At 67.0% G+C, this 228,502-nt stretch carries 207 protein-coding genes, 3 pseudogenes and 1 riboswitch (2 of these 211 cut by a window edge); of the genes and pseudogenes, 123 read left to right on the top strand and 87 right to left on the bottom strand.

From position 1 onward, the window contains the following. Positions 1-368, bottom strand: the beginning of a protein-coding gene (gene hutG, locus L1787_RS09330; RefSeq protein WP_235708531.1) for an N-formylglutamate deformylase. Its footprint begins 421 nt before the window's first position; the window shows 368 of its 789 coding nt (coding positions 1-368); its start codon is at positions 366-368; its stop codon lies off the left edge, out of view. Positions 369-783: 415 nt separating this feature from the next. On the opposite strand from hutG, the gene L1787_RS09325 reads away from it, so the two are divergent. Further along, positions 784-1,713, top strand: a complete 930-nt coding sequence (locus L1787_RS09325) for a 2-hydroxyacid dehydrogenase (protein ID WP_235708530.1) — start codon at positions 784-786, stop codon at positions 1,711-1,713. A 1-nt stretch (position 1,714) separates the two neighbouring features. On the opposite strand, the gene L1787_RS09320 is transcribed toward L1787_RS09325, so the two are convergent. Continuing rightward, complete coding sequence (locus L1787_RS09320; protein ID WP_235708718.1) at positions 1,715-3,316, bottom strand: gamma-glutamyltransferase family protein; 1,602 nt, start codon at positions 3,314-3,316, stop codon at positions 1,715-1,717. A 110-nt stretch (positions 3,317-3,426) separates the two neighbouring features. On the opposite strand from L1787_RS09320, the gene L1787_RS09315 reads away from it, so the two are divergent. Together L1787_RS09315 and L1787_RS09310 are read left to right on the top strand one after the other, a co-directional pair. Then, positions 3,427-4,086, top strand: a complete 660-nt coding sequence (locus L1787_RS09315; protein ID WP_235708529.1) for an RraA family protein — start codon at positions 3,427-3,429, stop codon at positions 4,084-4,086. An 84-nt stretch (positions 4,087-4,170) separates the two neighbouring features. Next, the gene (locus L1787_RS09310; RefSeq protein WP_235708528.1) at positions 4,171-4,947 is read left to right on the top strand and encodes an SDR family NAD(P)-dependent oxidoreductase; all 777 of its coding nucleotides are present in this window, start codon (positions 4,171-4,173) and stop codon (positions 4,945-4,947) included. A 13-nt stretch (positions 4,948-4,960) separates the two neighbouring features. Here L1787_RS09310 and L1787_RS09305 read toward each other — a convergent pair whose 3' ends face one another. Further along, positions 4,961-5,614: an NUDIX domain-containing protein gene (locus L1787_RS09305; RefSeq protein WP_255720371.1), complete on the bottom strand. Its 654-nt coding sequence runs from the start codon at positions 5,612-5,614 to the stop codon at positions 4,961-4,963. Positions 5,615-5,628: 14 nt separating this feature from the next. Here L1787_RS09305 and L1787_RS09300 point away from each other — a divergent pair, with 14 nt between their 5' ends. Beyond that, positions 5,629-7,035: a malonyl-CoA decarboxylase domain-containing protein gene (locus tag L1787_RS09300; protein WP_235708526.1), complete on the top strand. Its 1,407-nt coding sequence runs from the start codon at positions 5,629-5,631 to the stop codon at positions 7,033-7,035. Positions 7,036-7,113: 78 nt separating this feature from the next. Here the strand turns inward: L1787_RS09300 and L1787_RS09295 are convergent, their stop codons facing one another. Beyond that, a complete protein-coding gene (locus L1787_RS09295; RefSeq protein ID WP_235708525.1) occupies positions 7,114-8,115 on the bottom strand; it encodes a LysR family transcriptional regulator in 1,002 nt (333 codons plus the stop codon). A 156-nt stretch (positions 8,116-8,271) separates the two neighbouring features. Between L1787_RS09295 and L1787_RS09290 the strand changes: the two genes are divergently transcribed. Genes L1787_RS09290 through L1787_RS09275 form a run of 4 tightly spaced genes read left to right on the top strand, consistent with a single transcriptional unit; the run spans position 8,272 to position 11,908 of the window. After that, entirely contained in the window at positions 8,272-9,339 is a 1,068-nt protein-coding gene (locus L1787_RS09290; protein ID WP_235708524.1) for a TRAP transporter substrate-binding protein, read from the top strand. Next, positions 9,336-9,935 carry a TRAP transporter small permease subunit gene (locus tag L1787_RS09285; RefSeq protein ID WP_235708523.1) on the top strand — a complete coding sequence of 200 codons (600 nt, stop codon included), beginning with the start codon at positions 9,336-9,338 and terminating at the stop codon, positions 9,933-9,935. Before L1787_RS09290 ends, L1787_RS09285 begins: the two co-directional genes overlap by 4 nt. Before the next feature lie 5 nt (positions 9,936-9,940). Next, positions 9,941-11,227 carry a TRAP transporter large permease gene (locus tag L1787_RS09280; protein WP_235708522.1) on the top strand — a complete coding sequence of 429 codons (1,287 nt, stop codon included), beginning with the start codon at positions 9,941-9,943 and terminating at the stop codon, positions 11,225-11,227. A gap of 21 nt (positions 11,228-11,248) precedes the next feature. Next, a complete protein-coding gene (locus tag L1787_RS09275) occupies positions 11,249-11,908 on the top strand; it encodes an HD domain-containing protein (protein WP_235708521.1) in 660 nt (219 codons plus the stop codon). A 3-nt stretch (positions 11,909-11,911) separates the two neighbouring features. Here the strand turns inward: L1787_RS09275 and L1787_RS09270 are convergent, their stop codons facing one another. Continuing rightward, positions 11,912-12,583, bottom strand: a complete 672-nt coding sequence (locus tag L1787_RS09270) for a cyclase family protein (RefSeq protein ID WP_235708520.1) — start codon at positions 12,581-12,583, stop codon at positions 11,912-11,914. Positions 12,584-12,854: 271 nt separating this feature from the next. On the opposite strand from L1787_RS09270, the gene L1787_RS09265 reads away from it, so the two are divergent. The 4 genes from L1787_RS09265 to L1787_RS09250 all read left to right on the top strand — a co-directional run bounded on the left by L1787_RS09265 (position 12,855) and on the right by L1787_RS09250 (position 16,581). After that, positions 12,855-13,877 (top strand): TRAP transporter substrate-binding protein, encoded by a 1,023-nt coding sequence (locus tag L1787_RS09265; RefSeq protein WP_235708519.1) that lies wholly within the window; start codon positions 12,855-12,857, stop codon positions 13,875-13,877. A 95-nt stretch (positions 13,878-13,972) separates the two neighbouring features. Then, on the top strand, positions 13,973-15,265 hold the full coding sequence (locus L1787_RS09260) for a TRAP transporter large permease (protein ID WP_235708518.1): 1,293 nt from the start codon (positions 13,973-13,975) through the stop codon (positions 15,263-15,265). Further along, positions 15,262-15,771: a TRAP transporter small permease gene (locus tag L1787_RS09255; protein ID WP_235708517.1), complete on the top strand. Its 510-nt coding sequence runs from the start codon at positions 15,262-15,264 to the stop codon at positions 15,769-15,771. The genes L1787_RS09260 and L1787_RS09255 overlap by 4 nt, the downstream gene beginning before the upstream one ends. 42 nt (positions 15,772-15,813) lie before the next feature. After that, positions 15,814-16,581: an SDR family NAD(P)-dependent oxidoreductase gene (locus tag L1787_RS09250; protein WP_235708516.1), complete on the top strand. Its 768-nt coding sequence runs from the start codon at positions 15,814-15,816 to the stop codon at positions 16,579-16,581. A 39-nt stretch (positions 16,582-16,620) separates the two neighbouring features. Here the strand turns inward: L1787_RS09250 and L1787_RS09245 are convergent, their stop codons facing one another. Beyond that, entirely contained in the window at positions 16,621-18,012 is a 1,392-nt protein-coding gene (locus L1787_RS09245; protein WP_235708515.1) for an NAD(P)H-dependent oxidoreductase, read from the bottom strand. 192 nt (positions 18,013-18,204) lie between these two features. Here L1787_RS09245 and L1787_RS09240 point away from each other — a divergent pair, with 192 nt between their 5' ends. The 4 genes from L1787_RS09240 to L1787_RS09225 all read left to right on the top strand — a co-directional run bounded on the left by L1787_RS09240 (position 18,205) and on the right by L1787_RS09225 (position 21,468). Beyond that, on the top strand, positions 18,205-18,873 hold the full coding sequence (locus L1787_RS09240; protein WP_235708514.1) for a GntR family transcriptional regulator: 669 nt from the start codon (positions 18,205-18,207) through the stop codon (positions 18,871-18,873). A gap of 157 nt (positions 18,874-19,030) precedes the next feature. Next, on the top strand, positions 19,031-20,020 hold the full coding sequence (locus L1787_RS09235) for an asparaginase (RefSeq protein ID WP_235708513.1): 990 nt from the start codon (positions 19,031-19,033) through the stop codon (positions 20,018-20,020). 434 nt (positions 20,021-20,454) lie between these two features. Beyond that, entirely contained in the window at positions 20,455-21,051 is a 597-nt protein-coding gene (locus L1787_RS09230; RefSeq protein WP_235708512.1) for an HD domain-containing protein, read from the top strand. A 171-nt stretch (positions 21,052-21,222) separates the two neighbouring features. Further along, complete coding sequence (locus L1787_RS09225; RefSeq protein WP_235708511.1) at positions 21,223-21,468, top strand: hypothetical protein; 246 nt, start codon at positions 21,223-21,225, stop codon at positions 21,466-21,468. Positions 21,469-21,540: 72 nt separating this feature from the next. Here L1787_RS09225 and L1787_RS09220 read toward each other — a convergent pair whose 3' ends face one another. Together L1787_RS09220 and L1787_RS09215 are read right to left on the bottom strand one after the other, a co-directional pair. Continuing rightward, on the bottom strand, positions 21,541-22,353 hold the full coding sequence (locus tag L1787_RS09220; RefSeq protein WP_235708510.1) for an alpha/beta hydrolase: 813 nt from the start codon (positions 22,351-22,353) through the stop codon (positions 21,541-21,543). Then, complete coding sequence (locus tag L1787_RS09215; RefSeq protein ID WP_235708509.1) at positions 22,350-23,612, bottom strand: metal-dependent hydrolase family protein; 1,263 nt, start codon at positions 23,610-23,612, stop codon at positions 22,350-22,352. The genes L1787_RS09220 and L1787_RS09215 overlap by 4 nt, the downstream gene beginning before the upstream one ends. A 192-nt stretch (positions 23,613-23,804) precedes the next feature. Between L1787_RS09215 and L1787_RS09210 the strand changes: the two genes are divergently transcribed. From L1787_RS09210 to L1787_RS09190, 5 genes are all read left to right on the top strand, one after another. Beyond that, positions 23,805-24,650 carry a sugar phosphate isomerase/epimerase family protein gene (locus L1787_RS09210; RefSeq protein WP_235708508.1) on the top strand — a complete coding sequence of 282 codons (846 nt, stop codon included), beginning with the start codon at positions 23,805-23,807 and terminating at the stop codon, positions 24,648-24,650. Further along, a complete protein-coding gene (locus L1787_RS09205; RefSeq protein ID WP_235708507.1) occupies positions 24,647-26,152 on the top strand; it encodes a sugar ABC transporter ATP-binding protein in 1,506 nt (501 codons plus the stop codon). The genes L1787_RS09210 and L1787_RS09205 overlap by 4 nt, the downstream gene beginning before the upstream one ends. Next, positions 26,149-27,147, top strand: coding sequence for an ABC transporter permease (locus L1787_RS09200; protein ID WP_235708506.1), 999 nt, complete (start codon positions 26,149-26,151; stop codon positions 27,145-27,147). The genes L1787_RS09205 and L1787_RS09200 overlap by 4 nt, the downstream gene beginning before the upstream one ends. Then, positions 27,144-28,130, top strand: a complete 987-nt coding sequence (locus L1787_RS09195) for an ABC transporter permease (protein ID WP_235708505.1) — start codon at positions 27,144-27,146, stop codon at positions 28,128-28,130. Before L1787_RS09200 ends, L1787_RS09195 begins: the two co-directional genes overlap by 4 nt. A gap of 123 nt (positions 28,131-28,253) precedes the next feature. After that, a complete protein-coding gene (locus L1787_RS09190) occupies positions 28,254-29,369 on the top strand; it encodes a substrate-binding domain-containing protein (protein WP_235708504.1) in 1,116 nt (371 codons plus the stop codon). A 98-nt stretch (positions 29,370-29,467) separates the two neighbouring features. On the opposite strand, the gene L1787_RS09185 is transcribed toward L1787_RS09190, so the two are convergent. The 7 genes from L1787_RS09185 to L1787_RS09155 all read right to left on the bottom strand — a co-directional run bounded on the left by L1787_RS09185 (position 29,468) and on the right by L1787_RS09155 (position 34,509). Further along, positions 29,468-29,716 (bottom strand): hypothetical protein, encoded by a 249-nt coding sequence (locus L1787_RS09185; RefSeq protein ID WP_235708503.1) that lies wholly within the window; start codon positions 29,714-29,716, stop codon positions 29,468-29,470. Between the two features lie 146 nt (positions 29,717-29,862). Then, positions 29,863-30,453 carry a histidine phosphatase family protein gene (locus L1787_RS09180; RefSeq protein WP_235708502.1) on the bottom strand — a complete coding sequence of 197 codons (591 nt, stop codon included), beginning with the start codon at positions 30,451-30,453 and terminating at the stop codon, positions 29,863-29,865. Between the two features lie 150 nt (positions 30,454-30,603). Then, positions 30,604-31,353, bottom strand: a complete 750-nt coding sequence (locus L1787_RS09175; protein WP_235708501.1) for a YebC/PmpR family DNA-binding transcriptional regulator — start codon at positions 31,351-31,353, stop codon at positions 30,604-30,606. Positions 31,354-31,531: 178 nt separating this feature from the next. Beyond that, positions 31,532-31,939, bottom strand: a complete 408-nt coding sequence (locus tag L1787_RS09170; protein WP_235708500.1) for a DUF983 domain-containing protein — start codon at positions 31,937-31,939, stop codon at positions 31,532-31,534. Positions 31,940-32,093: 154 nt separating this feature from the next. Next, positions 32,094-32,921: a TIGR00282 family metallophosphoesterase gene (locus tag L1787_RS09165; RefSeq protein WP_235708499.1), complete on the bottom strand. Its 828-nt coding sequence runs from the start codon at positions 32,919-32,921 to the stop codon at positions 32,094-32,096. Continuing rightward, the gene (locus L1787_RS09160; protein ID WP_235708498.1) at positions 32,903-33,481 is read right to left on the bottom strand and encodes a 5-formyltetrahydrofolate cyclo-ligase; all 579 of its coding nucleotides are present in this window, start codon (positions 33,479-33,481) and stop codon (positions 32,903-32,905) included. The genes L1787_RS09165 and L1787_RS09160 overlap by 19 nt, the downstream gene beginning before the upstream one ends. Next, positions 33,478-34,509, bottom strand: a complete 1,032-nt coding sequence (locus tag L1787_RS09155) for a 2,5-dihydroxypyridine 5,6-dioxygenase NicX family protein (RefSeq protein WP_235708497.1) — start codon at positions 34,507-34,509, stop codon at positions 33,478-33,480. Before L1787_RS09155 ends, L1787_RS09160 begins: the two co-directional genes overlap by 4 nt. 58 nt (positions 34,510-34,567) lie before the next feature. On the opposite strand from L1787_RS09155, the gene L1787_RS09150 reads away from it, so the two are divergent. Continuing rightward, on the top strand, positions 34,568-36,169 hold the full coding sequence (locus tag L1787_RS09150) for a carboxyl transferase domain-containing protein (RefSeq protein WP_439648270.1): 1,602 nt from the start codon (positions 34,568-34,570) through the stop codon (positions 36,167-36,169). 528 nt (positions 36,170-36,697) lie between these two features. Here L1787_RS09150 and L1787_RS09145 read toward each other — a convergent pair. The 6 genes from L1787_RS09145 to L1787_RS09125 form a co-directional block, all read right to left on the bottom strand. Then, positions 36,698-37,732, bottom strand: coding sequence for a phytanoyl-CoA dioxygenase family protein (locus L1787_RS09145; RefSeq protein ID WP_235708496.1), 1,035 nt, complete (start codon positions 37,730-37,732; stop codon positions 36,698-36,700). 173 nt (positions 37,733-37,905) lie between these two features. After that, positions 37,906-38,853 carry a DMT family transporter gene (locus L1787_RS09140; RefSeq protein WP_235708495.1) on the bottom strand — a complete coding sequence of 316 codons (948 nt, stop codon included), beginning with the start codon at positions 38,851-38,853 and terminating at the stop codon, positions 37,906-37,908. A gap of 379 nt (positions 38,854-39,232) precedes the next feature. Further along, positions 39,233-40,213, bottom strand: coding sequence for a hypothetical protein (locus L1787_RS09135; RefSeq protein ID WP_235708494.1), 981 nt, complete (start codon positions 40,211-40,213; stop codon positions 39,233-39,235). 339 nt (positions 40,214-40,552) lie between these two features. Then, positions 40,553-40,678 (bottom strand): hypothetical protein, encoded by a 126-nt coding sequence (locus L1787_RS25685; RefSeq protein ID WP_255720369.1) that lies wholly within the window; start codon positions 40,676-40,678, stop codon positions 40,553-40,555. A 42-nt stretch (positions 40,679-40,720) separates the two neighbouring features. Continuing rightward, positions 40,721-41,077, bottom strand: coding sequence for a c-type cytochrome (locus tag L1787_RS09130; RefSeq protein ID WP_235708493.1), 357 nt, complete (start codon positions 41,075-41,077; stop codon positions 40,721-40,723). Beyond that, on the bottom strand, positions 41,067-42,329 hold the full coding sequence (locus tag L1787_RS09125) for a PQQ-dependent sugar dehydrogenase (RefSeq protein WP_235708492.1): 1,263 nt from the start codon (positions 42,327-42,329) through the stop codon (positions 41,067-41,069). Before L1787_RS09125 ends, L1787_RS09130 begins: the two co-directional genes overlap by 11 nt. 260 nt (positions 42,330-42,589) lie before the next feature. Here L1787_RS09125 and L1787_RS26015 point away from each other — a divergent pair, with 260 nt between their 5' ends. Both L1787_RS26015 and L1787_RS09115 read left to right on the top strand, forming a co-directional pair. Next, the gene (locus L1787_RS26015; RefSeq protein ID WP_235708491.1) at positions 42,590-43,933 is read left to right on the top strand and encodes an adenylate/guanylate cyclase domain-containing protein; all 1,344 of its coding nucleotides are present in this window, start codon (positions 42,590-42,592) and stop codon (positions 43,931-43,933) included. A 34-nt stretch (positions 43,934-43,967) separates the two neighbouring features. Beyond that, positions 43,968-44,864 carry a mechanosensitive ion channel family protein gene (locus tag L1787_RS09115; protein ID WP_235708490.1) on the top strand — a complete coding sequence of 299 codons (897 nt, stop codon included), beginning with the start codon at positions 43,968-43,970 and terminating at the stop codon, positions 44,862-44,864. Positions 44,865-44,955: 91 nt separating this feature from the next. Here the strand turns inward: L1787_RS09115 and L1787_RS09110 are convergent, their stop codons facing one another. Then, positions 44,956-45,648 (bottom strand): PRC-barrel domain-containing protein, encoded by a 693-nt coding sequence (locus L1787_RS09110; RefSeq protein WP_235708489.1) that lies wholly within the window; start codon positions 45,646-45,648, stop codon positions 44,956-44,958. Positions 45,649-46,075: 427 nt separating this feature from the next. Here L1787_RS09110 and L1787_RS09105 point away from each other — a divergent pair, with 427 nt between their 5' ends. Beyond that, a complete protein-coding gene (locus tag L1787_RS09105) occupies positions 46,076-47,485 on the top strand; it encodes a glutamine synthetase family protein (RefSeq protein WP_439648269.1) in 1,410 nt (469 codons plus the stop codon). 85 nt (positions 47,486-47,570) lie between these two features. Then, positions 47,571-48,860 carry an NAD(P)/FAD-dependent oxidoreductase gene (locus L1787_RS09100; RefSeq protein ID WP_235708487.1) on the top strand — a complete coding sequence of 430 codons (1,290 nt, stop codon included), beginning with the start codon at positions 47,571-47,573 and terminating at the stop codon, positions 48,858-48,860. Positions 48,861-48,887: 27 nt separating this feature from the next. On the opposite strand, the gene L1787_RS09095 is transcribed toward L1787_RS09100, so the two are convergent. The 5 genes from L1787_RS09095 to uraH are packed head-to-tail and all read right to left on the bottom strand — an operon-like array spanning position 48,888 to position 54,978. Next, on the bottom strand, positions 48,888-49,919 hold the full coding sequence (locus tag L1787_RS09095) for a guanine deaminase (RefSeq protein ID WP_235708486.1): 1,032 nt from the start codon (positions 49,917-49,919) through the stop codon (positions 48,888-48,890). Continuing rightward, positions 49,916-50,779, bottom strand: coding sequence for a xanthine dehydrogenase accessory protein XdhC (gene xdhC, locus L1787_RS09090; protein ID WP_235708485.1), 864 nt, complete (start codon positions 50,777-50,779; stop codon positions 49,916-49,918). Before xdhC ends, L1787_RS09095 begins: the two co-directional genes overlap by 4 nt. A gap of 10 nt (positions 50,780-50,789) precedes the next feature. After that, positions 50,790-53,162 carry a xanthine dehydrogenase molybdopterin binding subunit gene (gene xdhB / locus L1787_RS09085; RefSeq protein ID WP_235708484.1) on the bottom strand — a complete coding sequence of 791 codons (2,373 nt, stop codon included), beginning with the start codon at positions 53,160-53,162 and terminating at the stop codon, positions 50,790-50,792. Next, on the bottom strand, positions 53,159-54,622 hold the full coding sequence (gene xdhA, locus L1787_RS09080) for a xanthine dehydrogenase small subunit (protein ID WP_235708483.1): 1,464 nt from the start codon (positions 54,620-54,622) through the stop codon (positions 53,159-53,161). The genes xdhB and xdhA overlap by 4 nt, the downstream gene beginning before the upstream one ends. A gap of 8 nt (positions 54,623-54,630) precedes the next feature. Then, positions 54,631-54,978 carry a hydroxyisourate hydrolase gene (gene uraH / locus L1787_RS09075; RefSeq protein WP_235708482.1) on the bottom strand — a complete coding sequence of 116 codons (348 nt, stop codon included), beginning with the start codon at positions 54,976-54,978 and terminating at the stop codon, positions 54,631-54,633. Between the two features lie 678 nt (positions 54,979-55,656). On the opposite strand from uraH, the gene L1787_RS09070 reads away from it, so the two are divergent. Beyond that, positions 55,657-56,052 carry a VOC family protein gene (locus L1787_RS09070; protein WP_235708481.1) on the top strand — a complete coding sequence of 132 codons (396 nt, stop codon included), beginning with the start codon at positions 55,657-55,659 and terminating at the stop codon, positions 56,050-56,052. A gap of 351 nt (positions 56,053-56,403) precedes the next feature. Here the strand turns inward: L1787_RS09070 and L1787_RS09065 are convergent, their stop codons facing one another. Then, complete coding sequence (locus L1787_RS09065; protein WP_235708480.1) at positions 56,404-56,736, bottom strand: hypothetical protein; 333 nt, start codon at positions 56,734-56,736, stop codon at positions 56,404-56,406. A 102-nt stretch (positions 56,737-56,838) separates the two neighbouring features. On the opposite strand from L1787_RS09065, the gene L1787_RS09060 reads away from it, so the two are divergent. Beyond that, positions 56,839-57,372, top strand: coding sequence for a GNAT family N-acetyltransferase (locus L1787_RS09060; RefSeq protein WP_235708479.1), 534 nt, complete (start codon positions 56,839-56,841; stop codon positions 57,370-57,372). A 12-nt stretch (positions 57,373-57,384) separates the two neighbouring features. Here the strand turns inward: L1787_RS09060 and L1787_RS09055 are convergent, their stop codons facing one another. Beyond that, positions 57,385-57,669, bottom strand: coding sequence for a hypothetical protein (locus L1787_RS09055; RefSeq protein WP_235708478.1), 285 nt, complete (start codon positions 57,667-57,669; stop codon positions 57,385-57,387). 243 nt (positions 57,670-57,912) lie between these two features. Here L1787_RS09055 and L1787_RS09050 point away from each other — a divergent pair, with 243 nt between their 5' ends. From L1787_RS09050 to L1787_RS09040, 3 genes are all read left to right on the top strand, one after another. Further along, positions 57,913-58,572 carry a DUF1045 domain-containing protein gene (locus L1787_RS09050; RefSeq protein WP_235708477.1) on the top strand — a complete coding sequence of 220 codons (660 nt, stop codon included), beginning with the start codon at positions 57,913-57,915 and terminating at the stop codon, positions 58,570-58,572. 4 nt (positions 58,573-58,576) lie between these two features. Further along, positions 58,577-59,710 carry an alpha-D-ribose 1-methylphosphonate 5-triphosphate diphosphatase gene (locus L1787_RS09045; RefSeq protein ID WP_369415076.1) on the top strand — a complete coding sequence of 378 codons (1,134 nt, stop codon included), beginning with the start codon at positions 58,577-58,579 and terminating at the stop codon, positions 59,708-59,710. A 281-nt stretch (positions 59,711-59,991) separates the two neighbouring features. Continuing rightward, positions 59,992-62,028 (top strand): putative bifunctional diguanylate cyclase/phosphodiesterase, encoded by a 2,037-nt coding sequence (locus L1787_RS09040; RefSeq protein ID WP_235708475.1) that lies wholly within the window; start codon positions 59,992-59,994, stop codon positions 62,026-62,028. On the opposite strand, the gene L1787_RS09035 is transcribed toward L1787_RS09040, so the two are convergent. Further along, positions 61,976-62,947, bottom strand: a complete 972-nt coding sequence (locus L1787_RS09035) for a metallophosphoesterase family protein (RefSeq protein WP_235708474.1) — start codon at positions 62,945-62,947, stop codon at positions 61,976-61,978. The two genes, L1787_RS09040 and L1787_RS09035, sit on opposite strands and share 53 nt — an antisense overlap. After that, positions 62,944-63,849 carry a diacylglycerol/lipid kinase family protein gene (locus L1787_RS09030; protein ID WP_235708473.1) on the bottom strand — a complete coding sequence of 302 codons (906 nt, stop codon included), beginning with the start codon at positions 63,847-63,849 and terminating at the stop codon, positions 62,944-62,946. Before L1787_RS09030 ends, L1787_RS09035 begins: the two co-directional genes overlap by 4 nt. Before the next feature lie 201 nt (positions 63,850-64,050). Here L1787_RS09030 and L1787_RS09025 point away from each other — a divergent pair, with 201 nt between their 5' ends. Genes L1787_RS09025 through L1787_RS09010 form a run of 4 tightly spaced genes read left to right on the top strand, consistent with a single transcriptional unit; the run spans position 64,051 to position 69,071 of the window. Further along, complete coding sequence (locus L1787_RS09025) at positions 64,051-65,448, top strand: YcjX family GTP-binding protein (protein ID WP_235708716.1); 1,398 nt, start codon at positions 64,051-64,053, stop codon at positions 65,446-65,448. Further along, entirely contained in the window at positions 65,445-66,509 is a 1,065-nt protein-coding gene (locus L1787_RS09020) for a YcjF family protein (RefSeq protein ID WP_235708472.1), read from the top strand. Before L1787_RS09025 ends, L1787_RS09020 begins: the two co-directional genes overlap by 4 nt. A gap of 4 nt (positions 66,510-66,513) precedes the next feature. Continuing rightward, positions 66,514-67,701, top strand: coding sequence for a vWA domain-containing protein (locus L1787_RS09015; RefSeq protein WP_235708471.1), 1,188 nt, complete (start codon positions 66,514-66,516; stop codon positions 67,699-67,701). Between the two features lie 47 nt (positions 67,702-67,748). Next, positions 67,749-69,071 (top strand): DUF3754 domain-containing protein, encoded by a 1,323-nt coding sequence (locus tag L1787_RS09010; protein ID WP_235708470.1) that lies wholly within the window; start codon positions 67,749-67,751, stop codon positions 69,069-69,071. 15 nt (positions 69,072-69,086) lie between these two features. Here L1787_RS09010 and aroQ read toward each other — a convergent pair whose 3' ends face one another. Beyond that, positions 69,087-69,527, bottom strand: a complete 441-nt coding sequence (gene aroQ, locus L1787_RS09005; RefSeq protein ID WP_235708469.1) for a type II 3-dehydroquinate dehydratase — start codon at positions 69,525-69,527, stop codon at positions 69,087-69,089. A gap of 132 nt (positions 69,528-69,659) precedes the next feature. Beyond that, positions 69,660-70,367, bottom strand: a complete 708-nt coding sequence (locus L1787_RS09000) for an aspartate/glutamate racemase family protein (protein ID WP_235708468.1) — start codon at positions 70,365-70,367, stop codon at positions 69,660-69,662. A 119-nt stretch (positions 70,368-70,486) separates the two neighbouring features. Here L1787_RS09000 and alaS point away from each other — a divergent pair, with 119 nt between their 5' ends. Beyond that, a complete protein-coding gene (gene alaS, locus L1787_RS08995; protein WP_235708467.1) occupies positions 70,487-73,132 on the top strand; it encodes an alanine--tRNA ligase in 2,646 nt (881 codons plus the stop codon). A 123-nt stretch (positions 73,133-73,255) separates the two neighbouring features. Here alaS and L1787_RS08990 read toward each other — a convergent pair whose 3' ends face one another. After that, positions 73,256-73,663, bottom strand: a complete 408-nt coding sequence (locus tag L1787_RS08990) for a DUF4112 domain-containing protein (protein ID WP_235708466.1) — start codon at positions 73,661-73,663, stop codon at positions 73,256-73,258. Positions 73,664-73,903: 240 nt separating this feature from the next. Between L1787_RS08990 and L1787_RS08985 the strand changes: the two genes are divergently transcribed. From L1787_RS08985 to hydA, 7 genes are all read left to right on the top strand, one after another. Further along, the gene (locus tag L1787_RS08985) at positions 73,904-74,749 is read left to right on the top strand and encodes a transporter substrate-binding domain-containing protein (protein WP_235708465.1); all 846 of its coding nucleotides are present in this window, start codon (positions 73,904-73,906) and stop codon (positions 74,747-74,749) included. A 37-nt stretch (positions 74,750-74,786) separates the two neighbouring features. After that, positions 74,787-75,512, top strand: coding sequence for an amino acid ABC transporter ATP-binding protein (locus L1787_RS08980; protein ID WP_235708715.1), 726 nt, complete (start codon positions 74,787-74,789; stop codon positions 75,510-75,512). Beyond that, a complete protein-coding gene (locus tag L1787_RS08975; protein WP_235708464.1) occupies positions 75,512-76,216 on the top strand; it encodes an amino acid ABC transporter permease in 705 nt (234 codons plus the stop codon). Before L1787_RS08980 ends, L1787_RS08975 begins: the two co-directional genes overlap by 1 nt. Before the next feature lie 9 nt (positions 76,217-76,225). Next, entirely contained in the window at positions 76,226-76,891 is a 666-nt protein-coding gene (locus L1787_RS08970) for an amino acid ABC transporter permease (RefSeq protein ID WP_235708463.1), read from the top strand. 9 nt (positions 76,892-76,900) lie between these two features. Beyond that, on the top strand, positions 76,901-77,824 hold the full coding sequence (locus L1787_RS08965; protein ID WP_235708462.1) for an N-carbamoyl-D-amino-acid hydrolase: 924 nt from the start codon (positions 76,901-76,903) through the stop codon (positions 77,822-77,824). Then, a complete protein-coding gene (locus L1787_RS08960; RefSeq protein WP_235708460.1) occupies positions 77,824-78,465 on the top strand; it encodes a flavin reductase family protein in 642 nt (213 codons plus the stop codon). The genes L1787_RS08965 and L1787_RS08960 overlap by 1 nt, the downstream gene beginning before the upstream one ends. A gap of 138 nt (positions 78,466-78,603) precedes the next feature. Next, a complete protein-coding gene (hydA, locus tag L1787_RS08955) occupies positions 78,604-80,058 on the top strand; it encodes a dihydropyrimidinase (protein ID WP_235708459.1) in 1,455 nt (484 codons plus the stop codon). A 138-nt stretch (positions 80,059-80,196) separates the two neighbouring features. Here hydA and recA read toward each other — a convergent pair whose 3' ends face one another. The 3 genes and pseudogenes from recA to dksA form a co-directional block, all read right to left on the bottom strand. Further along, the gene (recA, locus tag L1787_RS08950) at positions 80,197-81,303 is read right to left on the bottom strand and encodes a recombinase RecA (RefSeq protein WP_235708455.1); all 1,107 of its coding nucleotides are present in this window, start codon (positions 81,301-81,303) and stop codon (positions 80,197-80,199) included. Positions 81,304-81,411: 108 nt separating this feature from the next. After that, positions 81,412-82,632, bottom strand: a pseudogene (locus L1787_RS08945) (ATP-binding protein); the annotation flags it as partial. A gap of 827 nt (positions 82,633-83,459) precedes the next feature. Then, on the bottom strand, positions 83,460-83,876 hold the full coding sequence (gene dksA, locus L1787_RS08940; protein WP_235708714.1) for an RNA polymerase-binding protein DksA: 417 nt from the start codon (positions 83,874-83,876) through the stop codon (positions 83,460-83,462). Between the two features lie 395 nt (positions 83,877-84,271). Between dksA and L1787_RS08935 the strand changes: the two genes are divergently transcribed. The 6 genes from L1787_RS08935 to L1787_RS08910 all read left to right on the top strand — a co-directional run bounded on the left by L1787_RS08935 (position 84,272) and on the right by L1787_RS08910 (position 89,551). Next, complete coding sequence (locus L1787_RS08935; RefSeq protein ID WP_235708454.1) at positions 84,272-85,114, top strand: AAA family ATPase; 843 nt, start codon at positions 84,272-84,274, stop codon at positions 85,112-85,114. Then, the gene (locus tag L1787_RS08930) at positions 85,114-85,584 is read left to right on the top strand and encodes a SixA phosphatase family protein (RefSeq protein ID WP_235708453.1); all 471 of its coding nucleotides are present in this window, start codon (positions 85,114-85,116) and stop codon (positions 85,582-85,584) included. The genes L1787_RS08935 and L1787_RS08930 overlap by 1 nt, the downstream gene beginning before the upstream one ends. Further along, the gene (otnC, locus tag L1787_RS08925; RefSeq protein WP_235708452.1) at positions 85,581-86,228 is read left to right on the top strand and encodes a 3-oxo-tetronate 4-phosphate decarboxylase; all 648 of its coding nucleotides are present in this window, start codon (positions 85,581-85,583) and stop codon (positions 86,226-86,228) included. The genes L1787_RS08930 and otnC overlap by 4 nt, the downstream gene beginning before the upstream one ends. 82 nt (positions 86,229-86,310) lie before the next feature. Beyond that, positions 86,311-87,813, top strand: coding sequence for an amidohydrolase family protein (locus L1787_RS08920; RefSeq protein ID WP_235708451.1), 1,503 nt, complete (start codon positions 86,311-86,313; stop codon positions 87,811-87,813). A gap of 80 nt (positions 87,814-87,893) precedes the next feature. Further along, the gene (locus L1787_RS08915; protein ID WP_235708449.1) at positions 87,894-88,733 is read left to right on the top strand and encodes an ABC transporter ATP-binding protein; all 840 of its coding nucleotides are present in this window, start codon (positions 87,894-87,896) and stop codon (positions 88,731-88,733) included. Further along, positions 88,730-89,551, top strand: coding sequence for an ABC transporter permease (locus L1787_RS08910; RefSeq protein WP_235708447.1), 822 nt, complete (start codon positions 88,730-88,732; stop codon positions 89,549-89,551). Before L1787_RS08915 ends, L1787_RS08910 begins: the two co-directional genes overlap by 4 nt. Here the strand turns inward: L1787_RS08910 and L1787_RS08905 are convergent. Beyond that, positions 89,499-90,473, bottom strand: a complete 975-nt coding sequence (locus tag L1787_RS08905) for a DMT family transporter (protein WP_235708443.1) — start codon at positions 90,471-90,473, stop codon at positions 89,499-89,501. The genes L1787_RS08910 and L1787_RS08905 overlap by 53 nt on opposite strands. Positions 90,474-90,702: 229 nt before the next feature. Then, positions 90,703-91,755 carry an ABC transporter substrate-binding protein gene (locus L1787_RS08900; RefSeq protein WP_235708442.1) on the bottom strand — a complete coding sequence of 351 codons (1,053 nt, stop codon included), beginning with the start codon at positions 91,753-91,755 and terminating at the stop codon, positions 90,703-90,705. A gap of 239 nt (positions 91,756-91,994) precedes the next feature. On the opposite strand from L1787_RS08900, the gene L1787_RS08895 reads away from it, so the two are divergent. Then, entirely contained in the window at positions 91,995-93,425 is a 1,431-nt protein-coding gene (locus tag L1787_RS08895) for a dihydroorotase (RefSeq protein WP_235708441.1), read from the top strand. Between the two features lie 25 nt (positions 93,426-93,450). Continuing rightward, complete coding sequence (locus tag L1787_RS08890) at positions 93,451-95,790, top strand: xanthine dehydrogenase family protein molybdopterin-binding subunit (RefSeq protein WP_235708440.1); 2,340 nt, start codon at positions 93,451-93,453, stop codon at positions 95,788-95,790. Positions 95,791-95,848: 58 nt separating this feature from the next. Here the strand turns inward: L1787_RS08890 and L1787_RS08885 are convergent, their stop codons facing one another. The 10 genes from L1787_RS08885 to L1787_RS08840 all read right to left on the bottom strand — a co-directional run bounded on the left by L1787_RS08885 (position 95,849) and on the right by L1787_RS08840 (position 107,314). Continuing rightward, a complete protein-coding gene (locus tag L1787_RS08885) occupies positions 95,849-96,577 on the bottom strand; it encodes a maleate cis-trans isomerase family protein (RefSeq protein WP_439648268.1) in 729 nt (242 codons plus the stop codon). Beyond that, a complete protein-coding gene (locus L1787_RS08880; protein ID WP_235708437.1) occupies positions 96,574-97,284 on the bottom strand; it encodes an aspartate/glutamate racemase family protein in 711 nt (236 codons plus the stop codon). The genes L1787_RS08885 and L1787_RS08880 overlap by 4 nt, the downstream gene beginning before the upstream one ends. 346 nt (positions 97,285-97,630) lie before the next feature. Next, positions 97,631-98,476: an ABC transporter permease gene (locus L1787_RS08875; RefSeq protein WP_235708435.1), complete on the bottom strand. Its 846-nt coding sequence runs from the start codon at positions 98,474-98,476 to the stop codon at positions 97,631-97,633. Continuing rightward, a complete protein-coding gene (locus L1787_RS08870) occupies positions 98,473-99,444 on the bottom strand; it encodes an ABC transporter permease (protein ID WP_439648267.1) in 972 nt (323 codons plus the stop codon). Before L1787_RS08870 ends, L1787_RS08875 begins: the two co-directional genes overlap by 4 nt. Then, positions 99,441-100,724, bottom strand: coding sequence for an ABC transporter substrate-binding protein (locus L1787_RS08865; RefSeq protein WP_235708433.1), 1,284 nt, complete (start codon positions 100,722-100,724; stop codon positions 99,441-99,443). The genes L1787_RS08870 and L1787_RS08865 overlap by 4 nt, the downstream gene beginning before the upstream one ends. A gap of 27 nt (positions 100,725-100,751) precedes the next feature. Next, positions 100,752-101,738 carry an ABC transporter ATP-binding protein gene (locus L1787_RS08860; RefSeq protein WP_235708432.1) on the bottom strand — a complete coding sequence of 329 codons (987 nt, stop codon included), beginning with the start codon at positions 101,736-101,738 and terminating at the stop codon, positions 100,752-100,754. Between the two features lie 136 nt (positions 101,739-101,874). Beyond that, complete coding sequence (locus L1787_RS08855; RefSeq protein ID WP_235708430.1) at positions 101,875-102,972, bottom strand: DUF1513 domain-containing protein; 1,098 nt, start codon at positions 102,970-102,972, stop codon at positions 101,875-101,877. Next, on the bottom strand, positions 102,972-104,060 hold the full coding sequence (locus L1787_RS08850; protein ID WP_235708428.1) for an imelysin family protein: 1,089 nt from the start codon (positions 104,058-104,060) through the stop codon (positions 102,972-102,974). Before L1787_RS08850 ends, L1787_RS08855 begins: the two co-directional genes overlap by 1 nt. Next, on the bottom strand, positions 104,057-105,589 hold the full coding sequence (locus L1787_RS08845) for a di-heme oxidoreductase family protein (protein ID WP_439648273.1): 1,533 nt from the start codon (positions 105,587-105,589) through the stop codon (positions 104,057-104,059). Before L1787_RS08845 ends, L1787_RS08850 begins: the two co-directional genes overlap by 4 nt. A 462-nt stretch (positions 105,590-106,051) precedes the next feature. Next, on the bottom strand, positions 106,052-107,314 hold the full coding sequence (locus L1787_RS08840) for an imelysin family protein (RefSeq protein WP_235708427.1): 1,263 nt from the start codon (positions 107,312-107,314) through the stop codon (positions 106,052-106,054). A 258-nt stretch (positions 107,315-107,572) separates the two neighbouring features. Between L1787_RS08840 and L1787_RS08835 the strand changes: the two genes are divergently transcribed. Further along, positions 107,573-108,391 carry an MBL fold metallo-hydrolase gene (locus tag L1787_RS08835; RefSeq protein WP_235708424.1) on the top strand — a complete coding sequence of 273 codons (819 nt, stop codon included), beginning with the start codon at positions 107,573-107,575 and terminating at the stop codon, positions 108,389-108,391. A 3-nt stretch (positions 108,392-108,394) separates the two neighbouring features. On the opposite strand, the gene L1787_RS08830 is transcribed toward L1787_RS08835, so the two are convergent. The 5 genes and pseudogenes from L1787_RS08830 to L1787_RS08810 all read right to left on the bottom strand — a co-directional run. Further along, positions 108,395-109,558: an MFS transporter gene (locus L1787_RS08830; protein ID WP_235708421.1), complete on the bottom strand. Its 1,164-nt coding sequence runs from the start codon at positions 109,556-109,558 to the stop codon at positions 108,395-108,397. Between the two features lie 485 nt (positions 109,559-110,043). Then, positions 110,044-110,271 carry a DUF2093 domain-containing protein gene (locus L1787_RS08825; RefSeq protein ID WP_235708420.1) on the bottom strand — a complete coding sequence of 76 codons (228 nt, stop codon included), beginning with the start codon at positions 110,269-110,271 and terminating at the stop codon, positions 110,044-110,046. Further along, positions 110,268-111,011, bottom strand: coding sequence for an aldolase (locus L1787_RS08820; RefSeq protein ID WP_235708419.1), 744 nt, complete (start codon positions 111,009-111,011; stop codon positions 110,268-110,270). Before L1787_RS08820 ends, L1787_RS08825 begins: the two co-directional genes overlap by 4 nt. Positions 111,012-111,035: 24 nt before the next feature. After that, positions 111,036-112,451, bottom strand: a complete 1,416-nt coding sequence (locus L1787_RS08815) for a metallopeptidase TldD-related protein (protein WP_235708418.1) — start codon at positions 112,449-112,451, stop codon at positions 111,036-111,038. Between the two features lie 567 nt (positions 112,452-113,018). Beyond that, positions 113,019-113,522: pseudogene (locus tag L1787_RS08810) on the bottom strand (invasion associated locus B family protein); the annotation flags it as partial. A 397-nt stretch (positions 113,523-113,919) separates the two neighbouring features. On the opposite strand from L1787_RS08810, the gene coxB reads away from it, so the two are divergent. The 7 genes from coxB (at position 113,920) to L1787_RS08775 (ending at position 120,548) form a co-directional block, all read left to right on the top strand. Beyond that, positions 113,920-114,828, top strand: coding sequence for a cytochrome c oxidase subunit II (coxB, locus tag L1787_RS08805; protein ID WP_235708417.1), 909 nt, complete (start codon positions 113,920-113,922; stop codon positions 114,826-114,828). Between the two features lie 103 nt (positions 114,829-114,931). Continuing rightward, on the top strand, positions 114,932-116,527 hold the full coding sequence (ctaD, locus tag L1787_RS08800; RefSeq protein ID WP_235708413.1) for a cytochrome c oxidase subunit I: 1,596 nt from the start codon (positions 114,932-114,934) through the stop codon (positions 116,525-116,527). A gap of 188 nt (positions 116,528-116,715) precedes the next feature. Continuing rightward, a complete protein-coding gene (locus tag L1787_RS08795; RefSeq protein WP_235708411.1) occupies positions 116,716-117,633 on the top strand; it encodes a heme o synthase in 918 nt (305 codons plus the stop codon). Between the two features lie 86 nt (positions 117,634-117,719). After that, positions 117,720-117,839: a cytochrome c oxidase system small membrane protein gene (locus tag L1787_RS26260; RefSeq protein WP_500793365.1), complete on the top strand. Its 120-nt coding sequence runs from the start codon at positions 117,720-117,722 to the stop codon at positions 117,837-117,839. Next, on the top strand, positions 117,836-118,423 hold the full coding sequence (locus L1787_RS08785; RefSeq protein WP_235708409.1) for a cytochrome c oxidase assembly protein: 588 nt from the start codon (positions 117,836-117,838) through the stop codon (positions 118,421-118,423). Before L1787_RS26260 ends, L1787_RS08785 begins: the two co-directional genes overlap by 4 nt. Before the next feature lie 501 nt (positions 118,424-118,924). After that, a complete protein-coding gene (locus tag L1787_RS08780) occupies positions 118,925-119,794 on the top strand; it encodes a cytochrome c oxidase subunit 3 (RefSeq protein WP_235708407.1) in 870 nt (289 codons plus the stop codon). A 1-nt stretch (position 119,795) separates the two neighbouring features. Then, on the top strand, positions 119,796-120,548 hold the full coding sequence (locus tag L1787_RS08775; RefSeq protein ID WP_235708406.1) for an SURF1 family protein: 753 nt from the start codon (positions 119,796-119,798) through the stop codon (positions 120,546-120,548). A 15-nt stretch (positions 120,549-120,563) separates the two neighbouring features. Here the strand turns inward: L1787_RS08775 and L1787_RS08770 are convergent, their stop codons facing one another. Both L1787_RS08770 and L1787_RS08765 read right to left on the bottom strand, forming a co-directional pair. Beyond that, positions 120,564-121,529 carry a bifunctional riboflavin kinase/FAD synthetase gene (locus L1787_RS08770; protein ID WP_235708405.1) on the bottom strand — a complete coding sequence of 322 codons (966 nt, stop codon included), beginning with the start codon at positions 121,527-121,529 and terminating at the stop codon, positions 120,564-120,566. Between the two features lie 14 nt (positions 121,530-121,543). Next, the gene (locus tag L1787_RS08765) at positions 121,544-122,395 is read right to left on the bottom strand and encodes a TIGR01459 family HAD-type hydrolase (protein WP_235708402.1); all 852 of its coding nucleotides are present in this window, start codon (positions 122,393-122,395) and stop codon (positions 121,544-121,546) included. Positions 122,396-122,589: 194 nt separating this feature from the next. Here L1787_RS08765 and mutL point away from each other — a divergent pair, with 194 nt between their 5' ends. The 12 genes from mutL to glmM all read left to right on the top strand — a co-directional run bounded on the left by mutL (position 122,590) and on the right by glmM (position 136,641). After that, complete coding sequence (gene mutL / locus L1787_RS08760; RefSeq protein WP_235708401.1) at positions 122,590-124,539, top strand: DNA mismatch repair endonuclease MutL; 1,950 nt, start codon at positions 122,590-122,592, stop codon at positions 124,537-124,539. Further along, on the top strand, positions 124,536-124,928 hold the full coding sequence (locus L1787_RS08755; protein WP_235708400.1) for a hotdog domain-containing protein: 393 nt from the start codon (positions 124,536-124,538) through the stop codon (positions 124,926-124,928). Before mutL ends, L1787_RS08755 begins: the two co-directional genes overlap by 4 nt. 437 nt (positions 124,929-125,365) lie before the next feature. Beyond that, positions 125,366-126,076: a protein TolQ gene (gene tolQ / locus L1787_RS08750; protein ID WP_235708399.1), complete on the top strand. Its 711-nt coding sequence runs from the start codon at positions 125,366-125,368 to the stop codon at positions 126,074-126,076. Beyond that, positions 126,076-126,525, top strand: coding sequence for a protein TolR (tolR, locus tag L1787_RS08745; RefSeq protein ID WP_235708398.1), 450 nt, complete (start codon positions 126,076-126,078; stop codon positions 126,523-126,525). Before tolQ ends, tolR begins: the two co-directional genes overlap by 1 nt. Before the next feature lie 3 nt (positions 126,526-126,528). After that, entirely contained in the window at positions 126,529-127,488 is a 960-nt protein-coding gene (gene tolA, locus L1787_RS08740) for a cell envelope integrity protein TolA (protein ID WP_235708397.1), read from the top strand. A 31-nt stretch (positions 127,489-127,519) separates the two neighbouring features. After that, entirely contained in the window at positions 127,520-128,830 is a 1,311-nt protein-coding gene (gene tolB, locus L1787_RS08735) for a Tol-Pal system beta propeller repeat protein TolB (RefSeq protein ID WP_235708396.1), read from the top strand. A gap of 78 nt (positions 128,831-128,908) precedes the next feature. Beyond that, a complete protein-coding gene (gene pal / locus L1787_RS08730) occupies positions 128,909-129,385 on the top strand; it encodes a peptidoglycan-associated lipoprotein Pal (RefSeq protein ID WP_235708394.1) in 477 nt (158 codons plus the stop codon). 310 nt (positions 129,386-129,695) lie between these two features. Further along, the gene (locus L1787_RS08725) at positions 129,696-130,622 is read left to right on the top strand and encodes a tetratricopeptide repeat protein (protein WP_235708392.1); all 927 of its coding nucleotides are present in this window, start codon (positions 129,696-129,698) and stop codon (positions 130,620-130,622) included. Beyond that, on the top strand, positions 130,619-131,851 hold the full coding sequence (gene tilS / locus L1787_RS08720; RefSeq protein ID WP_235708390.1) for a tRNA lysidine(34) synthetase TilS: 1,233 nt from the start codon (positions 130,619-130,621) through the stop codon (positions 131,849-131,851). Before L1787_RS08725 ends, tilS begins: the two co-directional genes overlap by 4 nt. A gap of 144 nt (positions 131,852-131,995) precedes the next feature. Further along, the gene (gene ftsH / locus L1787_RS08715) at positions 131,996-133,921 is read left to right on the top strand and encodes an ATP-dependent zinc metalloprotease FtsH (RefSeq protein WP_235708387.1); all 1,926 of its coding nucleotides are present in this window, start codon (positions 131,996-131,998) and stop codon (positions 133,919-133,921) included. 260 nt (positions 133,922-134,181) lie between these two features. Then, positions 134,182-135,111: a hypothetical protein gene (locus L1787_RS08710; RefSeq protein ID WP_235708385.1), complete on the top strand. Its 930-nt coding sequence runs from the start codon at positions 134,182-134,184 to the stop codon at positions 135,109-135,111. Between the two features lie 186 nt (positions 135,112-135,297). After that, positions 135,298-136,641, top strand: coding sequence for a phosphoglucosamine mutase (glmM, locus tag L1787_RS08705; RefSeq protein WP_235708383.1), 1,344 nt, complete (start codon positions 135,298-135,300; stop codon positions 136,639-136,641). Positions 136,642-136,681: 40 nt separating this feature from the next. Here the strand turns inward: glmM and L1787_RS08700 are convergent, their stop codons facing one another. Then, positions 136,682-137,200 (bottom strand): DUF1801 domain-containing protein, encoded by a 519-nt coding sequence (locus L1787_RS08700; RefSeq protein WP_235708380.1) that lies wholly within the window; start codon positions 137,198-137,200, stop codon positions 136,682-136,684. On the opposite strand from L1787_RS08700, the gene L1787_RS08695 reads away from it, so the two are divergent. The 3 genes from L1787_RS08695 (at position 137,199) to serA (ending at position 140,608) form a co-directional block, all read left to right on the top strand. Then, a complete protein-coding gene (locus L1787_RS08695; RefSeq protein WP_235708378.1) occupies positions 137,199-137,624 on the top strand; it encodes a putative quinol monooxygenase in 426 nt (141 codons plus the stop codon). The two genes, L1787_RS08700 and L1787_RS08695, sit on opposite strands and share 2 nt — an antisense overlap. 158 nt (positions 137,625-137,782) lie before the next feature. Further along, the gene (locus tag L1787_RS08690; protein ID WP_235708377.1) at positions 137,783-138,949 is read left to right on the top strand and encodes a phosphoserine transaminase; all 1,167 of its coding nucleotides are present in this window, start codon (positions 137,783-137,785) and stop codon (positions 138,947-138,949) included. A gap of 75 nt (positions 138,950-139,024) precedes the next feature. Continuing rightward, a complete protein-coding gene (gene serA / locus L1787_RS08685) occupies positions 139,025-140,608 on the top strand; it encodes a phosphoglycerate dehydrogenase (RefSeq protein ID WP_235708376.1) in 1,584 nt (527 codons plus the stop codon). Positions 140,609-140,662: 54 nt separating this feature from the next. Here serA and L1787_RS08680 read toward each other — a convergent pair whose 3' ends face one another. Beyond that, entirely contained in the window at positions 140,663-141,160 is a 498-nt protein-coding gene (locus tag L1787_RS08680; protein WP_235708374.1) for an Lrp/AsnC family transcriptional regulator, read from the bottom strand. Between the two features lie 55 nt (positions 141,161-141,215). On the opposite strand from L1787_RS08680, the gene L1787_RS08675 reads away from it, so the two are divergent. Continuing rightward, positions 141,216-142,376, top strand: a complete 1,161-nt coding sequence (locus L1787_RS08675) for an MFS transporter (protein WP_235708373.1) — start codon at positions 141,216-141,218, stop codon at positions 142,374-142,376. Between the two features lie 12 nt (positions 142,377-142,388). Here the strand turns inward: L1787_RS08675 and L1787_RS08670 are convergent, their stop codons facing one another. Together L1787_RS08670 and L1787_RS08665 are read right to left on the bottom strand one after the other, a co-directional pair. Next, positions 142,389-143,873, bottom strand: a complete 1,485-nt coding sequence (locus tag L1787_RS08670) for a coiled-coil domain-containing protein (RefSeq protein ID WP_235708370.1) — start codon at positions 143,871-143,873, stop codon at positions 142,389-142,391. A 58-nt stretch (positions 143,874-143,931) separates the two neighbouring features. Beyond that, positions 143,932-146,253 carry a Gfo/Idh/MocA family protein gene (locus L1787_RS08665; protein WP_235708369.1) on the bottom strand — a complete coding sequence of 774 codons (2,322 nt, stop codon included), beginning with the start codon at positions 146,251-146,253 and terminating at the stop codon, positions 143,932-143,934. A gap of 238 nt (positions 146,254-146,491) precedes the next feature. On the opposite strand from L1787_RS08665, the gene ltnD reads away from it, so the two are divergent. Genes ltnD through L1787_RS08650 form a run of 3 tightly spaced genes read left to right on the top strand, consistent with a single transcriptional unit; the run spans position 146,492 to position 149,381 of the window. Next, entirely contained in the window at positions 146,492-147,400 is a 909-nt protein-coding gene (ltnD, locus tag L1787_RS08660) for an L-threonate dehydrogenase (protein ID WP_235708367.1), read from the top strand. Beyond that, positions 147,397-148,641 (top strand): 3-oxo-tetronate kinase, encoded by a 1,245-nt coding sequence (otnK, locus tag L1787_RS08655; RefSeq protein WP_235708366.1) that lies wholly within the window; start codon positions 147,397-147,399, stop codon positions 148,639-148,641. Before ltnD ends, otnK begins: the two co-directional genes overlap by 4 nt. A gap of 2 nt (positions 148,642-148,643) precedes the next feature. Continuing rightward, positions 148,644-149,381, top strand: a complete 738-nt coding sequence (locus tag L1787_RS08650) for a hydroxypyruvate isomerase family protein (protein WP_235708364.1) — start codon at positions 148,644-148,646, stop codon at positions 149,379-149,381. Here the strand turns inward: L1787_RS08650 and L1787_RS08645 are convergent. Then, positions 149,371-150,318, bottom strand: coding sequence for a DMT family transporter (locus L1787_RS08645; protein ID WP_235708363.1), 948 nt, complete (start codon positions 150,316-150,318; stop codon positions 149,371-149,373). The genes L1787_RS08650 and L1787_RS08645 overlap by 11 nt on opposite strands. A 260-nt stretch (positions 150,319-150,578) precedes the next feature. Here L1787_RS08645 and L1787_RS08640 point away from each other — a divergent pair, with 260 nt between their 5' ends. The 4 genes from L1787_RS08640 (at position 150,579) to L1787_RS08625 (ending at position 155,697) form a co-directional block, all read left to right on the top strand. Next, a complete protein-coding gene (locus L1787_RS08640) occupies positions 150,579-151,868 on the top strand; it encodes an adenylosuccinate synthase (RefSeq protein ID WP_235708360.1) in 1,290 nt (429 codons plus the stop codon). A 36-nt stretch (positions 151,869-151,904) separates the two neighbouring features. Further along, positions 151,905-153,815 carry a hypothetical protein gene (locus L1787_RS08635; protein ID WP_235708358.1) on the top strand — a complete coding sequence of 637 codons (1,911 nt, stop codon included), beginning with the start codon at positions 151,905-151,907 and terminating at the stop codon, positions 153,813-153,815. Positions 153,816-153,945: 130 nt separating this feature from the next. Next, positions 153,946-154,701, top strand: a complete 756-nt coding sequence (locus L1787_RS08630; protein WP_235708355.1) for an ABC transporter permease — start codon at positions 153,946-153,948, stop codon at positions 154,699-154,701. Positions 154,702-154,767: 66 nt separating this feature from the next. Further along, positions 154,768-155,697 carry an ABC transporter substrate-binding protein gene (locus L1787_RS08625; RefSeq protein ID WP_235708354.1) on the top strand — a complete coding sequence of 310 codons (930 nt, stop codon included), beginning with the start codon at positions 154,768-154,770 and terminating at the stop codon, positions 155,695-155,697. A gap of 3 nt (positions 155,698-155,700) precedes the next feature. Here L1787_RS08625 and L1787_RS08620 read toward each other — a convergent pair whose 3' ends face one another. Further along, the gene (locus tag L1787_RS08620; RefSeq protein ID WP_235708352.1) at positions 155,701-156,255 is read right to left on the bottom strand and encodes a DUF1003 domain-containing protein; all 555 of its coding nucleotides are present in this window, start codon (positions 156,253-156,255) and stop codon (positions 155,701-155,703) included. 196 nt (positions 156,256-156,451) lie between these two features. On the opposite strand from L1787_RS08620, the gene L1787_RS08615 reads away from it, so the two are divergent. Then, positions 156,452-157,084, top strand: a complete 633-nt coding sequence (locus tag L1787_RS08615) for a peroxiredoxin (RefSeq protein ID WP_235708350.1) — start codon at positions 156,452-156,454, stop codon at positions 157,082-157,084. A gap of 45 nt (positions 157,085-157,129) precedes the next feature. Here the strand turns inward: L1787_RS08615 and L1787_RS08610 are convergent, their stop codons facing one another. After that, positions 157,130-157,978 carry a class I SAM-dependent methyltransferase gene (locus tag L1787_RS08610; protein ID WP_235708349.1) on the bottom strand — a complete coding sequence of 283 codons (849 nt, stop codon included), beginning with the start codon at positions 157,976-157,978 and terminating at the stop codon, positions 157,130-157,132. Between the two features lie 330 nt (positions 157,979-158,308). Between L1787_RS08610 and L1787_RS08605 the strand changes: the two genes are divergently transcribed. Then, entirely contained in the window at positions 158,309-159,307 is a 999-nt protein-coding gene (locus tag L1787_RS08605) for an MDR family oxidoreductase (RefSeq protein WP_235708347.1), read from the top strand. Between the two features lie 113 nt (positions 159,308-159,420). Then, positions 159,421-160,233 (top strand): ion transporter, encoded by an 813-nt coding sequence (locus tag L1787_RS08600; protein WP_235708345.1) that lies wholly within the window; start codon positions 159,421-159,423, stop codon positions 160,231-160,233. Positions 160,234-160,556: 323 nt separating this feature from the next. Here L1787_RS08600 and purD read toward each other — a convergent pair whose 3' ends face one another. Next, positions 160,557-161,822 carry a phosphoribosylamine--glycine ligase gene (gene purD, locus L1787_RS08595; RefSeq protein WP_235708343.1) on the bottom strand — a complete coding sequence of 422 codons (1,266 nt, stop codon included), beginning with the start codon at positions 161,820-161,822 and terminating at the stop codon, positions 160,557-160,559. A gap of 240 nt (positions 161,823-162,062) precedes the next feature. On the opposite strand from purD, the gene ubiA reads away from it, so the two are divergent. Continuing rightward, on the top strand, positions 162,063-163,004 hold the full coding sequence (gene ubiA / locus L1787_RS08590; RefSeq protein WP_235708341.1) for a 4-hydroxybenzoate octaprenyltransferase: 942 nt from the start codon (positions 162,063-162,065) through the stop codon (positions 163,002-163,004). Positions 163,005-163,007: 3 nt separating this feature from the next. On the opposite strand, the gene L1787_RS08585 is transcribed toward ubiA, so the two are convergent. After that, positions 163,008-163,643 carry a DUF6101 family protein gene (locus tag L1787_RS08585; protein WP_235708339.1) on the bottom strand — a complete coding sequence of 212 codons (636 nt, stop codon included), beginning with the start codon at positions 163,641-163,643 and terminating at the stop codon, positions 163,008-163,010. A gap of 200 nt (positions 163,644-163,843) precedes the next feature. On the opposite strand from L1787_RS08585, the gene L1787_RS08580 reads away from it, so the two are divergent. The 5 genes from L1787_RS08580 (at position 163,844) to lpxK (ending at position 168,563) form a co-directional block, all read left to right on the top strand. Next, positions 163,844-165,205: a TldD/PmbA family protein gene (locus L1787_RS08580; RefSeq protein ID WP_235708337.1), complete on the top strand. Its 1,362-nt coding sequence runs from the start codon at positions 163,844-163,846 to the stop codon at positions 165,203-165,205. Beyond that, entirely contained in the window at positions 165,195-166,004 is an 810-nt protein-coding gene (locus L1787_RS08575; protein WP_235708335.1) for an inositol monophosphatase family protein, read from the top strand. The genes L1787_RS08580 and L1787_RS08575 overlap by 11 nt, the downstream gene beginning before the upstream one ends. Before the next feature lie 71 nt (positions 166,005-166,075). Continuing rightward, positions 166,076-166,318 carry a DUF4170 domain-containing protein gene (locus L1787_RS08570; RefSeq protein ID WP_235708333.1) on the top strand — a complete coding sequence of 81 codons (243 nt, stop codon included), beginning with the start codon at positions 166,076-166,078 and terminating at the stop codon, positions 166,316-166,318. Continuing rightward, positions 166,315-167,592 carry a 3-deoxy-D-manno-octulosonic acid transferase gene (locus tag L1787_RS08565; RefSeq protein WP_235708332.1) on the top strand — a complete coding sequence of 426 codons (1,278 nt, stop codon included), beginning with the start codon at positions 166,315-166,317 and terminating at the stop codon, positions 167,590-167,592. Before L1787_RS08570 ends, L1787_RS08565 begins: the two co-directional genes overlap by 4 nt. Continuing rightward, positions 167,589-168,563, top strand: a complete 975-nt coding sequence (gene lpxK / locus L1787_RS08560; RefSeq protein ID WP_235708329.1) for a tetraacyldisaccharide 4'-kinase — start codon at positions 167,589-167,591, stop codon at positions 168,561-168,563. The genes L1787_RS08565 and lpxK overlap by 4 nt, the downstream gene beginning before the upstream one ends. Before the next feature lie 249 nt (positions 168,564-168,812). Here lpxK and L1787_RS08555 read toward each other — a convergent pair whose 3' ends face one another. Continuing rightward, on the bottom strand, positions 168,813-169,043 hold the full coding sequence (locus L1787_RS08555; protein ID WP_369415075.1) for a DUF1127 domain-containing protein: 231 nt from the start codon (positions 169,041-169,043) through the stop codon (positions 168,813-168,815). 256 nt (positions 169,044-169,299) lie between these two features. Here L1787_RS08555 and L1787_RS08550 point away from each other — a divergent pair, with 256 nt between their 5' ends. Together L1787_RS08550 and L1787_RS08545 are read left to right on the top strand one after the other, a co-directional pair. After that, positions 169,300-170,229, top strand: coding sequence for a LysR family transcriptional regulator (locus L1787_RS08550; RefSeq protein ID WP_235708327.1), 930 nt, complete (start codon positions 169,300-169,302; stop codon positions 170,227-170,229). Positions 170,230-170,381: 152 nt separating this feature from the next. Beyond that, the gene (locus L1787_RS08545; protein WP_235708325.1) at positions 170,382-171,062 is read left to right on the top strand and encodes a class I SAM-dependent methyltransferase; all 681 of its coding nucleotides are present in this window, start codon (positions 170,382-170,384) and stop codon (positions 171,060-171,062) included. 8 nt (positions 171,063-171,070) lie between these two features. Here L1787_RS08545 and L1787_RS08540 read toward each other — a convergent pair whose 3' ends face one another. From L1787_RS08540 to L1787_RS08530, 3 genes are read right to left on the bottom strand one after another with little or no spacing between them, the layout of a single operon-like run. Beyond that, positions 171,071-172,543 carry an oligosaccharide flippase family protein gene (locus tag L1787_RS08540; protein WP_235708324.1) on the bottom strand — a complete coding sequence of 491 codons (1,473 nt, stop codon included), beginning with the start codon at positions 172,541-172,543 and terminating at the stop codon, positions 171,071-171,073. 15 nt (positions 172,544-172,558) lie between these two features. Beyond that, on the bottom strand, positions 172,559-173,818 hold the full coding sequence (locus L1787_RS26010; protein ID WP_235708322.1) for a glycosyltransferase: 1,260 nt from the start codon (positions 173,816-173,818) through the stop codon (positions 172,559-172,561). A 38-nt stretch (positions 173,819-173,856) separates the two neighbouring features. Further along, on the bottom strand, positions 173,857-175,209 hold the full coding sequence (locus tag L1787_RS08530; RefSeq protein ID WP_235708321.1) for an O-antigen ligase family protein: 1,353 nt from the start codon (positions 175,207-175,209) through the stop codon (positions 173,857-173,859). A 116-nt stretch (positions 175,210-175,325) separates the two neighbouring features. Here L1787_RS08530 and L1787_RS08525 point away from each other — a divergent pair, with 116 nt between their 5' ends. Continuing rightward, positions 175,326-176,252 (top strand): glycosyltransferase family 2 protein, encoded by a 927-nt coding sequence (locus L1787_RS08525; RefSeq protein WP_235708320.1) that lies wholly within the window; start codon positions 175,326-175,328, stop codon positions 176,250-176,252. A 36-nt stretch (positions 176,253-176,288) separates the two neighbouring features. On the opposite strand, the gene L1787_RS08520 is transcribed toward L1787_RS08525, so the two are convergent. Beyond that, positions 176,289-176,483, bottom strand: coding sequence for a 4-oxalocrotonate tautomerase (locus L1787_RS08520; protein ID WP_235708319.1), 195 nt, complete (start codon positions 176,481-176,483; stop codon positions 176,289-176,291). 169 nt (positions 176,484-176,652) lie between these two features. Here L1787_RS08520 and L1787_RS08515 point away from each other — a divergent pair, with 169 nt between their 5' ends. Continuing rightward, entirely contained in the window at positions 176,653-178,224 is a 1,572-nt protein-coding gene (locus L1787_RS08515) for a ribulokinase (protein ID WP_235708318.1), read from the top strand. A 64-nt stretch (positions 178,225-178,288) separates the two neighbouring features. Continuing rightward, a complete protein-coding gene (locus L1787_RS08510) occupies positions 178,289-179,035 on the top strand; it encodes an aspartate/glutamate racemase family protein (RefSeq protein ID WP_369415074.1) in 747 nt (248 codons plus the stop codon). A gap of 16 nt (positions 179,036-179,051) precedes the next feature. Here the strand turns inward: L1787_RS08510 and L1787_RS08505 are convergent, their stop codons facing one another. From L1787_RS08505 to L1787_RS08490, 4 genes are all read right to left on the bottom strand, one after another. Beyond that, positions 179,052-179,558 (bottom strand): nuclear transport factor 2 family protein, encoded by a 507-nt coding sequence (locus L1787_RS08505; protein ID WP_235708317.1) that lies wholly within the window; start codon positions 179,556-179,558, stop codon positions 179,052-179,054. Positions 179,559-179,584: 26 nt separating this feature from the next. Then, the gene (locus L1787_RS08500) at positions 179,585-180,661 is read right to left on the bottom strand and encodes a LacI family DNA-binding transcriptional regulator (RefSeq protein WP_235708316.1); all 1,077 of its coding nucleotides are present in this window, start codon (positions 180,659-180,661) and stop codon (positions 179,585-179,587) included. A gap of 37 nt (positions 180,662-180,698) precedes the next feature. Then, entirely contained in the window at positions 180,699-182,579 is a 1,881-nt protein-coding gene (locus L1787_RS08495; RefSeq protein WP_235708315.1) for a TRAP transporter large permease, read from the bottom strand. A gap of 73 nt (positions 182,580-182,652) precedes the next feature. Further along, the gene (locus L1787_RS08490; protein WP_235708314.1) at positions 182,653-183,636 is read right to left on the bottom strand and encodes a TRAP transporter substrate-binding protein; all 984 of its coding nucleotides are present in this window, start codon (positions 183,634-183,636) and stop codon (positions 182,653-182,655) included. 235 nt (positions 183,637-183,871) lie between these two features. Here L1787_RS08490 and L1787_RS08485 point away from each other — a divergent pair, with 235 nt between their 5' ends. Genes L1787_RS08485 through L1787_RS08475 form a run of 3 tightly spaced genes read left to right on the top strand, consistent with a single transcriptional unit; the run spans position 183,872 to position 187,776 of the window. Continuing rightward, positions 183,872-185,323 carry a M81 family metallopeptidase gene (locus L1787_RS08485; protein ID WP_235708310.1) on the top strand — a complete coding sequence of 484 codons (1,452 nt, stop codon included), beginning with the start codon at positions 183,872-183,874 and terminating at the stop codon, positions 185,321-185,323. A gap of 37 nt (positions 185,324-185,360) precedes the next feature. Continuing rightward, positions 185,361-186,776 carry a M20/M25/M40 family metallo-hydrolase gene (locus L1787_RS08480; protein ID WP_235708309.1) on the top strand — a complete coding sequence of 472 codons (1,416 nt, stop codon included), beginning with the start codon at positions 185,361-185,363 and terminating at the stop codon, positions 186,774-186,776. Positions 186,777-186,798: 22 nt separating this feature from the next. Beyond that, positions 186,799-187,776: a substrate-binding domain-containing protein gene (locus tag L1787_RS08475; protein WP_235708308.1), complete on the top strand. Its 978-nt coding sequence runs from the start codon at positions 186,799-186,801 to the stop codon at positions 187,774-187,776. A 122-nt stretch (positions 187,777-187,898) separates the two neighbouring features. Here the strand turns inward: L1787_RS08475 and L1787_RS08470 are convergent, their stop codons facing one another. The 4 genes from L1787_RS08470 to L1787_RS08455 form a co-directional block, all read right to left on the bottom strand. Beyond that, positions 187,899-188,276: a RidA family protein gene (locus L1787_RS08470; RefSeq protein ID WP_235708306.1), complete on the bottom strand. Its 378-nt coding sequence runs from the start codon at positions 188,274-188,276 to the stop codon at positions 187,899-187,901. A 113-nt stretch (positions 188,277-188,389) separates the two neighbouring features. Beyond that, positions 188,390-189,358 carry a TRAP transporter substrate-binding protein gene (locus tag L1787_RS08465; RefSeq protein ID WP_235708305.1) on the bottom strand — a complete coding sequence of 323 codons (969 nt, stop codon included), beginning with the start codon at positions 189,356-189,358 and terminating at the stop codon, positions 188,390-188,392. A gap of 97 nt (positions 189,359-189,455) precedes the next feature. Continuing rightward, entirely contained in the window at positions 189,456-190,733 is a 1,278-nt protein-coding gene (locus L1787_RS08460; RefSeq protein WP_235708304.1) for a TRAP transporter large permease, read from the bottom strand. 6 nt (positions 190,734-190,739) lie between these two features. After that, the gene (locus L1787_RS08455) at positions 190,740-191,285 is read right to left on the bottom strand and encodes a TRAP transporter small permease (protein ID WP_235708303.1); all 546 of its coding nucleotides are present in this window, start codon (positions 191,283-191,285) and stop codon (positions 190,740-190,742) included. A gap of 140 nt (positions 191,286-191,425) precedes the next feature. Between L1787_RS08455 and L1787_RS08450 the strand changes: the two genes are divergently transcribed. The 3 genes from L1787_RS08450 to L1787_RS08440 all read left to right on the top strand — a co-directional run bounded on the left by L1787_RS08450 (position 191,426) and on the right by L1787_RS08440 (position 193,699). Beyond that, the gene (locus L1787_RS08450; RefSeq protein ID WP_235708302.1) at positions 191,426-192,484 is read left to right on the top strand and encodes an Ldh family oxidoreductase; all 1,059 of its coding nucleotides are present in this window, start codon (positions 191,426-191,428) and stop codon (positions 192,482-192,484) included. A gap of 22 nt (positions 192,485-192,506) precedes the next feature. Then, positions 192,507-193,181: a GntR family transcriptional regulator gene (locus tag L1787_RS08445; protein ID WP_235708298.1), complete on the top strand. Its 675-nt coding sequence runs from the start codon at positions 192,507-192,509 to the stop codon at positions 193,179-193,181. Between the two features lie 245 nt (positions 193,182-193,426). Next, on the top strand, positions 193,427-193,699 hold the full coding sequence (locus L1787_RS08440; protein WP_235708297.1) for a hypothetical protein: 273 nt from the start codon (positions 193,427-193,429) through the stop codon (positions 193,697-193,699). A 131-nt stretch (positions 193,700-193,830) separates the two neighbouring features. Here L1787_RS08440 and metE read toward each other — a convergent pair whose 3' ends face one another. After that, positions 193,831-196,140, bottom strand: coding sequence for a 5-methyltetrahydropteroyltriglutamate--homocysteine S-methyltransferase (gene metE / locus L1787_RS08435; protein WP_235708709.1), 2,310 nt, complete (start codon positions 196,138-196,140; stop codon positions 193,831-193,833). 104 nt (positions 196,141-196,244) lie between these two features. After that, a riboswitch (cobalamin riboswitch) is annotated at positions 196,245-196,453 on the bottom strand. 216 nt (positions 196,454-196,669) lie between these two features. Between metE and L1787_RS08430 the strand changes: the two genes are divergently transcribed. Together L1787_RS08430 and L1787_RS08425 are read left to right on the top strand one after the other, a co-directional pair. Next, on the top strand, positions 196,670-197,836 hold the full coding sequence (locus L1787_RS08430) for a BaiN/RdsA family NAD(P)/FAD-dependent oxidoreductase (RefSeq protein WP_235708295.1): 1,167 nt from the start codon (positions 196,670-196,672) through the stop codon (positions 197,834-197,836). A gap of 132 nt (positions 197,837-197,968) precedes the next feature. Then, positions 197,969-199,009 (top strand): LacI family DNA-binding transcriptional regulator, encoded by a 1,041-nt coding sequence (locus L1787_RS08425; protein WP_235708293.1) that lies wholly within the window; start codon positions 197,969-197,971, stop codon positions 199,007-199,009. A gap of 4 nt (positions 199,010-199,013) precedes the next feature. Here the strand turns inward: L1787_RS08425 and L1787_RS08420 are convergent, their stop codons facing one another. Further along, positions 199,014-200,120, bottom strand: coding sequence for an isocitrate/isopropylmalate dehydrogenase family protein (locus tag L1787_RS08420; RefSeq protein WP_235708290.1), 1,107 nt, complete (start codon positions 200,118-200,120; stop codon positions 199,014-199,016). A 158-nt stretch (positions 200,121-200,278) separates the two neighbouring features. Here L1787_RS08420 and L1787_RS08415 point away from each other — a divergent pair, with 158 nt between their 5' ends. The 6 genes from L1787_RS08415 to L1787_RS08390 all read left to right on the top strand — a co-directional run bounded on the left by L1787_RS08415 (position 200,279) and on the right by L1787_RS08390 (position 205,214). After that, positions 200,279-201,262 (top strand): TRAP transporter substrate-binding protein, encoded by a 984-nt coding sequence (locus L1787_RS08415; protein ID WP_235708288.1) that lies wholly within the window; start codon positions 200,279-200,281, stop codon positions 201,260-201,262. A gap of 75 nt (positions 201,263-201,337) precedes the next feature. Then, positions 201,338-201,802, top strand: coding sequence for a TRAP transporter small permease (locus L1787_RS08410; protein ID WP_235708286.1), 465 nt, complete (start codon positions 201,338-201,340; stop codon positions 201,800-201,802). Continuing rightward, positions 201,802-203,079: a TRAP transporter large permease gene (locus tag L1787_RS08405; RefSeq protein WP_235708285.1), complete on the top strand. Its 1,278-nt coding sequence runs from the start codon at positions 201,802-201,804 to the stop codon at positions 203,077-203,079. Before L1787_RS08410 ends, L1787_RS08405 begins: the two co-directional genes overlap by 1 nt. 13 nt (positions 203,080-203,092) lie before the next feature. Then, positions 203,093-204,205, top strand: coding sequence for an Ldh family oxidoreductase (locus tag L1787_RS08400; RefSeq protein WP_235708283.1), 1,113 nt, complete (start codon positions 203,093-203,095; stop codon positions 204,203-204,205). Beyond that, positions 204,205-204,897 carry an RraA family protein gene (locus tag L1787_RS08395; RefSeq protein ID WP_235708281.1) on the top strand — a complete coding sequence of 231 codons (693 nt, stop codon included), beginning with the start codon at positions 204,205-204,207 and terminating at the stop codon, positions 204,895-204,897. Before L1787_RS08400 ends, L1787_RS08395 begins: the two co-directional genes overlap by 1 nt. After that, entirely contained in the window at positions 204,894-205,214 is a 321-nt protein-coding gene (locus L1787_RS08390; protein WP_235708280.1) for a putative quinol monooxygenase, read from the top strand. Before L1787_RS08395 ends, L1787_RS08390 begins: the two co-directional genes overlap by 4 nt. A 100-nt stretch (positions 205,215-205,314) precedes the next feature. Here the strand turns inward: L1787_RS08390 and L1787_RS08385 are convergent, their stop codons facing one another. Further along, positions 205,315-205,875 (bottom strand): FMN-dependent NADH-azoreductase, encoded by a 561-nt coding sequence (locus L1787_RS08385; RefSeq protein ID WP_235708278.1) that lies wholly within the window; start codon positions 205,873-205,875, stop codon positions 205,315-205,317. A 96-nt stretch (positions 205,876-205,971) separates the two neighbouring features. On the opposite strand from L1787_RS08385, the gene L1787_RS08380 reads away from it, so the two are divergent. From L1787_RS08380 to L1787_RS08355, 6 genes are all read left to right on the top strand, one after another. Beyond that, complete coding sequence (locus L1787_RS08380; RefSeq protein ID WP_235708276.1) at positions 205,972-206,346, top strand: winged helix-turn-helix transcriptional regulator; 375 nt, start codon at positions 205,972-205,974, stop codon at positions 206,344-206,346. A 160-nt stretch (positions 206,347-206,506) separates the two neighbouring features. After that, positions 206,507-206,926, top strand: coding sequence for a VOC family protein (locus L1787_RS08375; protein ID WP_235708272.1), 420 nt, complete (start codon positions 206,507-206,509; stop codon positions 206,924-206,926). 70 nt (positions 206,927-206,996) lie between these two features. Further along, complete coding sequence (locus tag L1787_RS08370) at positions 206,997-208,304, top strand: GSCFA domain-containing protein (RefSeq protein ID WP_235708270.1); 1,308 nt, start codon at positions 206,997-206,999, stop codon at positions 208,302-208,304. After that, complete coding sequence (locus tag L1787_RS08365) at positions 208,301-209,017, top strand: hypothetical protein (protein ID WP_235708269.1); 717 nt, start codon at positions 208,301-208,303, stop codon at positions 209,015-209,017. Before L1787_RS08370 ends, L1787_RS08365 begins: the two co-directional genes overlap by 4 nt. Before the next feature lie 1,401 nt (positions 209,018-210,418). Then, positions 210,419-211,288, top strand: a complete 870-nt coding sequence (locus tag L1787_RS08360; RefSeq protein WP_235708268.1) for a leucine-rich repeat domain-containing protein — start codon at positions 210,419-210,421, stop codon at positions 211,286-211,288. A 3-nt stretch (positions 211,289-211,291) separates the two neighbouring features. After that, a complete protein-coding gene (locus L1787_RS08355) occupies positions 211,292-211,552 on the top strand; it encodes a DUF5076 domain-containing protein (protein WP_235708266.1) in 261 nt (86 codons plus the stop codon). 76 nt (positions 211,553-211,628) lie between these two features. On the opposite strand, the gene L1787_RS25670 is transcribed toward L1787_RS08355, so the two are convergent. From L1787_RS25670 to L1787_RS08340, 3 genes are all read right to left on the bottom strand, one after another. Continuing rightward, on the bottom strand, positions 211,629-211,997 hold the full coding sequence (locus L1787_RS25670; RefSeq protein WP_255720362.1) for an amidohydrolase family protein: 369 nt from the start codon (positions 211,995-211,997) through the stop codon (positions 211,629-211,631). Further along, positions 211,960-212,238 carry a hypothetical protein gene (locus L1787_RS08345; RefSeq protein ID WP_235708264.1) on the bottom strand — a complete coding sequence of 93 codons (279 nt, stop codon included), beginning with the start codon at positions 212,236-212,238 and terminating at the stop codon, positions 211,960-211,962. Before L1787_RS08345 ends, L1787_RS25670 begins: the two co-directional genes overlap by 38 nt. A 77-nt stretch (positions 212,239-212,315) precedes the next feature. Then, positions 212,316-213,521 carry a TIGR03032 family protein gene (locus tag L1787_RS08340; protein ID WP_235708261.1) on the bottom strand — a complete coding sequence of 402 codons (1,206 nt, stop codon included), beginning with the start codon at positions 213,519-213,521 and terminating at the stop codon, positions 212,316-212,318. A 303-nt stretch (positions 213,522-213,824) separates the two neighbouring features. Between L1787_RS08340 and L1787_RS08335 the strand changes: the two genes are divergently transcribed. Next, positions 213,825-220,565, top strand: a complete 6,741-nt coding sequence (locus L1787_RS08335) for an autotransporter outer membrane beta-barrel domain-containing protein (RefSeq protein WP_235708260.1) — start codon at positions 213,825-213,827, stop codon at positions 220,563-220,565. A gap of 381 nt (positions 220,566-220,946) precedes the next feature. Next, positions 220,947-221,351, top strand: coding sequence for a hypothetical protein (locus tag L1787_RS08330; RefSeq protein ID WP_235708256.1), 405 nt, complete (start codon positions 220,947-220,949; stop codon positions 221,349-221,351). On the opposite strand, the gene L1787_RS08325 is transcribed toward L1787_RS08330, so the two are convergent. Next, a complete protein-coding gene (locus tag L1787_RS08325) occupies positions 221,336-222,349 on the bottom strand; it encodes a GntR family transcriptional regulator (protein ID WP_235708255.1) in 1,014 nt (337 codons plus the stop codon). The two genes, L1787_RS08330 and L1787_RS08325, sit on opposite strands and share 16 nt — an antisense overlap. Positions 222,350-222,538: 189 nt before the next feature. On the opposite strand from L1787_RS08325, the gene L1787_RS08320 reads away from it, so the two are divergent. The 4 genes from L1787_RS08320 to L1787_RS08305 are packed head-to-tail and all read left to right on the top strand — an operon-like array spanning position 222,539 to position 226,380. Further along, a complete protein-coding gene (locus tag L1787_RS08320; RefSeq protein ID WP_235708254.1) occupies positions 222,539-223,510 on the top strand; it encodes a sialic acid TRAP transporter substrate-binding protein SiaP in 972 nt (323 codons plus the stop codon). A gap of 55 nt (positions 223,511-223,565) precedes the next feature. Continuing rightward, positions 223,566-224,096 (top strand): TRAP transporter small permease, encoded by a 531-nt coding sequence (locus L1787_RS08315; RefSeq protein WP_235708253.1) that lies wholly within the window; start codon positions 223,566-223,568, stop codon positions 224,094-224,096. A gap of 31 nt (positions 224,097-224,127) precedes the next feature. Then, positions 224,128-225,402 (top strand): TRAP transporter large permease, encoded by a 1,275-nt coding sequence (locus tag L1787_RS08310; protein WP_439648272.1) that lies wholly within the window; start codon positions 224,128-224,130, stop codon positions 225,400-225,402. A gap of 12 nt (positions 225,403-225,414) precedes the next feature. Then, on the top strand, positions 225,415-226,380 hold the full coding sequence (locus L1787_RS08305; RefSeq protein WP_235708248.1) for an SMP-30/gluconolactonase/LRE family protein: 966 nt from the start codon (positions 225,415-225,417) through the stop codon (positions 226,378-226,380). Here the strand turns inward: L1787_RS08305 and L1787_RS08300 are convergent. Both L1787_RS08300 and L1787_RS08295 read right to left on the bottom strand, forming a co-directional pair. Beyond that, positions 226,377-226,631 (bottom strand): annotated as a pseudogene (locus L1787_RS08300) (IS630 family transposase); the annotation flags it as partial. The gene L1787_RS08305 and the pseudogene L1787_RS08300 sit on opposite strands and share 4 nt — an antisense overlap. 1,181 nt (positions 226,632-227,812) lie before the next feature. Then, positions 227,813-228,427: an RHS repeat-associated core domain-containing protein gene (locus L1787_RS08295; RefSeq protein WP_255720386.1), complete on the bottom strand. Its 615-nt coding sequence runs from the start codon at positions 228,425-228,427 to the stop codon at positions 227,813-227,815. Here L1787_RS08295 and L1787_RS08290 point away from each other — a divergent pair. Continuing rightward, positions 228,417-228,502 carry the start of a hypothetical protein gene (locus L1787_RS08290; RefSeq protein ID WP_235708239.1) on the top strand. 379 nt of this gene lie beyond the right edge of the window, so 86 of the gene's 465 nt are visible here — the first part of the coding sequence; its start codon is at positions 228,417-228,419; its stop codon lies beyond the right edge, outside the window. The two genes, L1787_RS08295 and L1787_RS08290, sit on opposite strands and share 11 nt — an antisense overlap.

Genomic DNA, 228,502 nt, shown 5'->3' with positions numbered 1-228,502 from the left:
GGCGTGTGATAGGCGGCGCGGCGTTCGCCGATATCGCCGTCGGTCGGCTCCTCACCATGGATCCAGAGCGGGTTTCCGTCGAAATCGGTGGTCGGGATGAGATCCGTGGTCGCCTCGCCCGGATAAAGGCTCGCGCCGGACGGATCGCGGTTGGCGTCGATCACATAGCGATGGAAGCCGGCGCTGATGACGCTCGCCTTGCCGGCGAAACGGGCGGCGAGATGGTCGAGATGCCAATCGGTGTCGGTCATCGCCTGACCGGTCTCGTTGAGCCGCCGGGCGATGTTCGAAGGAATATAGGTCGAGGCGTGTGGGACGGAGATCAGGATGGGGCCATTGCCGGGAGTCAAAGTGAAGGGTTGGCTCATTGGTGACGACCTCCTGATTGAGCGGGCTTGAACGGCACGATCCTGCGAAAGGCCGAGCCCAAAGCCAATATGGAGCAGATGACGCGCATTGCGCGTCTTGCTTCATCCGGACATTAAATTTGTGTGGATAGGGGCGTTTCGGCCGTTCAGAGGCCGGAAAGACGCGAATTCTGCCGTAAGCCTATCTGCAAGAATCGTGCCACGGCAAGTCGCTTCTCATTTGATAATGCCGCGAAGGCCAAGTCAACACCGCCGGCCGCGATTAATCGCCCTCGCGGCACGATCACGCGGGGCTCTCATCAGAGAGATCACACGGCGTGACCAGGGGCGCGTGGCGCGGTGACGGCGCCCCTTTCGCCCGCCCCGCGCCCTCGGCTAGGCTGCTGGCCGCCCTCTTGCGTCGGTTGGAAACCCCATGAGCCTTGTGATCCGCGTCGGCCCGGCGCGCGCCGATTGGTGGCTCGCGCATATGCGCGCGCTTCTGCCCGAGATCGAATGCCGCCCCTGGGACGATCCGGGCGACCTCGACGCCGTGCGCTATGCCGTCGTCTGGAAGCCGCCGGCGGGCGGGCTGAAGCGGTTTCCCAATCTGGAGCTGATCGTGTCGATCGGCGCGGGGATCGACCATATCCTCGCTGATCCCGAGCGCCCCGCTGATGTTCCCATCGTGCGGACGACGAGTGGCGAGCTGACGCAGCGGATGCGGGAATATGTCCTCCTCCATGTCCTGCGGCTCCACCGCGATCTGCCCGCGATCGAGGCCGCGCAGAAAAGCGCGGAGTGGCGCCAGGTGGTGACGCCCCCGGCGCCCGGCCGCACCGTCGGCGTGATGGGGCTCGGCAATCTCGGCGCCGACGCGGCCCGTGCGCTCGCCGCCGTCGGCTTTGCGGTTCGTGGCTGGTCGCGGTCGCCAAAATCCGTCGCCGGGGTGGAGACTTTCGCCGGGGAGGCCGGCCTCGACGCCTTCCTCGCCGGGACGGACATTCTCGTCTGTCTCCTGCCGCTGACGGACGCGACGCGCGGGATCCTCGATGCAAGGCTGTTCGCCAAGCTCCCGGAGGGAGCCTCGATCATCAATGCGGCGCGGGGCGAGCATCTCGTCGAGGCCGACCTCATCGCCGCGCTCGATGCCGGACACATCCGGTATGCGACGCTCGACGTCTTCCACGAGGAGCCGCTGCCGCCGGGCCATCCCTTCTGGCGCCATCCGCGCGTTTATGTGACGCCGCACGTCGCCTCGCTGATCGACCCGGTGGCGGGCGGCGAGATCATCGCCGCCAATATTCGCCGCTTCATCGCCGGCGAGCCGATCCCCGATCTCGTCGATCTATCGAAGGGCTATTGAATCACGGGCGGACGAGAGCGCCCGCCGCCGGATCGCGCTCGACGCGCGGGGCGAAGGGGGCCGGCGCCGCAGCGCCACCGATCGGCTGGGACGGATCGTTGATGCCGTGGCACAGCCCGCTCGCCGGATCGCGTGAGACGCCCGACGGGCAGGCATAGAGCTTCGGAAAGACGAGACGCTGGGCGACCTCCAGCGGCGAGCGCGTGGCGAGATGGGCGAGAACCGCCTCGCCGAGCGCCGGATCGACGCGGACCGAGCCGCGATCCGTCGCGTCGATCCGTGGGTGATTGAAGGCCTCTTCGAGGGTGAGGCCGAAATCGAGCATCAGGGCCGCGACCTGAAGGACGGCGGGCATGATCTGGTTGGCGCCCGACGCACCGACCGCGAACAGCGCCTTGCCGTCCCGCTCGGCGATGGTCGGGCACATGTTCGATGCGTTGATGCGCTTGTGGCCGGCCATCGACGTTGGATAGCCGGGGCGCGGGTCGAAATAGGACACCGAATTGTTCATCAGGATCCCGGTCGAGGGCAGCACGACGCATGAGCCGAAACGGTTGAGGAGCGTGTAGGTGAGGGCGACCATGTTCCCCTCCGCATCCACCGCCGACATGTGGCTCGTGCAGCCGCCGACCTCCTTGGCCCGGCCGATCGCGATATTGTGGCTCCGCCAGGCGGCGTCGAGCGCATCGGCGTAGACGGCCCAGCTCTCCGGGCCGATCCCCTTGGCGGTGTCGAGATGCGCCGCGATATGGCCGAACGCCTCGACGAGGCGCGGGCCGCCGCTCGTCGGCCCGGCGGTGTGCAGCGCGACGCTGCGATGCTCGCCGGTCAGCGCGCCGTGCTCGAGGGCCTCGTAGGCGGCGAGATCGCCTTCGTCGATGCGGCTGCCGCCGGCCTGAAGGTCGGCCGCGAGCCGTTCGGCGAGGGCGCCGCGATAAAAGCTCTCCGCACCGCCGTCCGCGAGCGCGCGCAGCGTGTCGGGCAGGGCGCCGAGGGCGAGAAAGCTCTCCGGGCGCGGCGGGCCGCCGTCCGGGAGATAGACGGCGCGGGCGGCGGGATCGCGGGCGAGGTCCGCCATCGCGAGGCTCACCTGGAGGGTCGTGAACCAGTCCGCGGCGAGGCCGCGATCGGCGAGGGTGATCGCGGGGGAAAGAATCGTGTCGAGGCCGAGCGTGCCGAACCGGCCGAGCGCGTGGGAGAGGCCCTTCACCGCCCCGGGCACCGTAATCGAGCGGTAGCCGACGACGTGTTGCCGGTCGACGACGGCGGGAAAGCCCATCAGCGAATCCGGCCCGTCGGGGTCGAGCGGGTAGTCGTCGAAGGTGATGGCGGCGGGAAGCATGCCCTGAAAGTCGATCACGCGGGCGGTGCGCTCGGCGGCGGACCAGACGACCATGTAGCCGCTGCCGCCGAGGCCGCACATCCACGGCTCGACCGCGCAAAGGGCGAAGGCGGTGGCAACGGCCGCGTCGATCGCGTTGCCGCCGGCATGAAGCATCGCCGCGCCGGCCCGCGCCGCCTCATGGTGCTGGGCCGCGACGACGCCGGCTTCGCTCGCGACGGCGCGCTTCGACACCGCCCATTGTTCGACCGACCGATTCATATCCACCCGTCTTCACCCCTTCGCGTGCGTCGTCCCGCCTCGTGCCGGAACGAGACGATCGTGCGCAAGTTTAACCCTTGGATCCAAGTGAGAACCGAGGACTTCGCACTATGGCCTACACCGTCCGCGACATGCCCGAACAGCTCCCGTCCGCGCTGGTCGAAAAGGCCCGCGAGGTGGAGACGGCGACGATCGGACACCGGCGGTTCATGGGCTTCGTCGATCCGGCGATCCAGGCGGTGCACGGCTATCGAATGGTGGGAACGGCGGTCACGCTCGCGCTGCCGGGGCAGGATTCGACGCTGCTTCACCATGTCATCCAATATCTGCGCAAGGATGATGTCCTGGTGATCGACCGGCTCGGGGACACCCGGCACGCCTGTTTGGGCGGGGCGGTCGCCTGTGCGATCAAGACGCGTGGTGTGGCCGGTGTCCTGATCGACGGGCCGTGCACCGACATTCCGGAGATCGTGCAATACGACCTACCGGTCTGGTGCCGCGGGCCCTCGCCGATCACGACGCGCCTTTATGACGTCGGCGGCGCCTTCAATGTCGACATCCAGTGTGGCGGGGCGGTGGTGCATCCCGGCGATCTCGTGGTGTGCGATTTCTCCGGCGCGCTGGTGATGCCGGCCGCCGAGGCCGAGGCGGACGTCGACTGGGCGCTCGGCAAGCAGCGGATGGAGCCGGCCTCGCATCTCGCGCTGAAGGCGGGCGCCTATCTCGGCATCGACACCGGGGCGACTGAGAAGGTTCTCGCCAAACTTTAACGCCTCCATCATCCGGCCGGGTATGGCCGCCCCGTGACGCCGGCCCCTCTATCCGCGCGCCGTGTTTGAAGGCATGGTCGCGCCATGAGCACACAGCGCCCTCTCGTCCTCGTCACCGGCGCCTCGTCCGGCATCGGCGAGGCCTTCGCCAAGATCATTGCCGCCGATGGATGCGATCTTCTCCTCGTCGCCCGCCGCACCGAGCGGCTCGACGCGCTGAAGGCCGAGATCGGCGGCGAGACCCACACTCTGCCGCTCGACATCACCGCCCCCGGCGCGGGCGACGAGCTGGACGCCGAACTGGCGCGTCTCGGCCGGCCGGTCGATATTCTGGTCAACAATGCCGGGTTCGGGAAAGCCGGCCCGTTCGCCGGATCCGACCGGGCGGATCAGCTCGGCATGGTCGATCTCAACGTGCGCGCCCTAGTCGATCTCACCCATCGCTATTTGCCGGGGATGGTCGAGAGGCGCACCGGCGGCGTTCTGAACGTCGCGTCGACGGCGGCGTTTCAGCCGGGGCCGAACGTTGCGGTCTATTATGCCTCAAAGGCGTTCGTTCTCTCTTTTTCGGAGGCGCTCAGCGAAGAGGTGCGCGGCAGCGGCGTCACCATCTCGGCGCTCTGTCCGGGCCCGACCCATTCGGAGTTCGGCGCGATCTCCGGCATGGCGACGCACCGCGTCTTCCGGCCGTCTTTCCTGAAGACGTCGGAGGCGGTCGCGCGGCAGGGATGGGCCGGATTCCGCGCGGGACGGCGCGTCGTCGTGACCGGGGCGCTCAACAAGATGACGGCGGCGGGCGGGCGCGTCCTGCCGAAGGGCGTCGTCCTCAGGATGGTGAAGCGGCTCCAGACCGACCGTTAGGCCGGCGGGGCGGTCAGTCGAACAGCTCGGGCCGGGCGATGCGCAGCGCCATCAGGCAGACGATCGCCTTGCCGTCGCGCAGGTCGCCGCTCTGGAAGGCACGCCACAGGTCGGCGAAGCCCCATTCCTCGACGTCGATCATCTCGTCTTCGTCGGCGTCGGGGCCGCCGCCGTCGAGCTTGTCGGCCGGGGTGTAGCGGGCGAGGAAGCAGCTCATCTGCTCCGTCACCATGCCGGGGATCGGGTAAAATGTGCTCACTTTTTCGGGATCATGCACGCGATAGCCAAGCTCTTCGCCGGCTTCGCGGACGGCCGCCGCGGCGGGGTCGGCATCGTCCGGGTCGATCAGCCCGGCCGCCGCTTCGAGGAACAGCCCGTTGCCCTCCGCGACATGGACGGGCAGGCGAACCTGACGGACCAAAAGGCAGGTCTTGCGCGTTTCGTCATAGGGAAGGACAGCCGCACCGTGTCCGTGATCATGCACCTCGCGCACGACCTCGATTTTGCGGTCGCCCTGCTGAAGGCTCGCTTCATAGAGGTCGAGTTTCATGAAGCCGTCATAAACTGATCGTTTGTGACGCACGCTGTAGGTCTGATCGGTCAAGGCTGAGTTCCCGTCCGGCGTTGGCGTGCTATAGCGTTCCAATCGCCGAAATGCCACGCCCATTGTGGGAGGCTCACATGCGCCAGACAAGCGTCCTCGACGATCTGCTCAGCGCAATCACCGACAACCGCCTGTTCCGCGAGCGCCGCCGTCCGAAGCGGATTTCGCGCGCCGATCTCGCGGCGATGCTGGCCGCGCTCTATTCGGGGCAGGGCGAGGCGTCGTCCACCGAGCGGGCCGAGGAGTTCCTGCGGGCCTATCGCGATCTCGATTCCGCGGGGCGCACCTTCGTCTATCGCACGCTCGCGACCGATTACGGGCCGGAGCCGGACGCGCTCGCGGCGGCGGCGAAGGCCTATCTCGACAAGCCGAGCGAGACGAACGCCAAGGCGCTCCAGGTCGCCGCCGAGCCGCGCCGGGTGGAGATCTTCCGCCGGCTCAATCTCGTCCAGGGCGGCACGCAGGCGCTCGTCGCGATGCGGCTCGAACTCTTCGCGCGCCTTGCCAACCATCCCGAATTGTGGACCGTGGACGACGATTTGCGCCGCCTCTTCCAGGCCTGGTTCAATCGCGGTTTCCTTCTTCTGCGCGAGATCGATTGGCAGACCTCGGCGGCGATCCTCGAAAAGATCATCCGCTATGAGGCGGTCCACGAGATCCAAGACTGGGAGGATCTGCGCCGCCGGATCGACGTGCCGGACCGGCGCCTGTTCGGCTTTTTCCATCCCCGCCTCGGCGACGAGCCGCTGATCTTCGTCGAGGTCGCGCTCACCGAGGACGTGCCGACGGCGATCGAGCCGATCCTGACGGACAAGCGTGAGCCGATCGACCCGCAAGCGGCGACGACGGCGGTGTTTTATTCGATCTCCAACTGCCAGGACGGGCTGCGCGGGATTTCGTTCGGTTCGTTCCTCATCAAGCAGGTCGCGGACGACCTCGCGCGGGAGCTGCCGAACCTCAAGACCTTCGTCACGCTGTCGCCGGTGCCGGGCTTCGCGCAATGGCTGCGCGAGGAGGCCGCCCGCCCGACGAGCGCCGTGGACGAGCCGACGCGCTTGCTTCTCGACAGTCTCGACGGACCCGACTGGCTCGACGACCCGGCGCTCGCGAAGGCCGCGGAGACGGCGCTCACGCCGCTGATCGCCTATTATCTGACCGAGGCGAAGGATGCGCGCGGCCGGCCCGCCGATCCCGTCGCCCGTTTTCATCTCGGCAACGGCGCGCGGCTCGAGCAGATCAACTTCGCCGCCGATCGCGCGCCCGGCGCCCTCGCCACGGCGCACGGCTACATGGTCAATTATCGCTATATCCTCTCGGATGTGGAGCGGAACCACGAGGCGTTCGTGAACGAGGGCAAGGTCGCGTGCATCAACGCCGTGTCCCGTCTCACACGCGGGGTGAAGGTCGCCGAACGCGATGCCGCCGCCGGTCCGAAACAGCTTCCCCCGCCCGCCGCCGAAAAGGCCAACGCGGCGGCGAGCTGAGCGGCGCGTCGCCCGCCTCGCGCGACCTCGGCGTTCCGCTCCGGCGGCCGCCTGCGGCGGAGTGGCCGGGCCGTGTCGTCAGCGCTCGGGAGGAGCGTCGCCGGCCGGGGTGGCGGCGGCGGGGAAGGTCGGCGTGGGCGCCTCGTCTCCGTCGGCGAACGGATCATCCGGCAAGGCGGGGCGCGGACCCGGGCCGTCGGGGGCGAGCCAGGCGAGTTCGTCGATGACCTCGCGGAAGGTTCGCAGCGCCGTCGAGAGGGCGGGGCGCCAGTCCTCGCGGCGATAGGCGGCGCTCATGCGCGACTGTTCGATTTCCGGCTCGCTCGTCAGCGCGACCACGCGGCCCGACACGACGTCCGCGTCGACGAGTCGGCGCGGCAGGATCGCGACGCCGACCCCGGCCGAGACCATGTGCGCCACCACCGTGATGCTGTTGCTGACGGAGATCTGTTGCGGGGTCAGGCCGTCGGTGCGGAACCAGTTCACCGTCTGCTGATACATCGGCGAGGGGCTCGGGTTGGTGAGCACCGGGATGTGGCCGAGATCGCGCGGGCGGATCCGTTCGGGCAGGCCGAAGCTCGGATGCGCGACCCACGCCGCTTCCTGGATGCCGAGCGCCAGCACGCGAAGGCGCGGATCGTCGTGCAGATTGATCCCGAGCGCGAGATCGAGCCGGCCGGCGAGGAGGTCGCGCTCGAGGTCGACGCTGGTGCCGATCGCGAGGTCGAGGCGTAGCAGCGGATGCCGCTCCCGCAGGATCTCGAGGACGCGGGGCAGGCCCGCCATCGCGACGGCTTCGCTGACGCCCATGCGGACGACGCCGCTGATCGTCCCCTGCATCGAGCGGTGTTGCAGCTTCTCGACCTCGGACAAGACGAGCGTCGCGTGGTCGAGCGTGGTGATCCCGTCGCCGGTGAGGCGCAGGCCGCGGCCTTGGCGGGCGAACATCGGCCGGCCGACGGCCTCGTTGAGATCGCGCAGGCGGAGCGAGACGGTCGATTGGGTGAGGCTGAGATGCTGCGCGGCGGCGCTGACGCTGCCCAAACGGGCAACCCACACCAGTGCCTCAAGTTGCGCCAACGTGATCCGCATAAATTGAAAATACCAATGAATCGCGTTCCAAAATACTCATTGGAGTGATTCTATCAATGTCTGTTAACGTCCTCGCCGATACGGGGCCCGGCGCCCGCCGAGAGCGGGCCGGGCTCGGACCCGAATGCGAATGGGGGAATGGCGATGACGAATTGGCGAAATGGGATTAGCGCGGCCGTCCTGGGGCTCGCGCTCGCCGCACCGAGCGCGTCGATGGCGCAGGATCTCGATGCGGTGAACCTCAAGGTTTCCGGCGGCAACCGCACGCAGAACCAGTTCCGGTATATCCAAGAGCCGTTCTTCAACACGGAGCTTTCCGAGGCCTCCGGCGGCAAGGTGACGACGACCTTCGGCTCGCTCGATGATCTCGGAATGCAGGGCCCCGAGGTGCTGCGCCTTCTCGGTCTCGGCATGTTCGACATTTCCGAGGGCACGCTGTCCTATATGGCGGGCGAGGCGCCGGCCTTCGAGGCGCTCGACCTTCCCGGCCTCACCTCCGACATCAAGGCCCAGCGTCAGATGGCGGACGCGTTCCGCCCGACGCTCGAGAAGGAGATGATGGAGCGCTTCAACGTGAAGCTCCTGTCGATGGCGCCGATCGCGCTCCAGGTGCTCTACTGCTCCAAGCCCGTGTCGGATCTGTCCGATCTCAACGGCCTCACCGTGCGGACCTTCAACCGCGCGATGGCTGAGCTCGTCGAAGGGCTCGGCGCGAAATCGGTCAACATCCCGTTCGCCGAAGTCGTTCCGGCGCTCGAGCGCGGCGTCGCCGATTGCGCGATCACCGGCACCTCGGCCGGCAACACGGCCCGCTGGTGGGAGGTGACTGATCATCTCGTGGTCCTGCCGATGGGCTGGTCGATGACCTTCTTCGCCGCCAACGCCAACAATTGGGGCCGTCTGTCCGAGGAGACGCAAGCCTTCCTCACCGAGCAGTTCGCCGGGATGGAAGATCGCCAGTGGGCGCAGGCCGAGGCCGACATTCAGGACGGCATCAACTGCAACACCGCCGAGGGCGAGTGCAAAGACGGCATCGTCGCCGATCCGGCGATGACGCTGGTGGAATTGTCCGACGAGGACATCGCCCACGCCAACCAGATCCTCAACGAGGCCGTGCTCACCGGCTGGGCCGAGCGTTGCGGTGAGGACTGCGTCTCGGCGTGGAACGGCACCGCGGGCGCCGTTCTCGACATCGAGGTGTCGGCAAATTGATTGCCGGCAGCGGTCTCGACCGCGCCGTCGGCGCGGTCTCCCTCTGGATGGCCCGGCTGGGGGGCGTCGCGCTGCTGGCGGCGGCGCTCCTCATCTCCGCCGAGGTGCTGACGCGGGCGACCAACATCGCGTCCTGGAGCCTCGGGACGGAGCTGTCCTCCTACGCGCTCGCGGTCAGCGCGTCCTGGGCGCTCGCCTTCGTCGTCTATGAGCGGGCACATGTGCGGGTCGACGTCCTGATCCGCCGCCTGTCACCGAACATGCGCGCAGCGGCGGACATTCTGGCGGTAAGCGCGCTCGCGATCGTCGGCGGTCTCCTCGCCGTCGGCGCCTATGGGATGGTCGAGACGTCGTTGCGGCTCGCGGCGCGGTCCAACACGACGCTCGGCATGCCGCTCGCCTGGCCGCAGGGCCTTTGGGCGGCCGGGCTCGTCTGGTTCACCTTCGTCGCCCTCTTCCGTGCCGCCGCCGCGATCGAAGCGCTGTGGCGCGGCGATTACGCCACCGTCGATGCGGTCGCCGGTACGCCGTCGACCGACGACGAGGTGGAGGAGGCGCTCGAAGCCTCCGAGCGACACGCGCTCGTACGGGATTGAGAGTGATGGTACCCACGACACTCGGCCTTCTCTTCACGCTCCTCCTGATCGGCTTGCCGATCGGCGCGGTGATGCTCGTCCTCGCCCTCGCGATCGGCGCGATTTTCTCGCCGATGCCGCTCTATCTCGCGGCAGGGGAACTCTCCTGGGTCTCCTCCTCGAATTATCTCCTCGTCTCGGTGCCGCTCTTCGTCTTTCTCGGCGAGATCCTGCTGCGGGCGGGGATCGCCGAGCGACTCTATGGGGCGATCGTCCAATGGATCGGCTGGCTGCCGGGCGGGCTGATGCACGCCAATATCGGCGCGAGCGGCGTCTTCGCGGCGACCTCCGGCTCCAGCGTCGCGACGGCGGCGACGATCAGCGTCGTCGCCAAGCCGATGGTCGAGCGCTACGGCTATAATGAGCGCCTTTTCTACGGCTCCGTCGCCGGCGGCGGGACGCTCGGCATCCTCATTCCGCCGTCGATCAACCTCATCCTCTATGGCTGGCTGACGAGCACCTCGGTGCCGGGCCTTTATATGGCGGGTGTCATTCCGGGCCTCGTGCTCGCCGGCCTCTTCTCCGCGGCGATCGTGCTCATCTGCCTCGTGAAGCCGGGCTTCGGCGGCACCCGCATCGAGACGAGCTGGCGCAAGCGGATCGAGAGCCTGCCGGCTCTCGTCCCGCCGCTCTTCATCTTCGCGGTGATCCTCGGTTCGATCTATCTCGGCATCGCGACGCCGACGGAATCGGCTGCGCTCGGCGTTCTCTCCGCCCTTGTGCTCGCCGCCGTCCACGGGCGCCTCACCGTCGGCGTTCTCCTCGAGGCGATCGACGGGACGATGCGGACCACCGGCATGATCATGCTGATCGTGATGGCGGCCTGGTTCCTCAATTTCACGATCTCCGCGATGGGCCTCGTGACGGCGATCAATCAGGGCATCGTCGCGATGAACCTCGACCCGCTGACGCTGCTCGTCGCGGTGATCGCGGTCTATCTCGTGCTCGGCTGCTTCATGGATCCGCTGCCGATGATGATCGTCACGGTCCCCGTGCTGACGCCGCTGATGGTCTCGGCCGGCTATGATCCGATCTGGTTCGGCATCCTCATCGTCCTCCTCTGCGAGGCGGCGCTGATCACACCGCCGATCGGCATGAACCTCTTCGTGGTGCAGGGGGTGCGGCGGCGCGGCTCCATCGTCGATCTGATGGTGGGCGTCCTGCCGTTCCTCCTCGCGCTCATCGTGATGATCGCCGCGATCATCCTCTTTCCTCAACTCGCTCTCTGGATGCCGACTTTGTTGCGCGGCTGATCCTTCCGCAGGAGAACATCAATGTCAGAAGACTTTTCGGTTCGGTTGCGCGGCCAATCCGTGGTCGTGACCGAGGCGATGCGGGCCGCCGTGCTCGACGAGATGCCGGAAATCGGCTGGATCGAGGACGAGGGGCTGCGCACCAAGGTGCTGAACGCCTGGGCGGCGGCGCTCGCGGCGAGCGGCTTCCGCAAGCTCGGCGAGCTGAAGCCCTCCGGCAACTACGACTCCCCGCCGCTGAAGACCGGCACGCAGGCCGATCATATCCGCTCCGTCACCCGCCTCGCGGTGAAGATGGCCGAGGAGCTCGACGGCCTCTTTCCCGGCTTCGAGTACGATCGCGATATCCTGATCGCCGGCGGTCTGTGCCACGATATCGGCAAGGTGTGGGAGTTCGACCCGGAGAATGTCGAGCGCTGGCGGGCCGATCCGTCGGCGACCGGGATGCCCTCGATCCGGCACCCCGGCTACGGCGTCTATATCTGCCTCGTGTGCGAGTTGCCGGAAGAGGTGGCGCACGTCGCCGGTGGGCATTCGGCCGAGGGTGAGCTCGTCACCCGCAGCCTCGAGAACACGATCATCCGCTGGGCCGACCACAGCTTCTGGAAGATCGTCGAATCGGGCGGTCAGCTCAGCGACGTCGACACCTGGCTGCCGCCCGCCAAGATCGGCGCGGCCTGAGCCTCAATCCGGCTCGACGGCGATGACGCGGGCGGGGCAACCGTCCGCGTCCGGCAATTTGAGGGGCAGCGCGTAGACCGTGGTCCGCGGGTTCGTCAGAGCGCCGAAATTGGCGACGTATTCGATGAGGATCACGCCGTTCCTCAACAGCACGTCGTGGCTGACGAAATCCGCCATCGGCGCGGTGACGCCGCCGAGAAGCTGGCGGATCGGATAGTCCTGCGGAAAGTCCGGGGCGAGCGCCTTGATCTTGCGGGCGAGAAGCCACTCGCAGGCGTCGCGGCCGAGATAGGGCGCGTCGGTCCAGAACTCGGGCGTCGCGAGCGAGCGCGCCTCATCCCAACACGTCTTCAACAGCACGATATCGCCCTCGCGAACGTGGCCGCCGCGCGCGTCGAGCATCGCGGCGGTGATCTCCGCCTGCGGCGCAATGTCCGACGTGATGTCGACAATGGCGGCCTCGCCGATCGTCGCCTCCAGCGGCACGTCGCTCGAGGTCTTGCCGTCGGCCAGCATGTGGCGCGGCGAGTCGATATGGGTGAAGCCGTGCACCACGAGGCCGAGCCACGTGACCTGGAACTGGGCGCCGTCGGCGAAGCTGCTCTTCAGCGAACGCTCCATCGGCCAGCGAAAATGCGGTTCGATGGAAACCGATAGGTCGACGATACGGGCCATGGCGCGTCCTCTCTTTTTTGGATTGGCGCGAGCCTAGAAGCTGTCCCGAATTGCGGCAAGACTTGCATGCAATATCGCGAAACAGAGGCGAAGACCGTCCTCCGGCTCTTGACGCTTCAGCGGATTTGCATGCAAAAATTCAAATCAAAGCCCGTCGCAGTCAACGGAGAATTGGCGCCGACAGGTGACGGACGTCTCGATACGACCGCAATCAAATAACGCGCGCGACTCAACGGCAGCGACGCGAACAAAACAGTTGGAGGAAACGAACGTGTACAAGCTCGGTACAGGTCTATCCCGTCGTCGGTTCGTCGTGCTCGCGGGCGCGACGTCGGCCGCCATGGTCGTGCGTCCGCGCGTCGGTCGCGCCGCGGTGAACCTCAAGCTCACCCACCCCGCCGACACCAGCCACCCGGTCCACACCGAGACGGTGAAGATGGTCGAGCGCATCGCCGACCGGACCGACGGCGAAGTCGCGATCACGATTTTCCCGAACAACGCCCTCGGATCGCCGACCGAGACCGCGCAGCAGACGCGCGCCGGCGCGGTCGACATGATCATTCTCAACCCGGCGAATATCGAGGCGCTGTCGCGCACGATCGGCGTCGTGAACATTCCCTACCAGTTCGACAGCTACGAGCACGCCCACAAGACGCTCGACGACACGGGCCGCGCGTGGATGGCCGAGCAGCTCGCCAATGCCGGCTTCACCTGGGTCGCGAACTGCGAATGGGGCTTCCGCAGCCTGTCCAACAGCCGCCGTCCGGTGAACACCCCGGCCGATATCGAAGGGCTGAAGCTGCGCGTGCCGCCCGAGCTCGCGATCAAGCTCGCCTTCGAGGCGCTCGGCGCGCTGACCCAGACGATCGCCTTCCAGGAGGTCTATCTCGCCCTCGCCAACAAGACGGTGGACGGGCAGGACAACCCGGTCGGCACCACCTACGCCGCCAAGTTCTTCGAGGTGCAGGACCATATCGCCCTCACCAAGCACATCTATGCGACGGTGATGCTCGCCTCGAACCCGCGCGCCTGGGAGCGCCTCACCGACGATCAGCGCGCGGTGATCTCCGAGGAGGCGACCGCCGCGGGCAATGCGGCGCGCCAGCAGGTGATCGACCAGGAGAGCTTCTATCTGTCCAAGATGGAAGAGTCGGGCGTCGCCGTCACCCGGCCCGAGATCGCGCCCTTCCGCGAATTGATGACCCCGGCCTATGACGAGCTGAAGGCCACCATCGGCGAGGACGCCTGGAACACCTGGCAAGGCTACGTGGACGCGGCCCGCACGAGCAGCTGATCCGCGATCAAGCCCGCCGCCCCGGCTGACGCGTCGGGGCGGCGGATCGACCGCCCCGCTCGTCCTCTCGCCGGAGTGCTCCTCGCGCCATGTTCATGGTCATTCTTCTCGCCGCGCTGTGCGGTCTGATCCTCATCGGCACGCCGATCGCCGTCGCGCTCGGCATGATCGCCGTCGGGACCATGTGGTACACGACCGGGCCGGACCTTCTCTTCATCTTCATCCAGCGCCTCTATGCCGGGACGACCTCGTTCCCGCTGCTCGCGATCCCGTTCTTCATCGTCGCCGGCAACCTGATGAACACCGGCGGCATCACGGTGCGCATCTTCGATGCCGCACAGCTCTTTGTCGGTCGTATCCGGGGCGGACTGGCGCACGTGAACGTTCTCGCGAGCGTGCTCTTTGCCGGCATGTCGGGCTCGGCGGTGGCGGATGCGGCGGGGCTCGGCATCATCGAGGTGAAGGCGATGCGGAAGGCGGGCTATACCGGCCGTCTCGCCGCGACGGTGACGGTGGTGTCGTCCACGATCGGGCCGATCATGCCGCCGAGTATTCCGCTCGTCATCTATGGCAGCCTCGCCAACGTCTCGATCGGCGCGCTGTTCCTCGCGGGCATTCTGCCGGGCGCGATGATGGCGATCGCCCTGATGATCGTGATCGCGATCGTCGCCCATCGGCGGAATCTGCCGGTGATGGCCGAGCGGCCGCACGGGGCCGAGGCGCGGCGGATCTTCCTCAACGCGGCCCCCGCGATGCTGACGCCGATCCTCATCATCGGCGGCATTCTCGGGGGTCTCGCGACGCCGACCGAGGCCGCCGTTCTCGCCACGGCCTACGCGCTGATCCTCGGCCTCTTCGTCTATCGCGAATTGCGGCTGAAGGATCTGCCGGACATTCTCTGGCTCTCCGCGCGCCAGACGGTGCAGGTGATGTTCATCATCGCCGCCGCCGCGCCGTTCGGCTGGGTGCTGATCCAGCAGCAGATTCCGAACGCCGTGATCGAGCAGCTCTTCAACCTCACCAGCGAGCCTTGGGCGATCCTCCTCCTCATCAATATCGTCCTCCTGGTGCTCGGCATGTTCATCGAGGGCGTGGCGATCATCATCATCGCCTTCCCGATCCTGCTGCCGGTGATGATGGAGATCGGCGTCGACCCGGTGCACTTCGGCATCATCATGGTGCTGAACCTGATGATCGGGCTCGTGACGCCGCCGGTCGGCATGTGCCTGTTCGCCGTCTCGGAGGTGAGCCGCGTGCGGGTCGGCGAAATCGTGCGGGAGATGTGGCCCTATGTGCTCGCGCTCCTCGCGGTTCTGATGCTCGTCACCTTCGTGCCGCAGACGGTGCTCTTCCTTCCCGAACTCTTCGGATACGGAGCCGGCCGATGATCGCCCTCCTGAAAGCGGCGGACATCGCCGTCGCCCGTGTGTGCAAATGGGGCGTCATCGCCGCGCTCAGCGTCCTCTTCTTCCTGCTGCTCGCCGGGGTGGTGACGCGCGCGGTCCCGTTCGTGTCGATCACGGGATATGACGAGATCGTCGAGCTCCTCATCGCGTGGATGACGTTCATCGGCGCCGTCGCCCTGTGGCGCGAGGGGGCCCTCTACAACGTCACGCTGCTCCTCGTCGCGGTGTCGCGGCCGTTGCGGCTCGCGCTGGAGATCCTCATCCGCCTCCTGATGCTCGCCTTCGCCCTCATCCTCCTCGTGAAGGGGTACGAGTTCGCGGCGGGCTCGGGCGAGACGACGCCGTTTCTGCGCTTCGACAAGGTCTATTGGTACGCTTCAATCCCGGTCGCCGGCGCGCTGATGGTCGCCTATTCCATCGCTGGTCTCGTTCTTGCGATGCGGGGACATTTCGATCAGTCGGAACCATCCGGCGGGCTCCTCGGCTGAGCCGGACCCGACCCCATTCCTCCAACGATCTGGGACACGTTCATGGGCACGAGACTCGCCAACAAGACCGCAATCATCACCGGTGGAGGCGGCGGCATCGGCGGCGCGACCGCGCGGCTTTTCTGCGAAGAAGGGGCGCGCGTCGTGATCGTCGACCCGTCCGATCGCGGGATCGAGCGGGTTCTCGGCGAGGTGAAGGCCGCGATGCCGGACGCACCGATCGAGGCGATCAACGCCGACGTCTCCAAGGAGAGCGAATGCGTGCGCGTGGTCGAGGCGGCGAAGGCGGCCTTCGGCGGCGTCGACGTTCTCGTCAACTGCGCGGGGGTGCGCTCCTATGAGCCTCTGGCCGAGGCCAAGGAGGAGACCTGGCGCTGGATCCTTGACGTCAATCTTCTCAGCTATGCCTTCATGGCCAAGGCGGCGCTGCCGGAGCTGCGCCGGTCGGGCAAATCGTCGATCGTCAACATCTCGTCGACCTATGGCGTCTATGGGCGCAAGGGGATGGGCCAATATGATGCGACGAAAGCAGGTATCCTCGCGCTGACGCGCACGCTCGCCTTCGAGGAGATCGAGCACGGCGTGCGCGTCAACTCGATGTGTCCGGGGCTGATCATGACGCCGTTCCATGTCGAGCGCCTCGGCCGCACGCCGGAAGAGCTTCTCGCCGAGGACATCGACATGGCGTTGATCCGGCGCTGGGCGGAGCCGCGCGAGATGGCCTATCCCATCCTCTGGCTCGCCTCCGACGAGGCCTCTTATATCACCGCGACCACCATCATGGCCGACGGCGGACGCCCCGTTCTCTGAGCGGGTGTGCCGGCCGCGGCGCGCCGCGGCCGGCCGGTCTCAGGCGGTCTCGCCGAAGAAGTGGCGGTCCTGCAGCTTGCGGAGCGCCAACAGCTCGGACGCCGGGTCGATCTCGATATCGCCGAAGCGCACCGGTTCGCCCTTGGCGACGGAGCGAATGAGGCGGCGGTTGGACGCCAGATAGAATGGAACGGGGTTCTCCGCCGCGAGCGGGGCCGCCGGGACCATGTGCGCCGACGTTCCGTCGACGAGGTGGTGATGCCCGCCCATATGGAGCGTGGTGCCGGCCGCGAGATCGGTCTCGGCGACCATCACGAGGTCGACTGTGTGCTGCGGATCTTCCGCCCCGCCGGACATGCCGTGGATCTTGGCGTCGAGGATGCTGGTTGCCGCTTCGAGACCGAGCAGATGACGCGGCAGATAGAGCGCCGCGGTCGACCCGTCGCGGCTCACCACATGGCCCTTGTCGCGCAGGAGCTTCCACGTCGCCGCATCGTCGCACCGCACGACGACGAAGACACCGCCGGCGAAGCTGACTTCGGTCGGCGCCCGCAGGCAGTGGAAGACGTCGAGGCTACGCGGGCCGGAGAGGAGGCCGCCATCGCCGGCGAGGGCGAAGAGGCTCGGAAGCTCGTCGATCCGGCCGATCGGGGCGTGGAATGCGGGATTGTCCGGCAGGAAGCCCGTCGCGTTGGCGACGATCGACATTTCGCACAGGTCTGGCACCAGGCGCTGGGGGAGGGCGGCGGCGATCGCCGAGCGCGTCGCCACGATCTCGCGCACGTCGCGATCGCCGAGGCGCTCGACCGCGCCGAACCCGGCGACGGCAATCTCGCGCCCGTTGCTGGTGATCGTCTCGCGGGCGGCGTCGAACACGAAGTCATATTCGGAGGACTTGCCGGCGGCGAGGATCTCGAAGCCCAGCGTCTCGGCCCAGGTGATGAGGCCGATCGCGAGGCTCGGCTGGTCGCCGTCGACCGGGGTCGAGACGACGCCATTGCGCTTCGCCATCAGCGCGAGGCCGGGGCCGACCACGCTATCGACCTCCTTGGAGACCATCGCGACATGGCAGCCCGCCTCGATCGCGAGGCGCGCATGGCGGGCGCCGGCCTCGGGATGGCCGGTCGCCTCGACGACCGCGTCGATCGGAAGCTCGAGCGTCACGGCAAGGTCGGAGGCGGCGATATAATGACCCGCGTCCCAGGCCGCGCGGGCCTCGGCGGCGGTGGTGCAGATCCTCACGCGGGCGCGGTCGACGCCGATGGCGGTGAACGCCGCGGCGGCGGTCTCCGCGTCGAGATCGACGGCGACGCGGGTGTCGAGCAGCGCCATGCGCTCGCTCTGCGCGAGGAAGCTGCGCCCGAAGTCTCCCGCGCCGATGATCAACGTCGTCACCGGGTCCGCGTTGGCGTAGAACGCATGGTAGTTCATGACCGTTGCAACTCCATGCAATCAACCGAAAAATGTGCTCCGGCTGCATTGCGCCCTTAAAGGGATGTGGCCAGCCTCGGCAAAAGTTGCATGCAAAATCGGCGTGTTGTCAACGCGCTTGCCGACCTCGATCGAGGATAATATAGAAGTTGCATGCAAGACTTGGCGGTTGTCGAAACGGACGCGGACGACGTGGACTCCACCCGGAAGGACCGGCGTGGCCAGCGTTCAACCTATGCGGCGCAGCGTATCCGGGACATGATCGTCGCCGGCGAGCTGCCGGCCGGTGACCGGATCCCGGAGCGGATGATCACCGAGCGGCTCGGGATCTCCCGCACGCCGCTGCGCGAGGCGTTCAAGATTTTGGAGGCGGAGGGCCTTGTCCACATCGAGCCCAATCGCGGCGCGATGGTGGTGCAGCTCTCCCTCGCCGACGTCGAGCAGATCATCGAGATGCTGATCGGCATGGAGCTTCATGTCGCCGAGCTCGCCTGTCAGCGCGGCACGGACGCCGAAATCGCCGAGGCGGAGCGGCTCCATCACGAGATGGTGGCGGCGTTCGAGCGGCGCGACCTGCTCGAATATTTCAACGTCAATCAGCTCATCCATCTGCAGCTCTTCGTCTGCGCCCATAATGACGCGCTGACGCGGGTCTACAAATCCGAGAGCGCCCGCATCCGCCGCTACCGGTTCGCGAGCAACCGGGAGCCGAGCCGCTGGGCGCGCGCCGTCGCCGAGCACGAGATGATCCTCGACGCGTTGCAGCGCCGCGAGGGCGCCATTCTGCGCGAGCTTCTGCGCGCCCATCATTGGAGCGGCTGGCGGGCGACGCGAAAGGTCCTCGAGCCGGAGCTGCCGTGAGGCGGCCCCGATTCGGCATCCGGGCGGATTGCATTTAAGACTATGTCCCGGATGCAGCGCGGCGCCGAGACGGCGCCCGGATCGAGAAAGGGGCGGACGTGGTGAGGACGTGGCGAAGGCAGGCGAAGGGGCGTCCGGACAGCGGGGCGGGCATACGATGACGCGTGTCGCCGTGATCGGGACGGGCGGAACGATCTCGTCCATCGCCACCGACATCTTCGATTATACCGACTATCCTGAGACCGGCCGCAAGCTCTCCGCGGCGGCGATGATCGAGGAGATGGCGGTCCTCTCGCGCTATGCCGAGCTCGTTCCGGTGCCGTTCGTCGAGGTCGGCTCGAACGCCATCGGTCCGGCCGACTGGCTGCGCCTCGCCACCCTCATCGCCGGCCTCGCGGAGGACCCGGACATCGCCGGCGTCGTCATCCTCCATGGCACGGCGACGCTGGAGGAGACGGCATATTTCCTCCATCTCACCATCAAGACCGAGATGCCGGTGGTGCTCGTCGGGGCGCAGCGCCCGTTCAACTCGGTCGGCACCGATGCGATCGCGAACACCGCCGCGGGCGTCCGTGTCGCCGCGTCGCCCGAGAGCCGGGGGCGCGGCGTCCTCCTTGTGCTCAATGACGAGATCCATTCGGCGCGCGACGTCACCAAGACGTCGACGCATCGCCTGCACGCCTTCAAGTCGGGCGTCTTCGGCCCGCTCGGGACCGCGGATCCCGACCGCATCGCCTATGCCCGTCGGCCCGAGCGCGAGCACACGCTCGCGACCCCGTTCACCGTCGGTGAGGGAACGGCGCTCCCACGCGTCGACATCGCCTATGCCTATGCCGGTGTCGACGGAACCGTCGTGCGCGCCGCGATGGCGGCGGGGGCGGGGGGCATCGTGTCGGCCGGTTTCGCGCCCGGCATGAGCAGCCCGGCGGAGCGGGACGCGCTTCTCGAAGCGGCGGCGTCGGGCGTCGCGGTGGTCCAGTCGACGCGCGTCGGCACCGGCCGGGTGACGCGTCACCATTATCTCGCCGAGACCGGCTTTATCGGCGCCGACGATCTCACCCCGCAGAAGGCGCGTATCCTGTTGATGCTGGGGCTCATGGTGACGCGGGATGTCGAGACGCTGCGGGAATATTTCCGGCGGTTCTAGCGGGGCCGCCCGTCCTCGAGCCGCGCCGCCGTGCCCGGGACGCCGCGTCCCGGCAGAGCCGGGCCACGGCTGCGGGGGCCGTCTGCCCCCGGCGCGCGATGCGCGCTCCCCCGAGGATATTTGCGGAAGGTGATGGGATCAGCCGGGGGGAAATACGAGAATTTCCCGCTTGAGTTGTAATTCCGATCTGGTAGGCTGATCGTGCGGTACAGCCGGGGACGGCGATGACCGCGAAGGTGATGGCCGGGGCGAAAGCTCCGGCCTGATCTTTTTTCGGTGTGCTGGCGACGTGGCTCGCCGGCGTCATGCCGCGCGACGTGTCGGGGCGGGGCGCGATGACCGGCACCCCTCGCGCCCTTGCAGCGATCGCGTTAAACCCGGTCGCCATCGGTCGCCCGCCGACCGCCACACAGCGTCCCGAACCGGATCCGACCATGACCGCTGCCGACCCGCTCACGCGCCGTCTCGCCTTCCTCGCCGAGCTCGAGAAGTTGAAGTCGGTGACGCGTCAATCCCGCCTCGTCGATGGGAGTCGAAACGAGAACTCGGCCGAGCATTCCTGGCACCTTGCGATGTTTGCGATGGTTCTCGCGCCGCACGCGCCGGGGATCGACACGGAGCGGGTGATCGAGCTCCTCCTCATCCACGATATCGTGGAGATCGACGCCGGCGACGTGCCTTATCATCTCGCCGGAAAGGATCTCGCGAAGATCGCCGCCACCGAGGTGGCCGCGGCGGAGCGGCTGTTCGGGCTTTTGCCGGAGGATGAGGGGGCGCGGTTGAGGGCGCTCTGGGACGAATTCGAGGCGGAGGCGACGCCCGAGGCGCGGTTCGCCAAGGGTCTCGACCGCTTGCAGCCGGTGCTTCTCAATCTGATGACGGATGGCGGCACCTGGGACGATTTCGCCGTCACCGAAGAGCAGGTGATGGCGCGCTGCGGGCCGCCGATCGAGGGGGCCTCGCCGGAGCTCTGGGCCGCGGCGACGGCGTTGATCCGGGCCCATTTCGCGGCGCGTCGGGCCGTGGGCTGACGACGGGGCGATGCCGGTGAGGGGACGGGCGCTCGCTGCGGCTCGCGGCTTTGGTGCGGGTGAGGGCCGCACGGATAGAGCGCGAAGTCTGGTTCGATGAAATTATAAGTTGCGGTCGTCGCGAGGCACACGTATCGTCATGGCGGTGCTGGGGGATCGCTCATGTCGATTATGTTGAAGCTCGTCGCGGCCTTTATGCTGCTGTTGAGCGTGTTCTTCGTCGTCATCGCCTATACCGCGCCGTCGCTGATCGCGTTCTCGTATTTGTCGGCGGCGTCGAGCCTTTTCGTGGCCGGCATTTTGGTGCTTGCGGTCGGGAGCATGCTCGATCGGTTGCAATCGATCGACCGCGCGGTCACGGCGCAGTTCGAGCTGCTCGATGCCTATCGGCGCCCTCAGACGCGGCTTTCACGATAATGGACGCGCGGCGACGTGTCCCGAAGGGGGCGCGTCACCTCGCGTCCGGGACGGGGAGGGGACGGCGGCCGGTCACGCCCGGAAGCGGTGCATCGCATCGTTGACGACGATCGACCAGCCGCTTTCCTTGATCGCGAGGTCGGAGACGATGCTCGAATGATGACGGAACGCCACAAAACGCAGAGAGGCGGTGCGCCCGGCGTCGGACATCGTGTCGAACAGCATGGCGGACTGGCGGCGAAACTCCACCGTCTCGTCGCCGCCGGCGGCGATATAGACCGGGCAGGGGATGTCGGCGGCGCGGGAAAGGGGCGAGAATTCGCGGACCTCGTCGGTCGTCAGGTGCAACTCGTCTTGGATGAAGGCGTGCCGCAACGGGGCGAGGTCATAGATCCCGCTGATCGCGACGACGGCGGCGGGTGGCTTCGGGAGCCGAAGCGCCATCTCGACGGCGAGGTGGGCGCCCGCCGAATGGCCGACGATCACCGCGCGGTCGACCTCCGCGAGGATCGCCTCGCACGCCGCCATCGTGTCGGCGACGATGTCGGCCATCCGCACGGCGGGCATCAGCCGATAATCGACATTGTAGAATGTCGCGTGAGCGCCGATGGCCGTCTCGGCGACGAAGCCGAAATCGGCCGCCTCGAAGCGCCGCCAATAGCCGCCATGGATGAAGATCAGCGCGTCGGAGGCGCGTCCCGTCTCGCTCTTCGAGACCGCTTGCATCGGGTCAGGGCCGGTCGCGATGCGGATCGGCGGGTCGAGGGTCGCCATCGCCTTGGCCGAGAGGTCGCGATACCGACCCTCCCAGGATGCGAAATCCGGCACGGTGATCGAATTTTGGAGCTGGGAGTTCCAGAAGGCCTCGGTCTCGGGATACGTCATTCTGCGGCAATCAACCCCGCGTCCAGTGTCACGTTGGCGAGTTGGTTCTTGTAGATCACCCCATCTTTCATGATCATGACAAGATTGTCGCGATGCTGAAGCACAGAAACATCGTTCAGGACGTCGCCGCGCACCAGGAGAAGATCGGCATAGCATCCGGTGCGGATCTCGCCGACGGGAAGGCTCATCAGCGCGCCGCCGATCCGCGTCGCGCATTCGAGCGCTTCGAGCGGGGAGTAGCCGAAATACTTCACGAAGTGGGCGATATCGCGCGCATTGGTGCCCATCGGGGTGATGTTGAAGCCATAATCGCCGCCAACGACGACGCGCAGGCCGCGCTTGCGGATCGCGGTCAACGTCTCGCAGGTCTTCTCGAATTTGCGCAGGAATCCCATCGAGTCGACGATATCCTCGGTCATACCGACGCGCTCGCCCTCGAAGACGACATTGTGCACGAGCCCGAAGGCAGGCCCTACGAAGATCCGATCTTTGACGCTCTCCAGCATGTCGAGCGCCTCCTCGTCGGCGAAATCGCAATGATAGATGCAGTCGAGCCCGTGGCGGACCGCCATCTTCACGCTCTCGGAGGAGCGGGCATGACACGCGGTCGTCTTGTGGAACGCCCGCGCGACGCGGACGAAGGCGGCGAGCTCGTCATCCTCGAGCGGGGTGATCTCCGCGCGGGCGTGGGAGACGAACTCGTCGCCCGAGATGTTGATCTTCATGATGTCGACCCCGTCGCGGACGCATTCGCGCGCGACGCGGCGCATTTCGTCCGGCCCGTCGGCGACGAGGCCGAAGCTCTCTTCGTAGATGTGGCGCTTGCGCTCGTCGCCGAGGCCGGCGGTGGTGGTGATCTCGGGGCTGCCGGCGAGCATCCGGGGGCCGACGATGAGGCCCGATTTTATCGCGTCGCGCGCGGTGACGCCGAGCATTGGCTTCGCCGACGCCGCCTCGAAGATCGAGGTGAAGCCGCATTCGAGGAGAAGCTTCAGGTTTTGCGCGGTGCGCAGCATGTGCTCCTCCGGGCCGATCCGGCCGAGATCGGCATTCTCGTCGATCCCGACAAAAGAGGGGTGGCAGTGCCCCTCGACCATGCCGGGCATCAGGGTGAGGCCGGTCCCGTCGATCGTCGTGGCATCGCCCGAGCCGACCCCGATGCCGACGGCCTCGATCGTGTTGCCGACGATGGCGACGTCCGTCCCGTCCGGCGCCGCCTTGCGGCCGTCGAACACCTTTGCGCCTTTGATCACGAGCATTTTTGCCTCCTTGCGACGCGTCCTCCGGCGCGGATTATGCGTCGCCGAGGTTGATTTGGATACCGCTTGGCAACCGAGGCGGGCGGCGCGCGGAGAGGGAAGTCGCGCGATCACTCGCGCAGAGCGTGAAGTCGTGCTTGATCGTTGGGCGGACCTGGCTCATTCTCTGCCCAATTGGTCACTCGGTGAAGCATGCGTCTCGGTATCAACCTGTTGTGCGCCACGGGTCATGTCACGGAGGCGCATCGTGAGCTTGCGGCCCATGCGAAGGCCGTCGGCTACGATCTCGTCGAGGTTCCGGTCTTCGAGGGAGAGCCGGAGCACTATCGCGCGATAGGACGAATGCTCGACGAGATCGGCATCGCCCGCACGAGCGTTTCCGTTATCCCCGACCCGGCGGCCGACCCGACCCATCCGGACCAGGCGGTGCGCACGCGCGGTCTCGCCCATCTCGACTGGGCGGTCGATTGCGCGGTCGCGCTCGGATCGGAGAGCATTGGCGGGCCGTTCTCCGCGCCGATCGGCGACTTCAGCCGCGCCCCGATCCCCAGCGCCGACAGGGCGCGCGGCGTCACGGCGCACAGGGCGATGGCCGAGCGTCTGCCGGAAGGGATGATCCTCAGCCTCGAGCCGCTCAATCGCTTCGAGAGCGCCTTCCTCAACACCGCCGAAGAGGCCGTCGGATATGCCGAGGCGGTCGGCCATCCCGCCTTTCGCCTGATGCCCGACACCTTCCACATGAACATCGAGGAGCGCGACCCGGCGGCCGCGATGGCGCACGTCGCGCCTTATGCCGGCGTCGTCCATGTGGCGGAGAATGATCGCGGGATACCGGGGCGCGGGCACATCGATTTCGTGCCGCATTTCAAAGCGTTGAAAGCGGCCGGCTGGGACGGGATCATCGTCGTCGAGGCGTTCGGCGCGGCGCTGCCGGAGCTCGCCGCCGCGACGCGCGTCTGGCGCCCGCTATTTCCCGATCTCGGCACCCTGTTCGCCGAGGCGCACGACTTCGTACGCGAGACGTGGGAGCGGGCATGAGCGTCTTTGCGATGGAGGGCATCACCAAGGCCTTTCCGGGCGTGAAGGCGCTGTCGGACGTCTCGTTCGCCTGCGCGGCCGGCGAGGTGCACGCGCTCGTCGGCGAGAACGGGGCCGGCAAATCGACGCTGATGAAGATCCTGTCGGGGGTCTATCAGCCGGACGCGGGCCGGGTGGTTCTCGGCGGCGAGACGGTGCGCTTTCGCCATCCCGTCGACGCGATCGCGGCGGGCGTCTCGGTGATCCATCAGGAATTTTCGCTGCTGCCGGACCGGACCGTCGCGCAGAATATCTTTCTCGGCCGCGAGCCCTCCCGGCGTGGCATCGTCGACGAGCGGGCGATGGAGCGCGACACCGCGCGTATCCTGAAGAGTTTCACGGGCGAGCACGGAATTTCGCCGCAAAGCCTGGTCGGCGACCTGTCGATCGCGGCGCAGCAGATGGTGGAGATCGCCAAGGCCGTGTCGGTCGACGCCAAGGTGCTCGTGTTCGACGAGCCGACCGCCGCGCTCGACGAGGCGGAGTGCGAGATCCTGTTCGCGATCGTGGAAGATCTCGCCCGCAAGGGGATCGCGATCGTCTACATCACCCACCGTATGCGCGAGGTGACGCGCCTTGCCGACCGCGTCACCGTGTTGAAGGACGGCGAGATCGCCGCCCGGTTCGACGACGTGCCGGAGCCGCAGGCGATCGTCGCCGCCATGGTCGGGCGCGATATCGGCGAGTTCTATCCTCCGCCCGCCGAGCCGGAAGAGATCGGCGGGCCGCTCCTCGTCGTCGAGGACGGCGGCAATGCCAGGCTGAAGAATATTGCGCTGACCTTGCGCGCGGGCGAGATCGTCGGTCTCGCGGGTGTTCAGGGGGCGGGGCGGACGGCGCTCGCGGCGGCGCTCTTCGGCGCCGAGCCGTTCACGCAGGGACGCGTGAGCCTCGCCGGCGCGCGGGTCGACATCGCGAGCCCACGCGCGGCGATCGCGGCCGGCATCGTCATGCTGCCGGGCGACCGCAAGGCCGAGGGGCTCGTCCTGATGCAGTCGGTGCGGGACAATGCGATGCTCGCCGCGCGCGCGGCGGGGCGGATGCTGTCCGGCATCGCGCGCACCCCGTTCGGCACGCAGCGGGAGATCGACGCGCTGCTCAAGGCGGTCGACGTGCGGGCCGGCTCGTTCGATCAGGAGATCGCCACCTTGTCGGGCGGGAATCAGCAAAAGGCGATCCTCGCGCGCTGGCTGGCGCTGAAGCCGCGCGTTCTCCTCTTCGTGGAGCCGACACGCGGCGTCGACGTGAACGCCAAAGCGGGGATCTATCGCGCGATGCGTGAGCTGGCGCGCGGCGGCTCGGCGATCCTCATGGTCTCGTCCGACCTTCCCGAGGTGCTCGGCGTCGCGGACCGGGTGCTCGTGATGCAGGCCGGTCGGATCGTCTCGGAACGACCGCGCGGGACGAGCGAGGCCGACATCATGCACGACGCCACCGGCGAAGCGCACCGGGTCGCGGCGTGACGGTCGCCGACGCCGCTGCGCCCGCCCGCCCGCCACGCCGCCTCGCGCGACGGTTCGAGCGCTATGCCCCCGCGCTGATCCTGTTGCTGGCGGCGGCGTCCTATCTCGGCGTCGTCTTCGGCACCGGGCAGACCCAGTATCTGACGGCCGACAATCTGATCGCGATCCTCAATCGCTCGATCGCGCTCGGCATCACCGCGGTCGGCCAGACTTTCGTCATTCTGGTCGGCTCGATCGACCTTTCGGTCGCGAACCTCATCTCCGTCGCGGCCGTTCTCGCCTCCTTCATCATGAAGGGGGAGGCGTCGATGATCGTGCCGGCGGTGATCGCCGTTCTCGGGGTCGGCGCGCTGGTCGGCCTCGTCAACGGGCTCGTCATTACCAAATTGTCCGTCAATCCGCTGATCGCGACGCTCGGTATGGCGCTGCTCCTGCAAGGTGCGTTGTCGGCGAATTTCAACAATTTCGCCGGATCCGTGCCGGATGCGTGGAAGCTCTTCGCCTATGGCGAGATCATGGGCCTGCCGGTCGGGCTCGTGTTCCTCGCCGTCCTCGCGCTCCTCGCCTGGTTTCTGCTCCGCCGCACGCGGCTCGGCTCGGACATGTACGCCGTCGGCGGCAACCGCGACGCGGCGCGCTTCGCCGGGATCAAGACCGACAATGTGATCATCGCGAGTCACGTCCTGTGTAGCCTCGCGGCGGCGACGGCGGGGCTTTATCTCGCCGCACGGCTCGGCTCGGGTGCGCCGTGGATCGGGCGGGATGGGGTCTATGATCTCGAATCGATCGCCGTCGTCGTGATCGGGGGGACCGTGCTCGCGGGTGGGCGCGGCGGCGTGCTCGGCACGATGGCGGGGGTGATGATCTTCTCGCTGATCGATTCGGTGTTCAACGTCGCCGGGGTCGACGCCTTCGCCAAGCAGGTGCTACGCGGTGTCATCATCGTCGCCGCCGTCGCGCTCTATGCGGCGCGTTCGAAACGGTTCGCGGCATGAGCGCGGCCGACGGGACGGCCCGCGAGGCGCGGCGCTTTCGCCTTCCGGCCATCAATCCGGTGTGGTTCATCCTCGCCGCGCTGATTGCCGCCATCGCCATCGAGAATGCCAATTTTCTGGCGCCGATCGGCTACATGAATTTCCTCAAGCGGGCGGCGCCGCTCGCGATCCTGGCGGCGGGACAGGTCTATGTGATCGTCTCGGGCGGGTTCGATTTGTCGGTCGGGTCGCTGATCACGCTGACCGTGGTCGGCTCGTCGATGCTCACCAACAACGACCCCGCCGCGACCTATTGGGTCATCCCGCTGATGCTGGCGATGGGGGCGGTGGTGGGGCTCGTCAACGGCCTCGTCGTCTCGGTGCTGCGTGTTCCATCGCTGATCGCGACACTCGGCATGATGATCACCCTCAACGGGCTCGCCTTTCTGTGGTCGGGCGGTGCGCCACGCGGCTACCTGCCGGAAACCTTTCGCTTTTTCGGGCGCGTCAACCTTCTCGACGTGCCGTTGGTGAACATCCTTCCGGTGGCGCTGCTCGTGATGATCGGGGTTGGCACCCTCTTGACGCTGCTGATGCACCGGACCGCCTATGGCAAGCTGCTCCACGCGGTCGGCGACAACCCGCGCGCGGCATTTCTCGCCGGCGTTCCGGTCGCGCGGGTGCGGGTGACGGCGTTCGTCATCTCCTCGCTCTCCGCCGTCGTCGCGGGGATCCTGCTCGGCGGCTTTGCCGGCGTGTCGACCGACGTGGGGGCGGGCTACGAGCTCCAGGCGATCACCGCGGCGGTGATCGGCGGGGCGCAGCTTCTCGGCGGCCGAGGCACGGTGCCGGCGGCGATGGCCGGAGCGCTGACGCTCAACGCGATCTTCACGCTCCTCAATTTCCTCGGTCTGCCGAAGCCGGTCCGCGACGTCGTGCAGGGTTTGATCCTCATCGCAGCGGTCGCCCTCGCGACACTGCGGCGTCGGCGCGCAGGCCGCTGAATCGCGGCGGAAAAGGCAGCGGTTCGGGACAAATCGGTTGCCACCTGGGGTGGAGATGTTCGCGGCCTGGTGGTATCGTGTTGCCATAAAAAAATGGGAGGATACCGCGTGTTAAGAGGCTTCATGACGCTGGTCGGCGCGCTGTCGCTCGCCTTGGCGACCACCGCCGTCTCGGCACAGAATTTCGACGATCCGGACGAGTTCGCAAAGCAGCGCGAACAGCTCGAGATGACGCCGAACGGACCCGAGGGGCAGCCGTGGCTTCAGTATCTCGGCGAGGACATGGCCGACACGTCGAGCCATGCGAAAGACGGCCCTTACACCTTCTGTTTCTCCAATGCCGGGGTGAACAACCCGTGGCGCGTCGTCGGCTTCACCAACATGCAAGCCGAGGTCGAGATGCACGACGAGATCGAGAATTTCGTCCATGTCGACGCCGAGGGCTCCGACGACAAGCAGATCGCCGATATCGAGGACCTCCTCGCCGGCGGCGAATGCGATGTCTTGATCGTCTCGCCGAACACCACGGCGGCGCTGACGCCGGCGGTCGAGAGGGCGTGCGAGCAGCTCCCGGTCATCGTGTTCGATCGCGGCGTCAACACCGACTGTCCGGTGACGTTCATTCACCCGATCGGCGGCTATGCCTTCGGCATCGAGGCGGCGGAGTTCATCGCCGACAATGTGGATCCGGGCGCCAATGTCCTGATGCTGCGGATCCTGCCGGGGGTCGATGTGTTGGAGACGCGCTATTCCGCCGGCAAGCGGATCTTCGACGAGGCGGGCCTCAACGTCGTCGGCGCCGAGTTCACCGATGGCGACAACGCGAAGACGAAATCGATCGTGGAGGACTATCTTCAGCGCGGCCAGATCGACGCGGTGTGGATGGACGCCGGCGCGACGGCCGTCGCCGCGATCGAGGCGTTCGAGGACAATGGGCTCGAAGTGCCGCCCTTCAACGGTGAGGATCAGCAGGATTTCCTGCAGAAATGGCGTGATCTCGGGATGACGGCGATCGCGCCGACCTACCCGACCTTCCAGTGGCGGACGCCGATCATCGCCGCTTTGTCGGTCATGAAGGGGGAAGAGGTGCCGGGGCCGGAATGGGTCCTGCCGCAGCCCGCGATCGACGGTGACAACCTCGCCGATTACATCAACGAATCCATGCCGCCGCTGCATTATGCGATGTGCGGCTGCGAGGAGATGCCCGGCTATCCCGAGCGCTGGGGCGGGCGCGACTGACGCGAGAGGCCAGACGCAAGATGCCGGCGCGCGCGGCGCCGGCATTCATTCGGCCTCCCTCGGCGGCCTTCGCGTGAAGGCGCCGACGGGGCCACGGCTTACGAATTGGCGAACCGGATGCCCTGGCGCACTTCGCTGATGGCCTGGTCGATGAGGCCGATCGCCTTCGTGCGATGGCCGCCTTTGTTGGCGGCCGCGGCCTGAAGCTGCTCCTTCGCCTTCTGCAGGTTCACGATCGCCGCCTCCATGTGAGACTGCTTCGCCACAGCCTCGCCGGCGACCGCGATCGTTCCGATCGCCGCCGCGGTCCCGACCATCGCCGTCCGGCGCGAAATCTTGCTGTCCATGCGCGTATCTCCTGTGTCACCCGGGCACACCCGCCCGATGCCGTTCGAGCTTATCGGGAGATCGGCAGAATAAGAAGAGACTTTCTCTTCGGGCGGTGGCGCGAGTTCTGTGTTCTCGGTGAAGAGAACTTTAAAATTACGCAGGATTAGTCGCGGGGTGGCGGAGAAATGTCCGCCGTGGCCACGACGGACAATGCGCCGTCGCCACCAACCTCGACCACGACGATTTCGCCCGACTTCGGATAGTGGTCGGTGAGGGCGGTGATGTTGACCTGATGGGTCACGAGGAGGAGGCGCTCCTCGCCCGCATCGGCGAGAAGGGCGCGGACCTCGTCCGTCACCGCGTCCTTGACCTCCGGGTTGCGGAAGAAGGAGTTGAGCGCCGGCATCGGCTCGACGGGCCCGACATCGAGGAGCTCCGCGGTCTCGCGGGCGCGGCACCATTCGCTGGTGAGGACGCGGTCGAATTCGAGGCCGTTCGCCTTCAGGATATCGCCGATCCGGCGCGCTTGGGCGCGGCCTTCATCGTCGAGCGTGCGCTGGGTTTCGCAATCGCCGAGCACCATATCCGGCGGATCGCCGGTGCCGGGGGCGACGGCATGGCGCATGATGATCGCGGTGCCGGGCCGCTTCAGTGCGGTCCACGCCGCCTCCTCGTCGGCCGCGGCCGGTAGGGAGGCGGCCGCGACCATCGCTGCGGCGAAGAGGGCGGAAAGGATCGGGCGTCGGTCGGCCATGGCTGTGCCTCCGGGCGGAATGCCGTCGATCAGGGCAACGCGCCGGATGGCTCGAGGCTCCCGATCGTCCGCTCACGGTGGCGTGATGAAGGGCCCCGCCCGTGAGGCGCGGCCCCGCTGCGCTGGCGTTCCGGCCGGGAGGCTGCGCGGTCAGGCCGCGGCCAGCTTCTCCATCACCTCGTCGGAGATCTCGTAATTGGCGAAGACGTTCTGCACGTCGTCATCGTCTTCCAGGACGTCGATCAGCTTCATCAAGGTGCCGGCCTTGTCCTCGTCGACGGGGGTGGTGTTCTGCGGCCGCCAGACGATGCGCACGGCCGTCGCCTCGCCGAGCTGCTCGCCGAGCGCGGTGGAGACGTCCGCCACGTCCTCGAAGGCGCAGGTGATGATGTGGCCGTCCTCGTCCGACACGACATCGTCGGCGCCGGCCTCGATGGCGGCTTCCATCACGGTGTCGGCATCGCCGGCGGCGGGGGCGTACTCGATCTCGCCGACCCGGTCGAACATGAACGCGACGGAGCCCGTCTCGCCGAGCGCGCCGCCGTGCTTGGAGAAGGCGGCGCGGATGACGCCGGCGGTGCGGTTGCGATTGTCCGTCAAAGCCTCGACGAGGACCGCGACGCCGCCGGGGCCGTAACCCTCATAACGGACTTCGTCGTAGTTCGCGTCTTCGTCGCCGGCGGCCTTCTTGATGGCGCGCTCGATATTGTCCTTCGGCACGGACTGGGCCTTCGCCGCCTGGATGGCGAGGCGCAGGCGCGGGTTCATGTCAGGATCGGGCGTGCCCATCTTGGCCGCGACGGTGATTTCGCGCGAGAGCTTCGAGAAGAGTTTCGACCGCTTGGCGTCCTGCGCGCCCTTGCGGTGCATGATGTTCTTGAATTTGGAATGGCCGGCCATGGTCGTCCTCTGATCGCTTGGCCTATCTAGAGCCTGTCGGGTCCGGACGGAAGCGTCGGCCCTCCGATTTTCGTCAGGCGAGCACCCCGTGTGCGCGTGTCCTGGCGCCGGATGCGATCCGGCGCGACCTGCGAAGTGTCTCCCGTCGGGCGGATGCCGTCAACGCGGCGCGCAGCGCCTATGCGCTGGGCGGGGACGGGGTGTGGAGGCGGCCCTCGGCGGCGCTGTGATAATATTGGCTGGCGATCAGCCAGGCCTTCAGCGGCCGCAGCGGCGCTGAGCACGCGACGATGATGAGCGGCACCGTCGTGATGAGGTGGACCCAGACCGGCGGGCTCATCGCCATCTCGAACCAGATCGCGAGCCCGACGACGGGGACGCAGGCAAAGCACAGGACGAAGAAGGCCGGCCCGTCCGCCGGGTCGGCGAAGTCATATTTCAGCCCGCAGACATTGCATTCCTTTCTGAGGGCGAGAAACCCTTGAAAGAGCTTGCCCTTGCCGCATCGCGGGCACCGGCACTTCATTCCGGCCACGAGAGGGTTGGGCAGCGTGCTGCGGTCGATTATGGGGTCTTGTATCGTCATCACGCATCCTATGCCACGCGCGGCGCGCCCGGTCGATCGGTAAGCGCGCCACCCGGCACCCTCCATGTGGGCGCCAACGGCCGACTTATAAACGCGTCATCTTTTCACGCCTTGCGAAGACGCAAGCCCCCCGACCGTCCGACGGCCGCGCCGGCTAATCCTCGTCCCACAGCGTGGGCAGCGCCTCGTCGAGGTCGCCGCCGATGCGAATGGGGGCGATCCAGTGCGCGAGGCCGGTCCGGTCGTCGGTCTCGACCGCGACACCGCAGACCGTGCCCGGACCCGTGGCCGGGCCGATCCGCTGACCGGGCACGCGCTCCACCATGCGGCGCATCGGCTCTTCCTTGTCCATGCCGATCACCGAATCGTAGGCCCCGCACATGCCGAGATCGGTGATGAAGGCGGTGCCGTTCGGCAACACGCGGTGGTCGGCCGTCGGGCAATGGGTGTGCGTGCCGACGACGAGCGAGACGCGCCCATCGAGGAGGTGGCCGAAGACCTGCTTTTCGCTGGTCGCCTCGGCATGAACGTCGACGATCGCCGCGTCGACCTCGCTGCCGAGCCGGTGGACGTCGAGCGCGGCGTCGAGCGTGCGGACCGGATCGTCGAGCGCCTCCATGAAGGTCCGGCCCATGACGTTCGCGACGAGAACGCGGGCCCCATTGCGGGCGGTGTACATCGCCGCGCCGGCGCCGGGTGTCCCGCGCGGATAGTTGATCGGCCGCAGCATCCGCGGCTGACGCTCGATGAAGACGAGCGCCTCGCGCTGGTCCCAGACGTGATTGCCGGTGGTGACGGCATCGGCGCCGGCGTCGAGCAGCGATTGCAGGATCGATTCGGAGATCCCGAACCCTCCCGCGGAATTCTCGCCGTTCACCACGGCGAAATCGATGGAATAGCGTTCGATCAGTCGCGGCAGATGGGTCAAGACCGCCTGCCGGCCGATCCGGCCGACGACGTCTCCTAGTACGATGAGGCGCACGCGCTCTCCCCGGTCATGATGGCATCCTTTTCTGTGATGATCGCCTTGAGCGGCTGGTCATGTGGTTCGACGGGCAAGTGCGCGAGTTCCTGTGCGGCATAGGCGATGCCGATGGCGACGGCGCCGGGATGGGCGGCGAGCCAGCGGTCATAGTGGCCGGCGCCATAGCCGAGGCGCGCGCCGGCGCGGGTGAAGGCGAGAAGCGGCACGAGGAGGAGGTCCGGCTCGACGATCGCGCCCGTCGGATGGCGGGTGCCGAACGGGCCGTCCACCAGCGGATCGCCGGGGGTGTAGGCCCGGAAGGTCATCGTCTTGTTCTCGACCGCGGGAAGCGCGAGGCGGGCGCCGGCAGCGCGGAGCGCACCGGCGAGCGGCATCGGATCGATCTCGTCGCGCATCGCGACATAGGCCGAGACGATCGACGCGCCGCGTACGAGATCGATATGGCGCAGGATCGCCTCGGCAGCGCCGGGGCCGGCTTCCCGCGCGGCTTCGGCGCGGCGGGCGAGCGCTGCCTTGCGCAGCGCCGATTTTTCGATGGATGCGTTCGATACGGTCAAACGAGCCGCCCTTCCTCGACCACGGCAACTCCGTCGAGCGCGATCGTGCAGCCCATCATCGGAAGGTCGAAATGGCCTTCCGTGAAGCGGTCGGCGAACTCGTTCGCGCCGGTCGAGAACAGGAAGTTGCCGGCGACGGCGCGCAGCTCGGTCGCGTTGGTATGGACCTTGTCCATCATCATCAGCGCGTCCCAGCGGGCCGCCTCGTTGAGGCCCCAACCGACATGGGAGACGGCATAGGCGTTCGCGTCGCGCCACGCGCTCCACGTGTCGCGCATCAGGCGCGCGTCGACACCATCGCCGTCGACGGCGACGACGCGGTCGTTTCCGAGGGTCAAGGCGACGGTCCCTTCGACATATCGCTTGTAAGTGAGGTTCATATCGCCCGGTTGAAGGACGAGGCGTCCGGCGACGGTGCCGGCGGCCGGAAACGAGACGACGATCCCGCCCGGCCAATGGGCGAGCGTTCCGGGTCGGTCCGTCCAGCCCCAGACGCCCGCGGTGTTGGCGCCGCGCATGTCGACCGCAAGGTCCGAGCCGGCGGTCGAGGTCACCCGCATCGTGGTCGCGGCCCGGCAGCGGCGCACGGCCTCGCGCACCCGCTCCTTGAGGTCGGGATCGGGGCCCATCCGCTCCAGCGTTTCGGGATGTTCATTGGAGATCACCTGGATCCGCGTTCCTGCCCGGAGGATCTCGGCAGTCTCCGGCGCATGCATCAGCCCCTCGAGGGTGAGGTCGACGACGACATCCACCGATTTCAGATGTGCGACCACGTGAGGCTGGCCGGTGAGGGCGCGGCTCGCGCCGGTGGAGCGTGGGATCATACGCCCGAGGCGCGGCGTCGGGACCACGATGCGCGCGGGACGAACGCCACGCCTTACGAGTGCGAGCTCGGCGACATGGACATTCACCTCTCGCGAGCCGCTCTCGGAGAGGATCACGACGCTCTCCTCGGGGCCGATCCGGGCCGCCTCGAAGAGCTCCGCGAAGGCATCGATCCACTTGCCTTCGATCCGATCGCTGAACATCCTCTTCCTTTCCGGCCCGACCTGCGCTTCCCTCCAACCATCGGAGAAGGGGATTCGCGTGACTGTCTTACACTCCACCCTCGACGCGGACACCACCCGGGCGAACCGCGCCGCAATCGAGGCTCTCGTCGACGACCTCGACCATCACCTCGCGAAAGCCGCAGATGGCGGTCCGCCACGGGCGAGGGACCGCCATCTGAAACGCGGCAAGCTCCTGCCGCGCGACCGCGTGAACACGCTCCTCGATCCCGGCTCCCCGTTCCTGGAGCTGTCGCCACTCGCCGCGAACGGGCTCTATGACGACGCGATCCACGGAGCGGGCCTCATCACCGGGATCGGCCGCGTATCCGGCCGCACTTGCATGATCGTGGCCAACGACGCCACCATCAAGGGCGGCACCTATTACCCGATGACGGTGAAAAAGCACGTGCGCGCGCAGGAAATCGCGCGAGAAAATCGCTTGCCGTGCATCTATCTCGTCGATTCGGGCGGCGCGAACCTGCCAAATCAGACCGAGGTGTTCCCCGATCGGGACCATTTCGGCCGCATCTTCTACAATCAGGCGACGATGTCGGCGGAGGGGATCGCGCAGATCGCGGTGGTGATGGGCTCCTGCACCGCGGGCGGGGCCTATGTGCCGGCGATGGCGGACGAGGCCATTATCGTGCGTCGGCAGGGGACGATCTTTCTCGGCGGCCCGCCTCTCGTGAAGGCGGCGACCGGCGAGGTGGTGACGGCCGAGGATCTCGGCGGGGCGGACGTTCATGCGCGCCTGTCGGGTGTCGCCGACCATTATGCGCTCGACGACCGGCAGGCGCTCGCGATGGCGCGCCGCTCGGTCGCCAATCTCGGCGCGCCCTCGCGCGCGGCGGTGGACCTTCGCCCGGCCGAGCCGCCGGCGCTCGACCCGGACGGGATCGAGGGCGTCCTGTCGCCGGACCTGCGCCAGCAGACCGATATCCGCGAGATCATCGCCCACATCGTCGACGGCTCCCGCTTCGACGAGTTCAAAGCGCTCTACGGCACGACGCTCGTGACCGGCTTCGCGCGCTTGGCAGGTATGCCGATCGGCATCATCGCCAATAACGGCATCCTGTTCTCGGAGAGCGCGAACAAGGGCGCGCATTTCGTCGAGCTCTGCTGTCAGCGCAAGATCCCGATCCTGTTCCTCCAGAACATCACCGGCTTCATGGTCGGCCGCGAGTATGAGGCGAAGGGGATCGCCCGCGCCGGCGCGAAGCTCGTGACCGCCGTCGCGTGCGCGAGCGTGCCGAAGATCACACTCATCGTGGGCGGCTCCTACGGGGCCGGGAATTACGGCATGTGTGGGCGGGCCTACTCGCCGCGTTTCCTCTTCACCTGGCCGACGGCGCGCATTTCGGTGATGGGCGGGGAGCAGGCGGCCTCGGTTCTCGCCACCGTGCGGCGCGACAATATCGAGGCGGACGGCGGCTATTGGTCGTCCGAGGAGGAGGAGGCCTTCAAGGCGCCGATCCGCGACACCTATGAGCGCGAGGGCCATCCTTATTACGCCACGGCCCGGCTTTGGGACGACGGTGTGATCCGCCCGCGGGACACCCGGCGTGTCCTCAGCCTTGCCTTCGCGGCAACGCTCCAGGCGCCGATCGGGGACACCAAATTCGGCGTCTTCCGTATGTAGCGGACCCGGCGCTCGGGTCGGACAAAACGAAACGCGCCGGCGGGGCTCCGCCGGCGCGTTTCGATTCCGGCCTTGTGGCAGATGCTGCACTGCACCTCAACCCGAGCGCGCTATGCACAATTGAATGGCAGTTAGCGATTATCGGGCGTTCCCCTTTCGCCGGAATGGGGCCATGTCCTCGTCAACGGGCGAACACAGCGCCCGAACTTCTCACAAACTGATCGGTTAGGACATGACCAGCCCCTCTGCGACCCGGCTCGCATCGCGTTTCTTCTATGCCGTTATGGCGGTCTTCGCGCCGCCCCAAGAACGGCATACGATTCAACGCCGCGGGCATCAGCACTAATCGCACCCCGGATCGGCCGCCAACGCGGACGATCCCCGATACTCGAGTCTGAAATCTTGAGAGCCCGTCTCATCATCTCTGGCACGACTGGCGGATGATCGGACGGACAGGGCCATGCGAGCCATGATCTCGTGCATGGCACAGCGACCGGCGGAAGACGCGAGACGCCTTCCGCCCCACCCTCACGTCAACGAGGGGTGGCGCGGATCGTCTTTCGGGCGAACCTTCCCGACATAGTGCCAGTCCTTGCGCTTCCTGAGCCCCATCTTGTGGGCAAAGGTGGCGTATTCCTGCCACAGGATCGCCTCCCGCCCCTCCATCCCCGGCAACGGCCACAGCCAGTTCTTGATGAACGGGTTGAACGGATTGGGACGGCTCGTCGCCCAAAGCTCGACGCGCCGCGACGGCCGTGTCGCGCGCGTGCGGCGGTGAAGGCCGAACGTGTCGCCCGCGACCATCGTGCCGGCCGGCGCCACGAAGACGTGCGGATCCGGCAGATGCAGCCGGCGCAATTCGGCATCGCTCACCCGGAAAGAGCCCCCATGCGGCCCGCCTTGCGCGGCGATCACCGAGCGGCGCTTATGCCAGGCGAGGCGGCGCGGATCGAGCTTGTGCGAGCCGAACACGTAGGCGAACGGCCCCATGTCTTCGTCGACATCATCGAGCCACAGCCACGACTTCACCGTGGGGTGGAAGGTGTCCATGTGGAGCTGGTTCTGCGGATCGGGCGATCCGTCGGGCTCGACGACATGGGTGAAGATCGTCTGAATATAAAGCTGCGGCGCGACGTCGAAGGAGCCGGCATAGCGGATCGGCCCCTGATATTCCTGCGAGGCGACGAGGCGGGCGAGCGTCGGCGTCGACGTCAGAAGCGACGGCGTCACGGCGATGCGCCGCGTGACGGCGTCGCCCTCGCGCATCTCATAGGCGGGAGCCGAGAGGTTCATCACCTCCTCGCGCAGCGCGGCGAACGCGTCGGGGGCAAGCGGCGTCTTCACGATGGCGCCGGTGGTGTCGAAGGCCTCGCGCTCCGCATCGCTCACGAGATGGCGGAGCTTGCGGCGCCGACGGTCGGCAAGGCGATGCGTCGCCGTCACGCGCCAGGCATAGAGCCCGCGCCGGTTGAGCTTTTCGCTCGCGAGAAGAGGGTTTGAGAACGCCTTTGTCGCAGTAAAGATTTCAAGCGGCCACAACGGCGCCGCAAGCCAATTCGCCATTCGCATTCTCCACTCGGCGACCGCGTTCCACAGGAAGACCCCTCCGGGTCGTCAGAAGCGGCAAGAAAACGAAATGCTTTCGCGATGTGAATGCTAATGCAAATCCGAGAAAGCTGAAAGATCTCTCCAGTTTGCTCGCATGAAGTCGGTAAATCCAGACGGACGGACGCGGCTCAGGGCCGCAGGGGCGAGCCGACCTTCCGCTCGGCGCGCTGAAGGCCGAGCCGCCGCTCGCGCAAGATCACGAAGATCCCCGACGCGATGACGATCGTCCCGCCGATGACGACATAGATCGTCGGCACCTCGCCGAACACGAAATAGCCGATCGTCACGACCCAGATCATCGACGTGTATTCGAACGGCGCGATCAGCGACGCCTCGGCGTGCTGGAAGGCTTGGGTGAGGAAGAGCTGCCCGACCCCGCCGGTCACGCCGATGCCGACGAGGAGCATCACGTCGAACCAGTTGTCGGGCATCACCCAGGTCGGCGCGGTCAACGCGGTGACGGCGGTGCCCGCGATGAGAAAATAGAGCACGATCGTGCTCGTCGATTCGGAGCGCGCGAGCTGGCGGACGAAGATCGACGTCATCGACATGAAGGCGGCCGAGGCAAGGGCGAGGATCGCTCCGACGGCGGCCGCGTCCGCGAGGTCGAAGCCCTCCTCGAACTGCGGCACGAGGATGATGAAGACCCCGACGAAACCGACCCCCACCGCCGACCAGCGATAGATGCGCACCGTCTCGCCGAGCACGGTCGCCGCGAGGACGACCATCATCAGCGGCGCGGCGTAGACGATCGCCGTCGCCTCGGGAAAGGACAGGCGCTGAAGGGCCGCGAACCACAGCCCCATAGCGAACATCCCCGCCATCGCCCGCCGGATATGGCCGGGCAAATTGTTGGTCTTCAGCGCATCGCGGAGATTCCCCGCCCAGACGATGAAGATGAGCACCGGGATCAGGCCGAAAATGTTGCGCGCGAAGAGGAGCTCGCCGACCGGATAACGCTCGCCCGCAAGCTTTACCATCGTCAACATCAACGTGAAGATGAATGCCGAGCTGACTTTCCAGAAGATGCCAGTAATCGCATCATTGGAGGTGGTCGATGCTGGGGTCGTGACCATGGTGTAAAACAATCGTTCGTCGTGAACGGCATGCGCGAAATGTTGACGCGCAAGGCCGTGCTGGCCTCGGATGGCAGCGAAACAAGATGAATGGACCGGCGAGAACGCGTGCGGCGCAGAATCAAGTGGTCGAAGCCGGGACCATTAGTGCAGGCGAATCGGCATTCGAGCAAGCGCCCCAGGCGCGGGGGCGAGGCCGACCGGCGCGATGAACGCTCCATCGCGGGGCCGGGATTCGAGCGCCGTCTCGTGCGGCGGGCGCGCTTGTCGAACGGGTCCGGCCGACGAACGAACGGGTACGGCAGCCTGACACCGCCGTACCCGAGGATTGCGACAAGATGGCGGCGGCGCGCGCCCCAGCGCGCGCCGTCCGACCGTGTCAGAACTTTTCTTGGACCTGCCGGTCGAGGTCCGTCACCATCTCGGAGACGCCATATTCGTCGGACAGCGATTCCACCTCGCGCATCAGCTTGGCGAGGGGGCCGTCCTGCGGAACGAAGGCGTCGGCCGGGAGCGCCTTCAGCTTGGCGATGAACTCCTCATAGTCGCCCTGGGCCCAAGTGTCGTTGAGCTTTGACGGCTCGCCCGCGAAGAGCAGCGCCTTGGAGCACATCGCCGGGACGGTCTTCGTCTCGCCGAGGCCCATCCAGGACAGCTCGTAGGGCGCTTTGCGGTTGAGATAATAGTCGTTCGATTCCTTGGCGACGGCCGGGGCGAGGATGCCCATCACCGTCATCCCGTCCTTGGCGGCGGCGTTCACCATGCCGGCGGTCGGGTTCGGATAGGCGTAGAAGACGCCGAGCGCGCCGCGCTTGCTGCGGATCGCTTCGAAAATCGCGTCCTGCCCGCTCGCATACTCGAAGTTCGGCGACTTGCCCTGCAAAGCGGGCTCGGCCTCGAACACCTTTCGGATGAACGCTTCGGAGCCGGAGCCTTCCGGCACGACGAACGTCACGCGCTCGGCGTTCGCGAGCACGGATTTCCAGTTGGGAAGGCGCGGCTCGTTGGTGAAGGCCATCGCGCATTCGCCCGGAAGATCGTTGCGCACGATCTGGACGGCGCCGTCGGTGACGGGCGCATATTCGAGCCCGCCCTGGCCGATGCCGAAGCAGATATTCTCCGTCTCCTTGGCGCAGGCGGCGGCGTTGGCGACCGCGCCGCCCGAGGGAACGCGGCGCACATCGTAGCCGAAGGGCTCGGCGAGCTTGCGAATCTGCTCCTCGACCGCCTGTCCCATTCCGTTGTGGTAGGTCGAGCCCGCGCCGGTCGGCGCGCCGCCCGTGTAGATGACGATCTCCGTCGCCTGCGCCGCTGTGAGCGTGGTGGCGAGGACGGCGGTGATGGCCAATAATCTCTTCATGATCGTTTCCCTCTTCGGCAGCGTTTCCGCCTTGCAGACATAGGCGCGAGGCGGGCCTTTAAAAGCCTGCGCGACTGACGCATCATCGCGGCCGGCCGGGTGACCGGGCGCGCCATGACGTCGCCCGGTCCAACGCCCCGGCACAAATGTCCATCGGAACACCGATGGCGTTCGATGTGCGCAGAGCCCAGGATATCCGCCAAGATGCCAGCCGATCGCAATGACCGCCTCGCCGCGGCCCTCCGTGAGAACCTCAAGCGGCGCAAGGATCAGTCGCGCAATCGCCGCGCTCCGGAGGACGGCCCGACGCCCGAGCGTCACGATGCATCCGTGGAAGCATCAGAGCCGAATGCGCAAGAGGCCGAACCCGGCGAGGATGACGTGGCGCGCTGACGCGCCGCCGGTTCCGAGGAGGGACGCGCCGTCCGCGCGGATCCGCCTCACCATCTCTGCCTCAGCTCGCATCGCGGTGAGGCGCCTATGATGAGGCGGGACGGCGCCCAGGCTTCAATAATTTGGAACGGTCGCCGTAATTTCGATCGAGGAATAATAATCGGCGAGGTTGCGGATATCGTCGTCGCTGAGACCGGAGGCGATGATCGACATCTGCTGGTGCTGACGTTCGCCGCTGCGAAACGCCTTGAGCTGGCGCATCAGGTAAATGTCGCTCTCGCCGCCGATATTGGGCACCTCGGGATTGGTGCCGATCCCGTCATAGCCGTGGCAGACCTGGCACATCGCCGCCTTCTGCCGGCCCGCCGCGGGATCCGCCGCCGCATTCCCCGCGAGCGCCGCGACGCCCGCGAGAACTGACAGGACGAGAGCGCCCCGGCCGAAGCCGGAGCGCGCGCGGTCACTCGCCATAGGAGATGCGGTAGAGCGCGCCGGCCAGATCGTCCGACACGAGGATCGAGCCGTCTTTGAGCTGCGCCACGTCGACGGGGCGCCCGAGATATTCGCCGCTGTCACTGAGCCACCCTTCGGCGAACGGCTCCGAGGTCGCCGTGCCGTCCTCTGCGATCGTCGTCACCATCACACGAGCGCCGACCGGGGTCGTCCGGTTCCATGAGCCGTGCTGGGCGGAGAAGATGGCGTTCTTGTATTCCGGCGGGAACATCGAGCCGGAATAGAAGGTCATGCCGAGATCGGCGGCGTGGGCGATGGTCTCGACGACCGGCATCACGACGTCCTCGGGGATCTCCTGGTCCTTGTACTCGTTGGTTCGGACCGATCCGCCGCCATACCAGGGGAAGCCGAAATTCTGCTGCGCCTCGGTCTGGAGGTTGATTTCACCGGGCGGGATGTCGTCCCCCATGCCGTCGACCTGGTTGTCGGTGAACCAGAGCTCGCCGGTCTCCGGGTTGAAGTCGTGCCCGACCGAATTGCGAATCCCGGTGGTGTAGACCTCGCGGCCCGTGCCGTCGACATTGAGGCGGATGATGCCGCCGATGCCGACCTTGCGATAAAGGTCCAGCTTCTCCGGCGGGGGCACGTTATAAGGCTGGCCGAGGCTGATATAGAGCTTGCCGTCCGGCCCGACGCGGCAGACGCGGGCGGTGTGGTTGTAACTTTCCTCGTCGACCGGGATCAGCTTCCCCTGCGGCACGACGTTGGCGGCGGCGACGTCCGGGCTTTCATAGAAAAACTCGGCGGCGGGAAAGTTGAGAACGCGATTCTGCTCGGCGATGTAGAGCATACCGTCGGGCGAGAAGCAGGGGCCGTTGGGGATCACGAAGGTGAGCGAGGGGGCGAAGTCCTTCACCTCGTCGGCGACGCGGTCCTTGTCCCGGTCGGTGACGGCCCAGACCTTGCTCTTGCGGGTGCCGACGATGGTGACGATGCCCTGCGGGCCGACCGCCATGTGCCGCGCGTCGGGAACGATGGCGTAGAGGTCGATCTTGAAACCGTCGGGCAGCTTGATCTTTTCGAGCGTCGCGCGGAGCGCCTCGGCTTTCGAGCCGGTCTGCTCGATGGTCGTGAAATCCTTGGTCCCCGTGGTCCTGAAGGCGGAGAGGCGTTCCAGGTTGTCCGGCGCCGGTGTCGGTGCGGGAGCCTGGGCCGATGCGGCCGTCGCGACGAGCGCTGTCGACGCAGCGAGTGCGGTCAAGCGGAGCATAGCGTTCCTCCTTGTTGCCCATTTCGAGCTCTGATGTCCCGACGTCGTTCGGGAGGTGCGCCGGGTCATGGCGAGGATGCCCTTAGATTGTTCGTTGCGCCAAGCGGAATCTTCGGGTGAGTGGGGTGTCGCCGGGCCCGCGAGGCGCCGACGATCGTGACGTCGGTCGGGGCGAGCCCGGCCACATCCCAAATGGAGCGCAATTGCGATAGGTTAAGGGCGCGGACGAATCGTTTCGTCGCGCAGACGAGGAGGGCGGTGTGCCCGATCGCTCCATCGATCGGTTTGCGACCTTCGTTCGCACCTTTCGCATCGAGCCCGACGGTCTCGGCCGGCTGGCTGCCTTGCGCGCCTCGCTCGGCTGGTTGGTTTCGATCGGCATCGTCAGTCCCGATCCGGCGGTGCGGCGCCGCCAGCGCTTCGTCAACACCGCCGCCCTTGTCGGCGCTCTCGCCTCCGTCCAGCACGCGATCGAGCAGCTCGTCGTGGGGGCGGCGGCGCTTCAGCCGCTCATCGTCCACAATCTGGTGTTCGCGGGATTGTACCTGTCGACCCCGCTCTTCCACCGCGTCTCGCGGAATGCGGCGGCGCTCTTCCTCTGCACCGCGGTCTGCGTCGGCACGGCACGGGTGATCTGGCTGACCGGGCTCGAAGGCGGGGCGCACGTCTATTTCGCGTTCACCGCCGCGGCCTTCCTGTTCTTCGGCGTCGCGCATTGGCGGCTCTTCGCGCTCGTCGTCATGATGGCCTTCGCGACGGTCGTCGCGGCGCTCGCCTTCGCTCCGCATATGGGGCCGGTGGCGCTCGCCGCACCGCAATATGTCGAGCGGCTTTCCGGTTCGATCGTCATCAATGTGATGGTGATCAACGTGTGGCTCTTCACCTACGCGCTGGTGAAGACGCATCAGGCCGAGACGCAGCTCGCCGCCGAGGTCGATCGGTCCGAACGGCTGCTTCTCGCGATCATGCCCCGTCCGATCGCCGCGCGCCTCAAGGCGGAGCCCGACCGCATCGTCGCCGACCGGCACGAGGCGGTGACGATCTTCTTCGCCGATCTCGTCGGCTTCACCGCCCGCGCGCGCACCGCCACGCCCGAGCATCTCGTCGCGTGGCTCGACACGCTGTTCCGGGGGCTCGACGCCCTCGCCGCCGAGCACAAGGTCGAAAAGATCAAGACGATCGGCGACGCCTACATGGCCGTTTCCGGCCTTCGGGTGACGCTCGACGTGGGGGCGGAGCGCATCGCCCGGTTCGCGCTCGCCTTTCGCGATTTCACCGATCGATATGGCGCGTTCGACGACACGCCGCTCAAGGTGCGGATCGGCCTCCACACCGGTCCGGTGGTCGCGGGTGTGATCGGGGGGACGCGCTTCGCCTATGATTTGTGGGGCGATGCGGTGAACACGGCCTCACGCATGGAAAGTCACGGCGCACCGGCTTTTATTCAGATGTCGGGCTCGACCGCCGCATTGCTCGCCGAGCGTTTCCCGATGACCCCGCGCGGCCGGGTCCCGGTGAAAGGGCTCGGCGAGATCCAGGCCTTCTGGCTCGGCGCGCCGCCGACCCACCCGCTCGTCGGAGACCGCGCTTTCCCAGTCTCCTGATGCGAGCGACAGCCGACCCAATGAGGAGAAGCCCATGAACGACGCCCCTGCCTCCGAAAGCGTCCTCCAGACGCTGATGACGTGGATTGCCGTGCAAGGCATCAACATTCTCGTCGGGATCGTGATCCTTTGTGTCGGCTGGTGGGCCGCGGGTCGCGTCTATGCCTGGATCCGCGTCTGGATCGCCAAGAGCAACCGGCTCGATCCGATCGTGGAGTCGTTTCTGGCGAGCCTCATTTATTACGGGCTCCTCGCGCTCCTCGTGATCATCTCGCTCAATCTGATGGGCGTGCAGACGACGAGCCTCATCGCGGTGCTCGGCGCGGCCTCGCTCGCCATCGGCCTTGCTCTGCAAGGCTCGCTCACCTCGCTCGCAGCGGGGGTGATGATCATCATGATGCGGCCGTTCAAGACCGGCGACTATATCGAGGTGTCGGGCGAGGCTGGAACGGTGAAGTCGATCACCCTCTTCCTCACCGAGCTCGCGACCTACGACAATGTGCAGAAGCTCCTGCCGAATTCCCAGGTCTGGGGTGCGACGGTGACGAACTATTCCGTCTATCCGACGCGGATGCTCGATATCGAAGTCAGCATCGATTACGGCGATTCGATCGACGCCGCGCTCGAGACGCTGCGCAACATCGCAGACCGTGAGGAAAAGGTGCACGCCGAGCCGGCGCCCAATGCCTTCGTCAGCGGTCTCGGCGATTCCTCGGTCGATCTCACGCTGCGGATCTGGCTCGCCGCGAGCGACTATTGGGAAATGAAGCGGGCGCTCACCAAACGGGCGAAGGAGGAGATCGAGGCGAGCGGCCTGTCGATCCCGTTCCCGCATCGCCAGATCGTCGCCGTGAAAGGCGACGCGCCGCCCGTCGGCAAGGATCAGCCGACCGATCGCCGGCCGGGAGACGAGACCGAAAACGCGGCTTAGATCCGCGTCGCGCACGACGAAAAGGGCCGCCCGAAGGCGGCCCTGGTGATCGCGTTGTGCGATGTGGTGGTCGCGGAGTGCGATACCGAACTTAGTTGGACGGAGCCGTCGTGGTGGTGCCGGCACCCGTGCCCATGCCACCCGTACCGGTCGCCGGGGCCGCAGCCGTCGCCTCGCGGTCGTTCTCCATCTCGTCGGCGTCGCGGAATTCCGGCGCCGCCTTCAGCTCTTCCTCAGTGGCGTTGAGCATGAAGTTCAGGTCGCCATTCTCGTCCTCGGAGATCGAGAGAGCGGAAAGCTCGATCGCCACTTCCTTCTCGCCGATGCCGAGGAAACCACCGACGCCGATCACCACGCCTTCGACCGTACCGTCGGCCGTGAGGACCATGTCACGGACATCGCCGATCTTCTCGTCAGCCGAATTCACGACGTCGGCGTCGAGGAGGGTCGAGGCGAGGAACGTGTCCGGGCTCTGCTCGAAGATCTGACCTTCGACCGGGGTGCCCTCGGCGACTTCCGCCTCGTCCGCGCTCTCCACGGTGGCCTCGGCATTGTCGACCGCCTGATCGGCGGACTCTGCGGCGCTGTCAGCCGCTTCCATGGCGGAGTCCGCGGCGTTGTCAGCGGCGTTCGCTGCGTCCTGGGCGGCATCGGCCGTCGCATCGGCCGCGTCGCCGGCGGCATCGGCGGTCGCATCCGCCGCATTCTCGGCCGCGTTCGCGGTCGCCGCAGCCGCGTTGTCCACCTGTTCGCCAGCCTGTTCAGCGGGGCCGTCCGGCTTCACGACCGTGACGTTCGCCGAATTCTGGGCCATGACCGGCGCCGAGAGGAGAACCAGAGCGGACGCGGTAGCAAGCCAGATTTTCTTCTGTGCAAACATGATTGTGCCTTTTGATCTTCCGTGACGATTTCATTTCGTCGACTGCAAATGAATGCGCTGGCTATCAAAGTCGTTCCACGGGGCCGCAATATTTTTGCGATTAAGTCGCGATCCACGCATTGCCCGTTTTTATCTATAAGGAGTCGATTCGAATGCGTAGAAAATTGTCGAACATCTTAGAACGCACAACGGGGCGATCAGTTCGGATTTAGTTTCGACTCTGACATTCGGTCGCACATGGCCGGTGCGCCGGACACGGTTGACAGCATCACCCCTCAGACGGCTTTCTTGTCCTGCCCTGCGCCAACGCGCCAAAAACCAACGGATTCCCGTGGACCAGACGCCGCCAAATCAACCGACCGATCAGCAGACCGCGCTCCGAGCCCGCGGTGTGCCGGACCATGAGGCAGCGGTCGAATGGCTGAAATCCCGCGGCATTCAGGACGTCGAGTGTATCGTTCCCGACCAGGCGGGCGTCGCGCGCGGCAAACTGATGCCGACGGAGAAATTCAACCGATCGCCGTCGATCACGATGCCCACCTCGATCTTCAGTCAGACGATCGCGGGTGACTATCCGGAGGAAGACGAGCAGTTCTCCCACGATCCGACCGACGGCGACCTCATCTTCGACCCGGATTACGCGACGCTTGCGGTCGTGCCCTGGGCGTCGGACCCGGCGGCGCAGCTCATTCATGATGCACGCTATAAAGACGGGCGCCCGGTCGACCATGCGCCGCGTCAGGTCCTGAAGCGCGTCGTCGAGCTCTACGCGCGGAAGGGGTTGCGTCCGGTGGTCGCGCCGGAGATCGAGTTCTATCTCGTCAAGCCGAACACCGATCCCGACTATCCGTTGGAGCCGCCGATCGGCCGCTCCGGCCGGCCGGAGATCGGCCGCCAGTCCTTCTCGATCGCCGCGGTGAACGAGTTCGACGACCTGTTTGACGACATTTACGACTATTCGGAGGCCCAGGGCCTCGAGATCGACACCCTCATCCACGAAGAGGGCGCCGCGCAGATGGAGATCAACCTCCTCCACGGCGATCCGGTCGACCTCGCCGACCAGGTCTTCCTCTTCAAGCGCACGATCCGCGAGGCCGCGCTCCGCCACAAGATGTACGCGACGTTCATGGCCAAGCCCATGAGCAACGAGCCCGGCTCTGCGATGCATATCCACGCCTCGGTGGTGGACATCGAGACGGGCGATTCGATCTTCTCGACACCCGAGGGCGATCCGACGAAGGACTTTTTCTCCTTTATCTACGGGCACCAGCGCTATCTGCCGAACGTCATGTGCATCATGGCGCCTTACGTGAACTCCTATCGGCGGCTGGAGCGGTTCTCGGCGAGTCCGACCAACGTCCATTGGGGCTACGACAACCGGACCGTCGGCCTCAGAGTGCCGCACGGCAAACCCGATGCGCGCCGGCTCGAAAACCGCATCCCCTCGTCGGACGCGAACCCCTATCTCGCGATCGCCGCCTCGCTCGCCTGCGGGCTTCTCGGCCTCGAAGAGGCCGGGCACCCGGACGATCCGATCGAAGGGTCGGCGCGCGATCTTCCCTTCGGCCTGCCGCGCGGCCTCACCGAGGCCGTCACTCTGTTCGAGGAGTGCGAGCCGCTGGTCGACATCTTCGGCAAGTCGTTCGTCTCCACCTTCCGCGCGATCAAGCAGGCCGAATACGAGACGTTCATGCGGGTGATCAGCCCGTGGGAGCGCGAATATCTGCTCCTCAATGTGTGAGACCCGGCACACCATGTTGCGGTAAGCCTTTGCCATAGCCCGGCGCAGCACCTCGCGCCGGGACATGGAGGAGGGCCCCGCGCCGATGTCGGACACCATCTACACCGAAGACGCCGCGATCCCGCGCCCCAAGAGCGCCGACTGGGCACTCCCGGAGCGGACCGACGTGCTCGTCGTCGGTGGGGGGCTGACGGGGCTGTCGGCGGCGCTCTTCCTCGCGCGGGCGGGCCGCGCCGTGACGGTGATCGACAAGGGCGCTCTCGGCGACGGCGCGTCCGGCCGCAATGGCGGGCAAATCCACCCCGGCCAGCGGCGCGACCAGATCTGGCTCACCCACCATCTCGGCGAGCCGATCGCGGACACGCTCTGGGAGCTCGGCGAGGCGGCCGTCGCCCTCGTCCACCAGCTTCGCGAGGAGCTCGGCGCCGATTGCGGCTTCCGGCCCGGCCTCATCGAGGCGGCCCACACCGTCCGCGACTTCGACGACTCGCGCGAATATGCCGACCATCTGGCCGAGCGCTATGGCGTCGAAACGGAAGTCCTGTCGCGGGGCGAGCTCGCGGCGGCGATCGGGACGAAGCGCTATTATGGCGGCGTGCGCGACGCGAAGGGCGGCCATCTCAATCCTCTCGCGCTGGTGGCGGCGCTGGCGGGCGCCGCACGTGAGGCGGGGGCCGCGCTCCACCCCTTCGTGCAGGCGACGCATCATGGCCGGCGCGCGGGCAAGCTCAGCGCCACGCTCTCCCACAGAGGCGGTGACGACCACGAGATCCTCGCCGACACGATCCTCCTCGCCGGCAACGGCTATCTGAACGGGCTGGAGCCGCGCGTCGAGGACCGCATCATGCCCCTCGTCAACCACATCGCGGCGACCGAGCCGCTCGACCTCGCGGTCATTCCGGGCGGCGAGGCGGTGTCCGACACGCGCCGCGTCGTCCGCTATTTCCGGCAGGATGCCGAGGGGCGGTTGATCTTCGGCGGCGGGGAGAGCTTCGGCACGCCGCCGGCCGATATCGAAGCCTTCGTGCGGCCCTATCTCCTCGAGGTCTATCCGAACCTCGCGGATGCGCCGATCGCGGCCGCCTGGTCCGGCACGCTCGGCATCACCCGCACCCGCTGTCCCTATATCCGGCGGCTCGAGCCGGGGCTCTACGCCGCCGGCGGCTACTCGGGGCAGGGGGTCGGCCTCGCGACCTTCGCCGGCAAGGTGATCGCCGACGCTGTGGCCGGGGAGACGGACGCGCTCGACGTCTTCTCTCACATGCCGGTTCCGCCCTTTCCGGGCGGGCGGCGCTTCCAGGGGCCGCTCGCCGCCCTCGCGATGGCGTGGTTCTCCTTGCGCGACCGTCTCGCCCTGCCGGGCATCGGCCGGTAAGAAAAAGGCGGGCCGCGCCGCCGCGTCCTAATCGAGCGGGCGGCGGGGAACGCCCTCGGCGACGGCCGCGACCTCCATCACGTCGAACGTCGTGCCGGCGCCGATATCGGTGCCGAGCTTGACGGTGACGCCGGCCGCGAGGAGGCGCGAGACGTCGCACGTGCCCGATTGCAGGAACCGATTGGCGGTCGGGCAATGCGCCACCACCGCCTTGTGCTCGGCGAGCGAGGCGACCTCCCGGTCGGTCAGGTGGATCGCATGGGCGAAGATCGCGCCCGGCCCGACGAGGCCGAATTTCTCGTAGACCGCCAGATAATCCTTCGCGTGGGGGAAGAGGCGGCGCACCCAGGCGACCTCCTCCTCGCTTTCCGACAGATGCGTCTGCATGGCGCAGGTCGGGTGCGCCGCCCACAGGGCGCCCGCCGCCTCCAATAGCGCCGGCGTCGATGTCGGCGCGAAACGCGGGGTGATCGCGTAGGTGAAGCGGCCGCCCGCCGCGCCATGCCAGCGCTCGATGAGGGCGAGGCTGTCGTCATAGGCGTCCTGCGCCGGGGTGAGCAGCGGGGAGGGCGCGTTGCGATCCATCATCACGAGCCCGGCCGTCACCTTGATGGTGCGGTCGAGCGCCTCGGTGAACAGCGCGTCGACGGAATTCGGATGCGAGGTGCAGAACACCGTCACCTCGTTGGTGCCGACCGCCTCGCATTGGTCGAAGAACTCACGGGCGACGGCCTTGCTATAGGCCGGATCCTCGAACCGCTCTTCCTCCGGGAAGGTGACGTTCTCGAGCCATTCGAGGAGGCCGCCGCCATAAGTCCCGGTGATCCGGGTCTGCGGGAAATGGCAATGGACATCGACGAGGCCGGGCGACAGGAGCGCGTCCGTCGGCACCACCATCACGTCGGGATGGGCCGCGATCAGCCGCCGCGCCGGTCCGAAATCCACGACGACATGATCGTCGATCAGGATCGCCCCGTCCTCGACGACCTCGAACGGATCGGCGCCCGTGATCGTGCCGCGAAAGGGGCGAAGCGGGCCGCGCTCGATGAGGCGGCTCATCGGCGCTCTCCGCGATCGAGCGCGAGAAGCTGGGCCGCGACGGAGGCTGCGATCACGGAGGGTTCCTTCCCGTCAATGAAGGGCAAGCCGATGGGACATGTGAGGCGGGCGGCGTCAAGCCCGCGCTCGGCCAGCCGTCGGGTGAAGATCGCCCGCTTCGTCGCCGTGCCGATCAGGCCGAGAAAGGCGAACGGGCGGGAAAGGGCCGCGGCCACGATCTCGAGATCGACGGCATGGCTGTGCGTCATCACGAGGTGGACGGTCTCGGGCGGGGCGGCCATGGCGACGGTCTCGGGCAGCGCGATGCGGCGGCAGGCGACGGGGCCGTGCGCGGGCCACAGCGTCGCCTCGCGCGCATCGACCCAGTCGAGTGCGAAGGGGAGCGGGGCGAGAGCGGCGACGAGCGCGGTGCCGACATGGCCGGCGCCGTAGACGATGACGGGCCGGCGCGGCGGATCGGCCACCAGGGGGCCGCCGTCATAGAGGGGGAAGGCGGCGTCGGGCGGTTCGTCGATGCGGGCGATTTCGATCGTCATCCGCCCGCCGCAGCATTGGTCGAGCGTCGGGTTGAGCGGCAGGTCGAGCGTCTCGCGCCGCCCGCCTTCGGACAGGAGCCGCCGCGCCGCCTCCACGGTCCGCCGCTCCGCCTCGCCGCCGCCGATGGTGCCGCGCGTCGCCCCGCCGGTCACGATCATCCAGGCGCCCTTCTCGCGCGGGGTGGAGCCCGCGACGGCGGCGAGCAGCGCGATCGCCGTCGGCTCGGCGCGGACCGAGGCGGCGATGTCGGCAAGGCGCGGGGCGGTCTCACGCGGGTCGGCCGAATGCGAGAGGGGCGGCGCGGCCATCGCGGTGGTGGTCATCGCGCCGGCCTCAGCGGGCGCCGGAGAGGGCATCGAGAATCCGTTCGGGCGTCGCGGGGGCATCGAGATGCGCAAAGCCGCCGCTCGCCGCCGCGATCGCCGCGCCGATCGCCTGATGGGCCGAGATCGCGAGCATCAACGGCGGCTCACCGACCGCCTTGGAGCGGCGCACCGTGAGCTCCCGGTTCACCCCCTTGGGCCAGATCGCGATCCGCATGTCGCGCGGCCGGTCGGCAGCGGTGGGGATCTTGTAGGTCGAGGGGGCGTGCGTCGCGAGGCGGCCGGTCCGGTCCCACCACAATTCTTCGGTGGTGAGCCAGCCCATTCCCTGGACGAAGCCGCCTTCGATCTGGCCGAGATCGACCGCCGGATTCAGCGACCGGCCGACATCGTGGAGAATGTCGGCCCGCAGAATGCGGCTCTCTCCGGTCAGCGTGTCGATCGCCGCCTCGCTGACGGCGGCGCCATAAGCGAAATAATAAAACGGGCGGCCGGACGCGCTCTCCCGATCCCAGTGGATGCGCGGCGTCGCATAAAAGCCGGTGGCGGAGAGGCCGATACGGGCGAGATAGGCCTCGTGCACCAGGGCGTCGAAGTCGGTCCGCGTCGCCCCGGCATCGACCCATCCGCCGGCGAAGACGACATCCTCGGCGGCGACGCCGGCCCGCTCGGCGGCGAAGGCGGCGAGGCGCGCCCGGATCGTGGCGCAGGCGTCGAGCGTCGCCATCGCGTTCATGTCCGCGCCGGAGGAGGCGGCGGTGGCGGAGGTGTTCGGCACCTTGTCGGTGCGCGTGGCGGTGATCTTCACCCGCTCGAGCGGCAGGCCGAACGCGTCGGCCGCCACCTGCGCGACCTTGATATAGACGCCTTGCCCCATCTCGATCCCGCCATGATTGATCATGACCGAGCCGTCTTTGTAGACGTGGACGAGCGCCCCCGCCTGGTTGAGAAATGTCGTCGTGAAGGAGATGCCGAACTTCACCGGCGTCAGCGCGATGCCGCGCTTGATGATGGGCGAGGCGGTGTTCCATTCGGCGATCGCGGCGCGCCGGGCCTCGTAGTCGGACGTGCGGACGAGATCATCGACGATCTCGTCGATCACCGCGTCCTCGACCTCCATGTGATAGTGCGTGGTGCGCACCGAGGCGGGCATCGACGCGCGATAGAGGTTCGCCCGCCGCACCGCCAGCGGGTCGAGGCCGAGCGTGTGGGCGACGTGCTCGATCACCCGTTCGATCCCCACCATGCCCTGCGGTCCGCCGAAGCCGCGAAAGGCGGTGTTGGAGCACGTGTTGGTGCGCCAGCGATGCGACACCACGTCGAGCGCGGGGATCGCATAGGCGTTGTCGGCGTGGAACATCGCACGGTCGCAGATCGCGCGGCTGAGATCGAGCGACCAGCCACAGCGTGCGTGCTGGATGAACGAAACGCCGAGAAGGTGGCCGGCCGCGTCGAAGCCCACCTCGTAATCGATGCGGAAATCGTGGCGCTTGCCGGTGATGATGAAATCGTCGTCCCGATCGGGCCGGACCTTGGCGGGGCGGCCGGTGGCGCGTGCGGCAAGGGCGGCGATCGCGGCCATCAGATTGCCTTGCGTCTCCTTGCCGCCGAAGCCGCCGCCGAGACGGCGCGCCTCCACCGTCACCGCATGGGCGGGCACGCCGAGAACGCGGGCGACCACCTCCTGCGTTTCGGACGGATGCTGCGTGGAGGACACGACGTGCATGTCGTCGTCCTCGCCGGGGGTGGCGATCGCGATTTGGCCTTCGAGGGAGAAATGCTCCTGGCCGCCGATCTCGATCCGGCCGGCGAGGCGGTGGGGCGCGGCCGCGATCGCGGCGGCGGCGTCGCCACGGGCCATGCGATAGGGCGCGTCGACGGCATCGCCGGCGGCGATCGCGTCCTCGATGGTGATGACGGGGGTCTCCTCCACCGCCTCGATGACGGCGCATTCGGCCGCGAGCCGGGCCGACCGCCGCGTCTCGGCCACCACGGCGAAGAGCGGCTGGCCGTGATAGGCGACCGCGGCAATCCCGCCTTCGAGCGCGAGCATGATTTCGTCGTGCTTGACCGGGCCGACATCGTTCTCGCCGCGCACATCGTCCCCCGTGAGGACTTTGATGACGCCGGGCGCGGCGGCCACCTTGTCGAGATCGGCGGCAAGCCGGCCCTTCGCAAAGCGCGCATAGGCGATGTAGACGTGGACGAGCGCTGCGGGTTCGGCAATGTCATCGGCATAGATCGCGCGGCCGGAGACGTGCTTGTCGCCCGAATCGTGCTTGTGCGGGCGATGCGTCTCGCCGTGCGCCGGATGCGGCGTCGCGGGGGCGGGGTCCGGGCGGAGACGGCCGGCCTCGGCGGGGGGCAGATAGTCCTCCATCATGCGCCGATCCGCTCGGCGGCGCGCCCGGCGAGGCGGGTTACCGTTTCGGGCGCCGTCCGCTCCACGACATCGCGCATCAAAAGATTCTTCGCCACCGCGAGGCGGTAGGCGGCGGAGGCGCGCTGGTCGCTCATCGGTTGAAAGTCCTCGGCGAGCGCTGAGGCCGCCGAGGCGACGCTCTCGCGGTCGTAGATCTTGCCGACGAGCGCGGCTTCGGTGGCGAGCGCGCGTTTCGGCGTGCCGGCCATGCCGCCGAAGGCGAGCCGGGCCTCGGCGACGACGCCGACCTCGAGGGTGAGCGCGAAACAGCCGAGAATGGCGGTGATATCGGAATCGAAGCGCTTCGACACTTTGTGGCAGGACAGCCTGTCCAACCCGGCGAGTGGGATCAGCACGCGGCGGACATATTCGCCCGGCTGCCGGTCCTGCTGGCCATAGGCGATGAAATACTCCTCGAGCGGCAGCCGCCGCGGGCCGTCCCGGTGGCCGAGCTCCAGCGTCGCCCCGGCCGCGATCAGGGCCGGCGGCAGGTCACCGATCGGCGAGCCGTTCGCGATATTGCCGCCGACGGTGCCGGCATTTCGCACCTGCATCCCGCCGAAGCGGCGCATCATCTCGCCGAGCTGCGGCCACGGCGCGAGCACCGCGGCGGCGAAGGCGGCGAGGGGGAGCGCGGCGCCGACGACGAGCTGGTCACCCTCGCGCTCGATCGTCTTCAACGCGTCGAGGCGCGCCGTCGACAGGATCATCGGCGGATCGAAGAGGCGCTTGGTGATCCATAGGCCGAAATCGGTGGCGCCCGACAGGATCGTCGCGTCGGGGGCATCGGCGAGGGCGTCGGCGAAAGCGGCCTCCGTGTCGGGGGCGAGGAAGCGGCGGTCGTCGGCGCGATAATCGAGGGGCGGGATGGCGGCGAGGGCGTCGGCGCGGGCGGCGTCGGCGACCGGATCGCCGAGGGCGTCCGCCGCCGCGGCGCTCGCCTCCGCTGCCTCGAGGATCGGACCATAGCCGGTGCAGCGGCACAGATTGCCGGCGAGCCGGTCTTCGACGGCCTGTCGATCGGCCGGCGCTCCGGCCTCGCGGCTCCACAGCGCCATCACGATGCCGGGGGTGCAGAAGCCGCATTGGGAGGCGTGCCGGTCGGCCATCTCGCGCTGGATCGGGTGCGGCGCGCCGTCGGCCGCGATGCCCTCGATGGTGACGATATCGGCGCCATGGGCCATCGGCAGGGCCATGATGCAGGCGTTCACGGCCCGGGTCGCGAGGCCCGCGCCGTCGGGGCGGCGCACGGCGACGGTGCAGGCGCCGCAATCGCCCTCGGCGCACCCTTCTTTGGCGCCGGTGAGGCCGCGGGCGCGCAGCCATTCGAGAAGCGTCGTCGTCGGCGGCATGTCGGCGATGTCGACGCGTTCGCCGTTGAGAAAGAACGTGATCGTCTCGGTGGACGGGCTCTCACGCATCGGCGGGCTCAACTCCCTCGATAGGTCGAATATCCGTAGGGCGAGACGAGTAGCGGCACGTGATAGTGCGCCTCCTCGTCGGAGATGCCAAACGCGATCACCACGGTGTCGAGAAAGGCGGGATCGGCGAGATCGACGCCGAGGCGGCGGAAATAGTCGCCGACCTCGAACTCGAGCGTATAGGCGTCGGCGCGGAATTGATCGCCGGCGAGGAGTGGCGTCTCGACCCGTCCGTCGGCGTTGGTGGTGGCGCGGGTGATTTCGTTGCCGTCCGCGTCGCACAAGGTGATGGCGACGCCGGATGCGGGTATTCCATGTGCGGTGTCGAGTACGTGGGTGGTGAGATAGCCCGCCATACCGCCTCCTCGTGCGCTCGATCTGTCGGCACCCCATCACGGCACAGAATGCGGCGATCCACAACGACGGGTTTGGCTTGCCGAAAGCTGCGCCCGATGCGCCGACGGCCTCACGCGACGGTTATTCGGTCCGGATGCCCGTGCGTTAAAGCGGCCGGCCGGGTTGCTGGCAGGCAATCATCCCGCTCCGGGATCGCCATCGTCCGGCCGGATCTGCTAGATGGGCTGGCGGGGCTGGTCAGCGCGCTTCGTGCGACGCGGGCCACTTGGATTGTGTCGGCCGGGCGCGTGGGGCGGCTGGAATCGCCGGATCGGCGTGCGTGCCGGCCGATTGTGCGCGGCCGGTGCCGATCCGCCCGGATTTTTGATCTGGGCGCGGAGCGGCCCGGTTTCGACCGTGGAACGCGGAGCCGCCTCGTTGTGTCCAATTTGCGCATGTAACGCGCAGAGGTGTCAGCCGGGCGCGGGGATCGCGCCATTATTGTTTGGCGCGGGCGTCGCGCCGTTGTTGTTTGGCGCGGGTTTCGCGCCATTGTTGGTGGAGCGCGGTAAATGCACCGTGCTTGTCCGCATGATGAATGGCCGCGTGTTCGTGCCGAAACAATTTGCTGCCCGATGGCAAACCGCCGGGGGCAGCCGTGCTTCGGCCGATGAGCGGGCCCGAGAGGAGACGATAAAATGGCGCAGCGCTTCAGCACGTTCCTGATGTTCACCGGCCGGGCGAGCGAGGCGATCGATCTTTATCGTTCCCTCTTCGAGGACATGCGGATGGACCATGTCGATCTTTATGAGGACGGCGAGCCGGGCCCCGTCGGAACGGTGAAGCACGCCGCTTGGACGCTCGCAGGGCAGAATTTCGCGGCCATCGATTCGCCGATCGAGCACGGGTTCGGGTTTACGCCCTCGATGTCGATCGTCGTCGAATGTTCGAGCGACGCGGAGATCGAGCGCCTCTTCGGTGGCCTCTCCGAGGGGGGCGAGGTGATGATGCCGCTCGACGCCTATCCCTTCAGCTCAAAATTCGGCTGGGTGAAGGACCGCTTCGGCGTCTCCTGGCAATTGAGCCTCGCCTGATCCGATCGGAGGGGGCGCCGAGGATCGGCCGCCGCGGTGCCTCGCCGACTCGCGAACCATCCGGGTGGATGATGAGCCGACTGGCTCGCCCGACGGTCGCGGGCGGGGAGGGCGGACGACGCGTGGCCGGGCTCGGCGATGCGGCGATCTCTCCAATACGGCGGAGGCGTCTCGCCAGTGCGGCGGTGCCGTTTTGGTCATGCAGCGCAGCCGTCTCGGCCTTGCGGCGGAGCCGTGTTGCCCATGCGGCGGCGTCGCCCCGCCTTTGCGGCGGGGCCGACTCGGTCGTCCAGCGGCGCCATGACGCCCGTGCGGCGAAGCCGTCCCGCCACGACACCATGATGCGGACCGCTATGATGGCGGCGGCCTTGTCCCGGCCGGTGGACGGGCCTCGGACACGTCGATGACGAAGCGGACGCCGCCGGGCGGGCCGGCACGGATGAGTGGCCCCCGCGTCGACACCATGACGATGCCGAGGAGCACGGCGCCGAAGATCCAGATCGTTCCGATCATCGCGCTGCCGGTGGTGGCGCGGTGGATCGCACCATCGTTCCCCTCCGCCAGGGCGCCGAAGGTGGAGAGGAGCCACACGAGCATCAGAAAATTGAAGCCGATGAAGCTCCACTTGCAGAAAACGCCGAACGCGCTGCGGCGGCGAGTGGCGGTCGCGACGAATGCTGTCATGATCGGCCCTTCTGTTGGCTGCTCCATCGGCCCCTCCGGCTGTGGAGAGGATTTCGAGACTAACCCGGACGGACGTCGAATGCAACTTAAGCGAGTGTGGTGATGGCCGCCGATCGGACGATGGCGGATCTCGTGCTCCGCGCGCCGGAGCCGCGCGACGTTTCCTCGCTCACGGCGATGACCAACCTCCCCGGCGTCCGCGCCGGAACGCACCGCCTTCCCTTCGCGAGCGAGGCGGAGGTCGCGCGCCGCTTCCTCGAACGGCCTGCCGACCAGTTCGCGATCGTCGCGGCGACGCGGGAGGCGGTCGTCGGTTGGGCATTCCTGGAGCGGGGCCGCGGGCGCAAGGCCCACAGCGCGGGCTTCGGTCTCGCGGTCCATGACGATCATTGGGGCGAGGGGATCGGCGCGGCCCTTCTCGGCGCCGCGCTCGACATGGCCGACGGTTGGCTCGGCCTCGTCCGCGTCCATCTCGACGTTCTCGCCGACAATCACCGGGCGATCGCGCTTTATGAGCGGTTCGGATTCGAGACCGAGGGGCGGCTCCGCGCCGATGTCCTGCGCGACGGCGTCCTCGTCGACAGTCTCGTCATGGCGCGGCTTCGCTCGGCGCCCGCCCCGGCCGGCGAGGCGTGAGCGGTCCGGCCTTCAGCGTCGGCGCGCATTGCGGATGACGACGCCGAGGGCGGCCGCGAGAAGCGCCGCCACCATGAGATTTTCCGCCGGGGATCGTCCGAAAAAGGGGCGCGCCTTACGCCGCCGCGCGACGGGAGGCGGGTGAACCGCCATCGGCTTGGCGATCGGCATGAACGGGGCGGCGAGCATCCCGGCGATCGAGACTGCGCGGACGAGCGGCGACGGGTGCCGCGTCGCGCCGGGCGATGGGGCGCCGGAGGGCATCGCGCCGTGCCGCGGCGCCATGCCGCCAGTCATGGGAACGGATCCGCTCTGCGCCGCATCGCGGTGGACCTTTCTGCGCTCCGGGCCGCTGCCGAGCCGCCATGCGAGTTTGCGACCAGTTCGGCCGAACGCAAAGCCTCTTTTCGGAGCGCGCGCCGGGCAAGAGCCTGGCGCGCTCGCCGTCTCTGTCATGGGTGCGAGACCGAAACGTCATTCCATGTCGGGCTCGGCTCGTCTAAGGAACGGCCTCGACTGGACATGAAAAGTGAGCGCTGCTTGAGGTACGCCGTCTATCTGACACCGCCACACGGGTCGCCGCTTCTGGAGCGCGCCGAGGCGTGGCTCGGCCGTTCGGCCTTGAGCGGCGCCGTCGGTGAGCCGGCCGCACCGCATCAGGCCCGCGTCGCGGCGCCGGCGCGCTATGGCTTCCACGCGACGATGCGGGCGCCGTTCAGCCTCGCCCCCGGCGTGTCGGAAGCCGATCTCATCGCCCGGTTCCGGGCCTTCGCGGCCGAGCAGCCGCCGCTGGAGGTGACGCTGGAGATCGCCGAGCTCGGCCATTTCGTCGCGCTCGAAGCGATCGACCATGCCCCTGTGGCGGCCGCCGCCGAGGCGGTGGTGCGGGCGTTCGAGAGCGCCCGCGCGCCGCTCGACGAGGCGGATCGCGCGCGCCGCAGTCCCGGCCTTCTCGATGCCCGCGGGCGCGAATTGCTGGATGCGTGGGGCTATCCGTTCGTCATGGAGCGCTTCGTCTTCCATATGACGTTGAGCGGCTCGATCGAAGCCGTCGCGGTGCCGGCGGTGACCGAAGCCGCGGCGGCGCATTTTGACGGCCTGCTCGGCGTGCCGCATCGGCTCGTCTATGCGATTTTCCGGGAGGACGAGCCGAAGGGCCCGTTCTCCATCATTGCAACCCAAGATGACCTCGGCGAGTGAACCCGTGACCATCCTCTCCAACGCACGCATCGTTCTCGAGGACGCGGTGGTCCTCGGCCATCTCGTGATGGACGAAGGCCGCATCACGGCGATCGGGGAGGGGGCGCATCCGGGCGGGGAAGACTGCGGGGGCGATTATCTGATCCCCGGTCTCGTCGAGCTTCACACCGACCATCTGGAAGGCCATATCGCGCCGCGGCCGCGCGTGCGCTGGAACAGCACCGCCGCGATACAGGCCCACGACGCGCAGATCGCGGCCTCGGGGATCACCACGGTGCTCGACGCGCTGCGCGTCGGGCTCGACGCGGATTCCTCCCTCACCTCGGAGGATTCGCGGCAGATCGCGAACGATATCAAGTCGGCGCAGGACGACGGGCGGCTGCGCGTCGATCACCGCTTCCATCTGCGCTGCGAGGTCTCCGACGAGTATGCGGTTCCGGGCTTCCATCTGTTCGATGATCTCGACGGGGTCGCTCTCGTCTCGCTGATGGACCACACGCCCGGGCAGCGCCAATTCCGCTCGCTCGACGCCTATCGCGCCTATTTCCAGACGAAGAGCGGGATGTCCGATCCCGAGTTCGAGCGGTTCCAGGCCGAGCGACGCGAGCGCGCGGCGGTCTGGTCCGATCGCAACCGGCGCGAGGTCGCCGAGCTCGCCAAGGCGCGCGGCGTGGTGATCGCGAGCCACGACGACGCGACCGCCGAGCACGTGGCCGAAGCGGTTCGCGACGGCGTCACGCTCGCGGAATTTCCGACGACGATCGATGCCGCCCGCGCCTCGCGCGAGGCGGGGATGCGCATTCTGATGGGCGGGCCGAATCTCGTCCGCGGTGGTTCACATTCAGGCAATATCTCAGCGGGCGAACTCGCCGATATCGGCGCGCTCGATATCCTCTCTTCTGACTATGTGCCGTTTTCGATGCTGCAGGCGGCGTTCGTTCTCGGCGAACGCGAAGGGTGGACCGTGCCGCGTGCGATCGCGACGGTCACCCGTGAGCCTGCGGCCGCGATCGGGCTGACGGACCGCGGTCAAATCGCCACGTCGTTGCGGGCCGATCTCGTTCGCGTGCGCCGGACGGGGGACGGGGACATCCCCGTGGTCCGTGCCGTTTGGCGCGAAGGTGCCCGCGTGGTGTAGGCGTTTCGCCGGGTCATTAACCGGGTGTGGTAATCAAAACGACACGTGCCATCTATGCAAGCGCGCTACAAGCGCTACTCTATTATAGTCAACTCCGGGGGGCTCGTGTGTGCTCTCCTGACCGACCGAAGAGGGCAAGGGCGTTTTAGTGCGGGCATTGAATGCGACAGGCGGCGAAGGAAGACTGCTCAACGTCTGACGAAACGATGGACGTTGAAGCAATATCGTCGCGCGCCAGCGTGACCGAGACGTCGAATCCGCACATGCGAGCGATCCGACTCGTGACCTTGTATATGCGGTCCTTCGGGATGAAGGCCGCCATACTCGACAGTGGCGACTCCCGCCCCGTCGTGGTCGGCGATCCGGCATTCCAGTCTCAACTCGCGGCCGCTTGGCAGGTGCCCAAGTCGGATGCCCGTCCGGCGACGATCACGGTTCGGAGCGTTGCGGGTCCGGCGACCATCGTCGCGATGCCGATCGCCTTCGCGGGCCGCACCGCGTGGATCGCCGGCATCGGCGAGGGCGTCGTCGCGCTGCCTGACACGGTCGGTCTCATCCACCAGGTCCTTCTCGAAGGCCGTTTCAACCATCCTGACGCCGGCGGCAAAGCGGCGCGGGCGGAGCGCCTCTCTCACGAGGAGGAGGCCGGTCCCGCTGCGCGACGGCTCGGTGTCGGAACGCTCTGCCATGACTTCAAGTCGGACACCTTGGAGATGTCGCCCACCGCAGGGACGCTGCTGGGTGGCGGCCCTTTCCTGCGGCTTGCGGAGGTCGCCGAGGCGTTTCAGCCGCTCGACCGCGCCTTCGTGACACGCCTCCTCACCGGCGCCGATCCGCAGATGACCACGTTCGACGTGGAGTGCGAGCGCGCCGGCACGCCGCCGACGCGGCTGCGCCTCACCGGCGAGATCGTACGGTCCGGCGGCGAGCCGCTCCGCCTGTTCCTCAGCCTGCACGACAAGGGAGCCGCACGCACCCATCAGGATCTGTCGACCGAGGGCGCCGATCGGGACAGCCTGACCGGCGCCTATAACCGCTCCGTTCTCGACGACATCATCACCAAAGCCACCCAGGACGCCGCGAACGGCGCTCGCCGCGCCGCGCTCTTCATGGTCGATGTCGACAACTTCAAGGACGTCAACGACACCAACGGCCGTGATGCGGGCGATGAAGTTCTGCGCCACGTCGCGCGCACCTTGAAGACCGTCATCGGCCCGCAGGATGTCCTGATCCGCCTTGCGGGGGACGAGTTTGCCGTGGTGATCGCCGAGGTCGAGGACGGCGCCGCGATGGCCGATCTCGGCGAGCGGATCGGCGGCTTGCTGCGCACGCGCGTCACTGCGCCGTCCGGCCCGGTCGATATCCAGGTCTCCCTCGGCCTCGCGCTCTTCCCGGACGATGTGTCGGCGGATGTCGATCTCTATCGGGCCGCCTCGCAGGCGCTGTTCGAGGCGAAGGCGGACGGCGGCGACGGGCTGAAACGTTTCGACCCCGCGATGCGCGAACGGCGCGAGCAGCACCGGGCGTTCATTTGGAACGTCCGCGCCGGCCTCGCGCGGGGCGAGTTCGAGCCTTTCTTCCAGCCGAAGCTCGATCTGAGGACCGGCTGCGTCGTCGGCTTCGAGGCGTTGTGCCGATGGCGGCATCCGGAGCGCGGAACGCTCGGCCCCGTCGCATTCTTCAAGGCGTTCGACGACCGCGATATCGGCGGCGTCCTGTCCGACGTGGCGCTCCGGGGATCGTTCGCCGCGGTGCGCAAGTTTCACGATATGGGGCTGTCGCCGGGTCATATCGCCGTCAATCTCAACCAGATCCAGCTCGAGCGGCCGGAGCTCGTCGATCAGATCGAGCGGTTGCAGGCGGAATTCGAGGTCGCGCCGACCGAGATCCTCTTCGAGGTCGTGGAGAACGTCCTCATCCACGACAAGCGCACCGTCTACGACAATCTGACCGAACTGTTCCACCGCGGCTTTCGCGTCGCGCTCGACGATTTCGGCACCGGTTTCGCCTCGCTCACGAACATTCGCGAGCCGTTCATCCGCGAAGTGAAGATCGACCGCAGCTTCGTCACCAACTCCACGATCAACCCGCTCGACCAGCAGATCGTCGCCGCCATCGTCCAGATGGCGCGCAAGTTGGGCCTTGGCGTCGTCGCCGAAGGGATCGAGGACGAGGAGACGCTGAAAAACCTCAGGATGCTCGGCTGCACCATGGGGCAGGGCTTCGTGTTCTCCCACGCCCTGCCGTTCGATGACGCGCTTCAGTTCATTGGCCGCCAGGAGCGGATTTTGACGCTCTTGGAGGGGATCCAGCTTTAGCGTCCCCGCTCTTCGAGCCGGGCGCGTAGACCGAGGAGACCGGCTTCGGCGGCGTCAGCTCGATCGCGGGCTCGGAGTGGGTGTGCCGCTCGATCGAGACGAGCGGGATCGCATCACGCTCCCACCCATTGGGGCCGAACGTCACCGGATGCACGGTGAGTGCGCTGCCGTCGATCTCGATCCGGTTGAAGCTGTTCGGCTCGCCCCGCGTCCGGGAGGACAGCGCCGTCCCGGCCTGAATGACCGTCACCCGCTGGCCGGGCTGGGTGCGGGAGGCGACGACGGATCCGCCATGCGGCTCTTGGTCGAACGCGGCCGAATAGGTGCGGTGGAGATGGCCGGCGGTCACGAGGTCGACCTTCTGTCCAGCGAAGGCGGCGAGGGCCTGTTGAGCGCGGCGCACCATCACCCGCGGGCGGTCGGACAGCTCCTCGGTGTCCTCGGCGATGAAGGGGTGATGCGCGACGACGATGCGGAAGGCGCTGTCTCGTGCGCGCTTGAAGCGACCGGACAGCTCTTCGATCTGACTGCGGGAGAGGCTGCCGTGCGACCAGTCGAGGCGAAGCGCCATGCGCCGGGCGGTGTTGAGACCGATCACCGCGACGTGGCGGCCGAACCAGCTCGGTTCGAGCTCCTTGTTCACATAAGAGTGCCAGCGGCGATAGGGCGCGAAGAAGCGCTCGCCGAGCGCATAGGGCGTGATGTCGTGATTGCCGGGGACGGCGATCACCGGGGACTCCAGGGCTTCGATGAAGGCGCGGGCGCGCTCGAACTCGCTGTGACGGGCGGCCATGGTCAGATCGCCGGAGAGGATGACGAGGTCGAATTCCTCGCGATTCAGCTCGTCGATCAGGGCGGCCGTCGTCTCCGGATCCTCGGACCCGAAGTGGAGGTCGGAGATATGGGCAAGTCGAGTCATGCGCTTACCTCTTGCGCGACAGGGCGGGTGAAAACGGACACCTCGCCCGTGCGCACCTCTATGGAACAAGGGGATGGCACGAGCGTGCGTTCCCCGTCCAGCATCGCATGAATCCGCCGTCGCGGCCCGCTGATCCGCGCATGGGTCGCGATAATCTGTTCAACGTCCGGATCATCGGCGAGCGCGCCGACGGCGCCGCGCACCAGGAGACGCGCGACGTCGACGCCCGATTCGGGGTGCAGCGCGAACACCGTGATCTTGCCGCCGGTCACGGTCGCGCGATGCGGCACGGGCAGGAGCATCCGGTCGAGCGTGCCGACGATGATGGCGAAGGACCGGCCTTCGAGCTTGCGTTCCTCGCCATCGACCGTGGTGGCGAGGCAGACGAGATTCGGATCACGCGGCAGCGTGGCGAGCGCATGGAGGCCGAGCCAGATCCGGTCGAGCATCCGCATCCGGCCGCGCCGATTCTCGCGGTGAACGCCGATCCGCACGGGCAGGCCCGTGAAGGCGGTGTGCAGGAAGATGTGCTTGTCGATCGCGGCATAATCGACCGGACGCACATGGCCTGCGCTGATCACCTTGGCCGCTTCGAGCGGGTCGATCGGGATGCCGTAATCGTGGGCGAGGAGGTTCATCGTCCCGCCGGGGATGATGCCGATCGGTCGGCCGCCGCCGCGATGGGCTTCGATGGCGGCGCGAATCGTCCCATCCCCACCGGCGACGATGACGATATCCTCCGAACTGTCCCGGCTTTCCTGGATCTGCCGTTTGATCGGCCCATCGAGGGCGTGGACGCGGATTCCCTCCGCTTCGAGACGGGCGATCGTATCGTCGCGCGCCCGGTCCTGATTGAGGTAAGTGCCGGATGACGTGTTGAAGATAAGGACTGCCGATGGCATCGCAGACTTTCGTGAAGGGTCTACAACGAACGCGCTGCCTGACCTTCCGTTGCGTGTGCTCAACGAATGGGCGCTTCGGAAATGTCCGCCGGCTGTTCAGCGCCGTACCCTGCCCTTAAGTGGGGTGGCGGACAAGGGAGAGATGCATTGCGGCAGAGGTTGAGGCGGATCGAGGACCAGGCGCGCCTGGCCGCCGCGACGATGCAAGAGCGTGTCGGAGGGCTGATGGCGCCGAGCCTGAGGCTCGGCGTGACAGGCCTCTCCCGCTCGGGAAAGACCGTCTTTCTCGCCGCCCTGGTGCACAATCTCGTCCACGGCGGACGGCTGCCGCTGTTCGCCGCCTATGCCGAAGGCCGCCTGTCGAGCGCCAATCTCGCTCCCCAGCCCGATGACGAAGTGCCGCGTTTTCCATACGAGGATCATGTCCGCGCGCTTGTGGATGAACGCGTCTGGCCGGCCTCGACGCGCAAGATCGCGCAGCTCAGGGTGACGATCGAGTACGAGACGGCGCGCTTTCTCGGCCGCCGTTTCGGCCCCGGCCGGTTGCATCTCGACCTCGTCGATTATCCCGGCGAATGGCTGCTCGACCTTCCCTTGATGCATCTTTCCTTCAAAGACTGGTGCGCCACCTCGCTCGACGAGGCGGCGCGGCGGCCGGTCGAATCCCGCGATTTCCGGGCTCAGATCGGCGCGCTCGATCCGCTCGCCCCCGCGAAGGAAGGCGACGCCCAGTCGCTCGCCGAGACGTTCACGCGCTATCTGAAGGCCGCCCGCGCCGATCCTCATGCGCTCGCCGCCCTTCCGCCCGGCCGCTTCCTGATGCCGGGCGACATGGAAGGCTCGCCGGCGCTGACCTTCGCGCCGCTGCGCCTGCCGGATACCGACGACATGCCCTCGGGCTCGCTCTGGGCGATGATGGAGCGGCGCTATGAGGCCTACAAAACCCACGTCGTCCGCCCGTTTTTCCGCGACCATTTCGCAAGGCTCGACCGGCAGATCGTCCTCGTCGACGTGCTCGCGGCGCTGAATGGCGGGCCGGAGGCGCTCGACGAGCTGCGGCGCGCGCTCTCCTCCGTGCTCGCCTGTTTCCGCACCGGACGGCTGTCCTTTCTCGGCTCGCTCGTCGATCGCCGGATCGACCGGATCCTCTTCGTCGCGACGAAGGCGGACCACATCCATCACACCGATCACGACCGGCTGGAGCGCATCCTCGAACATCTCGTCGCGGAGGCGAAGGAACGGGCGCAGTTCACCGGCGCCGCCGTCGACGTCGCGGCGATGGCCGCGGTGCGGGCGACGCGTGAGGCGAGTGTCACCCGCGATGGTGAGGTCTGGCCGACCATCGTCGGCACGCCGATGGCGGGCGAGCGGATCAACGGGCGCGTCTTCGACGGGGAGGCGGAAATCGGCCTCTTTCCGGGCGATCTCCCCGATGATCCATCGGCAGTGTTCGAGGAGGTGCGGGACGAGTATGGTGTCACCACGATGCGATTCCGTCCGGGCCGGGTGGAGCGCTCCAACTCGGGCCTGACGCTGTCCTTGCCGCACATCAGGCTGGACCGCGTGCTGCAATATCTGATCGGAGACCGCCTGTCGTGACGCGCCGTCGCCCCACGATCTTCGAAATCGACGAGGTGGCCTTCGACGAGGAGGCGGAGGAGGCCCCGCGCGCCGAGCCGCGCCGCGAGGCCCGCCGCGCCCGCCCCGGACCGACGCTCGGCCCGGAGACGCTGGAGCAGGAAGAGGCCCCGCCGCCGCCCGTCGCGATCGAGCCCGAGCCGCTCCGCAAGCGGCCCGGCCGGACGTGGCTGAAGCTCTTCACCATCGGCCTGTCGGGCCTTGCGGGTCTTGCCCTCTCGATCTCCCTCTATGCGTTCATCGAGGATCTCCTCTCGCGCATTCCCGCGCTCGGCTATGTCGCCGCGGTGCTCGCCGCGGCGATGGTGCTCGGCCTCTTCGGCATGGTCGCGCGGGAATGGATCGCGCTGCGCCGCCTCAAGGAGGTGGAATCGCTGCGCCGCAAGGCCGACGACGCCGTCCTCAGCGACGATCGGCACGAGGCGCTCGCCGCCCTCAAGGAGCTGATCGACCTTTATGGCGACCGGCCGGAAACGGCGCGCGGCCGCAAGGCGATGCGCGGCCACATGCGCGAGATCATCGACGGGCGCGACCTCATCGCCCTCGCCGAGCGGGAAGTCCTCGGCCCGCTCGACCGCAAGGCGATCAACGAGATCGTCGCCACCTCGCGGCGCGTCGCCGCGGTGACGGCGCTGTCGCCGCGTGCCCTCGTCGACCTCGCCTTCGTGATCTTCGCGGCCCTCACCCTCGTGCGGCGGATCGCCAACATCTATGGCGGCCGGCCCGGAACGCTCGGCTTCCTGCGGGTCCTGCGTCATGCCGTCGCCCATCTCGTCGTCACCGGCGGGATGGCGGCGGGCGACACGCTCGTCGGTGAGGTGGTGGGGCAGGGGATCGCCGCGCGCCTTTCGGCCAAGCTCGGCGAGGGGATCGTCAACGCGCTGATGACCGCCCGTCTCGGCCTCGCGACGCTCGACGTGTTGCGCCCGCTGCCGTTCACCGGCACGCGCCGCCCGCGCATCAACGACATCCTGCCCGAGATCGCGCGGGTGATGCCGCGCGGCAAGGACGCCAAGGAGTAGGGCGATGTTCACCCCGCTCTTCGAGGGCCTCCGCGCCGAAGGGGTGCCAGTCTCGCTGCGGGAATATCTCGCGCTGCTGGAGGCGATGGAGAACGGCCTCGGCGAGGGCGATATCGAGACCTTCTATCACCTCGCCCGCGCCATCCTCGTGAAGGACGAGACGAAGATCGACGCCTTCGACCGGGTGTTCGCCCGCGTGTTCAAGGGCCTCACCACGGTCGCGCCGCCGGGCGAGGAGGTGGACATCGCCCACCTTCCGGAAGAGTGGCTGAAGGCGCTCGCAGAGCGTTTTCTGACCGACGAGGAAAAGGCGAAGATCGAGGCGATCGGCGGCTTCGAGGCGCTGATGGAGACCCTGCGCCAGCGCCTCGCCGAGCAAGAGGGCCGCCACGAAGGCGGCTCCAAGTGGATCGGCACCGGCGGCACGTCCCCGTTCGGCGCCTATGGCTACAATCCCGAGGGCGTCCGCATCGGCCAGGCCGAGAGCCGCAACCGCCGCGCCGTCAAGGTGTGGGATCGGCGCGAGTTCCGCGACCTCGACAGCGACGTCGAGATCGGCACCCGCGCCATCCGCATCGCGCTGCGGAAACTGCGCCGGTTCGCCCGCACCGGGGCGGAGGAGGAGCTCGACCTTCCGGCCACGATCGAGGCGACGGCGCGCGAAGGTTATCTCGATGTGCGCACCCGGCGCGAGCGGCAGAACGCGGTGAAGATCCTCCTTCTCCTCGATGTCGGCGGCTCGATGGACGACCATGTCGCGGTCTGCGAGGAGCTGTTCTCGGCGGCGAAGTCGGAGTTTCGCTCGCTCACGCATTTTTACTTCCACAATTGCGTCTATGAGGGATTGTGGACCTCGAACCGCCGCCGGCGGGCCGAGCAGACGGCGACGCTCGATGTCATCCGCACCTTCCCGCCCGACACGCGCCTCGTGTTCGTGGGCGATGCGGCGATGAGCCCCTACGAGATCGTGACGCCGGGCGGCGCGGTGGAGCATTGGAACGCCGAGCCGGGCGCCGTGTGGATGCAGCGCCTGCTGAACCACTTCCCGAAAGCGGCGTGGATCAACCCGGTCCGCCAGGATCTTTGGGGCTACACGGCCTCGACCGAAATTCTCGCCAAGCTGATGGGCGGGCGCATGTTCGAGCTGACGCTCGACGGTCTCGACGGGGCGATCGACAGCCTGCGGCGCTGACTGAGGCGCGCCGAGCTGCTATCCCTCCTTCGCAAGGAGGGCGAGGAATGGATGCGACCACCCGTCGATCGAGCGCACGGCCGGTGAGCCGCTATATTCCGCTGACCCGCCGGGCGGTGATCGCGACCCTCTGCCAGACGCTCGGCAGCGAGGCGGAAAAGGCGTGCTTCGCCGAGATCGCGCTCCGCCTCCAGCGCCATCGCGGGCACGGCTATCGCCTCCTCGCCGAGGAGATCCGCCGCTGCTATCTGCCGTTCAGCCCGGACCGGGATACGATGCAGATCCGCGAATTCGCCGACGAGGATCGGAAGGCGATGGGCGACCGGCTCGCCGGTCTCGTGCGTCATCTCCTCCAGCGCGCGAATTATGTGCGCCTCTCCAACGACGATCTGACCGAGATGCTGTCCGCGCGCTCGCCCTATTCGCTGCGGATCGAGGTGGATCTGTCCGAATATGACGTGATGCACGTCTTCGTGCGCGACCATTATGACGAGACGCGCACCGCGCGGCGGCCGGAATGGGCCTATCTCCTCAAGGAGACGTATGACGTCCGGATCTATCGCCGCCTCTTCGTCTTTCTGAAGCTGAAGTCGAATGAGGTCCGCGCGGCCGAGATCGCCGAGGCCGAGGGGATCAGCGAGGACAAGGCGCTGAAGACGGTCGAGAAGCGGCGCCGTCAGCTCCCCCCCGACACCAAGTCGGAGCACATTTACGTCAAGGTGTTCAAGGACATGCCCCGGCATGATCTGCAGATCCTGTTCCCGCTGCGCCGGGTGCAGTTCCGCCCGTTCGACAAGATCAAGTTCTATGCGACCGCCGGCGGCGGCACCGTCTTCGGCATCGTCTCGACCACCGGCAAGGTGCTCGCCGCGACGAACCCGCTTGCCGCGGTCGGCGCGCTGATCGGATTTATCGGCTTACTCGGCCGTCAGATCTCGACCTTCTTCAACCAGCGCACGCGCTACATGATGGAGCTGTCGCAAAAGCTCTTCTTCCACAATCTCGCGAACAATCGCGCCGCGCTCGCTCTCCTGCTCGACCGCGCCGAGGAGGAGGATGTGAAGGAGGATCTGATCGCCCTCTTCTTCAACGCGGGCAAGACCGTTCCTGAAGGCGAGATCGCGACCCGCAAGCGCGCGATCTGCGAGATGATCGCGGCGCGCTATGACGTCGAGGTCGACTTCGACTTCGAGGATTCGCTCTCCCGCCTCGTCGAGGATGGGCTCGTCACGCGGGAGAATGGGGTCGTCACCTTCCCGACGCTCGAAGAGTGCGCCGAGCGGCTCGAGGACATCCTGAAATCCGACGATGCGGACGACGCCCGGCACCTGTGCGATCACGGTGCCGAGCCCGAGATGATGGAAATCTGAGCCGCCGGCCCCGGCTTACGTGTCGAGGAGCGAGGCCATGTGGCGCACCGCGAGGTCGTAACCCTCGGTGCCGCATCCGGCGATGACGGCTTCCGCGCGGCTCGACACGTAGGAGTGGTGGCGGAACGCCTCGCGCTTGTGAATGTTCGAGATGTGCACCTCGATCACCGGCCCCTCGAAGGTGTGCAGCGCGTCGAGGATCGCGACCGAGGTGTGGGTGAAGCCCGCCGGGTTGATGATGATCCCCTTCGCGATCTCCCGCGCCTCGTGGATCCAGTCGATGATCTGATACTCGGCGTTCGACTGGTGGAAGCGCACCTCCATGCCGTGCTTGCCGGCGCGCTTGGCGCACATCGCCTCGACATCGGCGAGGGTGGTGTGGCCGTAGATCTCCGGCTGACGCTTGCCGAGGAGATTGAGGTTCGGTCCGTTGAGGACCATGATCGTCGTGGTCATGGGGATCCTTGGAGCGTTGTCGACCGCGTCGTCGCCGGCGCGCGCCGCTCTTCGTGTCGGTCTTGGGCGGCTCGGGATTCGATAGCCCGATCCGCCGATGGGGGGAAGCGGCGTGCCGTCCGCGTCTCCGCCTCAGGCGGCCCGCGATCCTGCGTCGGCGGCGCGTTCCGCCGCGGCGCCCGCGGTGAGGAGGACGAGGCCCAGCGCGTGGGCAGCGGCCGCCTGTGTCGGCTCGATCACCGGCACCCCGAGGGCGTCGGCGAGCGGGGCGCGATGGCGTGCCATCCCGGCGCAGCCGAGAAGGATCGTGTCGGCGCCATCATCCACGAGAGCGCGCGAGACCTCGAGGACGCGCGGGAAGGCCGAGGCTTCCTCCGCCGCCGCGACCGATAGATGCAGCGGACCCGAGCCCGCCCAGCGGTCCATCACGCCCATCTCGCGAAAGGCGCGGGACTGGCGCTTGATCGAGGCCGGCCCGAGCGCCACCACGCCGAAGCGGTCGCCCTGCATCAGAGCCGACATCACGGCGCATTCGCGGATGCCGAGAACGGGCCGCGTCGTCGCCTCGCGGCAGACGGCGAGACCGGGATCGGAAAAGCAGGCGATGACGAAGGCGTCGACGTCGCCGCGGTCGATCACGACATCGCGCAGAGGCAGCGTCACGGCCTCGACGTCACGCTGCGTCTCGACGCCGAAGGGGCCGGAGGCGAGGGTCATCGTCTCGAACCGCGGACCGCCGGGGAGCGCGAGGGGCGCGACCGCCTCGGCCATGCCGGCCGTCACGTCCGGGTTGGAGTTCGGATTGATGAGTAGGATGGTGCCGCCCATGCCGATCGCCATATTTGCCCCGCTCACGGCATGATGAGAGAGGCGGGATGGAGCGTCAACGCACGTAACCGTCGACATTTTCGCTTCGAGTCGCTACGTGGCCAGTGAACACGAGCGAGGAGCCCCGACAGGTGAGTGGCGTCAACGAGATCCGCGGCAAGTTCTTGGATTATTTCGCGAGCGAAGGTCACGAGATCGTCGCGTCGAGCCCGCTTGTCCCGCGCAACGACCCGACATTGCTGTTCACCAACGCCGGTATGGTGCAGTTCAAGAACGTTTTTACCGGCGCAGAGTCCCGTCCCTATGATCGGGCGGTGACCAGCCAGAAGTGCGTTCGCGCCGGCGGCAAGCACAACGACCTTGAAAATGTCGGCTACACGGCGCGGCATCACACGTTCTTCGAGATGCTCGGCAACTTCTCGTTCGGCGACTATTTCAAGGAACGCGCGATCGAGCTCGCCTGGCGTCTCGTCACCAAGGAATTCGGCATTCCGGCCGACCGCCTCCTTGCGACCGTCTATGCCGAGGACGACGAGGCGGCGGTGCTCTGGAAGAAGATCGCGGGCCTGCCCGACCACAAGATCATCCGCATCGCAACGTCCGACAATTTCTGGCAGATGGGCGACACGGGCCCGTGCGGGCCGTGCTCGGAGATCTTCTATGATCATGGCGAGCACATTCCCGGCGGCCCGCCCGGCTCGCCGGACGAGGACGGTGACCGCTTCATCGAGATCTGGAATCTCGTCTTCATGCAGTTCGAGCAGGAGGCCGGCGGCATTCGCCACGACCTGCCGAAGCCCTCGATCGACACCGGCATGGGGCTCGAGCGCATCGCGACGATCCTCCAGGGTGTGCACGACAATTACGAGATCGACCTGTTCGGCGCGCTGATCGCCGCCGCCGAGGACGCGATCGGGACCGATGCGCGCGACGCGGACGGGCGGCTGATCCCGAGCTTCAAGGTGATCGCCGATCATCTGCGCGCCACCTGCTTCCTGATGGCCGACGGCGTGCTTCCGTCCAATGAGGGGCGGGGCTATGTCCTGCGGCGCATCATGCGCCGCGCGATGCGCCACGCGAACCTGTTGGGCGCGACCAAGCCGGTCTTCTACAAGCTGGTGCCGACGCTGACGCGCGAGATGGGCCAGGCCTATCCAGAGCTGCGGCGCGCCGAAGGGCTCATCATGGAGACGACCGAGGCGGAGGAAGTCCGTTTCGGCCGCACGCTCGCGCGCGGCCTGTCGCTGCTCGAGGAGGCGACTGAGGGGCTCGACAAGGGCGCCGCGCTGCCCGGCGAGACGGCGTTCAAGCTCTACGACACGTTCGGCTTCCCCTATGACCTCACCGAGGACGCGCTGCGTCCGCGCGGGCTGACGGTCGACCGCGCCGGCTTCGACGCGGCGATGGAGCAGCAGCGGGCAGAGGCACGCCGCTCGTGGGCCGGCTCCGGCGAGGCGGCCGACGACAAGGTGTGGTTCGCGATCCGCGAGCGCACCGGCGCGACCGAGTTCCTCGGCTACGACACGACGGTGGCCGACGGCCAGCTCGCCGCGATCGTGGTCGACGGCAAGGAGGTCGAGACGCTGACGCCCGGCACCGAGGCGCGCCTCGTCTTCAACCAGACGCCGTTTTACGGCGAATCGGGTGGCCAGGTCGGCGACCAGGGCGTCGCGAGCGTCGGCGACACGCGGTTCGTGATCACCGATACGCATAAAGTGGCGGACGGGCTCTTCGTCCATCGCGGGGCGCTCGAGGCGGGCGAGCTCGCCGTCGGCGACGCGGTGACGCTGACGGTCGACGTCAAGCGCCGCGACGCGATCCGCGGCAACCACTCCGCGACGCACATCCTGCACGAGTGCCTGCGCCGCGTGCTCGGCGATCATGTCGCCCAGAAGGGCTCGCTCGTCGCGCCGGAGCGCCTGCGCTTCGACTTCTCCCACGCCAAGCCGATGTCGACGGAGGAGATCGCCGCCGTCGAAATCGGTGCCAACGCCCGCGTGCGCGAGAATGACGAAGTCGACACCCGCGTGATGGCGATCGATGAGGCGATGGAATCGGGCGCCCGCGCGCTGTTCGGCGAGAAATATGGCGACGAGGTCCGCGTCGTCTCGATGGGGCGCGACGGCAACCGCCGCTTCTCGGTCGAGCTGTGCGGCGGCACGCACGTGCGCCGCACCGGCGATATCGGCCTCGTGGTGCTGACGGACGAGAGCGCCGTGTCCTCAGGCGTGCGCCGGATCGAAGCGCTAACCGGCGAGGCGGCGCGCCAGTATATGGCGAACCAGCGGGACCGGCTGCGCGCCGTGGCATCGGCGATGCGCGTGTCGCCCGACGATGCGGCCGCCCGCGTCGAGGCCCTCGTGGAGGAACGCCGCCGGCTGGAGCGCGATCTCGAAGAGGCGAAGAAGCGGCTCGCCCTCGCCGGTCCCTCGAAGGCCGAGGCTGCGAAGACGGTGGCGGGCGTCAATTTCGTCGGTCGCGTGGTCGACGATCTTCCGGGCAAGGCGCTCAAGGGTCTCGCGGACGAGGCGCGCGAGGCGGCGGGCTCCGCCGTCGTGGCGATCGTCGGCCGGGCCGAAGGCCGCGCCAGCGTCGTCGTGACGGTGAGCCCCGACCTTGCCGAACGCTTCGACGCCGTCGCCCTGGTGCGGGCCGGGTCGGAAGCGCTCGGCGGCAAAGGCGGCGGCGGGCGCCGCGATATGGCCCAGGCAGGCGGCCCCGACGGCGCGAAGGCGGACGAGGCGATCGCCGCCATCGCCGCCGCGATGGAGGGCTGACGCGCCCCCGTCGTCCGCCGCTACGCCGCAGGCCAGACAGCAAAACGGCCCCGTCTCCGGGGCCGTTTTTTCGTTCGCCGTGCACTAAGCGCCGTCAGGCGCAGAGGCGAAGAATGAGCGGCGTCAGGTGCGGGAGCGGAGATTCCCGCGCTCGAGGTCGCGCTTCAGAAGTTGCATATTGGCCCGGTTCGCCTTCCAGAACACGTCGACGACCGTGCCGAGAACGGGGATCGAGCCGAATACGGTATCCCCTGCGACGTTGGCGATCATTCGCGCCATCGTGCGCTTGCGCACGCCCATGCGATACGCCTGAAGCAGCAGATAACTCGACATCCCGAGGCCGACGAGATCGCCGACGCCCGGCACGATGCCCAAAATGGGCTCGATACCGAAGCGGATGCCGAAAATGCTGAACTTCGAGTCCAGCCAATGAGCGATATTGTCGAGCTCTTCGCTCGACGGGGTGCGGCGATTCCGGTCACCAAAGGCCCGGTCGCCGTTCAAACGGTCCAACGTGATCGTTCGCGCCATGGTCAACCTCTCCTTGCCATGTGGAAATACGGCACGCGGGGAATAGGTTCCCAGGGCGCGTGACCGGCCTGGCCGCGGATTGCACAGCGCCGCACGGTCGAACGCCGCCTGTCGCCGGACCGATCGGCCCGCGATGCGTCGCGTTTCGCCGTTGTTTTCGCCAGATCTATGAAAATGTATGGATTGGCACGGCTTTCGCTAGTCCCCCCATGACGGATAAACGTCACAGGGAGAAACTCCATGACGATGGCTCGGCGCGTCCTGCTTTCGGTCTGCGGCCTCGCCTTGATGGCGAGCGTCGGCACTGCGAGCGCGCAGGACACCTACAAAGTTGCCCTCGACGGCACCTTCGCACCGCACGCGATGCCCAAGCTCGGCGGCGGTATTGAAGGCTTCAATGTCGACCTCGCGAACGAGATCGGCGAACGTCTCGGCGTCGAGATGGACATCACCGCCGCGCAATTTTCGGGCCTCCTGCCGGGCCTGCAGGCAGGCACCTACGATTTCATCGTCGCCCCGACGACGATCACCGAGGAGCGCGCCGACAACGTGCTTTTCTCCGAGGGCTATCTCGACACCGACTTTCAGTTCGTGGTGAAGGCCGGCACGGAGGAGTTCACCGACCTCGCGCAGTTCGAAGGCAAGACGATCGCCGTCAACAAGGGCTCGGCCTACGATGCCTGGGTGCGTAGTCTCGCCGATGAGATCGGTTGGACCGTCGAGAGCTACGGCACCAACACCGACGCGATCCAGGCGGTGCTCGCCGGCCGCGCCGATGCCAATGTGGCGGGCAACACGGTCTCGGCCTGGGCGGTGAAGAAGAACCCGCAGCTCGCTTTGTCCTATCTCCACTCGACCGGCCTCGTCTGGGGGATGCCCTTCCGCAAGGACGACGCGGAAACGCGCGACAAGGTCGAGCGCGTGATCGAGTGCATGAAGGCCGACGGCACCATCGCCGCGCTTTCGGAAAAGTGGTTCGGCGTGACCCCTCCGGAGGGCTCGACGCCGGTCACGCCCCTCAAGGGCTTCGGGCAGCCGGGTTTTGCCGGCTATGACGAGACCGAGCACGAGCTCGATTGCGGCTGACCGGCTCGTGAGCGACGCGAGAGCGGAGCGCGGCTCGATCCTCGAATTGATCGCGCTCCATAAGAGCTACGGCCCGCTCGACGTTCTGAAGGGCATCGACCTCAAGGTGAAGCCCGGTGAGATGGTGTTTCTCATCGGGCCCTCGGGATCGGGCAAGAGCACGCTGTTGCGCTGCTGCAACCGCCTCGAAGAGCCGACCTCGGGGGCGGTGATCGTCGAGGGGGAGGATATCACGGCCCCCAGCGTCGACCTCAACAAGGCGCGCCGGCGGATCGGCATGGTGTTCCAGTCCTTCAATCTCTACCCGCACAAGACGGCGCTCGGAAACGTGACGCTGGCGCTCGTGAAGGTCTCGCGGCTGTCGCGCGCCGCGGCGAGGGAGAAAGCGATGGCGGCGCTCGCGGACGTCGGCCTCGCCGACAAGGCCGCCGCCTATCCCGCCGAGCTGTCGGGCGGCCAGCAACAGCGCGTCGCGATCGCCCGCGCCTTGGCGCTCGAGCCGAAGGTGATGCTCTTCGACGAGCCGACCTCGGCGCTCGATCCCGAGCTCGTCGGCGATGTTCTCGACGTGATGCGCAAGGTGCGGGCGGCGGGGATGACGATGCTCGTCGTCAGTCACGAGATGCGCTTCGCCGCGGAGGCCGCGGACCGCGTGGTCTTCATGGACGGCGGCGTCATCGTGGAGGAGGGGCCGCCATCGGCCGTGTTCGGCGCTCCGCGCGAGGCGCGCACGCAAGCCTTCCTGTCGCGGGTGAAACACTGATGGACGAGGCGGCGACGACGATGACGCCCGGCGAGCGCTTCATCGAGACCTACTTCAACGCAGCGGTGATGGAGCGCTATCTGCCCGCAATCCTCGACGGGTTCGTGGTGACGCTCCAGCTCGCCGTTCTCGTCGTCGTCAGCGGCATTCTTCTCGGCCTCGCGCTCGCTTGCCTGCGCGCCTATCGCGTCCGGCCGCTCAACGTCCTCATCGTCTGCTTCGCTGACATCCTGCGGGCGCTGCCGCCGCTCGTTCTCATCCTGATCGCCTATTTCGGCCTGCCGAATGTCGGTGTGTCGCTCTCGGCCTTCGCGGTGATCTGGATCGTTCTGACCCTCGCCCTCGCCGCGTTCGCCGAAGAGATCTTCTGGGCGGGCATCCTCTCGGTGGCGCCCGGCCAATGGCAGGCGGCGCGCTCCACGGGGCTCAGCTTCACGCAGACGCTCCTGTCGGTGATCCTCCCGCAGGCGGTGCGACTCACCGTGCCGCCGCTCACCAATCGGGCGATCGCGGTGACGAAATCCACCGCGCTCGGCATGGTGATCGGCCTGTCCGACGTGCTCGGCGCGGCGACGACGGCGCAATCCTTCTCCGGCAGCGCGACGCCGCTGATGATGGCGGCGATCGCCTATGTGATCCTGTTCCTGCCGTTCGTCGTCGTCGCGCGGTGGCTCGAGAGCCGCTTCAAATGGCGGCACGCCTGAGGCCCAACGATGGATGCGATTCGCCAACAATTCTTCGATTTCGACATCATGCGCCAAGCCTGGCCGATGCTTCTCGAAGGGCTCGTGATGACCGGGCTGATCTGCCTCGTCGTCATCCCGATCGGCCTTCTCGCGGGGATCGGGGCGGCACTCCTGTCGCTGTCGGAGCGGCGGATCGTGCGCTGGCCGTCGATCGCCTTCGTCGACCTTTTCCGGGCGCTGCCGCCGATCGTCCTTCTGATCTTCGTCTATGCGGGGCTGCCCTTTGCCGGGATCCGGCCGTCCCCGTTCGAGGCGGTGGCGATCGCCTTCCTCCTCAACAACGCCGCATATTATGGCGAGATCTATCGCGCCGGAATCCTGTCGATCGGGCGTGGCCAGTCCGAAGCGGCACGCTCGACCGGGCTCGGGGCGGGGCAGACGATGCTCTACGTCGTCCTGCCGCAGGCCGTGCGCAACGTGCTGCCGGATCTCGTCTCGAACACGGTCGAGGTGGTGAAGCTCACCTCGATCGCGAGTGTCGTCTCGCTCGCCGAATTGCTCTATCAGGCGGATATGGCGCGCTCCGTCACCTACAATGCCTCGCCCATCGTGGCGGCGGCTGGCATATATCTCGTGATCTTGTGGCCTCTGGTGCGGCTCGTCAGCCGCCTCGAACGCCGCATCGCCGCGTAAGGACCCACTATGAGACCCGTTCATGTAGGCGCCGCTCAGCTCGGCCCGATCCAGAAAGCCGAATCCCGCGAGGCCGTCGTCGCCCGGATGATCGCGCTGCTCGAAGAGGCGGCCGGCAAATCGTGCGATCTCGTCGTCTTTCCCGAGCTCGCCCTCACGACCTTCTTCCCCCGCTGGTACATGACCGACCAGGCCGAGGTGGACACCTGGTTCGAGGCCGAGATGCCGAACGCGGCCGTGCAGCCGTTGTTCGACCGCGCCAAGGCGCTCGGTATCGCGATCTCCTTCGGCTACGCCGAGCTGACGCCCGACGGGCATCACTTCAACACGTCGATCCTGACCGATCGCGAGGGCAATATCGTCGGCAAGTACCGCAAGGTGCACCTTCCGGGGCACGACGAGTTCGACCCCGACCGCGCCTTCCAGCACCTCGAAAAGCGCTATTTCGAGCCTGGCGATCTCGGCTTTCCCGTGTGGGACGCGCTCGGCGGCGTGATCGGCATGTGCATCTGCAATGACCGCCGCTGGCCGGAGACCTACCGCGTGATGGGCCTTCAGGGCGTCGAGATGGTCATTCTCGGCTACAACACGCCTTCGGTGAACAGCCAGAAGGGGCAGGAGGGGCCGGAAGAGCGCCTCTTCCATCACCGCCTCGTCCTCCAGGCCGGCGCCTATCAGAACGCGACGTTCGTCGTCGCGGTGGCGAAGGCGGGCGACGAAGACGGGCATCCACTCCTCGCCGGCAGCGTCATCGTCGACCCGAACGGGAAGGTGGTCGCCGAATCGAAGACCGAGGGGGACGAGTTGATCGACTATGTCTGCGATCTCGACGAGACGGTGTTCGGCAAGGAGACGATCTTCGACTTCAAGCGGCACCGCCGGGTCGAGCATTATGGCCGCATCACGTCCCAGACCGGCGTCGAGCGCGCCTGATGGCCGTCTTCACGTGCGACGCGCTGACGGCGCAGGAGCGCTATAAGATGCTGTGCGCCGCGGTGGTTCCGCGGCCGGTCGCCTGGATCACCACGGTCGACGAGACGGGGGCGGTGAATGCCGCGCCCTATAGCTTCTTCAACGTCTTCTCCCAGACGCCGCCGCTCGTGATCGTCGGCCTCGATCTGCGCGAAGGCGGCGCCCAGAAGGACACCCTCGTCAACGCACGCGCGGCGGGAGCCTTCACGGTGAACCTGGCCGACCACGCGCTGGCGCCGAAGATGGTGGAGACCGCCGCCGCCTTCCCGCCCGGCATTAGTGAGACGGAGGCCGTCGGGCTCACGACGGCCCCCGGCGTGACGATCGCCGTGCCGCGCATCGCGGAGGCGCCGATCGCGCTCGAGTGCGCGGTCTATCAGATCGTCGAGGTCGGGCCCGCCCGCTCGCTGCTGATGGGGGAGGTGAAGGCGATCGCCGCCCGTGACGGGCTGTTCGATCCCGACACCAAGCGCCTCACCGTGCCCCATTGGGATCCGGTCGCCCGCCTCCACGCGACGTCTTATGCAAGGCTCGGCGAACCCTACGATCTGCCGATCCCCGATTGGACGACCCTCGCCGAAACGACCAAGGCCGACGGCTAGAGCGCGTTCCGGCCGCACCTTTGCGCGCGTCGCGCCTTGTCCGCACCGGCGCGCGCGCTCGATAAATGCGTGACCCGCGTCGCCGAGACGGGCGCGTGAACGCAGTCCCGGCCTTCCGCCTGCACCGAGAGAATCGCCATGACCTTCGACCTCGTCATCAAAGGCGGCACCGTCGCCACCGCGTCCGACACCTTTGCTGCCGATGTCGGCGTGCAGAACGGCATCGTGACGGCGATCGCGAAGGACCTGCCGGACGGCGCGGAGACGATCGACGCGTCCGGCAAGCTGGTGCTGCCCGGCGCGATCGAGTCGCATTGCCATATCGAGCAGGAATCCTCGTCCGGCGCGATGACGTCGGACGATTATCTCTCCGGCAGCGTCTCCGCCCTCTTCGGCGGCAATACGACGATCATCCCCTTCGCCGCCCAGCAGCGCGGCCAATCCGTCCACGACGTTCTCGCCCTTTATCGTGAGCGCGCGGCGAAATCGGTGCTCGATTATTCCTTCCACCTCATCATCACCGACCCGACGGACACGGTGTTGAAGGAGGAGCTGCCGCACGCGTTCGCGGAGGGGATCACGAGCTTCAAGGTCTTCATGACCTACGACAAGATGGTCGTCTCCGACGAGATGATGCTCGACATCCTCGTGACCGCACGCGAGCACGGCGCGCTGACGATGACGCACGCCGAAAACAACGCGATGATCAAGTGGATGGTGAAAAACCTCGTCGCGAAGGGCTACAAGCAGGCGAAATATCACGCGGTGAGCCATCCGGCGACGGCGGAGGTGGAGGCGATCCATCGCGGCATCCGGCTCGCGAATTTCGTCGGCGCGCCGCTCCTCATCGTGCACGTGTCGACCGACGAGGGGGCGCGGCTCGTCTCGAGCGCGCGCACCGACGGCCATCCGATCTTCGGCGAGACGTGCCCGCAATATCTCTTCCTCACCAAGGAGGATCTCGACCGGCCCGATCCCGAGGGGGCGAAGTTCATCTGTTCGCCGCCGCTCAGGGACGCGAAGACCCAGGCCGATCTCTGGCGCCATCTCCATGCCGGCAACCTGCAGCTCTGGTCGTCCGATCACGCGCCCTATCGTTATGGCGATTCCAAGCTCGCGGCCGGGCCGAATCCGGCGTTCAACCAGGTCGCGAACGGGATGCCGGGGATCGAGATGCGCGCCCCGCTCCTGTTCTCCGAAGGGGTTCTGAAGGGCCGCCTGTCGTTGAACCGCTTCGTGGCGCTGACGGCGACGAACGCGGCGAAGATCTTCGGTCTTCATCCGCGGAAGGGGACGATCGCGGTGGGATCGGACGCCGATATCGCGATCTGGGATCCGCAGGAGACGCGGACCGTGACCCAGGCCGGGATGCACGATGCGATGGACTATACCCCCTTCGAGGGGATGACGATCACCGGCTGGCCGGTCACGGTGATCACACGCGGCCGCGTCGCGATGTCGAACGGGACGCTCCACGCCGCGCGGGGCGACGGGGCCTTCCTGAAGCGCGATGCGTTCGATTGGACCGGCTATTCCGCTGCGCTCCCGCCGGAGTTGACGCCGGAGACGAATTTCGGCGCCAAGCTGCTCTGAGCGTGCCGGCGGCGTGACGGCCGGAGGCCGCCGCGCAATGCGAAAACGCCGCGCGAGGGAGCCCCGCACGGCGTTCGGTCGGTTCAGGATGGATCGCGCCGTTCCGGGGCCGGATGTTCCGGGGAACGGCGCCGGCGATCAAGCCTCGTCGGGGAAGACGCCGTCTTCGTCGGGCGGGATGTCCTGCTCGGGATCGGGGTCGGCGATGCCGGCGATCTTATCGGCGATGAGGCCGGCATTCTGCCGGATCGCCGATTCGATCGTGTTCGCGATCTCCGGATTGTCGCGCAGGAACTGCTTGGAGTTCTCACGCCCCTGACCGAGGCGCTGCGAATCGTAGGAGAACCACGACCCGGATTTCTCCACGATGCCGGCCTTCACGCCGAGATCGAGAAGCTCACCCAGCTTGGAGACACCTTCGCCGTACATGATATCGAACTCGACCTCGCGGAATGGCGGAGCGAGCTTGTTCTTGACGACCTTGACGCGGGTCTGGTTGCCGACGACTTCGTCCCGATCCTTGATCGAGCCGATGCGGCGGATGTCGAGGCGAACCGAGGAGTAGAATTTCAGCGCGTTGCCGCCCGTCGTCGTCTCCGGGGAGCCGAACATCACACCGATCTTCATGCGGATCTGGTTGATGAAGATCACCATCGTTTGGCTGCGCGCGATCGAGCCCGTCAGCTTGCGGAGCGCCTGGCTCATCAACCGGGCCTGCAAGCCGGGGAGCTGGTCGCCCATCTCACCCTCGAGCTCGGCGCGCGGCGTCAGCGCGGCGACCGAATCGATGACGAGAACGTCGACAGCGCCGGAGCGGACCAGCGTATCGGCGATTTCGAGCGCCTGCTCGCCGGCGTCGGGCTGTGAGATCAAAAGGTCGTCGACCTGGACGCCGAGCTTGCGAGCATAGATCGGGTCGAGCGCGTGCTCGGCATCGACGAAGGCGCAGATGCCGCCCTTCTTTTGAGCCTCGGCGACGGTGTGAAGCGCGAGCGTCGTCTTACCGGAGGACTCCGGTCCATAGATTTCGACGATGCGGCCTCTCGGCAGGCCGCCGATGCCCAGCGCGATATCGAGGCCGAGGGAACCCGTCGACACCGTCTCCACCTCGATGGTGGAGCCTGCGCCGAGCTTCATGATGGAGCCTTTGCCGAAGGAACGCTCGATCTGCGAGATCGCGGCGGTGAGCGCTTTGCTCTTGTCCACCGAGCTCCCCTCAACCAGACGTAGGTCTGACTGCGCCATGCTATTTCCCTTACGCTTCATCGCGTTATACCCATTCCGGTTGAAGCCAAGTCTCGCACAAAGTCCCGACGTTCGCAATCTGTTCGATAACTTAAAATTGCGTTAACGCTATCCGCGTCCCAATTCCCGCTTCACAGCCTCCGCCAACGCCTTGAGCGTAAAGGGCTTTGGTAGGAATTGAGCGTCGCCCAATTCATCCACAGACGCGCCATCGGCATAGCCCGACATGAAGATCACCTTCAGGTCGGGCCGAACCGCATGGATTTGTCTTACCAGACTCGGCCCGTCGAGCTCGGGCATGATCACGTCGGTCAACAACAAATCGATGTTGGCGCCTTCCTCCTCGAAGATCTCGGCCGCCTCGACGCCGGATGCGGCGGACAGCACGTTGTAGCCCTTCGCCGAGAGGGCCCGCGCGGCGAAGGCGCGAATCGCCTCCTCGTCCTCGACGAGCAGCAAAGTCGCGCTGCCGGTGAGATCGGCATTCTGATTCGCGCTGCGGGGACCGGCGGGGCGCGCCTCGTCGCCGGCATTGGCGATCCGCGTCTCGCCCTCGCTGCGGGGAAGGTAGACGTGGAACGTCGTCCCCTTGCCCTCTTCGCTGGTGACGGAGAGCGTGCCGCCGGTCTGCTTCACGATGCCGTAGACGGTGGACAGGCCGAGGCCGGTGCCTTCGCCGGTGGCCTTCGTGGTGAAGAAGGGCTCGAAGATCTTGTCGAGGATCTCCTGCGGCATTCCGGTCCCGACATCCTCGATCTCGATGAGGACGGCGTCGCTCTCGATCGCCTCGTCGTCGCCGGTGGTCGCCGTGCCGTGCACGACATTGCGCGTGCGGATCGTGAGGTGGCCGCCGCCCTTCATCGCATCGCGCGCGTTCACCGCGAGGTTGATGACCACCTGCTCGATCTGGCTGAGATCGGCGAGGACCGGCCACAGGTCGCGGCCGTAGCTGATCTCGAGGTGGATCGTTTCGCCGAGCAGGCGGTCGAGCATCATCGAGAGGTCGGCGACGACGTCGTTCAGATTGAGAACGGTCGGCCGCAAGGTCTGCCGGCGCGAGAAGGCGAGGAGCTGCTTCACCAAGCCCGCGGCCCGCTGCGCGCTCTGCTTGATGTTCATGATGTCGCGGAAGGCGGGGTCGGACGGGCGGTGGCTCTGGAGGAGGAGGTCGGAGAAGCCGATGATGGCGGTCAGCACGTTGTTGAAATCGTGCGCGATGCCGCCGGCGAGCTGGCCGATCGCCTGCATCTTCTGGCTCTGGGCGATCTGCGCCTCGAGCTCGGACTGCTCGGTGACGTCGGAGACGGAGATGATCACGCGGCCCTTGGCGCCCGGAAACGGCTTCGCCGAGAGGCGCACACGGCGCTCGGGCGCGTTGCGCAACGGGGCGTCGAGCCGGCTCGACAGGCGCTCCTCGGCCTGCGTCACGAGGCGGGCGACACTCGCCTCGTCGACCTGGAGGCCGTCGTCCAGCGTCTCCCCCCCGCCCGCGAGCGCGCGATAGGCGGCGTTGGCGGCAACGATCTTGCCCGCCTTGTCGGCGATGACGGCGGCGGCCGGGAAGATGTCGACCACCGCGGCGTCGATCGGCGGGGCGGTCGCCTCCGGGGCGGCGCCGTCCTCGAAGACGTGGATGAGGTGGCCTTCCTGGCGCGTAAGGCGGGCGAGGAGGGATGGCGGGATGAACCCGTCGGCCGCGCCCTCCGCAATCGCCCGGCGGCGCAGGCTGAAGAGGGCGAGGGCCGCGGCGTCACCGTCGGCGAGGGAATCGGGATGGGCCGGCCGCGCGCGGGCCGCCATCATCGTCTGAAAGGCGGTGTTGGTCGCGACGAGGGTGCCGGACAGCGTGGTGACGGCGACCGGCTTGTCGAGATCGTCGATGCGATAAAACGGCGTCGCAGGACGCACGACGCGCCAGGCGCTCACGCCGGCCGCCACGAGGGCGAGGGCCGACGCGCCCATCGTCACCATATCGGGACCGGCGAACGCGACATTGCCCGCAGCGACCGCGAGGCCGCCAAAAGCGAGACCCGTCGGCCACCCGGTTTCCAAGCGTGTCGGCGACACGCTGTTGCGTGGCGCCCCTGATGCCATCTGATCGACCATCGGTCGATTATGCCCGATTCGCGGCGCCGTGGCGCCGCGGCTTGGAATTGTCAGTCGTCGCGGTGAATACGCTCGCGTCGCTCGTGACGCTCCTGCGCCTCGATCGACAGTGTCGCGATCGGCCGAGCGTCGAGACGCCGCAGTCCGATCGGTTCGCCCGTCTCCTCGCAATAGCCGTAGGTGCCATCGTCGAGGCGCGCCAGCGCAGCGTCGATCTTCGCGATCAGCTTGCGTTGGCGATCGCGGGCCCGCAATTCGATTGCATGGTCCGCTTCGGACGTCGCTCGGTCGGTCAAGTCAGGATGATTTCGTTCCCGCTCGGCCAACTGTTCTAGAGTAAACTTCGCTTCGCGTAGGATCTCAGAACGCCAGTCTAGCAATTTCTTACGAAAATACTCTTGCTGCCGATCGTTCATGAACGGCTCGTCCTCTGACGGACGATAGACCTCGTCGATCCCTTCTTCCATCACGGTACTCATCGGCGGCACGCTCCCCCGTCAGCGTTGCCGCTATACACCCTCCCGCATCGATTGCAACAGGAAGAGTGCTGCAATTACCGAACATTAAAGGAGTTTTGCCAAAAAAGTTACGGCACGGAGGGGCGACTGATGACACGCCAAACTCGACCGTTTGCCACCCTTCCGCCCCGAGGTCCAGACGTTGGCCACAAATTATACAAAGTTGTGAAGCACGGTGGATGAATAGCCCGGCCGCTGGCCGAGAGGCGCCCGGCAGCGCGAACGATGCGCCGAAGACTTGACTTTGAAATCGAGGGCATAAACTCATGGCTCGACCGCCTGCGGGGCGGTTCGCCATCCGGCCACGGCCGAACTCGGGTCCCTCACACCAAGGTTCGTTCTTCATGCGCTTCGAAGGCTCCGACACCTATGTCGCGCCGAAAGATCTGCAAATCGCCGTGAACGCCGCGATCGCCCTCGAACGCCCGCTGCTGGTGAAGGGGGAGCCCGGAACCGGAAAGTCGGTGCTGGCCCGCGAAGTGGCCGATCAGCTCGGCGCCCCGCTCATCGAATGGCACATCAAATCGACGACCAAGGCGCGTGAGGGCCTTTACGAATACGACGCCGTGGCCCGCCTTCGGGATAGCCAGCTCGGCGATCCTCGCGTCACCGATATTTCTAATTATATCCGCCGGGGCAAGCTGTGGGAGGCGTTCGTCGCGCCGAACCGCCCGGTGCTCCTGATCGACGAAATCGACAAAGCGGATATCGAGTTTCCGAACGACCTATTGCTCGAACTCGATCGCATGGAGTTCTCCGTCGTCGAGACCGGCGAGCGGGTCGCCGCGCAGACCCGGCCCATCGTCCTCATCACCTCCAACAACGAGAAGGAGCTGCCGGACGCCTTCCTGCGCCGCTGCTTCTTCCATTACATCAAGTTCCCCGACGCCGAGACGCTCGCCGAGATCGTCGAGGTCCACTTCCCGAAGCTGAAGCCGCGCCTCCTCAAGGTGGCGCTCGAGACGTTCTTCGAGCTGCGCGAGGCGCCGGGCCTCAAGAAGCGGCCGTCGACGTCCGAGCTTCTCGACTGGATCAAGCTTCTCGTCGTCGAGGACCTCGACCCGGAGGTGATCGCCGAACGCGCGTCCGGCAAGGTGCTGCCGCCGCTCCACGGCGCGCTCCTCAAGAACGAGCAGGACGTCCACCTCTTCGAACGACTGGCTTTTCTGGATAGGGCTCGCCGCTGATGCGCCACATCGTCATCATGCGCCATGCGAAGGCGGAACGGGGCGAGGGCAAGCCCGATTTCGAGCGGATGCTCGAAACGCGCGGCGTGAACGACGCGGAGCTCGTCGGCCGTCAGCTCGCCGAGGCGGGGCTGGTGCCGGATGTCGTCCTGTGTTCCGCCGCCCGCCGCACGCGGGACACCTTCGCCGCGATGCTCGGCCATTTCGGCGGCGATTGCCTCGTTCATGTTCGTCGCAATCTCTACGAAGCCGAGATTGCGGAGCTGCGCGAGGCGGTGCGCGACACGCGCGGCGAATGCGTCCTCCTCGTCGGGCACAATCCGTCGGTTCACGGATTGGCGCTCGAGTTCGCCGGGGCCGACCCGGCCGCCGCGCCGCTGAAAGGCGGCTTTCCCACCGCATCCGCCGCCGTCTTCACCATGGGGTTCGGCCTGGATACCGCGAAATTCGACCGACTGGTGACGCCGTGACTGCGATCCTCTCCGAAACGACCAAGCTGCGCGAGCGCATCGTCCGCCTCGCCGAGCTCCTCTATCTGCGCGGCTATGTCCACGGGACGACCGGCAACATCTCGGTGCGGACCGACGAGGGGATCATCGTCACCCCGACCAACTCCTCGATGGGGATGCTCGACCCGGCGCGGCTCTCCCTCGTCGGCCATGACGGCCGGCCCATCTCCGGCGACAAGCCGTCCAAGGAGACCTTCCTGCATCTCGCGATGTACGAGGAGCGGGCGAGCTCCAATGCGGTGGTGCATCTGCACTCCACCCATTCGGTGGCCGTCTCGATCCTCGCGGACACCGATCCGGAGAACGCGCTGCCGCCGCTCACCGCCTATCATCACATGAAGGTCGGCCGCCTCCCGCTCGTCCCCTATGTGCGGCCCGGCGACATGCGCCTCGCCGACGAGGTGCGCCAGCGTGCCGCGACCTATCACGCGATGCTCCTCGCCAATCACGGCCCGGTCGTCGCCGGCAAGTCGCTGGAGGACGCGGTCGCGATCGCCGAGGAGCTCGAGGAGACGGCGAAGCTGCGCCTTCTCACCGAGGGGCGGCCGGTCAACGCGCTGACGCACGACCAGCTCGCCGAGCTCGACCACCACTTCCCGAGTTGATCGCCGAACGGCGGGGCGGCGACGCCCCGCGCGGCACGTGACCTCGCCGCCGTTCGCGGCACAGACCCATTGCGGAGACCCTATGGCGGCTTTCACGGCTATTCGTGGTGCAACCCTCGTCACACTGGACGAAGACGACACCGTCGTCGAACCGGGCGACCTCTTCATCGAAGGCGACCGCATCGCCTATGCCGGGCCGGCCGGGGGCTTCACGCCGCCGGAGGGCGCCGAGGTCCGGGAGATCGAGGGGCGCGACCGCGTGGTGATGCCGGGTCTCGTCAACTGCCACACCCACTCTTACGCCGCCTTCCTGAAGGGCTCCGTCGACACCGATCCGCTCGACGTCTTCATGCTCGGCGCGATTCTGAGCGCGGGCGCGCGCGATGCGCGGGACGTCTATGTCTCGGCCCAGGTTCAGGCGCTCGAGATGCTCCTCACCGGCTCGACCGCCTGTCTCGATCATTTCTCCCATCGCCCGCGCCATAGCGCCGAGATCCTCGATGCGGTGATGTCGGGCTATCGCGATGCCGGCGTGCGCGCTGCCGTCGCGCCGATGTTCTCCGACATCCCCTTCGTCGAGACACTGCCTTTGACGGAGGAGGAAATGCCGGCAGCGCTGCGAGCCGAGCTTCCCTCCGGCCCGCAGCCGCACGATCCCTATTTCGAGATGATGGCCGAGGTCGCCGCCCGCTGGGCCGACGATCCGCGCGTCGACCTGATGCTCGGCGTCGACAGTCCGCAGCGTTGCACCGACGCCCTCTTGCGCCGCGCGGGGGCCTTCTGCGCCGAGCACGGGATCGGCAACCACACCCATCTGATGGAGGCGAAGACGCAATGGGCGATGGCCGAAGGCCGCGCCCCGGACGGCTTCGTCGCCTATCTCGCCGATTGCGGGCTCGCCGGGCCGCGCTCGTCGTTCGCCCATTTCGTCTGGTTCACCGACGCCGACCTCGAGAAGACGGCCGAGACGGGCGTTCACGTGGTGCACAATCCGGCGAGCAATCTCATTCTCGGCTCCGGCATTCAGCCCCTCTTGCGGCTGATCGAGGCGGGCGTGCCGGTCGCCTTCGGGTCTGACGGGCTCAACACCGGCCATATGTCGATGTTCGAGAAGACGCGCCTCGCCGCGCTTCTCACCCGCGTCACCGATCCCGACCCCGATCGCTGGCTGAAGGCGCCCTCGGCGCTGCGCATGGCGACCGTCAACGGTGCGTCGGCGCTCGGCCGGGCCGGGCAGGCGGGCGTCCTCGCCGCGGGCCAGCTCGCCGATATCGTAATCCTCGACGGGGCGACGGTCGCACTGTCACCGCGCGGCGAGATCGCGCAGCAGATCGTCTTCTACGAGTCGGGCTCCAGCGTGCGCGACGTCCTCGTCGACGGGCGCCATGTCCTTGCGGACGGCAAGCCGACGGGCTTCGACGGCGCTGCAATCCTCGCCGAAGGTCGCGAGCGGGCGGCCCGTCTTGCCCGCGACAATCAGGCCGCGCTCGCCAATGCGGAACGGTATTATCCGGGCCTCAAGGCCATGGTGCGCCGCGTGGTTTCCTCCGAGACAGGTCCATGCCGTATCGCAATGCTGACTTGACGCGGCACTTCGCCGTTCCGTGTGGCGCGTAGTTTGCCTACAAAAGGAGCAACACGCCGACGACCGATAAAGGAAACCGAATGGCCTTGGCCGAACCCGCTGCGCCGTCGACTGCCGGCCCTCCGCAGGATCATTTCGTCAGCATTCGCGACGTCGATCTCGTCTATGGCCGCGGTGAGACCGGGATGCAGGCCCTCGGCGGTGCCTCGATCGAGGTGCAGAAAGGCGGGTTCGCCGCGGTCGTCGGTCCGTCGGGCTGCGGAAAATCCTCGCTGATGAAGCTCGTCACCGGGCTTTTGCCCCCAACCAAGGGCACGATCAGCGTCGCCGGCAAGATCGTCGACGGGCCGGTCAATGTCGCGGGCATGGCCTTCCAGAACCCGACGCTCCTGCCATGGCGCTCGACGCTCCAGAACATCATGCTGCCGCTCGAGGTCGTCGAGCCGCATCGCCGCAAGCTCCGCCGCAACCGCAAGGACTACGAGGCGCAGGCGCACGATCTCCTCGCCGCGGTCGGGCTCACCGGCTTTGCCGACCGCGCGCCCTGGCAGCTCTCGGGCGGCATGCAGCAGCGCGCGTCGCTCTGCCGTGCGCTCATCCACCAGCCCGAACTTCTGATGCTCGACGAGCCGTTCGGCGCGCTCGACGCGTTCACCCGCGAAGAGCTGTGGTCGGTCCTGCAGAAGCTCTGGATGGAGCGGCGCTTCACGGTGATCCTCGTGACGCACGATCTGCGCGAGGCGGTCTATCTCGCCGACACGATCCACGTGATGTCCGCCCGGCCGGGCCGGATCGTCGCGAGCCGCAAGGTGCCGCTCGCCTATCCGCGCACCTTGGAGGACACCTTCAAGCCCGAATTCGTCGACATCGTGCACGAGCTGCGCCATCACATCAGCCGTGAGCGCCAGGCCGTATCATGACCGACACCGTCTCTTCGCCGGCCGCCGCACCGAAACGCCGCTTTCAGATCAACGACAATTGGGCGCCGTGGATGGTCGGCATCGGCGCGCTCGTGATCTGGGAGCTCGCCTGCCGCATCTTCGCGATCAAGCCCTTCGTTCTCCCGGCGCCGACGGCGATCGCCGCGAGCCTGTGGAAATGGCACGAGGTGATCGCGGTCCACGCGGCGCAAACGCTCTATACGACGCTGCTCGGCTTCCTGCTCGCCGTCGTCGGCGGTCTCGCCCTCGGCGTCGCGGTCGGCTACTCGCGCTTTCTCTACAAGGCGCTTTATCCGATCCTCATCGGCTTCAACTCCGTGCCGAAGGTGGCGATCGTCCCGATCCTCGTGATCTGGTTCGGCATCGGCACGATCCCGGCGGTGATCACCGCCTTCCTCCTCTCCTTCTTCCCGATCGTCGTGAACGTCGCCGCCGGTCTCGCCACGGTGGAGCCCGAGATGGAGGACGTGCTGCGCTCGCTCGGCGCGTCGCGGCGGGACATCTTCTTCAAGGTCGGGCTGCCGCGCTCGATGCCCTATTTCTTCGCCTCGCTGAAGATCGCGATCACGCTCGCCCTAGTCGGCTCGGTGATCTCCGAGACGATCGCCTCCAATTCCGGTATCGGTTATCTGATGCTGAACGCCAGCGCGCGCTTCGACGTGCCGCTGGTCTTCGCCGGCCTCTTCGTCGTCGCCGTCCTCGGCGTTCTCATCTATGCCGTGTTCGCGATGTTCGAGACGCGCTTCACCGGCTGGGCGACTCGCGCCCAGGCGATCCGCTTCGAAGGCGGCGGCTGAGCGCCTTCAACGGCCGCCCGTCGATCGCGGCGAGGCCCGCCGCGACGAGCGCCATCCCGGCGAGGTGCTGCGCGAGCAGCGTCTCGCCGAGGACGAGGACGCCGAGAAGGATGGCGCTCACCGGCGACAGGATTGTGACGAGGAGAAGGTTCGTCGCCCCCGCCGTCGACAGAATGCGGAAATAAAGGACATAAGCGAGCGCCGTCGAGACCGTGGCGAGGCCGAGGATCGCGGCCACCGCGGCGAGGCTCGGCGTCGGCAGCGTCCACGGCCGGTCGACCAAGAGGGCGAGCGGAACGAGGACGAGGCTCGACGCGGAAAGCTGCCCCGCCGCGGTTGCGAGGGGCGCGACGCCCATCCGCGCGAAGCGACGGCCATAGATGCCGGCGAGCGCATAGGAGATGGCGGCCGACAGGCACAGAAGCTGCGCCGTCACCGCGCCCCCAAACGCGCCGATCCCCATCATCACCGCAACGCCCGACAGGCCGAGAAGCACCCCGGCGATGCGGTTCGGGCTCATTTTCTCGTCCGCCGTCAGAAGATGGGCGAAGAGGACCGTGAAAAGCGGCGTCGAGGCGTTGAGAATGGCCGCGACCCCCGAGGCGATCTCGCGCTGTCCGGCGACGATCAGGCTGAACGGCACGACATTGTTGAGCAACGCCATCGCCAGGAACGCGCCGAGGATCGCCGGCCGCCGCGGCAGCCGGCGCCCGGTGAGGCGCATCAAAGCGAGGAGAACCACCGCCGCGATCGCCACCCGCGCGGCGACGAGGCTGAGCACCGGCAGCGCCGTCAGCCCCACGGCGTTGAAGAAGAACGAGCCACCCCAGATCGCTGCGAGGCCGATCAGCATCGCCCACTCGGTCCGCGTCATCGGCCTCCCGTCGACGGCGTTCGCTCCGGTCTCGGTCCTGTTCGCCATTGACGGCCCCTCATGCGCGACGTCTCTTGCGCCCACACCTCGCGCAGCGCTCCATACGGCGCGACCCGATGCTTGCGGTCAAATCCGTCGTGTCATGCGAATGGCCGGTTCGAGCGCTTGAGGGCGCGCTCGCGCGGGATCGGCGATGCTGTGGCGGGCCGCGCCCCCCGCAAAACGAAAAGAGCCGGCCCAAAGGCCGGCTCGAACGGGTCCGCGATCGACCGCGCGATCAGTTCGCGAGGCGCGCCTTCGCCTCGTCGCTGACCTGGCGATCTTCGAGCGGGGGCAGGAAGCTGCCGTCATAATAGTCGCCGACCTTCGGATCCACCTCGATGCCATAGGCGGTGGCGATCTGCTTGGCCGCGGCCTCGAAGCGCTCCGGGTCGACCTCGCTGATGCCCTTCTCGGCGACGCTCGGCGTCAGGATCGAGAGCTCGACCGCGAGATCCCAGCGCGCCGCCTCGACCTCTTCGTCGACGAGAGGTTCGCGCTGCTTGAGAAGGGCGAGACCCTCCGCCGGATCGGTGAGCATGTCCTGAATGCCCTTCACCGTCGCGGCGACGAAGCCCTTCACCACCTCGGGGTTTTCCTCCGCATAGTCCTTCCGGACGATGATGCCGGAGGAGTAGGGGTTGAGGCCGAACTGGGCGAGGGTGAAATAGTTCACATCGTCCTTGTCGACGCCCGCGAGGACGAAATTGAGCGCCGTCGTGGTCGCGAAGCCGAACGTGGCGTCGGCGGCGCCCTGGATCACGAGCGCGTCGCGCAGATTCGGCTCGACATACATGAACTCGACCGAATCGGGGTCGATGTCGTTGAGCTCGGCGAGGACGGGCCAAGCGAGCACCGTCGCCTCGTTCTGCGTCGCGGAGACCTTCTTGCCGACGAGATCCTGCGGCGTGTTGATGCCGCTCTCTTTCAGCGAGATCGCGCCGGTCGGCGACTGGTCGTTGATGATGAGGACGGAGATCACCGCGTCGTCCGGGTTCTCCTGATTGAACTTGAAGAGGCCGGTGCCCTCGGCGAAGCCCACATCGTAGGCGCCGGATGCCACTTTATTGATCGTGTCGCCGGAGCCGAAGCCGCGATCGATGGTCACGTTCAGACCCTCGTCGGCATAATAGCCCTTCTCGAGCGCGATGAGGAACGGGCCGTGCATCGCCTGCCAGGCCCAGTCGAGCGCGAAGCGGACGTCGGTGGTGTCCTGGGCCTCGGCACGCGCGCCGGGCAGCGCGAGCGCCGCGCCGGCCAGTGCGACGCCGAAAAAGCGTGCAATCGTCATAGCTTCCCTTTCCTTATGGTGATGGGACAATCCGGCGACGGACCGGCCATTGCCTTCACCGCGTGTGCGGTGACGATGCAATTTCGAGACCAGCGCTTAACCATCATGTATCGCACGTCCGTGTCCGATGCTGCCGAGAAAACACCGCCCGTCCTCGCGCGACAAGGCGCAACCCTTCGGCGCTGGATCCGCAACGAGACCTGTGCCACGCAAGTCCCCTGCGATGAGAGGGGGAGCCGATGGCGCAAGCCGCCGATTTGGTGATCACGAACGGCACGGTCGTGACCGAACGACTGCGCTTTGAGGGCAGCATCGCCGTGCGCGACGGCCGGATCGTCGCGATCGGCTCCGCCGACGAGATGCCGCCAGCGGCCGAGACCGTGGACGCCAAAGGTTTGCACGTCTTCCCCGGCGTGATCGACGATCATGTCCATTTCCGCGAGCCGGGCATGGATCACAAGGAGACCTGGCTCACCGGCGCGCGGGCGGCGGCGATGGGCGGCGTCACCACCGTCTTCGACATGCCGAACACGTCGCCGCCGGTCCATTCGGTCGCGACCTACGAGACGAAGAAGGCGATCGCCGCGGCGTCCTCGATCGTCGATTTCGGGCTCTATGGCGTGCTCGACGAGAACAATCTCGCCGACCTCGAACCGCTCGCCGCGGCGGGGGTGATCGGGTTCAAGCTGTTCCTCGGCAACACGACCGGCAATCTGCCGTGCCCGTCCGACGGGGCGGTGCTCGAAGGGTTCGAGATCCTCGCCCGGCTCGGCAAGCGCTGCGCGATCCACGCGGAAAACTCCCCGATCCTCTTCTGGCGCGAGGATCGGCTGAAGGCCGCAGGCCGCAACAGTCCGATCGACCATCTCCTCGCGCGCACCGACGTCGTCGCCCTCGAGGCGCTGTCGAAGAGCTGTATCTTTGCCGAGTGGACGGGCGCGCGCATTCACATCGTGCACGAATCGTGCGCCGCGAGCCTGCCATATATCGAGTTCTTCAAGAGCCGCGGCGTCGACCTCACGGTCGAGACGCTGCCGCAATATCTCGTCCTCGCGGCGGAGGATATGGACCGCCCGGGCGGTGAGGTCCTGCGCATGAACCCGCCGATCCGCGAGCGCGCGCATCAGGAGCCGCTTCGCCGAGCGCTCGCCGACGGGCGGATCGACATCATCGCCACCGACCACGCCCCGCACGCGCCGGAGGAGAAAGTCGGCAATCGGATCTGGGACATCGCTTGCGGCTTCCCCGGCGTCGAAACCTCGCTGCCGATCCTGCTGACGCTCGCCAAGGAGGGCGTCCTTTCGCTGGAGCGCTTCGTCGAAGTCTCGTCCGCCAATCCGGCGCGCGCCTGGGGGCTCTATGGCCGCAAGGGCGTCATCGCGCCGGGGGCGGATGCCGATCTCGTCCTCGTCGACATGGGGCGTGAGGAGGAGCTGTCGGCCGAGCGCCTGTCGTCGAAGGGCAAGGTCTCTCCCTATGAGGGGATGCGGGTAACGGCCTGGCCTGTCGCCACCTTCGTGCGCGGCAAGGCGGTGATGCGCGACGGGGCGATCACGGCTGAACCCGGATGGGGCCGCGAGGTGCGGCAGACGATGCCGCCGGCGCATCCGAAGAATGTCGACAAGCATCTCGCGACGCTGGTCGGCACGTCCCCTGCACCCGCGCTCTGATGATCTCTACCCGGAAGCAACGACCATGAACGACAACGCGCCGCAGGGTGCACTCGGCCAATCCATTCCGAACGTCCGGTCCGGACGTCTGGTGCAGGGCGGCGGCCATTTCATCGCTAATCTTCGTGAGCGCGACGCGCTGTCGGCGGCGATCGTGCGCTCGCCCGTCGCGCACGGCATCATCACGACGCTCGATCTCGAAGCGGCGCGCGAGGTGGCCGGCGTCGTCGCCGTCTATGGCGCGGCCGATCTCGATGCGGTGTGCGCCCCGTGGGAGGCGCGGCACGAACTCTTTCCCGATGCGCGCGTGCCGGCGGAGCGGCCGCTCGCGGCGGACCGGGTGCGCTATGTCGGCGAGCCGGTCGCGATCGTGATCGCCGAAACGCCGTTCGCGGCGATGGAGGCGGCCGAGGCCGTGCTGATCGAGGTCGACGAGCTCGACCCGCTGCTCGATCCCGAGGCGGCGACGGCGGCGGGCGCCGCACCCATCCACCCCGACCTCGCCGGCGGAGCGGGCAATGTGCACGCCGTCATCGCGCGGCGGTCGGCCCAGCCGATCACCGGGCCGACCAAGGCGGTGTCCCTCCGCCTCTCGCGCCTCGCGGCCCAGCCGCTCGAAACGCGCGGCGTCCTCGCCGACTATGATGTCGCCGACGGCAAGCTGACCGTTCACCAGTCGCACCAGCATCCGCACCAGATGCAGGACATCTATGCCCGCCTGCTCGGCCTGCCCGAGCACAAGGTGCGCGTCGTCTGCGGCGATGTCGGCGGCGCGTTCGGCATGAAGCAGCAGCTCCATCCTGACGAGATGGCCGCCGTCTGTGCCGCCCGTCTTCTCGGGCGCCCGGTGCGCTTCACCGTCGGCCGCAATGACAGCCTTTTGTCGGACTGCCAGTCGCGCGACCACCGCTTCACCATCGAAGCGGAGTGGGACGAGGCGGCGCGGCGCGTGACGGGCTTTCGGCTGCGCGATCTGTGCGGGCTCGGCGCCTTCCCGCATTATCCGCGCACGAGCTTCGGCGAATCGGGGCAGGCGGTGCGGTTGGTGGGCGCGCCCTATGCGGTCGACCGGCTCGACGCCGAATCCACCCTCGTCTTTCAGAACCGCCCGCACCTCGGCCACTATCGCGGCGTCGGCCATCCGGTCGCCTGCCTCGCGACCGAGGTTATGATGGACCGGGTCGCCCGCGAGATCGGCGAGCATCCGATCGCCTTCCGCCGCCGCCATCTCCATGACCTGTCCGCCGGCCCGGTGACGACGCCCGGCGGGATCGCGATCGACCGTTACCGCATGGCCGAATGCCTCGATGCGCTGGAGACGGCGCTCGGCGACGCGCCCTTCGCGGCGCGGCGCGACGAGGGGCGGATGCGCACCGGCGTCGGGATCGCCTGCCTCCTGGAGCTGGTCGCGCCCGGGCCGCGTTATTATGGCGACGGTCAGGTGCGGATCTCCGTCAATGAGAGCGCCGTCGTGCGGATGGAGCCCTCGGGCGTCGTGCGCGTTGCGACCGGCAACACCGATCAGGGGCAGGGGGCGGACCAGTCGATCGCGCAGATCGTGGCGGACGAGCTCGGCATCGATGCCGGCGCGGTGTTCGTCGTCTCCGGCGATTCGGAGAATTGTCCCTATGGCGGCGGTGCGTTCGGCTCGCGCGGCACGGCGCATGGCGGTGCGGCGGCGCATGACGGGGCACGCCGGCTCAAGGCGCGGCTTCTGGCGTCCGCCGGCCTCCTCCTGCAACGCGCACCGGAGACGCTCGATCTCAAAGGCGGCGCGGTCGTCGGGCCGGACGGGGCGAGGCTGATGGCCGTCGCCGACCTCGCGGCGACGTGCCATTTCAAGCCCTACCTCTTCCCCGAGGACCACGATACCGGCCTCAACACGGTGGGCCGTTTCACGCCGACACAGGACGCGCAGGTCTCGTGCGCGGCGTTCGCGGCGGTGGTCCGGGTCGACACGGAGACCGGCGAAGTCCACCCCGACCGGATCGTGGCGGCGCACGATGGCGGGCTGATCGTCAATCCGAGCCTCGTCGATGCGCAGATCCAGGGCGGCACGGCGCAAGGCCTTGGGCAGGCGCTCCTGGAGGCGATCCGCCTCGACGATGCCGGCCAGCCGCAAACCGGATCGTGGATGGATTATGCGATGCCGCGCGCCGATGATGTGCCGGCGGTGGAGGTGGTCCACATTCCGACCCTACCGGGCGAAGGCTTCGCGCCGCGGGGCGTCGGGGAGGCCGGGAATTCGGGCGCGCCGGCGGCCGTCTTCAACGCCGTCCTCGATGCGATCGCACCGCTGGGGGCGAGCCTCGACGCCTTGCCCGCGACGCCGCTGCGGGTCTGGGAGGCGATCCACCTGCGCTGACGGGCCCGTCGGCGCGGCGCATGTCGCTTCGGCGCGCCGTGCCTCGGCGCACCCTCTCTCAGCTCACCGTGCGGAACAGCCGGCCCCAGCCTTCGATGCGGGCTGGGTCGGCGCCGCATTGGCGCATCGTCCCCCAGATCGACGTCGCCACGGTGTCATAGACCGGGATACCCGTTTCGGCCTCGATCGTCTCGGCGATCGGCGCGCCGCGCATGTTGGTGCAGTAGATCACGATCGCATCCGGCCCCGCGGTCGCGACATCGCGGCAGAGGTCGGCGACCTCCGCCTCGGTGCTGTTCGCGAAGGCGTAATTCTCGCTGATCCCGAGGCGACGATCCGCGACGCATGCGATGCCGATCTTGGCGTAGTTCGCGATGATCCTGTCCTGCACCTCGTCGATATAAGGGGAGACGAGGCCGATCGTCTTCGCGCCGGTCAGGGCGAGGATCTCGTTGAGGGCGAGGATCGCCGAGGTCGCCTCGATGCCGGTCCGCGCCTCGATCGCGGCGCACAGCGCCCGGTCCCGCTCGAAGCCGAGCCAACCGGCCGAGGTTCCGTTCCAGGCGATCGAGCCGACATGCGCGTCGGCGAGAAGCTCGGCGGCGGCGAGCATCGGCTCCATCTCGAACTGGCCGAGCGCGGCTTCGCGCAGTGAAATCTCCACCACGCGAAACCGGCCGAAATGGGCGGTGACGTCCGGGAGCGCGGACAGCATCGCCGCCGTCATCGGCTCCAGCACGGTGTTCGAAGACGGCGTCAGCATTCCGATTCGCGTGCGTCGCATCATGTGCCTTCATCGCTCGTGGGACGGGCCGGCCAGGCGCCGGCGGGGCGGTGCGAGAGCCGACCCTTCGCCGCGATATCGATCCCGCCGGACACCTTCGCAATGGCGGCGGCGATCGGGTCGACGACGTGCATCGGGACTTCGCGGGCGAGTGTCGAGGCCAAGGTGCCGATCATCGGCCCGCCGATGATCACGGCGCCGACATTCTCTTTGAGAATGCTGTCCATCACGCGCCGGATCGCCGGCAGCAACGCCGCCACATTGTCGAGATGCCTGGCGGTGTCGCCGACGATGGCGCGGACCGACACGAGCGCCTCCGCGTGCCCATAGGCGTGGGCCAACGACGTGATGTCCTGGATGAGGTGCGGACAGGCGGTGATGATCGAAAACCGGCCGGTGGAGGCCGCCTCGTCCATCGCCGCCTCTCCGAGGCCGACGACGCCGCTCGAAAACCGGGCGGTGAGCGCGTCGCGGCCGGGGTCCGCGATCGAGCCGATCACCACGGCGTCCGTCGCCTCGAGATCGTCGGCCATCGCGTTCACGGCCTCGTGGGCGAGGCGCAGGATGGGCGGGGTCGAGATATACTGTGCACCGAACGGGGCGTTGACGCCCCGGACCATGACGCCGGGCGGGGCACATTCGTGCGCGTGGGCGACCATCGAGCCGGTTTGACGTTGATTGGTCGTCGGGTTGATCAGGGTGATGATCACGTGGGCGCGACCGATCGGAAAAGGCGGGCCGGCCGGATAGCGTCTCGCCCGCGAAGGCTGGTCGTCACTCGTTTCTCCACGTCACGGGCAATCGGCTTCCTCGATGGTCACCCTTGTCGATCCGGCGACCCTCACGCTCGCGTTTCAACAGTGGTCCGTCAGTTTTGTCGGTCGGACAGGCAACGGAACGATGGATCAAGTCGATTGCCGCCAACGGACGCGTGTTCCATCGTGACTGAATACTCGGGGAAGATAAGCATATGTTGAAATATATCTGCAAGGCGATCGGATTGATTTGATCCTCAACGTCCACGGCACGCGCGGCGATCGGACCGACGACGGCGGTTCAGTGACGGACACGCCGGCGGCGGAGGAGCGTGATCAGCCCGAGGCAGGTGCCGATCGCGAGCACCGAGACCGCGGTCGTCACCGTTCCGAGCGCGTAGATCGCCGGGGTGGTCACGGTCTGCGTGAGGCCGCGCAGTTCGAGCGGCAGCGTGTTGCGCCCGCCGATCGCCTGGCTCGTCCGGGCGATCTCGTCCCATGACAAAGTGAAGCCGAAGAGGGCGATGCCGATGAGGGACGGCGCGATGATCGGCAGGATCACGAGCCACAAGGTCTGCCCCGGCGACGCGCCGAGATCGCGCGCCGCCTCCTCATAGCGCCGGTCGAACCGATTGAAGGCGGCGAGGAGGATGAGGAGCCCGAACGGCAGCGTCCAGGTGAGATGCGCGCCGAGCGCCGAGGTGAAGAGGCCCGATGACGTCTCGTGGCTCGTGATGACGGTTCGGATCTCGTCGTCCATCAGGCGGAATTCGAGGCCGATGCCGAGCGAGACCACGATCGAGGGCATGATGAGGCTCGCGATCACCGTGTAAAAGAGGAGCGTCGCGCCGCGGAAGCCGATCCGATAAGCGAGCGCCGCCGGCACGCAGATCGCGAGCGTCAACGCCGACACGATGACGCCGAGCCGTAGCGACCGCCCGAACGCAGCCCAGATGTCGACGACGCCGACCCCCTTCCAGAGCTCGGCGAACCAATGCGTCGAGAACCCGCGCATCGGGAAGGTGAGGCCGCCCTCCGGTCCTTGAAAGGAGAGCGTCACGATGGCGATCATCGGCCCGTAGAGAAACAGCGTGAACAGCGCGAACACCGTCGCGAGGATCCAGAAGCGGCGGCCGCGTTCGTTCATAGTTCACGCCTCACGTCGACGAGCCGTGTCATGCCCCAGATGATGACGAGGACGGCGCCGAGCAGCACCACGGCGTTCGCCGCGGCGATCGGGATCTGCAGGAAGTTGAGCTGCGTCTGGATCACCTTGCCGACCGAGGCGATTTGCTGCCCGCCCATCACGCCGATGGTCAGGAAATCGCCCATCACGATGGTGACGACGAAGATCGAGCCGATCACGATGCCGGGGCGGCAGAGCGGCGCGATGACGAGGAGGGCGATGGTGAGCGTGCCGGCACCGGCGTCGCGCGCGGCCTCGATGATCTCTTTGTCGATCCGCAGCATGGAGTTCACGATCGGGACCATCATGAACATCGTGTAGAGGTGCACGAAGGCGAGGATCACCGAAAAATCGGAATAAAGGAGCCACTCGATCGGCTCCGAGGTGAGGCCGAGACCCATCAGCGTGTCGTTGATGAGCCCGTTGCGGCCGAGCAGCGGAATCCACGCGATCATGCGGATCACGTTGGAGGTCCAGAACGGGATGGTGCAGATCAGGAACAGGACGATCTGGGTCGAGACGGTCTTGATCTCGAAGACGATGAACCAGGCGAGCACGAAGCCGAGGATCAGCGTGATCGCCCACACGATCAGGCAGAATTTCAGCGTCGAGAGGTAGGTTGCGAAGGTGACGCACAGATCCGGCAGACGCGCGACGCAGCCATAAAAGACGTCGTAATAATTGACCGTCGTGAAGGCGGGCTCGATCGAATATTGGGTGTAGTTCCAGAACGAGACGATCAGCGTGAGGATCAACGGCCCCACGAAGAAGATCAGCATCACGATCGCGAGCGGCGCGATTAGCGCATAGGGCGAGTTGAGGATCGAGCGGGGCGCGATCCCGTGCGTCGCCGCGGCCTCGTGGCCGGGGGCGACGACCTCTTCGGAGGGAGGGGTGAGCGGGCCGGGCGCCCGCTCGATGCTCGTCATGCCGCGACGAACTCGTTCCACTTGCGGATCATGTAGACGTTCTCGTCCATCACCGCGTTCCAGCACGAGATCGCGCCCATCCGGTCGGCATAGGAGCCGCCGTCACGCACTTCGCCGGCCTTTGCGAGGAGCTGGCCGGACGGGGACATGATGTCCTGCGCGGCCGGTTGGCCCTCCATCCAATAGGCCCACTCGTAGGGCTCCATGTTCTCCTGCGCCGTTTCGAGCACGGCGGAGTAGTAGCCTTGGCGGTTGAGGAACGCGCCGGCCCAGCCGGAGAGGAACCAGTTGATGAAGTCGTAGGCCGCATCGAGCTTGCGCCCGTCGACGGTGCGGGGAAGGCCGAACCCGGCGGCCCAGGCGCGATAGCCTTCCTTCAACGGCTGATAGACGCAGTCGATCCCTTGAGTCTTAACCGCCGTCACCGCGGGCGACCACATCGACTGGATGACGACCTCGCCCGAGGCCATCAGGTTGACGCTCTCGTTGAAATCCTGCCACAGGGCGCGGAACTGGCCGTTCCGCTTCGCCTCGATCAAGGTGTCGATCGTGAGGTCGATCTCCTCGCGGGTCATGTTGCCCTTGTCGGCGTATTGGTGCTTGCCCATCGCCTCGACGACGAGAGCGGCGTCCATGATCCCGATCGACGGAATGTTGAGGATCGAGGTCTTGCCCTTGAATTCGGGGTTGAGGAGCTCGGCCCAGCTCTCGATCGGACGGCCGATGAGATCGGGCCGGATGCCGAGCGTATCGGCGTTGTAGACCGTCGGGATCAGCGTCATGTACTGGGTCGGCTCGTCCGCGAAGGTCTTCGCGTTCTCCGACGGCATCCAGATCACCTTCTTCGGCGCGGTGCCCTGATCGCCGACCACCTTGCCGTCGATCTCGCCCTTCGTGAACAAGGGGGTGATCTTGTCCGACAGCGTAATGCGGCTCGTGTCCATGCCGAGAAGGTTGCCCGTCGGCACGACATTCTTCAGCGACATATATTCGATGTCGATGAGGTCGAACGTGTTCGGCTGCGTCACTGCGCGCTTGACGACATCGTCGGTGGTGACGGGGATGTATTCGATCGTGATGCCGAGGTCTTCCTTCACCTTGGCGGCGATCTCGGCGGATTGGTTCACCGCGGTTCCGAGATAGCGCAGCGTCACGGGCTCTTGCGCGTGGACCGCCGGCGCGAAGAGTTGCGTCGAGGCGGCCGTCGCCGCGACGCCGGCCGTGCCTTCCAGGAAGCGGCGACGAGTGAGCGCGGCGGTCTTCTTGGTCTTATCGGGCATCGTGGGCTCCTCTTTATGGGGTTCGGCTCAGGCCGCGGTGCGGCTGAAAGGGGTCGCGTCCTCGTCGCGCCATTGGGCGCCGACGACATCGCCGGGGGCGACGGGACGCGCGACGATCGCGGCTTCCGGCACGATCGCCGAAAGGTCCGTCTCGCCGCCATCGAGGCGCACGAGAACGAAATGTCCCTGGTATTCGACGGAGGCGACGGTCGCCTTGATGCGCCCGTCCTCCGGCGCCGTGAGGCTGATCCGGTCGGAGCGGAGGCTGTATTCTCGGCCACCCACTGCCAAAATATTGTGCGCGCCGATGAAGCGGGCGACGAACGGGGTCGCCGGCTCGTCGAAGACTTCGCGCGGGGTGCCGATCTGCTCGATCCGCCCCGCATTCATGAGGACGACCATGTCGGACAGCGCGAGCGCTTCGTCCTGGCTGTGCGTCACATGGATGAAGGTGATGTTGAGATCCTTCTGAAGCCGCTTCAACTCCGTGCGCATCCTGAGACGCAGCGTCGGATCGAGGGCGGACAAGGGCTCGTCGAGGAGCAGGATCTGCGGATCGGTGACGAGCGCGCGGGCGAGGGCGACGCGCTGTTGCTGGCCGCCGGACAGCTCGGCCGGCTTGCGGTTCGCGTATTGCGTCATCTCGACGAGGGCGAGGCGCTCCATCGCCTCCTCCCGCCGCTTGGCCTTCGGCACGTTGCGCACGCGAAGGGCGAAGGCGACATTGTCGACGACGCTCATGTGCGGAAACAGCGCGTAGGACTGGAACATCATCGCGGTGCCGCGCTGGGCGGGCGGCAACAGCGTGACGTTGCGGTCACCGAGGATGATGTCGCCGCCGCTCGCCGTTTCGTGGCCGGCGATCATGCGCAGCGTCGTCGTCTTCCCGCAGCCGGAGGGGCCGAGAAGGCAACAATAGGAGCCCGCTGGAATTTTGAGATCGATTCCGGTGACGGCGACCGTGTCGCCATAACGCTTCGATACGTCGACGAGTTCGAGATTGGCTCCGCGCACGACACTCCCCCGCAATCTTCGCGCAGAAGGTGCAATCGCTATGCCAATCTAGCGAAAGACGAGGCGGGCGGATGGGGTTTTCGTCACGTGGGGGAGGGCCGGCGCGCGAAACGCCGGCCGCGATGAGCGGCGCCGCTCAGGCCGGGCGAATGCGGCGCAGGTGATTGTCCCAATGTACGTTTGCGTGCGCGGGCTCCGCCTCCGCCGTCAGGATATCGCCGGTGCCGGCGGAGAAGGCGAAGGCGTCATGATCGGCGGTGGCGCCTGCGACATCGGCGACATCGGCGGCGCGCAGGAAGGAAAGGCTCTTCGCGTCCCAAACCATGATCTGCCCGCCACGCGGGCTCGTCGCCGCTACGATGTCCCCATCGCGGCTCGCGGCGATCGAGCCGACATAGTGGTTCATCCGCGCATAGACGAGATCGGGCGCCGCGACGAGCGCGATGCCTTCGCCGCGCCTATAGCGGCCGACGACCGGAATCTGATCGGTCTTCGGCCCTTCATATTGGCAACCGAACCAGATCGTGTGCGCGTCGGATTGGGCGAGGTGGCGGATCGAGAGGCGGTGCTGGTTTTGCGGCAGCGTCGCCTCCTCGATGAGGTCGCCGGTCTCGATGTCGACGAGGGCGAGGCTCGGCGCCATCGTCGCAAGGTTGAGCTTGTGGCGCGGAAAGTCCGGGTGGGTGAGGATCCCGCCATTGGCGACGGCGATGGTGCGCCCGTCGGACAGGAGCATCGCCTCGTGCGGGCCGATCCCGCGCGAGGCGAACTCGCCGATCCGCCGATAGCCGTCGGTCGCGTCGTAGATGCCGAGAATGCCGCGCTCGCCGTCGAAGTCGTTTTCCGTCGCGATGAGGAGCTTGCCGTCGCTGGAGTAGAAGCCGTGCCCGGCGAAACGGCGGTTCTCGGGCGGGGCGAAGGAGGTCGCCTTGCGCCGGTTCAGGATGTCGAGCACCAGCGCGAAGCGGCCGGGACGGCGGGCGAAGAAGACGGCGGTCGAGCCGTCCGGGGCGACCGTCGCGTCATGGCCGCGCCCGTCGAGCTCTTCGGTGAAGAGAATGCGGCCGGACGCGTCGAGGACGGCGGCGGCGAAATCGCCGCCCGCACGCTGGCAGGCGGCGACGAAGGCGGGTGCGGCCTCCGCCATGGCGCGGCCCGGAAGGAGCGGGATCGACAGGATCCCGGATGCGCCGGCACCGGCGCCGATGAGGAGGGAGCGACGGGAGAGTTGCATCAGTCACCATCCATCGAATTGAAGCCGACGATGAGGCCCAGCGCCCCCGGAATCCGCTGGCCGAGGAATGTCTGCGCCGAGCGCATCGGGCTGCGGGCATATGTGAGGCGGCGATGGGCGTCCGGGTCCTCGGCGAGTTCCGTCCAGGGGCGCGGATCGATGAGGAGAGGGCCGAACGCGCGGTCGACCTGGGCGAACTCGAAGAGGATCGAATCGGCGAGATTATAGTCGTCGCCGAGAAGCGTGCGCAGCGGCTCGATCACGAGCGCGCGGACCCCCTCGACATTCGCCGCATAGGACGGAAGTGTGAGGCCCGATCGCCAGAAGGGCGCGCTCTTGGCGTTGCCGTCGCCCGGCTCATCGCCGATCACCGCGCCGATCTTGATGTCGCCGAGAAGCTGAAGCTCCTCCGCGCCCGCCTGCACGATGTCTTGAAAGGCCTCGCCGTGCGAACGGTAGACGGGATTGTCCGGCCCCGCCGTCATCATCGTCTCGCGGAAGGAGGTGCGCCAACCGTCCTCGATCGATGCGGCGACACCGGCGATCGCGGTGGCGACCGTCTCGGCATAGCGGCAGCGGAAGCCGGCTTCGTGGGTGAGCGCGTCGCTGTCGGTACCGAAGAGGGCGAACTCGAGCGCCGGAAGGCCCTGCACCGCGACGCTCTTTTGGGTGAGGGTGTCGAGCGAGGTGGCGCTTTCGTCCTCGCTCGCGATCAGGCCCTGGATCTGATGGAGGCCGCGGCTGCGCCGGTCCGGCCAGAAGAACAGCCGCTCATAGCGGTTCTCGTCCCGCGCGGGACCGAAGCGATAGAGCTCGACGCGCGAGAAGGCGAGGACGAGCTCGCCGAAGGCCGTGCGCGCCATGGCGAGCGTTTCGGCGCTCGGCGCGGCACAGAGCGCCGCCGTCGCCGTCTCCGCCTCGTCCGCCGTAACGGTGAAGGCGGCGTGAGCCGGAACGATCACCTCGTCGATCAGCGCTTCGACGGCGGGAGCGAAGGCGACGGGCGTCCGCGCCGTTTCGGTTTGCGCGGTAGCGGGGGCGAGGGAGGCGGCGAGGATGGCAGCGCCTGCGAGGAGAGGGCGGATCATAGCGACTCCAGGAATCGGAGAAGCGCTTTGCGCTCCGTGGGGGACATCGTCACGACGCGGTTTCGCGCCGCCTCCGCCTCGCCGCCATGCCACAGGATCGCTTCGAGGAGATTGCGGGCGCGCCCATCGTGCAAAAAGAAAGTGTGCCCGTTGACCGTCTCGGTGAGGCCGATGCCCCAGAGCGGCGCGGTGCGCCACTCCCGCCCCGTGGCGCTGCCGACGGGGCGGCCGTCCGCGAGCCGGTCGCCCATGTCGTGGAGAAGAAGGTCGGTGTAGGGCCAGATGAGCTGAAAGCGGTGCTCTTCGTTCTCCGCCTCGCGGCTCGTCACATATTTCGGCACATGGCAGCTCGCGCAGCCCGCCTCGTAGAACAGCGCCTTGCCGCGCAGAACGTCGGGATCGTCGACATCGCGCCGCTCGGGAACCGCGAGATTCTTGGAGTAGAAGGTCACGAGGTCGAGGATCGGGTCCGGCGCTTCGACCTCGCCGAGCCGTTCCTGCACCCCGGAAGGCATGTCGCGGCAGACCTGTTGGGCGATCGAGCATTCGCCGAAGGCGTCCGTCACCAGCGGGGTCGAGATACCGATATCGCCGGAAAAGGCCTCCGCTGATTGGACGCGCACCGACGGCGTGGTCGCCTTCCAGCCGAAGCGGCCGAGGGTGAGGACGCCGCTTTCCGGGTCGCGGGCGAGGGAGAGGCGGCCGGAGATGCCGTCGCCGTCGGCGTCGTCCGGGTCGGCGTGGGCGATGATGTCGGCCGGGTGGATCGCTTCGAGAAGGCCGAGGCCGATCATCGGGTTTGCGACCCGCAGCGATGTCATCACGTTGTTCGCCATCGGCCCGTAGCCGAGATTCTCGACGCGGGCCGTCGGTTTGCGCAAGGTCGCGGTCTCCCCGCCGGCGAGCGCGACCTCGATCTCCTCGTAGTCGATGGCGACGGTACCCTCGATGTCGAGCCCCGCGACCGCGTGATCCTGAAGCTGGCCGCCATAAGTGGGCTCGGGAATGCGCGTCGTGGTGAAGGCGGCGAGCGCGGCCTCCTCCTCCGCCGTCGAAGGGGGGACGGAGAGGCGCAGCAGCATCGTGGTGATGCCGTCTTCGTTCGGTCCGGGCGGATGGCCGCGCCCGTCCTTCAGGTGGCAACGTTGACAGGCGCGGGCGTTGTAGAGCGGGCCGAGCCCGTCGGAGGCGGCCGTCGAGGAGGGCGAGGAGACCCAGAGCTTCTTGAAGATGCCGTTGCCGACGAAGAATTGCTCGCGATCGGCGAAGGAGAGATTTTCCGACGGGTGCGAGTAGGCGTTGCCGTCGGGTGTCTTGGTCGAGGTCGCGGCGCCGCCGGATTTCGCCTCGAATCGCTCGGCTTTCGTGAAGTCGGTCGCCGGACGCGTCACCGCCTCGACGCGCGCTTTGTCTTCGGCGGAGAGGTCGTCCCGCGTCGCAGGGGCGGACAGCGTGGTCTCCGGCACGCCCGTCTTCCCCGCGAAGGCGGCGCCGGCGATGGCCGCGAAGGCGAAGGCGGCGAGCGTCACGGTGGCGGCGGGCCAGACGGCGAGACGGTGCGGCGGGCGGCGGCGGGCGTTCGCGGCGAGCGCCGCCGGCGTCGAAGCGTTGCGGGAAGAACTCCCTTTGGTCACGATCCTCAGTCCCAACTCGAATTGCGGTGATGACCGCGAGAATGGCCGCGCTCGGGCGCGAAATCGGCGCTCGGGGCGCGTCCGGTCGGGCGGTCTCTGCCGAACTCCACGGCCGCGCGCCATCGCCTTCGGGCGTCGGGCGGTGCGGCGCCGCCCGGTGGGAGGCCGGAGCGGACCTGCGGCGTCAGCCGGGGCGCCCGATCGCCCGTGCGATAGCAGACAGTTTTGTCGCGGGCACCTCGCATTTGGCGGCGATGCGGGTTTCGGCTTGGGCAAATTGCCCAACGCCGCACGCCTGAGCCGGCGAAAGCCGCGCCGGCGCAAAAAGGGCGGGACCTTCGGCCCCGCCCATCGGGCTTACTGGAAGACCGCGTCCGGGGAATCGAGGCTGTCGGAGCCTTCGATCTCGATGCTGCCGAGGTCGAGCGTGGCGACGACGCGCTCGATGAACGGCGTCTGGTCGATCAGCGCGTCGATCGCGGCCTGGACGACGGCGTTGCCCTCTTCATTGCCCTCGCCGATCATCTGGTCATACGCCTCGATGCTTTCGGCGCGCGCCTTCATCACGGCCATCGCGTCGACCGTGGCATCGAGATGGGCGAGCAGCTCCTCGTTGAGGGCTGCGTCCTTCTCGGCGACGAGGTCGGCGAGCGACGGGCCGGAGACGACCGTTCCGTCGGTCCGGCGATAGTGGCCGGTATAGACGTTGCGGATGCCGACCGCGTCGTAGAAGTGCGAGTTGTGCGTGTTGTCGGAGAAGCAGTCGTGCTCCTCTTCCGGGTCATGGAGGAGGAGGCCGAGCTTCATGCGCTCGCCGGCCTGCTCGCCATAAGAGAGCGAGCCCATCCCGGTCAGGATCGCCGAGAGGCCGGCCTGCGGATCGGCCGTCACCGTCTCGCGCGCTTCACCGCCTTCGTCCCATGCGGCGACGATGTCCTCGAGATCGGCGATCAGCAGCGTCGATGCGGCCTTCAGGTAGGCGCCGCGGCGGTCGCAATTGTCGTTGGTGCAGTTGGCGGTGTCGTAGTCGGTGGCGGGGCGGTTGCCGGCGCCGGCGTCGGTGCCGTTGAGATCCTGGCCCCAGAGGAGGAACTCGATCGCGTGATAGCCGGTCGCGACGTTGGCCTCGACCTCTTCGGCCTCGTGCAGCGTCTCGCCGAGGAGCTCGGGCGTGATGGTCGACGCGTCGACGGTCTCGCCGTTCACGCTGATCTCGGGATTGGCGATCACGTTGACGGTGTAGAGGGCGTTGGAATCCGATTCGGTGCCATAGGTCGCGTCGACATAGTCGATCAGACCTTCGTCGAGCGGCCAGGCGTTCACCTTGCCTTCCCAATCGTCGACATAGGCGTTGCCGAAGCGGTAGGCCTCGGTCTGCTGGTAGGGCACGCGGGCCTGGATCCATGCGGCGCGGGCGGCGAGCAGCGTCGCGTCGGTCGGATTGGCGAGGAGCGAGTCGATCGCGGCGTCGAGCGCCTTCGCAGTCTCCAAGGAATCGCTATAGCCGGCATGGGCGATGTCGGCATAGGTCTTCAGGATGCTTTCCGGCGCGACGGACTGCGCTTCGGCGCTTCCGGCCACGGCGCAGCATGCGACGATGGCGAGTGTCGCAACTCTCATCGGTCTCTCCGATCCACGGTGATTGACAATTTGGCGCACCCTATCGGCAGCGATCGAACGCATCAACCGTGATTTCCTGATAAGATGCTTCGAATACTGGATGTAATCTTTTTAATATTTGAGTAATTCAAGATAGGTTGCAGTTTAGGACTGGAACACTTCCAATCGAACGGCGCGCCCTCGGCGGCGTATGCTTGGATTGACGGGGACCCGCGCCGGACGCAGGCTGCGACGCGCGCACGATCCGGGAGGTGAGGGATGACGGTGTCGATTTGCCGGGCCTGTGGCACGGCCTTTCCGAATGCGCCGGCCCCACCGACAGCCTGTCTCATCTGCGAGGACGATCGTCAGTTCGTCCCCCGCGAGGGGCAGAGTTGGACGACGCCGGAGGCGCTCGCGGCCTCTCACGGCAATGTCTGGCGCCGGCACGCCCCGGGCCTTTACGAAATACGGACGAGCCCAGCGTTCGCGATCGGGCAGCGCGCGTTCCTCATTCGCACCCCATCCGGCAACGTCCTGTGGGACTGCCTCACCCTGCTCGACGCGGCGACGGACGATCTCGTCACGGCGCTCGGCGGCGTGAGCGCGATCGCGGTCTCTCACCCGCATTATTATACCGCGATGGCGGATTGGGCCGAGCGGTTCGGCGCGCCGATCTATCTCCATCGGTCGAACGAGCCGTGGGTGGTGCGCCCGTCGGGCCGCATCGTCTATTTCGAGGAGGAGGCGCTGCCCATCGCGGAGGGCGCGACGTTGATCCGCCTCGGCGGGCATTTTCCGGGCGGTGCGGTGCTGCATTTGGCGGACGATGGCGATGGTGGCGCGCTTTTCAGCGGCGACATCGTCCAGGTTGCGCCGGGCGGCGACCGCGTCTCCTTTCTCTACAGCTATCCGAACATGATGCCGCTCGCCGGGGCGACGGTCGCCCGCATCGCCGATCGCCTCGCCGAATGGCGCTTCGAACGGATCTATGGCGCCTTCGCGAAGCGCGAATGTCTCGCGGACGGCAACGGCGTCGTCGCCCGATCGGCGGCGCGCTATCAGGGGCTCCTGGAGGGCGGTGCGGAGCAGGATTGAGCCTCAGCCGCGCACTTCCGGGGCGGGGCGGATCAGGCAAAGCGCCGCGAAGATCGCGAGAGCCGCCGCGCCGACGCCGAGGAAACCGGCGTTGATCGAGGTCGCGTGCATGACCGGGCCGAGGAGCAGCGGTGTCAAAAACTGGCCGAGAAAGAACACCGTCGCCGACAGCGCCGTGCCGCGCCCCAGAAGCCGCTCGGGGACGAGATCGCCGACGAAGAGCGACAGCGTCGAGAAGCCGAGCCCGTTGCCGGCGCCGAGCGCCATCGTGGCGAGGATCATGACGGGGATCGAGTCCGACAGGCCGAGCGTCAGGTAGGCGGCGGTCCAGCAGGCCGCGGCGATCCGCAGGATGGTGAATTTCGACAGGATGCGGCGCAGGCGGCCATAGAAGAGGCCGGCGAGGCTCATCGCGCCCGCCATCACCGCCATGAAGATCGAGGCGGCGATGGGGGAGGTGATGCCGAGTTCGCCGAGCCGCTGCGGAATGAAGACGGCGATCGAGTAGACGAGGACCGCCATCATCAAGAAGAGCCCATAGACCCCGAGGAGCGACGGCTTGCGCAGCATCGACAGGATGCCGTTGCCACCGAGGCTCGGCGCGAGGACGGGCCGCTTCGGCAAAACGCGCATCGCGATGACGGCGAGCGGCAGGCCGACGAGATAGACGGCGAACGCGGCGTGCCAGCTCACGAGGCTCGCGATGGTGCCGGCGAACAGCGGGAACACGACCCCGCCGGCGCTGGTCGCCGTGGTGCGCCACCCCATGACACGGCCGCGCAACGGGCTTTTCCACATCGTCAGAATCGCGGTGGTCGTGCAGGTGAACACCAGCGCCGCGCCGACGCCGAACACGATCCGGCTCGCGATCAGCGCGGTATAGTCGGTGAGAATCGCGCCGGCCGTGCCGAAAATGCCGTAGATCACGAGGCCGACCACGAGGGGAAGGCGGATCCCGAAGCGGTCGACGGCCGCGCCGGTGATCGGCCCCACGACGGCGATCGCGAGGCCGTGCACCGTCACGATGAGGCCCGCCTCCGTTCCGGTCAGGCCGAGATCGGCGCGCAGGATCTCGATGACGGGCATCACCATCGGCCCGGCCATGACGCCGAGTGTGGATGCGACGAGGAGAAGGATGAGGGCCGAGCGTTGATCGATCGCGAGCATGCGGTGGGGCGAGTCCGGTGCGAGGTGGCTCCGGATCGCCGGCATTATCGGTTCAACGGAGGTCCGGTCGCACGGATGGCTCGCTCGACTTGGCGTCTGACGTCGGTGAAAGAGGTCAGGGCGGGCAGGGCACGGCACCGCAAGGCCGGTGGACAACCCATAGCGTGAAATCGATCGTGATGCACGCGTGCCGCGCCGGGCAGGGGGCAAAAATGCAATCGGCCGCCGCTCGCGGCGTCGATCCACGATGATGCACAATGGTGATGGCTGCGGTGGTCGCCGCCGGCGGGGCCGATCGGCCGCGTGGGGCGGAGGGGGAGACGCCGGCGGCGCGTCGCCTTTGCCTCCGCGATTAGGTGGAGGAGCCGCGCCCCGGGGAAGGGCGCGCCAGTTGGCCGGCGCCTCCGTGGCGGCCGCGTCGGGCCGGGCTTTGGTGGAATCGCGTACGGGCGCCCGTCGAAGGCGGAGGCCCGTATCGCACGGCCTCAGCCCTTCGCCTGATGCGCCTTGAACGCTTCGTAGGCGGCGTTCGCATCGATGTAAGCCTCCTGGGTGTCGACATCCCAATAGCGAAGCTCGGCGAGGGGGATGGGTTTGCCCGTCACCGCGCAGCGCACGAAGGTGCCGGGCGAGGTGACTTGGAAGTCGGCATCGAGGAAGCGCACTTTGGCTTCCCCTCCGGGTCGTCCTGCCATTTCGTGTCGATTCATCATTGGGGTTTCGCCGGTACGGGGTGGAGGCGCTTCAGGACCTCGAAATGCTCTTCCGCCTGGACCTTCATGACCTGGCGCATCTGCCGCGCGGTGTGCTCCACCTGGTCGGCCGACATGATCCGCAGTTTGAGCCCGGTGGATTGCGCCAGGATCTGCTGACGCGCCGCACGCTCCAGATAATAGAGATCGTCGAAGGCTTCCGCCACCGACCCGCCGCACACGGTGACGCCATGATGGGCGAGGAAGAAAACGTCGGCGTGCGTTTCCTGCTTGGCGCTGGTCGCGAGCGCTTCACCTTCGTCCTCGTCGAGCGCGAGGCCGCCGAATTCCTCGATATAGACGAGGCGGTCGTGATAGCGGCACGCGGTCTGGTGGGCCATCTCGAGCCGGCCACCCTCGACCATGGTGAGGGCGGTGCAGTGCGGCATATGGGTGTGGAGGACGGCGGCGTGGCGCGGATTGGCCCGGTGCGCCGCGACGTGGATGAACCGCGCCGTCGCCTCGACCTCGCCGTCACCCTCGATCACCTGGCCGTCGCCATCGATCAGCAGAAGATCCTCGGGCCGCATCTCGGACCAGTGGATGCCGTAGGGGTTGATCAGATAGCGCTCTTCATCGCCCGGAACGACAACCGAGAAGTGGTTGCAGATGCCCTCATTGAGGTCCATGTGCGCGGCCACGCGGAACGCGGTGGCGAGATCGTCGCGAAGGGTGGCGATGGTCGGGGTATCGGTCGTCACGGGTCGGTCCTCTCGGCTGTTCGTTTACGTTTCTGTTCCGCCGACGGTCATTGCGTTGATGCGGATCGTCGGCTGCCCGACACCGACCGGAACCCATTGGCCCTGCTTGCCGCAGGTGCCGATCCCGTGGTCGAGCGCCATGTCGTTGCCGACGGCCGTGATCCGCGTCAAGGCGTCGGGGCCGTTGCCGATGAGCATCGCGCCGCGCACAGGCTCGCAGATCTTGCCGTCGCGCAGGCGATAGGCCTCGGTCGAGGAGAACACGAACTTGCCGCTCGTGATGTCGACCTGCCCGCCGCCGAACGACACCATATAGAGCCCGTCTTTGACGCCGGCGCGGATCTCCTCGGGGTCGGCATTGCCTCCGCGCATGATCGTGTTGGTCATGCGCGGCATGATGGTGTGGGCGTAGGACTGGCGCCGGCCGTTGCCGGTCGGGACCATGCCCATGAGGCGGGCGTTCTGCCGGTCCTGCATGTAGCCGACGAGGCGGCCGTCTTCGATGAGGACGGTCTCGTGGCTCGGCGTTCCCTCGTCGTCGATCGAGAGGGAGCCGCGCCGGTCCGGGTGGGTGCCGTCGTCGACGACGGTGACGCCGGGGGAGGCGACGCGTTCGCCCATCAGCCCGGCAAAAGCGCTCGTCTTGCGGCGGTTGAAGTCACCTTCGAGGCCATGACCGACGGCCTCGTGAAGGAGAATGCCGGGCCAGCCCGGACCGAGCACGACGTCGAACGTGCCGGCCGGGGCGGGCGCGGCGTCGAGATTGACGAGAGCGCGACGAAGCGCCTCGTCCACCGCCGCCTGCCATGTGCCGTCCGCGATGAAGCGGGCATAGGGCTCGCGCCCACCGGCCCCGTAGCTGCCGGTTTCGCGCCGATCGCCGTCGGCGACCATGACGCTCACGGTGAAGCGCACCAGCGGGCGGATATCGTCGAGGCGCTGGCCGCCGGCGCGCAGGATGTTGACGATCTGCCGCTCGGCGTTGAGCGAGATCGACACCTGGCGCACCCGCGGATCCTTGGCGCGGGCATAGGCATCCATCGTGGCGAGGAGGGCGGCCTTGTCGGCGAAGGCGGGCGCCGCGATCGGGTCGATATCGCCATAAAGCCGGCGGTTCGTCCCCTGCGGCGCGACGTCGACATTGCCTTCGCGCCCGCGTCCGACGATCGAAACGGCGTCGGCGGCGCGGCGCAGTGCCCCTTCCGAGACGTCCGAGGCGTGCGCGACGGCGACCGCTTCACCCGCGACGGCGCGCAACCCGAAGCCGTCCGAGACGTCGAAGGCGGCGGATTTCAGCCGTCCATCGTCGAAGACGAGGCTTTCGCTGGTGCGGTGCTCGACGAAGAGCTCGCCATCGTCCGAACCGTTCAGCGCGTCGTCGACGATCCCGCCGGCGCGCGCGGCATCGAGCCCGTGCCGCTCGAACAGATCCTCACTCATAGCTGCATCTCCTCACGACGAGCGCGGCGGACGGGGAGCGCCCGGCGACCGCGGTCCGTTGGACGGCCGGCCCGGTTTCGGGCCCTGCCGTTCGCCGCGCTGTTGCGGCGGCGCTTTGGGGAGTTGGCGTTGCGGGCCCGGTCCAGCAAGACGTGGCGGCTCGCGACGGCCTGAGATCATGCGGCGGCTCGCGGGCTCGTCGTCATCGTCGGCGTCGTCATCCTCCTCGGCATAGAGTTCGGCCTCCGCCGCGGCCTGCGCCTCGGCTTCGGCCTCCGCCCGCGCTTCGGCACGGCGACGGCGGCGCCGGCGTCCGGCGCGGATGATCAGGAGAATAATGACGGCGAGGAGGACGATCGCCGCGGCGATGGCGCCTGCGACATAGGGAAGAAGGTCGTCCTCGAGGAGGCGGTCGAGCTCGGTCCGATCGTCGGGCGGGATCGAAAAGCTCGTCGGGGCGGCCGCGTTGGCGCCGGAGGCGGGAGCGGCGACGACTTCGGTGTTGGTTTCGATCGGCTCGTTCGCATCCTCGATCGCGCCGTCCTCCGGGGCGGGGGGCGGATTGTCGAGCGCCGCGAAACCATCGGAAAAGCCGTTGAGGGAAATCGGGACGCCGATCCCCTCTTCGGGGGTCTGGAAGATGACGAAGGTCGCCGTGTTGCCGGCGGCGAATCGCTCCATCAGGCCGTCATCGAGTTCGACCTCGGCGATGCAGCCCTCCGGCAGGCAGCGCACGAAGCCCGCGAGGCCGACTTCGTTGTTGTCGATCGAGAGGCCGAGACCGGAGGGGAGGAGCACGCCGAGCGGGGCGAGCACGCGCAGGATGCGCGCCTGCCGGTCCGCGGTGTGGAGAAAAATGACGGTCAGGCCGACATTCGCGCGGTCCTGCGCCTCGACATTCTGGACGAGGGCGCATTGCTCGCTGGGCGCGCCGACCGGGCGCTCGCAACGGATCTGCCAGTCGCCATGGCGGGCGACGATGCGGCCTTGCGCCTCAGCATCGCTCGGTGCCGCGAGGGCGCCGAGAAAGGCGAGAAGGCCGGTCAAAACACTCAAGAGGGTACGCGACATCGTGGCAATCCTTCGGCGGAGGCGCTTCACCTAGCACAGCTCGCCGCGGGGGTCAGGGATCCGCGGCGGTGACGGCGATGCGAGGCGTCCGTGCCTGGCCTGCTGAGACAATACCGTCCGGCACCGGAATGAAAGAGCGTAGTGTGACCAATTCTCCACGCGCAACGCTTCGGCCCCGTCCCGAGGCTGGTTTGCCCAGCCCCTGATGATGCGTTGGCGGTAGCATCGTCGAAGCGAGAGGGATATGGAGTTCGTTGCGGCGAATTGCGGTTCGCCGTCGTCGGATCGGTCTGTGGACGTGGGTTCGTTCTGCCGCTAAGTTCAGGACGTACCGAAATTCGTGAGAGACAACGGTCCGTGCGCAATGCATATGCGACACGTTGAGATGGGGCGAGGAATGAGACGAGCGCTTGCAAAAGGCGGGCTTCTGGGCACGGTGATGCTGTCGGCTCTCCTGGGATTGCTGACGGTGGCCGAGGCTGCGCAGCCCGAGCCGTGGGGAATCGGCATGCAAGCGGCGGCGACCGGCCTCGCTGAGCAGGTCTTCTGGTTCGAGCGCTATACGCTGTGGATTATCACGGCCATCGTGATCTTCGTGCTCGGCCTGCTTCTGTGGGTGATCGTGCGCTACAATCACCGCTCCAACCCGAAGGCGAGCTCGACCGCGCACAACACGGTGATCGAGGTGGTGTGGACGATCGTCCCGGTCCTCATCCTCGTGATGATCGCCTTCCCGTCCTTCCGTCTCCTCTTCGCGCAGACGACGATTCCGACCCCCGACCTGACGATCAAGGCGATCGGCGGCCAGTGGTACTGGAATTACGAATATGTCGATCCGGGCATGGAGGACATCAAGATCACCTCGTACATGCTCGACGACGACCAGCGGTCGGAGCGGATGGAGCAGTACGGGATGAACGTGCACGACGTCCCGCGTCTCCTCGCGGTCGACTATCCGATCGTGGCCCCGGCCGGTGCCACGGTGCAGGTGCTCGTGACCTCGCTCGACGTGAACCACGCGTGGACCGTGCCGTCCTTCGGCATCAAGCGCGACGCGATTCCGGGGCGCCTCAATGAAACCTGGTTCAAGGCGGGCGAGCCCGGCGTCTATTATGGTCAGTGCTCCGAGCTGTGCGGCCGTCAGCACGCCTTCATGCCGATCGAGGTCCACATCGTGACCCCCGAGCGCTTCGAGGAGTGGTCGACCGCCGCGAAGGAAGATCTCGACGCGGCGAACGACATGCTGCTGACCTGGCAGGCCGAATCGAGCGAGCCCGCCGTGGCGAGCCTCGCGACGACCAACTGAGCCCATTCGTTCGCGCCAAGCCGGTCGGCGGCACGGCGCGAACATCGACGATAAGAATGTGAACGGCTCCGCACCGATCGGAGCCATGAGAGCGGAGAAACCGATGGCGCACGCGGCAGCGGACCACGCGCACGATCATCCCACAGGCTGGCGGCGCTGGTTGTTTTCGACCAACCACAAAGACATCGGTACGATGTACCTGATCTTTGCGATCCTGATGGGCTTCTTTGGCGGCGCGCTATCGTTCGTGATGCGTCTTGAGCTGCAAGAGCCGGGGATGCAGATTTTCGCCAACCCCGAGGTCTACAACGTCATCACGTCCTCGCACGGCCTGATCATGATCTTCTTCATGGTGATGCCGGCGATGATCGGCGGCTTCGGCAACTGGTTCGTGCCGATCATGATCGGCGCGCCGGACATGGCGTTCCCGCGGATGAACAACATCTCGTTCTGGCTTCTGCCGGCGTCGGTGTTGCTCCTGATCATCTCGCTCTTCGTTCCGGGTTCGCCGGGCGCCTACGGTTTCGGCGGCGGGTGGACGATCTATCCGCCTCTGTCGACCACCGGCAATCCCGGCCCCGCGCTCGACTTCTTGATTCTGTCGCTCCACATCGCCGGTGCCTCGTCGATCCTCGGCGCGATCAACTTCATCACCACCATCCTCAACATGCGCGCCCCCGGCATGACGCTGCACAAGATGCCGCTGTTCGCCTGGTCGGTGCTCGTGACGGCGTTCCTGCTCCTTCTGTCGCTCCCGGTCCTCGCCGGCGCGATCACGATGCTGCTCACGGACCGCAATTTCGGAACGACCTTCTTCTCGCCCGCCGGCGGTGGTGATCCGATCCTCTATCAGCACCTGTTCTGGTTCTTCGGCCATCCCGAGGTGTACATCCTGATTCTGCCGGGCTTCGGCATCATCAGCCACATCGTGTCGACCTTCTCGAAGAAGCCCATTTTCGGCTATCTCGGCATGGCCTACGCCATGGTCGCGATCGGTGTCGTCGGCTTCGTCGTGTGGGCGCACCACATGTATACGGTCGGGTTGTCGTCCAACACGCAGGCCTATTTCGTCTTCGCGACGTTGGTGATCGCCGTGCCAACGGGCATCAAGATCTTCTCGTGGATCGCGACCATGTGGGGCGGGGCGATCGAGTTCCGCACGCCGATGCTGTGGGCGATCGGGTTCATCTTCCTGTTCACGCTCGGTGGCGTGACGGGCGTGCAGCTCGCCAATTCCGGCCTCGATCAGGCCTTCCACGACACCTATTACGTCGTCGCGCACTTCCACTATGTGCTGTCGATGGGGGCCGTGTTCGCGATCTTCGCCGGCTGGTACTACTGGTTCCCGAAGATGTTCGGCCTCATGTACTCCGAGCGTCTGGGCAACATCCATTTCTGGCTGATGTTCGTGGGCGTGAACGTGATCTTCTTCCCGCACCACTTCCTCGGCCAGCAGGGCATGCCGCGCCGCTATGTCGACTATCCGGACGCGTTCGCCGGGTGGAACCTCGTGTCCTCGATCGGCGCCTACATCACCGCCGTTTCGATGCTCGTGTTCATCTGGGTGATCGTCGATGCGGTTCTGAAGCACCGCAAGGCGGCGGCGAACCCGTGGGGCCCCGGCGCGACCACGCTCGAGTGGACGCTGTCCTCCCCGCCGCCCTACCACCAGTTCGAGACGTTGCCGCGGATCCGCTAATCCCGCGACGACATTGCGCAGGCCGGGTTCGTCCCGGTCTTGCTGCCGATCAGCGTTCGACGAGGCGGGTTTGCTCGCCTCGTTCCGCTGCTTGGAGCCGGACGGGTTCCAAGCCGAGTTCTGAATTACTATAGAGACAGAGCGGCGGCGGGGCCCGCCGCCCAGTGCGTAAAGGAGCGGGCGACGAAATGACGATCCGGGACAGCGAGGCAGCCGCCATCGTCCTCTCCGAGGCGAGCCCGAACGATTTCGTCGAGCTCCTGAAGCCGCGTGTGATGTCGCTCGTGGTGTTCACCGCGTTCGTCGGCATGGTCCTCGCCCCGGGTTCGGTTCACCCCGTTCTCGCGGCGATCTCCCTGTTCGCGATCGCGGTCGGCGCGGGTGCCTCCGGCGCGCTCAATATGGGCTTTGATTCGGACATCGATTCGGTGATGTCGCGCACCGCCCTGCGGCCCGTGCCGTCCGGCCGCGTGTCGCGCGATGCGGCGCTGTCCTTCGGCGGGATGCTGGCGCTCGGCTCGGTCGTCGTCCTCGGCATGGCCTCCAACTGGACCGCCGCGGCGCTCCTCACCGTGACCATCGGTTTTTATATCGGCATCTATACGCTCTGGCTGAAGCGCCGGACGCCGCAGAATATCGTGATCGGCGGCGCCGCGGGCGCGCTCCCCCCGGTCGTCGCCTGGGCGGCGGTGACGGGGTCGGTCGCGCTGGAGCCGATCATTCTGTTCGTCATCATCTTCCTGTGGACGCCGGCGCATTTCTGGGCCCTCGCGATCCTGAAGCGCGATGACTATGCCCGCGCGGGCGTGCCGATGCTGCCGGTCGTGGCCAGCAAGGCGGCGACCCGGGCGCAGATCCTGCTTTATGCCGTGCTCACCGCGATCTCCGGCATCCTGCCGACGGTTCTCGGCTATGCGGGCCTCTTCTATGCGGTCGTCGCGGTGGGCCTCGGCGCCTGGCTCGTCCAGCGCGCGCTCATCCTGCGCAAGTCCGACGATGCGAGCGAGCGGGGGGACGCCGGCCGCCTCTTCGGTGTGTCGATCGTCTATCTCTTCGCCCTGTTCGGTGCGCTGCTCGCCGACCGCGCCCTCATGGTGATGCTCTGATGGCCGGGCCGACGACCAACGAGACCGAGACCGGCGAGCCCATCGCGCCGCAACCGGACTTCCTCTCCGCCGAAGCCAGTGCGCAGGTGGGGCGCCGTCGCCGCAGCCGGTCGATCGCGATCGCGCTCGTCCTCATCGGGATGGTGGTGCTGTTTTACGTCATCACGATCATCCAGCTCGGCGGCTCCGGGGGGACGCACACATGAGCGAGACGCCGCCCCGCACGTCGCGCTTCGGCCGCCATGGCATGGTGGCTCTGACTTGCGCCGGTCTGGTCGCGATCATGGTCGGTGCGGCCTATGCGTCGGTCCCGCTTTACAATCTCTTCTGCCGGGTGACGGGATTCGGCGGCACGCCCCTCGTTGCGCAGGCTGAAAAGCTGCCGGCGATCAAGGTGCTCGACCGCCAGCTCACCATCCGCTTCGACACCAACATCGCCAACGGCCTGCCCTGGACCTTCCGGGCCAAGGAGCCGACGATGCTCGTCCGCGTCGGCGAGATCGCGGAGGCGACGTTCATCATCGAGAACCTCTCGGACAAGCCGACGGTGGGAAACTCGGTGTACAACGTCACGCCGCCGCAAACCGGTGGCTACTTTACGAAAATTCAGTGTTTCTGCTTCGACGCCCAGCCGCTGGCGCCGGGTGAGCGTCTGGAAGTTCCGGTCGTCTTCTATGTCGATCCGGCCTTCGTCGACGACCGCGATACGCGCGGGCTCGGGGTGATTACACTGTCCTACACCTATTTTCCGCATGTCGGCGGCGGTTCGGGAGTCGGCGGCGAAGGCTGAGCCGGAAGCCGTTCGGCGGACGGGTACTTTTGATCGACTGTTCACCGATCGCGTGCCACAACGGTTGGCGGCCGGTGGGCCTGACGAGACGGGGCAACACTCCGAACAGGGCCGAAAGGCCTGGACGGAGCCGGGGTGATCGTCCCATCATCCGCAGGGTGATCGCCCTCGCCGGATGACGGGGCGAAACGGCCCGAGCGCCGCGGCGTCCCGGACGAATGCGGGGACGGCGCCGTTCGAGTTACGGGGCACGCCCCGTTCGAGGTTCGGGGCGCGTCCGGTCGAATGTCCGGGGCACGCTTCGGGTGGCTTTCCGGGGGACGCCCGGATTGGTTTCGGGGGACACCCCGATTGGCTTTTCGGGACTTCGCTCCCGTTCGATTTTGTCGGGGCTAAGCCCCGATTGCGAGGCGGGGCTTAGCCCCGGTATCCAGGGACGGGGCCCTGCCCCGGATAGACAGCACGACCGGCCGCTGTCGTCTGGCCGGCAAAGGAAGAATGATGGCAGGCGCAACGAAGCCCAACCACGACTATCACATTCTCGATCCCAGCCCGTGGCCGGTTACGGGGTCACTCGGCGCCTTCGTCATGGCGGTCGGCGCCGTGGGGATGATGCGCTGGAACAAGGGCGAACAGCTCGTCCTTGCCGGCGTCGATATCGCCGGTTGGGGCCTGTTTGCGGTCGGGCTCGCCATCGTGCTCGGAACCATGGCCGGCTGGTGGGCCGCCACCACCAAGGAATCGCTGCACGGCGATCATACCCCGGTGGTGAAGCTGCACCTGCGCTACGGGATGCTGCTGTTCATCGCCTCCGAGGTGATGTTCTTCGTCGCCTGGTTCTGGGCCTATTTCGACGTCGCGCTCTTCCCCTCGGCGATCAATCAGCCCCTGCGTCTCGAAGAGACCGGCGGGATCTGGCCGCCGACCTCGATCGAGACCTTCGATCCCTGGCATCTGCCGCTCTTCAACACGATGATCCTCCTGCTCTCGGGCACCACGGTCACGTGGGCGCACCATGCGCTGCTCGAGGACGACAAAGAAGGCCTGCGTTGGGGGCTTCTCCTCACGGTGCTGCTCGGCGCGCTCTTCTCCGTGGTGCAGATCTACGAGTACTCGCACGCGGCGTTCGGCTTCAGCGGCAACATCTACGGCGCGACCTTCTTCATGGCGACCGGCTTCCACGGCTTCCATGTGTTCGTCGGCACGGTGTTCCTGCTCGTCTGCCTCGTGCGTGCGATGAAGGGGCATTTCACCCCGCAGCGTCATTTCGGCTTCGAGGCGGCGGCCTGGTATTGGCACTTCGTCGATGTCGTCTGGCTGTTCCTCTTCATCTGCATCTACGTCTGGGGCGCCGGCGCAGCCGCCCACTGACGTGACGCGACCTGCCAGTCTCGGAGCGCGGGTTCTTCTCGCGCTCCTCGTCGTTAGCGCGTTCGCGATTCTCATCGGCCTCGGAACATGGCAGATGCAGCGCCTCGCCTGGAAAGAGGCGCTGATCGCGGCGGCGACCGACCGGCCGCAGAGCCCCGCCAAGGCGCCTCCGGGCCCGGACGCCTGGCGGACCTTCGACCTCGACCAATGGAACTATCAACGCGTCCGCCTGACGGGGACGTTCGGCCCGAACGAGGCGCACTCCTGGATCGCGCTTTCCGAGCCGCACGGCCCGATCGGCGGCCCCGGCGACTTCGTGGTCGCACCCTTCACCACCGAAGAAGGCTGGTCCGTCCTCGTCAATCGCGGCTTCGTCCCGGAGGCGAAGAAGGATCCGGCGACGCGTCCCGGCTCCGAGCCGCCCGAGGGCGTCGTGACGATCGAGGGGATTATCCGGCGCGACGACACGCCGAACACCTTCACCCCCGATCCCGACCTCGAAAAGAATCGCTTTTTCGGCCGCCACATCGCGACGATGGCGCCCTATCTCGGCCTGTCGCTCGAGAACACCGCGCCCTATTCGATCGATCTCGTCGCCGAGGAGACGCCGGCCGGCGGCCTACCCCAGGCCGGCGAGAGCGTCGTCACCTTCCGCAATCCGCATCTTCAATATGCGCTGACCTGGTACGGCATCGCGGCGGCGCTCGTCGGCGTGGTCGGTGTGGTTCTCTGGCGGCGCCGCAAGGGGGCGTGAGCGCGCCGGGGCGGCTCAGAAATTGAGGGTGCGGTCGAGCGCGGAGATCGGCTGCACCTCGGCGAGGGCGGCCCGCGCGGCGCGGCTGTCGGCGTCCATCTGCTCGATGAGCGCCTCCATCCCGGTGAAGGCGATCTCGGGCCGGAGATATTTCACGAACGTCACCGGCAGGGTCTTGCCGTAGAGGTCGCCTTCGAAGTCGAAGACGAACGTCTCGAGCAAGGGCGCGCCATTGTCGAAGGTGGGACGGCGCCCATAACTCGCAGCCCCGTCGCGCCAGACGCCGTCGATCTCGATGCGGACGGCGTAGATACCGTGGGCAAGCTCGTTGTCCGGCCCGAGCGACTGGTTGGCGGTCGGATAGTTCATCGTTCGCCCGCGCTTCTCGCCGTGGATGATCGGCGCTTCCACCCGATAGCGGTAGCCGAGGAGCGCGGCCGCCCCGTCGAGATCGGCCGCCGCGAGATTCTTGCGGATGCGCGAGGAAGAGATCGCCCCCCGCGCGTCGGTGAACTCGTCGACGACCTCGACCGAAAAGCCGTTCCGCCGCCCCGCGTCCTGCAATGTCGCGACGCCGCCGCTTCGCTTGGCGCCATAGTTGAAATCATGCCCGACGACGACGGCCTTCGCGCCGAAGCGGCGGACGATGATCTCCTCGATGAAGGCATCGGCCGAGAGCGCGGCGAAGGCGGCGTCGAACGTGCCGACGACCATCGCATCGAGGCCGAGCGCCGCCATGACGTGTGCCTTCACCGCGGGCGGCGTGAGGCGGAAGAGGGGACGGCCGGAGAAGAAGGCGCGCGGGTGCGGCTCGAAGGTGAGCGCCGCGGTGGGCCGCCCGGCCGCGAGCGCCGCGCCGAGCACCGCCTGATGGCCGCGATGGACGCCGTCGAAATTGCCGATCGCGACGACGCCGCCTCTGAGGCGATCGGGCACCTTGTCGAGCGTCATGGTGAAGGGGCTGTCGGTCGTCCGTTGCATGGCGGCCGGTCCACTCACCAGGCGAGGCGGGGGGCGAAATGGGTGGTGGTCAGCCGATCGGCGGCGAGCCGCTCGGTAACTTTCGCCGGATCCGGCGCGCCCCGCGGTCCGAGCTCGTCGGCGTGGATGCCGTCGGTGATGAAGAGGGCGTCGAAGCCCTGATTCTTGGCGCCCAGAATGTCGGTCGGCAGACCGTCACCGATCACGAGGACGCGGGCGGCGTCCGGGGCGCGGCGGCGGACCTCTTCGAGCGCCGCTTTGTAGATCGGCGCGTGCGGCTTGCCGAAATGGAGTGTCGCGCCGCCCATCTCGTCATAGAGGTTGGCGAGCGCGCCGGCGCAATAAATGAGCTGGGTGCCGCGCACCACGATCACGTCCGGATTGGCGCAGATTACCGGGATGCCGAGCGTCAGGATGTGGGCGAGCTCGTCGCGATAGTCGTCCGGGGTCTCGGTCGTGTCGTCGCGCAGGCCGGCGATGATGACGGCGTCCGCCTCGTCCGCCGATGCGGCGAGGGTGATCGGCGTGCCCTCATAAAGCGGCAGGTCGCGCGTCGGGCCGATATGGTGCACGGAGCGCACGCCCCGCTCGGCGAGGAAGGTCCGCACCACGTCGCCGGAGGACACGATCGTGTCGAAGGCGGTCTGAGGGATGCCGAAGCTCTCGAGCTGTGTGACGACCGGGCCCGAGGGGCGCGGTGCGTTGGTGATCAGCACGACCGGCCCGTGCGCGCGGAAGCGGGCGAGCGCGTCGGCCGCACCGTCGTGCGCGGCGATCCCGTTGTGGAGGACGCCCCAGACATCGCACAGGATCGCGTCATAATCGTCGGCGATGGAAGACAGACCGGAAAGGGGCGCGTTGGACATGGTTGAGGGACCGGCGCGCCGGGGCTCGTCACCGGGGCGCGTAATTGAGCTGTGGACGTTTGGCGGATGAAGGCGCCCGATCGAGGCGCTCCGACAGGGGTGGCCTAGCGCAATCGGCCCGATCAGCATAGACCGCAAGGCAGAATTGGCCGCGGCGCCGTGGCGCGCTCGGCCACTTTCCCGCGAGGAGGACGATGGGCGACACCGCTGAGACCCTCTCCACCCCGTCCGCCGTCAGGCGGCTCGACGATCGGCTGATCGACAAGATCGCCGCCGGCGAGGTCGTGGAGCGTCCGGCGAGCGTGGTCAAGGAGCTCGTCGAGAATGCGCTCGACGCCGGCGCGCGCGCCATCGAGGTGACGATCGAAGGCGGCGGCACCGGCCTCATCCGCATCGCCGACGATGGCCACGGCATCGCCCCGGACGAACTGCCCCTCGCGATCGCCCGACACTGCACCTCGAAGCTGTTCGACGCCGCCGGCCTCGCGGCGATCACCACCATGGGCTTTCGCGGCGAGGCGTTGCCGTCGATCGGCGCGGTGGCGCGGTTGACGCTGACCTCGCGCCATCGGAGCGCGGACGCCGCGGCGCGGATCGTCGTCGAAGGCGGGCGGGCCGGGCCGGTGGAGCCTGCGGGCCGCGCCGTCGGAACCACCGTGGAGGTGCGCGATCTCTTCTACGCCACCCCGGCGCGGCTGAAATTCCTGAAGAGCGACCGGACCGAGGCGACGGCGATCGGCGACACCGTGCGCCGTCTCGCGCTGTCGGCGCCGCATGTCGCCTTCACGCTGTCGATGGGCGGACGCGCGACGCGCTATCAGCCGGGTACGCCGCAGTCGCGGGCGCGCGAGGTGCTCGGCGCGGAATTCGCCGAGGAGGCGGTCGCGCTGGCGGCGGAGCGGAGCGGGGTGCGGCTCACCGGGCAGCTCGGGTTGCCGACCAACGGGCGCTCGACCTCTCAGCATCAGTACGCCTTCGTGAATGGCCGCGTCGTCCGCGACAAGCTGATCACCCAGGCACTGCGCGCCGGCTATCAGGACGTGATGGCCCGTGACCGGCAACCGATGGCGGTCGTCTTCATCGAGATCGACCCCGCCAATGTCGACGTCAACGTGCATCCGGCGAAGGCCGATGTCCGCTTTCGCGATGCGCAGGCGGTGCGGGGGCTGATCGTCTCCGCGATCCGCCGTCAGCTCGCGGAGGCTGCACCGCGCTCGTCGCGCTCGGTCGCCAATGCCGCGATCGCCGCGCTGTCGAACCGCCCGCGCGAGTGGCAGCCCGCCTTCGCGATCGATGCGGCGATCGACGCGTCGGGGGATACCCCGGAGGGGCTCGCCGAGGACGGCGCATCCTGGACGCTGAGAGAAGGCGCCGCCGATGCGGCCGGGGAGGGCGCCGACACGCGTGCCGGCCTCAACGAGGGCGTCCGCCGCGAGGCCTGGCGCGCTCCGGCTCGGCGGGCGAGCTTCCCGCCGATCGCCCGGACATTCGTCCGCCCGCCATCGCCGGCAAGCGAAACGCCGACGCCATCCGGGCCGACCGAGGCGGCGGGCGTGCCGTCCGACCACCCGCTCGGCGCCGCGGTCGCGCAGGTGCACGGCAACTATATCGTCGCGCAGACCGCCGACGGCGTCGCCATCATCGATCAGCACGCCGCGCACGAGCGGATCGTCTACGAGGCGCTGAAAAAGGCCGCCGCCAGCAAGGCGCCGCCCTCGCAAGGGCTGTTGATCCCCGACGTCGTGGAGCTCGACCCCGACGACGTCGCCGCCCTCGGCGATCATGCCGAGGCGCTCGCCCGCTTCGGGCTGGTGTTGGAGCCGTTCGGGCCGGGCGCCGTCGTGGTGCGCGAAACGCCGGCCGCGCTCGGGACGTTCGACGTCGCGGGCCTCGTCCGCGAGTTGGCCGACGAGATCACCGAATGGGGCGCGGCCGGGGCGCTTGAAGCGCGGCTCGACCATGTCGCCGCCACGATGGCCTGTCACGGCTCGGTGCGCTCGGGCCGCGCCTTGCGTCCCGAGGAGATGAACGCGCTGCTGCGGCAGATCGAGGCGACGCCGTCGGCGGGGCAGTGCAATCACGGCCGGCCGACCTTCGTGGCGCTCTCGCTCGCCGAAATCGAAAGGTTGTTTGAACGGCGATGAGCTTTCGCTTCGATATCCGCCTCTATTTCGAGGACACCGACTTTACCGGCCGCGTCTATCACGGCGCCTATGTGCGCTTTCTGGAGCGTGGGCGCACCGAATGGTTGCGCGTCGCCGGGATCGACCATGCCGAGCTCGCGAATCGGACGCCGCCGCTCTTCTTCACGCTCCGCTCGCTGTCGCTCACCTTCCACGCCCCGGCGATGATCGACGATCTCATCACCGTGGTGTCGACGTCGGCGGGCGAGCGGCGCGTCGCCTTTCTCGTCGAGCAGACGGTCTGGCGCGGCGAAACGAAGCTCGTGACCGGCATGGCCGAACTCTGTCTGATCGATCCGGCCGGGCGACCGATGCGGCCGCCGCAAGGCGTTCGCGACGCCCTGTCCTGAGGCTGGGGAGGGCTGTGGCAAGTCGACACGCCGCCCCACTCACTCACCGTCGAGACCGCCCGAATCGGGGACGATCCGAGGCCGATGGGAGCTCCGGACGGCAGCCTCCCCGCGGCCGCTTTCGCAACATTGGCCCGGATTTGGCGCTCTTCGGGGCGCAGATCTTTCAATGTCTTGCGTTCGATCTCACGATTTATGGAATATCCGCCCAATCGCCCCGATCGGCCACGGTCTCGGTCGCCGGAAGGGGCGGCCGTAGTGATCTGTGATCGGCCGTGCGCGAAGCGGGCTCTAGCCACGGCTGGGCCGACGCGGTAGAGGGACCGATATCGCCGCCCGCATAGCGGACGCGATCGATTCAAGAATGGTACGTCAGCGTTGGAGTGTGGGAGTGACCCCCAGCACGACTATGACAAGATCTGCGTCAGGACTCACCCGTGGGTGATGCTGTAACGACCGGCGCGGCACTCGCGTCTCCCGGTGATTTTTCGCTTCTCGCCCTCTTCCTCGAAGCGCACATCGTTGTGAAGCTGGTCATGATCGGCCTGCTTCTCGCGTCGTTTTGGTGTTGGGCGATCATCTTCTACAAGACCGTCGCGTTCCGGCGGTTGCGTGCGCGCATCCTCGCCTTCGAGGACGACTTCTGGTCCGGCCAGTCGCTCGAGGAGCTCTACCGCAAGCAGTCGGAAGAGCAGTCGGACGGGCTCGCCGCGGTCTTCGTCGCCGCGATGCGCGAATGGAAGCGCAGCCACGAGGGTGAAAAGCCCGCGCTCGCCTCGCTCGCCCAACGCATCGATAGGGTGATGACGATGACGCTCGCCCGCGAGGGCGAGGAGATGGAACGCGGCCTCACCGTGCTCGCCTCGACCGGCTCCGCGGCACCCTTTATCGGCCTCTTCGGCACGGTCTGGGGCATCATGAGCTCGTTCCAGGCCATCGCGGCGTCCGAGTCCACCAACCTCGCGGTCGTCGCGCCCGGTATTGCCGAGGCGTTGCTCGCGACCGCGCTCGGCCTCCTCGCCGCTATTCCAGCGACGATCTTCTACAATAAGCTCGCCAGCGATGTGGGACGCATCACGCAGCAGATGGAAGGGTTCGCGGACGAATTCCTCGCCATTCTGTCGCGGGAGATCGACGAGAGGCTCTGATGGGCATGTCAGCGCCAACACCCGGAGGCATGGGACGCGGCCGCGGACGTCGCGGTCGCCGGTTCCAGCCGATGAGCGAAATCAACGTCACGCCGTTCGTGGACGTGATGCTGGTGCTGCTCATCATCTTCATGGTTTCCGCACCGCTTCTCACCGTGGGCGTGCCGATCGACCTGCCGCAGTCGGCCGCGAAGCCGCTCGAGGGCGACGTCGACCCGCTCACCATTTCGATCGACCCGGACGGGGTCATCTACCTGCAGGAGACGGAGATCGAGATCGACCAGCTCATCGGCCGCCTCGAGGCGATCGCCCAGAATGGCTACGAAGAGCGGGTCCTCGTGCGCGGTGACGCCGCGTCGAGCTATGGGACGATCATGCGTGTGATGGGCCGCCTCAACCGGGCCGGCTTCAACCGCATCGCGCTCGTCACCACCGAGGAGGCGACCTGAGCCATGCGTGCGGCGCTCATCGTCTCGGCGGTGTTGCATCTCGCGATTCTCGCCGCGGCGATCTTCTCTCTGCCCGCGGCCGAGACCTATGCGACGCCCTCGGTCAACGCGCTCCCCGTGGAGATCGTTACGATCGCCGACGAGACCGACCTCACGGTCGGCAACCCGGAGGAGACCGAAGTGGTCGAAGACGCCGGGCCGGAGACCGTGGAGGCGGAGGAGCCGCCGGCGCCTGAAGAGCAGCCGGGCGCGACGGACACGCCCGCCGAGCGGATCGCGACCGACGAGAATGCGATCGACACGACTGCCGTTTCGGCCGCGCCGGAGCCGGCCGGTGAGCCCGAGCCCGTGCAGGAGACGGTCGAGGCCGAGCCCGAGCCGGAGCCGCAGCCCGAGCAGACGGTCGCCGCGCTGCCGGAGCCGGAGCCCGAACCCACGCCGGAGCCGGCCGAGGAGCCGGCGCCGACGCCGGAGACGGTCGTGCCCTCGCGCAAGCCGACGCCGCCGCCACGGCGCACCCAGCAGGCGCGCGTGCAGCGGGAGACGCAGGAGACGTTCGACGCCGACCGTTTGTCGCAGCTCATCAACCGCACGGCGCCGAGCGGCGGCGGGAGCGGCGCGTCGCAGGCGTCCGTCGGCACGGAGAGCGGTCGCCAGGAGGCCTCGCTCACATTGTCCGAAAAGGATGCCTTGCGCGCACAGATGCAGCGCTGCTGGAATCCGCCGATCGGGCTCGCCGGTGGGCAGGACATTATTATTCAGGTGCAGATCGGTCTAATGCCCGACGGTTCGGTCGAATCGATCGATCAGATTGGCGCGCAGGGCGTCGGTTCGCTCTATGATGTCGCCGCCGACGCGGCCCGCCGCGCGGTGTTGCAATGCCAGCCCTATCGTCTCCCTCCGGAAAAATACGAGGTCTGGAAAGACGTTCAGGTCTCGTTTGACCCGAGGGAGTTGTTCTAATGTCAATTGGTGGCCCAAGGTTGAGAGTCTGATGTTCACCCGCACCAAATTTCTGACGTTCGCCGTTCTGTTCCTTGCCCTCGCGGTGAGGCCGGCGGCCGCACTCGTCTCGATCGACGTGACCGAGGGCGAGTCCCGGCCGTTGCCGATCGCGATTCCATATTTCTCCGGCCAGGTCAGAGATGATCAGATCGCCGCGCAGATCTCGGACGTCGTGCTCGCCGATTTGCAGAGCTCGGGGCTGTTCGCCCCGCTCGACCGGGCCGGCTATATCGAGCAGACCCTCGGGGTGTCGACGATGCCCCGCTTCCAGGATTGGCGAGCGATCGGCGCCGAGGCGCTGGTCACGGGCTCTGTCACGCGTGAGCAGGGCGATCGGCTGAAGGTCGAGTTCCGCCTCTGGGACCCGCTGCAGGAGCAGCAGGTCGTCGGCCAGCAATTCTTCACGACGCCGGAGAACTGGCGGCGCGTCGCCCACATCGTCGCCGACGCGATCTATCAGCGGCTGACGGGTGAGACCGGCTATTTCGACACGCGCATCGTGTTCGTCGGAGAATCGGGGCCGAAGAATGCGCGGGTGAAGCGTCTCGCGATCATGGATCAGGACGGGGCGAACCTCACCTACCTGACCGACGGGAGCAATCTCGTGCTGACGCCGCGCTTCAGCCCGGTCGGTCAGCTCGTCACCTATATGAGCTATGAAGGGGCGCAGCCGCAGGTCTATCTCCTCGACATCGAGACCGGCCGGCGCGAGCTCCTCGGCAATTTCGACAACATGACCTTCGCGCCGCGCTTCTCGCCGGACGGCTCACGCGTGGTGCTCAGCCTCGAGGACGGCGGCAACGCCAACATCTACGCGATGGACCTGCGGAGCCGTCAGATGCAACGTCTGACGAGCGCGGCCGCGATCGACACGGCGCCGTCTTATTCGCCCGACGGCTCGCAGATCGTGTTCGAGAGCGATCGCGGGGGCGCACAGCAGCTCTACGTCATGGGTGCCGACGGCTCGAATCCGACCCGGATCTCGTTCGGGGACGGGCGCTATTCGACGCCCGTCTGGTCTCCGCGCGGCGACCTGATTGCATTCACCAAGCAGTCGCAAGGCCGATTCGCGATTGGCGTGATGCGTCCCGACGGGACCGGCGAGCGAATTCTGACTTCGGGTTATCACAATGAAGGTCCGACCTGGGCGCCGAATGGTCGCGTTCTCGCCTTCTTTCGCGAATCCGGGGGGCCGCAGGGCGGCGCGAGCATTTATACGGTCGATATCACCGGCCGAAACGAACGAAGGCTTGACATTGGGACGCTGGCGTCCGATCCGGCCTGGTCGCCATTGCGTTAGTTGTTAACGCTGTCTGCGAAGAACCCGTTTACCGAGTTCACTTACCTTACAGTTCCTTCCGCCCTCCGGAGTCATGTGATGACAGAGTTCCGAGCGAAACGTTGGCTGCCGACCCTGGCGGCGATTGTCCTGATCGCGTTCGCTGCAGGTTGTGCCCAAAAGCCAAAAGACACGGGCGGTGCCGGTGCCGCCACGCCGGGTTCGCCGCAGGATTTCGCCGTTAACGTCGGCGATCGCGTTTATTTCACCGTGGATTCGTCGTCCGTCGACGGCACGGCTGCCGGTATCTTGAACCGCCAGGCCGAATGGCTGAACCGCTATCCGAATTACACGATCACGATCGAAGGCCATGCCGACGAGCGTGGGACGCGTGAATACAACATCGCGCTGTCCGCCCGCCGCGCCAACGCGGTCGAGCGATATTTGCAGAGCCGCGGCGTGTCGGCGAGCCGAATGAAGACGATCGCATTCGGTAAAGAGCGCCCGGTCGCCGTCTGCGACAACGAATCGTGTTGGTCTCAGAACCGCCGCGCCGTGACGGTGCTCAACCAATAGGTCGAGCCCCTTGCCGCCGGTGCCGGCTCGGCATTGGCCGCATTTTGAGCGATCGCCCCGCCGGGGCATCGAAGATCGGGCCGCTCCAGAGATGGACGCGGCCCGAATCACGAGGCCGGTGCCCGATGCGGGCGCTGGCGCTCGATGACCGCCACGGCGCTGTAATGTCAGGCGTTTTTAGTCCCGCCCCGTGCTCGATGCGCAACGCCGTAACACGGCGTGTCGGGAAGCCGAGCATCCTGGCGTTCAAATCGGCGCCGCGGCGCGCTATATAGCGGATCCATCAACCCCTCGCTGCAGGAGACCCGCGATGCGCACGCACTTCGCCGCCCCTGTCGTCGTTCTGCTCGCCACCGCGCTGGCCGTCGCTCCGGCAACGTCGATGCCCCGTCTCGATCTCGCGGCCGAAAGCGGCGTCGTCACCGTCCAGAATCGCTTTCTGCCCCGCCTTTTCGGCGATGATCAGGAGCGTGATGGCGGCCAGAACAACGCCGAACTGCGCCTTCAAGAGCTCGAAGCCCAAGTCCGAATGCTGACCGGCCAGGTCGAGCAGCTCACCTTCACGGTCCGCCGCCTGGAGCAGGCGATCGGCGCCGGCGCCGGCGCGCCGAGTGGTGATCGCAGCGCCGTCGGTGCGCCCGGACCCGGCACGCCGCCGCGTTCGCTCGGCTCCCTGCCGGTCGATCCCGGCCAAGCTGGCCAGGCTGGGCGCGTCGAGCCGACCGATCCCAACGCCAATGGCCGTGCGATCGTCGATCTCGGCAATGGGCCGATCGATCTTTCGGCGATCAACCAGGGCGCCGGAGGCTCGCCGTCGGTGCAGCAGAATGTTCGCAACACGCCGCCCCCCGCGGCGAACACCGATTCGTTGCAGCAAGTGCGCAATCTCCAGCGGACCGGCCGCTACCAGATGGCCGCCGCCGAAGCGCGCAAGGTGCTGACCGACAATCCGACCGGCCCCGTCGCGGGCGAGGCGCGCTATCTCCTCGGGGAGGCGATGATGGCGCAGGGCGATTATCGCAACGCCGCGAACCTCTTCCTCGAGAACTACACCTCCGATCCCAACGGCGCGCGCGCGCCGCAGAGCCTGTTGAAGCTCGGCGCCGCGCTCAACGGGCTCGGCGAGAAGGAAGCCGCGTGCTCCTCGCTCGCGGAATTCTTCGGCGCCTATCCGAATGTCGACGGGCAATTGCGGGCCGAGGCCGAACGGGAGCGCCAAGCGGCCGACTGCGCATGACGGCGCCGGCGGCGTTCTCGGCGCCGCCGTCCATCGCGCTCGACGGTGCGCTGCTCGACCGGGTCGACGGCGCGCTCGGTCTCGCCGTCTCGGGTGGCGGCGATTCCACCGCGCTCGCTCATCTCCTGTCCGCGCATCTGCCCGATCGGCGGCTCGTCCTCCTCACCGTCGACCACCGGCTGCGCGCGGGTTCGGCCGAAGATGCCGCCTTCGTCGTTCGGCTCGGCGCCCGTCTCGGGCGACCTGTCGAGACGCTCGCGGTGACGGATCGGCCGACCGGCTCCCTCCAGACATGGGCGCGTGACGCGCGTTATCGGCTGCTCGCCGATGCGGCGCGCCGGCTCGACCTCGCCGCGATCGTGACCGGCCACACGCGGGACGATCAGGCCGAAACTTTCCTATTGCGTCTTGCCCGCGGCAGTGGCCTGCGGGGGCTCGCGGCGATGCGCCCGCTCGCGAGGCGGGACGGCCTCACGATCCTTCGGCCGCTCCTCGCGGTCTCCCGTGCCGAATTGCGGGACTATCTCGTCGCCCACGGGCTCGATTGGCGCGACGATCCGTCCAACGAGGATATGCGCTTCGACCGGATCGCGGTGCGCACGCTCGCCCCGCGTCTTGCGGCGGTCGGCCTCACGGCGGAGCGGCTCGCCGGCGCGGCGGGGCATCTCGCCCGCGCGAGCGAGGCGATCGACGGGCTCGCCGCGGCGCTCGGCCGCGAGGCGATGCGGGTTGATCGCGCGGGGGCCGTCACGCTGGCACGCGGTCCGTTCGAGGCCGCGCACGAGGAGGTGCGGCTGCGCGTCCTCGCGGAAGCGGTGCAGACGGCCGGCGGGCTCGACTATCCGCCGCGTTTCGACGCGCTTCTCAGAGCCGCCGCCACGCCGCCGGGCGATGCGATGACGCTCGGGCGCGCGTGCCTTCGGTCCGAGGCGGACCGGATCGTCTTGTGGCGGGAGGCGAGGGGAATCGCGCCGCTCCGCCTGGAGCCGGGCACGACGGTGCGCTTCGATGGCCGCTATGACGTCACGCTTGCGGCGGAGGCTCCGCCGGTTCGCCTCGCGGCGATCACAGACGCGGCGGCACGTCGCATTCCGACCGATGCGTTCAGACCAGCGGTTGCAACGGGGCTGGGAGCCTATCATGATGATGTCCTGGTCGCCGCACCGACGCTGGGCGTCCGCCTCAATTCTTGGCCCGCCGATCGACTTCGGGTGACTCGCGTGCGCTGATTCGTGGCAGTCCTCGGCCTGGGGACGACGTGTTGGCACAAGGCGCGGGACTCCCTATGTTGGGAGAGGAACGGCGGGGCGACCTCCGCCAAACGCATCACGGCCGGCCATTTGGCGCGATCGGGTGCAAGACAAGGTTCGCGAATGAACAACCATTTCCGCAATTTCGCGCTCTGGGTGGTGATCGCTCTGTTGCTGATCGCCCTGTTCCAGCTTTTTCAGAACCCCGGTCAGCGCGCGAATACATCCGAAATTACGTATTCTCAATTCCTGACGGAAGTGCGGAACGGAAATGTGCGCGCCGTCACGATCCAGGACCGTGACCTCACCGGCCAGTACAATTCCGGCGGCCGCTTCCAGACCTACGCTCCGCGGGACGCGAACTATCTCGACGCGCTCGAGACCCAGAACGTGACGATCCGGGCCGAGCCGCCGAATGACGGCATCTCGCTCTGGGGCATCCTCGCGACGTGGTTCCCGATGCTCCTGATCCTCGGCATCTGGCTCTTCCTGATGCGGCAGATGCAGGGCGGCGGCGCCGGCAAGGCGATGGGCTTCGGCAAGTCGAAGGCGAAGCTCCTCAACGAGGCGCACGGCCGCGTCATGTTCGAGGATGTCGCCGGCGTCGACGAGGCGAAGGAAGACCTGCAGGAGATCGTCGACTTCCTGAAGGATCCCTCCCGCTTCCAGAAGCTCGGCGGCAAGATCCCGCGCGGCGTGCTCCTCATCGGCCCGCCGGGCACGGGTAAGACGCTGCTCGCCCGCGCCATCGCCGGCGAGGCGAACGTGCCCTTCTTCACCATCTCGGGCTCCGATTTCGTCGAAATGTTCGTCGGCGTGGGTGCCTCCCGCGTGCGGGACATGTTCGAGCAGGCGAAGAAGAACGCCCCGTGCATCATCTTCATCGACGAGATCGACGCCGTCGGTCGTCACCGTGGCGCGGGCCTCGGCGGCGGCAATGACGAGCGTGAGCAGACGCTGAACCAGCTCCTCGTCGAGATGGACGGTTTCGAGGCGAACGAGGGCATCATCCTCATCGCCGCGACGAACCGGCCGGACGTTCTCGACCCCGCGCTCCTGCGTCCGGGCCGTTTCGACCGTCAGATCGTCGTGCCGAACCCCGACCTCATCGGTCGCGAGAAGATCCTCAAGGTCCACGTGCGCAAGGTGCCGCTGGCGCCGGACGTGAACCTCAAGGTCCTCGCTCGCGGCACGCCGGGCTTTGCCGGTGCGGACCTTGCCAACCTCGTCAACGAGGCGGCGCTTCTGGCGGCGCGGCGCAACAAGCGCCTCGTCACCCACCAGGAGTTCGAGGACGCGAAGGACAAGGTGATGATGGGCGCCGAGCGGCGCACCCTCGTCATGAGCGAGGACGAGAAGAAGCTGACCGCCTATCACGAAGCCGGTCACGCCCTCGTCGCGCTGCACATGCCGGCGTCCGACCCGATCCACAAGGCGACCATCATCCCGCGCGGCCGCGCGCTCGGCATGGTCATGCGTCTGCCGGAGCGGGATCAGATCTCGCTGACGCGCGCGAAGTGTAAGGCCGACCTCGCGGTGGCCATGGGCGGCCGCGTCGCCGAGGAGCTGATCTTCGGCCACGAGAAGGTGACCTCGGGCGCCTCGGCCGACATCAAGATGGCGACCAAGCTCTCCCGCGCCATGGCGACCCAGTTCGGCATGTCCGACGAGCTCGGCCCGCTCCTCTACGGCGAGAACGAGGAGGAAGTCTTCCTCGGCCATTCGGTGGCGCGCAGCCAGAACGTCTCGGAATCGACGATGGAGCTCGTCGATCGCGAGGTGAAGCGCTTCGTCAATGACGGTTACGAGACCGCGATGGCCATCGTGAAGACCAACCTCGACGATCTGCACACGATCGCGAAGGGTCTTCTCGAATACGAGACGCTGTCGGGTGAGGAAATCCGCGATCTCCTGAAGGGCAAGACCCCGGTGCGGGAGACCACGGACGACGATCCGACGCCGCGCTCCTCCACCGTGCCGACGACGGGTGTCTCGAAGCCCCGTCCGCCGGCCGGCGACAGTGGCGGGTTGGAGCCGCAGCCGTCCTGATCCACCGGCGGCCGTCACCAGGCCGCCGACGATTTGAACAGAAAGCCGCCTGGGGCAACCCAGGCGGCTTTTCTATTTGTTCGCTCATCTGTTCAGTCTGATTGCTGGTGCATTCGCAATCTTGCGATGAAGCATGCATCAATGCGGAATGGTGGTCGTTTTCGCCATTTTGCGGCGTATCATGGGTTGTATTGTTGCGTGACCGTCACTTTTTATCGATGGGAAGGACTGCTTTCCGGGCATCGATTTGGATGAAATGAATGGTCGATATTTATAAACCCTCGTCTGATGATCACCTGTCGCTCGATGAGCTCTCGCTCTACCGGCTGATGATGGACTATCGCGCGGAGAACGGCCTTCCCGCGATCCCCCTCTCGAAGGGATTGACCACGGTGGCCGGCCGTCACGCGCTCGACACGGTCGAGAATGAGCGCGGCTATGTCGGCCACAATTGGAGTGACGCGCCCTATGACAGCGCGGACCCCGACACTTATCCGAACATGTGGGAGGCGCCGCAGCGGCTCGGCACCAACTATCCGGGCTACGGCTTCGAGATTTCGACCGGCTATCTCGGCAACGCCATCTTCAATTACGACGCGACGCCCGAGGGCTCGCTCGCGAACTGGCAGGGATCGCCCGGCCACAATGCCGTGATCCTCAATGAAGGCGTCTGGGACGAGCCCTGGCTCGCGATCGGCGTCGGCATGAAGAACGGCGTCGCCCATGTCTGGTTCGGCCGCGAGGAAGACCGCTCCGTCCCGCAGATCATCGGCACGCGCGACCGGGACAAGATCGTCGCCACCCGGTTCGACGACAACATCAAGGCGATGCGCGGCGACGACGTCGTCAAAGGCCTCGGCGGGGACGACACGTTGCGCGGCATGGCCGGGGACGACAAATTGAACGGCGGTGGTGGCGACGATCTTCTCGTCGGCAATGCCGGCGACGACGTGATGATCGGCGGCGCCGGCGCGGATCGCTTCCTCTTCACCAACCGATCCGGCAACGACGTGATCCGCGGCTTCAGGGACAACGACATCATGGATCTGAAGCGCACCTCGGTGGACAGCTTCGACGATCTCGAGATCAGCCGCTCCGGCAAGAATACGGTGATCGAGTTCGCCGATACCACCATCACCCTCTTCAAGGTGCATCCGAGCGAGATCGACGCGAGCGACTTCCTTTTTTAACCGAAGCCCGATCATAAACCGTATCAGTCGATGTCACCTCACGCGCGCGGATGGGCGCGTGACGGTGACATCGGGCGCACGGCCGCGCCGAACGGCGCGCACGGAGGGCGCCGGCGGCCGCGCGGGCGGTTGACTTCGGTTTTGCCCACTCGCTTAGTTCGCGCAAACGTGCAGGGTTACGGGTACATGTCACGCAGCTATTTCGGAACCGACGGCATTCGCGGCCACGCCAATGACGGCGTGATGACGCCTGAGATCGCGATGCGTGTCGGGATGGCGACGGGGCTGGTGCTGGCCGAGCACGACGCGGCGCAGCGAATCGTCATCGGCAAGGACACGCGCCTGTCGGGCTATATGCTGGAGAACGCTCTCGTGGCCGGTTTCACGTCGGTCGGCGCGGACGTCATGCTTCTCGGCCCGATGCCGACCCCGGCGATCGCGATGCTGACGCGCTCGCTGCGCGCCGATATCGGCGTCATGATCTCCGCCTCTCACAATCCCTACCACGACAACGGCATCAAGATTTTCGGCCCCGACGGCTACAAGCTGTCGGACGCCGTCGAGTTGGAGATCGAGGCGCTGATCGACGGGGACATGTCGAAGCGCCTTGCGCGCAACGGCGATATCGGCCGCGCCACCCGGATCGACGGCGTGCGCGATCGGTATATCGAGTTCGTGAAGCGCACCTTCCCGCGTCAGCTCAGCCTCGACGGGCTGCGGATCGTGATCGACTGCGCCAACGGGGCGGCCTACCGCGTCGCGCCGGAAGCCTTGTGGGAGCTCGGCGCGGAGGTCGTCACCCTCGGCGTCGCCCCGAACGGCACGAACATCAACCTCGATTGCGGCTCGACCTCGCTCGACGCGGTGCGGGCGAAGGTTCTCGAAGTGCGCGCCGATATCGGCATCGCGCTCGACGGGGACGCCGATCGCGTGATCATCATCGACGAGAAGGGCAAGGCGGTCGACGGCGACCAGCTCCTCGCGGTGATCGCCTCATCGTGGCTCGAGACGGGGCGGCTGCGGCACGCGATGGTCGTCGCGACGATCATGTCCAACCTCGGCCTGCAGCGGTATCTGGAATCGATCGGCATCGGGCTCGAGCGCACGAAGGTCGGCGACCGTTATGTGTCGGAGGCGATGCGCCTCAACGACTATAATATCGGCGGCGAGCAGTCCGGCCACATCATCCTGTCGGATTATACGACGACGGGCGACGGCCTTCTCGCCGCGCTCGAGGTGCTCGCCGTGGTGGTCGATTCGGGCAAGCGCGTCTCGGAGATCTGCCACCGTTTCGAGCCGGTGCCGCAGATCTTGAAGAATGTGCGCTTCAATGGCGGCAAGCCGCTCGAGGCCGATGCCGTCACCGGCGCGATCGACGCGGCGAAGGAGCGGCTCGGCAAGTCGGGGCGGATCGTCGTCCGGCCGTCCGGGACCGAGCCGTTGATCCGCATCATGGCCGAGGGCGACGACGAGCGGTTGATTCACACGCTGGTCGATGAGCTCGCGACCGTGGTCTCCGCCAACGGCTGACGGCTGACGGCTGACGGCGGCCTGACGGCGCGTCTCGGCGTCAGACGCGCTCACCCGGAAGCGCGCTCGCCTGTTTCACCCAATCGACGAACTGGGCCGCATCGAACGCGTCTTCGTGGATGTCGAGATAGCGGACCTCGTCCTGTTTCGAGGTGCCGGGCGGCGGCGGGGTGAGGGACGTTCCCCGAAAGAAAGCGACCTTCACGTAACGTGTGAAGCAGTGATAGCTGAGGAACCAGCCGTCCCCGTCCCCGTCCCCGTCCCCGTCCCCGTCCACGGCCCCGTAGAAAGGCGAGTTCCACTTGACCGCCTTGCGGACGCCCGGAACCGTCTCCTCGATCAGCGCGTCCATGCGCCGGCCGAGATCGCTTTTCCATCCCGGCATCGCGGCGATATAGGCCTGAACGGGGCCGTCACCCTCACCCTTCGGAATTTGCGGGTTGCCGCCCGAGAGGAGCACGACCTCGCCGGGGGCCTTTGCCGGTGCGGCCTTCCTGCTGCCACGGCCCTTGCGGGGGGCGGCCTGTCCGCCGCTTGCGTCGTCCGGCGTCTTCGTCATGTCCAACCTCGATCGCTTCGTCATCCGGTTCGCCCGCGTGACGGGGGCGCGACTGCCTGGCCCCTTGTCACGCCCGCGCGATCCTCCACCTTCCGGCACCGTACGAGGTATTGGCGAGATTGAAACGATGCTCAAACTCATATCGATGATGCGCGTCGACGAAACTCGAACCGACGCATTCATGCTGGCCGCGCACGAACTCGTCTCCGAGACCCGGCAGGAGGCCGGCAACGTCGCTTACGAGCTCTGGCGGGACGGCAACCGGAAGGATATTTTTCTGTTCGACGAGCTGTGGCGATCCGTCGACGCATGGCATGCGCATATGGAGACACCGCATCTGAAGGCATTCAAGGCGGCGGTCGACACGGTGATTCTCGAGAGTGAGGTCATCCCGGCGAAGCCTGTTTTGGTCAATTCGGATTGAGTGGAACGCCACGGCACGCGCGCCGTTTGGGCAATGAAGACGGGGTCGCCGCCCAAAGACGTCCGCAGAAAGGCCTTGCCGAATTTCGGGGAAGGGCGTATGTCCCGCCGTGGGACACCCCTCCCCAACGAGGGGCGCCTATCTGAAAGGATAGCCACATGGCGAATACCACGATGCCCGGTCGCCGGCCGGGCAATCCCCGCTTCTCGTCCGGACCCTGCGCCAAGCGCCCGGGTTGGACCTTCGCCGGGCTCGAGGATGCCTCGCTCGGCCGCTCCCACCGCGCCAAGATCGGCAAAGCCAAGCTGAAAGAGGTCATCGACCGCACGCGCACCCTTCTCGGTGTGCCGGACGATTACCGCATCGGCATCGTGCCCGCCTCCGATACCGGCGCCGTCGAAATGGCCATGTGGTCGCTGCTCGGTGCGCGACCGGTCACGCTCCTCGCATGGGAATCGTTCGGCGAAGGCTGGGTCACGGACGCCGTCAAGCAGCTCAAGATCGACCCGACGGTGATCAAGGCCGATTATGGCCACCTGCCGGACCTCACGACGGTCGACTTCTCGAACGACGTCATCTTCACCTGGAACGGCACGACCTCCGGCGTACGCGTGCCGAACGGCGATTTCATCCCCGCGAACCGCGAAGGCCTCACGATCTGTGACGCGACGTCCGCGGCATTCGCGCAGGAGCTGCCCTTCGACAAGCTCGATGTCGTGACCTTCTCCTGGCAGAAGGCGCTCGGCGGCGAGGCCGCGCACGGCATGCTGATCCTCAGCCCGCGCGCCGTCGAGCGGCTCGAGACCTATACGCCGCCCTGGCCGCTGCCGAAGATCTTCCGCATGACGAAGGGCGGCAAGCTCAACGAGGGCATCTTCAAGGGCGAGACCATCAACACGCCGTCGATGCTCGCCGTCGAGGATTGCCTGGACGCGCTGAAGTGGGCCGAGAGCCTGCCCGAGACGCTCGCCCAGCGATCCGACCGGAACCTCGCGGTCCTCACCGATTGGGTGAAAAAGACCGATTGGGTCGACTTCCTCGCCGTCGAACCGGCGACGCGCTCCAACACGTCGGTCTGCCTCAAGATCGTCGATCCCGCGGTCGCCAATGCGTCCGAGGACGAGCAGGCCGCGTTCGCGAAGGCGCTCGTCGCCAAGCTCGATGCCGAAGGCGTCGCCTACGATATCGGCGCCTATCGCGACGCCCCTCCGGGCCTGCGCATCTGGGCCGGTGGCACCATCGAAGCGGATGATCTCGCCGCGCTGACCGAATGGCTCGACTGGGCCTTCGCGTCGACGGCGAAGCCGCAGGCCGCCGCCGCGTAACCACGCGCCGCTTCTTCATCCCGAATTTCTCTCCGGCGGACGGTCTCTGACCGTCTCGCCTATCAGAGCACGCCCATGCCCACAGTTCTCATTTCCGACAAACTCTCCCCGACCGCGGTCGATATCTTCAAGGATCGCGGCATCACCACGATCTACGAGCCCGATCTCGGCAAGGACAAAGACGCACTCCTGAAAGCGATCGCCGAGGTCGACGGGCTCGCGATCCGCTCCGCCACCAAGGTGACGGAAAAGCTCCTCGAAGCCGCGCCGAACCTCAAGGTCATCGGCCGCGCCGGCATCGGCGTCGACAATGTCGACGTGCCGGCCGCCTCCCGCGCCGGCGTCATCGTCATGAACACCCCGTTCGGCAACTCGATCACGACCGCCGAACACGCGATCGCGATGATGTTCGCCGTCTCCCGCCAGATCGCCGCGGCCGACGCCTCGACCCAGGCCGGCAAGTGGGAGAAGAACCGCTTCATGGGCCGCGAGCTGACCGGCAAGACGCTCGGCGTCATCGGCTGCGGCAATATCGGCTCGATCGTCGCCTCGCGCGCCATCGGGCTGCGCCTGCGCGTCATCGCGTTCGACCCGTTCCTCACCGCCGAACGGGCGCAGGAGATCGGCGTCGAGAAGGTCGAGCTCGAAGAGCTGTTCCGCCGCGCCGACATCGTGACGCTGCACACGCCGCTCACCGAGCGGACCAAGAACGTCGTCTCCAAGGAGGCGATCGCGTCGATGAGGGACGGGGCGATCCTCATCAACTGCGCGCGTGGCGGTCTCGTCGACGAGGCGGCGCTGCGCGAGGCGCTCGATTCCGGCAAGCTCGGCGGCGCGGGCATCGACGTCTTCTCGAGCGAGCCCGCGACGGACAATGTCCTCTTCGGCGCGCCGAATCTCGTCTGCACGCCGCATCTCGGCGCGGCGACCTCCGAGGCGCAGGAGAATGTCGCGCTCCAGGTGGCCGAGCAGATGTCCGATTATCTCCTGCGCGGCGCGGTGGCCAACGCGCTCAACATGCCGTCGATCACCGCGGAGGAGGCCCCGATCCTCACCCCGTTCGTGACGCTCGCCGAGCGGCTCGGCTCGTTCGCCGGCCAGCTCACCGAGTCGGGCATCAAGGGGCTGCGGATCGAATATGAAGGCGACGTCGCCTCCCTGAACCTCAAGGCGCTGACCGCGGCGGCGGTGACGGGGCTGATGCGTCCGCTCCTCCAGGACGTCAACATGGTCTCCGCGCCGACCATCGCGCGCGATCGCGGCATCGCCGTCGAGGAGGTCCGCCGCGAGCAGCAGGGGGCGTACGAGAATTATATCCGCCTCACGGTGATCACCGAACGGCAGGAGCGTTCGGTCGCCGGTACGGTGTTCTCGGACGGCAAACCGCGCATCATCCAGGTGAAGGGCATCAACCTCGACGCCGATTTCGGCGCGCACATGCTCTATGTGACGAACGAGGACAAGCCCGGTTTCATCGGCACGATCGGCACCGCGCTCGGCGAGGCGGGCGTCAACATCGCGAACTTCAATCTCGGCCGGAAAGAGGCCGGTGGCGAGGCGATCTGCCTGATCGAGATCGACGGCGAGGCCGACAAGGCCGTCCTCGCCAAGATCGAGGCGTTGCCGCTGGTGACGCAGGCGAAGGCGCTGAATTTCTGAGGCCGCCCTCACCAATATGACGACGAAAGCCCGCCTCATGGCGGGCTTTTTCGTTCAGGCGTCCGGCGCGTCCGGCATCGGGCCGCGCTCCAGATAGGTGCCGAGCGCAATATAAGAGTGGGTGGAGCGCACCCCCTCGATGCCCTGAATATGCGACAGCAGCGCTTCGAGGTTGGCGGGGCTCGCGCACCGCACCTTGAGGATCAGGCAGGCCTCTCCCGTCGCGGTGTGGATCTCCTCGACATCGGCCATCTCGGAAAGGGCGAGGATCGGCGCGTTCATGCCCCGGCCCTCGGTGCTGACATGGACGAAGGCGAGGAGGGGACAGCCGATCTTCTCCCCCGACAGCCTGGCGACGGTGCCGAGAATGACCCCGTCGCGCTTCAACCGCTTGACGCGCTCGTGGACGGCGGGCGGCGAAAGGTGGACGGCGGCGCCGAGCTCGGCATAGGAGCGATCGGCCTGCTCGGCGAGGAGCCTTAATAGGGTTCGGTCCACCCGGTCGAGGTCGGGCGGGCGAGGGGGCGTGTGTCGAACGGGCTTCGTATTCATGGGCCTTGACCTGTTCCGTCTTGTGCGGACTTCGGTGATCCGACATGGTTTCCGTATGAACTTCGGCCAATCTAGCCAAAATCTGAACAACGTTAAATCGCTGCAGACCGTCGCACTCTTCGGCGCGGTGGTGCTCGTCGGGGCGAACGCGTTCGTTCTGACGCCCATACTGTCGGAGGTCGCCGAGGGGCTCGGCACCGCGCCGTATCGCGTCGCCTGGGCGATTTCGGCCTTCGGCGCGGCGACGGCGGTGTCGTCGCTGCTGCTCGCGCCGTATATCGACCTGATCGGCCCGCGCATCACGCTGGGGTCCGCCGCGGCGCTCCTCGCGTTCGCGCAGATGCTGAGCGTGTTCAGCCTGTCGGAATTCTGGCTCGCCGGGGCGCAGGCGGTCGCGGGCGTCGCGGTGGGCATCCTGCTGCCGGGCACCTATGCGACGACGGCGGCGACGGCGGAGCCGGGCCGGCAGGCGGCGCGCCTCGGGATCGTGTTGACCGGGTGGGCGCTGTCGCTCGTCCTCGCGGTGCCGGTGGCGGCGTTCATCACCGCCTCGCTCGGATGGCGTTCGGTCTACGGGTTGACGGGGGCGGCCTCGGCGCTCGTCGCGATCGGCCTCTTCGCGGTGATGCCGGGCGCGATCGCGGCGCCGGAGCGAACCTCGTCGCTGCGCGTCCTGCGCCTGCCGGGCGTCGCTTCGCTCCTCGTGATCCTATTCGGCTTCATGACGGCCTTTTACGGCACCTTCGCCTATTTCGGCGAAGGCATCCGCAACGCGCTCGACCTGTCGGCGGAAGGGGCGGGGCTCTTCGTGTTCGTCTACGGGATCGGCTTCGGGGTGGCGGGGCTCGTGCTCGGCCGTTTGGCACCGCGGATCACCCCGGCCTACATCCTCGTGGTGATGGGGGCGATCGCGGCGATCTATTTCGCCTGGCGGCTGGCGCTCGACAGCATCCCGGCGGCGGTGCTCGCGACGCTCGCCTGGGGCTTCCTCAACCAGTTCGGGCTGAATTCTCTGATCGTGACGTTGAATCGGCAGGTGACGCGCGGCCACGGCGCGGTGATGGGACTGAACAGCGCCGTCACCTACACCGCGGTCTTTACCGGGCCGCTGTTTCTGGGCCCGGTGTTCACCAATTACGGCTTTGCGGCGGTGGCGACGTGCGCCGGCGCCATCGTCGCGCTCGGGGCAGCGGCGGTCGCGATGAGCCGCCGCTGACGGGGCGGCCGCCTATTGGCGGCCGAGGGCGATACCGCTCAGCTCGAGGCAAGAGCCGTTGCGGGACGAAAAGATAAGGATGTCCCCCTCCATGCTCGTGCCGCAGGTCATCGGGAAGGTGGCGGCCGCCGGCCCTTCGACGCCGCTGAGGCGCAGATTGCCGTCCTCGTACGCATAGTCGCCCTCGATCGTCTCGCCACCGGCGACGGCGAGGGAAAAGGCGTTGGAGGCGTCGAGCGTGAGGCTCACCTGCTCGTTGGCGTAGGTGACGGCGCCGTCACCGCCCTGCTCGAAGGGAAGGAGGCTCGCGCCCGAGCCCGCCGCCGGCGTTGCGGTGGGGGCCGTTTCGGTGGCCGCGTCGTCCGCACCCGCTTCAGTCTCGCCCGTTTGGGGCTCGGCCGCTTGCGAACCGTCCGTCTGGGCTTCGCTCGCCTGCGGCTGGGAGGCGTCGGTTTCGCCGGTGGCGGCTTCGGCCGCGCCCTGCGTCTCGTCGACCGGCGCCAAAGCGGCATTCTGTTCGGCGAGGTGGGAGCGCAGCGTCTCGATCGATCGGGTCAGCGCGTCTTTGGTGGCTTCGATCTCGTCGACGGCGCCGGAGAGGATCGTGTTGCGCTGCTCCAGCGTGTTGACGGCGTTCGACAGGGTCGAGCGCGTCTTGCGCAGGACCGAGACCTCTTCCTGAAGCGCGGAGAGGGCGCCACGCGCGGTTTCGCTCTCGCTCTGGTTGCCCGCCAGCTCCTCCTTGAGGGCTCCGGCCTGAAGCTGCAGCGTCGACACCTGGTCGGCGAGCTCGTCGCGCGACTGGGACAGCGTGGCGACGGCCTCCTGGGCGAGAAGCTCGTTCCGGTTCAGCTCGCCGACGCGATCTCGCGCCGCCGCGATTTCCGCCGCGAGCTGGTCACGCGTCTCGTTGAGCTGGGCGACTTCCTGCTCGGCGGTGCTCTTTTGCTGCGAGAGATCCTCGACCGCGGCGCCGATTTGCGAATGCTCCCCCGTCCGGGCCTCGAGCTGGCTGTTGATCTGATCGAGCTCTCCCGTCGCAGCTTCCGCCCGTTTCGTCGTCTCGGCGAGCTGCGCCTCGACGCTGGCGAGCTCGCTCGCGGCGGTCTCGCGGGCCTCCTGCGCCGTCGCGGCCTCCTGATTGAGACCCTCGATGCGTTGACCGAGTTCGGCGCGCTCCGCCTGCAGCGCCTCGAGGTCGACGCGCGCCTCCTCCTCGGTGGCGACGGCGTCTTCGGCAGCCGCCTGCAGCTCGGCGAGGCGGTTTTCCGCTTCCGTGATCGTCGATTGGACGCGTTCGAGCTCGCCCGACGCCTCGAAGAGCGAGTCGTAGTCGCTCTGCAACGTCGTTCGGTTGCCCGTGACCTCCTCCAGCTGTGCACGAAGTTCGGCAGAATAGCGGGCGCCTTGGAAATAGAAGGTCGCCGCGGCCGCGATCGCGATGATGGCGATCACCGCAACCGCAAGAAAGAGCGGTTGGCGCAGGAGGGTCGTCATAGAAAGCTCCAATTCATCCGGAAAAGCGGACCTTTCCGAGACTTACCGCGCTTTGTCCTCAGGTGAAATCACCTGAATGATGTAATCCGGCGGGGGGACGGTCCGCGTCGGCCGTATTCTCGTCTCGGTCCTGCCGTGCCGGCGCCTCGTCGCGGGTGTCGATGTGGGCGAGCGGAGCCGAGCGGCCCGACTTGACGATCTGCTCGCGCAGCCGCGCGAGCGTGGCGGACAAAGCGAGCGGCAGAATGTCGCTCTCGCTCGCCCGTTCGTCGAGAAGGTGGGCGAAATGGCCGAGCAGCGGGGCGAGCGGGTCGGCGCCGTAGCTGTGGGTTTCGCTGCGCGGATGACTGACGACCCGGTTCACCCGCCGCGCCATGGCGCTCCGCTTGAGGCGCGCGCTGAGTTGCCGCCGCGCCTTCGCGCCGGGGGCCGGCGCGGTGAGGCTGTCGTCGGCCAAGGGTTCGAGCCGGGCGAAATGGCGGACGGTGAGGGTCTCCGATTCGGCGAGCGGATCCTCGACCGTCAACGCGCCTTCGGTGCAGGCGATCCGCGCCGAATTCGACATCATCCCGATAAACGAGGCGGAAAGCTGGCTGATGCCGCCGCGAATATGGTGGAGCTGAAGGTTCGCCTGAACGTCGACATCGTCGGCGGTCCTGACCGCGATATCGAGGCTTCCGACGTCGCCGAAAAGGGCGATCGCGATTGCGAGCGGATCGGACATCCGGTTGAGGACGACGCCGCAACCCGGCGCGGCGAAGAGATCGGGCCGGCCGTCTCGCGATTGCGGCTCGCCGAGATCGAGCGCGAGCTGGGTCGGCGCGCCGAGCGTCCCGGAACGGGCGAGCGCGATCGCCCGTCGGGTGGTCGGCAGGAGGCTGATCGGCAACGCCTCCATGAGGAGATGGCCGGTCTCGTGCGCCGTCTGGATGACGCGGCCGACCTCTTCGGCATCGAGCCCCATCGGCGCCTCGCAGAGCACGGCCCGCCCGGCTCGGAGCGCGGCGATCGAGGCCGTCGCATGGTCGGCCGGGTCGTTCGCGACATAGACCGCGACGACATCACTGTCGAAGAGGGCGGCGGTGTCGGCGACGGCGTTCTCGATCTCGTGCGCGGCGGCGAAGCTCTCGGCGGCGGCGAGATCGCTCCCGGCGACGGCGGTGATTTCGAAGCGGCCTTGATTGGCGGCGGCCTCGGCGAAGGCGGACGCGGCCGCGCCGGTCCCGATGATGCCGATCTTGATGGGATCCACCGTGTTCTCCCGCCGTGAGGGTTTGGCCCAGGCCATCGGCTTCATGGGCTCGAAGGTCGATCGGATCGGCACCGTCGCGCCGTCTCCCGCGTCGTGGATCGCGAGCATCACCTCGGTGAGGTGGAGCGCGAAGTCGCCGGCGAGGCGCGGGCTTTCGCCTTTGGCGAGGCTCGTGAGCATGTCGTCCGGGCCGAGCATCCGGTTCATTGGCAGTCGGCGCCGCGCGAAGGGGCGATGATAAGGCGGCCGCGCAATGCGCACCGGCTCGCGCACGAACCCTTCGACGAGATCGCCGCGCACCGAATGGCGGCGCTCGATCCGAACGTGCGCGCCGTCATTCCAGACATCGTCGACGGCAAGGGTGCCGGTCTCGCCGACGATGCGGAAGCGTCGGTCGCCCTTGGCGAGATGGGAGCAGGTGAGGCGAGCGGTGACGCCACCATCGAAGGTGAGGACGGCGTTCGCGAAATCGGGCGCATCGCCGGGCGCCGGGCCGAGATGGGCGCTCGTCGCGGCGAGGCGGCGCACCGGGCCGAACATCGCCATCAGCCAGGTGAGGGCATAGCCCGCATAATCGAGCGCGGCGCCGGCGGCGAAGATCGATGCGGCGTTCCAGTCGGCCCCGCTCTCGGAGCGCCAGGACGGATAGGGCGCGCTCGGCAGATAGCCGCCATGAAGATCGGCGAGGACGAGATGGGGCCGGCCGATGAGCCGCCGGCGGAGCGCCGACCACATCGCCTGACCGGCCTCGCCGAGAATGTTGCACGGCGCGGAGGCGACCGCGACGCCCGCCGCGCGGGACATCGCGGCGATCTCTTCCGCCTCGGCGAGATTGGTCGCGAGCGGCTTCTCGCAATAGACCGGCACACCGGCCTCGATCGCGGCCCGGTTCACCGCGGCGTGCGCGCCGAGCGGGGTGAGGTTGAGGAGGAGGTCGGGCCGCTTCTGGCCGGCGAACAGGTCGCCGAGACCGCGCGCGGGCTGGATGTTCCAGTGCGTCGCGAAGCGGGCGAGCCGTTCGGGATTCTCGTCCCACACGCCGACAAAGCGGTGATCGGGGAAAAGGCCCGTCGAACGCATGTAGGAATCGGCCACGTAGCCGGCGCCGACAATGGCGATCTTGCCCATGATCTCCCTTTCGTCCGGCCCGGTGGCACGAGGGGCCGCGGGTCGAGCGGATGTCGGTTTTGGGACGGGATCCCGGGGTGAGCGTCACTCGGTGTCCGGCCGATCCGCCGGCGCCGCACCGAGGCAACAGTTCTCATATTCACAAAGGTGGATCGAGGGTCAAACGTTTGACAACGACCCGGTCAGGGTCGCGTGATCGCGCGCGCCGGCCTAAGTTGCCGGCCGAGGAGGACGTTCAATGACAAAAAAGCGCGTGGCCCTCATAGGGCTCGGCTCGATGGGCGGCGGCATGGCGAGGGTGCTGGTCAAGGCCGGCTTCGCCGTCAACGGGTTCGACGTCGACCCGGCGCGTGAGGCCGAATTCGCCAAGGAAAGCGGCGAGCCTGCCGATCCCGCCGCTATCGGCGAGGCCGATATCGTCGTCGTGGTGGTCGTGAACGCCGCTCAGACCGAGGATGTGCTTTTCGGCGGAGGTCGCTTCGGCGAGACCGGCATCGTCGGCGCCCTCAAGGCGGACGCCGTGGTGGTGAGCTGCGCCACCGTGTCGCCGGACTTCGCCCGTGCGATGGCCGAGCGTGTCGGCGCCGACCGTTATCTCGACGCGCCGATCTCGGGCGGCAGCGTGCGGGCCGCGAGCGGGGAATTGTCGGTCCTCGCCTCGGGCACGCCGGAGGCCTTCCGCCGCGCCGATCCGGCGATCGAGGCGATGTCGGCGAACCTCTTCCGCCTCGGCGATGCGGCCGGGATCGGATCGGCGATGAAAGTCGTCAACCAGCTTCTCGCCGGGGTCCATATCGCGGCCGCGGCGGAGGCGATCACATTCGGAATGTCGCAGGGACTGGAGCCGGGACAGATCGTCTCGGTGATCAACGACTGCGCAGGGAACAGTTGGATGCTGCAAAACCGAGGGCCCCACATTCGCGATGGGGACTATACGCCGCACTCGGCGGTGGACATTTTCGTCAAGGATCTCGGCCTGGTCGAGGATATCGCGCGCGACGCACGCTTTGCCGCGCCGATCGCCGGCGCCGCCTTGCAGCAGTTCCTCGCCGCGTCCGGCTCCGGCCTCGGCCGTGAGGACGATGCGGCGGTCGCCAAGGTCTATGCGCGCAATGCCGGCCTCACTCTGCCGGGAGACGACGCATGATTCTGGGCGCGATCGGGGACGACTTCACGGGCTCGTCCGATCTCGGGCTGATGCTCGCCGATGGCGGGATGAAGACCGTTCAATATGTCGGCGTGCCCGACGGTCCGGCCGATCCGGCGGTGGAGGCGGGCGTCATCGCGCTGAAATCGCGCTCGATCCCGGTCGAGGACGCGGTGCGCCAGTCGCTCGAAGCGCTGGAATGGCTGATCGCGGCGGGCTGCAAGCAATTCCTCTTCAAGATCTGCTCGACCTTCGATTCGACGCCCGAGGGCAATATCGGGCCGGTGACGGAAGCGCTCGTCAAGCGGCTCGGGACGCAGATGCCGGTGGTGGTCTGCCCCGTGTTCCCGGCGACCGGGCGCACGCTCTATATGGGCCACCTCTTCGTCAACGACGCGCTCCTGTCCGAATCGGGCCTCGAAAATCACCCGATCAATCCGATGACGGATCCCGATATCCGCCGTTGGCTCGCACGGCAGACGACGACGCCGATCGGCCATGTGCCGTTGCCGCGGGTGCGGTTCGGGGCGGGGGCGTGCCGCGCGGCGCTCCTCAATGAGCGGGACGAAGGGCGGCAGATCGCCATCGTGGACGCGATCGACGATCACGATCTCGAGGTGATCGCTGAGGCGGCGGAGGGCTTCCCCCTTCTCGTCGGCGGCTCCGGGATCGCGCTCGGCCTGCCCGATCTCTTCCGCCGGAGCGGGCTGATCGGCGCCAATGTCGCAACCTGGGACGGGGCGGAGGGGCGCGCCGTCGCGCTGTCCGGCTCCTGTTCCAAGGCGACGCGGGCACAGGTGAAGGAACACGCCGCGATCGGGCCGCAACGGAAGATCGACACCGACGAGGTGATGGCCGGCAGCGTCTCGGCCGACACGTTCGTCGACTGGGCGCTCGCGGCCGACGGCCTGCCGCTCGTCTATTCGTCCGACGACCCGGAAGCGGTCGCGGCGGCGCAGAAGAAGTATGGCGGCGCGAAGGTCGCCCATGCGCTCGAAAACCTGTTCGGCGAGATCGCGCGCGGGCTCGTCGCCAAGGGCGTCGAGCGGCTCATCGTGGCCGGCGGCGAGACCTCCGGCGCGGTGGTGACGGCGCTCGACCTCGACGCGCTGGAAATCGGTCCGAAGATCGATCCGGGCGTTCCGGCGGTGCGGGCGGGCAATCTCGTCCTCGCGCTGAAATCGGGCAATTTCGGCGCGCCGGATTTCTTCGACAAGGCGATGAAGGTGATGGGGCGTTGACGATGCAATTTTCCGCCAATCTCGGCTTCCTGTGGAAGGAGCGCCCGTTTCTGGAACGGATCCGCGCGGCGCGCGCGGCCGGCTTCACCCATGTCGAGTTTCACGATCAGGCGCAGGGCGAGGACATCGAGGCGGTGAAGGCCGCGCTCGGCGACATGCCGGTCGTCGGCATCAACTCGCGCATGGGCGAGACCAACGGCTCGGCCGCGTTGCCCGGCCCCGAGGCGGAGGCGGACATCGAAACCGCCATCGCCACGGCCCGCGCGTTGAAGGCGGGCGCGGTCCACATCGTCGCCGGCAAGATCACCGGGGCGGACGCGGAGGCGCGTTATGTCTCCCGGCTCGCCGCGGCGTGCGAGGCGGCGCCGGATCTCACCATCCTCATCGAGCCGCTGTGCGCCCCGGCGGTGCCCGGCTATTTCGTCTCGACGCTGGAGCACGGGCTCGCGCTGATCGACAAGATCGCCAAGCCCAACGTGAAGATCATGTACGACTGCTTCCACATGCAGCGCTCGGGCGGCGACGTCCTCGCCCGCTATGAGACGCACAAGGACAAGATCGGCCACATCCAGATCGCGGGCGGCCTGACCCGCGCCGAGCCCGATCGGGGCGAGCTCGATTACGGCTTCCTGCTGCCGGGCTTCGTGAAGGCGGGCTATCGCGGCGTCTTCGGCTGCGAGTACGTGCCGACGATGACGGTGGAAGAGGGCCTTTCCTGGCGCGACGCCTTCACCGCTTGAGTGTCGCGCCGGTCCGCCTGCCGAGCTGACCGGCGCCGATCCCGGCGAGGATCATGACCCAGCCGACGACATGGTAGAGGCCGACATACTCGCCGAGAAAGCCGAGCGCCATCAGCGAGCCGAACACCGGGATCAGATGAAAGAAGGGACTCGCGCGGTTCGATCCGATCAGCGCGACCCCGCGATTGAAGCAGATGAACGCGATGAGGGCGGGGAAGACCGCGACATAAAGCGCCGCGCCGATCGTCGAAAGGTCGAGGGTGACGATCTGGCCGCTCAGCCCTTCCCCGATGGCGAAGGGAATCAGCATCAGTTCGCCGAACACCATCGTCGCCAACAGGAAGGACAGCGGGTGCGCCTTCGGCCTCAGCCGCAACAGCACCGTATAAGACGCATAGATCGTCTGGGCGGCGAGGATCCACAGGTCACCCGTCGCGAAATGGAACGAGGTGAGGATCGACAGATCGCCCTTCGACAGGATGACGAGCGCGCCGACGCAGGAGCCGAGAATGCCGATCGTCTGCGCCAGCGTCAGCCGGTCGCGGAAGATCACGAAACCGACAGCGGCGATCAAAATCGGGAATATCGAGGACAGCACGGCGGCGTTCACCGCGCTCGTCGTATGAACACCGATATAGACGAGGGTGTTGTAGGCGCCGATGCCGAGAAAGCCGAGGAGTGCGACGATCGGCCAGGAGGCGCGCAGCGCCGGAAGGTCACGCTTCACATGGCGGTAGGCGAAAGGCAGAAGGATCAGGATCGCGAACGACCAGCGCAGCACGGCGAAGGCGATCGGCGGAACGGTTTCGACCACCGCTCTTGCCAGGATGATGTTGCTCGACCACAGGAGCATCGTGATCGTGAGCAGCACATAAGGCTGGTGGGAAACGAAGGCGAACGCGCCACGTTCGGCGGGCGCATCGGGGCTGTCGGTCATGATGATTCGGTCAACACACGTCAGATCGGCTTGGGCATGCGTGGATTCGCTTGCCCGCACGGTCGGTTTTGGGCCAGAACCGCCGCTTGCCGGTCTGTGACACGGCAAGAGGCGCACGGCCAGAGGGGCGTGATCGGTTTGGGGCATCCTGCGCCTTGCGGGACGCAGGTGACGGTGCCCTGGCGTTTTGAAAAACGAGCCGCGATCCGGGGCGGTGATTTCACGTGTTCCGGACGGTTCAGGAAGCAAAGTCGAGGCTGATGGGCAGCGTTGTGGTGGTCGGCTCCCAGTGGGGAGACGAAGGCAAGGGCAAGATCGTCGATTGGTTGTCGGAGCGTGCGGAGGTCATCGTGCGCTTCCAGGGCGGCCACAATGCCGGACACACTCTGGTGATCGACGGTGTGACCTACAAATTGAGCCTCCTTCCCTCAGGGGTGGTGCGGCCGAACAAGGTGTCGGTGATCGGCAACGGTGTCGTGCTCGACCCGCAGGCGCTTCTCTCGGAGATCGAGACGGTCCGCGCCAAGGGCGTCGAGATCTCGCCGAAGACGCTGAAGGTCGCCGAGAACGTGCCGTTGATCCTGTCGGTCCACCGGGAGCTCGATCAGCTCCGCGAGGCGGCGAGCGGCGCCGGCGCGATCGGGACGACCGGCCGCGGCATCGGCCCCGCCTATGAGGACAAGGTGGGCCGCCGCGCGATCCGCCTGTCGGACCTTCTCGACGAGGCCTCGCTCGCACTGCGGATCGAGCGGCTTCTCGCCCATCACAATGCGTTGCGCGTCGGCTTCGGCGCCGAGCCCATCGCCGCGGCGACGATTGCCGAGGAGCTCGAGGCCGCACGGCCGATCCTCGCCTATGCCGATGCGACCTATCGGATTTTGCGCGAGGCCCGGCGCGAGGGGCGGAACATCCTGTTCGAGGGCGCCCAGGGCTCGATGCTCGACATCGACCACGGGACATATCCGTTCGTCACGTCGTCCAACACCGTGGGTGGCCAGGCTGCGGCAGGAAGCGGCGTCGGACCCTCTTCCCTCGGGCGGATACTCGGGATAACAAAGGCTTACACGACCCGTGTGGGCAACGGACCGTTTCCGACCGAGCAGGCCAACGCGATTGGCGAGCGGATGGGTGAGCGGGGCGCCGAATTCGGCACCGTCACAGGGCGCAAGCGCCGCTGCGGTTGGTTCGATGCGGTGATGGTCCGTCAGGCGGTCGAGACCGGCGGCATCGACGGTCTCGCACTCACCAAACTCGATGTGCTCGACGGGTTTGACGAATTGAAGATCTGTGTCGCCTATAGGCTAAATGGCGAGACATTGGATCGTCTGCCGGCCGACGGGGCCAGCCAGATGAATGTCGAGCCGGTCTATGAAACAGTGTCGGGTTGGAAGCGCTCCACGCGGGGTGCGCGGTCGTGGGGGGAGTTGCCCGCCGAGGCGGTGAAATATGTCCGTCATGTGGAAGAATTGGTCGGAGCGCCAGTCGCGATGTTGTCGACGAGTCCGGAGCGAATCGATACAATACTTGTTGACGACCCTTTTCGCATTTAATTCGGTGCCCATAGGCAGAAAGGGCGTGTGGTCGAAATGACCGACTTTTATTCCGTGCTGCAGCGAGCGGTCGCCTCGCTGCCCGACGGAAGCGGTCCGCAGCGGCGGGCCGTCTACGACAAGGCACGTAAGGCACTCTTGAAGCAGCTCCAGAGCTTCGACCCGCCGCTTCCGTCCGCGGATGTGACGGCGCAGAGGCTCGCGCTGGAAGATGCCATCCGCAAGATCGAGAACGAGATCGCGCGGCAGATCCGCACACGCCGCGCCGTTCAGGGCGCGGCGCTGCCGGCGCGCGCCGGCCAGGGGGCGCCCAGCGCCGAGGCCGACCGCGAGAGCGAGGCCGAACGCGAGGCGCGCCGCCGCGCGGAGCAGCAGCGCAACCGCGAGCAGCAGGCCGCGCTCCTGCAAAATGCCGTCTCCGAAGCGACGCTCGTCGGCGACGATACGCCGGCCAATCTTCCCGTCCCGCAGCCGCAGATCACGCCGGCCCCGATCGAGGAAGAGCCCGCGCCGGACGAGGTGATGTTCGAGGCCGACCTCGACGACACGCCCGAGACCGTCCTCGATGTGCCGCGCAGCCGCCGCTCCGAGCCCGCCTTCGACCAGGAGCCGCTCGAACTCGAATACGAGAGTGAGCGCGCCGAGCAGCCCGAAGAGCAGGACCATTACGAGGAAGACGAGGTCTACGAGGACGAGGTGGAGGCCGACGAGCCCGTCGTCGACCATCGTGCCGAACGTCGTCGTCGTCGCGAAGAGGAGCGTGCGCTCCGCGCCGAGCAGCGGGCCGAACGCTCCGGCCGCCGCAAGCAGGACAAGAAGAAGGCCCGTCGCGACGTGGCCGTCGCCCGCGAGGACGGCGGAAAGCGCCGCCGGTCTCTCGTCTCGCGCATGGTCCTTCCGGTGATCGTGCTCGCGCTGCTCGTCGGCGCGTCCTATGCCGCCTTCACCCAGCGCGAAAAGCTGATGGCGGTGATCGATTCGTTCGATGGTTCCGGGAGCGCCGGCGCTCCGACCCGCGCGCCGATCGCATCGTCCGGCCCGTCGGTGACGAAGAACAGCGACCGTCTCCCCTCGACGCTCGAGGGCGAGGACACGCGCTCGGTGACGACCACCACCTGGCCCCCGCGCGAGGAAACCAGCGCCGACGAGGGCGAAGAGACCAATCTCGGCGAAACGACCGGCACGACGGACACGGCCGAGCCGACCGACGAGGCGAGCAGCGGACCGGCGCGCACCGTCGGCAGTGACGTGAGCCCCTTCGCGACCGACGCGGACACCCAGACGCCGGCCGAGGAGCAGGTCGCCGCGGTCGACGCGACGCAGGAGGCCGCGGACGAGGCGGAGGCCGAGGCCGACGACGAAGCCGTGATGTCCGAAGCGCCGATCGGAGACATCTCCCCCGCGGGCAGCCAGCAGGCCGTCCTTTACGAGGAAGCCGCGCAAGCCGGCGAGCAGGGCTCGGCGGTTCCGGGCGGTGTCGAATGGTCGATGGTGCGCCAGTCGGTCGGAGGCGGTGAGCCCGAGCCGGTCGTCCGCGCCAACGCCGAGGTGCCCGATCGCGACATGAGCGCGACCATCACGATTCGCGAAAATCGCGACGGTCAGCTTCCCGCGAGCCACCTCATCGAGATCTCGTTCAACGTCCCGAGCGACTTTGAGGGCGGCGGCGTGAAGAACGTGCCCGGCCTCATCATGAAGGAGACCGAGCAATCGCGTGGCGATGCGCTTCGCGGTGCGGCGGCGCGCGTCTCCTCCGGCCTCTTCTGGATCGCCTTGTCCGAGGAATCGGCCGATCGCGAGGCCAATCTTCGCCTGCTGCGGGATCGTGATTGGATCGATATTCCGATCCTCTACGAATCCGGCCGCCGCGCGATCCTGACGCTGCGCAAGGGCAATGACGGCTTCAAGTCGGTGAACGCCGCGATCCAGGCCTGGAGCCCGGGCTAGGCACGGGCGGCGCGCCGATCTTCGCCGACGTGTCGCCGTCGGCCGCAATCCTGGCGAAAGCCTGCCGTGTCCTGCGGGACGGGGCAGGCTTTCGTGTGATTGATCCCGTGATTCGCTGCGGCTCATCCCGATGACGGAGCATCTTCGACGGCTTGGCCGCGCCGGCGCGGGCGTTCTCCTCGTGCTCCTCTTGTGGTGGGGCGCGACCGCCATTTTCGCGCCGCCGCGTTACGTCTTCCCGAGCCCGCTCGACGTCGCGACCGTGTTCGCGACGCGGTGGGCCTATCTTCTCCACCATGCCGCGATCACGGCGAGCGAGATCGTGCTCGGCCTCGTCGTCGGTCTCATCGCGGGAGTCGCGACCGCGCTTGCGGTCGCGGCGACGCCCTTGATGCGCCGCCTCGTCCTGCCGGCGGTGATCGTGACGCAAACGCTGCCGGTCTTCGCGATCGCGCCGCTTCTCGTCGTCTGGCTCGGGTTCGGGCTGTTGTCCAAGATCACCATGGCGGCGCTCATCATCTATTTCCCGATCGCCACCGCCTATGCCGAGGCGATGGCGCGCGTCGACGCCCGCCTCGTCGATCTCGCCCGCCTTCAGGGGGCGAGCCGTGGTCAGATCCTGTGGCTGATCCGCGCGCCGGGCGGGGTGCCGGGCCTCGTCGCCGGTCTCAAGGTGGCGGCGACCGTGGCGCCGATCGGCGCCGTCGTTGGCGAGTGGGTCGGGGCATCGGCGGGTCTCGGCTATATCATGCTCCACGCCAACGCCCGGCTTCAGACGCCGACGCTGTTCGCGGCCCTCTTCACCCTCGCGGCGCTCGCGCTCCTGTTGCGCGCGGCGGTGGACCTCGTCGCCGACCGGCTCGCCCGTTGGCAACCCGCCTCGTGATGACGAGCCCGACTTGCGGTCCGGCCGCGCCGCGTTAGCATCCCCGCAAATCGTCAGGACGTTTTCATGCTACGCACCGCCTTCGCCACGCTCTTCCTCATCGCCGCCTCATCGAGCGCCTTCGCGCAGGAGCGGCTCACCGTTCTCCTCGACTGGTTCGTCAATCCCGATCACGCGCCGCTGATCGTCGCCGAGGCGCGCGGCGCATTCGCCGATCGCGGCATCACCGTCGAGATCGTCGCCCCGGCCGACCCGGCCGCGCCGCCGCGCCTCGTCGCCGCCGGTGAGGGCGATATCGCGATCACCTACCAGCCGAGCCTTTATCAACAGGTGAGCGAGGAGCTGCCGGTGATGCGCGTCGGAACGCTGGTCGCGACGCCGCTCAACAGCCTCGTCGCCCTGGACGGCGGCGGGATCGAGACGCTCTCCGATCTCGCCGGCAAGACCGTCGGCTATTCGGTCGGCGGCTTCGAGGACGCGCTCCTCGGCCGGATGCTCGCAAGCGTCGATCTCACGCTCGACGACGTGCGCCTCGTCAACGTGAACTTTGCGCTGACGCCGGCGCTCCTGTCCGGCCAGGTCGATGCCGTGATCGGTGCCTTCCGCAATTTCGAGCTGACCCAGATCCGCCTCGAAGGGGCCGAGGGCAAGGCCTTCCTGCCCGAGGAGCACGGCGTTCCGTCTTATGAGGAGCTGATCTTCATCACCCACCGCGACCGCGCCGCCGATCCCGCCATCGGCCATCTCCTCGACGCGCTCGACGAGACGACGGCGTGGATGCAAGCCCATCCCGAGGAGGCCGAGCGCCTCTTCTTCGAGGCCCAGCCCGACCTCGATGACGAATTGAACCGCGCCGCCTTCGAGGACACGCTCGACAAGTTCGCCCCGCAGAGCCGTCCGCTCGATGTCGCGGGCTACGAGGCGTTCGCGCAGTTCATGACGGACGCCGGTCTCGTCGCCGAGCTGCCGCCGCTCGACACCTACGCGCGCGAATAGGGTTCATGGCCTCTCGGCCGGAAGGCGCGCCTCGATCCGCTCGAGGCGCGTCGTGATTCGATCGAGCGTTTCGGTGAGGGCGGCGATCTCCGCGCGGCGGAGCGAATCGATCTTTTCGTGGAGCGCGATGATCTCGATCTCGGCCTTGAGGTTCACCTCATAATCGTGCCCCGCCTCGATCCGGTCGCGGTCCGCCGCGCGGTTCTGCGACATCATGATGATCGGCGCCTGGATCGCGGCGAGCATCGAGAGGATGAGATTGAGGAACACGAACGGGTAGGGGTCGAACGCGTCCGACCGCAGGAGGACGACGTTGACGACCGCCCACAGGACGAGAAATCCGAGAAAGCTGAGGATGAAGTGCCAGGAGCCGCCGACCTCGGCGATCCTGTCGGAGAGGCGTTCGCCGAAGGTAATCTTTGCTTGCGCGCGCGCCGCATAATCCTCGACGAGAGGCCGGCCGGCGCGTTCCAGGACGCGGCGCTCCGCCGGGTGGAGCTTTTCGAGTGAGCGGCCGAACCAGCGGCGCGCACGCTCTCGAGTGACTTCATTGGACATCCGACGCGTCTCTTCCTTGCGAACGGTGACGGGGACGAATGCGTGTCCCGGCCTTCATATGATCCTCGTCGAGTCGCGTTGAAATGACACCCGTCGGACGGGGATCGCGGGCATCACAGCTCTTGAACGCTTGTGCTAAGCAAGCGATCTCAGAGCGACCGGCCGGCACGTCGCCGGCCAAACGAGGAGGATCATCATGGCACTTCAGATCGGCGACAAGGTTCCCGACTTCGAGGCGGATACCTCGGAAGGCCATATCCGTTTCTACGACTATATCGATGGCAAGTGGGCCATCCTGTTCTCGCACCCGAAGAACTTCACCCCGGTCTGCACGACCGAGCTCGGCTACACCGCCAAGCTGAAGGACGAATTCGCCAAGCGCGGCGTCGTCGTGATGGGGCTTTCGGTCGACCAGCTCACCGATCACGAGACGTGGGCGAAGGACATCGAAGAGACGCAAGGCACCGCGCTCAACTTCCCGCTCATCGCCGACCATGACCGCAAGGTTGCGACGCTCTACGGGATGATCCACCCGAACGCGAGCGACACGATGACGGTGCGGTCCGTGTTCGTGATCGGGCCGGACAAGACGCTCAAAATGAGCCTCAATTATCCGGCGTCGACCGGCCGCAATTTCGACGAGATCCTTCGGGTGATCGACTCGCTCCAGCTCACCGCCGCCCACAAGGTCGCAACGCCAGTGAACTGGAAGCACGGCGAGGACGTGATCATCGTCCCGGCCGTCTCCGACGAGGAGGCGAAGACGAAATTTCCCGGCGGTTGGAAGGCTCTGAAGCCCTATCTGCGGATCGTTCCGCAGCCGAAATGATCGTCGATGGCCCGGCTTCGGCCGGGCCGATTTCGTTGTGGTGGCTTATTTGAGCCGGAGGAAGAGCGCGCTTTCCCGTGCGCCGTCGACGAGGGGCAAGGATCCCGCGAAGCTGTTGCCGAGCGCGCCCGGCATCTGGGCGACGACATAGGCGCTCGCGAACAGGAGATCGGCCCGCCCGCCGATCAGCGGCGCGACGGCATTTTGCTCATTATAGGCCGTGAACGGCCAGGCGGACGGGTAGGGCGCGGGCAGGAAGATGTCGTGGAACATCACGACGGCGCCGGCCGGAAGGGCCGGGATCACGTGATTGAGCATGAGGTCGACGTCCGTTCCCGGCATCAGGACGTGACTGGAATCGACGATCAGCATATCCCCGGCGGCAAGATCGAAGGGGGCGAGGCCCGCCTCCTGCACGGTCTTGCGAATGAGCGTGATGGGCAGCCCTTCGAGGTCGGCGCGCGGTTGCGGGTCGATGGCGGTGAGGGTGGTGCCGAGCCCGGCATCGCGGATCGCGCGGGCGATGAAGCGGGTGGAATGGCCCGACCCCACCTCGACGATGCGGGCAGGCTCCAGATGACGGACCATCGCATAAAGCGCCGCCGCATCGAGCCGGGGGAACCACGACTGATCGAAGCGCGGCTCCGGCGGCGGGCCGACGATCGCGCCGATCTCGTGGGCGAGCGCATCGATCCGGAACAGATGCGCGATCATGTCGTCCTCGGCGCGGCGGAAGATCGGGACCAGCGCGTCGAACGGGCGTTGATCCCAGGCGGCGGAGGCTGCCGCGTTGCGCATCGGGATGAAATAGCCGCGCTTGCGCAGACCAAGGACGGTCTGAAGCCCGAATGACAGGGTCCGTCGCTGGGCGCGGGTCATGAAGGGATCGGGCATTGGGGCTCCGGGTCGCTCGCTCTGTCGGTCGCGACGAAAGGAAGGTCTGTTCGTTCGCATCGTTGGGGCACCGTCCGCACGAAGGGGAATCGCGGCCTGGGACGAGGCTCCTTATTCCCTATCTAGCGCGTTTCGAGTGAGGAAAGGGAGCCCGGCCGGCCGCTGAGCGTCGAGCTCACGATGTCGCCCGTCGGGCGAGCGGGCGCAAGCCGCGCGGCGCGCCGGATTTGACATTGCGGCGCCGCCGTCCGATGCGCGCTGATGACGGGCGGTGCGTCGCACCGCGTGACGAGGGCGCCCGCGACGAATGGCGCCGAGAGGAGGGGACCGATGAAGGCATTGATCGTCGACAAGGCGGACGATGGGGTGACGGCCACGATCGAGAAGATCGACGAGGCGCGCCTGCCGGAAGGCGACGGCGAGCGCATGGTCACCGTCCGCGTCACCTACTCCACCGTCAATTACAAAGACGGGCTGTGCCTCACCGGCGGCGGCGGCCTGGTGCGCACCTATCCGCACGTTCCGGGGATCGATTTCGCCGGGATCGTCGAAGCCTCCGACGATCCGCGCTATGCGCCCGGCGACAAGGTCGTGCTCACCGGCTGGCGTGTCGGCGAAGCGTGGTGGGGCGGCTATGCCGAAAAGGCGCGGGTGAAGGGCGATTGGCTGGTGCCGCTGCCGGATGGCCTCACCGACCGGCAGGCGATGGCGGTGGGCACCGCCGGCTTTACCGCGATGCTCGCGGTGATGGCGCTCGAAGCGCACAAGGTGCTGCCGGGCGGACGGCCGGTCCTGGTGACGGGCGCGGCTGGCGGGGTCGGCTCGGTCGCGACCGCGATCCTCGCCAAGCTCGGCTATGAGGTCGCCGCCGTGACGGGCCGGCCGGAGACCGCCGACTATCTGAAGCGCCTCGGCGCCGCGAGCATCGTCGAGCGCGAGGCGCTCGCCTCCGCCCCCGCGCGGCCGCTCGGGAAGGAGACCTATGCCGGCGCGGTCGACGCGGTGGGAGGCGCGATGTGCGCCCACATCCTGACGCTCCTCGAATATCGCGGCAGCCTCGCCGCGGTCGGCCTTGCCGGCGGCGCGGCGCTCGAGGGGGCGAGCGTCATTCCGTTCCTGCTGCGCGGGGTGAACCTTCTCGGTATCGATTCGGTGATGCAGCCGCGCGAAAACCGGCTCGTCGCCTGGGAGCGCGTCGCGACGGATCTGCCGCTCGATCTCCTCGAGACGATGATCGACGAGGTGCCGCTGGAGGCCGTCCCGCAGCTCGGCCGCGACATTCTGGCGGGGAAGGTGCGCGGCCGCGCGGTGGTCGATTTATCGCTCTGATCGGGCCCATCCGGTGTGGCGGTCGGCGGATCGTCGCACCGGGCGGCAACGACATCAAATGCCATTGAGGCGTCACCCAGTGTCCCCATATCCCGGTCCGGCCGGAGACCTCGATGCGCGACACCGTTAGACAGATCATATCCTCCCGGCGATGGGAGCACGCGATCACCGCGCTCATCGTCATCAATGCGATCACGCTCGGGCTCGAAACCAGCGACACGATGATGGAGCGGGCCGGCTCGTTCCTGTACGCGCTCGACCGCGCGGTGCTCGTGATCTTCGTCGTCGAGATCGCGCTCCGGCTCTATGTCCATCGCCTGTCCTTCTTCCGCGATCCGTGGAGCCTCTTCGACTTCACGATCGTCGGGATCGCGCTGATGCCGGCGACGGGTCCGTTCCAGGTGCTGCGCGCGCTCAGGATCCTGCGTGTGCTTCGGCTCCTGTCGATGGTCCCCTCATTGCGCCGCGTGGTGACGGGACTCGTCACCGCGCTGCCCGGCATGGGCTCGATCATCGTCCTCTTGGTCATCGTGTTCTACGTCGCCTCGGTGATGGCGACGGAGCTCTTCGGCTCGGAATTTCCCGAATGGTTCGGCACCATCGGCCTGTCGGCCTACACGCTCTTCCAGATCATGACCTTGGAATCCTGGTCGATGGGGATCGCGCGGCCGGTGATGGAGGCGATCCCGAACGCTTGGATCTTCTTCGTGCCGTTCGTCCTCCTGACGGCGTTCGTGGTGCTCAACCTGTTTATCGGCGTCGTGGTCTCCGCGATGCAGGAGACCGTCGAGGCCGAGGGGGCGGAAGGGCGCGAGGCGATCCACGACGAGAGCGTCGAGATCGCCCGCTCGATTCGGGAAATGCGGGCGGAGATCCGTGAGCTGCGCACGGCGGTCGAACGGCGGATGGTGGAAAGCGAGCGCTGACGGGCGTTCGTCCGCCCGGGTGGCGGTCCTCGTGGCGCGCTCATCTTTGCGGCGCGGCTCTTTTGATGGCGCAGCCGTCTTTGCGGCGCGGCCGTGGGGCGCCGTGCCAAGCCGCTCCCGCCGATCGTCCAGGATCGCCCGAGCCGGTTCGAGCCTCAACCCACGCTTCGCTCTTCGGGGTTGACCCTCGAACCGGCTCGGGCGAGCGCGGAGTCAGTCGGCTCCGAAGGAAGGTCGGGCTTTCGTCTCACCAAAGGAAGGGAAGGGGAGCGCGCGGCATCGCCGGGCGCCCCTCACCGTGGCGGGTGGCGGGGCGCGCCGGTTCAGCTTCCGATATCGCTGCGGTGGCGGCCGCCCGGCCAGGCGAGGTGGGTGAGCGCGCCATAGGCGGCGCCGCGGGCGGCGTCGGCGTCGGCGCCGGTCGCGACGACGGTGAGGACGCGGCCGCCGTTCGAGAGGACGCGATCGCCGTCGGGGCGGGTGCCGGCATGGTAGACCGTGGCGCCGGCGGCGGCGACGGCGTCGAGGCCGCCAATCTCCTCGTCGCGGCGGACGGGGCCGGGATAGCCCTCGGCGGCGACGACTACGCCGACCGCGGTGCCGCGATTGTCGATCGCCGCGTCGGCGAGATTGCCGGTCGCGGTGGCGTAGAGGAGGCTGTAGGCGTCGCCGGCGAGGCGGGGGAGGATCACCTGGCACTCCGGGTCGCCGAAGCGGACATTATATTCGATCAGCTTCGGCCCGTCTTTGGTCAGCATCAGCCCGGCATAGAGGACGCCGACATAGGCGATCCCGTCGTCCGCGAGGGCGCGGAGCGTCGGGCGCACGATCGTCTCCATCGCCGCCTCGCAGGCCGCGTCGTCGAAGTCGGGAGCGGGGGAGATTGCGCCCATGCCACCGGTGTTGGGGCCGCGATTGCCGTCGAAGGCGCGCTTATAGTCCCGCGCGGTGGCGAGGGCACGGACGGTCTTGCCGTCGGAGAGGGCGAACAGGCTGACCTCCGGGCCTTCGAGCCGCTCCTCGAGGACGACGCGGGCGCCGGCCGCGCCGAAGGTGCCGTCGAAGCATTCCTTGACGGCGCGGCGGGCCTCCTCGATCGTCTCGGCGACGACGACGCCCTTGCCTGCGGCGAGCCCGTCGGCCTTCACCACCAAAGGGGCGCCCATGCGGTCGACCGCGGCGAGCGCGTCGGCCAGCTCGTCGCAGATCCGGGCCTTCGCCGTCGGAACGCCGATGCGGGTGCACAATTCCTTGGTGAACGACTTCGAGGCTTCGAGCTCCGCGGCGGCCTTCGACGGGCCGAACACGGCGAGCCCCTTGGCGCACAGGCGGTCGGCGAGGCCGTCCGCGAGCGGGGCTTCGGGGCCGATCACGATGAGGTCGAAGCCGGTCGCCGCGTCCTCGACGGTCGCGGGATCGATCGCCTCGGCGATGGTTTCGAGCCCGGCGTTCGGTCCGCCGGCGAAGGCGACGTGCGCCACCTTGGGGGAGGCGGCGATCGCCGCGGCGAGCGCGTGCTCACGTCCGCCCGAGCCGACCACCAGAACCCGCGCGTTCGTGGGTTCCTCCGTCAAGGTCGCTGCCGCCATGTCGCCTTCGTCCTTCCTGTCGGCGACGCCTCGATCGAGGGGCGCCGTCTTCCGCGTTTTCGATGGGCCGGCGTTTGACGCGGGAGGGTTTGTCCCTCATGTCAAACGCACATGATCAATCGGCGCAGTCTCTAGCGCGCTTTCGTCCCGCGTGGAATCACTTGCGGGAAATGAAGCGGGCGAGAGGCCGCGGCGACCCCGGAGCGAGGATCCGGGGGCGGAAGAATGAGGACATTTCGGATGAGCGACGTTCGTGCCGTCAACGCATCGACCGGCCGTGTGCAGGACGCGCCGTCCGGCAATTTCGTCGACCGTTTCGTGCCGGGCCGGCTGCGGCCCTATGCCCAGCTCGCCCGCCTCGACCGGCCGATCGGCTGGTGGCTCCTCATGTGGCCGTGCTGGTGGTCGGTGGCGCTCGCGGGCGTCGCGGTCGGCGCGGCGCCGAACCTTGCGCACCTCGCCCTCTTCATGATCGGCGCGATCGTGATGCGCGGGGCCGGCTGCACCTACAACGACATTCTGGACCGCAATATCGACGCCCATGTCGAGCGCACGAAGTCCCGGCCGATCCCGTCCGGGCGCGTCTCGGCCGAGGCGGCGATGCTGTTCATGCTGCTCCTCGCTTTTATCGGCCTTGCGGTGCTGCTGTCCTTCAACGCCTTTACGATCATGATGGCGTTCGGGTCGCTCGTGATCGTCGCCTTCTACCCGCTCGCCAAGCGGGTGACGGACTGGCCGCAATTCATTCTCGGCCTCGCCTTTTCCTGGGGCGCGTGGCTCGGCTGGTCGGCGACGCTCGGCACAGTCGGCTGGGCGCCCGCCTTCCTCTATGTCGGGTCGATCTGCTGGACGATCGGCTATGATACGATTTACGCCCACCAGGACCGGCGGGACGATGCGATCATCGGCGTGCGTTCGACGGCGCGGCATTTCGGCGCGAACACCAAGCGCGCGGTCGGCCTCTTTTACGGGGCGACCGTCCTCCTCTTCGCGGGGGCGCTGTGGTTCGCGGGGGCCGGGCTCTTCGGCTATCTCGGCCTTGCCGCGTTCGCGATCCATCTCGGGCAGCAGGTGACGCGCGTGTCGACGGACGATCCGGCGTCCTGCCTCGACGCGTTCCGGTCGAACCGGTGGGCCGGGTGGCTCCTTTTCGTGGGTCTCGTCGCGGACTCGATGCTCTGAGGCTCAGGTCCGCGCGATGATCTCACGCTCGCCGGCAATCACGTTCATCTCCTTGAAGCTGCGCGCCAGCGGGGCGGCGCGGCGACGGCGGCCATAGAGCGAGCGGCGGCCGACGAGGGCCGACCCCTTGCGCCGCTCGGACGGGCGCTCGGCGAGGACGACACCGAGCGCGGTGAGCTCGGCGTGCACACGGCCGTCCGCCTCGACGGCGAGGAGGGGAAGCGACAGCGCCTTCGCCCAGGCCTGCCATTCCCGTGCGACCGTCGCGACTTCGGTGCCGGAGGACAGGAGGACGGAGTGCTCGTGCTCCTCGTGCATCAGCGACAAATGAAAGACGGGTTCGCCCTCGCCGCGCTCGACGGTGACGGCGACGCCGCGATAAGAAGAGAGCGGACGGGTGGCCGCGGCCGCCTCGCCGCTATGCGGGCGAATGGTGACCGCGTCGCGGGAAATATCCACCGAGACCGGTCGATCGCGCCGGCCCCGGAGGGACAGATGCGTCGGTAGGGTCACGGTCGCCCTCTCGCTCTTCGTCGGCATCGCGTCATTGGCGGCGTTCGCGGCGAGGGAGGACGGGGCGGCAGCGGTCACGGGGGCGGAAGACACAATGGCGGCGCTGTTCAAGGCTGCGGCGTACATGGGTTGCGCTCCGTGAAAGACATCTCGATCTGATGAGTGCACCCTACAGGCACCCATTTTCGGCCACGCTAAGTGAAGCGACCGAATCAAGAGCGGCGAATTTACCAATGCGTAACCAATGTCCGGCCAAGGCCGCGGAATTCCTGACGATCCGCTCTTTGCCTTGCTTCGGCCAGTAAGGATTTCTAAACCATCCCGCTATGTCCCACGACACGATCGAATATCTCAGTCTCGACCGGCTCAGCGCGCTGACCGAGGCCGCGCTCGACGCGGCGAAGGCCGCCGGAGCCGACAATGCGGACGCCGTGGCGCTGGCGCGCTTCTCGGTATCCTCCACCGTCCGCAATGGCGTGACGGAGGAGGTGGAGAGCGCCGAGGAGGCCGATCTCGGCCTTCGCGTCTTCGTCGGCGACCGTGCCGCGATGGTGGGCGTTAACCCGAGCGGGGACATCAAGTCCGTCGCCGAACGGGCCGTCGCGATGGCGAAAGCCGCACCCGCGGACGATACGGTGGCGCTCGCCGATCCGGCCGCCCTCGCGCGCGATATCGATGCCGCCTCGCTCGAAATCGACGACGGCATCGTCCTCACGAGCGAGGCGTTAACGGAACGCGCCCACCGGCTCGAACACGCGATGAAGCATGTGCCGGGGGTGACGAACTCGGCCGGCACATCCGCCTCGGCGGCGCGCGCGGCGCGCTGGTACGCGGCGACGAACGGCTTTTCCGCCGGCTATTTCACCACGACCCACAGCCATGTCGCCCGTGCGATCGCAGGCGACGGGACGCGCATGGAGCGCGACCATTGGCATTCGGCCAAGCGCCATCTCGCCGATCTCGTCGACGAGAAGACCGTGGGCGAGACCGCGGGCCGTCGTGCGGTGCGGCGAATGGAGGCCGAGCCGATCTCGACCCGCGTTGCGACGGTGATCTTCGAGCCGACGATCGCGACCGGCTTTGTCGGCCACCTGCTGGGCGCCGTTAACGGGTCGGCCGTCGCGCGCGAGGCGAGCCTCCTCGCCGGCAAACTCGGCGAGAAGGTGCTCGCCGACGGGATAACCATTCGTGACGATCCGCGCGTCGTGCGGGGCCTCGCCTCGCGCCCCTTCGATGGGGAGGGGCTCGCCTCCGAAGCGATCGACATCGTGGCCGACGGTATCCTCGACCATTATGTGCTCGACCTTTCGACCGCACGGCGGCTCGGCATGACGGGCAACGGGCGCGGCTTCCGGGGAACCGGCGCGCCGTCGCCGATGGCGACCAATGTCTCGGTCCTCGGCGGGGCCGGGGACATGGCGAGCCTGATGAAGGAGGCCGGCAGCGGGCTCCTCGTTACCGAGCTGATCGGCAGCGGGGCCAATATCGTGTCCGGCGCCTATAGCCGTGGCGCGGCGGGGTTCTGGTTCGAGAATGGCGAGATCGTCGCGCCGGTGGCCGAGATCACCATCGCCGGCAACCTGAGGGACATGTTCGCCCGCGCGCGCTTCGGTGACGACGCGCCGGGGCTCTACTCCACCAACGCGCCGTCCATCGCCATCGAGGGGTTGACCATCGGTGGCCGTTGACCCCGCGCGCCTGACGTCCGCACGCGAGGACACCGACGTCCTCGTTGCGGCCGTGCGCGCGGGTGGTGAGGTGGCCCGTCGCTATTTCGGTGCTGCGGCCGAACGGTGGGACAAGGCGGACGGAACGCCCGTGTCGGTCGCCGATCTCGAGGTCGATCGCTGCCTTGCGGAGCATCTGCGCGGGGCGCGGCCGCATTATGGCTGGGTCTCGGAGGAAACCTCGGCTGCGCCGGGCGTGTGCGGCCGGGCCTTCGTCGTCGATCCGATCGACGGAACGCGCGCCTTTTTGCGGGGGGAGACGGCGTGGACGGTGGTCGCCGCCGTGGTAGAGGACGGGCGGCCGATTGCCGCCGCGATCCTGCGGCCGGTGACCGGAGTGCTCTATTGCGCTTCGCTCGGCGGTGGTGCGTTTCGTGATGGCGCGCCGGTCCACGTCACCGGGCGGACCCGGCTCGACGGGGCCGAGATCGCCGCGCCCGGGCCACTCTTTCGCGAGGGAGGCTTTCCGGAGCGTGGCGTCAAGCGGGCCGCCTCCATTCCCTCTCTCGCCTTGCGCCTCGCGCGGGTGGCGGAGGGGCGGCTCGACGGGGTCATCACCAAGCAAGGCCCGCACCATTGGGACCTTGCGGCGGCCGACCTGATCGTGCACGAGGCGGGTGGAACTCTGACGTCATTGGATGGGACACGGCCGCTTTATGACAGTGCGTCGACCGCGCACGCGCCGATCGTCGCGGGTCCGCGGGATCTGGCCGAGGCGCTGCGGCGTCTGGCCGCCGACTATGCGGCGCACACTGCGTGAGCGTCGGTTCCGTGAGATGGCGCGCGGATCCTTGCTTATGGTTTGACTGAAGGGCGGACAAGGCGATCGTGATGGCGGAACAGAAGCAGCTTCTTCACCTCGTCCTCGGCGGCGAGCTCGCGGATCTCAAGGGCGTGACCTTCCGCGACCTCGACAAGGTCGAGGTGGTGGGCGTTTACCCGAATTATGCCGAGGCGCACAAAGCTTGGCAGTCGAAGGCGCAGCAGACGGTCGACAATGCGCACATGCGCTATTTCATCGTCCATCTCCATCGTCTGCTCGACCCCGAGACCGACACAACCCACGTCGCGTGACGCGAACCGGCGGTGCCGTCTGGTCGGTCTACGAAGCGGCGGGACGATTGGCGGCTCCGCTCGCGGCCCCCTATCTCGCGCACCGCGCCGCGCGGGGTAAGGAAGACGCCGGACGAATTTCCGAGAAGCGCGGCGTCGCCTCGCACGTGCCCTTCCCCGAGGCGCCGATCTGGCTCCACGCGGTGAGCGTCGGGGAGAGCGTCGCCGCGCTCTCCGTGGCCGACAGCCTCGTCGGCTGGGGCTATCCCGTCCTCGTCACGACCTCGACGCCGACGGCGGCGCGGCGGGTCGCCGCGCACGAGGGGGCCTCGCTCTGTCATCAGTTCGCCCCGCTCGACGCCGCGCCGTTCGTTGCGCGGTTCCTCGATACGTGGCGGCCGCAAGCGGCGATCTTCACCGAATCGGAGGTCTGGCCCGCGACGCTTCAGGCGCTCGCACGGCGCGGTATTCCGCGGGCGCACGTCAATGCGCGGCTGTCCGCACGGTCCTTCGCGCGGTGGAAGGCGCGGCCGTGGCTTTCGGCGCCCTTGTTCGGCATGATCGATCTCGCGCTCTGTCAGACGGCGCGGCAAGGCGAGCGGTTCGAAGCGCTCGGCGTTCGTGAGGTCCACGTGACGGGGCAGATCAAATTCGACGCCGCACCGCCGATCGCCGATCCCGCCGCCGTCGAAGCGCTGCGCGAGGTCATCGGGTCGCGGCCGGTGTGGCTCGCGGCGAGCACCCATCCGGGCGAGGAGGAGGCGGTCATCGTCGCCCATCGGCGGCTGCGCGAACGTTGGCCTGACATTCTCACCATCATCGCGCCGCGCCATGTCGAGCGGGCGGACGCGATCGAGGCGCTCGATCCGCTCGACATGACGCGGCGCAGCAAAGGGGAGCGGCCCGAAGCCGGCCTCTATCTCGCCGACACGTTCGGGGAAATGGGGACGCTCTTCGCGGTCGCGCCGGTGGTGTTTCTCGGGGCCTCGCTCGTCCCGCTCGGCGGCCACAATCCGGCCGAGCCGGCGGCGCATGGGACCGCCCTTCTGACGGGGCCTTCGCATGGCGAGATGTTCGAGCCGTTCCTCGCTGGCGACGCGGCGCTCGTCGTCGATGGCGCGGACGCGTTGGCCGAGACGGTGAGCGCCCTTTTCGACGACGAAGCGCGGCGGGCAGCGCTCGCGGAGCGCGCGGCGCTGGTGCTCGACGCCGAGCGTGGGGCGCTCGGCCGCACGATGGACGCCTTGTCGCAATGGTTCGCGGCGAACGCCGTCGAAGCGGGGCGGGCCTTGTGAAGGCCCCGGCCTTCTGGTGGCGTCCGGCGGGGAGCGCGGCGCGGCTGTTGGCGCCGATCGGCGGCGTCGTCGGAATGGTGGCGGCGCGGCGGATGCACCGCCCGGCGGCGGCGACGGTCGAGGCGAAGGTCATCTGCATCGGTAACCCGACCGTCGGCGGAGCCGGCAAGACGCCGGTGGCGATCGCCGTGGCGCGGCTGCTTCTCGAGGCGGGGCATCGGCCGGTCTTCCTGACGCGGGGCTATGGCGGCCGGCTCAAAGGGCCGCTGATCATCGGCGACGAAGGCGCGGCGGACGTGGGCGACGAGGCGCTCCTCCTCGCCGCGATCGCGCCGACCGTCGTCTCGCGCGACAGGGCCGCCGGCGGAAGGCTCGCGGCCTGTCTCGGCGATGTCATCGTGATGGATGACGGATTTCAGAATCCGGGTCTCGCGAAGGACTGGTCGGCGCTGGTGATCGACCGCGCGGTCGGCGTCGGGAACGCCCGTGTCACGCCGGCGGGGCCGTTGCGGGCTCCGCTGGCGGCCCATGCTCCGCTCGCCGATGGGCTCATCGTGGTCGATGCAGGCGAGGGGATCGCTGCGCCGCTTCCCGATCTCGGCGTGCCGATCTTCACGGCCCACCTCGAGCCGACGGTGTCGGAGCCGCTCGACGGGGTGCCCGTCCTGGCGTTCGCGGGCATCGGACGGCCGGAAAAGTTCTTCGCGAGCGTCCGCGCGTTGGGCGCGACGCTCGTCGAGGCACGGCCATTTGCGGACCATCACGCGTTCGAGGCGCGGGAGATCACCGGCTTGCGCGACGCGGCGGCCAAGGCTGGATTGAAGCTGGTGACGACGCGGAAGGACCATGTCCGCCTCGCGACGGGAAGCGACGCGGCGCAGCGTCTCGCCGCGGACTGTCTGGTCGTCGATGTCAGCGCGGTGTTGGATCCGGCGCTGGGGGAGGTGCTGCGGGGGATCGCGCGCGGCTGAGGCGGTGCGCGATTTGCGCCCCCCGCCCGTCCTCTGGGAGGAAAGGAGCGGGCGAGGGGCGAGGGGCATCGCTCGGCTGCAGCCCGAGAGATCCATCGCATGTTGCTCGAACCGGCGCGGACAAGAGACGAAACGCGCGCCGGAACTGGTCACAGGCCGGGGGGAGGGAACCGCCCTGCGACCGACATCCGAGGGCCGATGCCCCTGTGTAACGAAACGTGAGCCGAGCCGCGTACGGCTCGGGACGGATCAGCCCTGCTCGACGCTCTGACGCGCGACCTTGCGCAGATCGCAACGCGCGAAGCCGAGATCGGCGAGGTGACGATCGCTGAGCTCGTTGAGCTCGCGGTAGGTGCGGTTGATCGCGCGGCGGCGACCTTCGGCCGCAACGACGGCCTGCTTCATGCGGGAAAAGCCGTCCGTCACGCGCTCTGCGGTGGCGAAGGCCCAGCCGCGATCCTGCGAATTGACGAGAGACATCGTGTTACTCCTGACTGTCACCCGACGCGCCCCGGCCCGAATGGCTAGTCCCGCGGCGGGAAATTCCGGTTCGTCCATTGGCGCGCATGGCGGTCAGGTCCGGTTCACCCGTATTGGCTATCCAGGACGGCCGACGTTCAGCTATGCTGCGCTGCAATAGACTTGCTGCGACGCACAACCTATGTGGGCCAAGGGGCGTTCGGAAGTCGATATCCAGTCAATGCGCCTTTGACTGTAGGGTAAGGTCGGATCGGTCATGGACCTGTCGAGCCAGATGGTGCTGTTTGCCGAGGTGGTGGAAGGGGGAAGTTTCTCCGCCGCCGCCCGCTCGCGCGACCATTCGACGTCCGCGGTCAGCCGACAGATCGGGCTCTTGGAGAACCGGCTCGGCGTCAGGCTCCTCAACCGCTCCCATCACGGGATTTCGCTGACGCGGGAGGGGCAGGTCTTCTTCGAAAAGTGCGTGGCACTCGCCGAGAACGTGTCGGAGGCGGAGGCGCTCGTCCGCTCGATGAGCGCGCATCCGAACGGGATCCTGCGCGTCGGGTCCACGGTGGCGTTCGCGAAATCGCAGTTGATGCCGCTTCTGCCGGAGTTTCTCGACCGCTACCCGGAGATCAAACTGTCGCTCGAAGTGTCGGACCGTGAGGACGAGCTCGCCTCCGAGGAGTTCGACGTCTCGCTGCGCTTTTCCGAGCAGATCGCCAATCCGAACGTGATCGTCCGCCGCCTCGCACCGAACCGGCGCGTGCTGTGCGCCTCGCCCGCTTACGTGGCGCGCAACGGGGCGCCCCGCTCGCTCGGCGATTTGTCGGGCCACAATTCCCTGGCGCTGTCCACGGTCGCGAGCTTCAACGACTGGGCGGTCGGCGCCAACGGCGCGCGGGCCCCACGCCTGTCCGGCAACTTCGAGGCAAGCAGCGCGGATTTACTCTATCACGCGGCATTGGCCGGCGTCGGGATCGCGCGGCTGTCGACCTATCTCGTCGGCGACGATATCGCGGCGGGCCGGCTGGTGCGTCTGGTGCCGGACTATATCGACGAGAGTTCCGACATCGTGGCGGTCTATCTCGACCGGCGCAATCTCGCGCCGAAGGTTCGCGTGTTCATCGACTTCCTGGTCGAGGCGTTCGGATCGGTGCCGCCTTGGGAGCGGGAGAATGGCCCGGCGGCGGATCTCGGTTGATGCGCTCGGGGAATGATTCCCCGTTATTTCACATCATGTTCGCTGGCTGATTCGTTCAGTCCATTTGGAAAAGGGGGCCTCGTCCGGTTCGCGTTCCGGTGATGGCGCACGGCCTCGCGACACGCTCGCCGAGGCCCTGGAGAAATTTGCCGATGGTGAAATTGCACGCCGACGGAATGGCGAATTGGGAAATCTCTGGAGGCGTGACCGAGTTCATCGCCGCCCATTGCGATGCCGGCACATCCTCGCTCGAGACCGGTGCGGGCGTTTCGACGCTCGCCTTCGCTGCCGCGGGTGCGCGACACACCGCGGTGACGCCTTCGGCCGACGAGATCGCCCGGATCAGGGCCGAGGCGGCGGAGCGTGGCATCGAGATGTCAGGCGTCACCTTCGTGGAAGGATTTTCGCAGAATGTGTTGCCGAGCCTGACGGGCCCCCTCGACATCGTGTTGATCGATGGCGGCCATGGCTTTCCGATACCGGCGGTGGATTGGACCTATGCGGCCGCGCGGTTGACGGTGGGCGGTTACTGCCTCGTCGACGATATCGACATTTGGACCGGCCAGATGCTCGTTCAGTTCATGGATGAAGAAGACGAGTGGGAGCGGGTCGCCATCATCCGCAATCGCACCGCGATCTTTCGGCTGGTGAAGCCATTCGTCTTGCGTGAGTGGCGGCATCAGCGGTCGGTGGTCGCGAAGTCGAAATTTCCGCGGACCTTGCGCCGGGCGAAGAATGCCGTCGGCTTGATCGCGCGGGGCGATCTCGTCGCTCTCCGACACAAGTTCACGCACGACCGCGAATTGTCCCGGAGCGCCAAGCGCGACGGCTGAGGCCGGCGCTAACCCTTGGACCGCCGCGACAGCGCGCCGAGCGCCCAGCCGCGCACGTCCGGCATCACGATGGCGATCGCGATCGCGTAGATCGCGACGCCGGCCACGACGCCCAGCGCGAGGGCGTAGACATCGCCGATATGGCCGATCGTCGTGCCGATGACGACATGGACCGCGATGGCCATCCCGGCGGCCGTCGCCCAAGGCAGGGCGAAGGCGCGCGCGAGCGCCGATCCCCTGACGCCGAGCCGTCTGACGATCGCCCGCGCCGCCCATGCGCCTTCGGCCATGTCGGCGAACATGCGGGCAAGGCCGGCGCCGAAACCCGCGAGATTGAGCGCCACCGCGCCGACGAGCCCGGCGACGAGCGCAGCGAACCCTAGCATCCGTTGCCCGACGAGATAGCCGGGCTGGCCGCGCGCGTTGAGTGCGGTCGAGGCGAGGTCGAGCGGCAGGATCAGCGCCGTTCCGATGGCGAGCGCTTGGACGATCCGAGCAGCGTCCCCCCAGCCGGGGCCGATGAGGACGCCGAGAAATTGCTCGGCGATCGCGGCGATGCCGAGAAAGACCGGCGCGATCACCACCGTCGCGACGCTGAGGATCAGGGCGAAGCGGTCGGCGAAACCGCCTTGCGCCTGGGTCTTTTCGCGCATGAACTCGAACGCGGTGTTGTGCGTGATGCCGCGGAAGAGGCCGCGCAGCGGCTCGGTGAGGCGGAGCGCCATGTTGAAGGCGCCGACGGCGGCGACGCTGAAAAAGGCGGCGACCGTGTAGTTGATCAGAATATAGGCGCTGTCGGTCGCGATCCGTTGGCCGAGGCTGAACGAGGAATAATGCGCGATGTCGCGCAGATGCGGGCGCGAGACGCGCGGCAGGACGCGAACACCCGACCCGGCGGCGAGGACGCCACCCTGCGCGCCCAGCATGAGAACCCGCATCAGAACGACCGACCACGGCCCGGCGCCGAGATAGGCCGCCGCGATCCCCCCCGCCGCACCGGCGACGGCGCCGACGGTGTTGGAGCGCGCGATCAGGCCGAACCGGCGCCGACGCCGGGCGATTGCGGTGTGGACCGTGATGAGGGCCTGGCCAAAGACCGAGAGCGTCGCGAAGGCGAGGAGCGGCCAGAACGCGGCCGAGCCGAAGAGGGGGCCGATCAGCCAGCCGGCGAGGAGGATCGCGCAAACCGCCACGATACCGGCCGCGATCGAGACGCCGAACGCGCTGTCGAGATGCTTGCGCCGCAGGATGCGCCGTTGTGCGAGCGCCTCCTCGAACGGGACGCCACCGGCGAAGACCGCCAGAAAGATGGCGATGCTGGTCGCAAGGCTCGCCAGCCCGAAATCCTCCGGGTCGAGAAGCCGGGCGAGAACGATCGTCGCCCCGAGAAGGAGCCCCGTGCGCAACAGGGCTCCGGTCACGAGCGAGCCGACCCAGCGCGCGACGCGCTGTGCGGTGCCGGAGGATGCGGATGGCGGCATGGCGCGAGGAGGAGGCTAGCGGGGGAGACGGCCGGCGGCGATATCCGCGCCGGCATGGTCCATCGAGGCGGCGATCGCGGGTTCGAGCGCCGCGAGTGATGCGTTTGCCTTGGCGAACGCGCGGGCCCGCGCGCCGATCTCGGCGAGATGGGCGCGATCCTCGAAGAGGGTGAGGCAGGCTTGGGCGAGGTCCTCGTTGGTCTCGGCGACGATACCGATCCGCTCGCGTGCGATCGGAATACCCTCGCTGCCCATCGGCGTGGTGACCACGGGAAGTCCCATCGCGAGCGCCTCGAGGATCTTGAGCTTGGTGCCGGCGCCCGAACGGATCGGCGCGAGGAGGAGGGAGAAACGCTCGTACATCGTCTTGGGATCGTCGACGAAGCCGGTGACGGTGACGCCGGCATCGGCGGCCGCCGCGCGCATCGCATCGGTCGGGTGGGCGCCCATGGCGAAGGCCTCCACCGCGAGCCCGCGGGCGCGGATCGCCTTGACGATCCGGAACAGCTCGAAGGCCGCCTCGACGTTCGGATAATATTCGTAGTTCGCCATGAAGCCGATCACCGGCGGCGCGTCGGCCCGCGTTCCGTTCGGATCGATGTCGAAGGCGGTCGGCTGGGCGACATTGGGCACGGTGAGGACCGACGTGCCGAGAATGCGTTCCAAGGTTTCGCGGTCGGTGTCGGAGACGGCCCAGTGCTCGCGCGCGCCGGCCGAGCGCCGTTCGAGCGCGTGGAAGCCGCGCTCGTCGACCTTCGCGAGGAGGCGCGAAAGGCCGGTCGAGGTGGCGGCCATCCGGCCATAATTGATCGATTCGACATTGTGATGGTCGATGATGATGCGCGCGTCGCTGAGGCCCAGCGCGTCCTTCAGGCTGTAGAGGGAGAGGGAGCCGAGGACGACGAGATCCGGCTTCTGGCGCGCCAGCGCCGTACGGGTCGCCTCGAGCAGCGGCCCCGAGGCGTATTTCGCCATCCACCGATTGCGATTGGCGAGCGCGGCTGAGAGGTGGGTGAGGCCCTTGCGCCATTTCGGATGCGGCGGCGCGTTGACGAAGTCGGCGGCAAACCGGGTCCGCGTTGCCTCCTCCGCCTTCGGATCCTGCCGTTGTTGGAGCACGAGAAAGCTGAGATCGGCATGGCGCGCGAGGACGTTGCCGATGGTCTGAATCCGGACGCAGTAGCCGTTTCGGGCGGGCAGCGGCGCCACCATCGTGATGTAGGTGACGCGCGGGCGGCTCGTGTCTTGGCGCGGCGATGGCGTGTCGGGGGGCACGTCGGTCTCCTCGTCGATCGTTCGGGGCGCCGGAATCGTCAGCGGTGATTCGGGGTCGGGGTGGTTTGCCAGGCGGTGTGGGCGAGAAGAAGGAGAATCAGAAATTGGCCCAACAAACCTTCGGGGAAGAAGAGCGTCGATTCCAGCATGTTACTGATGAGGAGCGAGACGAAGAAGGCGGCGAACATCGCCGAGCCGGCGATGTCCCATCGATCGGCCGAGCGTTTGCCGATCGCGCGGCCGATGTCCCAAAAGGCGTGGACGATGAAAATCGCGACCGCCGTGGCGAGCACGACGCCGCCATGGATCATGATGTCGAGATAGCCGTTGTGGGACTGGCGCAGGATGTTGAGGTTGTCCTCGTTGCCGGTCCAGAAGCCGGCATAATTCCAGAGCGGGTGGTAGATCGGCAGCATCGACCATTGCGCACCGAAGCCGTAGCCGAAATAAGGCCGGTTCTCGATGTGGAGCAGGCTCGCGCGCCAGATCTGATCCCGCTCGGTGAGCGTCGGGTCGCCGGTGAGGATCCGCGCCCAATCCGCGCCGCTCAACTGGAAGGCCCCCGTCGCGAAGACGACGAGACCGGCGATGGCGACGAGACCAATCGGGATGAAGAGCGCGATCGCCTTGTTGCGGCGGGCGAGCACGAAGATCGGCACGAGGCCGAACACGATGAGGACGGTGATGCCGAGGCTCGTCTTCGACAGTGTGAGCGCGAGAAAGCCCAGCGAGAGCACGGCGAATCCGGCAATGGCCCAGAACTGAAACGCCCGTCGCTCGGCCAGCAGGGCGGCGGCGAAGACGATCGTCATCATCTGGGCGACCATGCCGGCAGTGTTCTTCGAGGCGTGCAGCGCGGCAAGGCCGAGCGGGGTGAAGGCGCGCCCCGGCAGGGCGAGGGTCACCGCATAGTCGGCGAGGAGGGTGATCGCGAAGGCGATCATCAGCGGTGTCAGATATTTGCGCGGCGTGTTGAGGACGCTCGCGATCGCGAGGGCGATGACGAACAAGATCACGAAGACGATGAAGCGGCGGATCGTGACACTCGGATAGGCCGACCAGAACGTCGTCATCGCGAGCGCCGCGAAGACGAGGAGGAGCGACCAGGACCGGGCGAGGATCGCGAGCGCCATGCGCAGGCGCAGCAGGAGGAGCGGCGCCGCGAGCCCGGCGAGGCCGAGAAGGACGATCTGACGCATCGTCGATCCGCCCGCGGACTGTCCGTCATCCTTGGCGAGCGGGTTGAGGCCGATCAGCAGGAACAGGACCGTCAGCACGAGGAGGAATGCGGCCGCGCGCTCGGTATAGACCTCCCACGCGATGGCGCGGCGCGCGGCGGCCGCCTTCTCGCGTCGGGGGAGATATTCGATCCAGGTGGCGGGCTCGCTCATCGGCTGAGTGTACCGCCTCTTCCCCACCCCACGCGAGCGGCGTCTCTTCCCATCGGGGGCAAAACCCTCTTCAGTCATGGGTGACGATTCGGGACAGCGCGACAGACGGGGACGGAATGACCACGAAATATGCGCTCATCGCGCCGTGCCGGAACGAGGCCGACTATCTGCGGGTGACACTCGACAGCATCATCGCGCAGACGATCCAGCCTGCTCTCCTCGTCGTCGTCGATGACGGGTCGAACGATGCGACTCCGGAGATCCTCGCCGAATATGCGGCGGCCCATCCCTTCATCCGAGTGGTGAAGAAGCCCGATCGCGGGTTCCGCGCGGTGGGGGGCGGCGTCGTCGAGGCGTTCAATTATGGCCTCGCGACCATCGATCTCGACGACTTCGATTATGTTTGCAAGATCGACTTGGACCTCGAACTGCCCGCCCGCTATTTCGAGGAGCTGATGCGCCGGATGGCGGACAATCCCCGCATCGGCACGGCGAGCGGCAAGCCCTATAACCGGCGCGATGGCGGCCTCGTCTCCGAGCGGCGCGGCGATGAAATGTCCGTCGGGATGACGAAATTCTACCGGACCGCCTGTTTCAAGGAGATCGACGGATTCGTTCCGATGGTGATGTGGGACGCAATCGATTGCCACAAAGCCCGCAAGCTCGGCTGGATCGCGGTGAGCTGGGATGCGCCGGATCTCAATTTCATCCATTTGCGCCCGATGGGGTCGAGCCAGAAGAGCATCTATACCGGCCGCCGCCGCCACGGGCTCGGCCAGTATGTGATGGGGAGCGATCTTCTCTATTTTACGGCGACGTGCGCCTTCCGCTCGTTGGAGCCGCCTTATCTGCTCGGTGGGCTCAACATGTTCATCGGCTATGTGAACGCGTGGCGCACCGGGGAAAAGCAGCTGCCAGACCCGCAATTGCGCGCCTTCATCCGCCGCTATCAGCGGCGGGCGCTGCTCGTCGGCCGGCGACGGGCGGTCGCGGAGATCGAGGCGCGGACGGAGCCGGAATGGCGCGCGCGCCACGCCGTCTAGGACGGGCGCGCGACGCGAGGGCGGTGGCGGGTCCCGTCAGGCCTTCTTTTTGTCGGCGATGAGCTCGCCACCCGAGCCCCAATTCTCGGTCTGAACATCGTGGATCACGACCTGGAGCGAGGCGGCGTTGCCGCCGCAGGTGCGCACGAACGCCTCCGTCACCTCTTTGACGAGGGCGCGTTTCTGCTCGGTGGTGCGGCCTTCGAGAAGCTCGACCCGGATTATCGGCATCAGTTCAATCTCCGTGGGGGCCGGGCGAGGACCGGCCGATCGTCGGGGCGATGATCACCCCCGTTGCACTTATAGCCGAGGTGGCGGCAAGGTCGCGCTCCGTCTTTGAGGAAGAGCGCCTGATGCCCATGCCGTCCGTTCCGCCGTCCCGCATCGAAGGGCGCACCGGATGACGATCGTCGCGGGCATCGATTTCGGCACCCAAAGCGTCCGCGTCACCGTGATGGAGACGGACGGGACGCCGCTCGGCTCGGCGAGTGCGGGCTACCCGCTCAAGCGTCTGCCGGACGCGCCGCGCGCCGCGACCCAGTCGCACGCCGATCATATGGCCGCCCTCGTCGAGGCGATGCGTGGCGCGATCGCGAGCGCCCGGATCGACGGGCGCGCCATCGCCGCGCTCGCCTGCGACACGACGGGATCGAGCGTGGTCTTCGTCGACGAGCGGATGCGGCCGGTCTCGGATTATTATCTCTGGTGCGACCACCGGCCGGTGCGCGAGGCGGAGGCGATCACCGCCGCGTTCAGAGCGAGCGGACACGAGGCGCTCGACTGGTCGGGCGGTGTCTATTCGCTCGAATGGGGTTACGCGAAGCTTCTTCATTTCCTGCGCCATGATCCGGCGGCCCGCGACATGGCGAGCGCGGTCGAGCATTGCGACATGGTGACGGCGACGCTGACGGGCGTCACGCGGCCGGCCGATCTCAAGCGCTCGGCCTGCGCGATGGGTCACAAATGGATGTGGAACCGGCGGTGGGGCGGCCTGCCGCCGGACGAGATCCTCGCCCGGATCGATCCGCTCTTCGACGGGATCAATCGCCGCCTCGAAAGCGAGGTTCTCACCTCCGACCATATTGCCGGTACCCTCTGCCCGGAATGGGCCGACCGGCTCGGCCTCGCGCCGGGCATTCCGATCCCGGTCGGCGGCGTCGACGCGCATTGGGACTCGATGGGCGCGGGCTGCCGCATGGGGGACATGGTCAACGTCATCGGGACGTCCACCTGCGTCGTGGCGATCGCCCCGGCAGGGATCGGGACGATCGCGGGCGTGAGCGGCATGGTGCCGGGCAGCGTCCATCCGGCCCATATTGGCATCGAGGCCGGACAGTCGGCGACCGGGGATCTCTTCGAGGCGATCGCGCGCCGCGCAAAGCGGGACGTTGCGAGCCTCGCGGCCGAGATCGCGCACCACCGGGCCGGGCAGACCGGCCTGTTGCGCCTGCCGTGGGACAAGGGCGATCGCACGGTTCTCGCGCGGCCGGACCTCTCCGGCGTGACGCTCGGAACGAGCCTCGACACGACGGCCGCCGATGAGCTCTTCGCCGCCATCGAGGGGATGGCGATGCATGTCCGCATCATCGTGGAGCGGATGGCGGGCGGCGGAGTTCCGACAGAGCGGATGATCAATGCCGGCGGCATCCCTCAGCGCAACGACATCCTGAACACCGTCTACGCCAACGTCTTGGGGCGCGACATCCTGGTGCCGGAGCGCTCGCCGGTGGGCGTCGGGGCGTGCCTCTTCGCGGCGGTCGCGGCGGGCGCCTTCCAGGCGGTCGATGCCGCGCAGGATGCGCTTTGCCCGCCGATGCGCCTCTTCCGCGCCGATCCCGCGGCGGTGGCGGTCTATGATGCGCTCTTCGCGCATTTTTCCGCGCTCTATTTCGGCTTCGGCGAGGGGCGGCCGGTGGACCTCTCGCGCATCCTTCCCGCCCTTTCCGATCTTCGGGGCGCGATCGCGTCTTGAACGGAGGCGACATTGGGTCTTCTGTTGCGGACGAACGGGCCGGATGTGGCGCAGGAGACACCGGGTGGACGATCTTTCGAGCATTCCCAAAGGGCGCATCGTGCAGGGCGGCAAGGCGATCTACGGCGCGCCGCTCGGCATCCTGATGCTGGAGGCACGCTTTCCCCGCGTCCTCGGTGACATGGGGAACGGGGCGACCTGGCCCTTTCCGGTCCTCTTTCGCGTGGTGCGCGGGGCGAGCCCGGAGAAGATCGTGCTGCAGGATCCGCACCAGATGCTGCCGGAGTTCGTCGCGGCGGCGCGCGATCTCGTCGATCTCGGAGCGGAGGCGATCACCACCAATTGCGGCTTCCTCGCCCTCCTTCAGCCGGAGCTTGCGGCGGCTGTCGGCGTGCCGGTCGCGACGTCGGCTTTGATGCAGGTGCCGTGGGTGCAGGCGACCTTGCCGCCCGGCAAGCGGGTCGGCGTGGTGACCGTTTCGGCGAGCACGCTGACGCCGCAACATTTCGCCGCCGTCGGCGCGCCGACCGATACCCCGATCGAGGGGACGGAAGCGGGTCGGGAGTTCTTCCGCGTCCTCATCAAGGCCGAGAAGGACGATCTCGACCTCGATCTCGCCGAGGCCGATATCGTCGATGCGGGCCGGGCGCTGGTCGCAAAGCATCCCGACGTGGGCGCGATCGTGCTCGAATGCACCAACATGCCGCCTTACGCCGCCGCGCTACGGTCGGCGTTGGGCCTGCCGGTCTACGACATCTATTCGATGATCAATTGGTTCCATCACGGGCTGAGGCCGCGCGCCTTCTTCTGACGCGCGGCGCAGGCCCTCAGGGGCGGTAAGGCTGGTTCTTGTTGACGGTCCATGGCGTGTCGAACCGCGTCATGAAACGGTTTGTCTGCTCGACCTTCGAGATGAGCCACTTTCCGTCTTGCTTGACGTATTCCTCTTCGATTGATGCGGCGAGGAAGATCGGCGTGTCGCCTTCAGTCAGCGTGCCGGTCTCCCAGATGAGCCAACGTCCGGTGCCGCGATCGCCGTCGACCTCGATGAGCGGCGTCATGAACATGTGGACGGTGAATTTCCACGGCCCCAGGCGCAGATTGTTGTAAATCGCCTCGCGGCCCTCATGGCGGCCGAAGACGCCGCCATCCCAGATCGCGTCTTCGGTGAACACCGAGCACTGGTCGCGGGCGACGGCGTTCACCTCGTCCTGCGGCCGGCGCTCGTGGTCCTCGGTGTATTTCTCGTCCGCGCACTTCGCGTAATACGCCTTGAGACGCTTGATTTCCTCAATGGCTTCCAGTCGTTCGATGCGTTCTTCAAGGCTCGGCACGAAACGGTCTCCTCAGGGTGTGTTGATCATGCGTCGTGCCTCGTGATGGGGGCACGGTCTTCCGGCCGGATCACCAGGTGATGCGGCAGAATGATTTGCGGCGGGTCGGAGCCTCGGTCGGTCCAGAGCGTGTTGAAGACCTCCCAGACGCTGGGGCCGAAGCTCTCGTATGGCGTGCGCACGGTGCTGAGCCATGGCGCGACCCACTCGTTGAGCGGATTGTCGTCGAAGCCGAAGAGGACGACGTCCTCCGGCACGCGCAGGCCGAGCTCCGTGCAGCGCCGAAAGGCGCCATAGGCGAGCATGTCGGTGGTGCAGAAGATCGCGCGCGGCGGCGGTTTGCGCTCGAGCAGCGTCGTCGCCTGGAGATAGCCGCTCTCCATCATCGAGCCGCCGATATGGCGGCCGCCGACGGCGACCTCGTGCCCGGCGTCCTTCATCCGGTCGCGGAAACCGAGATAGCGCCGCTCGCTCGCCCGCGAGGCCTCGATGCCGAGGATCACGCCATAGGTGCGATAATCCTGGCTGATGAAGTGCTCAGCGACGTCCGTTCCGGCGCGATAATCGTCGACGCCGACGAGCGGCGCCTCGATCGGAAGCGGGCAGGGGCGGATGATGAAGACCATCGGCACCCCCTGTTCCAGAAAACGTTGGAGCCCAGGGCTCGGCACCGCGCCGAAATGGACGATCCCGCGCGTCAGATAGGACCGCATCTCGAGAAGGCGCTCGTCCTGACGTTGTGGATCGCCCATCGTGTTGGCGAGGATCATGACGTGATTGTCGTTGCGACCGGCCGATTCGATGGATCCGGCGATGGCTGAGAAATAGGCATTCGACGGATCGGAGGTGAGGGCCGCGATGATCGACGATTCGCGCGTGCGCAGCGATCGGCCGGATTGGTGCGGACGATAGCCGACCTCCTCGATCAAACGCTGGACCCGTTCAACGGTCGCCGGAGCGATACGGCCAGGGCGGCCATTGAGCACGCGGGAGACGGTGGTGATCGAGACCCCGGCGTGCTGAGAGATCGTGCGGAGCGAAGGCGCGGCGGACGCGTGGTCCGGCTCCTTCGGCGACTTGGTCGGTTTACGGCCTCTCTGCATTCTGGCTAATCCTCGCCTCGTGGTTGTTCTCAGTCGGCTATGAAACCCAATTTACGAGGGACAACGTAACCGCTGGAACGAACGTGAGGATCAACAAACCGACAATCAGAGCGAGAAAAAACGGGAAAACCTCTTTGAAGACCTGCATCACGGGCGTGTTCGTAATTTGTGCGGGAATGAACACGATGATTCCGACCGGCGGCGTGAGGCCTCCGAGGAGCAGCGTGATGACGGTGACGACGCCGAAATGGGTCTCGTCGATCCCGGCATGGCGGACCAAGGGCATGACGAGCGGAACGAGGATCAAAAGCGCGACCGCCATGTCGAGCACCGTGCCGATGATGAGGCCGGTGATGACGACGACGAGGAGCACGGCGGTCGGGGTGTGGGCGAACGTCATCACGGCGGCGATGAGGTTCTGCGGGATCTGCTCGGAGACGAGGACGAAGGCGAAGGGCCCCGCGACGCCGACGAGGAAGCCGATCATCGAGGCTTCGATACCGACGGTGCGCAATTCGCCGAAGAGGTCGCGCCAGGCAAAGCCGCGATAGACGAATTTGCCGAGCACGAAGGCGTAGGCGACGGCGAGCCCGCCGGCCTCGGTCGGCGTCATCACGCCGCCGCGAATGGCGAGAATGATGAAAATCGCGAGGCTGAGGACGGGGGCGGCGCGCAGGAAAGCGTGGCCGGCGCGCGACAGCGTCGCCTTCTGTCCGGTCCGTCCATAGCCGCGCCGCATCGCGATCACGTAGACGACGCCCATCAGGATCGCGGTGAGGAGCATCGCGGGGAAGATGCCGCCGATGAAGAGCTTCCACACCGAGGCGCCGGAGATCGCCGCGAGAATGAGCATCGCGACCGACGGCGGCACGACGTTCGGCAGAATCGAGGACGCGGAGGTGACGGCGCAACTGAACGGCGCAGAGTAGCCGTGCCGGGTCATCTGCGGCACGACGATCTTGGCGTTGAGCGCCGCGTCCGATCCCGACGAGCCCGAGATGCCGCCGAAGAGGAAGCTCGTGACGACGTTCACCTGGGCAAGCCCGCCGCGCGCGTTGCCGACGAGGGATTGGGCGAAGTCGATGAGGCGGGTCGACAACCCGCCGACATTCATCAATTGGCTCGCGAGGATGAAGAGCGGGATCGCGAGGAGCAAGAAGCTTCCCGCGCCGTTGACGACATTCTGCACGACAGCGGGCGCGGGCTGGAGGTCGGCGCCGAAGATCGCGAGAAACGCGCTGAAGAGCATCGCAAAGGCGACGGGCACGCCGATCGCGAGCGTTACGAGAAAGGCGATCCCCATCACGAGGCTGGGGCTGACGCCCGAGACGTGGATCATCGGCTGGACGAGCGTCGTGACGTAGAAGAGTAGCCCGGCGAGCGCGACGGCGGCGACGCTGCCTTTGACCGGACCGCCTTCCTCAAGGTCGCGCAGCGCGATGAAGACGAGGCCGACGACCGCGGCGACCGGGATCGCGGCGTATTTCATCCAGCTCGGAACGCGCAGGAGAATGTCCGTCCCGCCGACGAGGCGGATGAGGTCGAGACCGTAAAAGAGCAGGCTGAAGGTCGTGTAGGCGACGATGAGGTCGATCACGAACTGATGCGCCGGCCGGTGCCGCTCCGGCAGCGCGCGGGCGAGGATGTCGACCGCGACATGGCTCTTGGCCCGATGGCCGAGAGCGGTGCCGAGGAACAGCAAATAGATGAAGAGCCAACGCCCGCCGACTTCGGTCCAGGAGAAGGAATCGTTGAACACGTAGCGGGAGACCACCCCGGCGAGCACGTCGAAGACGATCGCGGCGAGGAGGAGCACCACCAGCGCGCCGACGAGGTGGTCGAGCAGCTTGACGAGAAGAACGAGGGCCCGTGCGAGACGGCTTTGGGCGGTACCGGAATCGGAGTGAATTGCGGTCATGACGGTCCCGTTTTCGTGAGAGGTCGACGATCCGCGTATCCCCGGCGCACCGGCGATACGCGGTGTGCCGGTGTCAGTTCTGCGCTTGGATGGCGTCGATCAGCGCCTGGCCGCCGTCGACCTCGGCCGCCCAGTCATTCCAGATGCTCGACATCGCTTCGATCCAGGGGCTCTTGTCTTCGACCTTGACGACCGTGCCGCCGAGCTGCGCGGCGATTTCGGGGCCGCGAATGTTGAAGTAATTGAGGTAGTGATGTTGGAAGATCGCCATCTCATAAGCGGCCTCTTCCATGATCTCCTGATATTCGGGGGGCAGCTTGTCCCACCACGACTTGGAGAAGGAGAGCACATAGACCACCCAGGTGTGGTCGATCTGCGAGAACACCGGCGCGCTCTCGTAAAGCTTCATGCCGAGCCAGGCCGAGCCGAGCGTCGTGTAAATGTCGATGGTCTTGGTCTCGATCGCATTGGCGACATCGGGCCAGGGCAGCGGGGTCGGATTGGCGCCGACGGCGTTCCAGATATCGATCGCAAGCTGGCTCTGCTTGACGCGGACCTTCTTGCCTTTGGCGTCTTCGACCGTCTTGATCTCGTAATGGCCGACCGGATTGCGGGCACCGGCGGTCCAGAGGCCGACGACGTGATAGCCCTGGTCCTCGTAATATTGTTTGACCATCTCGCCCGGCTCGCCGGTGACGGCTTTCAGCGCGTCCTGCGAGGTCTCGAAGATGAAGGGAAGACTCCAGACGTCGCCCTGCGGCACCCACTGGCTCATCGCCTGGGAGGTGAGGAGGCCGCCCTGGACCGAGCCGAGACGCATCCCCTCGGCGATCGCCACCTCGTCGCCGAGCTGCGTGCCGATGAACACCTCGAGCGCGACGTCACCTTTGGTGCGCTGCTCGACGATTTGCTTGAAGCGGAGAAGGGCGAGGTTCTCCGGGGTTTCTTCGTCACCGCCGACCTTGACGACTTTGGCCGTGTAGGTCTGGGCCTCGGCCTGGGCGGTGAGGCCCATTATGGCGAGTGCGGCGATTGCCGTGACTAGGCTCTTGCGCATCGTGCTGCATCCTTCTGCTGACGGCCCGGCGAGATGCCGGGACTTGCCTCCGCGCCCGCCCGGCGGTGGAACACCGGGCGTAGTTGATGACAGTTGCGTTTGTACAAACGTTTGCGCATGATCGTATGGTGATGCGCAAACGTTTGTACATTGACGACGATACGAATAGGTTGGGTCGCGCGCAACAGAAAATTGGACCGAATTGCGGCCCCGCTTCGAGGAGATTGAGAAAACAATGCGTTACTTCATCGCCTGCCTCGGCACAGAGACGAATTCGTTCTCGCCGCTGCCCACCAGTCTCACCACCTTCGCCGATACGATGCTGTGCCATGGCGACGGGGCGGCGAACGGCAAGCACATCCTGTCCGAGCCGCTGCGGGTCTGGCGGCGCCGGGCCGAGGCGCACGGCATCGAGATCGCCGAGAGCGTCTCCGCCTTCGCCGAGCCCGCAGGGCCCACCTTGCGCGAAACCTACGAAGCGTTGCGCGACGAAATCCTCGACGATCTGAAGGCGGCCCTGCCGGTCGACGCGGTGCTGCTTTCCCTCCACGGCGCGATGATCGCGCAAGGCTATCCCGACACCGAAGGCGATCTCCTCACCCGGATCCGCGCGATCGTCGGGCCCGACATTGTCGTCGGCGCCGAGCTCGACCTTCATGTTCATCTGACCGAGACGATGGTGGAGGCGGCGACCTTCCTCGTCCCGTTCAAGGAGTATCCGCACACCGATGTCGCCGAGCGCGCCGAGGAGGCGTTCACGATCTGTTATCGCGCCGTCCAAGGCGAGGTCGCCCCGGTGATGGCGCTGACGGACACGCGCATCAACACCTACATGCCGACGACGACGCCCGAGATGCGCGGCTTCGTCGACCGGATGATCGCGATGGAGAGCGAGCCCGGCCTCCTCTCGGTCTCCCTCGCCCACGGCTTCCCGCACGGCGACGTCGCCGATCTCACCGCGAAGGCGCTCGTCGTCGCCGACGCCGATCCTGCCTTGGCGAAGGCCGCCGCCGATCGCGTCGCGGCCGACCTGTGGGCGATCCGCGCGGCGGTGAGCCTCGCCTGTCTGCCCCTCGACGAGGCGCTCGACGAGGCGCTCGCCGCCTCCGAGGGGCCGGTGGTGATCGCCGACACCGCCGACAATGCCGGCTGCGGGGCGCCCAACGATTCCACCTTCATCCTGGCGCGGATGCTGGAGCGCGGCATCCGCGACGCGGCCGTCTCGAACATCTGGGATCCGGGTGCGGTGCGCTTTTGCATCGAGGCCGGGGAGGGGGCGACGATCCCGCTGCGGCTTGGCGGCAAATGCGGCGTGATTTCCGGTGATCCGGTCGATCTCGTCGTCAAGGTCGAGCGGATCGTCGAAGGGGCGAGCCAGAACTTCAACGGCTTCCGCGCGCCGATGGGGGACGCGGTCTGGGTGTCGGGCGAGGGGATCGATATCGTCCTCAACACCAAGCGTTTTCAGACGGCCAATCCCGACATGATGACCCAGCTCGGCCTCGACCCCGCGCGCCGCAAGATCGTGGTGGTGAAGTCGACCCAGCATTTTTACGCCGGTTTCGCCTCGATCGCGAAAGCGATCCTCTACGCCGCGACCCCCGGCGCCTCGAACCCCGATACGACCATGCTGCCCTACGAGAATGTCGACCGGCCGTTCTGGCCGAAGGTCGCCGATCCCGCCTGAGCGCCGACTTTTCATCGAGACAAGAATGGAGCCCATCATGGCACCCACCATCGAGAGCGTTCTCGACTATCTCGAGCGGACGGAGGAGGCTTCGCTCGAACGCCTCTTTGAGTGGCTGCGGATCCCGAGCGTGAGCGCGCAGTCCGACCATGCGGACGATTGCACCAAAGCCGCCACCTGGTTCCGCGATCGCCTGACCGCGCTCGGCTTCACCGCCCGCGTCCATCCGACCGACGGGCGGCCGGCCGTCATCGCGTCCTATCCCGCGCCGGACCCCGACGCGCCGACGCTCCTTTATTACGGCCACTATGACGTTCAGCCCGCCGCCGTCGGAGACGGTTGGACCAGCGAGCCGTTCGAGCCGATCTTCGCCGACGGTGACAAAGGCCGGCGCATCGTCGCGCGCGGAGCGACGGACGACAAAGGCCAGGTGATGATCTGGCTCGCCGCCTTCGAGGCGTGGATCGAGACGCACGGCACGCTGCCGGTGGGCATTTTCGTGGTGCTCGAAGGCGAGGAAGAGGTCGGCAGCGCGAACTTCGAGGCCTGCCTCCATGCGGTGAAGGACGAGGTGAAGGCCGACGTCGCCGTCATCAGCGACGGCAATATGTGGGACATCGACACCCCGTTGATCACGACCCGCCTCCGCGGCCGGGTCAATGTCGAGGTGGCGGTGAAGACCGCGACGAGCGACCTTCATTCCGGCCTCTTCGGCGGCGTCGTGCCGAACGCCTTGAACCTCCTTACCGGCGTTCTCGCCGAACTCGCCGATGAGGATGGCCGCGTCCAGCTCGCCGGCTTCTATGACGATATCGTCGATCCGCCCGCCGATATGCTCGCTCAATGGGAGGCGCTCGCGCTCGACGAGACGGCGCTGCTCGCCTCCGTCGGCCTCTCCGAGCCGGCGGGCGAGGCGGGCCGCACCCCGCTCGAGCGCCTCTGGTCGCGCCCGACCTTCGACATCAACGGCATCTGGGGCGGCTATATCGCCGAGGGGAGCAAGACGGTGATCCCCAACGAGGCGCACGCCAAGCTCTCCTTCCGCCTGGTGCCCGGCCAGGATCCGGAGGCAGTGCGGGCGAGCATCGAGGCCTTTTTTGCCGACCGCCTTCCTCCGGACGTCCAGTTCTCGATGCAGACCTTCGCGGCCTCCGCGGCGATCGAGATTCCGACGGACACGCCTTGGATGGGGGCGGCCGAAGCCGCGCTGTCGGCCGAATATGGCCGGCCCGCCGTCCTCGGCGGATGCGGTGGCTCGCTGCCGGTGGTGGAGACGATCGGAACCGTTCTCGGCCTCGACGTGCTCCTCTTCTCCTTCGGGCTCGACGACGATCGCCCGCACGGGCCGGACGAGAAATTCGAGCTCGCCTGCTTCCGCCATGGCGCGCGGGCGCACGCACGGATCCTCGCCGAGGCGGCCGCCTTCGCCGCGTCGCGCAAGGTTTCGGCATGAACGGCCTCAGGGAGACGTCACGATGAGCAACGTCGCGCTCACCCTCGCCTGCGCGGACTATGGCCGCGTGATGCCGCTCGCTACGGGCGAAGTCGTCCCCGACGGTATCGATCTGACGCTGCGCCTCGGGGCCGGCGGGTCCTGGCCGCGCCGCGCCGAATTGATTGCGGCGGGCCTGTCCGATCCCTCGCTCGCCGGCGGCGAAGCCTCGATCGGCGCCCATCTGCGGCGCGTCGATCAGGGTGACGAGAGCTTCGTCGCCCTGCCGATCTTCCCGCTGCGAGGCTTTGCCGGGCGGGACATCTATGTTCGCAAAGACGGGCCGGTGAAGACGGCGGCCGATCTCATCGGCCGGCCGTTCGGTCTCTATAGCTGGTTCGCGAGCGGCTCGGTCTGGTATCGCGAATTTCTGCGATATGCGGGGGTGCCGCTCGATTCGCTCACATGGTGGGTCGGCGATATCGAGCGCCCCGGCGAGACCTCGCATGCCGGCGCGCTCCCTGACGGCGTCACGCGCGCCCCGGAAGGCCGGTTCCTCGCGCAGATGCTGATCGACGGCGAGATCGACGGCATGTTCTCCCCGCCGCGGCCGGTCGCCTACGACCCGGAAAACGGCCCGATCGTGCGCCTCTTCCCGGACATGCGGGCGATCGACAAGGCCTATTATCGCGACCGCGGCGTCTATCCGCCGCTTCACCTGGTGGCGATCCGCCGGGCGGTGTTCGACGCGAACCCCTGGGTGGCGAAGAGCCTCACCGAGGCGTTCACCGCGGCCAACGCCGCCTTCATGGCGTCCCAGCGCGGATTTCCCTACGCCTCGCCCTGGATGGAGGCCGAACTCGACGAAACGGTCGCGTTGATGGGCGAGGACTTTCACCCGCAGGGCTTCGAGGCAAATCGCGCCGCGATCGACATCTTCTGCGAGGAGGCGTTCCGCGCGGGCCTCTCCTCACGCCGCCTCACGCCGGAGGCGCTGTTCGCGGATTATCTCGCCCTCTGAGATAAGCCGAAGCCGCTCGCCTTCGGGCGGGCGGCCCCGCCGGAGGGTTCAGCGCCCCGTGCCGCCTTTATGCCATCTCTCCCTCGCGCGCACAGCGGCGAGATCGGGAGGCTATGTGGCGTTCAGCGTTGTGCCGTCACCTCGATCTCGATCTTCATCGCGGGATCGATGAGCTCGCACACGATCATCGTCGCGGCAGGCCTAATTTCGCCGAAGGCCTCGCCGAGGATCGGGAAAATCACCGGAATGTCGTCCCGGTCGGTGACGTAATAAGTCGCGCGGACGACCATCGCCATGGAGTAGCCGCCTTCTTCGAGCGCGGCTTTGATGGTCTTCAAGCAGTTGCGCGTCTGCTCGGCGACGTCTTCGGGCATGTGCATCGTCGCATAGTCGTAGCCCGTGGTGCCGGCGACATGGGCGAAGTCGCCGCATACGACGGCGCGGGAGTAGCCGGCTTGCTTCTCCATCGCGGATCCGGTCGAGATGAGCTGACGTGCCATGAAAATGGTCCTTGCGCCGAGGAAAACGTGCACTCACCCGGTATGTGACGGGTGGCGGCTGCGCAAGTCGGATCGGGCGACGTCGCCCGATCCGGGGGCCGTTCGGCCGAAGATCAGTCCTGAGTGACGCTGGATTTCAGCGTCTCGACCTGCTTGGCGAGCTCCGGGTTGAACTCTTCCATGAAGCCGTCGAACTTCGCCTTGAAGGCCTCCTGGTCGGGCTCGATCACGGTGAGGCCGGCCTCGCGGAATTTCTCGACGAAATTGTCCTCTTCGGCGATCACATAGTCGCCGATCACCTTCGAGGCGGCGAGCGCGGCGTCGAGCGTCGCCTGCTGGATATCCTCGGGCAGGCTCTGGAACCAGTCCTCGCCGGTCATGAAGCCGGCGAAATCCTTCACGTGCCCGGTGAGGACGAGATACTCCGTCACCTCCTGGAAATTGTTCGTCCAGTTGGTCGTGAGCGGGTTTTCCTGCGCGTCGATGATGCCCTGCTGGAGCGCGAGATAGACCTCGTTGAAGTCCATCGGGGTCGGGCTCGCGCCGAGATGCTCGAACATCGCGACCGGCAGATCGGTCGGCGGGACGCGGATCTTGAGGCCCTGCAGGTCCTCGGGCGTGTTGATCTCGCGGTTCGACGTGATGTGCCGGGCTCCGCGCCAGGCGACGCCGATCACGCGGATGCCGGAGGCTCCGGCGATGGTGTCGATCACCTCGGCGCCGCCGGGGGAGTTCCACATCGCCTCGCCGTCCTCGCGCGCGTCGAAGAGGTAGGGCACTTTGAAGAGGTCGCCGAGCGGCGTGTAAGTGGCAAGGCGGCTCGGCGCGTCGAGAACGACCTGGACCGTGCCGATCCGCAGGCCCTCGATCATGTCGCGGATATTCCCGAGCTGGCTCGAGGGATAGATGATCACCTCGACCTGGCCGTCGGTCGCCGCCTCCAGCTCCTCCTTGAAGGTCTGGGCGCCGATATGGAACACGTCGGTCGTCGATTGCGCATGGCCGAGGCGCACCGTGTAGTCCTGCGCCGCGGCGACGGCGGTCGTCGCGAGCAACGCGGTGAGCGCGATGGGAAGCTTCATAGGTCTCCTCCAAGTTCGTTTTTGTGGGGGCCGCCCCGGATCCGGGATCCGAGGCGGACGCGTTCGGTCGGCCAGAGCGGACGCGGCGCTCTAGGCCTCAGCGGCTGAACATCAGGTTGGGCAGCCACAAAGTGAGCGCGGGCACCATCGCGACGAGGACGGCGACCAGCGCCAGCGCGATCACGAAGGGGATCGTCTCGCGCACCACCGCCCCGACATCGACCCGGGCGACCCGGCACACGATGAAGAGGCAGATCCCGATTGGCGGCGTCACGAGGCCGATCGCGAGCGTCAACACCATGACGACGCCGAGCTGGATCGGGTCGACCCCGATGACGCTGGCGAGCGGCAGCAGGAAGGGCGTCGCGATGAGAAGGCCCGGCGTCGGATTCATGAACATGCCGAGGAGCAGCATCACCGCGACAACGAGGAGCATCACGATCTCCTTCGACGACGAGAAGGAGAAGACGAACTCGATCACCTGCTGCGGAATGCGCTCGAACGTGATCGTCCAGGAGAACACCGCGACGGTCGCGACGATGAAGAGGAGGACGCCCGATTCCACCGCCGTCTCGGTGAGGATGCGCGGCAGATCCTTGAGACGGATCGTGCGGTAGGCGAAGCCCAGAATGAGGCTGTAGATCACCGCGATCACCGCGGCCTCGGTCGGCGTCGTGATGCCGAAGACGATCGCGCCGACGACGAAGATCGGCGAGAGCAGCGGGAAGAGGGCGCGCACGAAGGCCCGCCCGAGCTCGCCGAGCCGGGCCCGACGCTCGGTCGGATAGTCGCGCCGGACGGAGATCACCCACGCCGCGATGCCGAGCATCAGCGCCATCAGGATGGCGGGGATCGCCCCGGCGAGGAAGAGCTTCGCGACCGACACCGAGGCGAGGCCCGCATAGATCACGAACGGCACGCTCGGCGGAAAGATCGGCCCGATGACCGAGGATGCCGCGGTGACGGCGGCCGCGAAGGGCGCGTCGAACCCGGCTTTGCGCATCGCCCGCACCTCGATCTCGCCGAGACCGGCCGCGTCGGCGACCGCGGAGCCCGACATGCCCGAAAAGATCAGGCTCGCGAGGATGTTGACGTGGGCGAGCCCGCCTTTGATGTGGCGCACGAACGCGCCGGCGAGGTCGAAGATGCGGTCGGTGATGCGGCCGGCATTCATCAGCTTCGCGGCGAGCACGAAGCAGGGCACGGCGATCAGGATGAAGCTGTCGACGCCGGCCACCATGTGCTGCATGGCCGATTTGAGGGGCAGATTGAGGGACCAGATCATCCCGCTCGCGACGCCGAGAAGGATGAAAGCGACGGGAACGCCGATAATGGCGAAGCCGAAGATGCCGCCGAGGGCGAGGAATGCGGTCATATCGGGTCAGCCGATCGCTTTGGCCGGATCGAGAGGGTCGTCCGACACCTCTTCGGGCGTGCCGGAAATGAGGTGGCGGACGGCGCTGACCGCCTCGCTCGCATAGATGATCGCCATCAGGCCGACCGAGACCGTACCGCCGAGAAACAGAATGCCGAGCGGCACGTCGATCGCGGGAAGGCGCGAGTTCATCCCGAGGAGGACGAGCGAAATGCCGTGCCGCGTCAGGATGACGAGCAGCGCCACGATGGCGACCGATACAATCGCCCGCGAGGCGACCTGGAGCCGTTCGGGGAACTTGTTGACGAAGATGTCGACGGCGATGTGGGCCCGCTGACCGGCGCCGGCTGCAGCGCCGAGAAAGGTCGCCCAGACGAAGCAGAGCTTGGCGAGCTCCTCGGGCCAGGTGAGCGCCGCGCCGAGGCCGTAACGGGCGACGACCTGCGTGGCGAGACATCCGATCGCGATCGCGAGACTCAGCGCCGCCAATGCCGCCGTTGCTGTGATCAGCCAACGAATAGGCCACGGATGGGCATTTGCCGCTGCCGACATTCCACTCCTCCCGACGTCGCGCACCCGAATTCATGGACGCGTATTTCTGTTGTTGCGTCTTGTATGCGATCTGAAATATCTGATTGTCAATCAATATGCATGGGAGGCAAGCGATGGCCAGCGACGAAAGACATGTTGTCTTGGAAACCGCCGCTCTGGAGGATTTCTGTACGACGCTCTATCGGGCGGCCGGCGTCCCGGAGGCGGATGCCCGCCTTGCGGCCACGAGCCTCGTCGAAGCGGACTTGCGCGGCGTCTACTCGCACGGCGTGGTGCGGCTTCCGATCTATATCGAGCGGCTGACAAAGAACGCGATGAACCCCGTCGCCGCCCCGAAGGTGCAGCGCAAGACGCGCACCACGGCGGTGCTCGACGGTGACAATGGCATCGGCCACGTCGTCGGCGTGCGGGCGATGGAGCTCGCCCTCGAGATGTCGGGCGGCGAGGAATGCGCCTTCGTCGCGGTGAACAACTCGAACCATTATGGCGCGGCGGCCTATTTCGCGGAGATGGCGGCGGCGCAAGGGGCGATCGGCTTCAGCTACACGATCGGCGGCATCAACCACATGACGCCCTGGGGCGGGGCGGAGGCGATGCTCGGCAACAATCCGTTCGCCGTCGCCTTCCCGACGCCGTTCGAGTTCCCGATCGTCCTCGACATGGCGTGCAGTGTCGCGGCGCGCGGCAAGATCATCGTCGCCGCGAAGGACGGAACGCCGATCCCCGAGGACTGGGCCGTCGGTCCCGACGGCGTGCCGACCACCGATCCGGTGCGCGCGCTCCAGGGCTTCGTCCAGCCGATCGCCGGTCCCAAGGGCTACGCGCTGACGATGACCGTCGGTCTCCTCTCCTCGATGCTCTCCGGCGCCGCGTTCGGCACCGAAGTCACGCACATGTACGAGGATTTCGAGCGGCCGCAGGATATCGGCCACCTGTTCGGCGTTCTCCCGGTTTCCGCCTTCCAGGACCGCGGCGACTATGACGCCCACATCGCGAAGGCCGCGCGGGACATCAAGGGCGTGAAGCTCGCGGCGGACGCGAGCGAGATCTTCCTTCCCGGTGAGCGCGAATATTTCGCGAAGATCCGGCAGCGCCGCGAGGGCGTCGCGATCACCGCCGCCGTCCACGCCGAACTCGGCGACACGGGACGACTATTCGGGGTTGAAGTTCCGCAGCCACTGGCGCACGTCAACGCCTGAACTCGCGTCATAGGGAGACGAAATGGCCGCCCCCGAGGATAGCCCGCCATCAGCAGTTGAACGCGCGTACCGGATGCTGAAGTCGGCGATTCTCGCGAACGACCTCCAGGCGGGGCGGCCAATCAGCGACCAGAAGATCGCGGCGGAGCTCGGCGTCAGCCGCACGCCGGTGCGCGAGGCGCTGCAACTCCTGCAGCACGAGGGCTATGTCGCGATCTCCCCCCGGCGCGGCGTGCATGTCCTGCCGATCAAACTGTCGGACCTTCACGCGATCTACGAGGTGATCACGGCGCTCGAGCTCTATGCCATCCGCCTCACGGGCCTGCGCCCCGCCCTAGCCGAAGAGCTCGCCGCGATGGACGAAGCGTGCCGCCGGATGCGCGCCAGTGTCGAGAATGACATGGACGCCTGGTCGTCGGCCGACGAGGCCTTCCACCAGGCGCTGCTCGCTGCCCCCGGAAATCCGATCCTGCGCGAGCAGGGCGTTCACCATTGGCAGCGCGTGAGCCGCGCCCATCGCGTCGCCTTGCGGCTGCGCGACAAGCCGCGAAAGTCGACCGAGGCGCATTCGAAGGTGACGGCGCTGATCCTCGCCGGTCGGTCCGAGGAGGCGGTGGTGGTCCACTGCGCGCAGCGTGAACGGTCCGGCCAGGAGCTTGCCGACGCGATCACCAAAATCGGACTGACCGAACTCTAGCGCGATTCACCGTGCGGACGGGCCGCGATCGTCGCGATATCGCCAGCGGGTTGGTCGAGACGCGTGTCGCCGATACTCTGCAATTCTGAATAGACCGCAGACTATCGATCCGGCATTGGTACGATTTTGCGAAAAAAAGGTGATTAAATTTAAGCGGACCGGGATCGATTCTGTGTGCACGGCGTTGCCAGGATGCGACCCTACTGCCTCGAGGGGGGAACGAGGCGATAACTTGGAGCGAATTGATGATGAAACGTGTGTCCGCAAGCATTGCGATCCTCGCCATGTTTGCCGCGGTGCCTGCGATGGCGGCCACCGAGGAAGAGTGCGAAGCCGCAATCGCCCAGACGCAGGCCGACATGGAAAGCGATGCGGCGCTCCAGGCGAATGACGATCGCGCCAACGAGATGACGACGATGCTCGCCGAGGCGGGTGAGGCCGGTGAGCAGGGCAACTACGAAGAGTGCCTGCAGAAGGTCGAGGACACGCGCGGCGCCGCGGGTCTGCGCGTCCAATAAGCGCTTTTCCGTTGCGTATCGCCGGGGTGGGGCCAAATCGGTCCCTTCCCGGCCGCGACAAATCCGAGGCTGTGACGGCCTCGGATTTTTTTGTGCCCGGACCCCGCTGCCGAGCGTGGGCGGCGTGCGATTTATTCGGCGGCGACGATGACACGCCCTTCGTCACGCATCCGCCGCGCCGCGGCGACCATATTCAATAGCGCCCGCCGCACCTCGTCCCATTCCCGTGTTTTGAGACCGCAATCCGGGTTGACCCAGATTTGCGACGGGTCGAGCCGCTCGCTCGCCTGTTGAAGCAGCGCCACCATCTCGGGAACGCTCGGCACGCGCGGCGAATGGGTGTCGTAGACGCCGGGGCCGATCTCGTTCGGGTAGCGCGTGGCGGGGAAGGCGTCGAGAAGCTCCATTCGTGAGCGGGACGATTCGATCGCGATCACGTCGGCGTCCATCGCGCCGATCGTGTCGATGATGTCGTTGAAGGCCGCGTAGCACATGTGGGTGTGGATCTGCGTGGCATCCGACACTCCGGCGGTGGCGAGCCGGAAGCATTCGACCGCCCAGGCGAGATAGGCTGCCCGGTCCGCCTCGCGCAGCGGCACCCCCTCCCGCAAAGCCGGCTCGTCGACCTGGATCGCGGCGAGGCCGGCCGCTTCGAGGTCTTGCACCTCGTCGCGAATGGCGAGCGCGATCTGGCGGCAGACCTCCGGCCGGGGAAGGTCGTCCCGCACGAACGACCATTGCAGCATCGTCACCGGGCCGGTGAGGATCCCCTTCATCGGCCGGTCGGTGAGGCTCTGCGCATAGGACGACCACTTGACGGTCATTGGCGCCGGCCGCGCCACGTCGCCGAAGAGGATCGGCGGCCGCACGCAGCGCGAGCCATAGCTCTGCACCCAGCCGGACCGGGTGAACGCATAGCCGTCGAGGCGCTCGCCGAAATATTGCACCATATCGTTCCGCTCGAACTCGCCATGGACGAGCATGTCGAGGCCGATTTCCTCCTGCCGGCGGACGGCAACCTCGGTCTCGGCGGCGATGAACCGAGCATAGTCCTCGGCCGAGAGCATACCGTGGGCGTGCGCGGCGCGGGCCTTGCGGACGCTGCGGGTCTGCGGAAACGAGCCGATCGTCGTGGTCGGATATTGGGGGAGGGAAAGGGCGTCGCGCTGCGCCATGCGGCGTTCGGCGAAGGGGCTCGTGCGGCGCGTCATCGTGGCGTCGACGTCCTTGCTGCGCGCGCGGACGACGGGGTTGTTGACCCGCGAGGAGAGGCGCCGGCTGCGGATCGCCGCTTCGGAGGCCTCGAGCGCGTCGGCGATCGCCGTCCGCCCCTTTTCGAGGCCGGTCGCGAGCGTCGTCAACTCGTCCATCTTCTGCGCCCCGAAGGCGAGCCATTGGGCGATTTCCGGGTCGAGATCGGTCTCGAGGTCGAGGTCGAGCGGCACGTGGAGGAGCGGGCAGGACGGCGCGAGCTCGATCGACCGCCGCCCGATCAGCGGCTCGAGCTGTCCGAGAATCGCGACGAGATCGGCCCGCCAGACATTCCGTCCGTCGACGACGCCGAGCGACAGGGTGAGGTCGGACGGTGCGTCGGACAGAAGCTGCAACTGGCCAGGCGCGCGGACGAGATCGAGGTGCAGGCCGGCGACCGGCAGGCCGAGCACCAGCGCCTCGTTGTGGCCGAGACCGCCGAAATAGCTGGTCAGCATCAACTTCAGCGAGGGTGCTGCTTGGGCGAGGGCGGTGACCGACGTCTTCAGCGCCGCTTGCGTCCGCTCGTCGAGATCGAGGCCGAGGCAAGGCTCGTCGATCTGGACCCAGCTTGCGCCGGCGGCGGTGAGCTCGTGCAACACCTCTTGATAGACCGGCAGTAGGCCCGGCAACAGCGACAGCGGGTCGAACCCGTTCGCCTTGGCGAGGAGGAGATAGGTGACCGGGCCGAGAAGGACCGGCCGCGTCTCATGCCCGCGCGCCTTCGCCTCCCGATATTCCGCGACCGCCTTCGACGAGGACGGCGTGAAGAACATGCCCCGCGCGAGCTCGGGGACGATGACGTGATAGTTGGTGTCGAACCACTTCGTCATGTCCATCGCGGGCGCGCCCTTGTCGGAGCCGTTGGCCGGCCGCCCGCGTGCCATCGCGAAATAGGTCTCCGCGTCGACCTCGCCGCCGTCCCAGCCATAGCGCGCGGGAACGGCACCCACCATCACGGTGGTGTCGAGGACGTGATCATAAAGGGAGAAGTCGTTCGATGGGATTCGGCTGACGCCGCGCGCGCTCTGGCGGGCCCAGTTGGCGGCCCGAAGCTCCCGCGCGCCGGCGGTGAGGGCGGCCGCGTCCAGCGTGCCGGCCCAATGGCCTTCGAGCAGCGACTTCAATTCACGCCGCGGGCCGATCCTCGGCATCCCGAGTGTCGCGACGGGAAAGGTCGGAGAAGACATCGGCATTTGAACCCCATGATCGGGGGCAAAGGTCGAGCGGTCGCGAGCAGGCGCCGGCCGACCGGCGCGGAGCATGCAAGCGCACCACCGGGACACCCCGCCCAGCTACGTTTTCCATCGCGGCAGGTCTCCTGGCTCGCGGGTCGTTGCCGAACGTCCGGCCTTCCCGGGACATCGCCCCAGTGACACCGAATGGACGTCGGCTCGCCGCCTACAGTTGCGGGGGCAGCTCCGGCCTGGCTCCGACGGAGCGCACCGGATTCCCTCTTCGTCCCGCCCCGGAGGAGCGGAAACCACGATGGCCCGCATCATCCGGCGGAAACCGTGTTTCGTCAAGGGATATAAGCGTATCTTTATACGTTGATGGGAAATTTTCGACCGTCGATCGGTTCGCATCCTCTGGTTCTCGGCCCGTCGCCTGATATGAGAAGCCCCGCGAATGCGCCGCGCGGCGGCGTCCGCAGCAACGTCATGCACGGTGGATCGGCGGGCACGAGGCCCGGCCGCTCGCCTCATCCGAAAGGCCCGCATGGAATACGACGCGATCATTCTCGGCGCGGGCGGCGCAGGCCTCATGGCGGCGGCGACGGCGGGGCGGGCGGGCGCGCGGATCCTCGTTCTCGATCACGCCGAGACGCCGGGAAAGAAGATCCTCATCTCCGGCGGCGGTCGGTGCAATTTCACCAATATGGGCATCGCACCCGGCTGCTTCCTGTCCCAAAACCCGCACTTCGCGAAGTCGGCGCTCAGCCGGTACACTCAGTGGGATTTCCTCGATCTCGTCGAGCGCCACGGGATCGCCTGGCACGAGAAGACGCTTGGGCAACTGTTTTGCGACAGGTCGGCGCGCGAGATCGTTACGATGCTTCTCGACGAATGTCGGGCGGGCGGCGTCACGCTCCGCCTCGCGACGACGATCGGCGAGATCGGCCACGCGCACGGGCGCTTCCGGGTCGCAGGGGCCAGCGCGCCGCAGCTCGTGATCGCGACCGGCGGGCCCTCGATCCCCAAGATGGGCGCGACGGGGCGCGCCTATGAGATCGCCGACCAGTTCGGCCTTCCGGTCGTCCCGCCGCGGCCGGCGCTGGTGCCGCTGACGCTCGGGCGCGACGAGGCGATGTTTCGCGAACTGTCCGGCGTCGCCTGTCCCGTGACCGCGCGTGTCGGGCGGATCGCCTTCGACGAGGCGGCGCTCTTCACCCACAAGGGGCTCTCCGGTCCCGCGATCTTGCAGATCTCTTCCTACTGGTCGCCGGGCGAAACCGTGGCGCTCACCGTCCTGCCGGAGGCCGCGGACCGGCTTCGGGACGCAAAGCGCCAAACGCCGCGCGCCCATCTCAAGGCGGTCTTGGCCGAGCATCTGCCCAAGCGGCTCGCCGAGGCCCTCGCCACGCGGATCGGCCTCACTGCGCCGATCGGGACCATCGCCGACGCCGCGCTCGACGCGGCGGCCGAAACGCTCGAGCGTCTCACCTTCCGGCCGACCGGCACCGAGGGCTTCGCCAAGGCCGAGGTGACGGCCGGCGGCATCGACACGGCGGCGCTTTCCTCGAAGACGATGGAGGCGAAGGCCGTGCCGGGCCTCTATGCCATCGGCGAGGCGGTGGACGTGACGGGATGGCTCGGCGGATACAATTTTCAGTGGGCGTGGTCGTCCGGCGTCGCCGCGGGCCTCGCGATCGCCGCGCGGCGCTGAGGCCCGCGCGACGGCATCGGCGCGCGGCGAGGCCGATCGGATGTTGTCCACGCACGCGGCGCCAGGGGATTTTGCCCCGCGGCCGAATACGGTGAAATAGAGGCGGACAGGTTGACCGGGCCGATCGAAACGATGGCGAAGACGACACAAGAGGGAAAGTCGCGGCAGCGCACGGCCGCGGCTCAGGTCAGCATGGCCGAGGTCGCGCGCCATGCCGGCGTCTCCTCGATCACCGTCTCACGGGCGCTTCATCACCCGGACAAGGTCACCGCGAAGACGCGCGAGGCCGTCGACCGGGCGATCAACGAGCTCGGCTATGTGCCCAACCTCGTCGCCGGATCGCTCGCCTCGACGCGGACGCGAATCATCTCGGTGATCGTCCCCTACATCACCCATGGCGTCTTCGCCGATGCGCTCCAGGGCGCGGCGGACATCCTGGAAGAGGCGCATTTCTGCGTCCTTCTCGGCAACAGTCAGGGCGCGGCGGAGCGGGAGGAGAGCATCGTTCGCACCCTTCTCGGTCACCGGCCGGCCGGGGTGATCCTCCAGGGCGCGAACCACACCGCGGCGACCCGGCGGCTCCTGTCGAAGGCGCGCGTGCCGGTGGTGGAGATGGGAACGTTGCCGGCCGAGCCGATCGACATGGCGGTCGGCTATTCCAACCGCGCGGCCTCGCGGGAGATGACGCGACGCCTCCTTGCGAGCGGCCATCGCCGGATCGGCTTCGTCTGTGTGCCGCCGGAGCGCAATGACCGTGCCGCCGAGCGTCTCGCCGGCTATCGCGAGGCGCTCGCAGAGGCGGGCGTCGCCTTCGACCCGGCGCTGGTGCGCCACGCGCCGTTCTCGATCGAGGAGGGGCGCGAGGCGCTCGGCGTCTTCCTCGCCCTCGCCGAGCCGCCCGACGCTGTCTTCTGCACCTCGGACCTGTGGGCCTATGGGATGATCGCCGAGGCGACGCGCCGCGGGATCGAGGTGCCGCGCGACCTCGCCGTCGCCGGTTTCAACGATCAGAGCATGGCGGCCGAGAGTGTGCCCGGGATCACGACGATCCGCGTGCCGCGCTACGAGATCGGCCGGCGGGCGGGCGAGCAGATCCTCGCCCGTCTCGCCGGTGAGCCGACCGCCCGGATCGTCGATCTCGGTTACGAGCTCGTGGCGCGCGACAGCGCCTGACCCGTCAGGCGGCGACCTCGCCGACGAGGCCGACGAGCTCGGCCGTCATCGCCTTCGTTCCCATGTCGCCGCCGAACTCCATCGGCCGCAGGCGGTTTTGCGCGAAGCCGGTATCGATCGCCTTGTCGAGCAGGGTGGCGGCGTCGGTGAGGGCGGTGGATCCGGTCTTCTCGGCGAGATAATCGAGCATCAGCCCGCCGGAGAGGATGGCCGCCATCGGATTGGCGCGGTCCGTCCCGATGATGTCGGGCGCGGAGCCGTGGGCGGGCTGGAAGAGGCCGTGCGCGTCGCCGATCTCGGCGCAGGCGGCCATCCCCATGCCGCCGACGAGGCCGCCGCCGAGATCGGAGATGATGTCGCCGAACATGTTCTCCATCACGAGGACGTCGAACTCCCAGGGCTTGCGGACCATGTCGAGCGCGAGGGCGTCGATATAACTGTGGCCGTATTCGATATCGGGACGCTTCGCCGCCCGTTCGTCGCAAACCTTGCGGAAGAAGGCCATGGAGCGGAACACGTTCGCTTTGTCGACGCAGGTGACGCGCCCTTTGCCGCCGCGCTCCTTGCGGCGTGCCGCGAGGGCGAAGGCAAAGTCGGCGAGCCGCTCGGTCGTCGCACGTGTGATCCGCAGGACGTCCTCGACGGCGTTATCGTCGGCGACGCCCGGCCGGCCATGGGTCGCGGCCGAGTAGAAGAGGCCCTCGGTCGATTCCCTCAGAACGACGAGATCGATCGCCGCGGCCCGCGGATCGGCGAGGCGGCAGGGCGTGTTCGGATAGGCCTTGACCGGACGGACGCCGGCATAAAGGCCGAAGCGCTCCCGCAGCCGCAGATGCGGGGTGATCTCCGTTCCGTCCGGGTGACGCACATCGGGAAGACCGATCGCGCCGAGAAAGATCGCGTCCAGCTCGTCGACCGCTTTGTCGGCCTCAGGCGAAATGTCACGCCCGGTTTCGCGATAATAATTCGCCCCCGCCGCGAACGCCTCGAACTCGAGCCGATAGCCGCCGATCCGCTGCTCGACGGCGCCGAGCACGGCGATCGTGGCGTCGGTCACGTCGACCCCGATTCCGTCGCCTTTCAGCGTCGCGATGCGCAATGCGTTCAACACGTCAAACCTACTTTCATTGGGATTTCCTCAGTCCGGGACGGCACCGGGAGGCCGGCTTTGATCGGCCGGCGCTTGACAGGGGCGCCCCGCGTCCGCCTATGTTAGCGTATAACAAACCGGGCAATGCAAGACCGAATTGCCCACAAGGAGGAACCTCCATGCGTGTATCCCTACCCGTCGTCGCCGCTCTCGGCGCGATGCTCCCGGCCGTCGTCGCAGCGCCGGCGCTCGCCCAGGACATCCGCCTTCAGGCCGCCACGATCGCCCCGCCGGATAATCTCTGGTCGAAGGTCGGCGATCGGTATGCCGAGCGTGTCGCGGAGCGCACGAATGGCGAGGTCGAGATCGACATGTCCTATTCCGGTTCGCTCGGAAATGCGGGCGAGACGATCGAGGCCCTGCAGTTCGGCACCGTCGACATCGTGATCCAGGAGGTCGGCCAGCTCGACAGCTACGATCCGCTCGCCGGCCTCGGCGTCTATCCCTATCTCGTGCGCGACATCGACCATTTCCGGCAGCTCTTCGCCGATGGCGGCGTCGGCGAAGAATTCTATGACGCGATCGAGGAGCGGTCGGGCTTCAAGCTGATCGGCGCCGGCTATCGCGGTCCGCGCGAAATGGCGAGCCGCCGCGAGATCAAAACGCCCGACGACCTCGCCGGCCTCAAGATGCGCGTGCCGAACCAGCAGACCTACCGCGCGACGTGGGACATGCTCGGCGCGAGCCCGACGCCGATGCCGAGCCTCGAGGTCTACACCGCGATGCAGCAGGGCATCATCGACGCGGCGGAAAACCCGCTCGAGGCGCACCTGCGCTCCAAGTATCATGAGGCGGTTTCGTACGTGATCATGACCGATCACGTGAATCCTTATTATACGTTCATCTTCGACTCCGCGAACTTCCGCGCTCTGCCGGAAGACGTGCAAGAGATCCTGATCGAAGAAGGCAAGGCCGCCATGGAGTGGGGCACGGAACAGATCCTGGCCGCGCTGCCCGGTTACGAAGAGACCCTGAAGGAAAACGGCGTCACCATCGTCGAGCCTGACCGGGACGCCTTCCGTGCCAAGCTGGAGCCGCTGAAGGACGAGTATCCGGCCGACATGCAGGAATGGATCGAGCGCTTCCAGGCCGTCGGTCAGTAAGCCCTCAACGACATACGGTCGGCGGCGCCGCACGCGTCGCCGGCCGCTTCCTTGCGCGCGAACCGGAATGTGCTCATGTCCCGCGTCCTCAACACCCTCGAATGGGTGCTCGACAAGATTCTCCTCGTCCTCTTCGCCGTGATGGTCTTCTCGATCGTCTATCAGGTCTTCGCCCGGTACGTTCTGGAGCGGCCGACGGCCTGGTCCGAAGAGCTCGCGCGCTTCCACATGGTCGCGATCACCATGCTCGGCAGCGCCTATGTCGTCGCCCATAAGGGCCATGTCGACGTCACGCTATTCGTCGATCTGATGCCCCGCACGGTGCAGAAGATCCTCGCCGTGGTGCGCGACCTGCTGATCATCGCCATGGGCGGCATCCTCGCCTGGTACGGGGCGGGCTTCGCCGAGGTCGGCGCGCGACGCATGTCGAGCGGCCTCCATGTCCCGATGCTCTATCCGTATCTGTCCATCGGTGTCGGGGGCGGGCTGATCGCGCTCTTCGTCATCCTGCGGCGCTTTCGTGACGAGGATCCGCGCTGATGCTCATGATCCTCGCCCTCAGCCTCGTCGTCCTCATCATTATCGGGATGCCGCTCGGCTTCGCGATCATCATCTCCTCGATGGCGGCGATCTTCCTCGGCAGCGACATCAATCCGCTGATGATCCCGCAGCGTCTTTTCGCCGGGATGGATTCGTTCTCGCTGCTCGCGATCCCCTTCTTCCTCCTCGCCGGGGCGCTGATGACGGCCGGCGGGCTGTCCGATCGCATCATCGGCTTCGCGAACGCCCTCGTCGGGCGCTTTCGCGGCGGCCTCGCGATCTCCAACGTCACCGCATCGGTGTTCTTCGGCGGCATTTCCGGCTCGGCGGTGGCCGACACGAGCGCCATCGGCGGCACCTTCATCCCGGCGATGTCGCGGCTCGGCTACAAGCCGGCTTATTCGGTGGCGGTCACCGCCTGCTCGGCGCCGATGTCGCCGATGATCCCGCCGTCGATCGCGTGGATCATCTACGGCTTCCTGACCGACCAGTCGGTGCTGCGGCTCTTCCTCGCCGGCATCATTCCCGGCCTCTTCTGGGCCGGTGCGATCATCGCGGTGATCATCATCCAGGCGCGGCGCCTCGATCTGCCGACCTACAAGGCGACGACGCCGTGCGAGATCTGGGCCGCGTTCCGCCATGCGCTGACGGCTCTCATGATGCCGCTGATCATCCTCGCCGGCATCCTGCTCGGGATCTTCACCGTGACGGAAGCGTCGGCGGTGGCGGTCATCTACGCGCTCTTTGTCGGCACCGTTGTCCATCGCGAGTTGACGCCCCGCTCGATCCTGCGGGCCGTGCGCCAATCCATCGCGACGACGGCGGTGGTGATGATCATCATCGGCAGCGCCAACCTCTTCGCCTGGGTTCTCGCCTACGCGAAGGCGCCCGAGCACGTCGCGACCTGGATCACAACGATCACCGACCATCCGATCGGCTTCCTGCTTCTCGTCAACCTGATGCTGCTCGTTCTCGGCACCTTCATGGAGACCAATGCGGCGAAGGTGATGGTCGTCCCGATCCTCTTCCCGATCGCCGTCTCGCTCGGCGTCGATCCGATCCATTTCGGGGTGATCATCACGGCCAATCTCTGCCTCGGCCTGATCACGCCGCCGGTCGGCATCGTCCTCGCGCTTGCTTGCCGCATCGGCGACATCCGGCTCGACGAGGGCGTGCGCGCCGCGATGCCCTTCATCCTCGCGAGCGCGGCGGTCGTCCTCATTCTCACGCTCGTGCCGGGGCTGTCGCTCTGGCTCCCCAACCTGCTTCTCGACTGATCAAGGCGAACACATGACCGAAACCCCCAACACGATCCCGCTGCGTCTCGGCGCAGACGGCGGGGACAGCTACCGCATCGATGCGGATGCGCTCGAAGGCCTGGTGAAGGCGATGCTCGCCCGTGTCGGCGTGCCCGAGGAGGATGGCGCCATCGTCGCGGGCTCCCTCGTCGGCGCCGATGCGCGCGGCATGAACTCTCACGGGATGCTGCGCTTGCCGGTCTATATCCGGCGTCTCAAAGAGGGCGGGTTCAATCCGGTGAGCGAGGCGAAGATCGTCGCCGAAAGCCCGGCCACGCTCGTCATCGATGGGGGCGACGGGCTCGGCTCCGTCCTCACCAAGCGCGCGATGGACATGGCGATCGAGCGGGCGCGGGAGACCGGCATCGCCGCCGTCGGCATTCGCAACTCCAACCATAATGGCGAGAACGCCTATTACGTCCAGCAGGCCGTCGCCCAGGATATGATCGGCATTGCGACCACCAACGGTTCGCCGATCATGCCGGTCTGGGGCGGTAAGACGCCGCTCACCGGGCCGCTGCCGATCGCCATCGGCGTTCCGGCGGGCACGCATCGCCCGATCGTGCTCGACGCCGCGCTCGGCATGAGCTCGCGCGGCAAGATCCTCTATTATGCCGAAAAGGGGATGGAGCTGCCCGAGGGCTGGCTCGTCGACGCCGACGGCAAGCCGACCCGCGACCCCAACTGGGTGAAGAATGGCGGCTGGATCCTGCCGATCGGCGGTCACAAAGGCTTCGGGCTGATCCTCGCCTGCGAGATCCTGTCGGGTCTTCTCACCGGCGGCAATTTCGGCAAGGAGCTGACCAACCTCTATGACGATGTGAACACGCCGCAGAAAAACGGCCATTTCGTCATCGCGCTCAACATCGCGAAATTCACCGACCTCGATCACTTCAAGGGGCGGATGGACCAGTTCATCGACATGATGAAGGCCTCCGAGCTCGTCGCCGGCGCGCAAGAGATCCTGATGCCCGGCGAGATCGAGTTCCGTAAGGAAGAGGAGCAGCGGGCGAACGGCATCGTCCTCGCCAAGAACGTGCTCGACGAGGTTCTCGCCGCCGCCCGCGATCTCGGCATCACCGTTGAGACCGAGGGAGCCCACTGATGACCGACGCACTTCTGTCCCGCCTCGCCGCCCTCGAAACCGGCCAGGTCAGCGATGTCCTCGACGAGGTGGGTCTTTTCCACCATGCCATCTCGCCGTCGCTTCGGCCGCTCGCGCCCGGCAAGTTCGCCGGCCGCGCGGTCTGTGTTCGCGGCTCCGCCACGGCGGAGGCACGCCATCCGCGGCGGGCGCTCCCCGGCGACACGCTGGAACGCGTCGTCGGACCGAACACGGTGCTCTTCATCGAATCGGGGGACTTCGTGGCCGGCGCGCTGCTCGGCGGGTTCGTCGCCTATAGCCTCCAGCGTCTCGGCTGCCAGGCGATCGTCACCGACGGGGCGATCCGCGATGCGGACGAGATTCGAGGCTACGGCCTCCCGCTCATTTCGCGTGCGGTGGTGCCGGTGAACGGCAGCCGTCGCTTCGGGCTCACCGAGGCTAACGTGCCGGTCGCGATGCCGGGCACCGACGGGCGCGTTCCGATCGCCCCCGGCGACCTGATCCTCGGCGATGGTGACGGGGTGATCGTGGTCCCCGCGGCCGACGCCGAGCAGCTCGTCGCCGACAGCGAGGAGCTGGCGCGGATCGAAGGCGCGATCGGCGAGGCGATGCGGGCAGGGGGCGAGCGGCCGGACGTCTTCAAGGCGAACCCGCGTTTTGCCCATATCCGCCCGCTCGGGGGCGCCAAATGAGCTGCGTCGTCATCGTGCGCTTCGTCGTGAAGCCTGGGCGGATGGCCGACTTCCTGCCGTTGATGGAGGAAAACGCCACCCGTTCGGTGGAGGACGAAGCCGGCTGCAGCCACTTCGACGTCGTGCTTTCGCCGGCCGCGCCGGACACGGTGTGGCTCTACGAGATCTACGACGATGACGCGGCGTTCGCCGTCCACCAGAAGACGCCGCATTTCCTGTCCTTCGACAAGGCGACGGCGGAGATGGTGGCCGACAAAATGGTGGTCGTCGGGGCGCCGAGCCCCGCTTCGCCGCCGCCGTCGCGGCGCGAGGCGTAACCCGCCGCACCGCCGCGCCGGGATCGTCGATCCCCGACGGCCGGCACAGCGCTCCGAGATCGCCGCATCGCGGCCTCCCGGAGCGGCTCGGCGCACAATGTCAGGCGGCGAGCGCGTCGATCGTCTGTTCGGCCCGCGTCATCGCCGCCTCGCGCTGATCGGGGCCGATGAGCATCCCCTCGGCGATCACGAATTCCGGGCTGACGCCGATGAAGCCCAAAATGGTCCTCAGATACGTCTCGAGATGCTCGGCCGCCGCGGCCGCGCCGTCGCCATAGACCCCGCCTCGCGACAGGGCGACGATGACGCGCTTGTCCCCGGCAAGCCCGACGGGGCCGGTCTCGGTGTAACGGAAGGTCTTCCCGGCGACGAGGATGCGGTCGATCCACGCCTTGAGCTGGCTCGGCACCGTGAAATTGTACATCGGCGCGCCGATCACCACGATATCGGACGCGAGGAACTCGTCGAGGACGGGGGTGCTTTCGCCCTGGGCGGGCATGTCGCGCAGCGTCAGATGGTCGAACGGTTCGGCGACGAGATCGCGATACATCACATCGATGCCGGGATTGGCCCCGACCAGACGGGCGACGACATCCGACGTGAGCTTGCGGCTCACGGACTGCTCGCCCGTGATCGCGCTGTCGATGTGCAGGAGTTTCATTCTGTGCCTCGATTACATTTTGTGCCTACCCTCGAGATGCGTTAAGACGAGAACCGCCGCAAGACGGCACATTTTTGTAACCGGAGGCAGGTTGGTGTGACCGATCAATCCCAAGCATGCGCCGATGCGTGCCTCGTGGTCAGCGACGTCCTGGCGCGCGTGGGCAGCAAATGGAGCATCATGGTGGTCGCGACGCTCGGCCGGCGGCCGCATCGTTTCAACGAGCTGAAGCGCGAGATCGAGGGGATCTCCCAGCGCATGCTGACGCTGACCGTGCGCGGTTTGGAGCGGGACGGCTTGATCGTGCGGACCGTGACGCCGACGATCCCGCCCCGCGTCGATTATGCGCTCACCGATCTCGGTCGCTCGTTGTTGGAGCCGGTCAGCGCGCTGGGCGATTGGGCCATCGCCAACCGCGCGGCGGTGGAGCGCGCCCGCCAGACCTTCGACGCCGACCTCGGACAATCTTGAACCGCAACGAGACGCACGATAAGACCGTCGCGTCAGAAAAGGAGAGGTCGGTGCGGTTGGCCCGACCCCCGCGCGTGCGGGTCCTGGCCGTCGCTGTCGACGAGCCCCTTGGCCTTGAACGCCGATGCACGTCGCATCGGTGAACGGAAGGTCTTGGACGATGCAATCGATTTCATTTGTGACGCTCGGCTCGGTGGACCTCGATCGGTCGCGCCATTTCTATACGGCCGGATTCGGCTGGCGGCCGGTGTTCGAGAACAGCGAGATCATCTTCTATCAGATGAACGGGTCGATCCTCGGCACGTTCCTCAAGGAGGCGCTCGAAGAGGACATGCAGCGCCGCGATCTGCAACAGCGCGGCGCCTTCTCCTTGGCGCACAATGTCATGGAGCGCGCTCTCGTCGTCCCGTTAATGGACCGTCTGGTCGCGGCGGGTGGCACGGTGTTGCGTCCGGCCGACGAGCCGCCGCATGGCGGTTTTCGCGGCTATGTCGCAGATCCCGACGAACATGCGTGGGAGATCGCCTGGACCCCCGGGGTCGAGATCGACGCCGCTGGAAACGCGACCTTCAACCTTTAAAGCAAAGCCGGGGCGGCGGCGCAGCCCGCCCCGCGCTCGTCGCGGGGCGCTCGATCGGGGCGGTCGCGGAGTGCGTTATGGCGCCGCGATGCGCCGAGCATGGCGCGCAGTTCCGTCATGCACTAAGACGGGAGACATGACCGAAGGTGGTCGGCCGACACGCGGGCCGGGGGCCTTCGGAGCGCATCGTGCGGCTTTCGGCGTGCGCGGTGCTGCGCTGCGAGGCGGTCCGACCGGGGCGTTCCGGCCCCTCGCGTGGATGACCGGGTCACCGGGCACCATGTATACGTCCGCTGAGTGGCGCGCAGTGGACAGAACAGAGGCAAAGACATTGCACCCTTACACCTCTCTGGACCCGAGCGCCTACTGGCGAACGGGAATTTCCGACCTCTCTCCTCTCGAACTGTCCGGCATATACCAGCCGAAATTCAATATTGATAAGTCAACCAAGATTGCTGCGGCCGGGAGTTGTTTCGCTCAGCATATCGGGAAACAGTTCAAAGGGCGCGGTTACGCCTTCCTCGACAAAGAGCAGGCCCCTCCGATGCTCAGCGCTGGCGATCGGTCGCGCTTCGGTTTCGACATTTATTCGGCCCGGTTCGGCAACATCTATTCGATGCGGCAGATGGTGCAGCTCCTCCGCCGCGCCCGGGGCGAGTTCACCCCGGCCGAACCAGCATGGCGGGACGGGGATCTCTGGTTCGACCCTCTCCGTCCGGCGATCCAGCCGGGGGGATTCACCTCGGCGGCGGAATTGGCGGCCGATATCGAATACCACCTGTCCCGTGTGCGGCTGCTCCTCGACGAGGCGGACCTCTTCGTCTTCACGTTCGGCCTCACCGAGGCCTGGATGCTGAGCGCGGATGGCACGGCGCTGCCGACATGCCCCGGCACCGTGGCCGGCGTCTTCGACGACAGCAAATACCATTTCCACAACTTCACCTTCTCCGAGGTGATGGCGGATACGTTGGCGTTCATTTCGATCTGCCGCGAGCACAACCCGAACATGACATTCCTGTTCACGGTCTCCCCGGTGCCGCTTATGGCCACCGCGTCGGGCCGGCATGTTCTGCCGTCGACCGTCTATTCGAAGTCGGTTCTTCGTGCGGTCTGCGGTGAGGTCGAGCAGAACGATCCGGCCGTCGATTATTTCCCGTCATACGAATTGATCGCCTCGCATCCGATGCGGGCCATGTTCTTTCAACCGAACCTGCGCAGTGTCTCCCCCGTCGGGGTGCGGCACGTCATGAATATCTTCTTCGACGCGCATGGCGCGGGCGACGAGGCCGAGGACCAGAGCCGCGCCGCACCGGCCCCGATTTTGGACGATATCGATCTCGTCTGCGAGGAAGAGGCGCTGGAGGCGGACGCGCAATGAAGCGAAGCTGGCTGATCGGCTCGTCCCACATCAGCGCCATCAACCGCGCGCAGAAGCAGGGGGATTTCGGCAAAGCAACGCCGGCGATCACGCTTCTGGGGGCGTCGCGCCACAGCAAGGCGCCGTTTCACCGTCTCGGCGAGGACGGCATCGCGTTCACGAACGAGAACTACCAGGATCGAGCCGCCGGGTTCTTGAAGCATTTGAAGTCTGGCAAAGTCGAAAATGTCTTCGTGCTGCTCGGCGATGTGAACAGCATCATTCTGAAGGGCTCCGCCTATTGGAAACGGCACGAGCCGTTCGCGGTGTGGCAGGCGGGAAAGGTGCCGCTCCCCAAGACGACGCTGAAGGCGATCATGGAGCGGGATACGACACCGGTTGCGCGTTTTCTGATCGATCTGAAAGAGGCCGGCGTCCGGCCGGTCTGGGTCACCTATCCGGCGATCAAGGATCATCACCCGATGTTCGTCCAAGGCACGCGGCGGGAGGTGATCAAATATCTCGACGACACGTTCATCGAATGCATGCAAGAGGCGCTGGCCCCGCACGCGATCGACACGGTCGGGCGGCCCCAGGCCTCGCTCACCGAGGGTGGCTTCCTGAAGAAGGCGTATTCACAAGACGTCTCAGCGAAGGGCAAGCGCGATTGGGTGCATGGCAACAGCCTCTATGGGCGTTTGATGCTCGACGAGATCATGAAGGTCGCCGCTTAAGTCATGAACTCATGGTCGGGGATTCCCCAAAGTCCAATGGCGTGATTCAAATTCTCAGTCGCTGTTGGGATGATCGCGGGGCGGCGGCTGCAAGAACGTTTGGCGCCAGGGGCGCAGTGAAGGGAGCCATTGAATATGGGCCTAGTATTGTCCTATCAGTGGGAGAAGCGGTCGCCTCGGTTGCCGTGGAAAAATCGCGACGAACTAAGGAGGCTCGATGCTATAAACAAGGGTGCAGCCGCCCTCCCGGCTTCGTCTTCCGTAGGTGTAGTTGGGATGACTGTAAGTAATATACACGGAAATGGAGTTGTGACAGGCGTTGCAGGGGCCGCCAGAGTAGGAGTGGCCTTATCAAGATCTGACGTCCTTGAAGGATTTCTCTCTGCTATTATCAAATACTTTGGTAGATCTGGTTTGCTTGAGGAAAACTCCACAAGTTGTGACCTTGCTATTGGGGAAAGAAATCGAGTCCTACAGATCGCAGTGAACCCTCGCGCTGGATATTGGAACGAGGCCGAATTCAACCTCCTGCGGAAGAATCTGTTTCACCTCAAGATATCATCGATGCTATCGACAGGTTCAAGTGCGGCTTATGCTGAAGTATAAAAAAGCTACGATATTTCTATCGGCTACCCTTTTTACGTTTATCCTTTTAATGATCGCTGCATATTTTAAAGTTTATGAAGGTGATTTTGAAAGGTATTGGAAAAAGATAATCAATATTCTTATATTAGTGGTTCCAGGATCGGTGTTCTGCGGAATAGTTATTGCCCTAGCTGATCCCAGTAAGCATGATGATAATAGGGGGTGAGCAATCTATGCCAGCTCCTATGTTTTTAGATCAATATACGGATCGATCGATATAGGCGTTCATCGCGAGCAACCATCTCTCGATCGAGGGGGCGCGATTGAGCGTTGCCGGCGAAACGTTAAAACGCTTGGCGACGTCGCTTAGGGTGAATGTATTCTCGGCGAGCATAGCGTGCGCCGCCTTAAGGTCCGCATCATTCAACCCCTTCGGTCGACCACCCTTACGTCCACGCGCTTTCGCGGCGTCGAGCCCGGCGCGGGCCCGCCCGATGATGCTGGATCGCTCGAACCCCGGAAGGGCGCGAAGATGGTCGCGTGGACCGCTCACCGTCAGAGTGCGAAGACCAATGCTCTGGGCCCTCGACCGGCTCCAGCCGCCTATAAGGCGCTTCATGGAGCGTGCCAGGCGGTCGAGCTTCAAAGCGAGCTTACCGAGGAGGGGCCGATAGCAAGCCTTGAACTGGTCGGTTGACCGAGCATAGGGGTGGCCATGCTGCGGAGTCATATGGCGAAAAGGCTTCAAGTTGCCCCGCGGGATGGGGGATGCGACGCTAAGCCTCCAGATTTCTGGCGAACCGGCAAAGGTCCAAGGTGAAGCCCCTGACGCAGGAATATGTCCGGTTCGAGGATGGTGAACTCGGCGCCAGAGCTATTTTGGCTGCGGCGTGGTCGTTAGAAGCGCATCAGGAGATTATGCGCGTCAGACCGGCCGAGCTGGAATTAAATACAGCTAAGGGATGGCGCGGGTGCGACATCAATTTTCTGGAAAAATACGATTGGATCCAGTCATTTGCAATAATAGATCTAAGAATTGAAGACATACGCCCTATTATCCACCTCAAAAATTTGATCGATTTAAAGATAATAACCTATTGTAAAACAAAATTAGATTTCACAAAATTTCCTCACTTGAAACGCTGTTCTCTAGAGTGGCGCGCTGGATCACAATCTCTTTTTGACTGCGTTGGCCTCACTAATCTTTTTCTGAACCGTTATAAAGGCAAAAGCAGTTCGCCCTTCACCAATTTAGAAAGCCTAGAGTCATTGGCGATTCTGAATTCCTCAATTACAGAGCTTCATGGTCTTTCCAATCTACGGCATCTTCTATCACTACGGCTTGGTAATCTAACATCACTAAAGGCGCTTGATGGGATCGAAAATCTCACTCAATTGAAGCACTTTGAAATGGAAGGTTGTCGAGCCGTCCGCTCACTTTCACCGCTATCAGATTTGACTAGTTTGATCGACTTGAATGTAAGCGATAATGGGCGGCTAGACAGCCTTTCTCCTTTGTGTGGGCTTCCGAATCTGCGAACCGTTCTGTTCTTTGGCTCGACAAACATTGTCGACGGCGATCTACGGGGCATTTTTGAGAACCGAGCCCTGTCTAAGGTATCATTCCAGAATCGCAGGCACTACTCGCACAAGCGAGAAGCTTTCGGTCACCATTTCCCGAGATAGAAAATGTCTGAACACAATCGCCTTGAAATACCGGACTCTGTCGCGGCGGATCCTAACGCCTTCGAACTTCTGAGTGTCTGGATCGCAAACAAGCAGCAGTATGCTGTTCTTCAGACCGGAGTCTGGCAAGATCCTGCTGCGTGGGGAATCATGTTGGCCGACCTGGCTAGACATGTGGCAGATGCCTACCATCATGAAGAAGGGCGTGACGTTTCGGTAACTTTGGCAAGAATCAAAGAAGGGATCGATGCGGAATGGGAATAGCCCATATAACCTGCTCAAATTCGTCAGACTACGCCTCGCTTGAGGGCGCTGGCTTGCTGCTGAGCGACCGTGGCATTCAAGCCGGAAGAAACACGCCATGGCACTGGTAGCTGTCGATCTGGTCCTCGCGCAGGAACTGGCCGTGGACCAGCGTCGGGCGGATCGGCCGGGCGCCGTATTTGGCCTGCGCCGCGCCGATGGCGGCGATCAGCATGTCGGATGCGCCTTCGCCGTTGGCGTGAGTGATGATCTGGATGTCGTGCGCATTGCACCAGTTTACCGCGTCCTCGACCTCATCCATGGTGACGGCGGCATAGCCCGCATAGCCGGCGGATAGTCGCCAACCGGCGCATAGTCGGGCCGGTCGAAGCCTTGGGGCGAGCGGTCGATGGTGAGCTTGCAGCCGCCTACGCGCACATGATCGCGATAGTGGCGCGGCCGCCAAGATCGAACGTCTCGGTCGCCGTCCCGCGATTGGTCTCCACCTCGGCGAGCGCCCCCATGGCGAGGATCCGGCAGTCCTTGACTGCCACCGCTTCCCCGGTCGGTGCCGCGTCGTCGATCGTGACGATGGGGCCGCCGGTATAGATCGTGTCGGCGTTGTACTGGGCGGCTGCCGCGCCCACACACAGCATCGAAGCCGCGAGAAGGGTGAGGATCGAAAGCCTCGTCAACGAGGTCTTCATTCGTGCCGGGCTCGGGAGAGGGCCGAGGCCATTGCCGTTCGCGGGCGGCGTTCGCGACGTGCGAGGGGAGCGGGCGCTCAGGTTGGGTCGTGCCAGCCGCGCTCGGCGAGCGGGCGATCGGGCGCCTCGATGGTGATGAAGCTCGCGAGCTCCGGGCCGAAGGTCGGCAGCGCCATCGGGCAGCGGACGCCCGGCAGGACACGCACGTCGAAGAGCTCGCGCACCGCCCCGTCAAGGCGCAGCCACTCGACGATGTCGCCGTTGCTGGTGTCGACAATCTGGACGCCGCACCACGCTTCGGTGCGCTGCGCCTCGAGCGCCTCCTGGAGAGGCAGGCCCGCGAACACCCCGTCGTGCCGCGCCAGCGAGAGGCCGACGACGGCGTGCCCGTCGTGAAACGAAAGCCCGCGCAGGAAGCCGGGGCAGAAGGCGACGCGCTCGGCTTCGCCCGACGAGGGGTCGATGCGGGTGAGGTAGCCGTTGCCCGAATCCAGCACCCAGACCGCGCCCTGATGGAGTCGCGGCGAGTGCGGCATCGACAGCCCCTCGGCGAGAATGCGGTCGGTCTCGATCTCGACGACAACGCCGCCGTCGCGCCGCTTGTCGCGCCAGCCGTCGACGACGTCGCTCGTGGAGACGGACGTCACGTAACGCGGCACGCCCTCGTGCATGGCGAGGCCGTTGAGGTGGCAGCGGTCCTCCGGCGCGAGGCGCGAGATGAACGGCGGGCGCCACACGGGCTTGAAGGAATGCACGGCGCTGTCGGTGGCGAGGCAGGAATATTTCGTGGTGATGAAGAGCAGCCGGCCGGCGCGGTCGATGCCGAGCTCGTGGGCGTCGAGGTCGGCCACGGTCTGGCCGCGGCGGGGAACGTAGAGCCGGTCGAAGTGCCCGTTGGCGCGCTGGTCGGGGGCGAGGACGTTCTCGAAGCGCCAGATCTGCGCGAGGCCCGCCAGAAGCAGGCTCTGGCTGTCGCCGGTGAGGCCCATGGCGCGAACGAAGTTGCGCTGGTGGAGGGAGAGCGCTCCGTCGGGCCGGACGCCGACGAGGAAGAACTGGCCGGTCTGGTAGGAGGTGAAGGCGAGTGAGACCTCGTGGAGTGCCAGCCACTGGGCAAGGCCGCGCGAGGCGGTGACGTTGGTGAGGAGCGGCTCCGGCGGCACCGCGTCGCCGGGCGCGTCCGCGGTGCGGTGCGGCGCCGCGTCGGGCGGAGCCTCGGCGGCGGTCCCGGCGCGGCCTTCCACCGTCTTGCGCCGCGCTTCGCCAGGTTCGCTGTCGTCCATGCCTTGCCCGGGTCCTTCATTCTCGGCGCCGTGCGGCATCGACGGGTCGCCCACGCCACCCATACCATCACCCTACGGCGCGACCATCACCTCGCGTCGCGATTAAACGCCCATTGCGGCGTGCCCGGATACCGGGTCCGGCCGTGAGCCGTCGCTCGCCCCGTGCCGCATAATCGATGTGTGCCCCAAAGTCCCCACGCGCTCGTTTTCGAGCGACTCCGCGACGGGCGGAGCCGTCGAAGCATTGATCGTCCGGCGCGTTCCTTTGCAAAAATGAAATCACGTATGCGGAGCGGACGGACGATGGCGAGCAAGACTTTCGACAAGGCAAACACGGCATCACTGTTCAAGCCGCAGAAGCGAGCGATCCGCCGTATCGCCTCCACGCTCCTGTTGCAGTCGACAGCCCTTGCCGGGACCATGGCGGGCATCCCGCTTGCAGTCTACTCGCGCGCCTATGCACAGGCGACCTGCAAGAACTCTGGGATCAACGAGTACACGTGCTCGATCCAATCCGACACCACCTTGACGACCACGCAGTACGTCTATGGCGGCGGCTACGCGTTCTACCAAAATGTTCCGACCCACGAGATCAGGAAGGTGGGCGGAGACCGATACGACATCAGGATGACGAATCAGGGCGAGGTGGGCCGCGGCATCACGCTCTTCAACTCCGCCGACATCGTCGTTTCGGGTAATCAACCGGGCAGCAGCTCGATGCTTGCGCCCCGCGACGGCACCGATTCGTCCATCTTCCGCTGGTCGTCCTATGCGGATGGGCTGTCGGTCCTTTCGGCCGGCACCGGCTCCTTCGAAAGCGGGCGGTCCGGCGACGGCGGCCGAATCGCCATCTCCAGCTACGGAGCCACCGTGTCGAGCGAGACGGGAGGGGGCATCTACGCCCTCTCCCAGGGCGGCAGCTCCTACGCGACCGAAGACGGCGGCCATGGCAACGACATCAGGGTTGCCACCAGCCCCACCGTCTCGGGCAAGCGCTTCGGCATCGCAGCGCTCAGCATCGGCGGCTATGCGGCTGTGCGGGACGAGGACTCCTTCCAGTCGATGGGGCAGAGCGGCGACGTGACGATCTACGTCACCGGCGACAGGACCGTGCGGGGCCCCGGCCGGGTCGAGGCGACCTCCAGCGGTCCGGCGATCCTCGGCGTCTCCTATTCGCCCGACACCCAGTACAGCATCCGCTTCGGCAGGATCCTGGAAACCGGTCGCCAGAGAACCAATGGCGGCCAGGGCGGCGGCAGCGGCGATGTAAACGTGTCGGTCGGCTCGTCCAACAATCCGTTCAGCGGTACGATCGAGACCCATCTGCCGGGCCACTTGCGGGAGAAATCCCTCCTCAAGCAGAGTGAGCACATCACCCGAGAGACCGGCTCTGCCATCGCCGCCTTCAGCGTCGGCGGCAGCGGCGCGCAGGCTGGGGTGACCAAGCACATCTCGGGCGGCAGTGGCGGCGACGTCAACGTTGAAGTCACCGGCACGACCTACACAAATCTACTGACGGCAGGCGAGAATTCGTCCGTCATCCACGCCTATAGCGGCGGCGGCTACGCCTTCTTGTACATGAAGCGCTCCGACCCCGACGCGAACGGTGGCAATGGCGGCTCTGTTTCCGTGAAGACAACTGGTGGCGGCACGATCCAGAACGGTTCCTCCCTGAATTCGTTCGGCATCCTCGCCCAGTCCCTCGCCGGCGGGAACGGCGTCTACAACAACAAGGTCTACGGCACGCCCGGCAAGGCCGGCTCTGTTCAAGTCGATAACGGAATGAACATCGCCGTGGGCGGCGCGTATAACAGCGCGATTCTCGCCCAGTCGGCGCCGATCGCTGGCGGGGCGATGTTCACCAACCGGTCGGAGGGCATCTTAAACTGGAAGTGGGGCTCGCAAGCGGGCCATTCGGTCCCCTCCGGCGAGGTGACCGTGAACAACACCAGCACGCTCAACGTCAGCGGGCGCGATGCGCACGGCATCCATGCCCAGTCGCTCGGCGGCGTCGGCGGCGTCCTCACCTCAACGGCCAAACTCTCCACCAAGAATGGCGCCGTCACGCCCGGCGCGCAGCAAAATGTCGGCACCTTCACGTCCGCCGCCCACGGCGCGGCGGTGTACGTCACCAACCACGGCGCGATCCAAACCGGGGGCGGCACGTTCAACCACGGCGGCATCGGTATCCTCGCCCAGTCGATCGGCGGCGGCGGCGGCACCAACTTCGGAACGGGCGCGGTGTCGGCCTTCGGCGGCACCGACGGGACGATCGACGAGGGCAGTCAGGGCTCGAACGGCGACACGGTCGACGTCCGTTCCTACGCGGCGATCCGCACGTTCGGCGACGAGGGGCACGGCATCCTCGCCCAGTCCATCGGCGGCGGCGGCGGCGCTGGGCGCAACCACAAGGGATTCCTCGTCTCGGTCGGCGGGAACGGCGGCAACGGGGGCGATGCCGGCGAGAGCTACATCAGGGTTGCGGGAAACATCCGGACCTCGGGCCGGTTCGCGGCGGGCAGCATCGCCCAGTCCATCGGTGGCGGCGGCGGCCAGGGCGGCAAGGACAGCGCCTGGGCGCTGGGGATCCCGGCGGTCTCAATCGGCGGCCAGGCGGGGGGCGGCGGCAACGGCGCCAAGGCCGAAGTCCGCATCGAGAAGAGCGCCGAGATCATGACCACGGGTGACCACGCCCTCGCCGCACACGCGCAATCGGTCGGCGGCGGCGGCGGCAACGGCGGTGCGGCCAAGTCCTGGGACGGATCGGGCGGCCTCGCGGTTTCCGTCGCGGTCGGTGGCGGTGGCGGCAACGGTGGCGCCGCGGGCGAGGCCTTCGTCCACCACTATGGCACGATCGTCACCAAGGGTGACGATGCGGGCGCGATTCTCTCGCAGTCGATCGGCGGCGGTGGCGGCCAGGGTGGCACGGCGACAGCTAAGGCCATCGCCGAGGGCGTGCCCGTCGACGAGGACCTCAACACCGTCTCCGTGTCTTTAGCGATCGGCAGCTCCGGCGACGGCGGCGATGGCGGCGACAGCGGCGAGGCCATCGCCATCGTCGAAAAAGGCTCCACCATCACCACCAGCGGGGCGGGCGCGACCGCTGTTCACATCCAGTCGATCGCCGGCGGCGGCGGTGCGGGCGGCGATGCCACCGCCACCTCGGTCAGCAAGTCGTTGTCGGACGTGATCGACAAGCTGAAGGGCGGCGACGACGACGATGACGACGACTCCAAGCAATACAATGTCGACGTCACCTTGACGATCGGTGGCGCCGGCGGCTCGAGCGGTACGGCGGCGCGGGCCTATGGCCATGTGCTCGGCCAGGTGACCACCAGCGGCGACCTGGCGGACGGCCTTCTCATTCAGTCCGTCGGCGGCGGCGGCGGCGCGGGCGGCGCCGGCTCCGGCACCGCGACCCCGGTCGACAAGGCGGTCTCGGGAACGCTCAACATCGTCGTCGGCGGCGACGGGAGCGGCGGCGGCGACGGCGGCAAGGTGCAGGGCGGGCTGTCCGACACCGGGTCGATCACGACGAAGGGTGTCGGCTCGCGCGGCCTCGTCGCGCAGTCGGTCGGCGGCGGTGGCGGCGTGGGTGGCGGCGGCACCGGCAACGACGGCGCGACCTGGTCGGTCAATGTCGCCCTCGGCAACCGCGGCGGGCAGGGCGGCAACGGCGGCACGGTCTACGCCTGGAACGCCGGGACCATCACGACGTCGGGCGACGACGCGCACGGCATCCTCGCCCAGTCGATCGCCGGCGGCGGCGGCGCGGCGGGTCTCGGCACCAGCTCCATCACCCACACCGAGAAAAAGAAGAAAGCGGACGGCGGCAAGGACAGCGGCACCGGGCCCGCCCTCCTCGCCGATTCCAGCGACACCAAGACCACGACCTACCTCACGGTCGGCAATGGCCTCACTGCCGCTGGCGGCGTCGGCGGCGTCGTCACCGTCGGAAGAGCCAAGAGTGGTGGTGCGCTCAAGAAGGGCACCATCATCACCACCGGCGACATCTCCCACGGCGTCCTCGCCCAGTCCATCGGTGGCGGCGGCGGCGCGGGCGCGGTCTCCAATTCCTCGCAAAAGAGCGCGTCCTCGACCGGCAGCGACGACAAACCCGACGTGTCGGTGACGCTGGGCTCCGAGAGCGCAACCGGCGGCAACGCCTTGGACGTCAAGGTCTTTGCCTCCAGCGTGACGACATCCGGCTTCGGCTCCAGCGCCATCGTCGCCCAGTCCATCGGCGGCGGCGGCGGCACAGCAACGTCGACCGGCTTCGCGGTCCCCAAGCTGGGCCTGACGATCGGCTCGAACGGTCCCCAGCCCCTCGGCGGCACCGGTGCCACGGTCGACGTCTACGTCCTCTCCGGCGAGACGCTGAAGACCGAAGGCGACAGCGCCCACGGTGTCGTCGCCCAGTCGGTGGGCGGCGGCGGCGGCCTCAGCATCATCGCGCTCGGCACGGAAGAGCTCGCGCACGACGATAGCCTCTCGGACGTCATCACGCTCAACGTGGGGAGCGCGATCACGGAATCCTACGCTGGGCCCCATGCCTTCGGGAACGACGTCAAGGTCGATCACAAGGGAACCATCGAGACGTCCGGGACGCGCTCGATCGGCATCGTCGCGCAGTCCATCGGCGCGGGCGGCGGCTTCCTGTCGGCCTCCAAGGAGAACATCGCCGGGATCAACTGGGTCGGGTCGCAGTCGGCCGCACCAGGCGGTAACGTGACGGTGTCGCTCGAAGGCGGGTCGATCGTGACCTCGGGCGACGGCGCGTTCGGCATCCTCGCCCAATCGATCAGCGGCGGCGGCGGTGCGGTGGCTGACTTCGGCAGCAAGGCGCAAATCTACGCCGGCTCCACGTTCAAATACCGAGAAACCGTCACAGACGAAAAGAGCTTCTACCCCGCCTACACCTCCGGCACGGTCTCGGTCACGCTCGACAAGGCCTCGTCCATCACCACGAGCGGCGAATATGCGCACGGCGTCTTCGCCCAGTCGCTCGCCGGCAGCGGCGGCATCTTCACCAGGAACGGCACCACCTATGCCGGCTCGCTGGGGCGCAACACCGCGAAAAGCAACGACGCGTCCGTTACGGTGAACGTCGACGGGACGATCACCACCCAGGCGGACAGCGCGTGGGGTGTGTGGGCGCAGGCGCAGGACGGCACCGTCGACCTCAACGTCGCAAAAGGCGGCACGGTCAACGGGTCATCGACGTCCGAGGGCACCGGCGGCGCTGTGCTCGCGGCTGTCGACGGCAGCGGCCACATCAACATCGCGAACGACGGCACGATCGCCGGCAACATCATCACCTCGGTCGGGGGCGTCCAGAACTGGAACCGGAACGACAGCGCCGGCAGTGTCGAAAGCCCCGCGGACGGGGTGATCACCCTCCGAAGCGCCCCCGGCACGGCACGGCTCGTCAACACGGGCACGTTCCGCATGGGCAGAGTCGTCTCGGTGGACACCGTCCTCAACGCGGGCACCCTCACGATCGGGGAGGCGGGCGACTTCGGGACGACGACGATCCACGGCGACCTCGTCGGCCTGTCCGACGATCCGGGGGGCGTCTTGTCGCGCGCGACCGCGGGCCTCGGCAAAGCGAGGTCGGCCCGCTCGGGCGGCGCCGCGACAACGTCCGGCACGGGGGCGCGCCTCACCCGTCTCGACGTCGACATGGCGGCCGGCACCACCGACCGGCTCGTCGTGGAGGGCGACCTTGCCGGGACGTGGACCGTCGAGCCGCACGTCGCCACGCTGCTGCCGAACGTGCGCGCCGACTTCCTCAAGGTCGGCGGAACCAACACCAGCCGGATCACGGTGGCCGATTCGCTGGTCTTCGACTTCTCCGAGGTCAACACCGCGCCGAACGGGGCGACGGGCTTCACCGTCGACGCCCGCTTCCACGAAAGCGGCGTCGCCCTGTCGCGCAACGAGCAGGAAATCGTGCGCGGCCTCCAGGAAGCCTGGGACACGATCGCCGAGGCCAACGGCACCGCGCCGCCCGGCGGCGACGGGCCGAACTTCGGCGAGGTGTTCGGCGCCTTCCACACCGCGACCGAGGAGACCTTCGACGACATGGTCGCCTCGCTGACCTCCCATACCGGGCTCGGCCCCCTCGCGCGGGCACCGTCAATGGCGGTCGCGACGGCGAACGCGGCGATCTCGTGCGAGGGCTTCGCGTCCGGCGCCATCGTCGAGGAAGGGTCGTGCATGTGGGCGACCGTGAACGGCGCCAACGCCCGCTATGACGGGTACGACGGGGATCCCGGCTTCGCGATCGACTCCTACGGGCTCTCAGGCGGCGTGCAGATCGAGTTCGCCGAGAGCTGGTTCGCGGGCGGCGTGCTCGGGTACGAGAACGGACGCTACCGCGGCAATGGCAACGGTCAGAGCCTCAACACCGACACCGCCTTCGGCGCCCTGTCGATCAAGCGGGAGCTCGGCGGCTTCACGCTGGGGCTCGCGGCGGGCGGCGGCTACACCTGGGGCGACGGCTCACGCGTGGTGGCGAACGGCGCCTTCGTCGGCCGCGCCGAAGCGTCGCCCAATTCCAGCTACGTCTTCGCCCGCGCCCACGGCGATTACACCTACGCCTTCTCCGACTGGGGCTATCTGCGCCCGGCGATCGATCTCGACGTCATCAATGTCAACCAGGAGGCGTATGAAGAGCGCGGCGCCGGCGCGCTCAACCTCGCGGTGGAGGGAGGGAGCGACACGTTCGTGGTCTTCACCCCCTCGCTGGAGCTCGGCGGGCGCGTGAACCTCACCCCGTCGCTGCCGGCCCGCGTTTTCGCCAATGCCGGGGTCAGCGTCTTCTCCGAGGATACGTTCACCGTGAACGCCCGCTTCGCCGGCCTCCCGACGATGGACACCTTCGAGACGACGACGTCGATCGGCGACGCGCTCGCCCGTGTGGGCGTCGGCATCGACCTCGCCCCCGCCGAGGGTCTCGAGGTGAAGCTGCAATATGACGGCGCCTTCTCGGACAAGGTCCAATCCCACGGCGGCTCGCTCCGGCTCGGCTACCGGTTCTAGAACCGCGGGCCTGGGGGGACGGCCAGATCTGTTTTGCTGCAACAAGAGGCCAGCCGCGGAGCGGGAGGTTATGGAACCTGGACGAATTTGGCACCGCTGGATGGCGCGATGAAGTCCTCGTCCGCGCCATCAGCGCTCGATCTAAAGGGCCGCAGCGTCTGACCGCGAACCTGTATTGACTTATCGTGAGGTTTCTCAATCCACTCCGGTGGAGTGAAGGGCACCCAAGTATTTTTATTAAGTTGATGACATTAAACGAAGAAAACGAGATTCAGCCGACAATTGCTCAACCGGTTTCAATTGAAGTCGATGCAATCGGAAAAGCCAATTTTGCGTCAGCGCAGAACGATGTCGCGATCGTCCGTCGCTTGAAGCTGAGGAATGACAGTTCGCAAGTGCCCGGCTGTTGCAGGCCTCCTCAAGGAGGCCTCTCGCGTTCTGGAGCGCGCCGGTCACGACGGCTCCCTGGAAGGCTATCAGGCGGACGATCCCCAGCGTGTCTGGCTCCTGGTCGGCGCGCTCTGGTCCGCGGCGACGGCACTCGGGCCGACCTATGCCGAGCCGCCGGCCTCATTCGAGGTCGAAGGGCAGAAGGTGAGGGGGCCGAGCCGCATCCGCTCAGAAGGGCTCGCCACCTGTCTCGACAGCACCTTGTTCCTCGCCGCTGCATTCGAGGCAACCGGCCTTAACCCGGTCGTCTTGTTCACGAAGGGCCATGCCTTCGTCGGAGTCTGGCTCGTCAAACGCGATTTCGTGCGACCCGAAAGCCTTCAGGTCGAGACGTAGGCGATCTCGTAGCTTGGGTTGCGCGCTAGGAACGCCGCGACACGCATTTCGGAACGACGCCGGGAAGACTCCAAGTGCGCCGCAAGCTGCTCCACTGCGTGCTCGACCCTTCCAGAGGCGAGGGCTTCCAGCACCGCGCAATGCTCCGCGATCATCGGCGGCGGAGCGGTCCCAACCTGCCCGACCTCAGCCTGGATGTGCTTGCCGGCGATCAGCATCGAATTCGACACTCGCAGCGCGCGCGGCAGCTCAGCATTCGCCGAGTGCTCGAGACATTCGATATGGAGGTCGTATTCGAGCCGGTCGAGGGCGGACCTCGCGTCGCCGACCGGCTCCTCCAGCAGCACCCGGCAGTTCTCGATCATCGGGGTGAGCCGGGCTCGCGGCACGCGATCGGCGGCAAGCCGCAGCGCGACCGGCTCCAGAATCAGACGGAGACTGTAGAGGTTGTCGAGGCGGTTGTCGTCGAACTGGACGATCGACCAGCGGGCGCGCCGGTCGCGGAACACGATCCCCACCTGCTGCGCGTGGAGGAGGAGATCGTGGGCAACGGTGCGCCCGACATCAAAGCGCCGGGCCAGCGCCAGCTCGTTGATGGTCCCGCTGCCGTAGACGGAGCGCAGGATCACCTCCCGCTCGAAGTCGTACCAGAGCGACCGCCAAGTCGGCACCTTGGTCACGACCGGCCCCTGCGCGCGCAGTTGCAGGATTTCCCTCGTCACCGGCACCCGCACCGGTGCGTTGTCGCGACCGACCAGCAGGCCTCGACCCGCGAAGGGGTGAACGAGCCCTTCCTCGGCCAGCACCCGCAACGCCTGGCGGACCGGGGAGCGGCTCGCCCCAAAGATCTCCGCGAGCGGCCGTTCGAGGAGAACGGTGCCTTCCACGAGGCGGCCTGCCGCAATCGCCTCGCGCAGCGTCTCCGCGATGCTGACGTAGACGCGCGTCGCGTGAACCGAGCCCGTCGTCTCCTGATTTACCAGCGTTGCCTCCTGCACCGGGCGTCCGCGCCTCTATCTACGAAAATGAGCATTGCATGCATTGCCCATTCATGCCAGCCTCAAGGCAACAAGCGAAGCTGCAAGAGTGCGTTCGGCGCACGACCGGCTCCACACAAAAACGGGAGGATCGACATGAGTACCGATGCCAACACGCACGGACGCGGCCTTGATCGCCGGAGATTCCTGTTGACGAGCGTTGCCGCGCTGGCGGGAATTGGCGCTATGGGGCTGTCCGCGCCTGCGGTGCATGCTCAGGGGCGCACGCTGAAGTTCGCGCACATCTTCAACGAGACCCAGCCGTTCCACAAATGGGTGCTCTGGGCAGCCGAACAGATCTCCGAGCGGACCGATGGACGGCACGTGATCGAGGTCTTCCCGAACTCGGCGCTCGGCGGCGAGGTCGACATCTACCAGGGCCTCACCCTCGGCACCATCGACATGGGCTTCACTGGCAGCGCTGCAGCCAGCCGCTCCTACGAGGCAATGTCGATCATCGGCGCGCCGACGATGTTCCGCGACTTCGACCACTGGGCGGCCTACCGCGACAGCGACCTCCGTCAGGCGGCCGTCGACGGGTTCAACGAGGCATCGGGCCTCCACGCGATGGCGACTGTCTACTACGGCACCCGCCACACCACCTCGAACCGGCTGATCGAGAAGCCCGAGGACATGAACGGCATGAAGCTGCGCGTGCCGAACGTGCCGCTTTACCTCATTTACCCGCGCGCCGTCGGCGCCAATCCGACGCCGATCAGCTTCTCGGAGGTCTACCTCGCCCTCCAGCAGGGCGCGGTCGACGGCCAGGAAAACCCGCTCCCAACGATCTACGCCCAGAAGTTCTACGAGGTGCAAAGCCACGTGGCGCTGACGGCTCACATGATCGACTCGCTGGTGGCCCTGTCGAGCGGCACCCTCTGGTCTCGCCTGTCGGACGAGGACAAGGCGATCTTCTCGGAAGTCTTCGCCAGCGCGATGGAGCAGTGCACCACCGACGTCATCGCCGAGGAAGCCTCGCTGGTCCAGAAGATGAAGGACGACGGGGTGACCGTGAACGAGGTCGACACCGAAGCCTTCCGCGAGGCGATCAAGCCGTACCTCGTCGGCGATGACGTGCCGTGGACGAAAGCTCAGTATGACGAGGTGCAGGCGCTCGGCTGACCGCAGCGCGTTCGCCGGCCGGACCCGCGCCCGCATTGGCCATGGAAGGACGATCATGAGAGACGACGAGGGCGAACGGTCCGCCGGGTTCGGCGATGCGATCGAGGGCGCGGCGGGAGAGGCCGAGGCGCCCTTCCCCATGCGCTTCGAGGACGGACCCGCGGTGGTCCTGTTCTGGGCGACCGCCGTGGTGATCTTCCTTCAGTTCTTCACCCGCTACGTGCTCAACAACTCGTTCGGCTGGACCGAGGAGGTGGCGCGCTACCTCCTCATCGGCGTGACGTTCATCGGCGCGTCGGCAGTGCTGAGCCGTCGCTCCCATATCAACATGACCTACTTCGCCGACCGCCTGCCCGCCCCGCTCCGACGCGTCGTGGCGATCCTTGCCGACGTGGTCGCCACCGCGATCTTCGCGGCGCTGACCTACTACGCCGCCCGGGTCTCCGAACTCATGGGCAACCAGCCGATGGCGTCGATCGACCTGCCGATGGGGGTTGTCTACTGGGTCGTGACTGCCGGGTTCGCCGCGATGACGCTCCGCAGCCTCCAGAACCTCGTGACCCTCCTTCGGTCGAAACCGGCGTGACCGGACCGATCCGCGCCGGACAAACCCGATGATCCTGCTCCTCTTCGCTGCGCTCGCCGTCTTCATCGTGATCGGGCTTCCGATCGCGCTGGCGCTGGCCGGGGCATCGCTTGTCTACGTCCTCGCCTCGGGCACGGTGCCGCCGCTCGTCGTCGTGCACCGCATGGTCGCCGGCGTGGACAGCTTTCCCCTTCTCGCCATCCCGTTCTTCATCTTCGCCGGCAACCTGATGAACTCGACCGGCATCACCGCCCGGATTTTCGCGTTCGCGCAGGCGCTGGTCGGCTGGATGCGCGGCGGGCTCGGCCACGTGAACGTCGGCGCATCGGTGCTGTTCGCAGGCATGTCGGGCGCGGCGGTTGCCGACGCCGGCGGCCTCGGCGCCATCGAGATCAAGGCGATGCGCGACGCGGGCTATGACCCGGACTTCTCGATCGGCATCACCGCGGCGTCCTCGACGATCGGCCCGCTAATCCCGCCGAGCCTTCCCATGGTGATCTACGGCGTCCTCGCGTCGGCCTCCATCGGGCAGCTCTTCGCAGCCGGCGTCATCCCGGGGCTCCTGATGGCCGTGGCGCTGATGATCCTGGTCCACTTCTACGCTAGGCGCCGCGGCTACCGGCGCGCGGCGGCATTCTCGATGCGGGTCCTGTGGATCACGTTCCGGCGGGCGTTCCTGTCGCTGATCACGCCGGCGATCATCATCGGCGGCATCCTCCTCGGGATCATGACGCCCACCGAGGCGGCCATCGGAGCCGTCGCGTGGGCGCTGATCCTCGGCGCCGTCATCTACCGGAATCTCACGCTGAAGAGCTTCCTGCGCATCAGCCTGGAGTCGCTCGAGACGACCGTCGTCATCATGTTCGTCGTCGCCAGTGCGTCGATCTTCTCGTGGATCCTGACGCAGAACCGCGTGCCGGAGATGTTCGCGGCGCTCGTCTCGGGCTCGACCGACAACACGTTCGTGATCCTCGTCGTGATCAACCTGATCCTGTTCGTCGTCGGCTGCTTCATGGAGACGGTGGCGGCGATCACCATTCTCGTGCCAGTCTTGCTGCCGCTCGCGATCTCGGTCGGCGTCGACCCGGTGCAGTTCGGCGTCATCATGGTGCTCAACCTGATGCTGGGACTGCTGACGCCGCCGGTGGGGATGGTGCTCTACATCCTCGCCAAGGTGTCGAATGTCAGCTTCGAGTACACCGCCCGCGCTACGATGCCCTTCATCGTCCCGCTCCTCGTCGTCCTGATGATGGTCACGTTCATCCCGGCGCTGTCGATGTGGCTGCCGACCCTGATCTACCGCTGAGGGATGGAGATCATGCTCTACCAGATCGATCCCGCTGGTCTCAGCATCATCGGCACCGACCTCTGCCGCCCCGAATGCGTGGTCGCGATGCCGGACGGCGACGTGGTCACCTGCGACTGGCGCGGCGGCCTGATGCGCATCGTCCCCGACGGCAGCCAGCACTTCGTCGGAACCATGCACGCCCCCGGCGCAGGACCGCTACGGCCGAACGGGATCACGCCGATGCCGGACGGCAGCTTTCTGGCCGCCAACCTTGCCGACGCCGGCGGGGTCTGGCGCATTTCCGCTGACGGCGAGGTTGCGCCGTTCATCACCGAGGTGGACGGCGCGCCGATCCCGCCCGCCAATTTCGTCACCCGCGACGCTCTCGGCCGGATCTGGATCACGGTAAGCACCCGCCTTGCAGACCGGACTCGCGCCAATCACGCCGGCGCCGACGACGGTTTCATCATCCTTGCGGACGAGCGCGGAGCCCGGATCGTCGCGAATGGCTTCTGCTTCACCAACGAGGTCTGCCTCGACCCGTCCGGCGACTGGCTCTACGTCAACGAAACGTTCGGCCGCCGCACCTCACGCATGCGCATCGGCGCGGACGGGAGCGTCGGCCAGCCGGAAGTGTTCGCCACGTACGGGCCCGGCATCTTCCCCGACGGCATGGCCTTCGACAGCGAATGCGGCCTGTGGGTCACGAGCGTGATCTCGAACAGCCTGGTCCGCGTGAGCGCCGACGGAACCTGCACGACCGTCCTCACCGACCCCGACCCGGAGATCGATACGATTGAAGCCGATTATCTCGCCGGCCGCCTCGGCGAGAAGGGTCATCTTGCTCGGAGCCGGGGCCGGCATATCGGCAACCTGTCGAGCCTCGCGTTCGGCGGCCCGGATCTGAAGACGATCTACCTCGGGTGCCTCAACGGCAACTCCATTGCCGTACTCCGCTCCCCCGTTTCCGGACACCCCCTGCCCCACTGGACCTAGTGGATTGATTCCAATGTTTGGAACCCTCGACTTCGTGTGGCGACGATGGCATCGGGATCGGCACGCCCGACAAAGGGTTTTGCCTCGGCGTCGTTGTGTTCGGCCAAGAGGCGGTTGATCGCCGCTTGCAGATCGCAGACGGAATGGAAGACACCGTGCTTCAGGCGGCGCCTGGTGAGCTTGGCGAAAAAGCCCTCAACCGCGTTCATCCATGACGATGATGTCGGGGTGAAGTGGAAGGTCCAGCGCGGGTCCAGTCGCTCACGCTCGCTGGATGACAGCGTGAACATGATCCCGGTGCACATCTCGCATCGAACCCGCCTCAGAGGGAATCCCGCACCGGGACTCTTTTGATTCAAACTATCCACTAGTCTGCTGAAGCTGAGTGAAGTCGCGGCCGAGGCAGGTGGGCCACCCACCATTTGTCTAGCGCACCGATCCCGATACCATCGCCGCTCGAAAACGGGGATTCCAATCGCTCCACGTTCAGGCGTCCTCTCACGACCAGCTCAACTCCATCACTCCGCCTGAGGTTGCTCCTGTTGGGCGGCGAAGGCCTCTTTCGTTGGCAGATGGCGGATCGTCTCGCCGGTAGCTCGATCGGCTTCGATGGGGATCTCGAAGCCAACTCTGTACGCCTACGTCCGCGCCGCTGGTGACGGCTGAGTTCGTGCGTGACAAGGGGTTAGCTCCGACTTCGTGTCCGCGCGTGGAGCGCGCCTCCATCTGCAAGCTGACAACCGGCGGCGTACGCCGCCCGCACATCGCGACAACGAGGCAAGCCTCCCTCAAGTCTCAGATCTCTGGTGCTGGGCCGCTTTTGCGGTGAAGACAGAATACTCTATGGCCCTTATGGGGCGGGCCGCCACGGCAGGGGCCTTCGCGAGCCGCCTCGTCGCCCAACTGCCCCGCACGCGGCGGCTTGCTGAGGCAGCAGGGGCAGCGCCCTCAAGCGAGGTGTAGTCTGACGAATCTGAGCAGGTCTGATGCTACAGTAATCTATTAAGATATAAATATAAAATAATTTGCGTGAATAGCATTAATCCGTAAAATTTATGCCTTTCAATTTATATGGGATGAATATCCCGATTATAGGACTTAGAAATAATAGGCATATTAATATAAATCTGATATTCGTTGTATTTAATACGAGTGGAAACATAGCAATTGATATTGCCACCCCAATTAAGGGGATAATCCATACAATTAAACTCAAGAAAAATCTGGTATATAGGTATATTTTTACTCTTGATCTCATAGATTAAATTAAAACGCTCTCGTCATATCAGGCGTAATTCCAAGGCGTGTGAAGGGTGTTCTGCAAAATTCACTTAATGGGAGGTCATTTTCACTAAAAATACTGTGATAATATTCTGTTATTTGCCTTGGTGACAGAAAATTTGGTTTCCCCTATTACATTTATCTACTGCCGCTACATGAGCCTATTGCTGCTGTAATGAGCGAAAAGCGCGTCGGCATAAATGCGCTCATGCTCATTCCGAATAGCGCTCTCCAGGATCGCGTCTGACAGACGGACAGAGATTGTCTTTTCCTCCACCCCAAACTCCATGCCGAGAGGCCCAATAGGATCTCCCCTTTTTGCGCGCGATTTCCAAAATCCCACCAGGTCTTCGTTAGCCGCCATTTCGCGTTCGTCGTCAGTGACAACTTGCTTTCCGCCAGGGTCAATTTTGTTGATCGGATCATTCAACGCATAGGCATAGCGATTGATCCCCACCCCCGGCACATCCGGATCGAGCAAATCGGGCTGTATGAACCGTGCAATGCGCGGATCATCATAGCGCGCATTGAGGTCCATCAGCGCCCCGGCCTCGTCGTAGCGCTCCGACAGGAAGCACTTCGACTCCGCCGCCGGCGTCGGCCGCACCTCGCTCCGCGCCTCCTCCCCATAAGGCTGATACCCCCACCCGCGTCGCAAGGTGCGGGCGCGGCTGGCCGGCGGCGGGATAGGTGTAGTGCCCCATCCCGGTCTTGACGGTGAGGTTGCCGTTCGGATCGTAGCTGTAGTCGGCGATGTGAACAGCATCATTCTGAAGGGCTCCGCCTACTGGAAACGGCACGAGCCGTTTGCGGTGTGGCAGCCGGGGAAGGTGCCGCTCCC

Source organism: Acuticoccus kalidii (assembly GCF_021556395.1).
GTDB lineage: Bacteria > Pseudomonadota > Alphaproteobacteria > Rhizobiales > Amorphaceae > Acuticoccus > Acuticoccus kalidii.
The sequence above is the reverse complement of the archived record's forward strand: the minus strand, read 5'-3'. Positions and strand labels throughout refer to the sequence as shown.

Excerpts from the sequence above, each read along its gene's own strand:
- L1787_RS09325 (WP_235708530.1), top strand. The coding sequence starts at position 784 with ATGAGCCTTGTGATCCGCGTCGGCCCGGCGCGCGCCGATTGGTGGCTC.
- L1787_RS09320 (WP_235708718.1), bottom strand. The coding sequence starts at position 3,316 with ATGAATCGGTCGGTCGAACAATGGGCGGTGTCGAAGCGCGCCGTCGCG.
- L1787_RS09315 (WP_235708529.1), top strand. The coding sequence starts at position 3,427 with ATGGCCTACACCGTCCGCGACATGCCCGAACAGCTCCCGTCCGCGCTG.
- L1787_RS09310 (WP_235708528.1), top strand. The coding sequence starts at position 4,171 with ATGAGCACACAGCGCCCTCTCGTCCTCGTCACCGGCGCCTCGTCCGGC.
- L1787_RS09305 (WP_255720371.1), bottom strand. The coding sequence starts at position 5,614 with ATGGGCGTGGCATTTCGGCGATTGGAACGCTATAGCACGCCAACGCCG.
- L1787_RS09300 (WP_235708526.1), top strand. The coding sequence starts at position 5,629 with ATGCGCCAGACAAGCGTCCTCGACGATCTGCTCAGCGCAATCACCGAC.
- L1787_RS09290 (WP_235708524.1), top strand. The coding sequence starts at position 8,272 with ATGACGAATTGGCGAAATGGGATTAGCGCGGCCGTCCTGGGGCTCGCG.
- L1787_RS09280 (WP_235708522.1), top strand. The coding sequence starts at position 9,941 with ATGGTACCCACGACACTCGGCCTTCTCTTCACGCTCCTCCTGATCGGC.
- L1787_RS09275 (WP_235708521.1), top strand. The coding sequence starts at position 11,249 with ATGTCAGAAGACTTTTCGGTTCGGTTGCGCGGCCAATCCGTGGTCGTG.
- L1787_RS09270 (WP_235708520.1), bottom strand. The coding sequence starts at position 12,583 with ATGGCCCGTATCGTCGACCTATCGGTTTCCATCGAACCGCATTTTCGC.
- L1787_RS09260 (WP_235708518.1), top strand. The coding sequence starts at position 13,973 with ATGGTCATTCTTCTCGCCGCGCTGTGCGGTCTGATCCTCATCGGCACG.
- L1787_RS09255 (WP_235708517.1), top strand. The coding sequence starts at position 15,262 with ATGATCGCCCTCCTGAAAGCGGCGGACATCGCCGTCGCCCGTGTGTGC.
- L1787_RS09250 (WP_235708516.1), top strand. The coding sequence starts at position 15,814 with ATGGGCACGAGACTCGCCAACAAGACCGCAATCATCACCGGTGGAGGC.
- L1787_RS09245 (WP_235708515.1), bottom strand. The coding sequence starts at position 18,012 with ATGAACTACCATGCGTTCTACGCCAACGCGGACCCGGTGACGACGTTG.
- L1787_RS09235 (WP_235708513.1), top strand. The coding sequence starts at position 19,031 with ATGACGCGTGTCGCCGTGATCGGGACGGGCGGAACGATCTCGTCCATC.
- L1787_RS09230 (WP_235708512.1), top strand. The coding sequence starts at position 20,455 with ATGACCGCTGCCGACCCGCTCACGCGCCGTCTCGCCTTCCTCGCCGAG.
- L1787_RS09225 (WP_235708511.1), top strand. The coding sequence starts at position 21,223 with ATGTTGAAGCTCGTCGCGGCCTTTATGCTGCTGTTGAGCGTGTTCTTC.
- L1787_RS09220 (WP_235708510.1), bottom strand. The coding sequence starts at position 22,353 with ATGACGTATCCCGAGACCGAGGCCTTCTGGAACTCCCAGCTCCAAAAT.
- L1787_RS09215 (WP_235708509.1), bottom strand. The coding sequence starts at position 23,612 with ATGCTCGTGATCAAAGGCGCAAAGGTGTTCGACGGCCGCAAGGCGGCG.
- L1787_RS09210 (WP_235708508.1), top strand. The coding sequence starts at position 23,805 with ATGCGTCTCGGTATCAACCTGTTGTGCGCCACGGGTCATGTCACGGAG.
- L1787_RS09205 (WP_235708507.1), top strand. The coding sequence starts at position 24,647 with ATGAGCGTCTTTGCGATGGAGGGCATCACCAAGGCCTTTCCGGGCGTG.
- L1787_RS09195 (WP_235708505.1), top strand. The coding sequence starts at position 27,144 with ATGAGCGCGGCCGACGGGACGGCCCGCGAGGCGCGGCGCTTTCGCCTT.
- L1787_RS09190 (WP_235708504.1), top strand. The coding sequence starts at position 28,254 with ATGACGCTGGTCGGCGCGCTGTCGCTCGCCTTGGCGACCACCGCCGTC.
- L1787_RS09185 (WP_235708503.1), bottom strand. The coding sequence starts at position 29,716 with ATGGACAGCAAGATTTCGCGCCGGACGGCGATGGTCGGGACCGCGGCG.
- L1787_RS09180 (WP_235708502.1), bottom strand. The coding sequence starts at position 30,453 with ATGGCCGACCGACGCCCGATCCTTTCCGCCCTCTTCGCCGCAGCGATG.
- L1787_RS09175 (WP_235708501.1), bottom strand. The coding sequence starts at position 31,353 with ATGGCCGGCCATTCCAAATTCAAGAACATCATGCACCGCAAGGGCGCG.
- L1787_RS09170 (WP_235708500.1), bottom strand. The coding sequence starts at position 31,939 with ATGACGATACAAGACCCCATAATCGACCGCAGCACGCTGCCCAACCCT.
- L1787_RS09155 (WP_235708497.1), bottom strand. The coding sequence starts at position 34,509 with ATGTTCAGCGATCGGATCGAAGGCAAGTGGATCGATGCCTTCGCGGAG.
- L1787_RS09145 (WP_235708496.1), bottom strand. The coding sequence starts at position 37,732 with ATGGCGAATTGGCTTGCGGCGCCGTTGTGGCCGCTTGAAATCTTTACT.
- L1787_RS09140 (WP_235708495.1), bottom strand. The coding sequence starts at position 38,853 with ATGGTCACGACCCCAGCATCGACCACCTCCAATGATGCGATTACTGGC.
- L1787_RS09135 (WP_235708494.1), bottom strand. The coding sequence starts at position 40,213 with ATGAAGAGATTATTGGCCATCACCGCCGTCCTCGCCACCACGCTCACA.
- L1787_RS25685 (WP_255720369.1), bottom strand. The coding sequence starts at position 40,678 with ATGCGAGCTGAGGCAGAGATGGTGAGGCGGATCCGCGCGGACGGCGCG.
- L1787_RS09130 (WP_235708493.1), bottom strand. The coding sequence starts at position 41,077 with ATGGCGAGTGACCGCGCGCGCTCCGGCTTCGGCCGGGGCGCTCTCGTC.
- L1787_RS09125 (WP_235708492.1), bottom strand. The coding sequence starts at position 42,329 with ATGCTCCGCTTGACCGCACTCGCTGCGTCGACAGCGCTCGTCGCGACG.
- L1787_RS09115 (WP_235708490.1), top strand. The coding sequence starts at position 43,968 with ATGAACGACGCCCCTGCCTCCGAAAGCGTCCTCCAGACGCTGATGACG.
- L1787_RS09100 (WP_235708487.1), top strand. The coding sequence starts at position 47,571 with ATGTCGGACACCATCTACACCGAAGACGCCGCGATCCCGCGCCCCAAG.
- L1787_RS09095 (WP_235708486.1), bottom strand. The coding sequence starts at position 49,919 with ATGAGCCGCCTCATCGAGCGCGGCCCGCTTCGCCCCTTTCGCGGCACG.
- xdhC (WP_235708485.1), bottom strand. The coding sequence starts at position 50,779 with ATGACCACCACCGCGATGGCCGCGCCGCCCCTCTCGCATTCGGCCGAC.
- xdhB (WP_235708484.1), bottom strand. The coding sequence starts at position 53,162 with ATGATGGAGGACTATCTGCCCCCCGCCGAGGCCGGCCGTCTCCGCCCG.
- xdhA (WP_235708483.1), bottom strand. The coding sequence starts at position 54,622 with ATGCGTGAGAGCCCGTCCACCGAGACGATCACGTTCTTTCTCAACGGC.
- uraH (WP_235708482.1), bottom strand. The coding sequence starts at position 54,978 with ATGGCGGGCTATCTCACCACCCACGTACTCGACACCGCACATGGAATA.
- L1787_RS09070 (WP_235708481.1), top strand. The coding sequence starts at position 55,657 with ATGGCGCAGCGCTTCAGCACGTTCCTGATGTTCACCGGCCGGGCGAGC.
- L1787_RS09065 (WP_235708480.1), bottom strand. The coding sequence starts at position 56,736 with ATGACAGCATTCGTCGCGACCGCCACTCGCCGCCGCAGCGCGTTCGGC.
- L1787_RS09060 (WP_235708479.1), top strand. The coding sequence starts at position 56,839 with ATGGCCGCCGATCGGACGATGGCGGATCTCGTGCTCCGCGCGCCGGAG.
- L1787_RS09055 (WP_235708478.1), bottom strand. The coding sequence starts at position 57,669 with ATGACTGGCGGCATGGCGCCGCGGCACGGCGCGATGCCCTCCGGCGCC.
- L1787_RS09035 (WP_235708474.1), bottom strand. The coding sequence starts at position 62,947 with ATGACTCGACTTGCCCATATCTCCGACCTCCACTTCGGGTCCGAGGAT.
- L1787_RS09030 (WP_235708473.1), bottom strand. The coding sequence starts at position 63,849 with ATGCCATCGGCAGTCCTTATCTTCAACACGTCATCCGGCACTTACCTC.
- L1787_RS09025 (WP_235708716.1), top strand. The coding sequence starts at position 64,051 with ATGCAAGAGCGTGTCGGAGGGCTGATGGCGCCGAGCCTGAGGCTCGGC.
- L1787_RS09015 (WP_235708471.1), top strand. The coding sequence starts at position 66,514 with ATGTTCACCCCGCTCTTCGAGGGCCTCCGCGCCGAAGGGGTGCCAGTC.
- L1787_RS09010 (WP_235708470.1), top strand. The coding sequence starts at position 67,749 with ATGGATGCGACCACCCGTCGATCGAGCGCACGGCCGGTGAGCCGCTAT.
- aroQ (WP_235708469.1), bottom strand. The coding sequence starts at position 69,527 with ATGACCACGACGATCATGGTCCTCAACGGACCGAACCTCAATCTCCTC.
- L1787_RS09000 (WP_235708468.1), bottom strand. The coding sequence starts at position 70,367 with ATGGCGATCGGCATGGGCGGCACCATCCTACTCATCAATCCGAACTCC.
- L1787_RS08990 (WP_235708466.1), bottom strand. The coding sequence starts at position 73,663 with ATGGCGCGAACGATCACGTTGGACCGTTTGAACGGCGACCGGGCCTTT.
- L1787_RS08985 (WP_235708465.1), top strand. The coding sequence starts at position 73,904 with ATGACGATGGCTCGGCGCGTCCTGCTTTCGGTCTGCGGCCTCGCCTTG.
- L1787_RS08975 (WP_235708464.1), top strand. The coding sequence starts at position 75,512 with ATGGACGAGGCGGCGACGACGATGACGCCCGGCGAGCGCTTCATCGAG.
- L1787_RS08970 (WP_235708463.1), top strand. The coding sequence starts at position 76,226 with ATGGATGCGATTCGCCAACAATTCTTCGATTTCGACATCATGCGCCAA.
- L1787_RS08965 (WP_235708462.1), top strand. The coding sequence starts at position 76,901 with ATGAGACCCGTTCATGTAGGCGCCGCTCAGCTCGGCCCGATCCAGAAA.
- L1787_RS08960 (WP_235708460.1), top strand. The coding sequence starts at position 77,824 with ATGGCCGTCTTCACGTGCGACGCGCTGACGGCGCAGGAGCGCTATAAG.
- hydA (WP_235708459.1), top strand. The coding sequence starts at position 78,604 with ATGACCTTCGACCTCGTCATCAAAGGCGGCACCGTCGCCACCGCGTCC.
- recA (WP_235708455.1), bottom strand. The coding sequence starts at position 81,303 with ATGGCGCAGTCAGACCTACGTCTGGTTGAGGGGAGCTCGGTGGACAAG.
- dksA (WP_235708714.1), bottom strand. The coding sequence starts at position 83,876 with ATGGAAGAAGGGATCGACGAGGTCTATCGTCCGTCAGAGGACGAGCCG.
- L1787_RS08935 (WP_235708454.1), top strand. The coding sequence starts at position 84,272 with ATGCGCTTCGAAGGCTCCGACACCTATGTCGCGCCGAAAGATCTGCAA.
- L1787_RS08930 (WP_235708453.1), top strand. The coding sequence starts at position 85,114 with ATGCGCCACATCGTCATCATGCGCCATGCGAAGGCGGAACGGGGCGAG.
- L1787_RS08920 (WP_235708451.1), top strand. The coding sequence starts at position 86,311 with ATGGCGGCTTTCACGGCTATTCGTGGTGCAACCCTCGTCACACTGGAC.
- L1787_RS08915 (WP_235708449.1), top strand. The coding sequence starts at position 87,894 with ATGGCCTTGGCCGAACCCGCTGCGCCGTCGACTGCCGGCCCTCCGCAG.
- L1787_RS08910 (WP_235708447.1), top strand. The coding sequence starts at position 88,730 with ATGACCGACACCGTCTCTTCGCCGGCCGCCGCACCGAAACGCCGCTTT.
- L1787_RS08905 (WP_235708443.1), bottom strand. The coding sequence starts at position 90,473 with ATGGCGAACAGGACCGAGACCGGAGCGAACGCCGTCGACGGGAGGCCG.
- L1787_RS08900 (WP_235708442.1), bottom strand. The coding sequence starts at position 91,755 with ATGACGATTGCACGCTTTTTCGGCGTCGCACTGGCCGGCGCGGCGCTC.
- L1787_RS08895 (WP_235708441.1), top strand. The coding sequence starts at position 91,995 with ATGGCGCAAGCCGCCGATTTGGTGATCACGAACGGCACGGTCGTGACC.
- L1787_RS08890 (WP_235708440.1), top strand. The coding sequence starts at position 93,451 with ATGAACGACAACGCGCCGCAGGGTGCACTCGGCCAATCCATTCCGAAC.
- L1787_RS08885 (WP_439648268.1), bottom strand. The coding sequence starts at position 96,577 with ATGATGCGACGCACGCGAATCGGAATGCTGACGCCGTCTTCGAACACC.
- L1787_RS08875 (WP_235708435.1), bottom strand. The coding sequence starts at position 98,476 with ATGAACGAACGCGGCCGCCGCTTCTGGATCCTCGCGACGGTGTTCGCG.
- L1787_RS08870 (WP_439648267.1), bottom strand. The coding sequence starts at position 99,444 with ATGACGAGCATCGAGCGGGCGCCCGGCCCGCTCACCCCTCCCTCCGAA.
- L1787_RS08865 (WP_235708433.1), bottom strand. The coding sequence starts at position 100,724 with ATGCCCGATAAGACCAAGAAGACCGCCGCGCTCACTCGTCGCCGCTTC.
- L1787_RS08855 (WP_235708430.1), bottom strand. The coding sequence starts at position 102,972 with ATGCAACTCTCCCGTCGCTCCCTCCTCATCGGCGCCGGTGCCGGCGCA.
- L1787_RS08850 (WP_235708428.1), bottom strand. The coding sequence starts at position 104,060 with ATGATCCGCCCTCTCCTCGCAGGCGCTGCCATCCTCGCCGCCTCCCTC.
- L1787_RS08840 (WP_235708427.1), bottom strand. The coding sequence starts at position 107,314 with ATGAGAGTTGCGACACTCGCCATCGTCGCATGCTGCGCCGTGGCCGGA.
- L1787_RS08835 (WP_235708424.1), top strand. The coding sequence starts at position 107,573 with ATGACGGTGTCGATTTGCCGGGCCTGTGGCACGGCCTTTCCGAATGCG.
- L1787_RS08830 (WP_235708421.1), bottom strand. The coding sequence starts at position 109,558 with ATGCTCGCGATCGATCAACGCTCGGCCCTCATCCTTCTCCTCGTCGCA.
- L1787_RS08825 (WP_235708420.1), bottom strand. The coding sequence starts at position 110,271 with ATGATGAATCGACACGAAATGGCAGGACGACCCGGAGGGGAAGCCAAA.
- L1787_RS08815 (WP_235708418.1), bottom strand. The coding sequence starts at position 112,451 with ATGAGTGAGGATCTGTTCGAGCGGCACGGGCTCGATGCCGCGCGCGCC.
- coxB (WP_235708417.1), top strand. The coding sequence starts at position 113,920 with ATGAGACGAGCGCTTGCAAAAGGCGGGCTTCTGGGCACGGTGATGCTG.
- ctaD (WP_235708413.1), top strand. The coding sequence starts at position 114,932 with ATGGCGCACGCGGCAGCGGACCACGCGCACGATCATCCCACAGGCTGG.
- L1787_RS08795 (WP_235708411.1), top strand. The coding sequence starts at position 116,716 with ATGACGATCCGGGACAGCGAGGCAGCCGCCATCGTCCTCTCCGAGGCG.
- L1787_RS08785 (WP_235708409.1), top strand. The coding sequence starts at position 117,836 with ATGAGCGAGACGCCGCCCCGCACGTCGCGCTTCGGCCGCCATGGCATG.
- L1787_RS08780 (WP_235708407.1), top strand. The coding sequence starts at position 118,925 with ATGGCAGGCGCAACGAAGCCCAACCACGACTATCACATTCTCGATCCC.
- L1787_RS08770 (WP_235708405.1), bottom strand. The coding sequence starts at position 121,529 with ATGCAACGGACGACCGACAGCCCCTTCACCATGACGCTCGACAAGGTG.
- L1787_RS08765 (WP_235708402.1), bottom strand. The coding sequence starts at position 122,395 with ATGTCCAACGCGCCCCTTTCCGGTCTGTCTTCCATCGCCGACGATTAT.
- mutL (WP_235708401.1), top strand. The coding sequence starts at position 122,590 with ATGGGCGACACCGCTGAGACCCTCTCCACCCCGTCCGCCGTCAGGCGG.
- L1787_RS08755 (WP_235708400.1), top strand. The coding sequence starts at position 124,536 with ATGAGCTTTCGCTTCGATATCCGCCTCTATTTCGAGGACACCGACTTT.
- tolR (WP_235708398.1), top strand. The coding sequence starts at position 126,076 with ATGGGCATGTCAGCGCCAACACCCGGAGGCATGGGACGCGGCCGCGGA.
- tolA (WP_235708397.1), top strand. The coding sequence starts at position 126,529 with ATGCGTGCGGCGCTCATCGTCTCGGCGGTGTTGCATCTCGCGATTCTC.
- tolB (WP_235708396.1), top strand. The coding sequence starts at position 127,520 with ATGTTCACCCGCACCAAATTTCTGACGTTCGCCGTTCTGTTCCTTGCC.
- pal (WP_235708394.1), top strand. The coding sequence starts at position 128,909 with ATGACAGAGTTCCGAGCGAAACGTTGGCTGCCGACCCTGGCGGCGATT.
- L1787_RS08725 (WP_235708392.1), top strand. The coding sequence starts at position 129,696 with ATGCGCACGCACTTCGCCGCCCCTGTCGTCGTTCTGCTCGCCACCGCG.
- tilS (WP_235708390.1), top strand. The coding sequence starts at position 130,619 with ATGACGGCGCCGGCGGCGTTCTCGGCGCCGCCGTCCATCGCGCTCGAC.
- ftsH (WP_235708387.1), top strand. The coding sequence starts at position 131,996 with ATGAACAACCATTTCCGCAATTTCGCGCTCTGGGTGGTGATCGCTCTG.
- L1787_RS08710 (WP_235708385.1), top strand. The coding sequence starts at position 134,182 with ATGGTCGATATTTATAAACCCTCGTCTGATGATCACCTGTCGCTCGAT.
- glmM (WP_235708383.1), top strand. The coding sequence starts at position 135,298 with ATGTCACGCAGCTATTTCGGAACCGACGGCATTCGCGGCCACGCCAAT.
- L1787_RS08695 (WP_235708378.1), top strand. The coding sequence starts at position 137,199 with ATGTCCAACCTCGATCGCTTCGTCATCCGGTTCGCCCGCGTGACGGGG.
- L1787_RS08700 (WP_235708380.1), bottom strand. The coding sequence starts at position 137,200 with ATGACGAAGACGCCGGACGACGCAAGCGGCGGACAGGCCGCCCCCCGC.
- L1787_RS08690 (WP_235708377.1), top strand. The coding sequence starts at position 137,783 with ATGGCGAATACCACGATGCCCGGTCGCCGGCCGGGCAATCCCCGCTTC.
- serA (WP_235708376.1), top strand. The coding sequence starts at position 139,025 with ATGCCCACAGTTCTCATTTCCGACAAACTCTCCCCGACCGCGGTCGAT.
- L1787_RS08680 (WP_235708374.1), bottom strand. The coding sequence starts at position 141,160 with ATGAATACGAAGCCCGTTCGACACACGCCCCCTCGCCCGCCCGACCTC.
- L1787_RS08675 (WP_235708373.1), top strand. The coding sequence starts at position 141,216 with ATGAACTTCGGCCAATCTAGCCAAAATCTGAACAACGTTAAATCGCTG.
- L1787_RS08670 (WP_235708370.1), bottom strand. The coding sequence starts at position 143,873 with ATGACGACCCTCCTGCGCCAACCGCTCTTTCTTGCGGTTGCGGTGATC.
- L1787_RS08665 (WP_235708369.1), bottom strand. The coding sequence starts at position 146,253 with ATGGGCAAGATCGCCATTGTCGGCGCCGGCTACGTGGCCGATTCCTAC.
- ltnD (WP_235708367.1), top strand. The coding sequence starts at position 146,492 with ATGACAAAAAAGCGCGTGGCCCTCATAGGGCTCGGCTCGATGGGCGGC.
- otnK (WP_235708366.1), top strand. The coding sequence starts at position 147,397 with ATGATTCTGGGCGCGATCGGGGACGACTTCACGGGCTCGTCCGATCTC.
- L1787_RS08650 (WP_235708364.1), top strand. The coding sequence starts at position 148,644 with ATGCAATTTTCCGCCAATCTCGGCTTCCTGTGGAAGGAGCGCCCGTTT.
- L1787_RS08645 (WP_235708363.1), bottom strand. The coding sequence starts at position 150,318 with ATGACCGACAGCCCCGATGCGCCCGCCGAACGTGGCGCGTTCGCCTTC.
- L1787_RS08640 (WP_235708360.1), top strand. The coding sequence starts at position 150,579 with ATGGGCAGCGTTGTGGTGGTCGGCTCCCAGTGGGGAGACGAAGGCAAG.
- L1787_RS08635 (WP_235708358.1), top strand. The coding sequence starts at position 151,905 with ATGACCGACTTTTATTCCGTGCTGCAGCGAGCGGTCGCCTCGCTGCCC.
- L1787_RS08630 (WP_235708355.1), top strand. The coding sequence starts at position 153,946 with ATGACGGAGCATCTTCGACGGCTTGGCCGCGCCGGCGCGGGCGTTCTC.
- L1787_RS08625 (WP_235708354.1), top strand. The coding sequence starts at position 154,768 with ATGCTACGCACCGCCTTCGCCACGCTCTTCCTCATCGCCGCCTCATCG.
- L1787_RS08620 (WP_235708352.1), bottom strand. The coding sequence starts at position 156,255 with ATGTCCAATGAAGTCACTCGAGAGCGTGCGCGCCGCTGGTTCGGCCGC.
- L1787_RS08615 (WP_235708350.1), top strand. The coding sequence starts at position 156,452 with ATGGCACTTCAGATCGGCGACAAGGTTCCCGACTTCGAGGCGGATACC.
- L1787_RS08610 (WP_235708349.1), bottom strand. The coding sequence starts at position 157,978 with ATGCCCGATCCCTTCATGACCCGCGCCCAGCGACGGACCCTGTCATTC.
- L1787_RS08605 (WP_235708347.1), top strand. The coding sequence starts at position 158,309 with ATGAAGGCATTGATCGTCGACAAGGCGGACGATGGGGTGACGGCCACG.
- L1787_RS08600 (WP_235708345.1), top strand. The coding sequence starts at position 159,421 with ATGCGCGACACCGTTAGACAGATCATATCCTCCCGGCGATGGGAGCAC.
- purD (WP_235708343.1), bottom strand. The coding sequence starts at position 161,822 with ATGGCGGCAGCGACCTTGACGGAGGAACCCACGAACGCGCGGGTTCTG.
- ubiA (WP_235708341.1), top strand. The coding sequence starts at position 162,063 with ATGAGCGACGTTCGTGCCGTCAACGCATCGACCGGCCGTGTGCAGGAC.
- L1787_RS08585 (WP_235708339.1), bottom strand. The coding sequence starts at position 163,643 with ATGTACGCCGCAGCCTTGAACAGCGCCGCCATTGTGTCTTCCGCCCCC.
- L1787_RS08580 (WP_235708337.1), top strand. The coding sequence starts at position 163,844 with ATGTCCCACGACACGATCGAATATCTCAGTCTCGACCGGCTCAGCGCG.
- L1787_RS08570 (WP_235708333.1), top strand. The coding sequence starts at position 166,076 with ATGGCGGAACAGAAGCAGCTTCTTCACCTCGTCCTCGGCGGCGAGCTC.
- L1787_RS08555 (WP_369415075.1), bottom strand. The coding sequence starts at position 169,043 with ATGTCTCTCGTCAATTCGCAGGATCGCGGCTGGGCCTTCGCCACCGCA.
- L1787_RS08550 (WP_235708327.1), top strand. The coding sequence starts at position 169,300 with ATGGACCTGTCGAGCCAGATGGTGCTGTTTGCCGAGGTGGTGGAAGGG.
- L1787_RS08545 (WP_235708325.1), top strand. The coding sequence starts at position 170,382 with ATGGTGAAATTGCACGCCGACGGAATGGCGAATTGGGAAATCTCTGGA.
- L1787_RS08540 (WP_235708324.1), bottom strand. The coding sequence starts at position 172,543 with ATGCCGCCATCCGCATCCTCCGGCACCGCACAGCGCGTCGCGCGCTGG.
- L1787_RS08530 (WP_235708321.1), bottom strand. The coding sequence starts at position 175,209 with ATGAGCGAGCCCGCCACCTGGATCGAATATCTCCCCCGACGCGAGAAG.
- L1787_RS08525 (WP_235708320.1), top strand. The coding sequence starts at position 175,326 with ATGACCACGAAATATGCGCTCATCGCGCCGTGCCGGAACGAGGCCGAC.
- L1787_RS08520 (WP_235708319.1), bottom strand. The coding sequence starts at position 176,483 with ATGCCGATAATCCGGGTCGAGCTTCTCGAAGGCCGCACCACCGAGCAG.
- L1787_RS08515 (WP_235708318.1), top strand. The coding sequence starts at position 176,653 with ATGACGATCGTCGCGGGCATCGATTTCGGCACCCAAAGCGTCCGCGTC.
- L1787_RS08500 (WP_235708316.1), bottom strand. The coding sequence starts at position 180,661 with ATGCAGAGAGGCCGTAAACCGACCAAGTCGCCGAAGGAGCCGGACCAC.
- L1787_RS08495 (WP_235708315.1), bottom strand. The coding sequence starts at position 182,579 with ATGACCGCAATTCACTCCGATTCCGGTACCGCCCAAAGCCGTCTCGCA.
- L1787_RS08490 (WP_235708314.1), bottom strand. The coding sequence starts at position 183,636 with ATGCGCAAGAGCCTAGTCACGGCAATCGCCGCACTCGCCATAATGGGC.
- L1787_RS08485 (WP_235708310.1), top strand. The coding sequence starts at position 183,872 with ATGCGTTACTTCATCGCCTGCCTCGGCACAGAGACGAATTCGTTCTCG.
- L1787_RS08480 (WP_235708309.1), top strand. The coding sequence starts at position 185,361 with ATGGCACCCACCATCGAGAGCGTTCTCGACTATCTCGAGCGGACGGAG.
- L1787_RS08475 (WP_235708308.1), top strand. The coding sequence starts at position 186,799 with ATGAGCAACGTCGCGCTCACCCTCGCCTGCGCGGACTATGGCCGCGTG.
- L1787_RS08470 (WP_235708306.1), bottom strand. The coding sequence starts at position 188,276 with ATGGCACGTCAGCTCATCTCGACCGGATCCGCGATGGAGAAGCAAGCC.
- L1787_RS08465 (WP_235708305.1), bottom strand. The coding sequence starts at position 189,358 with ATGAAGCTTCCCATCGCGCTCACCGCGTTGCTCGCGACGACCGCCGTC.
- L1787_RS08460 (WP_235708304.1), bottom strand. The coding sequence starts at position 190,733 with ATGACCGCATTCCTCGCCCTCGGCGGCATCTTCGGCTTCGCCATTATC.
- L1787_RS08455 (WP_235708303.1), bottom strand. The coding sequence starts at position 191,285 with ATGTCGGCAGCGGCAAATGCCCATCCGTGGCCTATTCGTTGGCTGATC.
- L1787_RS08445 (WP_235708298.1), top strand. The coding sequence starts at position 192,507 with ATGGCCGCCCCCGAGGATAGCCCGCCATCAGCAGTTGAACGCGCGTAC.
- L1787_RS08440 (WP_235708297.1), top strand. The coding sequence starts at position 193,427 with ATGATGAAACGTGTGTCCGCAAGCATTGCGATCCTCGCCATGTTTGCC.
- metE (WP_235708709.1), bottom strand. The coding sequence starts at position 196,140 with ATGTCTTCTCCGACCTTTCCCGTCGCGACACTCGGGATGCCGAGGATC.
- L1787_RS08430 (WP_235708295.1), top strand. The coding sequence starts at position 196,670 with ATGGAATACGACGCGATCATTCTCGGCGCGGGCGGCGCAGGCCTCATG.
- L1787_RS08425 (WP_235708293.1), top strand. The coding sequence starts at position 197,969 with ATGGCGAAGACGACACAAGAGGGAAAGTCGCGGCAGCGCACGGCCGCG.
- L1787_RS08415 (WP_235708288.1), top strand. The coding sequence starts at position 200,279 with ATGCGTGTATCCCTACCCGTCGTCGCCGCTCTCGGCGCGATGCTCCCG.
- L1787_RS08410 (WP_235708286.1), top strand. The coding sequence starts at position 201,338 with ATGTCCCGCGTCCTCAACACCCTCGAATGGGTGCTCGACAAGATTCTC.
- L1787_RS08405 (WP_235708285.1), top strand. The coding sequence starts at position 201,802 with ATGCTCATGATCCTCGCCCTCAGCCTCGTCGTCCTCATCATTATCGGG.
- L1787_RS08400 (WP_235708283.1), top strand. The coding sequence starts at position 203,093 with ATGACCGAAACCCCCAACACGATCCCGCTGCGTCTCGGCGCAGACGGC.
- L1787_RS08395 (WP_235708281.1), top strand. The coding sequence starts at position 204,205 with ATGACCGACGCACTTCTGTCCCGCCTCGCCGCCCTCGAAACCGGCCAG.
- L1787_RS08390 (WP_235708280.1), top strand. The coding sequence starts at position 204,894 with ATGAGCTGCGTCGTCATCGTGCGCTTCGTCGTGAAGCCTGGGCGGATG.
- L1787_RS08385 (WP_235708278.1), bottom strand. The coding sequence starts at position 205,875 with ATGAAACTCCTGCACATCGACAGCGCGATCACGGGCGAGCAGTCCGTG.
- L1787_RS08375 (WP_235708272.1), top strand. The coding sequence starts at position 206,507 with ATGCAATCGATTTCATTTGTGACGCTCGGCTCGGTGGACCTCGATCGG.
- L1787_RS08365 (WP_235708269.1), top strand. The coding sequence starts at position 208,301 with ATGAAGCGAAGCTGGCTGATCGGCTCGTCCCACATCAGCGCCATCAAC.
- L1787_RS08355 (WP_235708266.1), top strand. The coding sequence starts at position 211,292 with ATGTCTGAACACAATCGCCTTGAAATACCGGACTCTGTCGCGGCGGAT.
- L1787_RS08345 (WP_235708264.1), bottom strand. The coding sequence starts at position 212,238 with ATGAAGACCTCGTTGACGAGGCTTTCGATCCTCACCCTTCTCGCGGCT.
- L1787_RS08340 (WP_235708261.1), bottom strand. The coding sequence starts at position 213,521 with ATGGACGACAGCGAACCTGGCGAAGCGCGGCGCAAGACGGTGGAAGGC.
- L1787_RS08335 (WP_235708260.1), top strand. The coding sequence starts at position 213,825 with ATGGCGAGCAAGACTTTCGACAAGGCAAACACGGCATCACTGTTCAAG.
- L1787_RS08330 (WP_235708256.1), top strand. The coding sequence starts at position 220,947 with ATGACAGTTCGCAAGTGCCCGGCTGTTGCAGGCCTCCTCAAGGAGGCC.
- L1787_RS08315 (WP_235708253.1), top strand. The coding sequence starts at position 223,566 with ATGAGAGACGACGAGGGCGAACGGTCCGCCGGGTTCGGCGATGCGATC.
- L1787_RS08305 (WP_235708248.1), top strand. The coding sequence starts at position 225,415 with ATGCTCTACCAGATCGATCCCGCTGGTCTCAGCATCATCGGCACCGAC.
- L1787_RS08295 (WP_255720386.1), bottom strand. The coding sequence starts at position 228,427 with ATGCTGTTCACATCGCCGACTACAGCTACGATCCGAACGGCAACCTCA.